This is a genomic window from Labrenzia sp. THAF82 (assembly GCF_009363435.1).
Classification (GTDB): domain Bacteria; phylum Pseudomonadota; class Alphaproteobacteria; order Rhizobiales; family Stappiaceae; genus Roseibium; species Roseibium porphyridii.
Genome location: NZ_CP045354.1, coordinates 6,147,594 through 6,378,279, shown reverse-complemented (window position 1 = coordinate 6,378,279; position 230,686 = coordinate 6,147,594). Strand labels below are relative to the sequence as shown.

The following is a 230,686-nucleotide window of genomic DNA, read 5'->3' as shown; positions in this document are numbered from 1 at the left end:
TCGAGGTCCGTGCACAGGCACAGATGCCTAGTTTCGATCTTCCGGGCATGCCCGGCGCAAGCGTTGGCGTCATGAATGTGTCAGACCTTCTGGGCAAGGCCTTTGGTGGCCAGACCAAGAAGAAGCGGACCACGGTTCGTGAATCTTACGATCTTCTGATCAACGAGGAGTCTGACAAGCTCCTCGATGAAGACAAAGTGGTCGAAGAGGCGATCTCGCTGGTTGAGAATTCCGGTATCGTCTTCCTTGACGAGATCGACAAGATTTGTGCGCGCGAAGGCAGGGCGGGTGGCGACGTGTCTCGCGAAGGCGTTCAGCGAGACCTGTTGCCGTTGATTGAAGGCACTGTGGTGTCTACCAAACACGGCCCCGTTAAGACCGACCATATTCTGTTCATCGCATCAGGCGCGTTCCATGTGGCCAAACCGTCGGACCTCCTGCCCGAACTGCAGGGGCGTCTGCCAATCCGGGTGGAATTGCGTGCACTCAACAAGGAAGATTTCCGGGCGATTCTGACAGAACCTGAAGCAAGTCTGATCAAACAGTATGTTGCGCTGATGGAAACGGAAAACGTCAAGCTTTCCTTCACCGAAGACGCAATCGAGGAAATCGCGTCAGTCGCTGTAGATCTGAATGCCTCGGTTGAAAACATCGGCGCGCGTCGATTGCAGACTGTAATGGAACGGATCCTGGACGAAATCTCCTTCACGGCTCCCGACAAATCGGGCGAGGAAGTTGAGATCTCTGCCGAGTTTGTGAATGAAAACATAGGTGATCTCGCCAAGAACGTGGATCTGTCGAAGTTCATTCTCTAAGCCGGTTGGAAGAAAAGCCGGTTCAGGCAAGCGGCGATTTCGCCGCTTGCGATGCGCGCAGAGCAATGGCAGCATGCGCGCATGGTAGCTATTCGCAAAAGCAACGAGGAAGGCCACCGCCGGAAATTTCTGGTCGTGGTCGACGAAACGCCCGAAAGTGATCGGGCAATCGTTTATGCAGCCAAACGTGCGGCACGCACTGGGGGCGTGGTCACTCTGGTCTACATCATTGCACCGGGTGATTTTCAGCACTGGCTCGGCGTGGAAGACATTATGCGCGCGGAAGCTCAGGAAGAAGCGGAAGCCACCCTTGCCAAAGCCGCTGGGCGTGTTCGGTCAGTCGCACGTACCGAACCTGAAACCGTTGTTCGGGAAGGGGCAAAGGCTGAAGAAATCTTGGAGCTGATTGAAGCCGACGCCGATATCGCGATCCTGGTTTTGGCTGCCAGCACAGGGTCGGAAGGTCCGGGCCCGCTTGTGTCATCGATTGCAGGAAAGTCAGCGGGAACCTTTCCCATTCCGGTTACCATAGTGCCGGGGAACCTGGACGACGATTCCATTTCTGCCCTGGCTTGAGGCTTAGAGCGCTGGGCGGATTTTATGCCTGGAAACAGCAGCTCCCTCAGGACGTCTGCTTGACCGCGGCGTTCGAGTCCCTATCTAGTTTTTAACGGTTCCAAACTGCTACGATATGGTCTAAAAGAACTCATCGGTGTTTTGCGATATGGAGAGGCGCAGGACACCCGCTTAATTCGGGCGCGTTTCAGAAACGCAAGGACGACGATCATGTTCATTCAAACGGAAGCTACCCCCAATCCGGCCACGTTGAAATTCCTGCCGGGCAAGGTCGTTTTGCCAGAGGGCACATATGACTTCCGCTCAAGGGCAGATGCGGGCGCTTCGCCTCTGGCGGAAAAACTTTTTGATGTTCCCGGTGTTGTGGCTGTCTTCTTCGGTCACGACTTCGTCACGGTGACAAAGGACCAAACCGACTGGCAGCACATGAAGCCGGCGATCCTTGGTGTCATCATGGAACAATTCATGTCGGGCCAACCGGTCATGACGGCCGGCCAGGCAGAAGACACCGAAGAAGGTGAATTCTTCGAAGAAGGTGACACAGACACTGTCAAAACGATCAAGGAACTCCTTGAAACGCGCGTTCGTCCGGCCGTTGCTCAGGATGGTGGAGACATCACCTTCAAGGGATTCAAGGAAGGAATTGTCTATCTTTCCATGCGCGGCGCGTGCGCCGGCTGCCCTTCTTCAACGGCAACATTACAGCACGGTATCCAAAATCTGCTGCGCCACTTTGTTCCCGAGGTTGAGGAAGTTCGACCGATCTGAACGAAATTCTCTTTCGATTTCAACGGCCCGGCCTTATCGCCGGGCCGTTTTTATTTCCGACTCGCTTTCTTTGTGGAACGCAAGCCCCCCATTGGACTTAGGCCCAAAGCTTGGCTCGACATATCTCAGGTCACGCGGTAGTGGCATAAGCAGCGAGACTTATGGTTGATCCGGTATGCGCGTTCTAGCGATAGACACTGCCCTTGCAAATTGCGCGGCCGCTGTCCTTGATGACGGCGCTGATACCGCATGCTTTGAGGCATGTATGGAAGAAATCGGCCGTGGCCACGCAGAAGCATTGATGGACATGATTGGTGAGGTCATGGCCGAGACATCGACTGCATTTGCAGACCTGGACCGGGTCGTGGTGACTGTTGGTCCCGGCAGTTTTACAGGTCTTCGCGTTGGACTTTCCGTTGCTCGTGGTTTTGGGCTTGTGCTTGGAAAACCCGTTGTCGGGATCACGACCCTGGCCGCGATTGCGCGGGCAGCGGCACCTCAGGATGGCGGGGCGCCGATCCTGGTCGCACTGACCGGAAAGGGTGACGAAGTCTATTGTCAGGAGTTTGACGCAGACGGATTTCCTGCAGGTCAGGCGGCCGTGCGCTCCTTGCAGGATCTTGCAGGTGACTTGCCTGACCAAGTAAGGTTGGCGGGCTCGGCAGCTGACAAAATCGCCGATGGATTGGGATTGCCTCGTGAGCGTGTCTTGTCCGTGAGTGGATTTCCGGGTATCCGGGATGTTGCTGAGCTCGGGTTGACTGCGGATCCCGTCGTTTCGTCTCCTTCGCCGCTGTATTTGCGGCCCCCGGACGCAAAACCGCAAACCAGGGGAAGGATTGAGCGGCAATGAGTTTTTGGTGGTTCTGGACCCAGCCGCCGGTCGTTGAAGAGGCGCTGGACGAGGATCTGCCCAAGATTGCCGAGATTCACGCCGCATCTTTCGCACACAACTGGCACGCCGACGAATTCGGGCGGATGAAAGCGCAAGATGGTGTGACGATATTGGTTGCGCGCAGAGCCAGCCCTTATGGAACACGGGCGCCGCTTGGATTTGTTGTTCTGCGCACAGTTGCCGACGAAGCGGAAGTCATCACAATTGCGGTACAGCCCAGACAACGCGGCCGCGGCGTTGGAAAAAAGCTCATGGAAGCCTCCTTGTTCCGGCTTTACGCCGAGCGGTGCAGTCATCTGTTTCTGGAAGTGGATGCCGCGAATGAAGCCGCCCTGCTTCTCTATCGCGGGCTCGGTTTCAAAGAGGTCGGCAAGCGCAAGGGCTACTACAGTGAAAGCGGCGGCGACGGTACGGCGCTTGTCATGCGCATCGATCTTCGCTAAGCGCTGTAGCACGAAACTGCAATTGGACCTTAGGCGGCTTTTGATGACGGACGACCGGCAACCTACGCTCGCAGAGTTGTGCATAGCCAAGGGCATGCGCATGACGGAACAGCGGCGTGTCATTGCAATGGTCATCCAGGAAGCCTCTGAAGAACACCCGGACGTGGAAGAGCTCTATCGCAGGTCCGTCGCAATCGATCCGGGTATTTCCATCTCGACCGTCTATCGCACCGTAAAGCTGTTCGAAGATGCCGGCATGATCGAGCGGCATGATTTCCGCGATGGCCGATCACGCTATGAAACGGTTCCGGATGAACATCATGACCACCTGATCGATTTACGCTCCGGGCAGGTCATCGAGTTCCGGAACGAAGAAATCGAGGCCCTGCAGGAATTCATTGCAAAGAAGCTCGGCTACAAGCTGGTAGACCACAGGTTGGAACTCTATGGGGTTCCGCTGAGCGCTTCCAAGGACGACAAGGGCGATGGCTGAGATCAAGGCAGGCATCATCATTTTTCTTTTGACGGTCGTCTCGTTGGTCCTCATCCCATTGCAGTGGATTGCCATCAAATTCCGGCTGCCAGTGCAACGAAAACTGCCCGAAATCTGGCATCGCATTGCAACCCGGCTGGTAGGCATCAAGATCAAACAGATTGGTGAGCCTTCGATCGACCGGCCCATGCTGATCGCGGCCAACCATGTGTCCTGGGTGGATATCGCTGTTCTCGGATCGCTGATGCCGCTCTCCTTCATTGCGAAGTCTGAAGTGTCTGGCTGGCCGGTCTTCGGACTTCTGGCCAAGTTGCAACGCACGGTTTTCGTCAACAGAACGCGACGCTCCGAGACGGCTCAGGTCGCCGATGAGATTGCGGATCGGATGGCGCAAGGCGATGCAATGGTGCTCTTTGCTGAAGGTACGTCCAACGACGGTAACTGTGTGCTGCCTTTCCGGTCTGCTCTGCTTGGTGCGGCCACCAGAGCCGTCGGGTCTGATGAAGCGTCCAGGGTTTGGGTTCAACCACTTTCGGTGGCTTATCAGGGTTTTTATGGCCTTCCGATGGGCCGGGCACATCGACCTCACGTTGCCTGGTATGGCGATATGGAGCTGCCTGGTCACCTTTGGGGTATTTTTTCGCGTGGAGCGCTGGACGTGATCGTTCGCTGGGGAGACCCCGTTCTAGTCGACAAGGACACTGACCGGAAAGCGTTGACCCGAAAGCTTGAGCGGGATGTGAGGGCAATGACGATTGCCTCCTTGCTTCAAAAGCCGCTTGAAAGTGAACAAACAGATGATCTCGAGGCTTTCGAGTTCTTCTCAAATGCAGAAAAAACCGGTAAAGCTGGCGCCTGAATTTCTGGTGCACCTCGTTTTGAAAGAAAAGACGAGACTGATTTAAGCGAGAGGGAATGAAGTTCCCCCGCCAAAGGCACCGGCACTCATGACATGACGGCCTCGAAAAGATGGCCACGAGGAACGAATGACCAGCCGCCCGGACCTAGAAGCTGAAACGACCACATCTGCCGTACCCGCGTCAGAAAATACAGCGCCCGAAGAGTTGACCAACACCCGCAAGGTTTTCGTTCGCACCTACGGCTGTCAGATGAATGTCTATGACAGTGAGCGCATGACAGACGTGCTGGCACCGGAAGGGTTTAAGGCGACCGATGATATGGAAGATGCCGACCTCGTCATCCTGAACACCTGTCATATTCGTGAGAAGGCCGCAGAGAAGGTCTATTCCGAGCTCGGCCGGATCCGCAAGGTAAAGGAAGCAAGGTCTAAGTCAGGTAAGGAAATGATGGTCGGTGTCGCGGGCTGCGTGGCGCAGGCCGAAGGCGAAGAAATTTCCAGGCGCGCACCGATCGTTGATCTGGTTGTCGGGCCACAAAGCTACCATCAGCTTCCTGAACTGCTGTCGAAAGCCCGGCAGGGATCGAAAATCGTCGAGACCGAGTTCGACATCGACGCAAAGTTCAATCATCTGTCGGCAAATGCGGAAAAGCCGGTTCTGAAACGACCGCCTTCTGCCTTCCTGACAGTGCAGGAAGGGTGTGACAAATTCTGCACTTTCTGTGTTGTGCCCTATACGCGCGGCGCAGAAGTGTCCCGGTCTGTTGCGCAGATTGTCACGGAAGCCGAACGCATGGCGTCAGCCGGGGTTCGTGAAGTGACCTTGCTCGGGCAGAACGTAAATGCTTTTCACGGCGAAGCGCAGGACGGAACCACCTGGGGTCTGGGAAAGTTGCTGCGCCGCTTGTCGGAGATCGACGGCCTTGACCGGTTGCGTTACACCACGAGCCACCCGCGTGACATGGATGACGACCTGATTGATGCACACCGGGACCTGAAGACCTTGATGCCTTATTTGCATCTGCCGGTGCAGTCCGGCTCTGACAAGATCCTGAAATCGATGAACCGGCGTCACACACGCGACGACTATTTCCGCTTGATCGACAGGATTCGGGAAGCGACACCCGATATTGCGCTGTCCGGTGACTTTATAGTCGGGTTTCCAGGTGAGACGGACCAGGATTTTGAGGACACGATGGATCTGATCCGGCGCGTCGAATACGGCTCTGCGTTTTCATTCAAATACAGTCAGCGCCCTGGCACGCCCGGAGCGACGATGGACGACCAGGTGCCGGAAGATCTCAAGTCCGAGCGTCTTGCCCAATTGCAGGCACTTGTGAGCGAGCAGCAAAAAGCCTTTAACGCTTCCCGGCTTGGTATGACCTGCGATGTCCTTTTGGAAAAGAAAGGTCGAAATCCGGGGCAGCTTGTTGGCAAGTCTCCCTGGCTGCAGCCAGTTCAGCTGGACGCACCGGAAAGCCTGATTGGCAGTGTACAAGCGGTGGAAATCGTAGAGATCGGACCTAATTCGCTGTTCGGACGGCTGAATGCCGGGCAAGATGAACGAGACGATGCCGGCGCCATCCAGGCGAAAGCCGGTTGAGAACAGGAGACGTCATTTGACGCGCGACAGCCAATCTTCTTCCCGCAAGTCCACGGATCAATCTTCTTCCGCCGCCTCGGCCTCCGATATGACCCACATTGTCCTTGCTTTTGAAGACAACCGGCTGATCGGAGACCTGTTCGGGCAGTTTGACCAGAACCTTGCGCTGATCGAGCAGCGGCTCGGAATTGACGCCATTGCGCGCGGCAATCAGGTGACGCTGAAAGGGTCGCGTGCCGGATGCGCACAGGCACGCACCGCGCTTGAGGCGATGTATCAAAGATTGTTGCAGGGTCAGGAAATTCATCCAGGTGACGTGGACGGCGCCCTGCGTATGGCGGCGGCTGCCGAAGCACAATTGCCGTTGCCAACCTTGGAGCCGAAGTCGCGCCTGGCCTTTGCGCAGATCGCGACGCGCCGGAAAACAATTGTCGCTCGAACGCCAACCCAGGACGCCTATATTCGCGCCATGGATCGGGCGGATTTGATTTTCGGAACAGGTCCCGCCGGTACAGGCAAGACCTTTCTGGCTGTCGCATATGCGGCTGCCCTTCTGGAACGCGGCGACGTTGCTCGACTGATCCTTTCCCGCCCCGCCGTTGAGGCTGGCGAGCGTCTAGGCTTTTTGCCTGGCGAAATGAAGGACAAGGTCGATCCTTATCTGCGGCCGATCTATGATGCGCTTTACGAGATGATGCCTGCCGAAAAAGTGGATCGCGGGCTGCAGTCCGGTATGATCGAAGTTGCACCGCTCGCTTTCATGCGCGGCCGCACGTTGTCGAATGCCGTGGTATTGCTTGATGAAGCGCAGAACACCACGTCGATGCAGATGAAGATGTTCCTGACCCGACTGGGGGAAGGTTCCAAGATGATCGTGACAGGTGATCCAAGTCAGATCGATTTGCCTGCAGGTCAGAAATCAGGTCTGCGTGAGGCTCTGGGCCTTTTGACAGACATCGAGGCGGTTGCGCATATTCGTTTCAACGAGACCGATGTTGTTCGCCATGAGTTGGTCGGACGCATCGTCACCGCCTATGACAACGCCTCCCGAGAAGAATCTGTGGCACGTGAGCGCCGGTTCAACGAACGCAACCGCGACAATGGTCAGGATGGAGCTCCGCCAAGACCGCGTGAAGCCGCAGCGTCCTGAGAGCCGGGGCAAAGAATGTCGGGTAGCTTGCCGGAAGGGTTTCAAATCGATCTGTCGATCGAGGCGGTTGGTTGGTCAGATGAAACTCGCTTGGAAAAGATTGTCACGCGAGCGGTCGCAGCTGCATTTGCGGCGACGGACCTTGAGGTTCAGCGCGGATCTGAGGTGTCGCTTTTATTCACTGACGATGATGCGATCCGCAAATTGAACAGGGAATGGCGAGAAAAGGACAAGCCGACAAATGTGCTGTCATTTCCTGGCAGTGATCCGCAAGATGATGTTTATGGACCGCTTTTGGGCGATCTTGTATTTGCTTTTGAAACCATAACGCGCGAAGCAGAAGAACTGGGAATTGAATTTGACGATCACCTTTCCCATTTGACAGTTCACGGTTTGCTGCATCTTTTCGATTATGATCATCAGGAAAATGATGAGGCTGAACTGATGGAGAGCCTTGAGAAAACCATATTGGCCACTATAGGCATTGATGACCCTTACGCTGACAGGCCACTTGTGGCGGAAGGCAGTTAAATGGCATCATGTCATGTGGCGTTCTTGTATTGATGGATGATGGACGTAAGTGAACCTGAAAGTCCTGCAAGCGAGCCCAAGGCCGCTTCCTCAGGACAGTCCCCGGAAGGGGAAGACCCGCAAGAGATGAAGCCGCAGCGATCTGCGGCCTTTCTGGATAAGCTCAAACGCGTGTTGCGCTTGGGGCGACACTCTTCGAGCCTGCGCGAAAACCTTGAAGACGAACTCGCGCGCGAGGGCGGCGATGATGCAGCCTTTTCGCCGGAAGAACGTCTGCTTCTGGGAAATATTCTTCGCCTGAGAGAATTGCGGGTCGAGGACGCCATGATCCCGCGTGCGGATATCGACGCAGTTGATTTCGATACCAGCCTCAGTCGTGTCATGGAATTGTTTCAGACAAGTGGCCACTCCCGCATGCCAGTCTACGAAGACACGCTCGATGATCCGCGTGGCATGATCCACATAAAGGATGTCATGTCCTTTATCGCGGAGCGCGGTGCGCAAAACCGCCCTGCAACTACTGTGGAAAACGGTGAGGATGCAACCGAGACACAACCTGACAGCCTCAATGGCAGTGCCCGAAATGGTCACAACAGGCCGGATCTCGACCTGTCCAGTGTCGATCTGTCGGTTTCGCTGAAGGAAACGGATCTGTTGCGGGACCTCCTGTTTGTCCCACCCTCCATGCCGGCAACGGACCTGATGGCGAAAATGCAAGCCGGACGGATCCAGATGGCGTTGGTCATTGATGAGTATGGTGGCACGGACGGGCTGGTTTCATTGGAGGACCTCGTCGAAGAAGTGGTCGGTGACATTGAAGATGAGCATGATGAGGACGAAGAATCCATGCTCGCTCTCGAGGGGGAAGGCGTTTGGACCGCTGACCCGCGCCTACCACTGAAAGAACTGGATGAAGCTCTCGGTACGCGGCTGACCGGCGGTGAAATCTCTGAGGATGTCGATACCCTGGGCGGCCTGCTTTATGTCTCGATAGGACGGGTTCCTGTACGTGGCGAATTGCTGTTTGTGCCCAAAGAGGTCCCGGGTTTTGAATTCGAAGTGATGGACGCCGATCCCCGGAGGATCAAGCGTTTGAAGATCCGTCGCCGCCGGACCGAAATTCGGCCTCAGGAGCTTCGGCGGCGCAATAAACGGAGCGACCAGCCGACTTCGGAACAAGCCCAGGGCGAGGCAACCCAAAGCGCTTCTGAACGAGATCCGGCGAAAGAACCAGCACGCAAATCCGTCTCCGGCACGAGCGGTTGATGCGTCAGTGCTTCGATATCAGGCAATAAACCCTTGACCCTCCTGCCTGGAGCCGACAAAGCTCCAAGGCACTTCAAAGGGGATTAGGTTTCTGATGCATTGGTTGTCTCAACGGCTGTCCGCCCTGCCCAATTATTTTCTTTTGGCGTGGGGTTGGCAGCGATGGCTGTTGTGCATTGCCTGTGGAGCCCTTTCAGCTCTCGCGCTGCCTCCATACAATCTGCCGATTGTCCTCCTGGTTACATTCCCATGCCTGGTCTGGCTTCTGGATGGTGCCTTGGAGACGGTTCCCGGTGGGTCCCTGAGGCGCTTCCGAACCGGGTTTGGTTTGGGCTGGCTCTTCGGCTTCGGCTATTTTCTCGCTAGTCTTTGGTGGATTGGGGCAGCGTTTTTGGTCGAAGCCGAGCGTTTCGCCTGGCTGATGCCCTTTGCGGTTCTGGCGATGCCGATCGGTCTGGCGCTCTTCACCGGTATCGGAACAGCTCTTTCTGCGCTGTTCTGGAGCGACCGGTTCCGGCGCATTCTGCTTCTTGCTGCGTGTCTGACGTTGGCAGATTGGTTGCGGGGCCATGTTCTGACGGGGTTCCCCTGGAATGCTTTCGGATATGGATTTTCCGGGTCTTTGACACTGTCTCAGACAGCGAGCGTGATTGGAATTTATGGTTTGACGTTTTTGATTGTCGCCATCTTTTCCGCCCCAGCAGTCCTTGCAGATACCAAACCGTTGCGACAACGGATGTCGGTTGTCGGTCTTGCGGCGACAATGCTGTTTGTTATGGCCGGCTACGGAACATACAGGCTTCAGACGATTGAGACCAAGGCCTCCGACCTGGATGTGCGCGTCGTGCAGCCGTCTATTGACCAGCAGGACAAATGGCAGCCCGAATTCAGAGATCTCATTTTCCGGACATTTCTTGATATGACTGCTGCACCGCTCGGCGGCGATGCGCGCGTTGGGCAGGAGCGCGTCGTGATATGGCCGGAATCGGCGGTACCCTTTTTGCTGACGCAGGAACCGGGCGCAATGTTCCGGATCGCGCAAGTGCTCACGGACAACACCGAGCTTGTTTTGGGCGCCGTCCGCGCCGAGGCCGGACCACGGGGAACAGAATACTTCAACAGCGTTTATGTCGTCGACGGGGACGGGGCTGTGAAGGGCATCTACGATAAGGTCAGGCTCGTTCCCTTTGGTGAGTTCGTTCCCTTCAGATCCTTTCTGGAAAGTCTTGGCATTACCAATCTTGCCGGACTTCCGGGAGGGTTCAGCCCGGGTTATCAACGCCGACCGCTCAGTGTTTCTCAGGGTTCCAGGTTTCTACCTCTGATTTGCTATGAAGCAATCTTTCCGGGAAGTGTTTCAGGGGCTGAAGACGGCCCCGATTTTCTCTTGAATGTAACCAATGATGCCTGGTTTGGTCACACTCCTGGGCCTTATCAACATTTTGCTCAGGCAAGGTTTCGGGCGATCGAAACGGGGCTTCCGATGATTAGAGCCGCAAACACTGGGATTTCCGCCATTGTTGACGGCAAGGGTGAAGTCATTCGCAAGCTTGATATCTTCGAAAAGGGAGTGATAGACGGGCAGCTTCCGCAGAGGTTAGGCAAAACTCTCTATGGGGTATTTGGCGACTTGCCCGTGCTGATTATTTCAATCGCATTGGTAGTATTTGCGGGTATCTCACAATACAACCGCGACTCGCGTATAGATTGATAAAAATTGTTTGAGTTGAGTGAAGGAAGTGTGATACAACCGTGAAATAGCCGATTGAAGGCTGCTTCATGCACCAGTGTAAAGTTGCGGGCAAACTTCGATCCTCTGGGACCTTGTGGGAGGACTTGAGAGGAGCTGTTGCAAACGAAAACGAGCGGACATTCACCGCGAGAAGAAGAAAGAGTGACGCATATGCCCAGTAAGAAGTCTCCAAATCCGATTGATATTCACGTAGGAAGCCGAGTTCGACTCAGGCGGATGATGCTGGGTATGAGTCAGGAAAAACTGGGTGAGAGCCTCGGCATCACCTTCCAGCAGATTCAGAAATACGAAAAAGGTACCAACCGGATTGGTGCAAGCCGGTTGCAGCATATTGCGACAGTTTTGAAAGTGCCGGTGTCCTTCTTCTTCGAAGATGCTCCCGGAACACCTGAAGAGGCCGAAGGCTTTGGCGAAACACAGCCAACTTCCTATGTCGTCGACTTTCTGTCGTCCTCGGAAGGCCTGTCTTTGAACAAAGCCTTCGTAAGGATTGAAGACCCAAAAGTGCGTCGTCGAATTGTCGATCTGGTCCGTTCACTGGCCGGTGACGACTAACAAAATTCGACCGCGAGCTTGACGTGGCGAAAAACTTCTAAGATTGATGCACTCGAAGCGGCGATGTCATTCGCCGCTTCAGTCATATTCATTCCCAGAAGGACGATCGCCAATGGCACGTCAGAATTACCTGTTTACATCTGAATCCGTGTCCGAAGGGCATCCGGACAAAGTATGCGACCGCATCTCCGATGCCGTCGTCGATGCCTACCTCAGAGAAATGCCGGAAGCACGCGTTGCCTGTGAAACGCTTGCCACGACGAACCGGATTGTGATCGCAGGTGAGACCCGCGGCCCGGCAAGCATTACCGGCGACTATCTGGCGCATCTTGCCCGCATGGCGGTTAAAGACATCGGCTATGAGCAAGATGGCTTCCATTGGGAAAACTGCGACATCGCAGTGCACCTGCATGCTCAGTCCGCACATATCGCACAAGGTGTGGATGCTGGCGGCAACAAGGATGAGGGCGCCGGCGACCAAGGCATCATGTTTGGTTATGCCTGCCGTGAAACTGCCGAGCTGATGCCTGCACCAATCCTTTATTCGCACAGGATCCTTCAGCTGCTTGCCGACGCGCGCAAGTCCGGCAAAGAGCCGGCACTTGGACCAGATGCGAAAAGCCAGGTCACCGTTCGCTACGAAAACGGCAAACCTGTTGCTGCAACGTCAATCGTTCTGTCGACGCAGCATCTCGACCCGGCTCTGACGTCGGAAGATGTGAAGGCGATTGTTGAACCTTACATTCGTCAGGCGTTGCCGGATGGATGGATTTCGGGCGAAACCGTTTGGCACGTGAACCCGACTGGCGCTTTTGTAATCGGTGGTCCGGACGGTGATGCCGGTTTGACAGGCCGCAAGATTATCGTCGACACGTATGGCGGTGCTGCACCACATGGTGGCGGTGCTTTCTCCGGCAAGGACCCAACCAAGGTTGACCGTTCCGCCGCCTATGCCGCGCGCTACCTGGCCAAGAACGTCATCGCTGCTGATCTTGCAGATCGCTGCACCATTCAGCTGTCCTATGCGATCGGCGTTTCCGATCCGCTGTCGGTCTATGTCGATCTTCACGGCACGGGCAATTGCGATGAGGCGAAACTGGAAGCAGCGCTTCGTGATGTGATGGGTTTGAGCCCGCGCGGCATTCGGGAGCACCTGAAGCTCAACAATCCGATTTACGAGCGGACCGCAGCTTATGGCCATTTTGGCCGCGAGCCGGACGCTGACGGTGGCTTCACTTGGGAAAAGACAGATCTGGTTGATCAGCTTCGCCCGCTCGCGGGATAAGCGCAGACCAGCTGACAAGGCAAAGAAGGAGGTCGCCGGTGAACTGCCGGCGATCTGCGTTTTAACAGAATGACTGAACGCTACGAAGGCTCCTTTTTCGGTCGGCGCAAAGGCAAGCCACTCAGCCCGCGTCGTGAAGACCTCATGGCCCGGGAACTGCCACGACTGACTGTTGATTTGACCGGTCCGGCGCCCGAGGATCTCAAAAGCCTCTTCGAAGCCGACATCGACAGGATTTGTCTCGAGGTTGGATTTGGTGGTGGAGAGCATTTGCTTCATCGCGCACGCACGGAGCCGCAAACAGGCTTCATAGGCATTGAGCCGTTTGTCGGCAGTATGGCCAAGGCGGTTGCTGCCGTGGTCGACGAGAAGTTGAAAAATGTGAAGCTCTATGATGACGACGCCGTCAATGTGCTCGACTGGTTGCCACCCGCTTCGCTGGATCTTGCTTACCAGCTTTATCCCGATCCATGGCCGAAGGTGCGTCACTGGAAACGCCGTTTCATCAATGAGCAGAACCTGAACCGCTACGCCCGCGCTCTCAAGCGGGGTGCAGAATTCCGGTTTGCCAGCGACATCGATACCTATATCGACTGGACGCTGCGGCATTGCCGCGACCATCCGAAGTTTGAATGGACGGCTGCAACGTCAAGCGACTGGAAGCAACCCTGGCAAGGTTGGCCAGGTACACGCTATGAGGACAAGGCCATTCGCGAAGGCCGTGTGGGAAGGTATCTGACCTTTCGCAGGATCTGACGCATTCACTGCATTGAAAGCGCAAAAGTCTTTGTCGCTCCAACTTCTTTGATGAATTTGGTCGGGCCTCTTGCGTTTACAATGGCTTTGGCGTTATACAGCCGGTGTTTCACCTCAAACGGCTTATCTGAGCACTTTGAGAGTGGGCCCGCCGGGGACCCGCTCTTTTTTGCTTAACTAGCGCCGGAAACCAACGAATTCGAGCAGGATTGCCCTATGTAAATCGACGATCAGGTGCATCTGATGCTCAAAAGCAGGCAACTGCTTCTTAAGGAGCCAAGTGTGAGCACACACGAACCGAGAATTGTAACGGAACAGGGCCTGGATGCTCGTGTTGCCGCAATTGTTGAGCCGGTCATTGAAGACCTCGGCTATCGTCTGGTGCGCACCAAGATCAGCGCCGCCAATGGCTGCACATTGCAGATCATGGCAGAGCGCCCAGACGGCACCATGACGGTCGAAGATTGCGAAACCATCAGCCGCGCTGTTTCGCCGGCGCTTGATGTTGAGGACCCAATCAACCGGGCCTATCACCTTGAAGTTTCCTCTCCGGGCATCGACCGACCCTTGGTGCGGGCGGAAGACTTCAACCGTTGGGCGGGACACGAACTCAAAATCGAAATGACAGTCATGCAGGAAGGCCGCAAGCGGTTCCGCGGACTGCTCTTGGGCGCGCAGGACGGCGCGGCTCAGATCCGTTTGCCCGATGCGGCCGATGGCGAAAAGGACACCGTTGATCTGCCGCTTGAAGATATTGGCGAAGCGAAACTGGTGCTCACCGACGATTTGATTACAGCTGCTCTGCAAGCGGAAAAGGCGGCATTGGCCGCCCGGAACCAGACTGAAGAGCTGGCACAGGACAACACGCCCAGCTGAGCCGAATGCTCAGAGGCCAAAGACAAACGCGCCGGATACGAGACAGGACCTACCCTGGCGCAAGAGGAGTGAAAAATGGCAATCAGCGCGAACCGGCTGGAACTGCTGCAAATTGCTGACGCGGTCGCTCGGGAAAAATCGATCGACCGGATGATCGTCATCAACGCAATGGAAGACGCAATTCAGAAGGCGGCACGCTCGCGCTACGGGACTGAAACGGAAGTTCGGGCTGAGATCAATCCGAAGACCGGCGAAATCCGTTTGCAGCGTCTTCTGCAGGTTGTTGAGGCGGTTGAAAACGTCTCCACCGAGATTGCGCTAACCGATGCACAGGCCAGAAACCCGGAAGCCAATCTCGGCGATTTTATTGCCGAGCCGTTGCCGCCGCTTGATTTCGGCCGGATCGCAGCCCAGTCCGCCAAACAGGTAATTGTTCAGAAGGTTCGCGAAGCTGAGCGCGACCGCCAGTATGACGAGTTCAAGGACCGCGTTGGAGAAGTCATCAACGGGGTCGTCAAACGGGCGGAATACGGCAACGTTATTGTGGATCTGGGACGTGGCGAAGGCATTGTTCGTCGTGACGAGTTGATCCCGCGTGAAATCTTCCGCACTGGTGACCGCATTCGCGCGTTTATCTATGACGTTCGCCGCGAGCAGCGCGGGCCGCAGATTTTCCTGTCGCGCACGCATCCGCAGTTCATGGCAAAGCTGTTTGCACAGGAAGTACCGGAAATCTATGACGGAGTGATCGAAATCAAGTCCGTTGCGCGCGATCCCGGGTCCCGTGCGAAGATTGCCGTGATTTCCAAGGATTCGTCCATTGACCCGGTCGGCGCTTGCGTCGGCATGCGCGGCAGCCGCGTGCAAGCGGTTGTCGGCGAGTTGCAAGGCGAAAAAATCGACATCATTCCGTGGAATGATGAAGCAGCGACATTCATCGTCAACGCTCTTCAGCCTGCTGAAGTCGCGAAAGTTGTTCTCGATGAAGACGCCGAACGCATTGAAGTTGTGGTCCCTGATGACCAATTGTCTCTTGCGATCGGTCGCCGTGGCCAAAACGTGCGGCTTGCATCTCAACTGACCGGTTGGGCCATCGACATCATGACGGAGCAGGAAGAAAGCGACCGTCGTCAGAAAGAATTCCTGGAACGCTCACAGCTGTTCATGGAAGCGCTCAATGTTGATGAGATGGTCGGTCAGCTGCTTGCAACTGAAGGCTTTACGTCGGTTGAAGAAGTCGCCTATGTGGAAATTGAAGAAATTTCCATGATCGAAGGCTTCGACGACGATACCGCCGTTGAAATTCAGGCGCGTGCCCGTGATTATCTCGGCGAACTGGAAGCCAAGCAGGACGAAGAACGTATCGCACTCGGTGTTTCTGATGAGTTGCGCTCGATTGATGGCCTGACAACAGCTATGCTGGTGGCTCTCGGTAAGGACGATATCAAGACCATCGAGGACTTTGCAGGTTGTGCTGCTGACGACCTGGTTGGTTGGACCGAACGCAAGGATGGTGAGACCAAGCGTTTCGAAGGTGCCCTTTCCGACTTCGACGTCTCTCGCGCCGATGCAGAAAACATGGTGATGTCCGCTCGTCTCGCGGCAGGCTGGATCACTGAAGAAGAGCTTGCGGCACAGGCAGCCGAAGCCGAAGAAGTCGAAGAAGAAGTTGTCGAAGCTGTTGAAGCGCCGGCAGAAGAAGCCCCGGCCGGTGCGATCCTGAACGGGTAAGGCAAAGGGACAGGCTCGGACGGAGTTGCTTGTGGTCAACGGACCGCTTCTGCATCGCTCCAGCTCCGGTGAAGACGTGAAAGGGTCGGTCTGAACGGTTTTGTAAAGACCGAAAACACGGCCGACCTGAAGGAGTGGCCCTGAAGGAGTGGCAAGGTGCCCAGGAAGAATGAGCCGACCGAACGGCAATGCGCCGTCACCCGGGAGGTTCAGCCGATCAGCTCGCTGATCCGGTTCGTGCTTGATCCCGGTGGCCGGGTTGTACCGGATCTGAAGCGGGTGCTTCCCGGGCGTGGTGTTTGGGTAACGGCTTCGAACGAAATTGTTGCCGTTGCCGAAAAAGACCGGAAGAAGGTTTTCGGCAGGGGGTTTAAAGGTGAAGCCCGTGTCGAACCGGGACTGGCGGATCTTGTTGATGGGCTCATGGAACGATCTGCGTTGCAGGCATTGTCCATGGCTCGCAAGGCCGGTGAACTGGTGACCGGATTTGCAAAGGTTGAAGCGGTTCTGCGGCGGGATCCCGTCATAGGGCTTATCCACGCCTCGGACGCTGCAGATGACGGGGTGCGGAAGCTGGCAGCAGTGGCTGCCGGCCAAGAGGAACTGGCAAACGGATGCCAAATCGTCCGTTTGTTCGATTCGGACCAATTGGATTTGGCATTGGGCCGGTCAAATGTGATACATGCTGCACTGCTTGACGGGCAGGCGAGCGAAAACTTCCTGGCGCGGGTGCGCGAATTGGAGAGTTTTCGAGCACCAACCGCGGTTGGCAGCGAAACGAGCAACGCTTGACAGGGCAGTTGCGCAGGACTGAAGGCAATATGAGCGATACGAAGAATCCAGGCGACAAGACAATCAGCGTTGAGCGTGGCAAGACGCTTGGCCTCAAGCGCGGGGGTGGCGACCAGGGAACTGTTCGGCAGTCCTTTTCGCATGGCCGGTCCAAAGCCGTCGTCGTGGAAAAGAAAAAGCGTCGTGTTGTGATCCCAGGCCAGGAGCCTAAGCCGGAAGCTCCGGCACCGGCAACGCAACGCCTTGAGAAATCGGGTGAAGAGCCACGCAAGCCGCAGCAGCCTGATCCTCAGGCTGCAAAGCAGGCCCGGCGCTCAGCGTCCGGTCAGCGCCAGAAAGGCAACGGCAACGTTCTGCGGACCTTGACCAAGGAAGAAGCAGCTGCACGTGCAGCGGCTCTCCAGATGGCGAAGGTGCGCGACGAGGAAGACCGCATTCGGCGCGAGGAAGACGAAAAACGCAGGGCTGCAGAAGCCGCCAAGCGTCAGGCGGAAGAAGAAGCGCGTGCAAGCGCCGAAGCTGAAGAGCGTGCCAAGCAGGAGGCGGAAGCCGCCCGTGTGGCCGCTGAGAAGGCCAAGGAAGCGCCTGCAGTCGAAGAAGCCAAGCCCGAAGCGGCTGCTGCTCCGGCAAGTGAAGCGCCCGCCCAGGCAAGAAAACCTGCCGGCCGCAAGCCGTCGCATGCCGATGGCGGCAGACCGCCAAGCCTTGATGACATGGGCAAGCGCAAAGAAGCCCCTGCGGCACGTCCCAAGCCTGCCCGTGAGGCAAGCGAAGACGACAGCCGGAACAACAACAAGGGTCTTCGTGCAGTCAAGCGGCCCAAGCAGGCTCCGACACCGACGACGCGTCCGCGTGCTGGTGAAGACCGCCGCCGGTCCAAGCTCACGATTTCTGCGGCAACAGGAGGTGACGATGGTCAGCGGGCACGTTCGCTGGCATCGATGCGCCGCCGCCAGGAAAAGGCGAAGCGTGGCCAGCAGCAGGTGGTTCGCGAGAAGATCTCGCGGGAAGTCACTGTGCCTGAAGCCATCACCATCCAGGAACTTGCCAACCGTATGGCTGAGCGTGCAGTGGATGTGATCAAGCTTCTGATGAAGCAGGGCCAGATGCTGAAGATCAACGATGTGATCGATGCTGACACGGCTGAACTGATCGCCGAGGAAATGGGCCACACGGTCAAGCGTGTGTCAGAAGCCGACGTGGAAGAAGGCCTGTTCACCCAGGAAGACGATGCGGCGACGCTTCAGCAGCGCCCACCGGTTGTCACCATCATGGGCCACGTTGACCACGGTAAGACGTCGCTGCTTGATGCCATCCGCAAGTCCAAGGTCGTTACCGGGGAAGCAGGGGGTATCACACAGCATATCGGCGCTTACCAGGTCGATCAGGATGGTCAGAAGATCACGTTCATCGATACGCCTGGTCACGCTGCGTTCTCGCAGATGCGTGCCCGCGGTGCGAAGTCGACGGATATCGTGATCCTGGTTGTGGCCGCCGACGACGGTGTCATGCCGCAGACCAAGGAAGCGATTGCGCACGCCAAAGCCGCAGACGCACCTATCATCATTGCGATCAACAAGATCGACAAGGAGGGCGCTGATCCGAACCGGGTTCGTACCGAGCTCTTGAGTGAAGAGCTGGTGACGGAATCCATGGGCGGTGACGTGATCGATGTCGAAGTTTCTGCGCTCAACGGGACCAACCTCGACAAGCTGCTTGAAATGATCCTGCTGCAGTCGGAAGTCCTGGAATTGCAGGCCAATCCGGATCGTACTGCTGAAGGCATTGTTATCGAAGCGCAGCTCGATCGTGGCCGTGGACCGGTTGCAACCGTTCTGGTTCAGAAGGGTACGCTCAAACCCGGTGACATCCTTGTGGCTGGTGCCGAATGGGGCCGGGTCCGTGCGATGCTCGACGAGAATGGCAAGCAGGTAAAGGAAGCAGGCCCCGCCAAACCGGTGGAAGTTCTGGGTTTCCAGGGCACGCCGGCTGCTGGTGACATGGTTGCCGTTGTCGAAAACGAAGCCCGTGCTCGCGAAATCACTGACTATCGTCAGCGTCAGATTCGTGAAAAAGCCTCTGTGGTTGCGTCCGCTGCTCGCGGCTCGCTCGAACAGATGATGATGAGTGCACAGAACACCGGCAAGAAGGAATTCCCGCTGGTTCTCAAGGCGGACGTTCAGGGCTCTGCCGAGGCGATTGTTCATGCGCTCAACGAGCTGGGCACTGATGAAGTTGGTGCAAGGATTCTTCTGTCAGGCGTCGGTGGCATCACCGAAAGCGACATCACGCTGGCAGCGGCATCCAAGGCTCCCATCATTGGCTTCAATGTACGTGCCAACAAGCAGGCTCGCGAAGCTGCCTCGCGCGATGGCATCGAGATCCGTTACTACAATGTGATCTATGACCTGGTCGATGACATCAAGGCTGCCATGTCCGGTCTCTTGTCGCCGGAGCGCCGCGAGACGTTCCTCGGCAATGCGGAGATCAAGGAAATCTTCCACATCTCCAAGGTTGGCAAGGTTGCGGGCTGTCTGGTTACCGAAGGCGTGGTCGAGCGTGGCGCAAATGTCCGTCTCATCCGCGACGACGTGGTTATCCACGAAGGCGAATTGGGCACGCTCAAGCGCTTCAAGGATGAGGTCAAATCGGTCGAGTCCGGTCAGGAATGCGGCATGAACTTCGTCAAGTATCAGGACATGCGTCCGGGCGATGTTATCGAATGTTTCCGGGTTGAGCAGATCGCACGCACGCTCTGAGAGTCGGAAACGTCTAAAATTTTCTGGGCGACATTGGCGCTTGCCGATTGTGAGTTCGGAAGTCGGACAAAAGAGCGCGCGAAAGCGCGCTCTTTTCAATTGAGCGCGTGAACCGCGCAGGATATGCGACAGGTCCTGGAACATCGTGCGGCATTCAAGCGCAAACCGGGAAGACTGGCGGATAGGACCAGAACAATGGCAAAGCAACACAGACAGGACAGCAGGGGCCCATCGCAGCGTCAATTGCGCGTAGGCGAAACGGTTCGCAAGGAACTGTCAGACATCCTCACGCGTGGTGAATTTTCAGATCCGGAGTTGGACGGTGTAATCGTCACGATTCCGGAAGTTCGCATGACGCCCGATCTGCGCTTGGCAACCTGCCTGGTGATGCCGCTCGGTGGAAAGAATGCCGAAAATGTCGAAAAGGCACTCAACCGCAGTGCGAAGTATCTTCGTGGACAGGTTTCTCGCAGGCTGACCATGAAATACATGCCCGATTTGCGCTTTGTGCTCGACACCCGGTTTGATGATGACGACCGCATCGGGTCACTTCTTCATTCTCCGGACGTTGCCCGGGACCTGGACGACGAAAGCAACTAGATACCGACAGTCTTTGGTCACGACGGAAGCTCTTCAAGGCTCGGGCATGCTCGGACCGACGGGTGCTCATGGGGCTTTGACGTTTTTCTATGACAGAGCAAAAAATGGCACGGCAAAAACAAGTCAAAAGAAAAAAGAATGCCATCAATGGCTGGCTGGTCCTGGACAAGCCCTACGGCATCACCTCCAACGAGGCGCTGGGTAAGATAAAACGCATCTTCTCGCCGCAAAAAGTGGGTCACGCAGGCACTTTGGATCCAAGGGCTTCCGGTCTATTGCCCGTTGCGTTTGGTGAAGCCACGAAGACGGTTCCATTTGTGATGGATGGCCGCAAGGTCTATCGATTTGAAGTGACCTGGGGCGCTGAAACCGACACTGACGATACCGAAGGCGAGGTTATTGCCTCATCTGACGTTCGGCCGACCGAGGATGCGATTGCTGCTGTCCTTAGCGAATTTACCGGAACGATCATGCAGGTCCCACCTAAATTCTCGGCAATCAAGGTGGCCGGTGAACGGGCCTATGATCTGGCGCGTGAAGGTGAGGCTGTCGCGTTGGAGGCACGACCGATTGATGTTCACCGTCTCGATCTTGTCAGCTGCCGGGATGATAACCGCGCAATTTTCGAGGCTGAGTGTGGCAAAGGAACCTATGTACGCGCGCTCGCAAGGGATCTTGGCCGCAGGCTGGGCACGCGTGGGCATGTCACGGAATTGCGCCGGTTGCTTGTCGGCCCCTTTGGGGAAGGCGATCTGATCAAGTTCGACGAGATCCTGGAAGCGGCCGAGGATTTGCAAGACAGCGAAGATGTTCAGGAACTTGTCGCGGAATTTGTTCTGCCGGTCCGCGACGCAATGGATGAACTGGTTGAGGTCTCGGTCTCACTCGACGATGCAGCGAAGATCCGCAAAGGAATGGCAATTATCCTGCGCGGCCGGGACGCTCCGCTGAACACGGACGTTGCCTTTGCCAGCCTCGCTGACGTGCCCGTCGCGATCGGCACGATTGAAAAAGGCCGTTTTCAGCCGACCCGTGTGTTTCATTTGTGATCCCTTGAACGGACTTTATGGTAACCCGTCATTGTTCGCGAGGTTTCCCGGTTTTTGAATTTATCTGAAGCGCAACGGTTGACGCGATCAGCAGGCCGGCAATCGTGTCCGACAGCCAGTGAACATCGCCGTTGATGCCAAACACAGTTGCAGACGCGACCCAGACAAACCAGCCCCAGGCACATAGCGCCAACCAGCGATACGGCGTGGACCAGGCCAGAACCAATGCAACAGCACCATTTGTTGCGGTGTGGCCCGACGGCCAGCCTTCGATCAGGCTGGAAAATCCGCTTTCCAGAACGCCGAACCGAAAAACTTGTGACTTGGCCAGTGTGCCAATTGGATGAATGGCTTCCGGGTGAACCCGGGAGCTCACCCCTTTGAGAATCGAGACGATAATGAGCGTTGCCGAGAATGCTGTAAATGTCGTCTTCGCAAGCTTCGTTTCGCCCGTGAACACCAAAACAGCAGGCACGAGCAGTGGCATTACGAGGCCGGCAAGCATCGGAAATGCAGACCAAAACAGAGACGTGTTCGGTTCCTGCAGGCGCGCAAGATCATTGATGGCTGCATCAATGCCAAGCTGTGCGAGAAGGAAAGTCACACCGGCTGCAACAAGGCAGGTCAGATACACCCGCAAAGTCATGACTTCCCTTAAGACACCTCGCAGAATGTCGGTTGCCAAGCCAGCAGCTACAGTCATTTGAGTTTGATCATCGGTTGTTGGAGGCCGACAAGAGGCCTGTTTTCAGGGAAATAGAACCCGGTTCCATCGACGTGTTTTGCGCCCATGAACAGCATGTTCGGTGTGTCTTCGCGCACGTATAGAAGATCGTGGTCGACCACATGCTTGCTGCCTTCAACATATTTCAGAAGGACGCAGGGCTTTCCAAGAATGTCACGGCGTTCACCGACAACGAAAGCCCCAGTGCCGCAGGCGGCCTGAGGCAGTTGGTTCAGTTGGGCTGCCATCGGTGGCGCTAAAACGGTGAGTTCAAGTTTCCGGTCAATCACATAATCCTGAGACCAAGCGCCTTCGACCGCAGGATTTGCGTCATGCCAAACTAGACTTCCGGCGAAGTCGAATGCAATGGCTGGGCTTTTGCAGCCAGCGTCCGCGAAAACAGTAATAATGGCAGCAAACTTGCCGTCGGCATCAAAGGAAAACTCCCGTCTGAGATATGTGGAAGTTGGCGCAAGACCTGGGTCTTGCAGGTTCTGCTGCGGCCTTAACTCACAGGATATGGATGACCAGGTACCAATGATACGGCGTTTTAGACCATCCAGCGAAGTGTCGTTGGCAAATGCCGGTAAGGGTAGCCCGGACAGAATGGCCAGAAGGCAAAGGTTTCGGAAAGCCATGGTCATCTCCAAGATTTGACGATGACAACCGAGTATGAGCATAAGTGAGTTAGTGGCAACTAGTCATTATTTTGTGAGATAGTCATGATAATCATACCAATGACTCCAGATCCGCAATCCGGTTGTCCGGTGACCTATTGCCTGTCGAAGATCGGAGGCAAGTGGAAACCGGTCATTCTGTTCTGCATTTTCAATGGGATAAACAGGTTTGGCGCTATGCAGCGAGCAGTCCCGAATATCACCAAACAAATGCTGACCAAACAATTGCGAGAGCTGGAATCGGACGGAATGATTTCCCGAACCGTCTTTCCCGAAGTTCCGCCACGTGTCGACTATGCGCTGACGGACCTGGGCACATCGATCTTGCCGGTTGTTGAAGCAATGAAATCTTGGGGCGAAGCGAATGGTGCGAGCTGAATAGCGATACCTGGGCTCACCAATCGGCGTTGGCCGGTGGCGCAACCGCGACACCTCAAAAAGAAGCTGTCCGCAGTCTTGGAAAATCACAACCTGGCACCTGACTTACAGGAAAAGAAAACTCTGGATTTCCTGGCGGTTTTCTGCCATATACCGCCGCCATTGAGTACTAAGGCTCAATTCGTCCGAAAGGATCCTTTGCTGAACGACATCTCGGCTCTGGAGACATTCGGATCAGGCCGGTTTCCGGCAGTTCAACGTGTCCGGTCAACGGACCACCACTCTTTGAAAGGAAAGAGCGATGTCGATTACTGCAGAGCGCAAAGCTGAGCTCATGAAGGAATTCGCAACCAAAGAAGGCGACACCGGGTCTCCGGAGGTCCAGGTTGCAATCCTTACAGAACGGATCAACAACCTGACCGAACACTTCAAGGACCATGGCAAGGACAACCATTCCCGCCGCGGCCTTCTGAAGATGGTTGCGCAGCGCCGGTCTCTTCTGGACTACACGCGCGGCAAAAGCGAAGAGCGTTACAAGTCGCTCATCGAGCGTCTTGGCATTCGTCGCTAAGAAGACTGAATTCGGTAAACGCGGTGGGGTGAATTCCCGCCGCGTTTTTCTTTGGAGACACCTTCGGCAGGCACAGATGTACAAATTGCCGCTGGGAGATCCACCAATCGGCTCTTGAGCGTTTCCATTTGTTGATAAACGCTCTATAGAAGCCTCGTGACACGTCATGGGGCAGGATTGCCGGCTTCTTTCCACAAAAGTGGCGAAAGCAGCTCGTTGTCTTGCCCGTGGCCTGTCCACCGGTAACCGGCCCATCCGGGGCCGACCGGGAATGTGCCCGTTTCGCCGTGCTGTACCGAAAGCAGCCGGCAGCGGGCAAACTTGCAAGGACAGATGATGTTTGACATTCATCGTGTAGAAGTCGACTGGGGCGGACGTCCGCTCATTCTCGAAACGGGCAAGGTTGCCCGTCAGGCCGATGGCGCTGTCATGGCGACCTACGGTGAAACAAAGGTTCTGGCGACAGTCGTTTCCGCCAAGGAACCGAGGCCCGGTCAGGACTTTTTCCCACTTACGGTGAACTACCAGGAAAAGGCATTTGCCGCTGGTAAGATCCCGGGAGGCTTCTTCAAGCGTGAAGGCCGCCCATCTGAGCACGAAACTCTGACCTCACGCCTGATCGACCGGCCGATCCGGCCGCTGTTTGCTGATGGCTACAAGAACGACACGCAGGTCGTGATCACCGTTCTGTCCCACGATCTGGAAAATGCACCGGACATTCTGGCTATGGTTGCGTCTTCCGCAGCCCTCACCCTTTCCGGTGTTCCGTTCATGGGCCCGATCGGCGGCGCGCGTGTTGGCTACATCAACGGCGAATACGTGCTCAACCCACTGGTTGACGACATGCCGGAATCGTCTTTGGATCTTGTTGTCGCAGGCACCAACGACGCAGTTCTGATGGTTGAATCGGAAGCCAAGGAACTCGACGAAGACACCATGCTTGGTGCCGTGATGTTCGGTCACAAGGGTTTCCAGACCGTGATCGACGCCATCATCAAGCTGGCTGAAACCGCTGCCAAAGAACCGCGTGAGCTGGTCTTGCCGGACCATTCCGAGCTCCTCGCCAAAATCAAGTCTATGGTCGCCGGTGAAGTTGCCGAAGCTTACAAGATCACGTCCAAGACCGAACGCAAGAATGCGGTTGACGCTGCCAAAGCCAAGGTGGTTGAGGCACTGATCACCAATGCCGCTGAGGGCGAAGCCGTCGAATCCAACGTTCTGGGCGAACAGTTCAAGAAACTGGAAGCCGAAGTTGTCCGTGGAAACATTCTCGACACGGGTTCACGTATCGATGGTCGTGACCTGTCGACCGTCCGTGCAATTTCTTCTGAAGTCGGCATCCTGCCGCGCGCACACGGCTCGTCCCTCTTCACCCGCGGTGAAACGCAGGGCCTGGTGGTTGCCACCCTTGGCACCGGTGAAGACGAGCAGTTCATCGATCTGTTGGAAGGCACTGTGAAGTCTCACTTCATGCTGCACTACAACTTCCCGCCTTACTCCGTCGGCGAAACCGGCCGCATGGGCTCTCCGGGACGCCGCGAAATCGGCCACGGCAAGCTGGCCTGGCGGGCGATCAATCCGATGCTGCCTCAGCATCATGAGTTCCCGTACACCATTCGCATTGTCTCTGAGATCACCGAATCCAACGGTTCGTCGTCCATGGCAACCGTTTGCGGTACATCCCTTGCGATGATGGATGCAGGCGTGCCGCTCAAGTCACCTGTTGCGGGCATCGCAATGGGTCTGATCAAGGAAGGCGATCGCTTCGCTGTTCTGTCTGACATTCTCGGTGATGAAGATCACCTTGGCGACATGGACTTCAAGGTTGCCGGTTCCGAACAGGGCATCACTTCCCTGCAGATGGACATCAAGATCGACGGCATCACCGAAGAGATCATGAAAGTTGCCCTGGCGCAGGCCAAGGACGGTCGTATTCATATCCTTGGCGAGATGTCCAACGCCATCACGGAAGCCCGGTCAGAGCTCGGCGAGCACGCACCGCGCATTGAAGTGATGAAGATCCCGGTCGACAAGATCCGTGAAGTCATCGGTTCCGGCGGCAAGGTCATCCGTGAAATCGTTGAAAAGACCGGTGCGAAGGTCAACATCGAAGACGATGGCACCGTCAAGATTGCTTCTTCCGATGGCAAGGCCATCAAGGCAGCCGTCAACTGGATCAACTCCATAGCCGCTGAACCGGAAGTCGGTGTGATTTACGAAGGCACTGTCGTGAAATGCGTTGATTTCGGCGCATTTGTGAACTTCTTCGGCGCCAAAGACGGCCTGGTTCACATTTCCCAGCTTGCTCCGAGAAAAGTCGGCAAGGTCACCGATGTGGTCAAGGAAGGCGACAAGGTCTGGGTCAAGCTGATGGGCTTTGACGAGCGTGGCAAGGTTCGCCTGTCCATGAAAGTCGTTGACCAGGAGACCGGCAAGGAAATCGAGAAGAAAGAAGAAGCTGAATAAGCCTTCTTGAAAGCTTGAATAGTAGAAGCGGGGGCCGTTCGGCCCCCGTTTTTTGTCTGCCTGATGAATTTTTGCTCGGTGTGATCAACCGGCCTCGGCTGCGACCTGATCAGTCCCGTTCATATTGACGAGATATCCGTGAAAATCGACACCGACCATTGGCCGGGCGAAATGGTATCCCTGGATCAGCTGGCAACCGAATGACAGGATCAGATCACACTGTTCCAGCGTTTCAGCCCCCTCGCAGACCACGTTGATCCCAAGTGAACGCGCCATAGAAATGATGGCCTGGACAAGCGCCTGATCGTCCTGGTCCTGCTCTAGGTCCATAACGAAGGCGCGGTCCACCTTCAGCGTGTCTATCGGCAGGCGTTTCAGATAGCTGAGCGAGGAATAGCCGGTTCCGAAATCATCAAGGGATATCCTTATTCCCAGCGAGCTGATCGCGGTCAGGATCTCCACCGGGTTGGTTCGCTGATCGTCAAACATCACGCTTTCGGTTATTTCCAGACACAGATGTGCAGGATCCATGTCGGTGTCATGGAGTATGTCGCGAAGTCGGGTCAGGAAGTCCTCTTCACGGCATTGGCGTGGTGAGATGTTCACACTGATGCTTTCCAGCTTCATTCCATTGCGATTGCAGGACTGAAAGAAAGTGCAGGCTTCCCGGAGCACCCACTCGCCAAGGGGAACGATGAGACCGCATTCTTCGGCCACCTGAATGAACTCTGTCGGTGGAACGACGCCCAGCTTGTCGTCCGTCCAGCGTGCCAGCGCTTCACAGCCAACGACCTTGTTCGAGGCAAAGTCAACAATCGGTTGGTAATTGAGGTGCAGCTCGTCACTTTCAATTGCACGCCGCAATGACGCTTCCACAAGACCAGCACGAGCTGTCTGTTCATTCATCCGGGTGGCAAAGAACCTGTAACTGGTGCCGCTCTCTGCCTTTGCCTGGTGCATGCTGGTATCGGCCTGTAACAGCAGGACTTCGTCATCGTCACCGTCATTTGGCGCAAGCGTAATGCCAAGGCTGCCTGACAGCACGACGCGGGTGCCGTCTTCAAGTTCAATCGGGTCACTGATATCGGTCAGGATCTCCTTTGCAATCCTTTCGATTTCCCAGCGGTCCTCAGGGTCGGACAGGATAATGGCGAACTCGTCGCCGCCCATGCGCGCAACTGTCTGGTCCGGTCCCATTGTCTGTGTTAGCCGGGAGGCAACGCTTTCGATCACCCGGTCGCCCGCCTTCGGTCCATAGGTCTCATTGACCATCTTGAAGCGATCGATATCGAGGATCATCAATGCTGTCAGAACGCCGTCATGCCGGTTACGCTGCAAGCTTTGCCGCAACCGGTCCAGAAGAAGGCGTCGGTTGGGCAATCCGGTCAGAATGTCAAAATTGGCATTCTTGGTTGCCAGTTCTTCCTGACGTTTGCGCTCACTGATATCCGTGATCGTTACATAAAGGGCGTTCTCGCCGCGCCATTCTGTGAGACGAACGTGCTGTTCGAACCAGACTGTGTGCCCGTCTCTATGTTGCCCTTTGACATCATATACGCGTGGCGCGCCGCCGCTTCCACGCATCTTCAGATAACTGCGCAAGCGGTCATGTTCTTCAGGTGCATAAAACGTCAGAAGGGGTGTTCCCACCAGCTGTTCGGACGTGCCGGGCTCATACCCGAGCATCTTCAGGAGAGCGTCATTTACATATAGGACGCGCCGGTTGGAATGCACCAAAACGCCGTGCAGCGAACCGTCGATCATGTCCTTGAACTGGGCATCCCTGTTCCTGACTGTTTCAAAGGCCGTCTGGAACATTGCTGACAGTTTGTTGAACTCGGAAATCAGTCCGGCCTGAGGAGCGGAAACCAGGCGATCCTGACGCAAATTCATGGCATACCGCATCAGCCGGCCGAGGCCGGCGCTGGTTATCCTGTTGACCAGCAGCGCCGCACACAGCGCCAGCAAAAGGGTATAGACGAGAAACGGTAGGAACAGCTGGCTATAGGTTGCCTTGACATTCTTGAGCGTATCAATCGGCTGCTTGATAATGGCGGACAACATGTGTCCGTCAAGATCGGCGATTAGGGGCGCAATGACGAAAAGCTGATCATTTTCAAGTAGGTACTGAACGTCCTCTGATCCGGTGGTCACCCTGTGATGCAGTGTGTCGCTCATCAGCTCACCGATGCCGGCAACGATGTGATCGTCATGAGCGAATGAAATGTCATCGACCTGCAGGTTCTTGGCAAGCACACCTGGAAGCGAAAATGAACTGGTGACCGACGTGCCTCCAAAGACCCGGCCAAGAAGTTGCCCCGTATCCGGATCGATCACCAGGATCGACAAGGCAGCCGTAACTTCCATCGGGTCAGTATGGTGGTTGGAATAGGTGATCCAGATATCGGGAGGCATGGCCTGACGAACATCGAAAGGCAACTGATCCGTTAGGTCGATCAGGCCGAGGCTGCTTTTGACCCAACCATTTTCATCGGGAAGATCGATCAGCAACAGGTCGAGAACAGCGCTGGTCATGCTTTGCGATGCCTGTTCCACAATTGCCTTTGCCGCCGCTTCGTCCTTTTCAGCCAGTGCGTTTTGAAGCGCGGGGTCGCTTGCTACCATGCGAATGCGCCCTTCGAGTTGGTCCAAATGTTGGTTGAAAACAAGACGCGCCAGCGTCGCCTTCGACTTGGCGCTGCGCGCAACTTCGTATTCTGCGATCGACAGACTTCCCATATAGGTGACCCAGAACAGGGCTATCCCCGTGCCGACCAATCCGATGGCGAAAAGTGCCATGACAAGGCGACTGAATGGAAATGAAAACCGACCCTTCAATGCGGCTCTCCGCAGGCGTTGGGAGTGTGACCGAGAGTTTGCGCAACAAGAAGACCTGCCTGGTTGAGTGGGATCAGGCTGTCATGGCCAAAGGCGACATTTCCAGATCTGGAGCGCCCTCGAAGCCCCGGCGTCAATTTGGTCACATCATTCTTCATTGGTTCTCAGACCATCCGAATACACCATCATGAAATCTTTGATTGGATTTCACAATTGTAAGATTAAGCAATCGGAAGCATCACTGTAACCGCTCAAAGTTTATCTTACGTGAATTGAAGGAAAGATTTTAGTCAACAAAAATACGGGAATTAACTTAGTCTTGACTGTGAAGTTCAAGTTCTAATCCTAGTAATATTTACAAGGAATTATACGGAGCTGCACTGCCGTCAAGCGCCATATCAAGCGTTTGCCTCCCTGTGCGAAACTGCTATACCCCCTTCGAAAGTTGATTGAGGGGTTCGTAATGGCGCAGATGCGTTTGGTGGTCGTCGGAGCTGGTGGCCGAATGGGTCGGGCCTTGACACGCGCCATAACCGAAGCACCTGGTGCAATGGTGGTCGCGGCAGTCGAGCGGGAAGGCGCTGATTGTCTGGGAAAAGACGTCGGAGATCTTGCGGGTACCGAGACACTTGGTGTGCCCGTCACCGACGATCCGCTGACCGCTTTTGCCAAGGCGGACGGCGTTCTCGATTTTACCGCACCTCCAGCCAGTCTCTATTTTGCCGAACTGGCCGCTCAAGCCCGGATCGTCCACGTCATTGGCACGACCGGCTGGGCGGAGGGGCAGGACGAACCTCTTCGTGCCGCAGCGCGACATGCGCGCATAATCAAGAGCGGCAATATGAGCCTGGGCGTGAATTTGCTTGCCAGCTTGGTGCGCAAGGCCGCCGCTGCGCTGGATTCCGACTTCGATATTGAGGTCCTGGAAATGCACCATAAACACAAGGTTGATGCGCCGTCAGGGACGGCCCTGCTGCTTGGTCAGGCCGCTGCCGAAGGGCGTGGGCTCGATTTGGGAACCCATTCGGTGCGCACGCGAGACGGTATCATGGACCCAAGGCAAACGGGCAATATCGGCTTTGCCACCCTGAGAGGGGGATCGGTTATCGGCGAACACTCCGTGATTTTCGCCGGTGAAGGTGAAAGGATCGAACTGTCTCACAGAGCTGAAGACAGGCAGCTATTTGCGCGCGGTGCCGTGAAGGCAGCGCTATGGGGCTTTGATCAAAAGCCCGGATTTTATTCCATGGCCGACGTTCTCGGCCTGGACGACTAAAATTGAGATCGAAGCTTAAGGAGCACGGCATGGATCGCCTTCTTGTGCTTGTCCGTCACGGACAAAGCGAATGGAATTTGAAGAACCTGTTTACCGGCTGGAAGGACCCTGGCCTGACCGAACAGGGAGTTGCCGAAGCTCACAAGGCCGGACAGCAGCTCAAGGATTTGAAGCTGGAATTCGATCTCGCTTTCACCTCGGTTCTGTCGCGTGCGCAGAAAACGCTCGATATTATTCTGGATGAGCTCGGACAGACCGGTCTGGAAACGTTCAAAGACCAGGCGTTGAATGAACGGGACTATGGCGATCTGACAGGCATGAACAAAGATGAGGCCCGTCAGCAATTTGGTGAAGACCAGGTCCATATCTGGCGCCGCTCTTATGATGTACCGCCTCCTGGCGGCGAGAGCCTCAAGATGACGGCAGAGCGGGTGCTTCCATACTACAAGGCTGAAATTCTGCCGCGTGTGTTGGCTGGCAACCGGACAATTGTCGCTGCCCATGGAAACTCGCTCAGGTCCTTGATCATGGAGCTTGAAAACCTCAGTCCGGAAGAGATCCTGAAACGCGAGCTTGGAACCGGCACGCCGATCATTTATCGGCTCGATGAAAACGGCGGCGTTGTCAGCATGCAGGATCTTGCCGACTGACGCCTCGCTTTTCAGCAAAATGCCAAGACAGCAAAATTAGAGGGGCGATAGTGATCGCCCCTTTGTTTTTTCTAGACTTCGAAACCGCTTTGTGCCGCAAGGTTTTTCAACGGGCGTTCCGGGCGTGCGCCAACGTGACTGATGACACTCGCAGCGCATAGGCAGCCCAGCTCAGTCGCATCGGCGATCTTGTAGTCGCGTGCGAGGCCAAACAGGAAACCGGACGCAAAGAGATCACCGGCACCTGTCAGGTCCACAACGTTGGCAACGTCCTTCGCGTCAACTTTCACGGTTTCATCCCGGTCGAAAGCCATTGCGCCTTCGGAGCCGAGCGTCAGGGCTGTTAGTGCGCCGTTTTCCTTGGCGGCACTGATGGCCGTGTCCAGATCGCCGGTTTGGTAGAGCGCCTTGAGTTCGTGCTCGTTCGCAAACAGAAGATCGACAACACCGTCGGACAGAAGCGATTGAAATTCGTCACGGTAACGGTCAACGCAAAAGGAATCGGAAAGCGTCAAGGCGACCTTGCGATTGTTCAGATGCGCAACTTCAGCCGCTTTAAGGAACGCTTTCTTGGCCTCTTCTGGATCCCAGAGATAGCCTTCCATGTAAGTGACCGCAGCCGCGGCAACGACTTCTTCGTCCACATCGGCCGGGCTGAATTCGGTGCAAGCGCCAAGATAGGTGTTCATGGTGCGCTCACCATCGGGTGTGATCAGGATCATCGAGCGCGCAGTCGGCTTCCACTCCCGCAGGCGCGGTGTGTTGAAATAAACGCCTGTTCCGTTCATGTCGTGAGAGTAGCTGTCGCCCAGTTCGTCTTCTGCCACCTTGCCGAAATAGGCAGGACGTCCCCCAAGAGACGCAATACCGGCTGCCGTATTGCCGGCGCTGCCACCGGAAACCCTGACGGTTTGCCCCATCTTGTTGAAGAGACGCACTGCTTCTTCGGTATCGATCAGACGCATCGACCCCTTGATCAGGTTTTCCTGGAGAAGAAAATCTTCTTCAACATGTGCAAATACATCGCAAATGGCATTTCCGATGCACAGGGCATCAAATCTGGTTTCGGTCATATTGTCCTCTGATAGCGCCAGGGGTGACGTTAGGAATTTGGATTGGGTCTGAGGGCGCGGTTGGCCTCAGGTTCTTTGATCTTTTCCCGGAACGGGCTGGCGCGGTAGACCCCGAGCATGTTCAGCTCCGCGCAGAAGAAGGCCAGCTCCTCAAGGGCGAGGGCCACCGCCGGGTCTTCAGGGTGCCCTTCCACATCTGCGTAGAACATGGATGCAAAGAATTGGCCTTCGAGCTGATAGGATTCCAGCTTTGTCATGTTGACCCCGTTGGTCGCAAACCCTCCGAGCGCCTTATAAAGCGCAGCCGGTACGTTTCGAACACGGAAGATGAACGTGGTGATAACCGGTTGGCCGTTATGCGCGGCCTCCATCTTGTCACGGGAGAGGATAACAAACCGTGTCGTGTTATGCGCAGCGTCTTCAACGTTCTCGCGCAAGATGTCGAGATTGTAGATCTCGGCAGCCATTTCTGGCGCGAGTGCGCCGACGCTTGGGTCATTCAACTCAGAAATCTGCCGCGCCGAACCGGCCGTATCACCACCAACTACGGCGGTCAGACCGAGTTCCCGGATGACATTGCGGCACTGTCCAAGCGCATGAATGTGGCTTTGAACCTTCTTCAGATCTTCCACACGGGCACCCTTGGGCGCCATCAGTTGAAACCTGATCGGCATGAAATACTCGCCAATGATATTCAGATCGGATTTCGGCAGAAGGTGATGGATGTCTGCGACACGGCCAGCGACAGAGTTTTCGATCGGGATCATGGCAAGGTCCGCCGAACCATCCGCCATTGCGGAAAAGCAGTCCTCGAAGGTCGCGCAAGGGATAGCCTCGTAATCGGGATAAACGCTCCGGCAGGCCATGTGGGAGTTGGCGCCGGTTTCTCCCTGAAACACAATTCTTTTTCTATCTGACATGGGTAAAAAAGCCTGACTTTCTAGGATGTTCGGTAGGCCGCGCGTGCGCGCTCAAGATCTTCCGGGGTGTTCACGTCCATGGGTGCGCTGTCAATGACGGACACATCGATCCGCATGCCTGCCTCTAGTGCACGCAACTGCTCCAGCTTTTCGCGAAGCTCCAGCGGGGACGGCGAAAGGGCGACAAACTTTGCCAGGGCGGACCGCCGATAGGCATAAATTCCGATGTGGTGATAGTGCGGACCTTCGCCGCTTGGAGCAAGTGCTCGGGTGAAGTAAAGCGCCCGGTGATGCCCTTCACCGTTTGGGGTCGTGACAGCCTTGACGAAGTTCGGGTCGTCTCTGAAGTCCGGGTTCGTGAACTCCGTCATGATGGTTCCGATCTGGACGTCAGGAACGGTCAGCGGAGCAAAGGCTGCCCGAATCGCTTCGGGTGCAATCAGGGGCACATCGCCTTGAACATTGAGCACCACTTCAAATTTTTCGTCCGGATCAACCAGTCCGACAGCTTCATGAATGCGGTCCGAGCCGGACGCATGATCGACACGTGTCATCACTGCCTGCCCCCCATGGTCCTGGATGGCATCGAAAATGTCTTTGTCGTCACAAGCGACGGCGACTGGGCCGATATCCGCATTCTGGGCTTGCTCGAGAACACGCACAATCATTGGTTTTCCGCAAATGTCGGCAAGCGGTTTGCGCGGAAGGCGTGTTGCCGCAAGACGGGCGGGTATGATCACAAGAGCGGCAGTCAATCGGGTCTCCATTCGGTCGGACGGGCAGAAAAGGCACAAAAAAACCGTGCCGCGTCCGTTTGTCGTATCAGATGCCCTTTTAAAGCTATGGACAGCAAGGTCAAAAAATTTGTAGGTTCCGGCAAAATTCGAAAAGCTGATAGGGCTCGCAGTGACACTGCGGGCTCGGACGCGTATGAGCTTGGAGCCGAAGAGAATGGATTCCTTCACGCTGAACAAGATCGCCGGTGCGATCCTGATGGTCCTGATTTTGACAATGGGTGTTGGTATTGTCTCCGACATCATCTTCCACCCGACAATCCCCGGCAAACCGGGCTATGAGATTGTCGTGGCATCCGCGGAAGATTCCACTTCTGAAGTTCAGCCTGAGCCGGACGTTGTGCCGATTTCAGAGCTGCTACTCGCAGCCTCGGCCTCCGAAGGTGAGAAAGTCGCCAAGAAATGCGCCGCTTGCCACACGTTTGATGACGGCGGAGCCAACAAGGTCGGTCCGGCACTTTGGGATGTGGTCGGTCGCAAGCCTGGAGGCGTCGACGGTTTCGGATACTCTGCCGCCATGAACGAATACGGTGCGGCCAACGCCGAGTGGACATATGAAGGCCTTGAGTCCTTCCTGGCTTCCCCGAAGAAATACATCCCTGGTACGTCAATGGGTTTTGCCGGCCTTCGCAAGCCGGAAGAGCGGGCCAACATGATTGCTTACATGCGTGAGCTCTCTGCTTCGCCAAAGCCACTGCCGACAGAGTAAAACACCCGTCGTCGCACTGCTATCTGTTGAAAATTCTGGAAGAGCCGGGCCTGGAGCCCGGCTTTTTTGTTGGAACTGGGCGAAAAATTAACAAATCTGACGTTACGTTATATGCTACGCGGGCGAAGGTCGGGTGTGGGCCGCATGGGCATAAGTCTAACGAGAGATCTGCTGGGCAAAACAAATGGAGCGGTTGCCGCCTCCATCGTTGCTGTCGCGTGTTTCCTCGTCGGAATTGCCGTGACAGCGCATGTGGGCCAGCTCGTACGCAACGAACTCGTTTCCCAACACAAGCGCGAAGTGATCGCCAACTTGTCTGAAGTGCACGCTCGGCTTGAAGGTGAATTGAGCCGCACGGTCGCCTACGGCTTTGGATTGAGATCGGTGGTCTCCCAGGACACCGATGCACCATTCGACATGGCAGACTATCGTGAAATTGCGATTGACCTGATCGAGGAAAACCCGTCGATACGTTCCATCGGTCTTGCACCCAACAACATTCTGCGAGCCGTCTATCCATTTGAACCGAACCAGGCCGCCATTGGTCTCAACTACCGAATGAACACCGCCCAGTGGCCTGCGATACGCAAAGCCATGCTCACCCGGGAGGTTGTCATTGCCGGGCCGCTTGAGCTCGTTCAGGGCGGGCGGGCTCTTGTGATCCGTATTCCCGTTTTTCCGGCGTCTTTCCCGGGCCAGGCCACAAAGGACCGGCCCTACTGGGGTGTCGTGACGCTTGTCCTGGACGAAGCAGGTTTGATGGCGTCAGCCGGGATCAGGGAAAGCGTCGATGGACTTCGAATGGCGCTTCTCAACAAGAACGCCGTAAACAGCCAGTCTGCGGTGATATTTGGTTCTGCGGCGATTGAGAACCTCGATTTTGTATCTCTGCCACTTCATCTGCCGGGGGGACTGGATTGGGAGCTGATCGCCTATCCGGAGGCCGGTTGGTCCAATATGGGCAACAAGGTCTGGATCACCCAACTGGTCGGAAGTTTCCTGTCTCTGGTCTTTGCAGCAATGGCGTTTCTTCTGATCAGTGAGGTCTACAAGGTCCGGTCAATGGCATTGCATGACCCCTTGACCGGGTTGGCCAACAGGCGGCTCCTTGAAGACCGGATGATGCAGCTCGCCGCCATGTGCGAGCGCAGCGGTTCCGGTTTCGAGATTTTTTATGTCGATCTGGATGCCTTCAAGCCGATCAATGACAGTTACGGGCATTCGGTTGGTGACCGGCTGCTTGTGGAGGTGGGTCAACGGCTGCAGAACCAGGTTCGCAGGACTGATACGGTCGCACGCGTCGGCGGCGATGAGTTCATAGTCCTGACCCCTGGGAACATGCGCAGGCAGGAACGTAAGTCCTTTCTCACCAGACTGTCTGACCACGTGTCGCGCGCTTTTGAGTATTCGGGAGCACGGATTGACGTTAAGGCAAGCATTGGAACGGCAAGCTATCCAGGGGATGCAGCAACTGTCGAAGACCTACTAAGAGTTGCTGACGGTCGAATGTACGCTCAGAAGGCCAAAACTAAGCAAAATTCACAAGACGCTCCTAAGAAGGGAGTGATCCAGGCCGGTTAAATTTCTGTCATCTTGCCAACCAGCTGGTGACGTTTGGTCAGTGCGTCCCTACACTGTTTACATAAGGTCCGGTGATTTGGACCTGGGAAACAGGAAAGGGACGGAAAAGCCCATGGTGTTCAATTGGTGTTCTATCAGGCAGACCGCAGCAGGAATGGTGCTGGCGGGAGCCTTGTCTGCTACGGCATTAGGTACTGGTCCGGCACAGGCAGAAGAACCCGAATGGCAACATGCTGCTGCTTTGAACGGTACGCCGAAATATGGCCCGGATGCCCCTCATTTCGACTATGTAAATCCAGACGCGCCGATTGCAGGGACAGTTCGCCTGGCCAGCCGCGGTGGGTTCGATACCTTCAACATCCTGGCTCAAAAGGGCAATATTGGCCCTGGCGTCCTGATCATTTACGAAAGCCTGATGGAGCCGTCTCTCGACGAAGAGGACATCAGTGCACAGTATGGTGTTCTGGCAGACGCGGTCCGTTATCCTAAGGACTATTCCTGGGTCGAATACCGTCTCAATCCCGATGCCAAATGGCACGATGGCATGCCCGTGACACCGGAAGACGTCGTCTGGTCTTTTGAAAAGGCAATTGAGCTCGATCCACAGCGCAAGTTTTATTTCCAGAATGTCACGAACACGGAAATCGTAGATGACCGGGTCATCCGCTTCACTTTCGATTCATCTGGCAATCGTGAACTGCCGAAAATCATGGGCCAGCTCACCATTTTGCCAAAGCACTGGTGGGAGGGCACAGACAGCAAAGGCGAGCCGCGCGACATCTCCAGAGCAACGCTTGAACCGCCGCTGGGCTCTGGCCCCTACCGGATCAAGGATTTCACGGCCAACCGGCAGGTGAACTACGAACGGGTCGACGATTATTGGGGCAAGGATCTGCCCATTCGGGTCGGCACCTACAATTTCGACGAAATCCGCTACATCTCTTTTCTCGATGATGCAGTTCAGTTCGAAGCCTTCAAGGGCGATCAATACGACTATCATCTTGAGCGCAGCTCAAGCCAATGGGCAAAGCGCTACAATTTTCCTGCGATCGAAGATGGTCGTGTTGTCAGGGAAATCTTTCCCGACAGGTCTTCCGGCGTCATGCAGGGCTTTTTCCTGAACCAGCGCCGGGAAAAATTCCAGGACCCGGACGTGCGTCGAGCACTCAACTTTGCCTATGACTTCGAAACCACAAACGAGATCGTCTCGGCAAACCTCCTGAAACGCGTCAATTCCTATTTTGCAGGTACGGAGCTTGCTTCATCGGGGCTTCCCGAAGGCAAGGAGTTGGAGATCCTGGAAGAGGTGAGGGGCGAAGTTCCGCCGGAAGTATTCACTCAGGAATACACCAACCCTGTTGGCGGAAACCCGCAAAACGTCCGGGCGAACCTGCGCGAGGCTGTAAAACTTCTGCGCAAAGCGGGCTATGAACTGAAAGACCGCAAAATGGTCGACCCCGACACCGGTGAGCAGCTCAGCATCGAGTTCCTCTATCGGGACAAGGCCAGCGAGCGGACGCTGCTGCCTTATGCCAAGAACCTTGAGAGCATCGGCATCAATCCGATTTTGCGGCTCGTGGATACGTCCCAGTTCATCAACCGTGTACGTTCGCGCGATTTTGATACTGTCGTTTTGGCGATCGGTCAGTCGCTCTCGCCCGGAAACGAGCAACGAGAATACTGGGGAACCACATCTGCCGACAATCCGAGTTCGGCCAATTATGCGGGCATCAAGAACCCAGCAATCGACAAGCTGATCGACAAGGTTATCTTTGCAGAAGACCGTGAGACACTGGTGGCTGCTACGCACGCGCTGGATCGCGTGCTCTTGTGGAACCACTATGTGGTGCCGCAATTCTATTCCGATGAAACGCGAACCGCGCGCTGGAACCGCTTTGCACATCCGGAAAAGATGCCTGAGTTCAGCACCGGATTTCCAACGATCTGGTGGTACGATGAAGAGCTGGCAGCCAAGACGAAGGCGATCAAGTGATGAAGAAGTGTTTGTCTCCGACACGCCGTCAAATGCTTCAACTGTCCGGAGCGGCAATAGTTGCGGCTTCGACACCCCTTTCGGCAAAAATGGCTCTTGCGGCACCAAAGGGCCCAAGGCACGGCCTGTCGGTTTTCGGAGACTTGAAATATGGGCCGGATTTCACCCACTTTGAGTACGTCAACCCGGAGGCGCCGAAAGGGGGAGCCTTCTCGTTTCAGGCGCCCTATTGGTACTTCAATCAGAATGTACAGACCTACAACACGTTCAATTCATTCATCCTGAAGGGCGACGCGCCCCCTCGGATGGAGCTTTGTTTCGACACGCTTATGGTCCGAGCCTACGATGAGCCGGATGCTGTCTATGGGCTGGTAGCCGAAACAGTCGAAGTTTCTGAAGACGGCAACAGGTTCACATTCAATCTTCGGCCGGAGGCACGGTTCCATGACGGGTCCAAGCTGACTGCCGAGGATGTCGCGTTTTCCATAATGTTGCTGAAAGCCGACGGACATCCTCTGCTGAGCCAGCCGCTGGGCGTCCTCAAGGATGCAGAAGTGCTGGGCGAGCACCAAGTTGCGTTTCAATTTGATGGAACGCAGGCGCGGAGTTTCCCCCTCGCGGTAGCTGCCGACTATCCGATCTTCTCCAAACGCTACTACACCGCTTACGATTTCAAGCAGTCAACGCTGACACCTCCATTGTCATCCGGTCCTTACAAGGTCGGCAGGCATGCGGTCGGTCGATATGTCGAATATCACAAGGTTGAAAACTACTGGGCAAATGATCTTCCGGTCACAAAAGGTCAGCTCAACTTCTCAACCATCCGACTGGAATTCTTCCGGGAGCGACAAGTTGCTTTCGAAGCCTTCAAAAAAGGCGATGTTCTGTATCGAGAAGAATTTTCATCCAAGAATTGGGCAACGGAGTATAATTTCCCGGCTGTCGAGGATGGCCGTGTCGTGCGCCGTGACTTCCCGGATGGCCGTCCATCTGGTGCACAAGGGTGGTTCTTCAACACGCGCCGGGAAAAGTTCAAGGACCCGAGAGTTCGCGAGGCTCTGGGATATGCCTTTGATTTCGAGTGGTCCAACGAGAACCTCTTTTACGGGCTTTACAAACGTACCGAGTCGTTCTTTGAAAACTCGGACATGAAGGCTGAAGGCTTACCATCGGCAGCTGAACTGGAGTTGCTGGAGCCTTTCCGGGATCAAGTGCCGGAGACCGTGTTCGGTGAGCCGATAACTCCGCCGGTCAGCGATGGTTCAGGCTTTGACCGAAAGCTGTTGCGCCGTGCCAGCCAGTTGCTGAAGGAGGCAGGCTATGAGCGTGATGGTTCGCAGCTGATTGGGCCGGACGGCAAGCCGTTTGAAGTTGAATTCATCAACAACACGACAGCCTTCGAGAGGATCACGAATCCGTTGTTGAAGAACCTGGAACGGCTCGGCATCAAGGCCAACTTGCGCATTGTCGATCCGGCCCAGTACCAGGCCAGACTGAACGACTATGATTTTGACATTGCAAGCCGCCGGTATTCGCTTGCGCCAACTCTTTCCGACACTATCCGCGAACTGTGGGGATCAAAGGCAGCTGCAACGCCAGGAACCTACAACACCGCCGGTATCTCAAGTCCTGTTGTCGACGCCTTGATCGACAAGGCAATCGCGGCTCAGTCTCGCGAGGAAATGAACACTGCAGCCAGTGCTCTGGACCGTGTCTTGCGCTCGGGATTTTACTGGATTCCCCAGTGGTACAAGAATGTCCACAATGTCTCTCTATGGGATGTCTACGGCTTTCCGGAAGAAACGCCGCGTTATTTCTTCCCGGTTGAAGAACTCTGGTGGATAGATCAGGAAAAGGCGCAAAAACTCGGCAAAGGCGGGTAATCTTTCCGACAGTGACACCTCCGGCCCGCTTCAGAAGGCCAAAGATAAAGGGAATGCACGTAATCCATGGGCGCCTATATTCTCCGTCGATTGCTGCTCATGATACCGACGCTGGTCGGAATCATGGCCATAAACTTCGTGATAATCCAGTTCGCGCCGGGAGGCCCGGTTGAGCGTGTCATAGCGCAGCTTCAGGGGACCGATGTTTCGGCCACCTCACGGATTAGCGGCGGCGGCAGCGATATGCTCGGAGGGGGGAACGATTCCTCCGGTGGCAGCGGCGCTGCATCGGCTGACGCGGTCAGCTCCAAATATCGCGGCGCTCAAGGTCTTGATCCCGAATTCATTGCCGAGTTGGAAGCGCAATTCGGCTTTGACAAGCCGCCATTTGAGCGGTTCCTGAATATGCTCTGGAACTATGCGCGGTTCGATTTCGGCGAGAGCTACTTCAGGGACATTCGAATTATTGACCTGATTGCCGAGAAACTGCCCGTCTCGATTTCTCTCGGTCTCTGGATGACACTGATCTCCTACCTTGTGTCGATCCCGCTCGGCATCCGCAAGGCCGTGAGTGACGGATCTCGCTTCGACGTGTGGACGTCCGGTGTCGTGGTTGTCGCCTACGCCATCCCGGGGTTTCTCTTCGCTGTTCTCCTGATCGTGCTGTTCGCCGGCGGATCCTTCTGGGACATCTTCCCACTGAGAGGCCTGGTGTCGGACAATTGGGAATCTCTGTCCTGGCCAGCCCGGATTGCGGACTATTTCTGGCACTTGGCGTTACCACTCACAGCCATGGTGCTGTCTGCATTCGCAACAACGACGCTCCTGACCAAGAACTCCTTCCTGGACGAAATCCGTAAGCAATATGTCATCACTGCCAAGGCCAAGGGATTGAACGAAAGTCAGGTGCTTTACGGGCATGTGTTCCGCAACGCGATGCTGATCGTCGTTGCCGGTTTCCCAGGTGCATTCATCTCTTCATTCTTTGCCGGCTCTTTGCTGATTGAGACAATCTTCTCGCTCGATGGTTTGGGTCTGCTTGGATTTGAATCGGTGATCAACCGGGACTACGCCGTCGTCTTTGCAACACTCTATATCTTCTCGCTGATGGGACTTCTGGTGAACCTCATTTCCGATCTCACCTACACCTGGATCGATCCCCGGATCGATTTCGAAAGCAGGGAGGTCTGAGCCATGTCATCCGATCATAGCAACGACACAGGTGGCAGCTTCGATATCGGCGATTCCCGAAGCGAGGCAGTGGCCTACGAGCCGGCAATAGAAGCAGCTTTTGTCGAGACGGATCACGAACCGGTCACCGAACACAACGACACTGCGGACCTCGTTCCCTATACCGCTTCACGTATTTCGCCCATCAATCGCCGCCGTCTGCAGAATTTCAAGGCCAACCGAAGAGGCTTTTGGTCGCTTTGGATTTTCCTGGTGCTGTTTTCAATGGCGATGCTGGCGGAATTCCTGACCAATGAACGCCCCATTTTGGTGTCCTACAAGGGTGAACTGCTCGCACCTGTATTCGTGGATTATCCTGAGGAAAAATTCGGCGGTTTTCTGGCCGTAACAGACTACAGGGACCCCTTCATTCAGGACGAAATAGCATCCAATGGCTGGATGCTCTGGCCGCCCGTTCGCTATAATCATCGGTCTGTGAACCGTAACATTCCGGTTCCTGCCCCGGCGCCGCCGTCCTGGACCATGAACAAGGAAGAACGCTGCGCGCGCTACCCGATGGGAGCCGAGGATCCGAATTGCGTCATAGGCAACTGGAACTGGCTCGGCACCGATGATCAGGGCCGTGATGTGCTGGCCCGCATGGTCTATGGGTTCCGGATTTCCGTCCTCTTTGGCCTGGCCCTGACTCTCGCGTCTTCTGTCATCGGCATCGCTGCCGGCGCTGTTCAGGGCTATTATGGTGGCTGGGTTGATCTCGGTTTCCAGCGCTTTATCGAGATCTGGACCGCAATACCGACCCTTTACCTGATCCTGATCGTCTCTTCGTTCCTGGTGCCGGGGTTCTGGACTCTCTTTTTCATACTGCTCGCCTTCTCCTGGGTGGCGCTGGTCGGCGTTGTCAGGGCCGAATTCCTGCGAGGTCGAAATCTGGAGTTTGTGTCCGCGGCAAGAGCGCTCGGGGTGTCCAATCCAGTCATCATGTGGCGGCACCTGCTCCCGAATGCGATGGTGGCAACGCTCACATTCATGCCGTTTATCCTGAATGGCTCGATATCGACCCTTACGGCGTTGGACTTTCTCGGGTTCGGGCTGCCACCCGGATCGGCTTCGCTTGGTGAATTGTTGGCCCAAGGAAAGAACAATCTTCAGGCCCCATGGCTAGGCATAACCGGCTTTGTGGTGATTTCGCTCATGCTCAGCCTCCTGATCTTTATCGGCGAAGCCGTGCGCGATGCATTCGACCCGCGCAAGAGCCTGGGCTAGGGAGGAAATCACAATGACAAACGAAACCCTCCTTTCGGTCGAAGACCTGTCCGTTGCCTTCACGCAGGGCAAACGCCAGACGCTCGCCGTCGACCGGATCTCCTTTGATCTTAAAAAGGGTGAGACCGTTGCTTTGGTCGGCGAGAGCGGGTCCGGGAAATCTGTCTCCGCCCAATCGGTGCTGCGTCTGCTGCCCTATCCGACCGCATCGCATCCTTCCGGGAAAATCATGATGGAAGGCGTGGATCTGCTTCAGGCAAGCGAAGAAAAACTTCGCGAAGTGCGCGGCAACGGCGTCTCGATGATCTTTCAGGAACCGATGACGTCTCTCAATCCGCTTCATTCAGTGGAAAAGCAGGTCTCTGAAATCCTGAAAATTCACCGCGGCATGAGTGATGCAAAGGCGCGTGAACGTGTTCTTGAACTGTTGAACCAGGTCGGCATCAGAGAGCCGGAAAAACGCTTGAAATCCTATCCGCACCAGCTATCGGGCGGCCAGCGCCAGCGCGTCATGATCGCCATGGCGCTCGCCAACGAGCCGGATCTTCTGATTGCAGACGAGCCGACCACGGCGCTGGATGTGACGGTTCAGGCTCAGATCCTGGAACTTCTCAAGGATCTTCAAAAGAAGCAGGGCATGGCCATGCTTTTCATCACTCATGATCTGGGCATTGTGCGTAAGTTCGCCGATCGGGTCTGCGTGATGACCAAGGGCAAGATTGTCGAACAGGGGCCGGTTGCCGATATTTTCGACAAGCCGCAACACGACTATACGAAACACCTTCTGGCGGCCGAACCAAAAGGCGAACCTCCGGCAACCGACAAGGACAAGCCGATTGTGGTTCAGGCCGACAATCTGAAAGTCTGGTTTCCCGTCAAGCGCGGTCTGCTGCGAAAGACTGTAGATCACATCAAGGCCGTTGACGGTATCGACGTCACAGTACGCGAAGGACAGACCCTCGGGATTGTAGGCGAGAGCGGATCCGGCAAGACGACGCTCGGACTGGCGATCCTGCGCATGATATCTTCCACCGGCCGCATCGCGTTCAACGGCAATGAGATCCAGACCAACTCCTGGAAGGAAATGCGGCCCCTCCGGCGGGACATGCAGATCGTGTTTCAGGATCCCTTTGGCGCATTAAGTCCGCGCATGTCCGTTGCCGACATTGTAGGCGAGGGCCTTCTGGTTCATTTCCCGAACATTTCCCCCGAAGAGCGCGACCGAAAAGTGGCCAATGCTTTGGAAGAAGTTGGCCTTGATGCGTCCACGCGCCACCGTTATCCGCACGAGTTTTCCGGTGGTCAGCGGCAGCGGATTTCAATCGCCAGGGCCATGGTCCTGGAGCCCAAATTCGTGATGCTTGATGAACCGACATCGGCGTTGGACATGAGTGTGCAGGCACAGGTCGTCGATCTCCTGAGGGACCTGCAAAAAGCTCACGGTCTCGCTTACCTGTTCATTTCTCACGATTTGAAGGTCGTTCGTGCGCTCGCCAACGAAGTTGTCGTGATGCGCCAGGGAAAGGTTGTGGAATCCGGCCCGTCAGAGCAGATATTCGACGCTCCCCAAACCGACTACACAAAGGCGCTGATGGCTGCAGCCTTCCGCCTGGAGACGGCTCCGGAAGGCGTGGTTGGTGTTTGAACCAACAACGCCTTATATCCAGATCAGCGACAGGGTTTGATCGGGTCGTGCTGTTCAGCGCCTTGTTTTGTAGGCACGTTTCTCAAGTCATAGTCCGAAGCAAGGACAACGAACTCTGGCAGCTCAGACGTTTTCAGATAGGTTGAGATCAACATTTGCCCATTGTCTTCCGGATCGACTTTGCACCCGGCAACATCGATCATCAACGATCCGCTGATGGCCTTCCGTTTCGATTCCGGCATTGAAAGAAACTTGGCCTGCAGGGAGCGTAACTCGTCGATCTGGGCTCCGGGAATTCGAAAAATTGAAACCGTTTCATCGTGATTGCGATGGAACTGTGAAGCGGATTCCTCGGGCAGCGACGTTCTTGTCAGAAAGATCTCTTTCTGTTTCAAAACACGCCCGGACGATTTCTCGCGCATGACGACCTTCATGCGGGCTCCATTCGTCGGCACTTTCAGCCTCTGTGAATGTTGGACGGCGATCAGGAATTGCTCGGGATCGGTCTTGGCGGGATTGAACGCGTCAAGGTCCACGCCATGGGCAAGGCCGGTTTTACCCAGGGACACCAAAACGGCAAAAAACAGGGATTTCAGGCACGACGACAGGATCGCGCGCTGGAACATTAGTCCAAACATTCGAGGAACTCCACTTTGCTAATGGAGTTCATTAATTATCGTAAAACAATAAAAAATAAAAGCAAAAATTCATAACTCACTTTCGCGGCACTATGCGAGCCGCGCATGCAACTCAAAAGCACGCCGCCCTTCGAAAAGTCGGGTGAGCCATATCAGCTGATGGTCGGTAACTGGTTTTTGGGTCCTTAACCGACCCAGCACGTCGCAAAAAAACCGTTCTTTTCCTGGTCTTTGCCGATCGAACGCCGCGTCTTGAAGCCGATCAAACCATCGGCGCCACCGACATCATGCCCAAGGCCTTCCAGCCGTTGTTGCAGGTTCCGAACCGCGCCACGAGTGGTTTCTTTCATTGGCTTCCATGCGCCTGCAAACGCCTTGTTGCTGCCATAGCGGTCGGCAAGGTGTCCAACAAACAAAGCATAGGTATCGCTCTCGTTGTACTCTTTGATCACATAGAAATTCTCGGTCGCAATGAAGGCAGGTCCATACCGGCCTGCCGGCAGCAGAATGTTCCCGGGCTTGTTCAATTCATGATCGGGGAAAGGTCGCCCGCTGACACGTTTGACACCTTCTCGCACAAAGGCAGAAATTTTTTGCCGGTTGTCCGGCCCCTCGCGTGTGCAGGAGACGTTTTCAGGCAGGACGACTTCATAGCCCCAGTCACGGCCCTTTGCCCAACCATGTTCGGCAAGATAGTTCGCGATCGAAGCCATGGTGTCGACTTGTGATGTCCAGATATTGCGCTTGCCGTCACCGTCGAAATCGACGGCATATTTCAGATAGGACGAGGGCAGGAACTGCGGCTGGCCCATGGCTCCACCCCAGGAACTTTTCATCGCACGTCTTGAAATGTCGCCGTTCTGCAAGATCCTGAGTGCGGCGATTACCTCCCCTTTGAAAAACTCCGGGCGCTGACCCATAAAGGCCTGAGTGGCGACCACCCGAAGGGCATCGTGAGGAATTTTGGCCCCGCCATAACCCGATTCACGCGCCCAGATCGCCAGAATGATCCGCTTGGGAACGCCATATCGCGCCTCGATTCGCTGAAGTGCTGAGGCGTGTTTCTGCATAAGGCGGCGCCCGCCAGGCACAAGTGAATTGAATTGGCTGTCTCTGAAGTAACGCGAAGGCGTTCGAAACTCCGCCTGGAAATTGATTTTCGGAGGTGCGCCCTTGCCACCAGGGCCAACCAGGCCCGGAAGTGACGTATCCGGAGTGAGACCGGACAACTCCCTGTCGAGTGTCGCCTGTGAAACACCGGCTTTTCGGGCGGCCGGAATAATTTCGCTCTGCAGAAATTGCCGGAACTGGCTGTCATATTTGCCCGCTGTCGCCGGCAATGATTGACTGCCGAAAATCAGGAGGGCGGCGAACAAAAACGACAAGGGGCGGATCACAGGCAGGCTCCACGGTCTTAAATCAGCGCCGCAGCCTATCACGATCCGAGCCCGGGACCGACCGTCTTTAGAGTTCTGTCCAGCCCAAATGCCGCCCTTCTTGGGTGCTCAGCCAGTCTTTTTCGAAACGATACCAGCAACCGCCGCGTTTCTGGTCAAAGTGCCTTGAGATCGGCGTTGCCATCAAGTGGCACATCAACAGCGTTCCGACAGCGCCGTGACCGGTAAAAAGCACCGGCTGGTCATCCGGAATATGTCGCAGCGCGCTACGGACGCCGTTCACGATGCGATCCTGAGCGTCAATAGCTCTTTCCCATCCTCGAATTGACGCAGCAGGGTTGGCAAAAAAAGCATCCGCTGTCTCCTCAAATTCCTCGGGGGGAAGAAAGCCGGTGGCGCTGCGGTCGTTTTCGTGCAGAAACTGCAAGACACGGTGAAAAACATTCATGCGGCCCGAAAACACCTGCGCGGTTTCAACAGCCTTGACCTCGGCGCTGGAGATCACCTGTTTGATCTCTTTGGCAAAGGGCAAAAATGTCGCTTTGCCTGCCCGTTCACGGCCAATGTCGGACAGGCCCCATTCGGGAACGGGGACGTCGGGATCAATTTTCACTTCAGGATGGGTCAGGTAAACGCACCAGGTCATCAGATTACTCCATCGAGCCAGCCAATGATGAGCTCATAGGCGATCGAAATAGACGGCGGTATCTTGTGTTCTTCAGGGTGAGTGCCGGCGACCATTTGCCGGACTTCCTCACGGCTGCACCACTTGCAGGCTTCCAATTCGTCATCTTCAATTTCGATATCGAAAGTGGTCGCGGTGCCGACGCACCCGAGCATCAGGTTTGCCGGAAATGGCCAGGGTTGATTGGAGATCAGCTGGACCTCACCCACCACAATTCCTGATTCTTCCAGCGTTTCGCGCCGCACCGCCTGCTCGATGGTTTCCCCAGGCTCCATGAAACCCGCAAGGGTGGTGAAAATTCCTTCAGGAAGCCGTGCGGGCCGACCAAGCAGCGCACGATCACCATCGGTGATGAGCATGATCACGCAGGGATCGGTGCGCGGAAAATGCGGCGCACCGCAGGTTGGACAATCGCGCCGGTATCCGGCTTCTGCCATGATTGATTGTTCGCCGCAGCTGGAACAAAAGCGGTGTGTACGATGCCAGTGTATCAGTGCTCTTGCCTGTGCCAACGCGCCAAGATCTTCCGGTGACAGAAGGTTTTTCAGCGCCAGGTTCCTTAAGTCGATCGATTGCAAGCCCGGTCGCTCAGACAGATCTTCGTCAGAGTGTGGAATGGTGGTTGCAAACACGGCTTGGCCGTTTTCAGGTCTTAGCCCGAGAAACACCATTTCCCCGGTTTCGGCGCCCAGAGCAACAGCTTCGGCAAGGCTGTGGCCAATGGATTGGATGTCATCGCCCCTAAAGACAAGCGTCTTGTCCGTCGACAGGACGAACTGCGTATCCGGTCTTTGCAACAGCCCTTCAATATAAGCTTTGTCACCCCGTCTCGTGGATTGCCGGTCGAGTGTGTTGCCAAGAAAACTCATCTCCATCGGTTGGAGACCGGCAGCAGGCGCGCGCATCTAGTATTCCTTGAAAAGGTAAGGGCGGGTTGGTCGATGCCTGACACTAAGTCGGTGGTTGGTTGCTGTCCAGCGCAGGGTCTTTTCGTTACCTGTTCTAATCAAGCTGTAGCATCGGCCAGAGCACGCCGGAGATCTGCAATCAGGCTATCCGCTTTCTCAGGTTCATAGGAAATTGAAGGTACAGCGCCCCAGATCGGTCCTGGCCAGGCGGCATCCGCTCTAAAGCGGGCAATCACATGGACATGCAATTGAGAAACCTGGTTGCCGAGCGCTCCTACATTGAGCTTTTCGCAGTCCGTGGCCATCCTCAGGGCCGTGCTGGTCACCGCAATTTCTCGCATCAGCTGTTGTTGGTCTTCAGCGGTAAGGTCAATCAGCTCCACAAGATCGGACCCCCGGGGGATCAGCATGAGCCAGGGATAATTTGCGTCTTTCATCAGCCGAACCTGGGACAGCGGCAAATCTTCAACGAAAAAACTGTCGCCTTCCAGACGGGGATTGATGGCAAAAGAGGACATGATTTTGATCCGTGAACACTGAGGCGGGGTTGCGCAATCCGCAGGCGAGCACGTCCCGGATTGCAATTCAACACCATAGAGCTAGATTGCAGATCATGTGAACCGGTCTTCCGCATTCTCAGCCTGGAAGACCCTGTTATCAGTCACTGGGCCTTTGTCATGTCATTGGAAACACTTTTAAGTTTTACGCTTGTTGCCGCATTACTGGTCATGTCTCCGGGGCCAAACGGAGTGCTGATAGCCAAGACGGTTCCGACATCAGGGCGAGCTGCAGCTTTTTCGAATGTCGGCGGTTTCGTGTTTGCGTTTTTCTTGCATGGTTCGCTCTCAATCCTCGGGATCTCCGTGATCCTGGTGCACTCGGCCGAAGCCTTCTTTGTGGTCAAGATGGTGGGGGCGGCTTACCTGTTCTGGATTGGCCTGAAAGCATTGCGCGATGCGCTTTCCCGCAAGGCGATCGCTCCGACTGTTCAACCGGCGCGTAACAAACGCACGCTGGTTCGGGCCTTTGGCGAGGGCTTCCTCACAAATGCGCTCAACCCGAAGGTTTCAATGTTTTATTTGGCAGCCTTTCCGCAGTTCATTCCAGCCGGCGAGGGTGCGATTACCGCGTCCATGATGCTTGTCGCCACGCATTCCCTGATCAACGCGCTCTGGTTCGGAGCCATGATCATGCTGCTTGCGAAAGTCAGCCGAGCGGCCGGAAACCCCTCGTTTCAGCGATGGCTCAAGGGAGTAACCGGTTTGGTATTCATGGGATTTGGACTGAAGCTGGCAACGCTTCGCCCCTAGCTCTTGGGTTCGATGGAATTCATCGTCGAAAAAACATCTTTCCAGCCCTTGCCAACCCCCTGGGGGCATCTGATATAAGGCGCTCGGGAGGTTGGTGGTGGACGAGCCACTCGCCAACCGGGTCAGATCCGGAAGGAAGCAGCCCTAACGAGCCTCGGCACGGGTCGCCGTGCCAGCCTCCCACCCATTTCAGCCACAAGATGGCTGCAGGCAACACCGCCCTTTGGAGCGGTGTTTTTTTGTGCCTGGTCTTCCTTGGTCCCCCATCATTTCTGCAAGTTCACGCTCAAGCGGTGTATGAGGCATGTTGACAACATGTGTACCTTGGTACCAAAATAACAAATGAACAAAAAAATCGAACGCGTCCAGACAGGTGTTCGTCTGGAAAAGAGGCTTCTCAAGGTTCTAAAAGGCCTTGCGGAACATCTTGATATTTCATTGGGGGATCTGATTGAAGGCATGGCGCTCCATTGCTTTGAAAACAAACCGCCCTTCTCAGCAGAAACACTCGGCAAAATCGAACAGCTTAAAAACGTCTACGACCTGGAGCTTTCGGCAGAGGACAGCCACAAATTAAAGGAAGAGGCACGTGGTGACAGATAGGGACTATCGGCTACTGGCTGATTGTTTTGAGGCGGAAACACTCGATGCACGCGGCTTCAGCCACGTCGACCACATTGGTGTCGCCTGCCAGATTTTGCAGAGATACGATTTTTTGGACGCAGCGCGCACCTATTGCAGGGCCCTACAGGGGATTGCCGGCAAGGCAGGTGCGCCGGACAAGTTCAATCTGACCGTTACGCTCGCCTTCTTGAGCCTTCTGTCAGAGCGAATGGCGTCAACCACCCATGAAACCTTTGGTGAATTCATGGAGAAAAACACTGATCTAATGTCCAGGTCCGTGATGGGAAACTGGTACTCGCCAGACCGTTTGAACAGCAGAAGTGCCAGGACCGTTTTCCTGATGCCGGACCGTTTCAACGCTTGAACCCACCATCAAGTTGGCTTGACGTGAGGTGCGACCTTCACACACAGAAATCTTTTTAATAAGCCGTCCATATTTGCGAAAAAGTCGCTATTGTGCGGCTCATGGATGAGACAGGTTTTCCGGAAGAGGGAGCCAGCGAAGCTCCCGGTCTGATCAGCGACAGCAGTGTGGTGCAACCCGCCACCCAGGATGGCGCTTATCGTGTGCTTGCGCGAAAGTATCGACCCAAGACCTTTGAGGATCTGGTTGGTCAGGAGCCAATGGTTCAAACGCTGGAAAACGCGTTTGATACAGGCCGGATTGCCCAAGCCTGGATGCTGACAGGTGTGCGGGGGGTCGGAAAAACGACAACAGCGCGCATTCTGGCGCGGGGGCTGAACTATGAGGTGCCGGGTGTCGCCGACCGGCCGACAGTCAAGCTCGATCAGGAAGGCACCCATTGCAAGGCGATTATGGAAGGACGCCATGTAGATGTGATCGAGATGGATGCCGCGTCCCATACCGGCATCAACGACATTCGCGAAATCATTGACGCCTCCCGATACCGTCCAGCCACAGCGCGTTACAAAGTCTACATCATCGACGAAGTGCACATGCTGTCCAATGCGGCTTTCAACGGTCTGCTCAAGACCCTTGAAGAACCGCCGGAGCACGTGAAGTTCATTTTTGCGACCACCGAGATTCGCAAAGTTCCGATCACGGTTCTCTCCCGGTGTCAGCGCTTTGATTTGCGCCGGATCGATCAGTCGAAACTTATTGGCCTCCTGAAGCGGATCTCCGACGCGGAAGGCATTCAGATCTCGGATGAGGCATTGATGCTGATCGCCAGAGCAGGTGAGGGGTCTGCTCGCGATTCGCTATCTTTGCTGGATCAGGCGATGGCGCATGGTGGGGGCGCAATCGAAGCCGGTGATCTGCGGCAGATGCTTGGTCTGGCCGACCGGGCAAGAGTTATTGACCTCTTTGGGCACTTGATGAGCGGCGACATTGAAAAGGCGCTGGCAGAACTTCAAGCGCAGTATGATGTCGGCGCGGACCCGGCCATCGTCCTGACGGATCTGGCTGATTTCACCCATCTGGTGACGCGCATGAAGGTGGCACCAAAGGCCGCGGACGAAGCTTCGGTGACAGAAGCAGAGCGTGCGCGTGGCCGTGAATTTGCTGAAAAGATTTCCGTGCGGCTATTGTCCCGCGCCTGGCAGATCCTGCTGAAAGGCGTGCAGGAAGTACAGGCGGCGTCGAAGCCATTGGCAGCCGCAGACATGGTTCTTGTACGATTGGCCTATGCTGTCGACCTGCCGGATCCAGGCGACCTGATGGCGCAGATCAAGAATGGGCAAAATCCGCTCGCGGGTGCGGCCGCTCCCAGAGGCACAGCTCCTTCGGGCGGTAGCGGCGACCCGGGCGGCGGTGGTGGAACGGCGATGGCCGTTGCAGCCTCACATGGTTCAGGACCTGCCGGAAGCGGGCCCACCATGCAGGCAAGGCCGGTACAAGCCTTGGGGCGGCCTCAACTTGCCGCAATCGAAGGCGGTATGCCGAAGTCCGACACGCAGCCAATGGCTGCCCCCGAGCCACAGGTACAGTCAGAGCCTGCTTACAGCCTGAAAAACCTGCATGACTGTGTCGCGCTGGCGTCGGAAAAACGCGATATTCCGATGAAGGTCGCCATCCAGCGTCAGATGCGGTTGGTCAAGTTCGAACCGGGCAAGATCGAAATTCAACCCACAGAAGATGCACCTGCCGATATCGCGGGCGAATTCGGTCGAAAGTTGCTGGAATGGACTGGCCAGAGATGGTTCGTGGTTGTCTCCCGCAATCAGGGCCGTCCAACCATTCATGAAGAGCAGGAAGCCAACCAGCAACAACTGCTGTCGGACGCCAAGTCTCATCCAACCGTCGCGGCCCTGCTATCAGCTTTTCCCGGGGCCAAGGTCGTCGACGTGAAGGTACAGGTATCGGAAGAGGACGAAGCTGCTCTGGCAGATCCGATGGTTTCAGACCCCCTTTTAGGCGAGGCGCTCGGCGATGACGAAGACGATTGACGGAACCGATGATCTCGCGGCCAAAACGGTGAGAGATCAGAAGATCAAATGGAATTTCATCTTCTTCTTCGTGACCGGATTCGTCACGTTCCTGTCCATGTTTGTCATTTCCAAAAGCGGCATCGACGACTTCACCAAATTCCTCGTTGTACTGACGATTATCAGTGTTTTCTTCTTCGTTGCACTCTATCTCATTGCGAGGATTTTCTATCTTTGTTTCAAGGAGGCGTAGAAGCTGTTTCGGGTTGCTCGAATGCAGGTAAAAGCGGATCAGTGAAGCATCCCCGGACTTGATGCTGCCCACACTCCAGCCGATATGTGGGCAGAGAGTTGGGGCTGGTAATTCATTGAACGTTCTTCTAAACGCTATCGTCAAATGAAGGTCGCCGGTTCGGCGCACATGCTTATTCAAGGAGAGATCCAGTGGACTTCCTCAAGATGATGAAACAGGCCAAGCAGATGCAGGAACAGATGGGTTCCCTGCAAGAGCAGATCGTCGACATTGAGGCGGTGGCCTCGTCCGGGGGCGGCCTTGTCACAGTGACACTCAACGGGAAGGGTGAGCTCAAGGGCCTGAAGATCGATCCGTCGATGTTGAAGGAAGAAGAAGCTGAAATTCTGGAAGATCTGATCATGGCAGCTCATACGGAAGCCAAGGCCAAGATTGAGATCCTGATTCAGGAAAAGACCCAAGAGCTCATGGGTGGACTGGGTTTGCCCGCCGACATGAAGCTGCCGTTCTAAGAAACGGGCGGGCATCACATGGCGCAGAAAAGTGTTGCGGGGCCGGAAATCGAGCGGCTGATCCAGCTGCTCGCAAAACTGCCGGGCCTCGGACCACGATCGGCGCGCCGCGCTGCACTTCATCTCATCAAGAAAAAGGACCAGCTGTTGGTCCCGCTGGCAGAGGCCATGGGTGTCGCGGTCAGCGAAATCGGTATTTGCAGCACATGCGGAACGGTCGACACGTCGGATCCCTGCACTATCTGCGCTGATCCCAAACGCGATCAGTCGGTTCTGGTCGTTGTCGAAGATGTTGCAGACCTGTGGGCTCTGGAACGCGCCGGAGCTGTCAATGCCCGCTACCATGTACTTGGCGGCACTCTCTCTCCGCTTGACGGGGTCGGTCCGGACGATCTCAACCTGGCGACCCTGATAGATCGCTGCACAAATGAGCCGTTGAGCGAAATCATTCTTGCGATCAACGCAACGGTAGAGGGCCAGACGACAGCCCACTACATCATGGATCAGCTTTCACATCTTGAGGTCAATGTCACCAGGTTGGCACACGGAGTGCCGGTTGGTGGGGAACTCGATTATTTGGATGAAGGTACACTTGCACAGGCGCTGAAGGCCCGAACGCAATTCTGAAATATGCGGGCTTTCTCCAGCTGTCATTTGTCCTGTCCGGAGGCCCGGCTTTCGTGTCCAAAATAGCTGTTATCAGCGTGCAATCAAAAAAATCGAAGCTGCATTATTGAGCAGCGTGAAAGACAACTGGAACAACCACGGCGTATTCACGAATATTTGTGCAGCATATTAAGATTTTCTCTTCAGTTACAATTTTTACCGGTGTCTTGGAGGCTTGTGTTTCGGCGCGAAATCTGATCTTTTTTCAGTATTAACGCCTGATGAGTGGAAGTTTGTTGCTATTGAAAGGCTGTTACTTCTGATTTCACTCCACGCATAAGGTTTAAGTGGATTTTTCTCTACTTTTTCTTGTGAGGAGCATGCCAGAGTTTTCTGGCAGATCTGGTGATCATTTTTTGAGGTTTCTTGGTGAGCAAAAACACATTCGCGGATGTTTGGGCCGGATTTACGGTCGGTGGTGCAAACGCTTCATTTATCCTCGGCGGTTCGGGGACGGCATGCGCCCTCTGGAGCCTTTCAGGAAAACGGGACCGGCTGGATGCACTGATCGTCGGCGCAAGAGTGGGTGCAATGGCTCAAGCGCATCTCGACGCACCCTCGCTTGTTTTTATGCGCGGTGTTCGAGATTTCGAACACTTCAAGTCGCTGAGTCTCAGCGATGGTGGTTATGACTGGCAAGCGTCGCTGGGTACGGAGTGGATTTCAAAAAAGAAAGTCGAAATGGCTGCAGGCCTCACCACCTTGATGCCTAAGCTCAGGCCCATCATCAGCGCTTACTTAAAGAACCAGGAAAACATCGAGCAGATCGCGGGTTCGAACGAATTCAAGACCGCGTTCAACATCCTTGTTGGCGAGTCGGAAAACATACTCGACAAGGATTATCTGAAAAATCGCGATCCTCAGAAGTACTACATTTTTCCGTGCCTTCCGAGTCTTGGGGCAGGTGTCGGGTTCTGGTACGAAAAGACAAAGCTGATCCCGTTTGGCACACAAAACGCTTGGTATTACGCAAAGCCCAAATGGCGCTTGACGCCATCCTCGGGCAATGAACTCATCTTGCAGATCGAAGGCATTCCAGAACCGGACGGCACTGACTTCAACGTGGCCATACGCATTGATGAATGGGGATATGATCCTCGGATCCGTTTCAAGCAGGAAGAAGTCAAATTCAGCGGGTCTAATCCGAAAGATCCGCGGAACATCACCAAGAAGGACCGAACGGGAGAGCTTTTGCCAGCGACGGTACAACTGGGACGAATGAAGGCGTCTTCAAGAACGACAGCTGCCATGATCCCCAGCCGCCAAGGCCGGACCATCGGGTTCGGATTGGTTCTGACAAACTCTCAAACAGCCGGTGTCTACGAGCAAGGCTATGCCATTGGTGGCTCGGTCGCCAAGCGGGATCTCGATTACAAGACGATCAAGATCGGTGTTGATATCATCAAGGGGGGCTATCCGGTCTGGCAGTCCAGGGAATACGTCAAGGTCTCAACCGACACGCACGGTGAAATCGCCGGACTGGCGATCGACAAATCCGATCTCAAAGGCAAATGGGACTGGCGAGAGTAGTTCTCGGCGTATTCAATCAGTTTGAGCCGGCAAAAATCGGAATGGATTTTGTAATCACCACTTTGCTGGTCGTATAGGATCCCTTCGGGCGGATTTTCCAATAGGCGCGGTCCCGTTGGCTGGACTTGGGCTCCTGCACAATTTCATAAACCCGGTCAAAGTCGACACCCTTCTTTGAACTGGCCGATTGCGCCACGTAGAGGGTGCTGCCGTATTGTTCCCAGCACTCCACGATAGCGATGTGTGACTTGTTCCCGGGATTTCGACGAACCTTCGCATTACCGCCTTCAACATCGGCCCAAAGGATGGCGTTGTCATACTTGATATCATCGACGGATCTGGCAACATCGGCAATGAATTTGTACTTCGGAATATATGTCACCATCTTTTGAAATTGGCCCAGAGCGATCAGATAGCTACTGACGAAGCCGACGCAGTCCATGCCGAAATTTGCCCAGGCCCATTGCGGCAACTCGCCAATAGTTTTGTATTTGCTTTCGACAGCGAGGCAACACAGCAGGGAAATTTCCTCCGGCAAGCCTTGGCCAGCAAAACAGGAGACGACGCGGGCCTGACAGGTGCGGGTCCATTCTCCTGCTTGTTGATAGGCGCTTCCTGGCTGGTCGCAGAATTTTCGGACAACCCTGAGAAGCGCGTTGCATTCGGCTTTGCGTGCACTCGTGTAGTTGGATCGGTATCCATTCACCGCCACCCGAATAACCGAGCTGCCGACGGGGACAGGCAAAGATTTGTAATGACTGCCATAATCTGCGGGGTACATATTCGAGTGGTGTTGAAAGAACGAGGTTTGCAGATAGGACAGCGCGGGATGTTTCCAAAATTCCTGCATGGGTTTCAGCCTTGAGTGGTTTGCTGGAACAATTTGGCCCACATCAAGTGTCTGCTTTGACGAGGCTGGCGTAACTATTTGAATTATAAGTATTTTAACGTTTTCTAAGCAGTGACTAACTATCACGGCACACGATTTGTTTTGCTGTGACTGCAATCACAGCTTCATCGAATAAAGGCTTGGATTTTTGCTCCGATGGGGAACTATCGACGCCCTAAAGCGGTCTTCGCTCACCGGAGCAGGACGCAACACAACATCGGTGGTCCGCAAATAAAAAGGCCGTCCATTGGACGGCCTTTAAAGTTCAGGTAATCAGCTAAGGTCAGACCCGCCGTTCCACCATCATTTTCTTGATTTCGGCGATTGCCTTTGCCGGGTTCAAGCCTTTCGGGCAGGCCTGGGAGCAGTTCATGATCGTGTGGCAACGGTACAGTCGGAACGGGTCTTCCAGATTGTCGAGCCGCTCGCCTGTTGCTTCATCGCGGCTGTCAATCAGCCAGCGATAGGCCTGAAGCAGAATGGCCGGGCCGAGATACCGGTCACCGTTCCACCAATAGCTCGGGCACGACGTTGAGCAACAAGCACACAGAATGCACTCATAAAGGCCGTCCAGCTTGACGCGGTCCTCATGGGATTGGCGCCATTCCTTTTCAGGTGCTGGCGAAACGGTCTGTAGCCAGGGTTCAATGGATCGGTGCTGGGCATAGAAACGTGTCAGGTCCGGCACCAGGTCCTTGACCACTGCCATATGTGGAAGCGGGTAGATCTTGACCACATCTCCGGCAATTTCATCTGTACCCTTGGTGCAGGCCAAGGTGTTGGTGCCATCGATATTCATCGCGCAGGAACCACAGATGCCTTCACGGCAGGAGCGTCGGAATGTCAGCGTCGGGTCGATCTTGTTCTTGATATAGATAAGTCCGTCCAGAACCATCGGCCCGCAATTGTCCGCGTCGACAAAATACGTGTCGACACGCGGGTTGCGTCCATCATCCGGATTCCAACGATAGATGCGGTATTCACGCAGGTTGGTCGCCCCCTCCGGCTTGTCCCACACCTTGCCTTCCGTCACCTGAGAGTTCCGAGGAAGCGTCAGCTGAACCATTTGTTACTGCTCCGCGTTGGGCCCGGTTCGCGTCCTGGGCCTGAGTGTCTTCAAGCTTCTTCTTTAAGCTCAAGGACCATGTTGTCATTCGTCTGGCCGGTGATCTCGTACCCTCGGTCTGCCAATTCGCTCAGACAGTCCTCGGTCCAATAAGGCCGGCAATTCGTTTCAAGCAGGATCACGCGGGGCCAGAGTGGCTTGTCCGCGTGCCTCAGGAAGGGGAGCACCACCCGGTCTTCGAACCCTTCAACATCCACTTTCAGGAGGTCGATTCTCTCAAGTCTCTGGTCGTCCGCGATAGCGGTCAACGGCCTGACCTTGACGAAGGTCTTTGACCAGTCACCAGCCCATTCGCCGGTGGTCAAATCCTTCACAAAGGTGGCGAACCCGCAATTGCTGGGTTCATGCCAAAGCGGCAACGTGTCTTCGCGCGGACCGACAGCTGAATTGATTACCGTGATACCGTCCAGAGCATTGGCGAAGACATTGAAGCTGAGCTTGGAAGCCGTTTGAGGGTTGGCTTCTATCGCGACAACCTTGGATCCATGACGAGCGGCAAAAATCGCGTAGGAACCGATATTTGCTCCAACGTCGACGAATGTTTTGCCGGGTCCAAGCAACGGTTCGATCAGCTTGTGTTCTTCGCGTTCGGGCAACCGCCCCTTGGCCAATATCTTACGGTCGTCGTAGTTCTCACCCGGATAGATCCGGAATTTCAGGCCGTCAGCCTCCAGGTCATAAGGTCCTTTGAAAACCCTTGCGACCAAGGCGCGAATACGCTTGCGCAATCCCCGGGACAGGTCGTGCCGGTCGGCCAGACGCCAGGCGGCACGAACCAGCCGCTCGGCCCTGTAGGTGCCGAACGGACTGCTTGTGTCCAGGAGAGTTGCCGCCTCGCTCAACGTGCTGCTTCCTTAGTAGACGCGCGCCTTTGGCGCGATCTTCTTCGGGTCGATCCCGCCTTCGTCATGCGTGGTCAGCGGGTCCAGAACGACAGGGCGATAGTCCAGTTTGACCTCGCCCGCGTCATTGACCCATGCCAGGGTGTGCTTGCGCCATTCTTCGTCGTTCCGTCCGGAGAAAGGACCGTCCTTGAAGTCCTCGCGCGCATGCGCACCACGGCTTTCCTTGCGGGCTTCCGCGCCATAGACCGTGGTGATGGCGTTGGCCATCAGATTTTCCAGTTCCAGCGTCTCCACCAGATCGGAGTTCCAGATCAAAGACCGGTCGGTGACTTTCAGGTCTTTCATTTCGCCCCAGATCTCGCTCAGGCGAGTGCACCCGGCTTCAAGACTTTCCTGCGTCCGGAAGACGGCAGCGTCTTCCTGCATGGCACGTTGCATCTTGTCGCGAAGATCGGCCGTAGCAATAGACCCGTTGGCGTTCCGTAGCGTGTCGAAACGATCCATGATCTTGTCGCAGGATGCTTCGCTCGGGGTCGGAACGGCTTCTTTCGGATCAACGACTTCACCTGCCTTGATCGCAGCCGCACGGCCGAACACCACAAGGTCGATAAGCGAGTTGGACCCAAGCCGGTTGGCGCCGTGAACCGATGCGCAGCCTGCTTCTCCCACAGCCATGAGACCTTGCTGAATACGGTTCGGATTGTCGCCATCCGCGTTCAGAACTTCACCCCAATAATTGGTCGGGATGCCACCCATGTTGTAGTGAACAGTCGGCAAGACTGGGATCGGGTCCTTTGTGACATCGACACCGGCAAAGATGCGCGCGGATTCCGAAATGCCCGGCAAACGTTCAGCCAGCAACGCCGGATCCAGGTGATCCAGATGCAGGAAGATGTGATCGTTGTCCTTGCCGACACCGCGGCCTTCGCGGATCTCCATCGTCATGCAGCGTGAAACAACGTCGCGCGACGCCAAGTCCTTGGCCGAAGGCGCATAACGCTCCATGAAGCGTTCACCTTCGGAGTTTACGAGATAACCGCCTTCACCGCGGGCACCTTCCGTGATCAGGCAACCGGACCCGTAGATCCCTGTTGGGTGGAACTGCACAAATTCCATATCCTGAAGCGGCAGTCCCGCGCGTGCCACCATGCCGCCGCCGTCGCCGGTGCATGTATGGGCAGACGTTGCTGAGAAATAAGCGCGTCCGTAGCCGCCGGTCGCCAGCACGACCATCTTGGCTGAGAAGCGGTGCATGGTGCCGTCGTCGAGGTTCCATGCAATCACACCCTGGCAAACTCCGTCCTCGGACATGATCAGATCAAGCGCGAAATACTCGATGTAGAACTCGGCGTTGTTGCGCAGAGACTGGCCGTAAAGCGTGTGCAGGATGGCATGACCGGTCCGGTCGGCAGCCGCACAGGTGCGCTGCACGGGAGGGCCTTCACCGTAATTCTGCATGTGCCCGCCAAACGGGCGCTGGTAGATACGCCCATCTTCGGTTCGCGAGAATGGCACGCCGTAGTGCTCAAGTTCATAGACCGCCTTGGGCGCTTCACGGGCAAGGTACTCCATGGCATCGGTGTCCCCGAGCCAGTCCGAACCCTTGACCGTGTCATACATATGCCATTCCCAGCAGTCCGGCGTCATGTTTGTCAATGACGCGGCGATGCCGCCCTGTGCGGCAACGGTATGCGAGCGTGTTGGGAAAACCTTGGTGATACAGGCGGTGCGAAGTCCCTGTTCAGCCATGCCGAGAGTTGCGCGCAGGCCTGCGCCACCGGCACCAACAACGACCACATCATATTTGTGGTCGATAAATTCATACGTGTTGGCCATTCGGGTCAGCCTCCAAAGCCAATTTTAAGAACTGCAAAAATGCAGCCGAAGCCGATAAAGGCGCAAAAGAAGATGTTTGCCATAAGCGCCAGGAACTTGACGCCTTCGCCATGCACATAGTCCTCGATGATGACCTGCATACCGAGTTTCATGTGATAGACGCCGGATAGGATCACCAGGAGGAGGATAATGGATACAAGCGGGTTCTTGAGCGTTTCGATCACATCGCCGTGGCTTGCACCCTGCATCGAAATCACCAGGATCACAAAGAATGAAATCAGAAACACGTTGGCGACAGCTGTCAGGCGCTGCTTCCAGAAATGGTCTGTGCCTTCCTTTGCCGATCCGAGTCCGCGAACCTTGTTCAAGGGTGTGCGCATATCTGTCATGACGCTCTCCTTTATCGAACGATGTAGCCGATGATCCAAAGGATCAGCGTGAGCGAGACAGAGCCAACTATGGTCGCCTTGGCGAGCCATTCACGGGCGTCCTTGCCAAAGCCAGCGCCCATATCCCACACAAAGTGCCGAAGGCCACCGAGCATGTGATGAACCAGCGCCCAGGTGAAACCGAACAGGATCAGGCGGCCAAGGATTGAGCCGTAAATCTCGTTGACGAAATCGAAATAGGTCGGCCCGGCTGCTGCAGCAATGAGCCACCATGCCAGAAGGATGGTGCCGAAATAGAGTGCTGCACCGGTGATACGATGCAGTATGGACATGACCATCGTCAGAATAGGCTTATAAATCTGAAGATGGGGCGATAGCGGGCGGTTGCCCCGCAGATCGGCGTTCGACATGGAATTCCTCTCCCGTACGACGCAAGAGCGACATGAGCTAAGAATGCATCATCGGCCTTTTGGATACGCATCGCATTGGCAACTGAGCGACGCAGGCAAATGTGACATCCTTAGCTCATTTCACTCAAGTTTACGTTTACGCAAACGTAAGCAAATCAAAGCGTTGTCTAGAGGGGTTCTAGCGCCAACGCCTTCAAACGTCAAAATATCCTAAAGGCCAAAACGAGCCGAGACTACTTCTGAATCGTTTTAATTCACACGGTGACAAAAAGTGACCGACGAAAGAGATCAGGCGGGAACCGGATCTTTTGTGCGATGTCGGTTTGTGTCGTTTAAATGCGTCACCGCAATCAGGTGGAATACTCAGCCCGGATGGGGCACTCCGAAAACGGACCAACCCGTGCTGTGCGCAAAGGATTCCATGGCTTCCGTACCCAGTTTGGAATTGCCATAGCGGTTCAGCCCGGGTGACCAAACGGCAATTGCTGCACGCCCTGGAGAAATGACCAGAATGCCGCCTCCGACACCGCTCTTGCCGGGCATTCCAACTCGAAAGGCAAAGTCGCCGGAGCCGTCATAGTGGCCGCAAGTCATCATGAGTGCATTGATTCGCCGGCGACGTTCGAAAGAGACAAGAGTCGGCATGGCGGGAGAATCGACCAGGAAACGTCCAGCGAGCGCCAGTTGGCGGCAGCTCATTTCCACCGCGCATTGATGGCAATAGGTGCCGAGAACCTTGTCGACGGGATTGCGCATGTTGCCATGGGACGCAAGATAGTGGGCCAGCGAAAAGTTTCGATGCCCTGTCGCAATTTCCGATTTGGCGACATCCTCATTGATGTGGATGCTGTCGTCGTCGGCAGCTGCGCGCATAAATCTCAAGAGTGCGGCCAGTGCTTCGCGTGGTGACGATCCGGACAGGTAGGTGTCTGTCGTCACCAGGGCTCCGGCATTGATAAACGGATTGCGCGGAATTCCGTCCTCCCGCTCGAGCAGCAAGATTGAATCGAACGACAGGCCGGAGGGTTCGCGGCCAACCCGGTTCCACAACTGATCGCCGACGTGCCCAAGCGCAAGGGCCAGTGCAAAAACCTTGGACACGGACTGAATCGAAAAGGGCGTGTCAGCATCGCCTGCACAGAACACGTCCCCGTTTGCCAGCGCGACGCTAATTCCAAATTGCTTGGGATCGATGTCCGCAAGTTCGGGAATATAGGTTGCCACGCTGCCCTTGTCGGGGTTGGAAGCTGCTGCTGTTGCGATGTCTGTCAAAAGATTTTGCATATCTGCCTTCCGCTTGAAGAGGCAGTTCTTCAGATTGGCGAGCCGGATGCAAGCGTTTGCGGAGAGGAACCGTCAAAATTGCCGGAAACTCAGACAAGGAGAGGTTCGCGGCCGGATGAACAGAAATTCCGTGAGCAAAAAGCCTGACAAAAAAGCACGCCAGAAATCTCAGGCACATCAGTACTGAGGCAGCATAACCATTCGGAAAGAGCAGTTAGTTCGTTTGATCGATACTGGAGTAACCTGGTTGCTTTGCTGCGAGCATCTTGAAGAGATGCAGCATGAAAATCGTGGCAAAAATCGGCGTCACCAGGTTTAGGATCGGCACCGCCAACAATCCGGCAATGACCAGACCACCAAGGAACACGGTTCCGCTCCGCGCTTTCCTGAATGCTTTTGCTTCGGCTGGAGGCATGAAGCGCATTGCTGCAAATTCGAAGAATTCCCGTCCCAGCAGATAGCCGTTCACCAGGAAAAACGCGATCAGATTGATGCCGGGAACCAGCAGCAGAAGCAGTGCAAATATGTTCCCCAGAATGACCACGCCGGTGAATTTGATGGTCTGGCCGATTGATTGTGCAAATGGCAGTGCACGGCCCGGACGGTCACCAGGGTAATCGTGCGCCTCGACAATGTCGGCTATGTCATCTTGAAAGAGGCCCGCAAAGAGTGCCGAGATCGGCGCAATCAGAAAGCCAAGCGCGAAGATCGCACCAATGCCGGTCAGGATCGAAAGCGCTGTGTCCATCCATCCGTAGGGCAACTCCACAAAGTTGACGACCAGACCCTGGAGTGTGATCCAGACAACCAGCAGGACCCCAAGTGTAAACCCGAGCATTTTCCAGAAAATTGAGCGAAACGGAGGTTCAAAAACCTGAGACATTGCTCTGGAAGCGGCTTGGAACATGGGACCTGCAAAATCTTGTGAACGACTGCTTCGACATAAGTGCGGCGAAGATCCGGCGCAAGTGCATCTGAAGGGCCCTACCGAACCTGTTGCGTGTGGTTTTGAGTATCACAGGAGCCGATCGGACTTTGTGGAACGCTGCACGCTTTCTGCAAAATCAATGTGAAAAACCTCATCGAATGCGTCCAACCTTTCCCCGGATTGGATGGAAACCTGTTTGCGTTGAAAAGGCATCCGATCTGGTCGGACGCCGCCTTGCAGAGGGTTTCCGATAGTATGAATAGTTCAAACACAACCAATTCAGAACCTGCGAATAGTCCCAGGCCGCATTCAAATGGCGGTCTTGGCAAATCCAAATCATTTCTAAACTCACCTGCCGTCAAATTTGTTTTGATTGGCTTCGTAACGATGGTGCTTTTGGTACCCAGTGTCTTTGTCTGGGTACTTGTTGAAGAGCGCGCCGATCGGGCGCAAGAGGTCGCGCGTGATATCGCAAAATCCTGGGGTGGTACGCAGGAAGTGAACGGCCCATATCTGGTTGTTCCCTACACCGAGACTTACCAGCAAGAGATTGACGACAAGAGCGTAACCAAGGTTGTGCAGCGCGCGGCTGTCCTGTTTCCAGAAGTATTGGAGATTGGCGGTGAGATTGGAGTCGAAGACCGCAAAAAGTCGATCTATTCGCTGCCGGTTTATCATGGGAGCTTGCAGTTGCGTGGTCGCTTTGCAGCGCGTCCCACCAATATGTTCCGCGCCATGCATGGGGGGACAATAACCGTTGCCTACAACCAGGCCCTTCTAACCATCGGTATCGGTGATGTCCGGGCGCTGAAAAGCGAAGTCAGCCTGAAGCTGAATGGAGCGCAGTCATTGCCATTCGAGCCGGGCCTGGGCTCGCTCGCGATGAACCCGCAATACCGGGCGGGCCGTGCTCAAAACCCGTCAGGCATCAATGTTGCCATTCCGCACGCTACTTGGCGAGACGGGTTTACCTTCGACATTCCGTTGCAATTGAATGGCTCCAGGGCAATTTATGTTGCGCCTGCCGGGCAAACCACCAAGGTAGCTCTCAAGTCTGACTGGCCACATCCTGGGTTCACGGGGGCATTCCTGCCCGAAACACGTGAGATCTCTGAAAACGGATTTAGTGCAAATTGGACCATCCCCTATCTGGCTCGCGGCATTCCGAAAGTTCTGACTACCAATTCGGTGCCCCTTCAGGACAAGATGCTGGGTGTGAAATTCGTTGAACCTGTTGATTTCTATCAGACGATTTCCAGATCGCTCAAATATGCCATCGGTTTCATCAGCTTGACTTTTCTGGCGGTATTTGTGCTCGAGATGCGGTCCGGATGGCACTTCCATTGGATCCAGTATGGCCTGGTCGGACTGGCTTTGATCATCTTCTATGTGATGCTGCTCGCCTTCGCGGAACATGTCGGCTACGCGCTGGCCTATCTGATTGCGGCACTGGCGGCGACTTTCTTGAATGCTGCCTATGTTGGCACATCACTGCGCAGCAAGGTTGCCGGCATGGTAATGTTCCTGGTTTTGGCGAGCATTTTCGCTGTCTTGTACGCACTCATGCGCGAGCAGGACTACGCTTTGCTGATTGGATCCGTCATCGCGTTCGTTGCACTGGCAGTGACGATGTTCGTGACGCAACGTATCGATTGGTCGGGACAGCAAACATAGACCTGATTGAAACGCCGTTGCCCTCGGTAGAAAAGGGTATTTCAAAGGCACCCCGGGCGGGCCATATGGCTCGCCTGTTCTGTAGTGCAGTCCTTTTTGGCAATCGCGCTGGCAACACGGCGACCTGAAAATCATTGATACCCATCCGACTTCGTCACGTGACACTCACGGTCTTGTGCTGGGCGGGTCATGTGAGTTGAGTTGCCTCTCTCCTGCGTTACGTTACCTCTTTGTGGTAACCGATGGAGGATTACTGATGAAGCGCAAGCTGCCCCTTATTCTCGCCACCTTGATGCTCGGCACCGCACACTACGCGCCTGCACAGGCTGGAACAGCCGTTTTCGCAGGAGGGTGTTTTTGGTGCGTTGAATCTGATCTTGAAAAGTTGCCTGGTGTACGAGACGTGGTGTCCGGTTATGCCGGTGGCAAGACACAGAACCCGACTTACAAGAATTATGAACGTGGTGGTCATCGCGAGGTCGTGAAAGTCGATTTTGACGAAAGCAAAATCAGCTACGCGGACCTTGTCGCGATCTTTTTGCGCACAGTCGATGTGACAGATGCTGGTGGTCAGTTCTGCGATCGGGGCTTTGGGTATTCAACGGCCATACACCCGCTGGACGATGCTCAGGCGAAACAAGCTAAACAGGAACTCGATAAAGCCAACAAGATCCTTGGCGGCAAGGTCGTGACGCCGATCGAAGGCGCCGCCGTCTTCTGGCCGGCAGAAGATTACCATCAGGCCTATTACAAGAGTGACGTTCGCACCCTGACGAGGTTTGGCTATGTCACGCGCGCGCAGGCCTACAAAGGCTATCGCAAGGCTTGTGGCCGCGATGCGCGAGTAAAGGCCGTGTGGGGGGATGAAGCCTTCAAAGGTATACCGAAAGCAGGGTCTTAAACGAACGGGTATCCCCAGCGCCCGAAATGTGTTGCGCATCACTGATTGAATGAAAATTCAACCTTAGGCTTTGTCTTGTTTGCCGTAGGGTAACTTTGCGCTACAATTTATTGAGTGGGCTCACCCTTGGGAGGGCGCTGGTATGCTAAGTTTGTTTGGAAGTCGAACTGCAGCGGAGCCGGAATTCATTTCCGAACTGAGGGCCGTAGAAACGGAAGATCGCCTGCGTGCCGGCCTTGCCGGCTTGTTGGAAGAAACCGATCTGGAAATCAGAGACACCAACACTCCGACCGAGTTTACGGCCGAGGCGACCGTGGTCATCATGAAGGTCGTGCTGGCTGTTGTCGGGCGCGACTTCAACCAACTTTCTTTCGAAAACAGGTTTGTGACCGGTCTTTTCGGATTTCTGGTCGCACATAATCTCTGCCGTCGCACTCACGCAGATCTCGGTGTGGTTCTTGGCATCGCCGGTCTCGATCTGTTCACGCGTGAAGAAATCGACCAGATCTACAAGCTTGGCTCCTCTTACAGGCGCCTGCGACAGCATCGACAGATGCACCTTGCCTTGCGGGAGATCATCGACGAATTTCTGACGCATCCGAACGACGAAACACTGGGCAACCTGACAGGTGTCTATCAGCTTTGTTTGCGTCCGGAAGCGTGATCAGGCAGCGGTTGTCGGTTGATCAGAAGCGGTAACCAACCCCGAGCTGGAAAATGTCGGCGCTACCTTCGGCCGTGAAACTCTGTGTCCCCGGGACAGTGTAACGCTGGTCGCTGAATTCGTAGTGTTTGTAATCGGCTCTCGCAAAGAGAGCTTCGGTGATGCGCGCCTCAAGTCCCCCACCGAGAACATACCCGACCTGAGTGTTCTCGTCGCTGGCACCATCGCTCTTGCGCTCAATTTCGTAGTTGCCGAAGCCGATGCCGCCGGAAAGGTACGGCATGAATCGGCCGGCATCGTAGCCAATTCTAACGGTCGCACTTGAGAGCCAATTGGATTTCTGCCTGAAATTGCCCGAGCTCGAGTTGCCGCGAAAATTCGTGAACGCACCCTCGACGCCTGCACCAAACACGATGTTGTTGAACTGGTGATCGTATCCAAGCGATCCTCCGAAAAGCGCTGACCTGAAGAAGGCGTCCAATCCGAGACTATCGCTTCCCTGAAGAAAACCACCGCCGGCAAACAGAACGGCATTGAAACCGGTCCAGCCTGCGGGTTTCAGGCGTAGATTTTCCGGCGATCCGAATTGTGCAACAGGAAGAACCTCTGTCGGCATGTCTGCTGCTTGAGAAACCGAAACCCCGAATGACATGGCAATGACAGCAAGAGATGTGAAACGCATGGATAGACCCCTGAATACAACCTTTGAGGGTCTTATCGGGTGAAAACTATCAAGAATGCGTTAAGGTAAACGAAATCATACCCCGGCCTCGAACGCTTCCACCAGGTCAAGAAACGTATCGCCGTATTTCTCAAGCTTAGATTGTCCGACACCGGAAACGGCGAGCAGAGCGTCTTTTGTCACCGGCCGCGCCGCAGCGATGCCTGCGAGCGTCGCGTCTGGAAAAACCACATAGGGGGGAACACTCTGATCACGCGCAATCTGCGTTCTGAGCCTACGCAACCGCTCAAACAAGAGTTTGTCTTCGTGATCCAGCTCGTCTGCGATTGAAGCAGTTCGGGATGTGCGTGTTCTTTTCAAGCCAGCAGCGTTGCGGTCCTTACGCAAGGCCAGCGTTTCTTCGCCGCGCAAGACGTTGCGCGCCTTTTCGGTCAGGATCAGAGCGCCGAAATGGGCGTGGTCGACATCCACATAACCGGCTGCGACCAACTGACGGGCGATCGATTGCCAGGTCTTTTGCGGGACATCCTGACCGATTCCGAAAACGGTCAGAGAGTCGTGTCCGAAACGATTGGTCTTCTCGTTCGATTTTCCCATCAGAACATCGATCACATGACCAGTGCCGAAGCGTTGGCCGGTGCGGTAGATCGCAGACATGAGCTTTTGTGCAGCCTCGGTCCCATCCCAGGTTTCAACCGGCGACAGGCACGTGTCGCAGTTTCCGCAAGGATTTGGATAGGTCTCTCCGAAATGGGCCAGAAGCGCTTGCCGCCTGCAGCCAGCCGTTTCGCAAATGCCAAGCAGCGCATTCAGCTTGGCGTTCTCCGCCCTTTTCACCTCGTCTGGGGCATCTCCTTCGGCAATCATACGTCGACGCTGCACAAGGTCCGCCATGCCATAGGCCATGAAGGCTTCAGAGGGAGCGCCATCGCGACCGGCACGCCCTGTTTCCTGGTAATAGGCTTCAACGGAAGACGGCAGATCGAGATGTGCGACATAACGAACATCGGGTTTGTCGATCCCCATGCCAAAGGCCACCGTTGCCACCAGGCAAAGTCCTTCTTCAAGAAGGAAAGCATCCTGATTTGCTGCGCGTTGCTCTGTCGGCAGACCCGCGTGGTAGGGAAGTGCCCTGATTCCCTTTGTGCTTAACCAATCGGCAATGTCCTCAACCTTGGCCCGTGACAGACAATAGACGATGCCGCTTTCACCTTCATGTTTTTTCAGAAAATCCAGCAACTGTTGTCGCTGGTTGGTCCGTTCCACGATTTCGTAGCGGATGTTGGGCCTGTCAAAACTGGAAGAGAAGACCTCGGCGTCCTCAAGCTGAAGCCGGGCCAGAATATCCTTTTGGGTGTGTGGGTCTGCGGTCGCGGTCAGGGCAACTCTTGGCACACCTGGGTAACGCTCACGGAGGCAAGAAAGCGACAGGTATTCCGGCCGGAAATCGTGGCCCCATTGACTGACACAATGCGCTTCGTCGATTGCAAAGAGGGCAATTTCAAGCATGTCGAGAAAACGGCGGAAACTCTCATTTCCAAGACGTTCGGGCGTTACATAAAGGAGATCTATGTTCCCGTGTCGGAGCTCCTCTCGCAACGCTTCCTGCTCGTCCGGTGAAAGTGTCGAATTGAGCGCCGCAGCCTTTACGCCGGCGGCCTGAAGCGCGCCGACCTGGTCTTTCATCAGCGCAATCAGCGGCGAAACGACGATGCCGACACCGCGACGGCAAAGTGCCGGGATCTGAAAGCAAAGAGACTTCCCGGCACCTGTCGGAAACAGCACGACAGCGTCGTTGCCGTCGCTCAGTGTTTCAATGACAGCCTGTTGTTTGCCACGGAAGCTGCTGTAGCCGAACACCTGCTGCAGTACCGCAAGCGGCTTTGGTTCGGGAAGAACCGGCGGCGCGACGGCGGGCTGAACGGGCAGGGCATCCTGCGCGGCGATCGCGGGCGAAACTGGCATGAGCGAGAAGGTTCCCTTTCTTAATCCGCACCATGTCTTATTCGCACAGTCAGGGCAATGAAGGGGAAATCGCACCTGTGGATGACCGGCTTTCCCGATCAGCCGGACATCTGAAAATCAGAATTCTGCGTTCGGATCTGTTGCAAGTGTTTCGGCACAGTGAACACGCATCTGCTCGGCGAGGTCGCTGAGATCGCCAGCCAGTCGTTCCGGCCGGATAGGTTTGCCGAAATGCACGCTGAACTTGGCATTCTTCTTGTTCAGCAGCTCATTGAAGACTGTCATGTCGCGCAATTCCGTCGACACTCTGGCCAGGAAATAAAAGAGGCCTGAATTACGCCCGCCCATATGCATTGGGATGATCGGCGCCTTGTTTTTTCGCGCCAGTGCCAACGCAGAGGTCATCCAGGGTCGTTCCGTCAACTTGCCTTGATGCCAATGGGCAAGGCGGCCGGATGGAAAGAGCACCACAACGCGTTCTTTTGCAAATGCGGATGAGGCAAGTTTCAGGGTTTCTTTCGACTTCGTCCTGCTTTTGAAATCGGCCCGCCATTCGACCGGAACAATCATGTCCGCCAGCCGCGGGTTAATGCGGATTGCGTCTCTGTTGGCGAAAATGGACAGATCGTCGCGGCAGGCCTTGATCGCATCGTAAAGAACAATGCCGTCGGCAATGCCGGTCGGATGGTTTGAAACAAGAACCACAGGTCCTTGAGCGGGAACACGCTCCAGGCCAATAGTTGTCACATCAAGCTGAAGCAGGCCACTCAAGTGAGCAAAGCAGTCGACAGCTTCCATTTGAGCAATCTTGTCCGCCATGTCGACCGCGGATCTGTAGCGTAAAATCTTGTAGGCAAACGGTTTGATGATGGGCCACCAGGGGCTGGCCATCACAAGTTTTCCGCGTTCGGCGATAAGAGAATCAACTATATGTTGTTCTGAAAGCTGCTTTTGGAGCGCAGCCTCACGCCGAGCCGGCAAGGCGTTTGTCGTCTGGTCTGTCGTCCGCACACTGCACCTCTGCCCATCGGTAACCTGCTACGCGTCCCTGCATCGTTAGCGAAATAGAACCTATGGTGCAAACTCTCCTTGAAGAATTTACCGATCTAAATATCGCCTTGTCGCAATTCAACTCCACAAGGAGCTGGTGAATAGTCCCACGATCGTCAAGAAGGCTGCCGCCCATGCCAGCGATCGTGGTGTCGACCGATCCATCCAGTAGCAGAACACATAAATCAGTCTCAAAAGCACGAACAATACAGCCAGTCTGTCGATCCAATGAGGATCCGCGCCCTGGCTCATTGCGACAAAAACGGCAACGGCGAAAAATGGAAACGCTTCGAATCCATTCGCTTGAGCCGCCTGTGCACGTGCCCTGAATCCTTCGCGCCAATAGTCCGGATCTCGTGGCAGGGCGTTGTTGAAGTCCTTGTTCAGCTTGGCAGGAAAAGCAGACAGGATCGGCAAAATTGCGGCAATCAGGATGCACCAGAGTGCAATCGACATTTTTCGCTCCAATTCAAATTCAAGGACAAACCGCCGGCGCGACGCAGGTGATGACGATATCGATCACCGCCTAGGCACAGACGAATAGTCGAAATCGTGCATTTGTTCCAAAGATATCCTCATGAAAACGGTGGCGGACTTCTCCTGTCATAGTCTTTTCCAGAAGGAGGGATAGGAGCATGTCGCTGCTGGCGCATCATTTCTGTTGTTCTGAGAAGGGGTGACAATTTGTCGAACACCACCTTGCTTTTTCTGTGTCCGAACAATGTTTTGCGTGGCCCGCTCGCGGAAGCCTGCCTGTATTCGAGAGCAAAAGGTCTGATACGAGCCTTTTCCGCGGCCCCTGCACCATTTGGCCGACTGAGCAGACATGTCGAAACACTTCTGGCTGCCGAGGGTGTGGATGCCAAGGGTTAGACGCCAAAGCCGGTCGACATCTTTTTGCTGCCCTATGCGGTTGTTCCCGACGGGGTCATTTACCTGGCTGATCTGGCGCTGATCGATCAGCCACCACATTGGTAGGGGCTTGCAGCAAGTGCCCGATATTTCTTGAAGATCAGGACCGCAATCGACCGGTTGCTGGCACCACCCGAGATACCGTCTACGCCGACGGCACGGGACGTTGCCTGATTGCTGTCGCTGTCTTTCGTGGCAAAAGGGAACCCTGCTCTTTTGTGCATTTTTTTCGTGATTTTGGATTTTCGACAAATTGTGGGCTAAGAGATGCACCATATGGGGACGAAGATGAGGGATTGATTCGTCATGATGCGTGCGGGAAAGTTCGTTTTGATTGTTGGTCTGGTGGTTCTGACGGCCGCTTGCCAACGGTTTTCGGGCAACCGGAACTACGCGGCTCCGCTGCCGGCAACGCCGACGACGCCGGTCGGAACCGGGACACTTGATCCTCTTGATCCCAACGCACCACCATCGGGTACAACCTTGACCGACCCGAACGCTGCTCCAACGGACCTTGCGAGCAATCCTGTTGCTGCACCGTCCGATGCGAAAGAGGTTGGCCGAACCGATCTTTTGGGCGGTTGGAAGCTGTCTTCCTCGGGTGACAGCTGCATGGCGTTTATGACGCTCACGACCTGGTCCGGCGGCTACCGGGCTAATACCAGAGGTTGTGCCACGCCAGCATTGTCCGGAATCTCGGCGTGGGATTTGAACGGCAATCAGGTGGTTTTGAAGGACGGTTCCGGGGCCATCGTCGCACAGCTTTATTCCAGCTCTCCCGGGCAGTTTAACGGTCAAACCTCCTCCGGATCAGCGATCTCATTGTTCCGTTAAAACACCTCCGTGTTTTTACTTTACAGTACGCGCTATGAGTGTATATTTGCATGGCTACCGGAAAGGCTGTGCGAATGTCCAAATACGAACCATTGCGCGAACACTTGGCTCGACTAGACGATGTTGTCTGGGCAGCCAAGCTGTATGAAGTTGAAGAAATCATCGGTTCATCATTGCCGAAAAGTGCCCGGGAACACAGAACGTGGTGGGCCAATTCGGGCGGCAGTCTTGTGCATCAAAATGCCTGGCTGGATGCCGGTTGGCGTGTAGAACGCACTGACCTCATGCGGGATGTAATCGTCTTCCGCCGCCTGCGCATCGGCGGAACTATTCTTGCCGGCAAGCCGGCACGTGCTGAAAGGCCGGGTCGCGATCCCCAACGTGCCGCCGAGAAGCGTCTGGCAAAGGAAATGGGTGCCCTCCGGCAACCGGCAACCGTCACGCTTCGTTCAGAGTGGACGCCGCTGGGCGATGTGCAGAGAACACCGTGTTCCAATGCGACCATTCCAAGAGGCGGAGGCGTTATGCGGTTTGCGGCAATGGACGGCGATGACGTTGTCACCGTTATTGTCGCAGCACTTGCCGTGCAGAAGACCTATCGCGGTCTCAGAATGCAGGTGAAGGGCGTTGAGGAGGCCAGTTCCGACAAGGACGGGCTGGAGCTTATCACGAAAGCCGGGTTCGATACGGCAGATCCGATTGAGTGCGATGTGGTCAAGTCTGGAAACGCGTGGCTGTTGACCGACGGTCGTGGTCGGAAAGCGAATTTGGATGACCAATCAGAGTGTTATCTTGTTGCTCAGCTTCTTTATCTGCAAGAAATGCAAAATGGCCGCAAGACCACACTGATCTTTCGATAGCGCACAATCCAGTCGGATTTTCATATTTATCGGGGCTGCGTCCAGTTGATCTGGACGCAGCCTATTTCGTTGATGATCTATTTCGCCGCAATCATTGAGACTTCAACCATCACCGGCGCACCGGGTTTTGAACCGGGAAGAGCGCCCACTTCGACGGCAGCTCGTGCAGGCGGAACGTCTCCTTCTGACCAATAAGTGCCGTAGACCTGGTTGAACGCGCCATAATTGTCCATGTCGGTAATAAAGACGGTCGCCCTCACAACGTCGTTGAAGGTGTAGCCGGCCTCGTTCAAAACACCGCGCAGATTCTCCATGACAATTTTGGTCTGGGCTTTGACGTCATTCTTTGCCGCATCGGGAATTGCTCCTTCAACATAGGGAATCTGACCGGAAACAAACAGCATCCCGTTTGAGAGCTTGATCCCTGGCGAATAGGGCGCAATTGGCTTGTTCCCGGCAACATAGACAGGCGTGCGGCTGTCTTGCGCGATGACGGCCGCGCTAAGGGTTGTCAAAGTCAATGCAGCTAGAGCAATTGTCTTGAATTTCTGATTCATTTTGTCCTCCTTCAAATGAGTGTCACTTGGCTGCTTCGATGATGAGATTGGCGACAAACTCCGGCTGGGACACCATGATGGAATGACTTGACGCAATCTCCCTGGACTCGGCACCAATCTTTTTCGCGAACTCGCGTTGAAGCGCTGTCGGTGTCATGTGGTCCTCGCCGGCGATGGCGTAAAAGCTCGGCTTGTCTTTCCAAGCCGTGGTGCTGACCGGCTCTCCCAGTGCAGAGCTGTTCAGCAATCCCTGACTTGCTGCGATGAAATCGGTCTGATCCTTTGGCAGATCCTGTGCGAAGTATTTCGCAGCCGCCTCTTTCGAAAGAAAGAAATAGCCATGGTCATCTTTTTGAAGAGCGCCGATCCCGGGAGCGGGGAATTTTTCAAGCTCGGCGGCTTCACCCAGGGACTGTCCCTCACTCGGAGCGTAAGCGGCCACGTAGACGAGTGACTGGACCTTGTCATGTCCGCCCGCTTCGGTGATGACCATGCCACCCCAGGAGTGGCCGACGAGAACCACTGGACCTTCTGCACGATCAATCGCACGGTTCGTGAACGCAACGTCGCCGGCAAGCGATTCAAGCGGGTTTTGAACAGCGATCACGTCAAGGCCTGCGGCTTCCAGAAGGGGCGTTACCTTGCTCCAGCTTGAGCCATCGGCGAATGCGCCGTGAACAAGAACAACTGAGTTGGCTTTCAGATCTGAGGCGATTGCCAGACCGGACGACCAGATCATGGCGCTTGCCATTGCGGCGCTGGCGAGGAAGTTTCGAATTGAGGTCATGATAGTTTCCTTCGAGAGAGGAGAGGTAAATAATTAGTGCACTATTTATTTGTAAGCTATATATCATGCGTGAAGTCAAGCGTTTTTCGAGGTGTTCGAAAATTGTGCTTGATTTCAGTCGGTTAGAGATGCCGGGTCTTGAAACAAATGTCGCGCTGGTCTAAAAAATTGCGCACTATCCAATAGGACTCATCATGGAAAGCTGTACGACTGACGAGAAAGGCCTGCTAAAAATAGAGGACCAACTTTGTTTTGCCCTCTATTCGACATCCAGAGCGATCACCAAGGAATATGCAGTTCTGCTCGAGACGATGGGCGTTACATATCCGCAGTATCTGGCGCTAATGGTCCTGTGGCAGAACGACGGGATTCTGGTACAGGACATTGCCAAGAGCCTTGAAGTGGATCAGGCAACTGCGACCCCATTGGTGAAGCGGCTTGAAAAGCTTGGTTTCGTAACCCGTCAGAGAAGTGCGGAAGACGAGCGACGTGTTCAGGTATTCTTGACCCAAAGCGGCAAGGATCTTTACAAAACAGCGCTTTCAGTGCCCCAAGGTCTGGGCTGCGCGATCGGCGTGGATGGGCAGCGGGCCGAAATGTTGATCAAAGAACTCAATGACATCAAAGCGTTCATTGCGCAGAACAATTTGCGCTGAACCAGAGACCGGTCCCCAATATTGGGGACCGGTCATTTTCCTTTCTGCGATTTCACCGCCCAACAGATGAAGCCAGCACGTCCTCGATAAACGCGGTTTTTCCTGCAGAGTAATTGAGCCAAAAAGTGCCGGTTTTGTGATCTTCGGCCAGTCGCTCCTTGAGGGCCTCGTACTGCAGTGCGAGCGTTCGGTCGCCAATTAGCTTGTCCCGAAAGGCAACCCTGTCTGCTGCCGCTGCACACCCGGCGTTGCAAAGGCAAACGCGGTGGTTCATGAGCGTTCCAGACTGATCTGGGCAAACGGAAGTAAACCGTTTGCCCGTTTGTCGGGTCAACTGCACTTCGTCAGGCCGGAACCTGTTGCCGTGGTCGACATAGCCGAACGAGACCAGGCGGCGCCGCAATTTGCTGAGGTCAGCTAGCGGCTTCAAAAGAATGTCGACATGCAATTTGGGTTTTGCCTTGAGTCCCGGAATGGATGTCGAACCAACATGCTCAAAGCCCGTAGCTTCGCCCCGGAGCACCTGGCGCAGATCGCAAATGATCTTTTCCGCTTCTTCCTGCCAGTCGGGATCGTGCTCGCGCAAAACAACAGGCATGTGCTGATAACCTTTGATTTCAATCGGTTGAATGAATTTTCCGGGGCATGGCAAGACGCCCTAAGACAAATTCACGACTTGCATCTGCGGCAAATTGACCGTATTTCGCCCAAAGGTTTTGTGCAACCTGCACCTTGGATACTCACCGCCCCATGAATTCTCATGGAGGGAGCAGCACCCTTGAATATGGAACTGCCGGTCAACCGCGCCATGAGCGCTCGCTACGATGCCTTGATCGCGTCCGGTGAGATCACTGAAGATCCTGTCCAAAGGGAAGCGGTTTATCAGCTTGATCTTTTGAACACACGCCTCGCCGAAACCCGTCTGGCCTCAAAGAAGAGTTCACTTGGCTGGCTGTTTGCCAACAAGAAGAACCAGCTATGGGCAAAAGTCGAGGGCCTCTACATGTGGGGCGGGGTCGGCCGTGGCAAGACGATGCTGATGGATCTCTTCTATGAGGTCACGGTGATCAGAAGAAAGCGTCGGGTTCACTTCCACGAATTCATGACCGACGTGCATGAGCGCATTCATGCGCACCGACAGGCGCATAAGCGCGGCGAGGTTAAGGGAGATGACCCGATCCCTCCGGTTGCCGAACAGATTTCCGACGAAACCCGATTGCTGCTATTCGACGAGTTTTCGGTCACCGATATTGCAGATGCCATGATTCTGGGGCGATTGTTTACGCAGCTGTTCGAGCGCGGCGTGGTGGTGGTCGCGACGTCAAATGTGGAGCCGTCACGTCTCTACATGGATGGTTTGAACTGGCAACTGTTTTTGCCGTTTATCGAAATGCTCAAGTCGCGTGTGGAAATTCTGCATCTTGATTCACCGACCGACTATCGGTTGGAGAAACTTGCCGGAGCACCGGTTTATGTCACGCCACTCGGCAGCGATGCAGATACCCAGATGGACGAAATTTTCAGTAAGCTCACGCATGGGATGAAGCCTCATTCCGAAGAATTGGAAAACAAGGGCCGCCTCATACCGGTGCCAGCGGTTGCCTCCGGTGCTGCGAGGTTTACGTTCGACGACCTTTGCATGCAGCCGCTTGGCGCGAGTGACTATCTCCGCATCGCCAATGCCTATAGCACCATTTTCCTGGACAATGTGCCGGTCTTGTCGCGTGCTCGGCGCAATGAAGCAAAGCGGTTTATCAACTTGATCGATACGCTTTACGACAACGGCATCAAGCTGGTCATTTCGGCTGAGGCCGAGCCGCAGGATCTCTATGTTGGAGAAGATGGCACGGAAGCTTTTGAATTTGACCGCACGGCCTCGCGCTTGATCGAAATGAGGTCCGAAGCGTACCTTGCGGGAGATAATCGGGAAATACACGCATAAGTCTGCATTCCCTATAGGAGAATTACGCAGACGGGAAGAAAAGAGAAATTTTGCTTCGCCTCGCGCAATATTCTTTTGGCGAACTTGCGCAGGGGCGGCAAAGAGAGTAGTGCCATCCTCAGTCATCAGAGGATGGCATAGAGTTCCATCTTACGTAAAGGGAAACTTTCGAAATGGCGCGGAACAAGATTGCCTTGATCGGCTCTGGTCAGATCGGCGGCACGCTCGCTCATCTGGCAGGATTGAAGGAACTGGGAGACATCGTTCTCTTCGACATCGCGGAAGGAGTTCCGCAGGGCAAAGCGCTCGACCTCGCCGAGTCTTCCCCGGTCGACCGCTTCGATGCCAAACTGGCCGGTGCCAACAGCTATGAAGCCATTGAAGGCTCCGACGTTGTTATCGTCACCGCGGGTGTCCCACGTAAGCCCGGCATGAGCCGCGACGATCTGCTTGAAATCAACCTGAAGGTTATGGAGCAAGTCGGCGCAGGTATTTCCAAATATGCGCCGAATGCGTTTGTCATCTGCATCACCAACCCGCTCGATGCGATGGTCTGGGCCCTGCAAAAATTCTCCGGCCTTCCGAAGAACAAGGTTGTCGGCATGGCTGGCGTGCTGGACAGTGCCCGGTTCCGCTATTTCCTTGCCGATGAGTTCAATGTTTCCGTCGAAGACGTCACGGCATTCGTTCTGGGTGGCCATGGCGACACGATGGTGCCGTTGATCCGTTATTCCACTGTTGCAGGCATCCCGCTGCCGGATCTGGTCAAGATGGGCTGGTGCACTGCTGAGCGGCTGGAAGAAATCGTTCAGCGCACACGCGACGGCGGTGCGGAGATCGTCGGTCTCTTGAAGACGGGATCTGCTTTCTATGCGCCGGCTTCTTCTGCCATTGCGATGGCAGAAAGCTACCTGAAGGACAAAAAGCGTGTTCTGCCTTGCGCAGCTGCGCTTGATGGTCAGTACGGTTTGAAAGACACCTATGTGGGTGTGCCGGTCGTGATCGGCGCAGATGGCGTTGAGCGTGTCATAGAAATCGACATGCAGGGCGAGGAAAAAGCCAACTTCGACAAATCCGTTGCTGCGGTCGACGGTCTGGTTGACGCTTGTAAGAAAATTCAGCCGGCGCTCGGCTAAGCGAGCGCCCGCTTTTAGGACTTAGCGACCGCTCTTTCGATCACTTGAAAGAGCGGTCCTCCGAAAACGGGGGAGACACATGAATATTCATGAATACCAGGCCAAGGAAGTGCTGAAGCAGTTCGGTGCACCGGTTGCAGAAGGCGTGGCCATTTTTTCAGCCGATGAGGCGGAAGCTGCGGCAAAGAAACTTCCCGGCCCGCTCTGGGTGGTCAAGACCCAGATCCACGCTGGTGGCCGCGGCAAGGGCAAATTCAAGGAATTGCCGGAAGATGCCAAAGGCGGAGTTCGCCTGGCTTTCTCACTGGATGAAGTAACGGCCCATGCCAAGGAAATGCTTGGCAACACGCTGGTGACAAAGCAGACCGGCCCTGCGGGCAAGGTCGTGAATCGCCTCTATATTGAAGACGGCGCTGATATCGAGCGTGAACTCTATCTCTCCATCCTGGTTGATCGCACGGTTGGCCGGCCTGCATTCGTGGTTTCCACAGAAGGTGGAATGGATATCGAGGCGGTTGCCGAAGAAACGCCAGAAAAAATCATCACGCTGCCGATCGACCCTGAAACAGGTGTCACCAGTGCTGATGCGGGCCAGTTGTGCGATGCGCTTGAACTGACAGGTGCAGCGCGTGACGATGGCATGACGCTGTTCCCCATCCTGCACAAGGCCTTTGTCGAAAAAGACATGAGCCTTCTGGAAGTGAACCCGCTCATCGTCATGAAAGACGGACATCTGCGTGTCCTTGACGCCAAGGTCTCCTTCGACGGCAACGCGCTGTTCCGCCACGACGATATCATGGCGCTGCGCGACGAAACGGAAGAAGACGCCAAGGAAATCGAAGCGTCCAAGCATGACCTCGCCTATGTGGCGCTCGATGGTGACATCGGCTGTATGGTCAATGGTGCCGGGCTTGCCATGGCAACCATGGACATCATCAAGCTCTACGGTGCTGAACCCGCAAACTTCCTGGATGTTGGCGGGGGTGCGTCGAAAGAAAAAGTGACGGCAGCCTTCAAGATCATCACGTCCGATCCGAACGTGAAGGGCATTCTGGTCAACATCTTCGGTGGCATCATGCGCTGCGACGTGATCGCGGAAGGTGTTGTTGCGGCCGTCAAGGAAGTCGGCTTGCAGGTTCCGCTCGTTGTGCGTCTGGAAGGCACCAATGTGGAGCTCGGCAAGAAAATCATCAATGAAAGCGGACTGAACGTGATTGCCGCTGATGATCTCGACGACGCCGCCCAGAAAATCGTGAAAGCCGTCAAGGGGGGCGCGTAAATGTCGATCCTCGTCAATAAAGACACGAAAATCATCGTTCAGGGCCTGACCGGCAAGACCGGCACGTTCCATACGGAGCAGGCGCTTGAGTACTATGGCACCAGGATGGTTGCCGGCGTTCATCCCAAAAAGGGTGGCGAAACATGGGGCAGCGTTGAAAGCGCCGCTCAGTTGCCGATCTATGCTTCGGTCGGCGAAGCCAAGGACGCAACAGGTGCTGATGCATCGGTAATCTATGTCCCACCGGCAGGTGCCGGCGCCGCGATCATCGAGGCAATCGATGCGGAAATCCCGTTCATCGTCTGCATCACCGAGGGCATTCCAGTTGCTGACATGGTCAAGGTGAAGGCGAAACTGGACAAGTCCAGTTCACGCCTGCTTGGGCCGAACTGCCCGGGCATCCTGACCCCGGAAGAGTGCAAGATCGGCATCATGCCCGGTTCCATCTTCAAGAAAGGTTCCGTTGGCGTCGTCTCTCGCTCTGGCACTTTGACCTATGAAGCCGTCTATCAGACATCAGTCGCAGGTCTTGGACAGACAACGGCTGTCGGCATCGGCGGCGACCCGGTCAAAGGCACCGAGTTCATCGACATCCTGGAGATGTTCCTGGCTGACGATGAGACTCAATCCATCATCATGATCGGCGAAATCGGCGGCTCTGCCGAGGAAGAGGCTGCTCAGTTCCTGAAGGATGAGGCCAAGAAGGGCCGTTCGAAGCCGATGGCTGGGTTCATTGCAGGCCGCACGGCACCTCCTGGCCGGACGATGGGCCATGCCGGCGCCGTGATTTCCGGTGGTAAAGGTGGTGCGGAAGACAAGATCGATGCCATGGAAGCGGCTGGTATCAAGGTGTCTCCGTCCCCTGCAAAGCTTGGTGAGACACTTCTCGAAGTCTTGAAGAGCTAAAATCGCAGAATTATTTGCGGGTAGTGCACGGAAACGGTTTACGTTTCCTGTTGCATAGTGAAAGGATGGGTTGCGGCGCAAATTGTGTGCCGTAACACTTATTCGAGGGGCTGATGATTTCATCGGTCTTTGTAGGGAACCGGCCGCGGGTCTTATTTTCGGCCCGCCTAAACAAAAAGGGCGGAGCAAACCTCCGCTAAAGGACATGGCACGGCAGGAAGCGAACAACGTATTCGCACTGACGTCGTTGCTTTACGGCGCCAACGCAGCCTATATCGAAGACCTCTACGCACAGTACAAAACGGATCCGAATTCGGTGGACGCCGATTGGCGGGAATTCTTTGCGTCTTTCCAGGACGAAAAAGAAGCCGTTTTGAAAGAGGCACGCGGGGCGACCTGGAAACGCAAGGACTGGCCGCTTGAAGCAAATGGCGATCTCGTCAACGCTTTTGACGGCAACTGGGCACCGATTGAACAGAAGATCGGCGACAAGCTCAAAAAGAAAGCTGAAGCCAAGGGCGAACCGATTTCGGATGCCCAGGTGCACCAGGCAACCCGCGATTCCGTCCGTGCCCTGATGATGATCCGCGCATATCGCATGCGTGGTCACCTGCATGCAGATCTTGATCCGCTCGGGCTGAGCGGCAAGGGCGATCATGAGGAGCTGCATCCCTCATCCTACGGTTTCACGGAAGCCGATTGGGACCGACCGATCTTCATCGACCACGTTCTCGGACTGGAACACGCCACCATCCGCGAGATGCTCGACATCCTGAAGCGGACCTACTGTTCCACGCTCGGTGTCGAGTTCATGCATATTTCCGACCCGGCATCCAAAGCCTGGTTACAGGAGCGCATTGAAGGGCCGGACAAGCAGGTTGCGTTCACCTCTGAAGGCAAAAAGGCAATCCTGAACAAGCTCGTTGAGGCGGAAGGCTTCGAAAAGTTTCTCGATGTCAAATACACCGGCACGAAACGCTTTGGTCTTGATGGCGGTGAAGCGCTGATCCCCGCGCTGGAGCAGATCATCAAGCGTGGCGGGCAGATGGGCCTGAAGGAAATCGTCTTCGGCATGGCGCACCGTGGCCGCCTGAACGTGTTGTCCCAGGTGATGCGCAAACCGCACCGCGCCATTTTCCATGAATTCAAGGGCGGCTCCTACGCACCTGATGACGTGGAAGGTTCCGGTGATGTGAAATACCACCTTGGTGCGTCGTCCGACCGGACGTTCGACGGCAACAATGTCCATTTGTCTCTGACGGCCAACCCATCTCACCTTGAGATCGTCAATCCCGTTGTTCTGGGCAAGGCCCGCGCCAAGCAGGATCAGCTTGCCGCCGACGACAACGGTAATTTCATCGAAACCACTGAAGTTGATCGCGACACGGTTTTGCCGTTGCTGCTGCATGGCGATGCGGCGTTTGCCGGCCAGGGCGTTGTTGCCGAGTGTTTTGGCCTTTCAGCGCTGCGCGGTCACCGCACCGGCGGTTCGGTCCATGTGATCATCAACAACCAGATTGGTTTCACGACCAATCCGCGCTTCTCGAGGTCTTCACCTTATCCGTCGGACATGGCCAAGGTTATCGAAGCGCCGATTTTCCACGTCAATGCGGACGATCCTGAAGCGGTCGTCTTTGCGGCCAAGATCGCAATCGAATATCGCCAGACGTTCCATCGTCCGGTGGTTATCGACATGATTTGCTATCGCCGCTTCGGCCACAACGAAGGTGACGAACCGGCGTTCACGCAGCCGATCATGTACCGCAAGATCCGTAAGCACGCGACGACACTTCAGCTTTATTCCGAGCGTCTGATCAGCGAAGGCCTGCTTTCACAGGAAGACGTCGATCAGATGAAGGCCGAGTGGCGCAAGCATCTGGACGAGGAATTCGACACCGGTCAGGCCTTCAAGCCCAACAAGGCCGATTGGCTCGACGGCAAGTGGGCCGGCATGAAGCGCGCGGGTGACGAAGATGACCCGCGCCGCGGTCAAACCGGACTGCCGCTTGAGGAACTGAAGGACATGGGACGGGCGCTTGCCCATGTTCCGGACGGCTTCAACATCCACCGGACCATCGCCCGCTTCATGAACCATCGTGAGCGCATGATCGAGACCGGTGAAGGCATCGATTGGGCAACCGCTGAAGCGCTTGCATTCGCGTCGCTTCTGAAGGAAGGGCACCCGATCCGCCTTTCAGGTCAGGACTGCGAGCGCGGAACGTTTTCTCAGCGTCATTCTGTCCTTTATGATCAGGAAAACGAAAGTCGCTATATCCCGCTCAACCATATTTCGCCAGATCAGCAGCGCTACGAAGTCATCAACTCGATGCTCTCCGAAGAAGCTGTTCTTGGGTTTGAATATGGGTATTCGCTCACCGAGCCGCGTGCACTGACCATGTGGGAAGCGCAATTCGGTGACTTTGCCAACGGCGCCCAGGTCTTGTTCGACCAGTTCATTTCGTCAGGCGAACGCAAATGGCTTCGCATGTCGGGTCTGGTCTGCCTGCTGCCGCACGGTTATGAGGGCCAAGGGCCGGAACACTCATCAGCTCGTCTTGAGCGTTATTTGCAGCTCTGTGCGGAAGACAACATGCAGGTGGCGAATTGCTCGACGCCGGCAAACTACTTCCACATTCTGCGCCGCCAGCTTCGCCGTGACATTCGTAAACCGCTGATCCTGATGACGCCGAAGTCACTTCTGCGCCACAAGAAAGCCGTTTCGAAGATCGAAGAGCTCGGCCCGGATTCAACGTTCCATCGTCTGCTTTGGGACGATTGGGGTCCGAACCTCAACGCCGAAAGCAAGCTGGTCGCAGATGACAAGATCCGTCGTGTCGTGATGTGTTCCGGAAAGGTCTACTACGATCTGTTTGAAGAGCGTGAGAAGCGCGGCATCAATGATGTCTATCTCATGCGAATTGAGCAGCTGTATCCGTTCCCGAAGAAGGCGCTCATGCTCGAGTTGGCGCGCTTCCCGCAGGCCGAAATGGTCTGGTGTCAGGAAGAGCCCAAAAATATGGGCAGCTGGTTCTTTGTGGAATCCTACATTGAGTGGGTGCTCGGCCAGATCGATGCCAAACACAAGCGTCCACGCTATGCAGGCCGGGCGGCAATGGCTTCGACGGCAACCGGCCTGATGTCGGCCCATCTGGCACAGCTGCAGGCATTCCTCGAAGAGGCACTAGGAAACTAAACGTATCCCGTTCGGGAGGGCCCTCGGGCCCTCTTCTCAAGACTGGCCAGGTAATTTTAAGAGAAGGCGACCATGGCAACCGAAATTCGCGTGCCCACGCTGGGTGAATCCGTTTCTGAAGCAACAATTGCACAATGGTTCAAGAAACCGGGGGATGCCGTCAGTCAGGACGAGCCACTGGTGGAACTGGAAACCGACAAGGTCACGGTTGAGGTTCCTGCTCCCGCGGCAGGTACGCTGGAAAGCATCGTGGTCAACGAAGGTGATACGGTTGAAGTCGGAGCTCTTCTCGGCCAGATCGCCGAAGGCGCTGTTGCTGCAGCTGCGGCTCCAGCCAAGGCAGAAAGCGCTCCGGCTGCTAAATCCTCGGGCGCTGCCGAACTGGTGGACGTGGTTGCACCAAGTGCTGGCGAATCCGTGACGGAAGCCGAGGTTGGAGAGTGGAGCGTCAAGGTCGGTGACACGGTCAAGGCCGATGACACGCTCGTCGAACTTGAAACAGACAAGGCTGCTCAGGAAGTGCCGGCTCCTGTTGGAGGCACCGTTGTCAAGATTGCCGCTGAAACCGGCGCGACCATTCAGCCCGGCATACTTCTTTGCCAGATCGACCCGTCCGGCGCTGGTGCCGCTGCAGCGCCGGCAGCTGCTTCGGCTGCAGCGACTTCAGCTCCTGCAGCGGTTTCCGGAACATCCATGCCGGCAGCACCTTCTGCTCAGAAAATGATGGCGGAAAACAACCTTTCCGGTGATCAGGTTGCCGGGTCCGGCAAGCGTGGTCAGGTCCTGAAAGAGGATGTCATCAACGCGATCGCGTCCGGTGCAACGGCTGCAGCTTCGGCTCCGGCGGCGGCTGCCATCCCGCGTGGCCCAGTTGCCGCTCAGGATGAAACGCGCGAAGAGCGGGTGCGCATGACCAAGCTGCGCCAGACGATCGCGCGCCGTCTGAAGGATGCTCAAAACACTGCTGCCATGCTGACCACTTACAATGAAGTGGACATGGGGCCGGTGATGGAGCTGCGGAAGCAGTACAAGGACCTTTTCGAAAAGAAACACGGCGTCAAGCTCGGCTTCATGGGCTTCTTCACCAAGGCAGTCACGCATGCGCTGAAGGAAATCCCGGCCGTTAACGCCGAGATCGACGGCACCGACATCATTTACAAGAACTTCTGCCACATCGGTGTTGCAGTCGGCACAGACAAGGGTCTTGTGGTGCCGGTGGTGCGTGACGCCGACGAAATGTCCATTGCCGAGATCGAAAAGGAAATCGGCAATCTTGGTCGCAAGGCCCGGGACGGCAAACTCGGCATGGCAGACATGTCCGGAGGCACCTTCACCATTTCCAATGGTGGCGTGTATGGTTCGCTTATGTCGTCTCCGATCCTGAATGCTCCCCAGTCGGGCATTTTGGGCATGCACAAGATTCAGGAGCGGCCGATGGCTGTCAACGGTCAGGTGGTGATCCGCCCGATGATGTATCTGGCTTTGTCCTATGATCACCGCATTGTCGACGGCAAGGAAGCCGTGACCTTCCTGGTCCGCGTCAAGGAAAGCCTGGAAGACCCGCAGCGTCTGGTTCTGGATCTGTAATCCGGACCAGCCGACCCCATAGAAAAGGGACCGCATCATGAGTCTGGAGTTCTTGATAACCGCCCTGATCGTGGTGCTGGTTCCCGGAACAGGGGTTGTTTACACCGTGGCCGTTGGCCTCGGTAAGGGGCGGCAGGCTTCCATAGCCGCCGCTCTTGGGTGCACCTTCGGAATTGTTCCGGCCATTCTGGCGTCCGTTGTCGGCCTTGCGGCTTTGATGCACACCAGTGCGTTGGTGTTTACGGCCGTCAAATATGCAGGCGTTGCCTATCTGCTCTATCTGGCCTGGCAAACACTGAAAGATAGCGGACCAATGGATTTGAGGGCCGACAAAAGCAACGCCAAGAGCTTTGCTGCAACGGCCTGGACGGGCTTCCTGATCAACATCCTCAATCCGAAGCTGACGGTCTTCTTTCTTGCATTCCTGCCGCAATTCGTCAGTCCGGCTGCAAGCAATCCGACCCTGGAGATGCTTTTGCACGGGGCTGTCTTTATGGCAATGACATTCGTGGTTTTTGTCGTTTACGGCATGTTTGCATCGCTCATCGGCGAACGGATCTTGCGCAGCGACAGGGTGCTCGTGTGGATGCGCCGGACAGTTGCTGCAACATTTGCAGGCTTTGGTTTGCGACTGGCCATGGCCGAACGTTAATTCTGATAAGGAGGCGACTGATGGGCATAAGGACACCGAAGGCTTCACTGCTGCCACTCATTAGAAAGCTTGCCGCCGCCTTGATTGTGGCGGTCATGGCGCTCACCTCGTTGCCGTGGCTTTCCAATCCGGCCCCCGCTGCGCCCAAGGCAGTCTTCGCGCCGCAGATTGAAGGCACCTATTCAGTTCAGGGCACCAATCCGAGCGGCGCTGCTTATCAGGGCCGGGCAACGATAACGGTGAAGGACAATACGGCCTATATCCGCTGGGAAATCGCTGGCGACACGTTCCACGGCCAGGGGCCTGTCAAAGGAAACCAGCTCGTCGTTGACTGGGGTGAGGCCGACCCCGTGATCTATCAAATCAACCCCGACGGTTCACTCTTTGGCACTTGGGCCAAAGGGCGAGCGACGGACAATTTGCGTCCGATCAAATAGCACCAGGGGTCTCAGTCGGAGACAAGATGACCGATCAAGTTCTTATCGTCACAGGCGGAAGCCGAGGCATTGGCGCCAGTGTTTGCCGCAAGGCCGGCGTTCTGGGCCACACCGTGATCGTGAATTATGCAGGCAACAAGACGGCTGCGGATGCTGTGGTTGCTGACATTGAAGCAGCTGGTGGAAAGGCTGTTGCAGTTCAGGCTGATGTGTCGCGTGAGGCTGATATTCTTGCTCTCTTCAACGCAGCGGATGAACTCGGGCAGCTAACCGGACTTGTCAACAATGCGGGTGTCGTCGATTTTTCTCAACGGGTCGATGAAATGACAGCCGAACGTCTGACCAGAATGTTCTCCATCAACGTGGTCGGCTCGTTCCTTTGTGCACGCGAAGCGATCAAGCGAATGTCGACGCGGCACGGCGGCAGCGGTGGCGGTATCGTGAACCTCGGTTCGGCGGGCTCCAAGCTCGGATCGCCGTCCCAATATGTCGACTATGCTTCCTCAAAAGGGGCGATCGACACAATGACGGTTGGCCTGGCTCTGGAAGTCGCAGATGAAGGCATCCGCGTAAACGCTGTTCGGCCTGGCATTATCGATACGGAATTGCACGCGTCTGGCGGCTTGCCGGACCGCGTTGCGCAGCTGCAGTCGAAGCTTCCGATGAAACGTGCCGGATCTGCGGACGAAGTGGCAGAAGCCATCATCTGGCTGCTTTCAGAAAGTTCCAGCTACACGACCGGCGCCATTCTCGACGTCTCCGGCGGCCGGTCGATCCTCCCATGAATTTGAAATCCAACCAGAAGTGAAAGAGGCAAAGGCGACCAAAATGTCCCAATATGATCTCGTCGTCATCGGAACTGGCCCAGGCGGCTATGTGTGCGCAATCAAGGCTGCACAGCTTGGCCTGAAGACGGCCGTCGTTGAAAAACGGGCGACCCTCGGTGGCACTTGCCTCAACATCGGCTGCATTCCGTCCAAAGCGCTGCTTTATGCATCGGAAATGTTTGATGAAGCCGGGCATGGGTTCGAAAAGATAGGCATCAAGGTGGGCAAGCCGAAACTCGACCTGCCGTCGATGATGAAACACAAGTCTGACGTGGTGGACGCCAACGTCAGCGGCATTTCGTTCCTCATGAAGAAGAACAAGATCGACGTACACACCGGTACGGGCAAGATCCTGGGCCAGGGGAAAGTTGAAGTCACGGCCGACGATGGTGCTGTCTCCGTGGTTGAAACGAAAAACATCGTTATTGCCACCGGTTCCGACGTTATGCCTTTGCCAGGTGTCGAGATCGACGAGAAACAGGTCGTCTCCTCGACCGGAGCTCTGGAACTGGAGAAGGTTCCAGGCAAGATGGTCGTCGTCGGGGGCGGTGTGATTGGGCTGGAACTCGGTTCGGTCTGGAACCGTCTCGGGTCCGAAGTCACCGTCGTTGAGTTCATGGACAAGATCCTTGGCCCGATGGACGGAGACGTGTCGAAGAACTTTCAGCGCATGCTGAAAAAGCAGGGCATGGCGTTCAAGCTTTCTTCCAAAGTCACTGGCGTTGAGAAGAAAGGCAAAGGCCTTGCCGTTACGGTGGAGCCGGCAAAAGGCGGCGACGCGGAAACCATTGAAGCGGACATCGTCCTCGTTGCTATCGGTCGCCGTCCTTACTCGCAAGGACTTGGTCTGGACACCGCTGGCGTTGCGATCGACGAACGTGGCCGGGTTCAGATCGATGCGCACTACAAGACCAATGTCGATGGCATTTATGCCATTGGTGACGTTGTCGCCGGCCCCATGTTGGCTCACAAGGCCGAAGACGAAGGTGTGGCCGTTGCTGAGATCCTGGCGGGCCAGGCAGGCCACGTGAACTACGATGTCATTCCAGGTGTCGTCTACACCCAGCCGGAAGTGGCTTCTGTCGGCAAGACCGAAGAAGAGCTGAAGGCCGACGGCGTAGAGTACAAGACCGGCAAATTCGCTTTCACGGCCAATGGCCGCGCACGGGCCATGAACCAGACGGATGGCTTTGCCAAGGTTTTGGCTGACGCCAAAACAGACCGTGTTCTTGGTGTTCACATCGTCGGCTTCGGCGCTGGTGAGATGATCCATGAAGCAGCTGTTCTTATGGAGTTTGGCGGCTCATCGGAAGATCTTGCCAGAACATGCCATGCTCATCCGACCATGTCTGAAGCGGTCAAGGAGGCGGCTCTCGGTGCGTTTGCCAAGCCAATACATTCTTAAAAGAACCGTCGATTTTTCGGCCAAGCAGAGCGCCGGTACAGAATAGCGGTTAGAAGCCGGGGGCTCTTGTGTGACAAGAGCTCCCGGTTTTTTGTTGAAGCAGTCAGGTGATCTTTGACGCTGAACGAGCCTGAAAACGGATCAAATGACAAAGCAGGCATGCTGGTTTTCATGGCCGCGCTGGGACTGCCTTTGCTTTGCGGATTGGTTTTCTTTTGGCCCGACCGCAGCATTGCCAATGTGGATGACCTTTTTTTTGTACCCTGGGCAATGGAATTTGCCGAGAGTGGGCGCCACTGGAACAGTCTGCTCGCGGTCCAGTTTCCCGGCCTTGAGAACTACCATTTGCAGCCAAGGCTGCATCTGATCTTCGCCGGGCTGTTCTTTTCTGTGGTTGGCACCGATACGACCGCGCTGCTTGCATTTGAGTTTCTGTGCTTTGCGCTGACCAACCTGGTTTTCGTGATTGTCTGCTTGCGATTGGATTTGCGCCTTGCCGCTATGTTCACACCGCTCCTTTTTGCGCCATTGTATGTCGTTACCGGCTTTCGTCTGGAACTGACGGGTGCCTTGTTCTTTGTGTCAGGCCTGTGCGTGTCTCTTCCATTGCTGTGTGCTGCGGCTTCCCGCGCCGGGGACAACGCAGGACCGGGCGTTGTGGTGAGCATCTTCAGCAAGTTTCTTTTCGGCATTGCGCCTCTTGCAGCGCCTTCGCTCTTTGCCTGGAGCCTCGGTGCTATCGCGGTGACGGAGATCTGGCGCCTGGCAACGCGTCAAGCAAATCTGTTGCGAATTGTTTGCGAGGGTTTTTCAGCTCTCTTGTTGGCGCTCGCGGTATTTGCACTGTCAATTGATTTTGAATTTGCCGAGTTTCTTGAGCAGTTCACCTTCCACGCAAGCCGCTCAACAGGGGGTGGCTTCAACGACGAGGCAATTCTTCGCGCGGTCCTGTTCGCTGGCGCTTCAACGCTCGTCTTTCGCCATAACCGTGCCGCTGCTGCAATTTGCGCTGCTCTCGCGGCAGGTCAGTTTTTGGCGGCCTTTCTTCACGACAAAGCCCTGATCCGGAACCTTGCGGCTTCAATGGTTTTTCTGATCGCGCTGGATGCGGTGGTCGGGTCGAGGTGGCTCAAGGCGAAGGCAACTCTCTTCGCCATCCTTTTTCTGGCTCTGTCGGCCAATTTCTTCAGCTTTTACATTCTCTCGGATCGAGTGGAAAATTCCGAAGCGGTGACAGCTGCCTATGAGAAGGATTTGTCAGATGGTAAGCGCGTGTTTGTCGATGAAACTATGGCTCAGCACTACCTGAACCAAAATACCCGCGGTGCGCTCGCCTGGACGTGGGGTGGAACCTTTCCCAAAGGGCGTCCGACAAGCCTTCTCGACCTGAAGAAAGGCGATGCCTGGTATGTGAGCGAATACACGATTTCAGGGTATCTCAAGGGCCGGCATGATGTTGCTGAGAAGGTGTGGCCGGATCCGGACTATCGGCGCGTCCTGCAGTTTTCCTGTGTGTTGGGTCGGCAGTCCTGCAATCTTCCCGTTGAACGGTGGCGGATTTTGCGACTGGAAAGACTGGAAGATGGCGTGTCGGTCAAAGTCTTTGGTGACGAAACAACGTCGCGAATTCTCCCTTCACCTCAGTGATCATCCTTGCAAAGCCCGTGATCCGCAAATGCTCTGAGAACGTTGCACTCTATTACGGTGTGACCACCTTTGCAGCTGTCTGCAATACGGCTTAGCTCGGTTTCAAGTCTCTGCAAGTGGGCGATGCGTTGCCGGACAGCCTTGAGCTGATCCACCGCGATTAGGTCCGCTTCAGCACAAGGTTTGTCAGGGTGTTGGCTGAGTTCGATGAGATCCCGAACCGCTTGCATCGGTAGCCCCAGGTCTCGGCAGTGCCGGATGAAACGCAGTCTTTCAAGGTCCGAGTGACGATAACGGCGCTGGTTGCCTTCGGTCCGCAAGGGCGCTTCCAGCAAACCCTCTTTTTCGTAGTACCGGATCGTTGGGACTTTTACTCCGGTTTCGCGGGACAACTCTCCGATCGAAAAATCCATCAATAACCTCTTGAAGCTCTAGTCGCTATAGCAATTAGAAAGAGCCAAAGTCGAGAATTCAAGTGCTCGATTCGACAAGGAGTGAACCATGGGTGCGTGCTGCGGCACTTCAAATCAACGCTTTGACGGCATGTCGCAAGATTATCGCCGTCGCCTCTGGTTGGTGATTGCGCTCAACGGCGGAATGTTTGTCGTGGAAATGGCAGCAGGTCAGGCAGCTGGATCAAAAGCTCTTCAGGCCGATGCGCTGGATTTCTTTGGCGATGCCGTGACCTATGGCATTTCACTCGCTGTGATTGGCGCTTCCTTGAGGACACGCGCGCTCGCGGCCCTCTTCAAGGGAGGCAGCCTTTTTCTTATGGGTATTTGGGTTGCGGCGACAACGCTTTATCAGGTGTTTGTTCTTGGCGTTCCACAGGCCGCGGTGATGGGGTCGATCGGCTTTCTTGCTTTGGCAGTCAACCTTTTCAGCGTGCTGTTGCTGGTGCGTTACAAGGATGGGGATGCAAATGTAAGGTCCGTGTGGCTTTGCTCGCGAAACGATGCAATCGGCAATGTGGCCGTCATGGTGGCGGCTCTCGGTGTTTGGGGCACGACAACCGCCTGGCCTGACCTGATCGTGGCAGGTTTGATGGCGGGTCTATTCCTGAGCTCGGCAGTCCAGATTTTCGTGCAGGCTATCCGGGAGTATCGTCAGGACAGTGCGCAATCCCACCAGGCCGTGTAGGGAATTCTGGTGTCTGCCGGAAAGCGTTGTTCAAAGTTCTCGATGACAAGAGAGCTGTCAGGACGTGGTTTTGGCATCGCCAAGGTGGACCAAAGTAATTTCCGGCGGCACGCCGAAGCGCACCGGCAGGATTGAACAACCAAGACCGCCGGACACGACCAAGTGTCTTGGGTTCGTTTTGAGGCTCAAATGGCGCATCAGGGTTGTTCCTTCGGTCTCCACGATATGACCATAGATGTGGTTCTTCCCGTGTTTCTTGGGGAATGCGGGCTTATAACCCATGACATTGATCTGTCCGCCATGCGTGTGACCACTGACGGTCAGGCTCACACGTGAAGGCACCTTTCGGATAATGTCGGGCTCATGTGCCATGAGTAGCACGGGCGCATCGTCATTCACCTGGGCAAGGGTTCCTGGCAGATCATCCAGTCCACGCCAGTGTTTCCGCTTTCGCTTGCGGCTGGGAAAGAGGGCAAGCTGGTCATCAAGTCCAGCCAGCCAGAAGGCTTTGCCATCCTTGGTAAGGCGTTCGGCGCGATTCTGGTAAAGCGGTATTCCGGCGTTGAGAAGGGCCTGACCGTACTTGGTCGGGCCGTTTCCGATCAGTTGGGCTTCGTGGTCATCCCACCAGTCGTGATTTCCAAGGATGGCATGCGTGCCGAGCGGCGCATCCAGGTCACCGAAAACATCTGCCCACACCTGTGGCGGGATCGAATCATACTGCCATTTGTGGCTCGCCACGTAGTCTCCCAGCATCAAGATGATATCCGGTTTAAGCGCGTTGGTGCGGCCAACAACGAACTTCAACCGTTCCAGGTTCATCCAGGGGTCACAAATATGAGGGTCGGCTATCAAAGCCGCAGTGAGCCGGAGATCTTTGGGCCAGCGGGGTGGCGTCAGCCAGTACTCCTTGATCGTCAGGCGAAAGGGTTCAACTCCAATCGCATAGGCTGGAGCGGAAATCGCTCCAAGGACGGCGCATCCAAGCCCCTTTAAGAACAGTCGTCTTGAAATCATGAAATCTTGCACCCCAAAACTTGGTTGCTGCAGCAAATAAGAGTGGTGGTGCACTCGTTTCGCGGCGCCTTGAGGGCCGTTTTCAGGAGAATATGTGCAAAGCCTATGCAAAAAAGTCCCGCTGCAAAGCAGCGGGACATGATTGGAGCTCTTTTGAGGAGCCGGTTCACTCGGCTGGTTTGTCGCCTGGAACCGGTAGAACGATTGCTTCTTCTAGTGTTTCATCACTCAGATCATTGGTCGCGATGGAAACATCTGTGTCAACTTCGGGTATGACGGTCGTGTCAGCGACGGTCATGTTTTTCGACTTTGCAGTTTTTCCCCAGGAGCAGGCACTTGCAGGAACAATTGCAAATGCCGTCAGGGCTAGGGCCGCAACACCGGTGCTCAATAGACGCATGCTCTGCCTCCGTCTTCAGGCCGCGTTCGAAAGACGCAGCATAACGTAGGGTAAGATAAATCGAGGATCTGGCAAGGAAAAAACGGGAGCCGATTGTCTTTGACCGCGCAAAACAGTTTCATTTGCGCCTGAGATTATAGGTGATTTCGCGACGAGGTTCCGACAAGTCATTGACGATGTTCACAACATGGGTGTCGAGAAGATCGCCGAATGCTTTCAAGGTGATCTGCTTGCTGCTGAGGAAACCGACGAGCAAAACCTCGACTGCGCCATCTGAACGCAATTCCGCTTTGGTCCAACCCCATTTGCAGTCTCGCGGGATGCAGGACGTAAAGGCCCGGACACGCACGTTCACCTGTTCATTCTCGCAACGGCTTTCCACTTCGATGCGCGAGATTTGTTTGGGTTCGGCATCCGGATTGAGCCAGGCGCCGTCTTCCGGTATCGGGCAGTAGATCCGCTGCGCAAGTGACGGCGCTGCGGACAACATCAGTAAGGCGATTGCAAGCATCACCATGCGCATGTCTGTTCTCCCACGTGTCTTCGGTGAAAAAACGTCGAGTGGTTGACTTCAACCTAACCGATTACCATCGCGCCTGCTAGATTCGCATTTGCAAAGTGATAAGGTCGTTAAGAATCTCATCAGTCAAAACAGAGAGTTAGTATGCACTCACTCCACAGTGAGCAATTTCTGCTTCGCCCACCCGAGGTGCAGGACCTTGGGGTATATCGAACCTTTTTTGCCGATGCCGAAGCATCGCGTTTTTATGGCGGACCACTTCGCGATGATCAATCCTGGAGGGCGCTTGCCGGGCATGTTGGACACTGGCACCTGCGCGGGTATGGGCTTTGGATGATTGTGCCTAGACAAGGCGGAGCTGCGATCGGTGGCTGCGGGTTTGTCTGGCCGGATGGCTGGCCCCGGCGTGAGCTGACCTGGTGGCTCTTGCCCGAAGCGAGAGGGACGGGAACAGCCGTCGAAGTATCAAGAGCGGCGATCAAGCACGCCTATGACAGCTATGGCTGGTCTTTGGTGGAAACGCATATGGATGATGCCAATGAAGCTGCCCGCAAACTTGTTCAAAAGCTGGGTGGTAAGGTGATCGCGCGGGAAGTATTTCCCGATGACAAAACACGCTCGGTGTATGAATTGCCAAGACTGGAATGACCTCCCAGGAACACGCAAAACTCACCTTCTCGGATGCGCCTTGTCGTAAGCTTTCAGAAGATGCGCGCTGTCGATTTCCGTATAGATTTGCGTAGAAGCAAGGCTGGCATGTCCGAGCAGCTCCTGGATGGTTCTGAGATCACCGCCTCCGGCCAGCAGATGAGTAGCAAAGGAATGGCGCAAGGCGTGAGGCGTCGCGCTGTCCGGAAGACCGAGTGCACCGCGTAAGCGCTGCATGGCCAGCTGGATCATACGCGGATTGAGTGGTCCGCCGCGTGCACCCAGAAAAAGTGGTCCTTTTGCGCTGACCGCATACGGACAGAGTTTCAGATACTGCTCGATGGCTTCGCCAACTGCAGGCAGGATTGGCACGATCCGTTCCTTGCCACCCTTTCCGATGATCCGCATCGTTTTCGTTTCACGTTTTGGCGCCGCGTCACTCGTCAATGACAGCGCTTCGGAAATGCGCAGTCCGCAGCCATAAAGAAGTGTCAGTACGGCTGCATTTCGCGCTTCTATCCATGCCTCAGATTCCATCCCGAAATCGCCGCTGGTGATATCGACAGCATCTTTCGAGGAAACGGGTTTGGGCAAGGATCGAGCCTGGCGAGGCGGACGCACTGCCGAAGAAGCTGCGGCATTGACCTCGCCGCGCCGTTCCAAAAACCTCAGAAAGGATCGAATGCCTGCAAGTCCACGTGCCAGAGAACGGCTTTGTACACCCTGACGACGGCGGCTCGCGAGAAAACTGCGAAAATCTACCGGGCGTAAGGCCGCAATGTCTTTCAGGGACGGCGCTCCACCCAAGTGCATTGTCAAGAACCTCAGAAACTGGCGCAAGTCCCGCTCATAGGCCAGAAGTGTCTTGTCCGAAAGGCGCCGTTCGTCCGACAGGTGGTCCAGCCAAAGACCCAACCGGTGATTGAGATCAGGCTGGGCCGTGGTCAGCAAGGCATCTTGTTCTGCAGACATCGTGGGCATGGCACTCGATTACACTCAAAGAACGCAACTGTTCCGTTAACAAGGGAATTGTTTTTGACGCAAAGCGCAGGCGGCGACGACTTTACCGTCACTTAAGCAAGGGTTGCTAAAACGCTTGTTGAATTTTGCAAGGAGTTGCCTCGGTGGACGTATTGTATGACTTTGCTCGACGCGCGCAGGAGCTTCTGCTGTTGCTGGTCAACAAGCGTATCGAAAGCCTGTCATTCGCGGTAACGATTGGCTTTCTCATTTTGGTTGTTTTGGTCGATCTACACCGGCGAGGCTATAGGTTTAACTGGCCGCGACGTCTTCTGAAAAGCGTTGGTGCAAACATGGCTTTTTGGTGGGGAAATTTGTTGTTTGCACCTGCAGTATACTTGCTGACAAATCCTGTGAAACAGTTTTACGACACGATTGGACTACCCAGTATCAGCGAGAGCTTTTGGGAAAGCGTTCCAGCCTGGTTGCTCGTTCCCTTGGCAATGATCTGTTACGACTTTGCTAACTATTGGAATCATCGTCTGATGCACCATAGATGGATATGGCCCATACATGCTGTTCATCATTCGGACCCCGATATCAATGCGTTAACAGCTTACCGAGTTCACTTTCTTGAATCGGCATTTATGGCCTTGTCCTTCATCCTACTTTTGAGTTGGCTTGGCTTTCCGACGGGCGCTATGGGGATTGGGGCAATTTTGTTGACAATTCACAATATGTACGTCCACATCAATGTCGACTGGGACCACGGACCATTTAAATATGTGATTGCGTCACCGCGCATGCACCAATGGCACCATGCAGATTTGCCGGAGGCCTATGGCAAAAACCTGGCAAACATCTTTCCGGTTTTCGACCTTGTCTTTGGAACATATTACGTTCCTGGCCCTTGCCACGAACCGTTGGGTGCGAAAGGCGTTCCGGAAAACGATGTCGTGAAACTGATCCTTTATCCGTTTGCCGTGTGGGGTAAGTTGGCTCTGAAGCTGTTTCGCCCTTCACGCAAAGCTCAAACGTCGGTTCCGGATGACCTGGCAAAAACAGAAACGCACCGGACCGTTGAGCCCGATGCGTCCACTGCAACGTCGTAACGTTTCTTGTTTGCTTAAAGGATGCTCTGTCCGGTCTTCGCCCAATCGGCGAGGAAAGCTTCAAGACCCTTGTCGGTCAAAGGGTGTTTGACGAGGCTTTTCAGCGTTGCCGGGGGAACGGTCGCAACATCGGCACCGATGATGGCACAATCCTTGACGTGGTTCGGCGTGCGAATGGAGGCTGCCAGGATTTCCGTCTCGTAGCCGTAGTTGTCATAGATCACTCGGATTTCCCTGATCAGCTCCAGGCCGTCGGCATGAATGTCATCAAGGCGACCAATGAACGGTGAAATGTAGGTTGCACCTGCTTTCGCGGCCAGGAGCGCCTGGTTCGCGGAAAAGCACAGCGTGACGTTGGTCTTCGTGCCTTCTTCCGTCAGCTTCTTGCACGCTTTCAGGCCGTCGAAAGTCAACGGCAGTTTGATGACCACATTATTTGCGATCGCGCGCAGCACGTTGGCTTCTTTGATCATGGTGTCGAAGTCGGTTGCAGCAACTTCGGCTGAAACGTCGCCTTCTGTAATCGAGCAGATTTCTGCGATCACTTCCTTGAAATCACGGCCGGATTTCGCAATCAGCGACGGGTTGGTTGTCACACCGTCCAATAGACCGGTGGACTCCAGTTCCTTGATTTCAGCGACGTCGGCAGTGTCGACAAAGAATTTCATGAATTTGTACTCCTTGTGAGGCGCCCGTTCGGTCGCCGGATGTCTTATCCCGGTAGCGGGGCAAAACGTTTGCGTGGTCAGCTGCGCTCTCTTTACCCTAGGATGATGACAAGAAGAACCCCTGATTCTTCGGTGGATGATTTTTTTGCGGTACGTACCTCAAGGCGAACGGAGCTTGCGCTTGAGCGAGACGGCGGCATTGTTTTTTCAAATTCGAGGTGTTGCCACATGAACCGGACAAGCTGGCAAGCGACGGTGAGGACCTGATACTCCGTGCTGTTTGACGACTCAGAGCTGCCTGAAGCGATTGCCAGTGTCTTGGTGCCCGTTGCCGTGCCGGTTGCCTATACCTACAAGGTGCCGCCAGGTGAAACCGTGGTACCCGGCACAATCGTCAAGGTACCTCTTGGTCCGCGTGAGGTGATCGGCGCTGTCTGGGACGATCAGCCGGACGCAGCAATTAATCCCAAAAAGCTGAAATCCATTACCAGGGTCTACGACAAGACCCCGCCGCTTGATGAGGATCTAAGGCGTTTCGTCGACTGGGTAGCCTCTTGGACACTCGGCGCGCCCGGCATGGTGTTGCGTATGGTGCTTAGATCGGAGGAAGCCTTGGAACCGGAAGCGCCCGTTCCAGGTGTCCGCCGCATCGACGGTGCTGAACCGGACCGAATGACCGCAGCTCGCGGACGCGTCCTTGCAACGATGGAAGACGGTTTTGCGTGGACGAAAAGCGGTTTGTCCCACGCTGCCGGGGTTTCGCCATCGGTCATCGACGGGTTGATAAATCAGGACGTTTTGGAAGTGGTCATGATGCCGGCGGCGTTGCCGCTCCCCAAACCACAGATCGATTATTCGCAAAAACCGCTGACCTCTTCTCAACAAGCCGCGGTAGAAGGCTTGATCCGCAGCTTCTCCAAACAAGGCGGCAGTGTCGCGTTGATTGACGGTGTAACCGGATCGGGAAAGACGGAAGTCTATTTCGAGGCGATTGCAGAAGCTTTGCGGCGGGACCGGCAAGTGTTGGTGTTGCTGCCGGAAATTGCATTGACCGAACAATTCCTGCGTCGGTTTGAACAACGGTTCGGCGTTTATCCGGCAGAGTGGCATTCGGAAGTTACACCGCGCAAACGAGCCCGTGTCTGGCGCGGGGCAGCTTCCGGTGATGTCAGGGTCGTCATCGGTGCTCGCTCGTCACTGTTCCTGCCATTCAAGGAACTCGGCCTGATCATTGTCGATGAGGAGCACGACGCGGCTTTCAAACAAGATGACCGGGTTCCCTACAGTGCCAGGGACATGGCAGTCGTCAGGGGGCACATTTCGAAGTTTCCCGTCGTACTGGCCTCCGCGACGCCATCGGTTGAGAGTATCGTCAACGCGGAGCAGGGACGGTACGACCTATATGAGTTGCCTGAACGGGCGTCCGGGGCTTCGCTGCCGGACCTGCAGGCAATCGATATGCGACTGGATGGTCCGGAGCGCGGCCGCTGGCTTGCGCCCGCTCTTGTAAACGGCATTCGCGAAACCTTCGGCAGTGGTGATCAGTCGCTTCTGTTCCTGAATCGGCGCGGCTATGCGCCCCTGACGCTCTGCAGAACATGCGGCCATCGTTTCCAGTGCGCTCATTGCAGCGCTTGGCTGGTGGAGCACCGGTTTCAAAAGAAGCTCGTCTGCCATCATTGCGGTCACTCCGAGCCGGTTCCGCAATCCTGTCCGTCCTGTCACAGCAGTGACAGTCTGGTGGCATGCGGGCCTGGAGTAGAGCGAATTGCCGAAGAGGTTTCGGATCTCTTTCCCCAGGCGCGCACGCTGGTGCTCTCGTCCGATATCGCTGGCGGCCCGGAGCGCTTGAAACGGGAAATGAAGATCGTCGAAGAGGGCGGTGCCGACATCGTTATCGGCACGCAACTTGTCGCCAAGGGACATAATTTTCCAAAGATGAAACTGGTCGGCGTTATCGATGCCGATCTGGGTCTCGCCCACGGGGATCCGAGAGCTGCGGAAAAAACATTTCAGCTGCTTGCACAGGTGACCGGCCGCGCAGGCCGGGTAACTGGCGGTGGAAAGGGCTTTCTTCAGACCTACAATGCCGACCATCCCGTGATCAAGGCACTGTTGTCAAGCGACAAACATGCCTTTTATCAGGCGGAAATCGAAGCAAGGCGGTCGGCCGGATTGCCTCCGTTTGGAAGGTTGGCAGCGCTCATTGTGTCAGGGCCAGACAAGTCATTCGCTGAAGCGTACGCCAGAGCGCTGGCGCGGTCAGCGCCAAACGATCAGGCTGTGACATTGCTCGGCCCGGCCGAAGCAGCTCTTGCGATGGTGCGTGGAAGATACCGGTTTCGATTGCTGGCGATGGCGCCGCGTCAATTTGACCTACAGACCTATTTAAGACGCTGGCTCGGGCAGGGCCCGAAACCGACAAAGGGGCTGCGCGTACAGGTGGACATCGATCCGCAGCACTTTCTTTAATGGGCAGACACAACGATCAGCTCAATCGAAACTGAGTGCGAGCAGTTGCTTCAGGATCGGGGCACTCTCGACCTGTGCCAGTTCGGCGTCGATTGCCTCATGAACGGTACGCCAGACAGGCAAGGCGTCGATCAATAACATTCTGCCGGCATCGCCAAGCAACAGTCTGCGACTTCTCCGGTCCGCAGGGTCCGGTTCTATCGTCAATAGGTCACGGCGCACCAAAGGCTTGAGATTTGCGGTCAGCGTGGTGCGATCCATGACCAGCAACGTGGCAACTTCCCCCAGTTTTGGTGCGTCGGGCCGGTTCAGCGCCATGAGCAAGGAGAATTGCCCGTTTGTAAGCTGGAACGGTCGCAATGCTTCATCAAACCGGCGGCCCACGTGACGCGCCGCGCGCTGCAGATGAAGGCACAGACAGCGGTCGCGGACTTCATGTGTTGTCGAGAGTGGCAGATCCGGGTGCATCGCATATGATTACGTTGATATCAACATAATCATATGCGATGCTTGCATCCGTTTCCAGCCAGGAGGGCAAGTGAATGACCTATGTTCAGGGGTTTTTGTTGCCGGTGAAGACGGCACGAAAAGCAGATTACAAGGAAATCGCGGAAAAATCGTGGGTTCTCTTCAAGGAATACGGGGCGCTGAGTTGCTGCGAGGCATGGGGTACGGCGGTGCCGGACGGAAAAGTCACCTCTTTTCCAATGGCTGTCAAAAAGGAGGACGACGAGACCGTGGTGTTTTCCTGGATTGTCTGGCCAGACCAAAAAACGGCCGACGCCTGTATGGCCACGATGGAATCGGACCCTCGTTGGGAGGAGGTCATGCCGAATGCAAATGAGATCATGGGTATGAAGCGCATGATCTTCGGCGGGTTCGAGCCTCTTGTCAGCTACTGAGCCTGTTGCGATCAGATCCACGGAGATGCCGCGAGGCAGCAAGTCGCGCGGCGCATAAAAAATCGCTGCTGCCGCAAAACCGTCTAAAGGTTTAGACGGGGGCGGAGACATTGATCTTCATGGCTTTTTAGGCCTGCCTATCAAAAAACCCCTATGAATCGTCAAAAACAGTCTTTTGGCGAAGTTGCACACTGGGAAACCCTGTGCTAATTGAGGCGCGGCTTTGGGGGAACGGTTTAACCGTCATACCTTCTGACCTCGAAATCATTCATTTTTTCAATACCTTGCGAACGCTGGCCGTTTTGCGGGTCTGGAAAAAGTCAGAGAGCACGGACCTGGTGACTGACAACGTATCTCTCGTATCCGGCGTGGCACAGCGTTATGCATCCGCCCTTCTCGACCTTGCAGAGGGCGAAGGCGTAACGTCTGACGTGGAACGGGATCTTACTGCTTTCGAAGGCATGCTTGCCGAAAGTGAAGATCTCGACCGTCTCGTGAAGAGCCCGGCATTCAGTGCTGAGGAGCAGCTTGCAGCGCTCACTGCACTTCTCGAAAAAGCAGGCATTTCCGGCCTCGCTGCAAATTTTGTGAAGCTGGCCGCCCGTAACCGGCGCCTCTTCGTTCTTCCCGGCATGATCAAGGCATTCCGCGCACTGCTCGCAGACAAGCGAGGCGAGGAAACGGCTGAGGTAACCTCCGCAGCCCCATTGTCCGACGAACATGTCGCCGCCCTGAAGGAAGCTTTGTCTTCCTCCACGGGCAAATCCGTAAACGTCGTAGCGAATGTTGATCCTGCTCTGATCGGTGGCCTTGTGGTCAAGGTCGGCTCACGCATGATTGATACCTCGCTGCGTACCAAGCTCAATTCACTCAAGTTCGCGATGAAAGAGGTCGGCTGATGGATATTCGGGCCGCGGAAATCTCCGCAATCCTCAAGGACCAGATCAAGAGCTTTGGCCAGGAAGCCGAAGTTTCTGAAGTTGGTCAGGTGCTCTCCGTCGGTGACGGTATCGCCCGTGTTTATGGTCTGGACAAAGTTCAGGCTGGTGAAATGGTCGAATTCCCAGGTGGCATTAAGGGCATGGCTCTTAACCTGGAATCCGACAACGTCGGTGTCGTTATTTTCGGTTCTGACCGTGACATTAAAGAAGGTGACACCGTCAAACGGACCGGCGCCATCGTGGAAGTCCCGGTTGGCAAAGGCCTGCTTGGCCGCGTTGTCGACCCGCTCGGCAACCCGCTTGACGGCAAAGGTCCGATCGAAGCGACCGAACGTCGCCGTGTGGACGTTAAGGCGCCTGGCATTCTGCCGCGTAAATCCGTTCACGAGCCGATGTCGACCGGCCTGAAGGCAATTGATGCCTTGATCCCGGTTGGCCGTGGTCAGCGTGAGCTTGTCATTGGCGACCGTCAGACCGGCAAGACAGCTATCATTCTCGACACGTTCCTGAACCAGAAGCCACTGCATGCTTCTGACGATGAAGACGCCAAACTCTACTGCATTTACGTTGCGGTTGGTCAGAAGCGCTCCACCGTTGCTCAGTTCGTGAAGACCCTGGAAGACGCCGGCGCTTTGGAATATTCCATCGTTATCGCCGCGACCGCTTCCGATGCAGCACCGCTGCAGTTCCTTGCACCGTTCTCCGGTTGCGCCATGGGCGAGTACTTCCGCGACAACTCCATGCACGCCGTGATCGGATATGACGATCTGACCAAACAGGCTGTGGCCTACCGTCAGATGTCTCTGCTTCTGCGCCGCCCGCCGGGACGTGAAGCGTTCCCAGGTGACGTTTTCTACCTTCACTCCCGTTTGCTGGAGCGTTCGGCAAAGCTCAATGAAGAGCATGGCCGCGGCTCCCTGACGGCGCTCCCGGTCATTGAGACCCAGGGCAACGACGTGTCCGCGTTTATTCCGACCAACGTGATTTCGATCACCGACGGTCAGATCTTCCTGGAAACCGACCTTTTCTATCAGGGTATCCGCCCGGCCGTGAACGTCGGTCTGTCGGTTTCCCGCGTTGGCTCTTCAGCGCAGATCAAGGCGATGAAACAGGTTGCCGGCCCGATTAAGGGTGAACTTGCTCAGTACCGCGAAATGGCGGCATTTGCGCAGTTCGGCTCCGATCTCGATGCCACAACGCAGCGCCTGCTGAACCGTGGTGCGCGCCTGACCGAACTTCTGAAGCAGCCGCAGTTCTCGCCGCTGAAAACGGAAGAGCAGGTTGCCGTGATCTACGCTGGCGTGAACGGCTATCTCGATACGCATCCGGTCGACCGGGTGAAAGATTTCGAAGAAGGCTTGCTGTTGTTCCTGCGTGGTGAACACCAGGACCTGCTGGACGCCATCTGGGAAAAGAAGGCTCTCGACGACGATCTGACCGGTAAGCTGAAAGCTGCCGTCGACGCGTTCGCCAAGAACTTCGCTTAAGACCACACGCCGGGATAAGGAGCAGGGGCGGCCATGCCGAGCCTGAAGGACTTACGAAACCGCATCGCTTCCGTGAAGGCGACGCAGAAAATCACCAAGGCCATGCAGATGGTGGCCGCGGCGAAGCTGCGTCGTGCTCAGGAAGCTGCGGAGGCTGCACGCCCCTATGCGGAACGCATGGACGCCGTGCTGGCCAACCTCGCGGTGGCTTTTGAGGGCCGCGACGACGCTCCGAAGCTGATGTCCGGTACGGGCAGCGATCAGGTGCATCTCCTGGTCGTCGCTACGGCTGAACGTGGGCTGTGCGGGGGCTTCAACACCAATATCGCCAAGCTCGCACGTGAAAAGGCACGCAGCCTGATCGCCGACGGCAAGACGGTCAAAATCCTTTGCGTTGGCAAAAAGGGTTATGACGCGTTGAAGCGCGAGCTTGGGCAGTACGTTATCAAAACCGTGGATCTGCGCAGTGTGAAACATGTTGGTTTCACAGATGCTGACGAAATCGGTCGCGAAATTCTCGGCATGTTCGAAAATGGCGAATTCGATGTCTGCACGCTTTTCTATGCCACGTTCAAATCGGTGATTGCCCAGGAGCCGACTGCCCAGCAGTTGATCCCGGCAAGCTTTGAGGCCGAAGAAGATACGGGCAATAACGGCGCGCAGCCGGTTTACGAATACGAGCCTGACGAAGGCGAGATCCTTGCGGATCTTCTGCCGCGTAACATCTCCGTGCAGGTTTTCAGGGCTCTTCTGGAAAACGCTGCGTCTGAGCAGGGTGCTCGTATGTCCGCAATGGACAATGCGACCCGAAACGCTGGTGAAATGATCGACAAGCTGACGATCAGCTACAACCGCCAGCGCCAGGCTCAGATTACGACGGAATTGATTGAAATTATCTCGGGCGCTGAAGCGCTCTAACGGGATCGATACGAGGATTAGGGATATGGCTGACAAAAAAGTCGGACGGGTCACCCAGGTCATCGGCGCCGTTGTCGACGTCAAGTTCGATGACCATCTGCCGTTGATCCTGAACGCTCTTGAAGTTGACAACCAGGGCACACGCCTGGTGCTTGAAGTTGCGCAGCATCTTGGTGAGAACACGGTTCGCACCATCGCGATGGACTCCACCGAGGGCCTGGTTCGCGGTCAGGAAGTGATCGACACGGACGCCGCTATCATGGTTCCGGTTGGTGATGGCACGCTGGGCCGCATCATGAACGTGATTGGTGAGCCCGTCGATGACGCTGGTGAAATCAAGCACGAAACCAAGCGCGGTATTCACCAGGAAGCTCCGGAATTCATCGAGCAATCCACTGAAGCTGAAATCCTGGTTACGGGCATCAAGGTCGTTGACCTGCTGGCGCCTTACGCGAAGGGTGGTAAGATCGGCCTGTTCGGTGGTGCCGGCGTTGGTAAAACCGTTCTGATCATGGAATTGATCAACAACATCGCTAAGGCGCACGGTGGTTACTCTGTCTTCGCCGGTGTTGGTGAGCGTACCCGTGAAGGCAACGACCTTTATTGGGAAATGATTGAATCCAACGTGAACAAGGAAGGCGGCGGAGAAGGCTCCAAAGCGGCACTTGTTTACGGTCAGATGAACGAACCTCCCGGAGCCCGCGCTCGTGTTGCTTTGACCGGTCTGACGGTTGCTGAACACTTCCGCGATGAAGGTCAGGACGTTCTGTTCTTCGTCGACAACATCTTCCGCTTCACGCAGGCTGGTTCCGAAGTGTCCGCGCTCTTGGGTCGTATCCCGTCCGCTGTGGGCTATCAGCCGACCTTGGCCACGGACATGGGCTCGATGCAGGAACGCATCACCACCACGACCAAAGGCTCGATCACGTCCGTGCAGGCCGTTTACGTCCCGGCCGATGACTTGACTGACCCGGCACCGGCTTCGACCTTCGCCCACTTGGATGCGACCACGGTTCTTAACCGTGCCATCGCTGAAAAAGGTATCTACCCGGCTGTGGATCCGCTGGATTCCTCGTCCCGTATGCTGGATGCCCGTATCATCGGTGAAGAGCACTACAACACCGCATATTCGGTTCAGGTCACTCTACAGCGCTACAAGGCACTTCAGGACATCATCGCCATCCTCGGCATGGACGAGCTGTCTGAAGAAGATAAGCTTACAGTGGCTCGCGCACGTAAGATCGAGCGCTTCCTGTCGCAGCCGTTCTTCGTGGCCGAAGTCTTCACCGGTTCTCCAGGCAAGCTTGTTGCTCTGGAAGACACGATCAAAGGCTTCAAAGGCCTGGTTGAAGGTGAGTATGACCACCTGCCGGAAGCAGCTTTCTACATGGTCGGTTCCATTGACGAAGCGATCGAGAAAGCTCAGCGTCTGGCTGCCGAAGCCGCTTAAGGCTCCAATATCTCCGGACACCGTACACGGTGTCCGGTTCTTAGTCTGATGGCTTGCCCATCTGAAATTTGACTGACAAGGAAGACGCCAAATGGCCGAACTTTTCCAGTTTGAGTTGGTCTCGCCGGAGCGCCAGCTCCTCTCCGAACAGGTGTCTGAAGTTGTTGTTCCAGGCACAGAGGGCGAGTTTGGCGTTCTGAAAGACCACGCCCTGTTCATGTCGACGATCACGCCCGGCATTTTGAAAGTGCGCCGGGACGGCGACAGCTGGGACGAGTATTTCGTGCGTGGCGGTTTTGCCGATGTTGCAGCCGGTGGCCTGACAGTTTTGGCTGAACAGGCTGTGCCTGTGGGCGAAATCAGCCGGGAGCAGCTTGATCAGGCGATCAAAAACGCTGAAGAAGACGTTGCTGACGCCAAGGATGATGCAACCAAACAGCGTGCTGAAAACACCCTGGCACAGTTGAAGGATGTGGTTGAAGCCTTGAACAAGGCTTGAGGCCACCCTCTAACGGGTAATTTGATTGATAGCGCGGTCCGGCAACGGGCCGCGCTTTTTTATGGAAACTGTCTTAGTTGACAGTTGCTTCGGTTAGATTGCCGTCGAAAAACCGAAAGCCGTTTCGGCCGTTCTTCTTGACTTCGTAAAGAGCGATGTCTGCCTGTTTGATGATCGGACTTACATCTTCGGTTTCGCCGAAGATTGGCGAAATACCGACGCTCACACCAATGGAGACCGTGTGTCCAAGTGCCGTAAACGGCTGTTCGATGTTACTCACAATGCGCGCAGCAATTTCAGCCGTATGTTCTCCGGTACAATTGAGAATAATGGCGAATTCGTCACCGCCGAGCCGCGCAATAAGGTCGGTTGAGCGGACACACGCCTTCATTCGTTCAGCGACCTGTTTGAGGATTTCATCTCCGACATCGTGACCGTACGTGTCATTGACTGGTTTGAAACGGTCCAGGTCCAGCAAGAGCAGATCGCCCGTGTGCTCTGAAAGAATGGCGCGGTCGAGAGCTTCATCGAGTGTCTTGTTGAACAGTGTTCTGTTGGCAAGACCGGTGAGCATATCGTGATGTGCCGCGTATTCGATTTTTTCAGCAGCCAGTTCTTGCGACGTGATGTCCTCATGGGTGCCAATCCAACCACCGCCCGGCATCGGGGCATGAACGGCACTGACCACCCTGCCACTCGGGTGTTTGAATTTGGAACGGACGACATCACCGGCGGACAGTTGGATCATCAGATCCATGACATGAGCTTTGACATCTCCATCAAACTCGCCGCGTGCCTTTTCGGCCTCAATCAGCTCGACGAGGCTTGCACCCTTGCGAACTTCACCTTCCGGTTTGCCGAAAATCTCGAGATACTGTTGGTTCCAAAGAGACAAACGTCCGGTCTTGTCAAAAACGCTGACGCCCTGACGCATATTGGCAAGAATAGCTTCAAGTTCGTCACCGCGCAGATGCGCCTGGCGTTCGCTTTCCGCAATCTTCTCTTCCATGCGCCGCCGTTCGGAGATGTCGAAGAAATTGTAGATGAAGCCGCCACTTGGCAGCGGCGTGCTCCTGATGTCGAGATAGCGACCGTCTGACGTCGACCGTTCAAATGCGTGGGGCTGATCAGGTGGGTACGCCTTGAACCTTTCCAGTGCAAGAACTTCCGGGTCGCCAGGGCCATAGTCCCCGCGTTGAGCATTGAACTTGTAATAGTCGAGCAAGTGCAGCTTCTGTTCCAGGAGATCGCGAGGAACCTGCAATGTTTCGATCAATTCGTCATTGTAGAAGGCCAGCTGATGGCCTGCGTCGAAATAGGCAAAGCCGCCAGGCACATTGTCAAAAATGATTTGAAGCTGATCAGCCTGCGCTTTCGTTTCCGTAATGTCGGCCATCGAAACGACAACGCCCTTCAGGCCGAATTCTTCGGAAGGGTCGATTGATCTCGCGTTTACTCGCAACCAGATGCTGGTCTCGCAATCGTGAGGCGTGATGCTCGCAATCAGGTCCGTAACGAAATCGGGATCATCCACGGCAAGAACGAACGGGTCGCAATGCTGACCATTGAGGCTGCACTGTATGTTGACGTCCAGGTCCTGAACCGCCATTCCGACCAATTCATCTGCTCGGTACCCTACCATGGCGGCAGCTGCCGGATTGCAGACCTGAATGATGCCGTTTGAATCAAACAAAAAGATGCCTTCGGACACAGCAGCCAGGGTGGCACGATTGACGGCCTCCGAGATCTTGAGTGACTGTTCAGTCCGCTTGCGCTCCGTGATATCGAAGATACTTGTTACGAGGCCGCCACTGGGTGTGGGGTTTCCTCGAATTTCAAGCGTCGTATCGTCTGGCCCGGCGCGCTCGTAAACGTGTGGCTCGGGATTGTCGAAAACAGAAAAGCGTTCCTTGATGAGCTGATCGGGGTCTCCCGGTCCAAAATCTCCGCGGCGAGCCAGGAAACCGGCCACTTCCTGGAGCGATGCTTTTGTGTCAATAAACTCTTCCGGCAGCTTCAACAGCTGCTGAAAATAATCATTGTTGGCGGCAAGGCGACGGTTTTCATCGTAGTAGACAAGTCCGCCGTGAATGTTGTCGAAGACGACCTGAAGCGTTTCAGCCTGGAGTTTTGTCTCGGTAATGTCCGCGAGCGAAACAACGGTGAGATCCAATCCGGCTCCGCCAGCGCTCGCCGTGGCATTTGCATCAATCCGAAGCCAGACTGATGAAGACACACCTGAACGGTTCATCTTGACGATGTGGTTGTTGACTTCGTGCGGCAGTTTTGCGGCTCTGGTCAGAACGTCATCGTCCGCCTTGCCGTCTTCTGTTTGAAACCGGATATTTGCAATAAGATCCTGGACATTTTGGCCCGCTGCAGTTTTTGCGGTGAGGCCGAGCATTTTTGCTGCGGCCGGATTGAGTGACTGGATCCGTCCGGTTGCGCTCAGAACCAGGATACCCTCGCGAAGGGTTTCCAGCGTCGTACGCTGCACGGCTTCGGAGCTACGGACAGCTTTTTCGGACATAAGCCGTTCGGTGATGTCCTGGAATGCTCCAACCAATCTGCAAACGCGGCCGTTTTCGAAAATGGGTCGTCCGGCAGCCCGGACCCAGAGTTCGTTGCCCTTTGCGGTTATGAAAGGCAGTTCGACATCCCAGCCGATACCTTCTTCAATGCCACGGGCAACCGCATCACTTATGATTTCACGTCCATCGGGTGCATAGAAAGAAAGCGCGGTATCGACGCTGGGAACAAAATCGGCGTCAACCTCGTGCAGCTCCCGGGTTTTGTCTGTCCAGATCAATTGGTTGGTGTCGAGATCCAGTTCCCAACCGCCGACACCGGAGACAGTCGCAATTTCTTCAAGGAGTTCGCTTTCCTGTGTGGCGAGCCGGCTCTCCGCTTCGGCCTTGTCGAGGGCATCCTGCACCTGCAGTTCCGCCCTGTGCGACTTGATCAAGCCCTCTACAATTTTTCCGAATCGTTTGAGTTGCGCCAACTGTGCGTCGCTCGGCGACCTTGGCTCGCGGTCGATGACACACAAGGTGCCCAACCTGTTCTTACCATCGATGGATATCGGACAGCCGGCGTAAAAACGAATGAACGGGTCACCTGTGACCAAAGGATTGTCGCGAAAGCGAGCGTCTTTTCGGGCATCTGGAATGACGAACAGGTCGTCGGAAAGGATCGCATGCTGGCAAAAGGATACATCTCGCGATGTGCTGTCGGCGTCGAGACCGCATTTGGCTTTGAACCACTGCTGGTCTTTATCAACAATGGATATCAGCGATATTGGGCACTCAAATACCGTGGCGACAGCCTCAACGACAGCATCAAACTCCGGCAATCTTTCAGAATGCAGGATCTGCAAGGCATGAAGTGCCTTGAGCCGATCGGATTCGTTTGGCGGTTGCGAGACTTCCATACAGGACTCGCCCTTTTTCGATTGGTCTGCCTGGATCGAATATAGACCATTATTACGTACACGAGCATTCGCAATAAAAGATTAATGTTTACAACTTTAAGAAAACTGTCTCTGAAAACTTTAGTATTCGCGTAATCTCAACGAAATTAAAAGGTGTTGGAAATAATTAAATACAGAATATAAGTAGAATTTACATCGTATCTAAATTTTTAATAGCGCAGAACTATCAAGGTTGACCCTATGGTTGTATTGGGTTTCTTTGTTGTCAGATCAAGCTTGGATCGCCCAGAGATATCTTGCGATCAGACAATAAAAAACCCGGCCATAGAGACCGGGTCTAAAGGTACGTGGGAGACCCACGAAAGAACTGCTATTGTTTCTGAGCAGCTTGAATTCAGTTAGGCCGCACGGCGGAAGGACAGGCTCATACCGCCACCACCTGACCGGTTGCGACGACGCTCTTCCGGCGGGATGTAGACGATTGCGCTGTGTTCTGAGCAATAAGAAACGCCCGCTTCAACGCGGTTATTGCACGGGAAGATGTAGTTACCAGCATCGCCTTCTGCCCATTTACAGCAGCCCGGACGCGGGAGAGACAAGTCAGCCATGTCGTTTTCCTTTATTCTCGCCAAGCAACAAAAGCGCTCGACCATCCTCGGGAGGAGAGGATCCGAACAGCTCTTGTTAGAAATCGGATTTATAGGCGCTTCGGACCTCAACTCAGTCCAACCCTCAATGGGCACCCTTCAGCAAGCGCAGGCATTACATAAGCGGCATGTCACAAAAATGCAATAGTATACCTGGCATTGCGGACTTGCGCTGAGTGCATACCGGGTTAATCATTGGTAAGAATGTGCTCTGCGCTAGCTTTCTGGAAGGACGCCACCGGCCTTTTTCAGCGCCTCTGGAGTATCCAGGTCCAGTCGGGCAGCAGCGCCGATTTCCACTTCGGCCACAAAGCCCGGGTTTTCCGCAATCAGGTGCCGTGCACCGACATCACCGCTCAAGGACTTCAGTGCAGAGAAATAGCGCCGGTCCCAAAGCACGGGATTTCCGCGCTTTCCCTCCGCTGTTGCCGTGATGATCAGGTTGTTCTTCTTCGCACCATATGTGGCAATGAGAGTGTTCAGAACCTTTGCATCAATCCGTGGCATGTCTCCGAGGAGAATGATCACGGCATCTGTGTCAGCCTTCAGAGCATCCATTCCGACACGGATCGAACCGGCCATGCCGTCAGCAAAGTCCGGATTGTGAACCACTGTTACAGGCAAATCGGCAATAGGTGCTGAGACTTCGTCGGCACGATGGCCTGTCACCAGAACAGTCTGGCTCAGACCTGAATTGGTCGCAGCTTCGGCTGCATGCCGTACGAGAGCTTTTCCATCCAGTTCGGCAAGCAGTTTGTTGGGCCCGCGCATGCGCGACGATTTTCCGGCGGCAAGTATGACTGCCGCAATCTTGGGGGCGTCGCTTGTGCGTCTCGCCTCGCGCGGCTGTGGTCTTGTCCCGATTTCCATCAGCAAGCCTCCAACGCCCATCGCCGTGATATCTTCAGGCCTCACCTCCAGGCCCGCGATCAATCGGTCAAGCACCCAGTCAAACCCGTTTTCTTTCGGGCTGCGGGCGCATCCTGGAGCCCCAAGCACAGGCTTGCCATCATATTCCCCAAGCATGAGCAAGTTGCCGGGATCAACCGGCATTCCAAGATGTTTCACCTTGCCTCCGGCTAGGTCCAGCCCGGCGGGCAGAACATCATACCGGTCAACCACGGCCGAAGCTCCGAAGAGAACCAGAAAATCGGCTCCCTTGTCTGCCAGAGCCTTGATAGCGGCTGCAACTTCCGGCTCGGAATGGGGCACGCGAATTTCGTCCAGGATGTTGCTTTGGCTTGGTCTCAGGCGTTGTTCCAGAACTCGCCTCGTCTTGTCCATCGTTACCGATTTGAGGTGAGGCAGCTCCGTCGCAACAAGACCGACATTGTGCGATTTGAACGGGCAGATACGAACAGCCATGTGTATCGCCTCAATTGCCGCCTCCACCTGGGCTCCCGGAACGGCGAAAGAAATGATTTTCGCTGTCGCGACCATGCGGCCGTCTGCGACCTTGGTGTGATTGGCGAGCGTTGCGAATGTGATTGCCGGGTCGACCCTGTTGGCGTTGGTAACCGCCTGTTCGTCGATCACCAGAATACCGTCCTGCTCGGCATATAGGTTCATGCGGCCTGTCGCGGCAGTATCAACGACGATGCCATTGCCTTTGGCAGCAAGTCCAAGTCGCGTTGCGGCCTCGTCTTCTCCGATATCGCCGTCTTCAAGACGGGCAACGACAACGCTGTTTTCACCTGCCGCGGATAGCTCGTTGCAGTCTTGCAGGGTAAGCACATGACCCTTTTTCAGGGTGCGCTCGCCCAGTCGGGTCTTGTGGGCCAGAATGCAGCCGGTTGCTTCGTCGACAGGGCACGGCCCGAATTTCATCTGGCGGTCTCCGGAGCCTTGCGCAAGGCAAGAATGATGGAACCGAGCACGGCAACCGCGATTTCCTGAGGGGAGGCCGCACCGATATCAAGCCCGATGGGCGCATCAATGCGATCGAAATGGAGATCAGTAAGCCCCGCCTCCTTCAACCTCTCAAGGCGTTTGCCATGTGTCTTTCTGCTTCCGAGGGCACCCACATAAAAACATTCGGTTTTCAGGGCTTCGATCAAAGGAAAATCATCTATCTTCGGGTCATGAGTGACAGCAGCTACGGCGGTATAGGCATCAAGGGGCGTCTCTTTGAGAACAGTTTCCGGCCAGTCTGCCTTCAGCGAACTGCCGGGAAAACGATCCTCAGTTGCAAACGCGGTCCTCGGGTCAATCACGGTAACGTCCAGTCCGGCCATTTCAGCCATTGGAACAAGGGCCTGACTGATATGAACGGCACCGATGATGACGAGGCGAGGGGCCGGAACGGAAACCGTCAGAAAAAAGTCGCCGTCGTCTGTTTCCACGGTTCCTGATTTGCCGGACCGAAACCTGCGTTCAAGGTCATCGGCAAGCGGATCACTTGATAGTTTCCCATCCCTGTGCACCAGCCGCTGTGTGCCATCCGACATGCGGGTAACAAGGATCGCCGCATTGCGGTTCTCTCGGTCTCTGTTCAGCTCTTGAAGAAGAGAAAGATCCATAGTGTCACGCGCGGTCCGTTGCCAGTTTGAGGCCGAGTCCAACCAGCAGCGATCCACCTAACCAGCGTGTCAGGTCCTGAATTTTGGAAGATTTGGTCAAACGTTTTTTCACTTCACTCGCAAACAGGACCGTCACGATGTCCGCAGACGTGAATGCGCAATTGACGAACGTACCGAGGATCAGAAACTGAACCCAGATCGGAAAGCCGGCGTCCGGGCTGACGAACTGCGGAAGAAAGGCGATAAAGAAAATCGCCACCTTGGGATTGAAGACCTCAACCAGGATGCTGTCGACAAAAGCCCGGCGAACTGTTTTTTGAGGCAGGTCAGGCGTTGATCCGGCAACCATGCGGGTACGGATCATCTGTACGCCCAGGAATACCAGATAAATGCCTCCCACGATTTTCAACGCAAAATAGAGCGTCGGAACGACGGTGAAAATCGCTGAAAGGCCGAAAGCTGCTGCAAAAACATGCACGTAGCAGCCCAGATGTATGCCCAAGGCTGCCATGAAGCCAGCTTTTCTGCCCCGGGCTATCGTTTGAGCAGCAGTGTAAAGCAATGCAGGCCCGGGCATATAGGCAAACAGGGCGGTGGCTGCGGCAAAAGCGAGAAGGGTTTCAATATTAAGCACGGCAAGTCCAGAAGTCAGTTGACAGGTTCAACATAAACACGAATGCGTCCCCCGCAGGAAAGTCCAACCTGCCAGGCGGTTTCGTCGGCAACACCGAATTCAAGCGTGGTTGGGCGGCCGGTGTCGATCACATCGATAGCCTCTGCAACGACGGCACCTTCCACGCAACCCCCGGAGACCGATCCCTCGAAATTGCCGTCAGCGTCGATCACCAGATGTGAGCCGACCGGACGTGGAGCTGAACCCCAGGTTTCTATCACTGTGGCCAGGGCTACGGGTCGACCTGAGTTTCGCCAAGCCTCGGCGGTTTTCAATACGTCGGGTATCGAGGAAGTTTCGGTGGTCATGAAGAGCGCTCCTTCGTGAGCCCGGTTCGGTCGCGGGAGTTCTCAATATAGGCTTTTCTGACGGCTAAGAAAGTGCGCTTAAGTCCAAGTCGACGTCGCGTTGTGCGTGCGGTCTTGACCGGTCACGGGCCTCAAAGAAAAACGGCGCCGGAAGGCCCGGCGCCGATCAAGTTGTGTGGGACAATGTTATTGGGCTTTTATTCAGCAGCGACCCGCAAGGCCGGTGCAGCGCTCAGGACAGCGCCATCGACGTGGGCTTCAAAGGTCTCGAAATTGTCGACAAACATCTGGACGAGTTTCGATGCCTGTATGTCATAAGCATTCTTGTCGGCCCATGTTTCCCGCGGCGTGAGCATTTTTGTCTCGACGCCGGAGACCGCAACAGGGACTTCGAAACCGAAATTGGGATCTGTTCGGAATTCTGCACCATTCAAACTGCCGGAAAGAGCGGCCTGCAACAAAGTGCGTGTGACCTTGATCGGCATGCGATGGCCGGTTCCGTGAGCACCACCGGTCCAGCCTGTGTTGACCAGCCAGCAATCCACATTGTGCTTGGCGATCAGCTCTTTCAGAAGGTTGCCGTATTCTGACGGATGGCGTGGCAGGAAAGGTGCTCCGAAACAGGTCGAGAATGTTGCTTGGGGTTCGGTGACGCCTTTTTCGGTTCCTGCGACTTTTGCCGTGTACCCGGATAAGAAGTGATACATGGCCTGAGCCGGTGTCAGTCGCGCAATCGGCGGCATCACGCCAAACGCATCTGCCGTCAGCATGATGATGGTTTTCGGCATCGGCGCGCAGCCGGTTTCGCTTGCATTGGAAATGAAGTGGATCGGGTAGGCAGCTCGTGTGTTCTCGGTTTTTGACCCGTCGTCGAAATCCGGGACCCGCGCAGCATCCAGGACGACGTTTTCAAGGACTGTACCGAAACGCTGTGTCGTGGAAAAAATCTCTGGCTCGGCTTCCCTGGAGAGCTTGATAGTCTTGGCATAACAGCCGCCTTCGAAGTTGAAGACGCCGCTTTCGCTCCATCCATGTTCGTCGTCGCCGATCAGTGTGCGGCTGGGATCGGCAGAGAGCGTCGTTTTGCCAGTGCCGGACAAGCCGAAGAAGACCGCTGTATCGCCTTGCGCGCCGACATTTGCCGAGCAGTGCATTGACATGATGCCCTTTGCCGGCAGCAGGTGATTGAGCATCGTGAAGACCGACTTCTTCATTTCACCGGCATAGGACGTCCCCCCGATCAGAACGATCTTGCGGGTAAGATCACAGGCGATAACCGTTTCCGAACGACAGCCGTGTTTGTCGGGATCGGCCTTGAAACTTGGCAGATCGACAATCGTCATCTCAGGGTCGAAGCCATCGAGGTCGCTGAGTTCAGGGCGCAGCAACAGGTTGCGAATGAAGAGCGAATGCCAGGCATATTCGGTAAAGACCCGTACCGGCAGACGATGGGTCGCGTCTGCGCCGCCATAAAGGTCCTGGGCGAAAAGCTCTTTCCCTTCGGCGTGCTGAAGAAAATCCGACAGAAGCTGATCGAACTGCGCCTTGGATATTTGCGCATTGTTGTCCCACCAGACGGTATCTTTTGTGCTTTCGTCATTCACGACGAATTTGTCTTTCGGGGAGCGACCAGTGTGAATGCCGGTTTCCGCGACAATTGCGCCGCCGGCCGCGAGTCGGGTTTCACCACGAGAAAGAGAATACTCATAAAGTGCAGGCTCATTCTGGTTCCAATAGAGCGCCTTCAGGCCCTTAAAACCAAAAATATCGCAACCTTTGGAAGGATTCCTGACACCGACTTCTTTCATGTTCCCGCAGTCCTCGTGATGTGGGCGTGTTTGTCGCTGCCGGACAAGCAAAAAAGTTGACAGATCCGGCGCTGAGGGCTGCGAACGTAGTGGAATGCCCAAGGGGCAGCAAGACCACCAAAAGTGCTATGTCATTGTTTAATCGATTAAAATCCCGCGTTTATTTTCCAATGTTTAATTTGGATCGCGAATAAAAAACCGAAACCTTCGGAATGTTCGGATTGGCGAAAAAATCGAAAGAAAACGCGCAAGACTCGCGTATCCGCCTGGTCGAATCTGCGGCTGTGTTCATTGCTTGGTCGCGTCAAACGCCTTTATTGATCTTACGGTCCGCGACATCTTGAATTTTCTCGGCGCGCACTCCATCAATGCTTTCAGTAGGGGCGATTTTCAGATTTTCAACGCATCTCTTCATGCGGTTTGCCTTAATTTATGCGCATTTAGCAGGCCAAACGCTGTGTGATACACTAAAGCTTGCCATCGGTGCGTAGCCGGAAATGGAAACACAAAGCATGCCGACAATTGCCTTGGTCGATGACGACCGTAATATTTTGACCTCAGTCTCAATTGCACTGGAGGCGGAAGGGTATCGCGTCCAGTCTTACACCGATGGAACATCGGCTTTGGACGGATTGCAGACCGATCCGCCGGAGCTGGCGATCTTCGATATCAAGATGCCGCGCATGGACGGGATGGAATTGCTTCGCCGTCTTCGTCAGAACTCCGATTTGCCGGTAATCTTCCTGACATCGAAAGATGATGAGATCGACGAATTGTTCGGTCTGAAGATGGGTGCAGACGATTTCATCCGCAAACCGTTTTCGCAGCGTCTGCTGGTCGAGCGTGTGCGCGCGGTTTTGCGCCGGGCTCAGCCAAAGGATGCCTCCGCCCCGCGTGACGACGCCGACAAACTGCTGGAACGTGGCCAGCTTGTGATGGACCAGGAACGGCACACCTGCACCTGGAACAACAAGCCGGTCACTCTCACTGTTACGGAATTCCTGATCCTGTCCGCCTTGGCGCAGCGCCCGGGTGTCGTTAAAAGCCGAAACGCGTTGATGGATGCAGCCTATGATGATCAGGTCTATGTCGACGACCGGACCATCGACAGCCACATCAAACGTCTCCGGAAAAAGTTCAAGGTTGTTGACGACGACTTCGACATGATCGAAACACTTTATGGTGTTGGCTACCGGTTCCGGGAAGCCTGACTGGACCGCAAGCGTCCAAATACCTTAGAGCGAGCCTGAATGGCGGTTGAAAGCGAGAGCGTCGAAGACGGCACGGTAACCGAACCTGCAAACGGTTCGGAGCGCTCGCGCTTGCGCCGTCTCGGCAACAAGCGCATTCGCAGGCGCCTTCTCAATCAGCTGGGCCGGATCTTCGGAACCTACGTGCTGTCGTCATTGACGCGACGGATCATCGCGATCAACCTTGTTGGTCTGCTGGCGCTCGTGATCGGCATTTTGTATCTCAATCAGTTTCGCGCCGGACTGATTGATGCCCGTGTTCAGAGCCTGCTCACTCAAGGTGAAATCATTGCCGGTGCGATTGCAGCTTCGGCCACGGTCGATACCGGCACCATCACGGTTGACCCTGAACGCCTTTTGCAGCTGCAGGCCGGTGAGAGCATAACGCCGACAACCGACGATCTCGACAGCCTGGACTTTCCGATCAATCCCGAGCGGGTTGGACCGGTATTGCGCCGTCTGATTTCGCCTACAAAAACGCGGGCGAGGATCTATGACCCTGAAGGCATCTTGATCCTCGATTCCCGGCATCTTTATTCCAGTGCCCAGATCCTGCGCTTTGATCTGCCGCCGCCTACGGCAGAAGAAGAGGGATTTTGGAATTCGCTCTGGCAATGGACCAAGCGCTGGCTTCAGCAGGGTGACTTGCCACTTTATCAGGAAGTTGGTGGAGGTGATGGCCGGGCTTATCCGGAAGTCGAAGCTGCGCTTGCCGGGTCCCCGGCGAGCGTGACGCGAATTTCCCAAAGGGGTGAATTGATTGTCTCGGTTTCCGTTCCGATCCAGCGGTTCCGGGCGGTTTTGGGAGCGCTGCTACTCTCCACGCAGGGTGGGGATATTGATGCCATCGTCCGCGCGGAGCGAATAGCGATCATCAGGGTCTTTCTGTTTGCAGCGACCGTCACGATCCTTTTGTCTATCCTGTTGGCGGGAACGATCGCAGGACCGGTGCGCCGTCTTGCTGCCGCTGCCGACCGGGTAAGGCGTGGATCTTCGGCCTCGCGCGAGGAGATCCCGGATTTTTCAGATCGTCAGGATGAAATCGGCCATCTGGCCCGCTCCTTCCGCGAGATGACAAATGCGCTCTACGACAAGATCGATGCGATTGAGCGGTTCGCGGCGGATGTTGCGCATGAACTGAAGAACCCGCTGACCTCTTTGCGGAGCGCCGTTGAGACGTTGCCGCTGGCCAAGTCGAAGAACTCGCAGGATCGATTGATGGAAGTCATCCAGCACGATGTGCGCCGTCTCGATCGGTTGATCAGCGATATTTCCGATGCTTCACGTCTCGATGCGGAGCTTGCCAGGATCCAGGCTGAAACCATCGATATTGCCGAATTGCTGCGCAACATGGCGGATGCGGCCAATCAGACGGCCGGTGCTGACGATGCCAGCGTCAAGTTGGCAGTCGCCGATGCTCAAGGCGCCAAGCCCTACGAAATGCAAGGTCATGACATTCGCCTGGGTCAGGTCATGAGCAACCTTCTCGACAATGCCCGTTCCTTTTCTCCGGCAAGCGGAACTGTTCGGGTTGATCTCAGCCGGGAGGGGCGTGGGTTCAAGATCATGGTCGATGATGATGGCCCGGGCATCCGTGCGGAAAACACCGACCGGATCTTTGAGCGCTTTTATACCGATCGGCCAGACGGCGAAGGGTTCGGAAACAATTCAGGTCTCGGCCTGTCGATTTCACGGCAGATCATCGAGGCGCATGGCGGCACGCTGACGGCGACCAACCGTATTGAGCAGGGCGCGGATGGCAGCCAGAAAATCGCCGGGGCAAGGTTTGTAATCTATCTGCCGCTTGGACCGGGTAAGTGACAGCTGAAGCCGTCCATGCGAATTGTGCCATTGTCGGCACGATCGGATTGTTGATCCGGGGAAGCGCCGGAAGCGGCAAGACCTCACTGTGTGACCTTCTGATAGAAGCGGCCTCGTCTCGAGGAAACTTCGGGCGGCTCGTTTCGGACGACTATGTTTATTTGAGTGGCAAGGGGACACGGCTTCTCGCTGAAGCGCCGGAGGCGATCCGTGGACGAATGGAAGTGCGTGGTTTCGGTCTGGTTGAACAGGCAGTTGACCACCGGGCGCAGGTGCATCTTGTCATTGACCTTCAGCCGTTGAGTGATTTGGAACGGCTACCTGAAAACCGATTGGATCATGTGATGCTCGAGGGCATTCAGGTCCCGGCTCTGAAGTGTCCTGAAGACCGGCCAGTCAATAGCATGCGTATGATCCGTTGGGCGCTTCGCGCGCTGTTTCCAGGGAACCTGGATTATATTTAAGGGATCGAGGATCTTTTTTGCTTGCATGTCTGCAAACGGTTGAAGAGAGTGCATCAGACTGATAAACGCCCGGCGCGTTCCGGGTTCTGACCGGAACCCTGAGCAGATAACACACGATAGTCAGGCCGAACGACACATGATTGGACTAGTACTTGTGACCCACGGGCGTCTCGCCGAGGAATTCAAGGCGGCGCTGGAGCATGTTGTCGGGCCTCAGGAACAGGTCGAAACCATTTCCATAGGTCCGGATGACGATATGGAGCAGCGTCGGCAGGACATTCTAACGGCCGTCGAAGCAGCCAATTCCGGCAAGGGTGTGGTTTTGCTGACCGATATGTTCGGTGGAACACCGTCGAACCTGGCAATCTCGGTTATGGACAGCAAGTCCGTCGAAGTGGTTGCCGGCGTCAATCTGCCCATGCTCATCAAACTGGCCAGTGTCAGGGCAGATCGCGAATTGGCAGAAGCTGTCGACGAGGCTCGCCAGGCTGGGCAAAAATACATTTCCGTTGCTAGTCAGGTGCTGTCGGGACAGAACTAATAAAAAACATGACAGCAGACACACCGTTGGAAAGAGATCTCACCATTGTGAACCGGCGCGGCCTTCATGCGCGGGCATCGGCTAAACTTGTGAAACTGGTCGAAACCTTCGAGGCAGACGTCAACGTGTCCAAAGACGGTCAGACAGTTGGTGGCACGTCGATCATGGGATTGATGATGTTGGCTGCCAGCCCGGGGTGCTGCATCAAGGTCTGTGTTGCAGGTGTTGACGCTGAAGAGGCTTTGACAGCGATTTCAGAACTGGTTGAAAGCGGTTTCGGCGAGACTGACTGACTCTTATTGCCCGTTCCGCAACCTTCGGGCCATTCCCGTCAGCTTTATTGAGGAGAACGATGGCAGGTAACTCCGAAGACCGGTTGATTTCATCCGCAACAGCCGTTTTGACCCATATTCATGAAGCGCTCGAGCTTGAGTTCGGATTTGAACTCTGGGACGGAAGCCGGGTGCCTCCCGAAATGCCGGAAAATGGAATGCGGATCGCGCTCGGTCAAACGGCGCTGACGCAATTGTTGCGCCGTCCGGGCATCAAGACGGTCGTCGACCTTTACTCCGAAGGCAGGATCGACCCACGCGGCGGCACAATTTTTGATTTTGCGGACAAAAGACCCAAGGTCAAAGGCCGCGAAATTCGGAAGCGCCTGAAAAAGACTTTGCTTTTGAAAAACGCATTGCCGCTTCTGTTGGGCAGCAATGCCGTCAAAGGGCAGACCGACGGGCTGGACGCCGGACGTGCAGCAGACCGCAGCTCTGGCAGTCGAAAGGACGACATTGCCTTTCATTATGATGTCTCCAATGACTTCTATCGTCTCTTTCTGGATCCGGAGATGGTCTACACCTGTGCCTATTTCACGGACTGGTCGAACGATCTGGCGACAGCTCAAAAAGACAAGCTGGACATGATTTGCCGGAAACTGCGACTGAAGCCCGGCGAGCGCATGCTCGATATCGGTTGCGGCTGGGGCGCGCTCATCTGTCACGCTGCCGAACACTATGGCGTAAACGCTGTCGGTGTCACGCTGGCCGAAGAGCAGCTGAAACTCGCTGAAGAACGGATCAAAGAGCGTGGACTGGAAGACAAGGTCTCGGTCAAGCTGATCGATTATCGCGAGATGGATGGCAAGTTCGACAAGATCTCTTCCATCGGAATGTTCGAAGCTGTCGGTCTCGACAACTATGACAATTATTTCCAGAGCGTGCATCGCCTGTTAAAGCCACGCGGACTTTACCTCCACCATGCGATCACCCGGCGCGGCAAGAAGGATTTGAAAGCCTTCCGCCGTAAGAAGCCGGAATATCAGGCACTTGTGCGCTATATCTTTCCCGGTGGAGAGGTCGACCATATCGGTTGGACATTGACCAATCTCGAAGCTCATGGCTTCGAAGTGCACGACGTGGAAGCCTGGCGCGAGCATTACGCCAGAACCACACGGTTGTGGGCCGAGAACCTGATGGCGGTCAAGGATGCGGCCATCGCCGAAATCGGCGAAGAGAAATACCGTCTTTGGTTGGCCTATCTGATCGGCGTCTCGCTGGGTTTTGAACGTGGTTCGATTGGTATTTTTCAGACGGTGACCTCTCGGCGGACCAAGGGCCTGTCCGGCATGCCGCCAACACGTGAAGACCTCTACAGAAAGTAAGGTCAGTTCGTGATGCGCAGCCTGTCTTGCCTCGCATGTCTTTTGTCGATCCTAATTGTTGCTATTGTGCTGCCGCTGCATGCGCAAACAACTAACGATCTGGAAGAGCTCCTTCAGGACATTCATGGGTCGGATTGCTCGCCGCACGGACCGGCTCGGGTTCTCTATGTCCAGACACCTGACGCGAAGGCTTGGCTGACCTGTGGCGTGGAACGGCCATCTGGTCCTCCAACTGCGCGTGACAGTCGTTTTCTGACTGCTTCGCTCGGCAAGCTGTTTTTGTCCGTTGCCTTGTTGCAGCTTCACGAAAAGAGCGTTCTGAACATTGATGACAAGGTGTCAATGTGGTTGCCGAGTAACGTCATTGACGGGCTCGGCGGCGCGGATCATCTGACCATTGCTCATCTGCTCACCATGACAAGCGGGCTGCCGGACTATCTGGACGAAGCGTATTATCTGGAAAGCCTGTCCAGGGTCGCGGCGGGCGAGACCGCTAGGGAAATTCTTCACTGGGCTGTTGGGACGATTGCGGATGAGGGCCGACTCTTTGCTCCTGGAAACGCTTATGACTATTCCAACAGCAACTACCTGCTGGCACAGATCATTCTTGAAGAGGTAACCGGCTCTTCGATGAACAGGATTTTCTCGGAAAATATTTTCCTACCGACCGGTATCAAAGAGGTGCAAGTCCTCGGGTTTGGTGTGGGGCCGGATGACTTCGTGCAGGGAAATGAGGACTTTGGCAGCGGCCTCCAGCCTGTTGACGCCTTTCTCATCGGTTTCGGGTTTGGCGATGGTGGACTGGTGGCAAACGCCGAAGACATCGCGTCGTTCTATCGTGCTCTCTTCAACGAGGGCGACGTCTTGAGCCGGGACAGCATCGTGCGTCTGCTGCAAGACCCGATTGGTGAGGGCTACGGTATGGGAGTTGAAATCGAAACCGATCCGGATCTGGGACAAGTGGTTGGTCACTCAGGTGGCGATGTCGGATTTTCCGCTGATGTGCGACATGTCCCGGAGCATGGCGTGACAGTCGTGTATCTTTCTGCGGAAGCCAATGACGATGTTTCCGTCACTTTCGACGTTCTTGTTGAACTGCTGAATTGAGGCCTAGCAAGGAATTTTAAATGATATAAAGAATTCTTTATATCTTTATTGCGTCATGTTCGTTGGGCAGGTATAAACCGCCGCAGGATTTCCGGGAAACATTTCGGAAATCAGCCTGGGGCTGCCGCCATACTTGTCTCGTTTCAAGTCACCGGCTGGTTCAATGCCCTTCTCAAGGCCTGGCCTTTAACGCTGGCTCAAACAGCAGGACACATTAATGACCGACTACATTGTCAAGGACATCGGGCTCGCCGACTGGGGCCGTACCGAGATTGAAATTGCCGAACACGAAATGCCGGGCCTGATGGCTTGCCGTGCTGAATTCGGTGAAAGCAAACCGCTTAAGGGCGCTCGCATCGCCGGGTCATTGCATATGACCATCCAGACCGCGGTATTGATTGAAACGCTGGTTGCACTCGGTGCTGAAGTTCGCTGGGCGTCCTGCAACATCTATTCGACACAGGATCAGGCAGCAGCAGCCATCGCCGCATCGGGCGTTCCGGTTTTCGCCATCAAGGGTGAAACGCTGGAAGAATACTGGGATTATGCCGACAAGATCTTCGACTTCCCCGAAGGTGCGAACATGATCCTCGATGATGGCGGCGACGCAACGCTGTACATCCTGCTTGGCGCACGGGTCGAGGCCGGAGAAACCGGTCTCATTGAAAATCCGACGTCTGAAGAAGAGGAATGTCTCTTTGCGCAGATCAAAAAGCGCATGGCTGCAAACCCGGGTTGGTTCACGAAACAGAAGAGCCTGATCCAGGGTGTTTCGGAAGAAACCACAACGGGCGTTCTGCGTCTTTACGAGATGCAGAAAAACGGCTCGTTGCCGTTCCCGGCAATCAACGTCAATGACAGTGTCACCAAGTCCAAGTTCGACAACCGCTACGGTTGCCGCGAATCTCTGGTCGACGGTATCCGTCGCGGCACCGATGTCATGATGTCTGGTAAGGTTGCGGTGGTTTGCGGTTACGGCGATGTCGGCAAGGGTTCTGCACAGTCACTCGCCGGAGCAGGTGCCCGCGTGATCGTCACTGAAATCGATCCGATTTGTGCCTTGCAGGCGTCCATGGACGGCTTTGAAGTCAAGACCATGGAGCAGGCACTGCCGGAGGGCGACATTTATGTCACCGCAACCGGTAACAAGGACATCATCACCTTTGACCACATGCGTGGCATGAAGGACATGGCGATCGTCTGTAACATTGGCCACTTCGACAACGAGATCCAGGTTGCCGCTTTGAAGAACACAAAGCTGCGCCCGGTCAAGGATCAGGTGGACATGTATGAATTTCCGGATGGAAAGCGCATGATCCTGCTGTCGCAGGGACGTCTGGTGAACCTCGGCAACGCAACAGGCCATCCGAGCTTCGTGATGTCTGCAAGCTTTACCAACCAGGTTCTGGCGCAGATCGAACTCTATACCAAAGGCAACGAGTACAAGAACGAAGTTTATGTGCTGCCGAAGCACCTGGACGAGAAGGTCGCTCGTCTGCACCTGGAAAAACTCGGTGTCACGTTAACTGAATTGTCCGACGAGCAATCCCAATATCTGGGGATTAATAAGGCTGGTCCGTTCAAGTCGGAACACTACAAGTACTGATTTGCGATTGGCGATCCACTAGATGTAGTGATCGCCTCGATTCGGTGCTGTGAACAAAAAAATGCAGGACCCTTCAATTTGAAGGGTCCTGTTAACTTTTCAGCAACGGACTCTTCTGCGTGATTCTCAAAAAGGTTATGGTTTAAGCGAATCAAAGGCCAGGAGGCAGATGTCTTTGATTTGCTCCCAGAATCCGGGAGCTGCAGCCCGCAAAAAACGGGTCAAGGCGGCACTAAGGGGATCATAAGATGCCGAAAGGCAGCAGGGACGGCGCGCGATCACGCGCGACGTGGCGAGATTGGAGTCCGAAAACGGTTGCGCTTGGTGGTACGGCGTTGACGGCCTTTGGCTTGTCCAGCGTTCCGGCCTCTGCCGACATGCTCGCTGACACCGCTGCAGCAATCAATCCCGGTGCGATGATCTTGTTTGGTGCTTTTGGCGGCATTTGCGCGTTTGCTGTAACTGCTGCCGTCGCACTTGTCCGTCATCGCAAGCAGTCCGCCCAGCTAACCAGCGCGTTGGAAAAGGAAAAGAGTGACCTCAAGTTCCGGGTGGACCGGCTTGAAGCCATGCTCAACACCGACGAGCAGCGGGTGATTGTCTGGACTGGCAATGGCGCAATGCCCCAGATCTGGGGCGTCCTTCCCGAAACATCCGGTGTTCCGCGTCCCCCGGCACAATTGCTTGCCTTCGGCAGCTGGCTGACCGCCAAGTGCGCGGGAGATCTGGAACGGCATCTGGACCTGTTGTTCCGGACGGGTGAGGCCTTCACCACAACACTGAAGACCCGAACCGGCAGCTATGTCGAGGCACTTGGCCGCACGACAGGCGGAGCCGTCGTGCTTCGGCTGCGCGACCTGACGGGCGAGCGTCAGATGCAAGCCGAGCTTGCCGCACGCAACGCCAAGATATCAGGCGAGCTGCATATGCTGCACGCATTGCTTGACGCCATGCCCGCACCTGCCTGGCAAAGAGATGCCGAAGGCAATCTGATCTGGGCGAACGCGGCCTATGCGGAGGCGGTCGAAATGCCGACGGCAGATGCCGCCGTGAAGGAAGGGGCCACTTTCCTCGACGCAGCAGCTCGCACGGCCATGGCCGTGAAGCGAACTGAAGATGGTTGCTTCTCAGCCCGAATTCCAATTGTGGCTTCAGGTGAACGCCGCGTCTTTGAAGTCACTGATGTCAATGCGAATGTCGGCGGAGCCGGTATTGCCGTGGACATCAGTGAGCTGGAACAGTCCCGCAAGGAAATGGGACGCGCTGAGGAATTTCACGGCCGGACGCTGGACCAGCTGGCTGCCGCCGTCGCGATCTTCAGCAGCGACCGCAAACTGCAATTCTACAATGCCGCCTTCCGTCAGCTATGGGATCTGGACCCGTCCTTCCTGGAAGGCCAGCCTGAAGACGGCGCCGTGCTCGACGCACTCCGGGCTGCACGCAAGTTGCCTGAACAGGCAGACTATCGGGTCTGGCGCAACAAGATGCTGGAGAGCTACCAGTCTCTTGAAGCCCGGGAAAGCTGGTGGCACCTGCCCGATGGGCGCACCTTGCGCGTGATCGCCAATCCGCATCCGCAAGGCGGCGTTACTTATATCTATGAAAACGTGACTGAGCAGTTGGATCTGGAAAGTCGGTACAATGCCCTCACAAGGGTCCAGGGCGAAACGCTCGACAATCTGTCGGAAGCTGTTGCCGTGTTTGGCTCTGACGGGCGCCTTCGTCTTTGGAACCCTGCATTCGGCCGCATCTGGAGCCTCGGAGAAGATCGGCTGGCAGAACTTCCGCACGTAAAGGAAGTTGTGTCAGCCTGTGTTCTGAGCGACACGGAGCAAGAGGCTTGGGATCTGCTTGCCAGCAACGTTACCGGCCTTCTGGACAACCGTACTCAAAATGTCAGTCGCCTTGAGCGGCACAACGGCGACGTTTTGGACTATGCCACGGTTCCTCTGCCGGACGGCGGCACGCTTGTCACATTCGTTGACGTGACCGACAGCGTGAATGTCGAGCGGGCGCTGCTTGAAAAGAACGAGGCTCTGCAGCAGGCTGATCAGATCAAGAACGCCTTCATCCAGCATGTGTCTTATGAGCTGCGTTCGCCGCTGACGAACATCATTGGATTTGCCCAACTTCTGGCCGATCCGAAATTTGGCGAACTCTCAGAAAAGCAGGGCGAATACGCCGAATACATCCAATCGTCGTCCTCGGCGCTGCTCGCCATCATCAACGACATTCTCGATCTGGCAACGCTCGATGCCGGCATCATGGAATTGGACCTCGGCGAGGTTGACGTCGCCTCCACGGTCTCTGCGGCGGTTGAAGGGTTGAAGGATCGGATTGCCGAAGCAAAGATTAATTTGCGGACGCAGGTACCTGCCGATATCGGCATGATGATTGCCGACGAAAAACGGTTGCGTCAGGTCCTGTTCAATCTGATTGCCAATGCGGTGCGCTATTCCGAGGAAAACGGTGTCGTCGATGTCAGCTGCAGCCGTGAAGACGACACGGTAAAATTCATCGTCAAGGATCATGGTTACGGCATTCCGGCCGAGATCCTGACGCAGGTCTTCAACCGGTTTGTCGGTCACGACACGGGTGCACGGCGACAGGGCGCTGGCTTGGGTCTTGCCATCGTCAAGAGCTTCGTTGAGCTCCATGGTGGTTCGGTTGAGATCGATTCCGATGAGGGCAATGGCACAACGGTCACATGCGCTTTCCCGGCTCGGCCTGAACAGGCGGACCAGGCCGCTGCCGAATAGACCGCTGGCCAGAGAGCAAACATGGCAGATCACCAGCTGCGGTCCATACCAGACTTTTTCCTCGAACTGACGATTGCCGACGAAGCTGATACGCGGCGCTTGGCAAATGATCTGGCCGTCATGTTGAGAGCCGGCGATGTTGTCTGCCTCTCGGGAGATCTGGGCGCTGGTAAATCCACTTTGACCCGTGCACTTGTGCGGTCCTTCGCCAATGACCCTGAGCTGGAAGTACCAAGTCCGACCTTTACGCTCGTTCAGACATACGAGTTCGATCGGTTCGATCTGTCACATCTTGATCTTTACCGCCTTGAGGACCCCGAAGAACTGGAAGAGTTGGGTCTTGAAGATCTTTTGGAAACCGGGGCGGCATTGATTGAGTGGCCGGAGAAGGCAGAGGAGCTGCTGCCCGAAAAGGCCCTTTGGATCCAGATCACGCAGCCCGATGAAGCCGAGGACAAGCGTCTGTTTCGATTTCATGCAGCGGACATATCCTGGCAAGCTCGAACTTTGGAAACGCACGAGATCAGAACCTTTCTGGAACGTTCTTCGTTTCCGGATGCTGAACGGCGGTTTCTGGCCGGTGACGCCTCGCTGCGGACCTTCGAAACGGTTACCGCGAATGACAGGTCGGCCGTGCTGATGCGCTGGCCGTTTCACCAGAACACGCTCGCTCAAGGCGTCTCCGACTATATGTCCAGTGTGCACTTGGCGCAGGATTGCCGCTCGGTTCTGGCGATCGGGGCGGAACTCCGGCAACGTGGATTTCGAGCGCCGAAAGTCTATGAAGCCGAGCCTGACAAGGGGCTTGTTCTGGCCGAAGATCTGGGCCGCGAAACCATCGTCAAGAACGGTGCTCCAGTCTCGGAACGGTATTTCGCCGCCGTTGAAGTGCTGGCAAATATGCATGGTCAAACCTGGCCAAGATCACTTCCAGTTGACGGATACCGAACTTACGAGGTGCCCGGTTATTCGTCGGATGCATTGATAACCGAAGCCTCGCTCTTTCTGGATTGGTATGTGCCTGAAAAAACCGGGCGAGTGGTTGATGTCGCCGCGCGGGTGTCGTTTGAAAACCTGTGGCGCAAGACGTTGCAATCCATAGCCTCTGCGCAATACGGATGGGTTTTACGCGATTTTCATTCACCCAATTTGCTTTGGCAGTACGACGCAACAGGAACCGATCGGATCGGGTTGATCGATTTCCAGGATACGGTCTACGGTCCGGTGGCGTATGATGTTGCATCGCTGTTGCTCGACGCTCGAGCGGATATCAGTCAGGATCTGGAATCAGCCCTTTTTGATGCTTATGTCTCTTTAAGGGAAAATCAGTCGCAGGGTTTTGACAAGGTTGGGTTCTCCGCTGCCTATTCGGTGATGGCAGCGCAGCGGATTTCCAAAATCATCGGCATCTTCGTCAGGCTCGCCAGACGGGACGGCAAGCCGGCATATTTGAGCCATTTGCCCCGTATGCTAGGCTATCTCGACCGGGTGCTTGACAGGCCGAATCTGTCGGAACTGAAAGACTGGTACAACGGTTTCCGGCATTGAGCCTGCAAGGGTGCGATGCCGGTCTACTATCAATTGAGCATGATCCATGACCAACACACGGTTCCGTCCATCGAAAGCCATGATCCTGGCAGCAGGTCTCGGCAAACGCATGCGCCCTTTGACGGCGACGACGCCGAAACCACTCATTGAAGTGAATGGTCAGGCACTGATCGATCATGGCATGGATCGGCTATCGGCGGCAGATGTTAAGACCTGCGTCGTCAACGTCCACTATCTGGCTGATCTTGTCGAGGTGCATGTGCGCCGGCGCCAGGATATGGAAATTCTCATTTCCGATGAACGCGAACAGCTTCTGGAAACGGGAGGCGGCATCACGAAAGCCTTGCCGTTGCTCGGTGACGAACCGTTTTTCCAGTTGAACGCCGACACCTGTTACTGGATTGAAGGGGTAAAACCCAATCTGGAACACATGATCGATGCCTGGGATGAATCCCGCATGGATGCACTTCTGCTTGTCGCTGAAACGGTGAAGTCAGTGGGATATGGCGGCCGCGGTGACTTTGACATGGCAAAGGATGGTGCACTGACCCGCCGTCTTGAAAAGGGTGTGACACCCTTTGCCTATGCTGGCGCCACCATTTTGCACCCGCGTCTCTTTGAAGGCGCGCCGGAAGGCCCTTTCTCCATGAATACGCTCTTTGACCGGGCTATTGAAAATGGTCGCCTGTTCGGTGTGCAGATGGAAGGGCTCTGGCTTCATATCGGAACACCGGAAGCCATCCATGCCGCGGAATATGCAGTGCGCGAAAGCGCGGCCTGACGCATGGGTGAAAGACCGAGCCTCTTCACCGTTCCACCCTCCGTTCCGTTTCTGAAAACGCTGGTAGATACGCTGGTCGACGGGTCACTTTTGCCGGGGTTTCGGCCGCTTGATGACCCATTGCTTTTGCCTAGGGTCACGCTCTATCTGCCGACGCGTCGTGCGGCCCGGCTCTTGCCGGAACTGTTTCAGCAGAAGTTTGACGGCAAACCTGTTCTTTTGCCTGTCATCCGTCCGGTCGGGGACGCCGATGAGGACGTTCAGGGCCTCAGCGGTGATGCTGATCTGGAGCCGCTTCCGCCTGCCATGCCTCTTCTGGAGCGGCATCTGGCTATGACACGGCTGGTGAAGGCGTGGAAGGGAATGCTGCGTCGGGAGGCCTTGAGCCTGCGTTCGGACGAACCGTTGGGTCTGCCGGCATCGACCGCTGATGCGGCCTGGCTCGCCGCAGACCTTCTGACATTGATGGATGAGGTGGAAACGGAAGAAGCGGACTGGTCCGGGCTGGGTGGGCTGGTGCCGGAGGATCATGCGCGTTACTGGCAGATCACGTTGGATTTCCTCCAAATTGTCCAGACGGCCTGGCCGGCTCATTTGGCAGAGCTCGGCAGAATGGACCCAAAAGCGCGCCGTTCGGCACTGATCAGGCGAGAAGCTGAACGCCTTAAGTCGACTGCGCAAAAGGGGCCTGTCATTGTTGCTGGCGTCACTGGCTCCGTACCTGCAACTGCGGAGCTTCTGAAAGTGGTTGCCGAACTGGACCAGGGACTCATTGTGCTGCCTGGCCTCGATCATCATCTTGATGAAAGGTCATGGGCAGCGCTCGGTGAACGTCAGGCCCCAGCGCCTGGCCAGATCGCGGCTGCAAAGCCGGCATCGATATTACCGTCTCATCCGCAATATTCGCTCAAACAATTGCTGATCCGTCTGAAGGCGTCACGCGCTGATGTTGTTCCGTTGCGCAGCGCCGGAACACCTGAGTTGCAGCTGCGTGAAGAGCTGGTGTCCGAGGCTCTGCGGCCAGCGGATACTTCTGACGGTTGGACGCAATATCTTCAGCAGCGCTCCGAGCAGGATCGGGCGAAAGCGTTGCAGGATGTCGCAATTCTGACCGCTCGCAACGAGGCGGACGAAGCCTTGAGCGTCGCCATTGCCTTGCGGGAGGCGATTGACCTTGGTCAGACATCGGCACTGATATCTGCGGACAGGATGCTGACCCGGCGTGTCGCAGCCGAGTTGGCGCGCTGGAACATTCAGGTCGATGACAGTGCGGGCCGCCCCCTGGACCAGACTGCGCCTGCAGTGTTGGCGATCCTTGCCGCAAAACTCGCGCTGGAGGGGTGCGAACCGATTGACCTTTTGGCTCTTCTCAAACACCCCCTTGCACGGCTCGGATTGCAGGCAAAGGATATTCGCTCTGCTGCACGCGCGCTTGAACGTGGTGTCCTGCGAGGACCGAGGGCGCGCCCCGGCACTGCCGGTTTGAAACAAGCCGTTGAGGCCAGTCGGGAAGCCGCCACCAGTGCATCTCATTTGCCGCGCTGGAAGAAGGTTCATGACGAAGACTGGGATGTGATTGCTGGTCTTGTGGACCGTCTCGCCTCAGCTCTTGAGCCGCTGGAGGAGATTGCAAACAGCTCCGAACCTCTGGATGTCACAGAACTTGCCAGAAGACATGTGGACATTTTGCAGTCAGTTGCGGTGGATGAATCCGGGTCGGTTGACGAGCTGTTCGCCGGAGAAGCAGGGGAAGCGCTCGCCGGCTTCTTGTCGGGTTTGCTGGAAGCCGGCTCGAGCGGTCTGGAAATCGTGCCGCGCGAATGGTCATCCGTCCTGCCTGCGCTGATGTCTGGCGAAGCTGTCCGCCGGCGTGTTCCAGGCGATATGCGCGTTCAGATCTTGGGTCCCATGGAAGCCCGCCTGCAGTCATTCGATTTCGCTGTCCTCGGTGGTTTGAACGAAGGTGTCTGGCCGCAACGGACCAGAAACGATCCCTGGTTGAACCGACCGATGAAAAGAGACATGGGGTTGGAACCTCCCGAGCGCCGGCTCGGCGCTGCGGCCCATGATTTTTCCCAAGGACTTGGTGCCGGACGTGTTCTCCTGACCCGTGCCGCCAGGGCGGATGGAGCACCGACCGTTGCCTCACGGTGGCTCCAGCGGCTGACGACTTTGGCCGGACCCAATATCGCCCGTGTCATGGAGCAGCAAGGCGCTCGCTTTACGTCTCTGGCAGGCCGGCTTGACCGGGCACCTGGACCAGTTACGCCCGCAACAAGGCCGAGGCCAAGTCCGCCGCTCGCAGCACGGCCAAAGACCCTTTCGATCACTGAGATCGAACGCCTGATCAGAGATCCCTATGCGGTCTATGCCCGTCATGTTTTGGATCTCCAACCTGTTGAGCCGATTGGCGGTGAACCGGGCGCGGCGGACAAGGGCAACCTTGTTCACGATGCCTTGGCAAATTTCCTGGCGAACTGGAAAGGCCCATTCGACAGCAGTGCTGTTGACGCTCTTTTGGAGATTGGGGAAGAGCTCTTTCGACCGTTGGATGCTTTCCCGGCGATACGCGCACTGTGGTGGCCGCGGTTCCAGCGCATCGCCGCAGGATTTGTCGGCTACGAAGCAATCCGGTCTCAGACACTGGAAAGACGGTATCTGGAAATTGGCGGAGGTGTTGACCTCAAGCTTCCGGGATTTGAGTTCCGGTTGCGCGGCCGCGCGGACAGGATTGACCTCCTGGAGGGAGGGGGTCTGGCAGTTATCGATTATAAAACCGGTCTGGTGCCGTCTCAGAAACAGGTTGATGCGCTTCTGGCTCCGCAATTGCCACTAGAAGCCGCAATGATCAAACGTTCCGGGTTCAAGGACGTTCCGGCAGACGCGCCATTGACCGAGTTGCTATACCTGCAGCTGAAGGGGGGGCTGGAACCGGTCATAGACGTCCTGCGCAATCCCAAGGACGTTGAACTGGCGGATCTGGCAGAAGATGCATGGACGCGTCTTGAACAGCTCATTGCACATTATGCCGATGAAAAGACAGGCTATCTGTCGCGCGCAAGGGTGATGCGTGGCCGGCAGATGGACGGCGATTTCGATCACCTGGCACGTTCGCAGGAATGGGCTCTTGGCGGAGACGATCCGGCATGAGCGGCGTTGACATCCCCCAGCTGACGAAAGAACGGCAGGATCGTGCTTCAAGACCCAGGGCCTCGGCCTGGGTGAGTGCCAATGCTGGTTCTGGAAAGACTTTCGTTCTTTCCCGCCGTGTCGTGCGATTGCTGTTGGACGGCACGGATCCAAGCCGCATTCTTGCGCTGACCTTCACCAAGGCGGCGGCTGCCGAAATGGCGACACGTGTCTTCAAGATCCTTGGTGAGTGGGTAACAGTCGAAGACGAAGCGCTTGCACGTGAACTTGAGGAGATCGAGGGCCGAAAGCCCAGTGCCGCGCGACTGGCGCTTGCACGCAGATTGTTTGCCAAAGCACTGGAAACGCCGGGCGGCTTGAAAATCCAGACTATTCACGGCTTCTGCGAAGCTTTACTGCATCAGTTTCCGCTTGAAGCCAATGTCGCCGGGCATTTTGCGGTTTTGGACGATCGGATTGCTGGCGAGTTGATGGCCGAAGCCCGCGCGGTTGTATTGCACAAGGCCGAGATGGAACCGGAAAGTGCGTTTGGGACCGCCCTGAATTCCGTTATTGACCTTATGAGCGACGGCGGCGCTCAGAAAGCTCTGGATGAACTCATTCAGAACCGGGACGCTTTTCGTCGTTGGACGGTTGATGCCGGGGACCTGGAAAGGGCGATCGCGGAACTCGCAGATTTGCTGGAGGTGGATCCTTCTTCACGGCTTGATCTTTTTGATCTTCGGTTCCAGAACGAGTGCAGTCTCGATTTGGATAGCTGTCTTAGTTATGCCGAAGCTTTGAGAACCGGTGCAAAGACAGACCAGGCACGCGCTGATGAAATTGCAGCTGCAGCAAGGCTCGAAAATGCGTCCGCTTTTCGTGAAGCGTGGCTACCTGTTTTCCTGACGGCCAAGTTTGAGCCGCGCAAGTCCCTCGCCACGAAGAAGGTCGCCGCTGAGTTCCCGGAGATGGTTGATGCTCTGGTCGCAGAGCAGGCGAGACTTCTGTCGCTTCTGGCAGAGCGTCGCAAGGTGGCGACCTATGTGGGGACCATGTCTCTTTTGCGTCTTGCCGACGCGGTGATCCGCCACTACGAACTTGCAAAAACGGCCAGAGGGTATCTCGATTTCGAAGATCTTGTAGTCAAGACGGCAACGCTTTTGAGGAAGTCGGATGCCGCCCAGTGGGTGCAGTACAAGCTGGACCAGGGCCTCGATCACATTCTGGTCGATGAAGCACAGGATACCAGCCCGCGCCAGTGGGAAGTCGTCCAGGAACTCGCGTCGGAGTTTTTTGCAGGCAGCGGCGCTCACGAAAGAACGCGGACGCTCTTTGCCGTTGGTGATGAAAAACAGTCCATCTATTCGTTCCAGGGTGCGGTTCCAGCCTATTTCGATGCCATGCGCCGGTCATTTTCGCAAAAGGCGGCTGCGGCAGAGCAAGAGTTTCATTCAGTTAATTTGCAGCTTTCCTTCCGCTCCACGCCGGACGTCCTTGGTGCGGTCGACAAGGTGTTCGACGAGGAGACAGCTTACCGAGGCCTGTCACAGATCGCCGAGGCTCCGAAGCATGAGGCCATTCGCAAGGACCCGGGTATTGTCGATTTGTGGCCGCTGGAGGCGGAAACGGAGATTGCAGAACCCGATGATTGGCGACAGCCGATAGACCACGTCGGTTCCGACAACCCGATGCTGAAGGTTGCCAAGCGAATTGCCGGTGAAATTTCCCGATGGATGCGCGACGGGACCGCAGATCCCGGCGATGTCATGATCTTAGTGCGCAAGCGCGGCCCCTTTGTTGAAGCGCTCAACCGAGAACTGAAGCGATTGGGCATTCCGGCAGCCGGTAGCGATCGGTTGGTGCTGACGGATCATATCGCTGTAAAGGATCTTTCGGCGCTCGGGCGTTTCTTGCTTCTGCCGGAAGACGATCTTTCGCTCGCCGCTGTGCTCAAAAGCCCACTCTTTGGTCTTGACGATGACGACCTTCTGGAAATTGCCCGGGAAAGTGCGGCAGATATTCGCCCCGGCACACTTTGGCAGATGCTCGTCAAACACTCTGACACATCGGAAAAATGGCAAAATGTGCGAGCCCGCCTGGAGGAGTGGCGCTCAAGGGCGGACTTCGTTCCTCCGTTTGAGTTCTATGCCAGGCTTTTGGGCGCAGACGGTGGGCGTCAGGCCTTTCGTGCGCGGCTTGGGGTCGAGGTTGATGACGTCCTTGACGAGTTCCTGGCCCTGACCGTTGCGTATGAACAGGCTGCGGCGCCCGGTCTGGAAGGGTTCTTGGCCTGGATGGCTGCCGCGCCGACCGAAATCAAGCGTGAGCTGACCAACACCAAGGGCATGGTGCGGATCATGACCGTGCACGGTTCAAAGGGACTGGAAGCCAGGATCGTCATTCTGGTCGACCCGGGCGCTGCACCGGTCAGCGCTATTCACGATCCTGCGTTTTTACCGCGCAAACGCCTTGGCAATGATCTGGTGCCTCCTGCTCTGGTCTGGTTGCCTTCGAAAGCGGATCGAACTGTGTGGCATGACGAGGCAATCGAAGATCTCCGACTGGCGCAGGAAGAAGAATATCGGCGCCTCCTTTACGTTGCCCTGACACGCGCAGAAGACAGGCTGATCGTATGCGGCTGGGAGCCCAAACGAGGCGCTCACGAAAATTGCTGGTATTCGCTGGTCAGCAGGGCCCTGAAACCTGATGCACGTGAACTAATTGATGCAACGGGTGAGACAAACGGGTGGCGTTGGCAAAAGAGCAGTACGGAGCCGACAGCCGATGCTAGAGCCGGACAGGAAGAAGCGGACGAGAATGCTGCGACAAGTGAAGCGCTTCCGGGCTGGCTGACGACACATGTTCGCGCGTTGCCAAAGAAGAAGCGGCTTCAGCCATCTCGCGCCTTCGAAGCGATGGAAGAAAAGCAGGGAATTGAAGCGATCCCGGCCTTGGCGCGCCTTCAGGCGGGCCGGCAACCGCAGTCCTGGCCACTTGAGCGGGGGCGGCTTATTCACCGACTGCTGGAGTTGCTGCCAGATCTTGAACAGGAAGACCGGTTACCGGCTGCCGATAGCTACCTCAACCAGGCGCTCAAGCCTGAATTTGCGACGTATCGGAAACGGTTGCTCAACGAGATCGATGACATTCTCTCCAACAGGGATTTCGAACCTCTGTTTGCCGGCAATGCACTCGCTGAAGTTCCCGTCGTCGGAACGATTCGCGCAGCCAATGGAACGGAAGTGGAGATATCCGGACAGATCGACCGATTGCTGGTTGAGGATAACAGGGTCGTGATTGTGGATTACAAAACAAACTTCAATCCGCCGGGTCGGGCAGAGGAAATTCCACTTGAATATCGCGCACAGCTTTGTGTTTACAGAGAAATGCTGAAACAGATTTACCCGGACACCGTCATTTCCGCGTGTCTGCTCTGGACGGCAAAACCCGAGTTGATGGAGATTCCGGCCCACATACTCGATGAGACATTTGCAGGTTTGCGTCCTGATGGCACATCCGCTTGACGGAGGCCGTGTCGCTTCCTACGTTCTTGCCAACTGATACACCTGCATCGTGTAGGTGTTTTCCTCCGAACCACGAGATCCTGTTATGGCTACCACTCAAGTTACCGATGCATCTTTTGAAACCGAAGTTCTGAATTCCGACGCACCGGTTGTTGTCGACTTTTGGGCCGAATGGTGTGGCCCATGCAAAATGATTGCCCCTGCTCTTGAAGAAATTTCCGAAGAAATGGGCGAACAGGTTAAGATCACCAAGCTCAATATCGACGAAAACCAGGACATGGCGATGAAATACGGTGTCCGTTCGATTCCGATGCTGATCCTGTTCAAAGGCGGTGAGCCGATGGCGACGCAAGTTGGTGCTGCTCCAAAGGGCAAGCTCTCCGATTGGATCAAGAGCGCTCTTTAAAACCACCACTTTGCGGACAGGCCCAGGCCCATTGGGTGCATATGGCGGATAAGCTGATGCTTGTCCGCCAATACGCTTTGAAATGGGCGGCAAGTGGCTCTATAAGCATCCGCAAACAGTCAGAGCAAACGGAACATCAATGAGCGACGAAAACAAAACCCCGGAAGAACAGCCGGAAGAGGCGACACCGGGCGCCGAAGCTGCAGAAAAGCAGTCTGAAGCGGTCGAAGAGACTGCCGCAGATCCGGTCGAAGTTCTGAACGCTGAAAATGCCGAGTTGAAAGACCGGGCTCTCAGGACGATGGCCGAGATGGAAAATCTTCGCCGCCGGACCGAAAAAGAGATCAAGGACGCCAGGCAGTATGCTGTATCCGGCTTTGCCCGCGACATGCTGACGGTATCTGATAATTTGCGCCGCGCACTCGAGGCCCTGCCGGAAGAAGATCGCCGCAATGCGGATGCCGGCGTTGCCTCCCTGATCGAGGGCGTTGAGATGATCGAACGGGATCTTCTCAATCAACTTGAGAAGAACGGCGTCAAGAAGCTGACCCCTGAGGGGCAGAAATTCGATCCGAACTTTCACCAGGCCATGTTCGAGGTTCCAAATACGGAAGTGCCGAACAACACCGTCGTCCAGGTTGTTCAAGCCGGATACGTGATCGGTGAAAGGGTCTTACGTCCTGCCATGGTCGGCGTTTCCAAAGGCGGTCCCAAGGATGTCGCTCAGGCGACCGGTGCCTCTGAAGAAGCAGGACAAACTGTCGACAAGAGCGCCTGAACGCAGCATTGATGCAAAAATGATTGAGCCGTTCCCACACCAGGGAGCGGCTTTTTCAATTCCTGAGCACTACGCGTTGCCTATAACCTCTCCAACCTGACCGAACCGGGCATCAGGTCTTGACGCCGCAGCGCCAAACCCGGATGAAATGAAAACGAATACCCGGGGGCGCAGATGCTATTTCAAATTCTTGATTATCTTGGCGTTGCCGTTTTCGCTGTAACCGGTGGAATTGTCGCTTCTCGCAAGCAGCTGGATTTCATTGCGTTTCTCTTTTTCGCGACGTTAACCGGCATCGGAGGCGGCACGCTGCGTGACTTGTTGCTCGGTGTCCCCGTCTTCTGGGTGGTCAACGAAACCTATGTATTGGTTTGCCTGATTGTCAGCGTTTTTGTCTGGTTTTTTGCGCACTGGCTTGAGCGGCTGAGCAAGCCCTTGCGATGGGCAGATGCTGTCGGTGTCGCCGCCTATTCTGTTATGGGTGCAGCAAAGGCCTTGTCCGTTGGCGACACGATCCTTGTCGCGATCCTGATGGGTGTTTCAACGGCAACTTTCGGCGGAATTCTGCGAGACACGATCGCCGGTGAACCACCGTCGATCGTCAAACCTGAGATCTATGTCAGTGCGGCTTTTGCAGGCGCAAGTTGCTTCGTGCTGCTGGTTCAGTTCGACATACCAAACGCTTTGGCTGCCGGTTTTGCGGCACTTCTCGCTCTCGGCCTGCGCGGCGGTGCGATCATTTATGGATGGAAACTGCCTGGATACGGCAGCAATGCCGGCAGACAAGACTGAGAGCGGCTGGCGAGGCCAGTATATTACGTTTGTTGTGTGAAGTATCAGCAACCGGAAAATGAGGGGTCAAAAAGGACAAAAGCCGGTTCCCACGAACCGGCTTTTCGCCTTGTGCCTAATAGACAAGCCCGAATGTCGCGGAAACGTAAAAGATCGTTCCGAGCGCGACGACTGGGAGGCTTGCCGAATATGCAAGTGTCGTCAACATGTCTTGCTCCTTTGCAAAACGACAAATCGAAAGCGTATCCGGTTGTGAGTTTTTTACTCGTTTGAGGACACACGCTCCCAAGGTCTCCCCCTGCTGCGACTAGATTTGGTGTTCAACGGTCGAAGTTCCAGAGGTCACGACCTCAAAAAAATGTGTGTTGCCAATGCATAGTCTGCAATCGCTGTTCGATTGCCATGAAGAAACAGGGTTCTCTGGCCATAATATCGCCGCCCAGCCTTGTTGCCCTGGGTGAGATCCTTCAAGTCCGCAGCCCACTCCAAATGCGTGAAGGGTGGCGATTTCAGGTCTGTCGTGAACAGCCTGCCTTCCTCTTGCAGATCAGTTGGAAGACTGGCATTTGCGTCGACAACGTCAATGTGGCAACCGGCCGGTGGATCCAGATAGGTCAGATGGTGATGGTTCCCCGTGTCCTTGTCGGGTCCCGCGATGCAGATCATGTCTGCGCCTTCCTGGGCGTCGTGGATCTCAGCTGTTGTTCCGATGTGAACTTTATTGAGCGCAGGCAGGCCGGACAGGCGTTTCTGCATCTCCTTCGACGATCCGGAGAGCAGGATCGAGGTAAAATTTCGAACAGCAGCATATGCGCATGCAAGCCGCGGGATGAGCGGACTGTCGCCAATGATCAGGAGACGCGACGTGTCCTCGCGAGACAGGTAACTGGCTGCCAGGGCATGGAGCCCGGCCGTGCGCCAATCGGCAAGTCGCACACCATCGAGCAATGCGATTGGTTGCCCGGCAGAACCGGAAAAAAGAAGATATAGACCTGATGACTGGCCGTTTTGTTCGGGAAGAGCCAACTCGATAGAGCAACCGACATAGCCGCGACTGACGTCGCCCTGTGCCTCAAAGTCTGTCCAGGCCGGTTGCCAGGAGAAGCTGCCGCTTTGCTGGTTGAGGCGGCCAATCCGTGTGGCACCGATCTCAGGGGCAATTGTATTGGAACGGAAAGCGCGTCTCAGAGATTCCAGAACCTGCCGGTCTTCAAGACAGGCGTCAATTTCGCCGCTCGAGATGATCCTCATCTGAAAAGCCGGTGCTTAAGCCGCTGATCGGTTGCCTGGTCCTGGCAAACCCTTAACGCCGGATGCCGGTTGTGCAGCGGTATTCATTTCGCGCAGTTGGTCGGCTTCCTTGTGCCACTTGTCAGCCTCGCGGCGTTTAACACGCGCTTCCTTGCGCCAACGGCCCTGCTTTGCCCATGCCCCAAGCCCGCCGACAACAATGCCGACGGCGAGGCTGGCAAAAATGACCCAGAACAATGGAACGCCCTCAACGGTCATTGCTGGATCCTGGGGATCGAACGGGTTCAGGGACAGGGAAACCGTGTGCCGGTTTGCAACTGAAAGCGGCACCAGAACCACTGCAATCGCAAACAAAATCACATTCCTGATGAAGCGGGTCACTGGGGTCTCCCGGAATTTTCCAAATCAGAACTTGATGTTAGATGGTCCGGTACCGGCAGCGCAATCAGTCGTCGCCGTGATCCACACCATCGTTCAATCGTATACGCATTTCTTTGCCGGTTTTGAAGAAGGGAACAAATTTCTCGTCCACTTCCACCTTCTGGCCGGTGCGCGGATTGCGGCCGATACGGGCAGGGCGATTCTTGACGGAGAACGCTCCGAAGCCACGCAGCTCCACACGGTCACCACGCATCAAAGCTTCCGTGACCTCGTCCAAGATGGCATTGACGATGTTTTCGACATCGCGCTGATACAGATGCGGGTTCTGCTCGGCGATATGCTGTACAAGCTCAGATTTGATCATGGAGAGCCCCCTCGCTTAATGATTATTGTCTGCCGCGTCTGAAGCCTGCCAAACGGATACGAGCCCGTCAAGCGTAAGACCTCGAGGAATCAGCCCCTTAGCGTCATTAATGGGATTTAGGAGGGCGGATCCGATGCCTTTTCCGAATTCGCGGGAGATCCGGGACGAGAATGGCAACTCTTCAAGGTTTTCGTTTGCCTTCCAGGTGACAACCGGCAAATCCTTGGCAACACCCTTCTCGTCGACCAGCCAGGAGATGGCCTTGTCCTCGCCACCAATGGCGTCGACCAGCTTCTCTTCCACCGCTGTGTGACCCGTCAGGATGCGGCCGTCGGCAAGTTCCCGTGCTTTGGCAGGAGACAGGTCGCGGCGTTCGGCGACGAGGCCGACAAACCAGTCATAGGAGTCCTTGACCAGGCTTTGCAGCATGGCACGAGCTTCCGGTGTTGTCGGTGAATAGAAATCCGGTTCAGCCTTGAGAGGTGCGCTTTTGACCGCCTCCATCTCGACGCCGACCGTTTCCATCAGCTTTTGAATATTGCCGAACTGAAACAAAACACCGATAGAACCTGTGATCGTGTTGTAACGGGCAACAATATGGTCCGAGGCAAGCGCAACCATATAGCCAGCGGATGTGCCGACCGTTCGAATTTCAGCAACGACAGGTTTCTTTTCCGACAATTCGCGCAGCGCTTGATAAAGCGCTTCGCCGCCTGTGGTGCTGCCGCCGGGTGAATTGATTGATATGACAACGCCCTTGACCGCTTCCGCCTTGGCGATCCGCTCGATCATTTTCAGCGTCTTGCGATCTTCAATGATGACACCTTCGATCGGTATGCGGGCGATGTGAGCACTTCGCTTGGACAGTCCAGATATTCCGGACACATAAACCAGCCCGCTGATCAGGGCTACGGCAATTACAACAAAGGTTGCCACCCGCCAGAACGTCACTTTGCGCCGCAAACGACGTCTATCTACCAGCGCGTCAACATCAACTGACATGGAATTGGGGTCTCCGGATAAGATCGTATGAAACCAATAACCTAAATAGAGTGAGCGAACGAGCAATTGCAATTGCTTATCGCGACTTTCGCATCAGATTGCGGCGGTTTCGCGTAACGTGGGCGAATTTTGCAGGGCCTGGAAGCGGTGCCGGTTTCAACCGGCAGCGTTTCGCACGAATGCAACCCAAGCATAACAGACGATGAGAGAGAAGACCGTCACCGGCAGAACGTAGACCGTGAATTGCCAGAACTGAAAGGGCGTCACGCCATGCTTTTCAGCTTGCTGCACAATGATCACGTTGCTGGCCGCGCTGAGGATAAAGAGATTGCCGGCGAGCGTGGATATGCCGGAGAGAAGCATCAAAGTCGCCGTCTCATGACCTTCCAGAAGATTAAGGTAGATTTCCACCAGCGGAACATTTGAAAACACCTGGCTGCCGAAAAACGAAATGGAGGTGACCAGCAAAGGGTCGCCCAGTTGGTCGTGCCAGGGGCTAAGCCATTCCTGCAAGGCGCCCGATTTCAGAACAGCGCCGGTCACTATGAACATGGATACGAAGAAAATCAGCGTGTGCCAGTCAACTTCCTTGATCAGTTGCACCCGATGCGAAGAAAATACAAACAACGGAACGGCGGCGATAAGGCTGAGGGCTCCAAGAGGAAGATCGGGCAACCAGTCAGTCTCATGTGCCAGACTGTCAGTAATGACCAGGGCGCACAACAGACCGGTTGCCAGAAGGGCGGGCCATTGACGCATGTTCTGTTCGTCCGGTGTGACGTTGGAAGGGGCGTCTCCCGTTGGAGCTTTGCGAAAGCAATACCAGAACCATAAGACCGTAAATCCGAGCGATAGCAGTGCCGGCACCGCCAGCCACTCCAGAAACGTGCCGACCGCATTGTTGAAATGCCCATCGGCCACAATCAGCAGGTTCTGGGGATTGCCCACTGGAGAAAACATGCTACCCACCGTGACGGAGACACACAGGGCGATGAGAGGCAACGATGCGGCGATATTGAGGCTCGCAGCGATTGCTATTGCGATCGGTGTTCCAATAGCAGCGGCCGCATCGTTGGTGAGCACTGCAGACACAGCGGTGACGAACAAAATGAAAAAGAGCAGGATCTGGGGAATTGAACGGCTATCTGCACAAATCCAATTGCTGACTTTCTCCGAAATACCCGACGCAAACAAAGCATGAGAAATGGCAAACACGCCGAAAAGATACGCAATCACGTTCCAGTCGATGGCCTTCAAGGCTTCTGAGGGGGAAATAGTCCCGGTAATCAATAGAAATATTGCGCCAAAGGTCATGATCATCCAGATCTTCAGCCAGTCTGGAAGCCATTGTCGTACTGCAATCAAGAAAAATACAAATATAGATACAATTAAACTCAAAGGCATCTAATCCATCCGAATTTGTCGAACTGCCTACACTATTATGCTATTTCGAGATGTATTCAATTGCTTTACTAATTTCTGCTTGTGATGAATCCTGACTACGTTAGGCTCCTCTCATTTCAAAGGCTGGTAGCATGCAGTTGAACAGACCGTTGCTTGGAGTGAATTTTTTTGCGGGCGACGTCGTCGGCGGGATTGGGCCTTATTTGGCGATCTATCTGCTTTCCTTGCAGCACTGGTCTCCCGGTTCAATCGGGTTTGCCCTGGCAGCCGGCAGCATTGCGACTGTCGTGATGCAGTCCCCGGCCGGTGCGATCGTCGACAGCGTAACGTGGAAGCGAACGCTTTTGATCGGCTGCGCGATTGCCATTGCAATCAGTACTCTTGGTATCCTGGCTTTCAATGATGCTTTTGCGGTCTACACCGCACAGATCCTGATCGGGTCGGCGTCGGCATTCCTGGGGCCACTGATTGCTGCGGTCACTCTGGGTCTGGTCGGCCATGCCTATTTTACCAGGCAGACGAGTGCAAACCAGGCATGGAACCACGCAGGCAACATGCTCGCGGCGGTTCTGGCAGCCATACTCGCGCTGACATGGTCACCGCTCGGCGTATTCTGGCTCGTGGCAGCCATGGCCTGCGGCATGATCATTTGTGCCCTGCTGATCAATAGAAACGCAATCGATCACGAATTGGCCCGCGGCGGGGTGGCGGAAGAAAACACCGGTTCGGGTAACCCGGAAGGCATCTTGAGCCTGTTCGAAGACAGGCGGCTGCTTGTTTTTGCCATCTGCATTTTCCTGTTCCATTCGGCCAATGCTTCCATGCTGCCGCTTGTCAGCCAGAAACTGTCGTCCAACAGCGACGCACAACACGGCATCGCCTTCACGGCGGCCTGTGTGATCGCGGCCCAGCTCGTGATGATCGTCATGGCGATCTTTTGTGGTAAAAAAGCAGATGTCTGGGGGCGTAAACCCTTGCTGCTCATCGCATTTCTGGTGCTGCCTGTTCGGGGTATTTTGTTCAGTCAGTTCGACAACACCTACGCTCTTGTTGCCATTCAGGCGCTCGATGGTGTTGCCAACGGTATCTTCGCGATGGTTTTTCTGCTGGTTCTTGCGGACATCACCGCGGGGACAGGCCGTTTCAATTTCGCGCAAGGGGTGCTTGCGATGTTGATCGGGATCGGAGCATCGCTCAGCAACATTGCAGCTGAATATATCGTTCAGTTTACCAGCTATACCGTCGGTTTTTTGAGCCTTGCCGCAACCGCGACCGTCGGCCTCGTCATCTACGTTGTCTTCATGGAAGAGACGCTGGTGAAAGAAAAACGGGTCGAACCGGATCCCAAGCCTACCCAGTAGGATGAACGATTGACTTCCCACAATGAAAAAAGCCCGCGATCAAGCGGGCTTTTGAGCTTCGGGCCTGAATGGGTCAGACCTAATTGATGCCGGTGATCTCGATTTCGAAGGTTAGGTCTTTTCCTGCCAGGGGATGATTGGCATCCAGGATCACTTCAGCTTCGCCAACCTCCACTACGGTTACTGTCATCATCTGCCCGTTCTCGGTCTGCGCCTGTAGCTGGAGACCGACTTCCAACGGCACATTTTCAGGAATGTTCGAACGCGGCACAGCCTGCCGGGCATCTGGATTGACCGGGCCGTATGCATCTGCAGCTGCAATATTGACGGTCTTTTCGTCCCCCACTTTCATGCCCGGTATCGCGCGGTCGAGACCCGGAATGATCTGGCCGGAGCCGACCGTAAATTCCAAGGGCTCTCTGCCTTCGGAGCTGTCGAACACGGAACCGTCGTCAAGTGTGCCCTTGTAGTGAAGACGAACCGTGTCGCCGCTTTTGGCTTCGGTCATGATGCGTTTCGCAATTCTGTCTGAGGGGTGAGTTTTGAGGCCGCAGCTTGTCGGCGGGTGCTCGTCGTAGAACGCAGCCTAAAGCACAGCTATCAAATGTAAAGGGCGGCAGATACCACAGCAAAAGCCGGGATATGTGTTGAGGCCTCCCAAACGATATTGCCGGCGTCTTTCAGTTTGATTTCCCGTATTTCGCAACCACACATGACATTGCGCAGCAAGCTGTCTTGGAAGATCACCAACAACGCCAGCCTCTCGATTGTGGAAGGTCGTACCCTTCTCAAACCGAAACAGCGACCTCTTGATCTCCGGGAAGCCGGCGCTGTCGCGTGCGGCGAACTGCCAATCAAAGCAAAAAGCCCGGCATCGCTGCCGGGCTTTTCCGTTTCTGGTCTTGAAAGAGACCGGAAGGCTTAGTCGTCTGTTTGCTGCTTCAGAGCAGCACCCAGGATATCGCCGAGAGAAGCGCCGCTGTCGGACGAACCGTACTGAGCAACAGCTTCTTTCTCTTCCGCGATTTCCAGCGCTTTGATCGACGCTGCAACCTTGCGGGTCTTCTTGTCGAACTGCGTGATGCGTGCATCGAACTTGTCGCCGACAGAGAATTTCTCCGGACGCTGGTCTTCGCGGTCACGGCTGAGATCAGCGCGACGTACGAAGGCTGTCAGGTCGCTGTCAGCGATCTTGACTTCCAGGCCACCGTCTTTGATTTCGATGACTTCACAAGTGACGACAGAGTTCTTGCGGATCTCGCCGGCGGCACCAGATTCCATCGGGTCACCGGTGAGCTGCTTGATGCCGAGAGAGATACGCTCTTTCTCAACGTCAACATCCAGAACGACGGCCTTGACCATGTCGCCCTTCTTGTACTCTTCGATGACCTGCTCGCCCGGACGGTTCCAGTCGAGATCGGACAGGTGCACCATGCCGTCCACGTCGCCGTCGAGGCCGATGAACAGACCGAATTCAGTCTTGTTCTTGACTTCGCCTTCGACATTCGTGCCGACCGGGAACTGTTCAGCAAACGCATCCCACGGGTTCTGCAGGGTCTGCTTGAGACCGAGCGAGATGCGGCGCTTGACCGGATCGACTTCCAGGATCATCACTTCGACTTCCTGAGAAGTGGAAACGATCTTGCCCGGATGGACGTTCTTCTTGGTCCAGGACATTTCGGAAACGTGGATCAGGCCTTCGATGCCCGGCTCCAGTTCCACGAATGCACCATAGTCGGTGATGTTGGTCACGCGGCCGGTGAACTTGGCTTCGATCGGGTATTTGGCTTCAATGCCATCCCACGGATCGGTTTCAAGCTGCTTCATGCCGAGGCTGATGCGGTGCGTTTCCTGGTTGACGCGGATGATCTGCACCTTGACGGTCTGGCCGATGGTGAGAACTTCCGACGGATGGTTGATGCGGCGCCACGCGATGTCGGTGACGTGCAGCAGGCCATCGATGCCGCCGAGGTCGACGAATGCACCGTAATCGGTGATGTTCTTGACCACCCCTTCCACGGTATGACCTTCTTCCAGGCTCTGGACCAGTTCGGAGCGCTGCTCCGCACGGGTTTCTTCCAGAACGACACGGCGTGATACGACGATGTTGCCGCGACGCTTGTCCATTTTCAGGATCTGGAACGGCTGAGGCGTGTGCATCAGCGGGGTCACGTCGCGAACCGGGCGGATGTCCACCTGGGAACGCGGCAGGAAGGCAACAGCGCCATCCAGATCGACGGTGAAACCGCCTTTGACCTGGTTGAAGATCTGGCCGTTGACTTTTTCGTTGGCTTCGAAGGCGACTTCGAGGCGAACCCAGCTTTCTTCGCGGCGGGCTTTTTCGCGCGACAGAACGGCTTCGCCAAGAGCGTTTTCGACACGCTCCAGGTAAACTTCAACTTCGGTCCCGACGCCCATTTCGCCGTCGCGGCCCTTGGCGCCGAATTCCTTCAGCGGCACACGGCCTTCAACTTTCAGGCCGACGTCGATGACGGCCAGGTCTTTTTCGATGGCAACGACGGTGCCTTTAACAACAGCACCTTCGTAAAGGTCGTTCTGGACGAAGGACTCTTCGAGAAGAGCCGCAAAATCCTCAGTGGAGGGATTAAAATCAGTCAAGTCTTTCTCCTGGCGCCAGTTGGCGCACCGCCGGCGGGTTGGTGTTGCGTTCCGGATTGGCCTTCTCCCGGGATCGCGTTCTCGCTGATCCTTCCGCTTACAAGAAGCGGGCCGGCGGGGCGGGAGCCGGAAAATCCGGTTTCGTCACAGGGCGCGGTTTTGGCTGCGTCCTGCCGAAGTCTCTTAGGTGTTCTATTAAAGAACCTTTGGCCTTTCAGCCTGTCCGTTCCGGATGCACGAACAGGGGCGCACCAAAGGTGAACCCCACATTGCTATCTAGCAATCCTTGGCCCGGGACACGATATCCACAGCTGCCTGGAACGCGGTCTCTATATCCATTTCTGTCGTATCAAGCAAGACCGCATCGTCCGCTTGTTTCATTGGCGCGACAGTTCTTTGGCTGTCACGTTCGTCGCGGCGCTTCAAATCGTCCAGAACGGAGGCGTAATTGGCGTCCTGGCCTTTGGAAATCATTTCGTCGGTGCGTCGGCGTGCGCGCGCTTCTGCCGAGGCAGTCACAAAGAGCTTCACCGACGCATTGGGGCAAACGACCGTGCCGATGTCGCGCCCGTCGAGAACGGCGCCTGGAGGCGTTTCGGCAAAGCGGCGCTGCAGATTGACGAGTTCTTCGCGCAGCCCACCCAAAACAGCTATGCGAGATGCAGCTTCACCGATTTCATGCGCCGAGAGGACGCTCTTGTCCATTTGCGCAAGATCCAGATTTTGGGCGATCTCGATTGCAATTGCTTCATCACCAAGTGGCAGGCCCTTGGCCAGCAGGGCGGCTGCAACAGCCCGATAGGTCAGGCCGGTATCCAGGTGTCTCAGGCCGAGGTGATCTGCAAGCCTCCGGGAAAGAGTGCCCTTGCCGGACGCTGCCGGCCCGTCGATAGCGATGATCATGCGGCCTCGCTGGCATTATCGGACAGCGAAGCGCCCAAATCTTCGAACAAGGTCGTGAAAGTGGGAAAGCTGGTCGCGATCACGGCACCGTCGTCGACAGTTACCGGTTTGTGCGCCGCCATGCCGAGAACCAGGAATGCCATGGCAATGCGATGGTCCAGATGCGTCGTGACTGTGCCGCCGCCTATCGCATTGGCACCACCCGTGACAGTCAGCGTGTCTTCCGTTTCGATGCAGGGGATGCCATTGGCTTCCAGCCCGCGCGCAACAGCCGCCAGCCGATCGGACTCCTTGACCCGCAATTCTTCCAGCCCGGGCATGAATGTATCGCCTTCGGCAAAAGCCGCGGCAATCGCAAGAACAGGATATTCGTCGATCATTGAGGGTGCCCGGTCAGCGGGCACGGTGATGCCCTTCAGCGAGCTGGACTTCACGCGAAGGTCCCCGACTTCTTCGCCTCCGGTTTCGCGCTTGTTGACGATCTCGATATCACCACCCATCTCGATCAGCGTTGTGATCAGACCGGTGCGATGTTCGTTCAAAAGAACGTTCTCAATGGTGACGTCAGAGCCCGGGACAATCAGGGCAGCAACAAGCGGGAAGCCCGCAGAAGACGGATCACCTGGCACGTCAATGTCCTGGGGCTTCAACTCAGGCTGTCCCTGAAGCTTGATCACCCGTTCACCGTCGTCATTCAGTGAAACGCTGATCTGGGCGCCGAAACCCTTCAGCATCTTTTCCGTGTGATCGCGCGTTGCGATCGGTTCGATAACCGTTGTCTCACCCGGCGCATTAAGCCCGGCCAGCAAGACGGCGGATTTCACCTGGGCGGATGGCATCGGTACACGATAGGTGATTGGCATCGCCAGCTCTGCACCCCGGATCGACGCCGGCAAACGGTCGCCATCGCGGGCAATCACACGTGTGCCCATGTCGCGCAACGGATTGAGAACGCGGCCCATCGGTCGCTTCGACAAGGATGCATCACCGACAAAGGTGGCGGCGATATTGTGACTGCCAAAGATGCCCATGGTCAGGCGGACGCCCGTGCCTGCATTCCCGAAGTCGATAACGCTTTCCGGCTCAAGCAGACTGCCAAGGCCGATGCCGTCGACCGTGAAACGGCCATCGTCATGTTTTTCGATTGTCGCGCCAACGGCGCGCATGGCGTCGGCGGTTGCCAGAACATCTTCTGATTCCAGAAGTCCTGTCACCGTCGTCCGGCCGACAGCAAGCGCTCCGAACATCAGCGATCTGTGCGAGATGGATTTGTCGCCCGGCACCCGGATAGTGCCGGTCAGGGGGCTGCCTGAGCTGGTGGTGAGGGGCGCAGGCGCGTTGTTATGTGACATTTTGAATGTCCGCGGATTGGATCGGTTGTCAAAAGGTGCCACGTCCTATCACGCGAATGCGGCTTCGTCATCTTTTCCCATGCAATTCTCAGCTAACGGCATTCTGTGCGCCGGATCACTGTTGCCAGGCAGTTGTGTATGACAAAAAAGCGAGTGGGGAAAACCGGGCTGACGCTTGAAATTTTTCCGACAACATGCAGAACAATGGGTCAACGAACATTTTTCTATCGATTTGCCTTTGACAGCGAAACGGCTTGCAGCTATGGGGCTGCCCACCAATTCAAGTCGGCTAGATAAAACGAAGGGTAAGCACAGTGGCAAAACCTGAACTTGGCACAAAGCGACTGTGCCCGAGCTGCGGCGCAAAATACTACGATCTCAATCGGGAACCGGTTACGTGCCCGAAATGCGGTACCGTTTTCGAAGCGGTGATGACCTCTCGTGCGGCCAAGGCGGCCAAGGTTGAGGAAAAACCGGAAGACGATGAAGAAGAGGAAGACACCGCCGCACCGGAAATCGTGACCCTGGAAGAAGCGGATGCGGAAGCGGAAGGTTCTGACGGCGACGATGTGCCGGATATCGACGATACCGACGTGGATCTTGAGGAAGACGACGACGATAGCAGCGACGATGTTTTCATCGACGATGAAGATGAAGACGACGAAGCCGTACCGGGTATCCGCGTCGAGATTGACGAAGATACCGACCGGTAACTGGTTGACTTAAAAAAGATTTCGGCTTGTGTGTGCAAATCTCTACAAGCCGAAGACTGAACGGCGATTTTCTGCTTGATCTTGTGGGGCGGTGTGACTATGTTCCGCCCCCATCAGCGCCGGGATCCCAACCCGGACGCACATGGAACATGGGGCCATAGCTCAGCTGGGAGAGCGCTTCGCTGGCAGCGAAGAGGTCAGGGGTTCGATTCCCCTTGGCTCCACCATTCCTTCACAACTCCCTTTCATGAATATCCCAAATGCAATCACTGGCAGTTTCGCATTTGCCTTTGCTGCTTGATCGGTGTTGTCGCAAAGCAGGCGAACTCGGAATATCTATTCTGAGCGGAGGCTTGAGGGCCTTGCTGGGCGATGCCGGTACCGTTGCCTGCTTCTGATATTCTTTGCCGCCGCTCGGACCGCACAACACGGCTCTTTGTCGCCGATTGTATCAGCCTGGTTGCCAGCGCGATGTTGTAAACATATGTGAGATTGCCAGAGAGGTTTTCAGAACCGGGTCGGCATCCGGTTGCACATCGCACTTAAGGCATCGAATGAACGCGCGCAGAAAACGCCAGTTGTTGATTTCACAGGAGCTTCAGCGCATTGACGGTGCTGCGCCGGATGCACGTCCTGTGCTGGCAAAACATGTCAAAATGGCTGCGTCACCGTTTCAGTTTCTGCGCGGTGCTTCTCAGCTCTTTTATGCCGATCTTTCCGTTGGAACCTTCAGTCTGCCAAGCGTACTCCTCGAGGTGCCGCTGACACGCATTGTGGGCGACTGTCATTTGGCGAATTTCGGCTTCCTTACCGAAAACGGCAGCTACGGAGATACGGTGATCTGGGCACCCAACGATTATGACGATGCTGCTGCGGGCCACGCTGCTTTCGATCTGATGCGGTTTTGTGTGTCGTTGTTTTTGGTTGCGGATTTTCTGGAAGGTCTCGTTGCCGGGCGGTATCGCAACGAGAAGAAATTCAAAAACACTACTCACCCGACCCGGAAGGATGCCGAAGGAGCGTCAAAACGCTTCCTCAAGTCCTATCGCAAGACATTGGGTCAGATCGTGAAGGATACTGACAAGCGCGACGAGGCATTGAAGCGTTTTACCAGCGGGCACTTCCTGAGAAAGCATATCCAAAAGGCGCAAGCCAGGTCTGCAGGTGGTAAACATTTTAAGAAAAAGTCGTCTGTCGCCAAACTGACGAGGCGGACAGCAGCCGGGTTTCGTTTCGATCCATCCTCCGACAAACTTGCCAAGGTCAGCCCTGATCTTGCGGGCGAGCTGAGGCAGGTGTTCGGGCCGCATTTCGATGATGACGTGCTGGATGTCGCAAGGCGCATCGGGGCGGGCACCGGGTCGCTCAGCGTCGAACGGTACTACTTTCTGGTTGGGCCGGACGCAGCTCCTGACGCCGAGACTTTCAGGGAAACCCATGTCGTTGAAGTGAAGCAACAACGCGAAGCTGCAGTCATCCATCATTTTCCGGACCTTTCACCGGTCAACCGGATGAATCCGGCGCATCTGACTGTGGACTGTCAGCGTCGTATGATGCGCCGTCCTGATCTTGTGCTGGATGAGGTCGTTTGGAGCGGTTTGCACTGGCTTGTGCGCTCGCGCCATCACGCAAGACTGACAGTGGATCCTGAGGACCTGTTGCGCACCGGGAAACCGGCGAAGGCGCTCAAGGATTATGCAGAAGCTTGTGGTGTCACTCTTGCACGAACACATTCTCGTGGTGATCGTCGCTCGGTGCGCTTTGAGCGGGCCATGGCGTCGGCCCTGAAAGCCACACGGAAAGACCTGATTGCAATTGCACGACGTTACGCTGCCCAGACCAGGCGCGATCATGCGTTGTTGTTGAAAATGATAGGGGCAGACGGAGACGCACATGCAGCCTGAGATGGGCCTTCCCGCAGTTTTGGCAGGCCCGATCCTGCGTAAGGTGACGCCAGACAGCGTGGCCATCTGGCTGGCCGTGCGCGCACCCGCCCGTGTGAAACTGGAGCTGCAGGCGGAAGCCTCAGAGGTGATGGAATTTGTTCTGACGCCCGGCACCGAAAAACTAACCTGCATTAGTGCGGGCGAAAGGCTGCACTATCTCCTGATCGATGTGCCGATTGACGCACCGCTCCCCGCTGAAACCTGGATCAGCTATCGGATCAGCCTGGAACTTGAAGACGATCAGGAGAGCGGCTGGCAGGATCACACGATCTGGGCACCCGATCTTACCTATCCGGGCGTCGGTCGCCCCGGGTTCATGGTGCCCCAAAGGATCAAGTCCCTGTTGCACGGTTCCTGCCGCAAACCGCACAGCGAAGCCGGCGACGGTCTGGTTGCCGCCGATGCCCATTTGAAAGCGCGCCTTCCGACCAGCGAGACCCCTGGCACGAATGAGGAAGGCTGGCCATCGCTTTTGGTCATGAGCGGCGATCAGGTCTATGTGGATGACGTGGCCGGTCCGATGGTGCAGGCGATCGGGGCACTTTCTCAGAAGCTTGGTCTGCATGACGAAACCCTGAGCGGTCTGGATACCGGCCTTCCCGAGTCTGGCCATGCCTTGCATGCGGCTGGTGGCTATCTCTATCGCCGCGACGGGTTGCTGCCGAAAATCGATCAGAACGCAAGGGTGTTTGACGTTCTCTTCGGCGGTACGAGCAAACCGATCTTCACCTCCCTGCATGCCCGTAATCATCTCTTCACCTTGGCGGAAATGCTGGCCATGTATCTTTTGGTCTGGTCGCCGTCCGTCTGGCAGGACATGCCGGACTTCCAGGCACCTGATGGCCTGACCGACAAGGAAATGAAGATGTATGCGGAAGAAACGGAGACCTTGAAGGCCTTCGTTTCGGACCTCCCGGCCGTAAGGCGGCTGATGGCCCACCTTCCGACGGCAATGATTTTCGACGATCACGATGTGACGGACGACTGGAACCTGTCGCTTGCCTGGGAGCAGGCCGCCTATGGGCACCCTTTGGCCCGGCGGGTGATCGGCAACGCGATTATCGCCTATGCGCTGAACCAGGGTTGGGGCAATTGCCCGCAAACCTTCCGCAAGACCCAGGAAGCGTTCGTGCGCGATGCGTTGTCTGACCCTGGGTCAGATAGCCACGAAGCAGCGATCACAGGCCTTCTGGCTCTGGAGGACTGGGACTATCAATGGCAAACCGATCCGCCGTTGATCGTTCTGGACACGCGCACCCGCCGGTGGCGTTCGGAGCGCAATTCACATTATCCGTCCGGCTTGCTGGACTGGGAAGCGGCAACGGATCTTCAGTCTCACCTGCGCGGCAAGAACTCTGTCCTCCTGGTGTCCGCTGCGCCGATCTTTGGTGTCAAACTCATTGAGACTGTCCAGAAATTCTTCACCGTCATCGGCAAACCACTGATGGTTGATGCCGAGTATTGGATGGCGCATGCGGGAACAGCAGGCGCAATCTTGAATGTTTTCCGCCACCGCAATACGCCCAGGCATTTTGTGATCCTGTCAGGTGACGTCCACTATTCCTTTGTCTATGACGTTGAGCTGCGCCAGGTGACACCGAGCCTGAATGGCGAAGAACCGGACAGCCCGCAGATTTGGCAGATCTGCAGTTCCGGCATCAAGAATACCTGGCCGGAAAAACTGATCCGTGTTTTCGACTTCTGCAACAGGTGGGCCTTTGCCCCGCGGTCACCGCTGAATTGGTTCACCAAGCGCAGGGGCATGCGCGTCATCCCGCGCAAGCCGGTAGGAACACCGCATGGGCAACGGATCTTGAACGCGTCCGGTATCGGACTGGTCGAACTCGACGAAGACGGTGCGCCAACCTCCATTTGCCAGCTGACGGCAGATGGTAGAACAGTGCCGTTTGAACGCCGTGAAAAGGAAGCGCGGCTGGACTAGAGACACACCAAAGAGGTGGCCGGACAGAACACCAATCCGGCCATTGTCCTAAAGATGTGGAAACGGCCTAGCCGCCGCGGGATCCGGAACTGGATCGGCTGCCGAAACCGCCACGCGAGGCAACGGATGTTCTGGTCTGAACTCTCGCGGGCTTGGGCGCCGTCTTGACAGCATCGTTGTATGTTCGCCAGCTGCCACCGCTGTAGCTGCCGACATAATATCCGCCGGATGTATAGTAGCGCCTACTGCCACGCTCCGGATAAACCGGCCTGATGTTGTTCATCAGAGCCTGGCTGGCGACAGCACCTGTCAGTCCGGCAAGAGCCCCGGTCACGAAATAGCCGGACGGTTGCGGCGAATAAAAATCGCGTCCGCTTTCCGTTTCGAAAAGGCAGGAATTGTTGCCGTGTTGTTCGTCGCACAGATTGACTGTGTTGTAGCGTGGCCCCGAGGTCTGGTGAATCTGCTTGCCGGCCGAAATGACCTGTGCGCAGACTTCATCTGGAACAAAGCTGTCGGTAACGCACTCTTCTTCGGTCTTGTAGACCCGGCCTTCGAGGTCCGGTTCATCGGAGCAGCTGGCAAGCGTGACTGATGTCGTTGCCATGACCACCAGCTTGATCGACTTCGAGCGTTTCATGAATTTTCTCCCGACCGTCAAATCGGTCTGATGCAATTTGGACAATTGTCTCGGATACGTTCGTCCAGGATTGTCAGTAGGTGATGCAGGCTGCGTTCAGGAGGCCGACAGTGATCGAAATGGCCGCGAGCTTGATGCTGATCGCAATTTCACCTCGTTCAATGCGGTCGGTGATCTTTGGGTAGAAGCGACGAAAAATCTGATAGACGACGAGCTGCGCGATACAGGCGATAATGCCCCAGATAATGAAATCTACAATGTTCAGCGAGTTGGCCGCAGCGCTGGCGAGCGGCAAAGAGAAACCGAGAAAAGCCGCGCTGAAGACGACCGATGCCGAAACATTGTTTTCCTTGATCAAGGCCATTTCGTCATGCGGTGTCATGACGGTGTAGATTTTCATGAAAATCAGCAGCATTGCGATTGCTGCGGCAAAATAGGCGATAAAGGGAAGAATGCCTGTGAGGGACGCCTGAAGGTCGGCCATTTTGGTCTCCACTGAAGTCAGAAGTGAATTAAACTGAAAAATTATGTCGTTCGAGGGGAAAGCCGATCATGAACGCAATGCTGCGTTCCGCATTGTCCGGCTCTTCCATATTTATAAGAAGCATTTCATCGCGACCGTCTTTCAGGCCGCGCGCATACAACATGGCGGTTTGGAAGATTCGCCTGCGACCGCTGCCAGACCGGTCGTCGCAGACCTCCTCCCAATAAGTCATCGGATCCTCCGGGCCGGTTGAAGTATCGAACCAGGCGCGCTCATACCGATGGTTGCCGTCTTCGCCTTCCAGCGTGTAGCTGTTCTGGCGAATGGACTGTTTCAGGCGGTTCCATTCCTGATCGCCTGACGGATACTGCACGTCATAAAAATACCAGAGCATTATTTCATCGACACGCTCGTCGCTCTGGCCGTCACCTCCCTGAAACTGGATCAGAAACCGATCGTCATCGGGATAAAAGCGGTGCATGTGGGATTGTTCGCCAAGGTCACAATGGCCTTGTGCGGTGATCATGAGCGTTGAATCGGGTCGTTCGATCAGGCTGTCTTCCGGCAGCAGGCGGAGCGCGATCGGGTCGAATGTGATACCGCGCCCGATTGTCAGTCCGAGAACTTCGGGAGGCTGCCATTCCTTGTTGCGCTTAAACAGTGATCCGAACATCGGCTCCCTCCAGCCCCGCTGTGATCTCACTCGCACTGAGCCGTTTGTTGGCAAGGTAATATACCGATCCGCCGGACTTCAAACTGTCCGGGAAGGGCCGGAAGACAAAGCTTTTGTCCTCAGGCTGAGAGACGGCAATCAACGTTCCTTCCGATCCTGCGAGAGCCTTTTCCAGAATACCGGTCGCCGTCGGGTTGTCTGCCTCGACAACGGCTGAATAAATCGTTGCGCCGAGGCCAGCTGTGGAAAGGGCCATCAGAATTTCACCGGCCCCCGGGTCTTGCGCGGCACGCACCAGTGCTTCGCAGGCATTGGAGACCACCGGTTCGATATTGGCCAGTTTTCCCGCCCGTTTTGCAGTGTCTCTGTCTTCGAAATAAGCCGCGATATGAACAACTTCATTCAGCTCTCGAATCGCTAGACAGGTGTTGAAGGTTTCCGCATCCGTTGCCGCATAGACGAGCACTTTCTGCGAACCGGCAATGGCAGCGCGGCGCAGTGATTGCAGTGCGTCCAGTCGTTCAGCCCTGACAAAGCGGACACCCTCCGGCACTTCGACGTTCTTTTCGCTTGCAAGAATGATGATCTTTTCGTCACCGTCCTGACCCGCGACCAGGTTCTCAACCATGAGGGGGGTCTTGTCCCGGTGATATCCAACGATGACCGTGGCGTTCTGAATACGTTCGTAGTTACCGTTTCCGTCAGCCATACGTCTCACTCCTTCCACAAGCATGCCTGTCAGCCGGCCGAGAACTGCAGAGAATATCAAAAGGGCCCCCGGAAAAAACCAGAAGGCGGCAACCATGCGCCCGGCCTCGGTCTCCGGTGAAAGGTCGCCATACCCGACTGTTGAAGCGGTCGTGGCGGCGAAATAGATAAAAGTCAGCGGGTTGCTGGTCAGTCCCGCTTCGCCCGCAAGAAAAAACAGGAGCCAGGAGATCAGCAGATATCCGCAAATTAATGTCGACAGCAGCCAGAGCTTGAGCTCCAGTATGTGCTGATAAAGTCGTGATATGACGAGTTGCAGTAGTGGCACAGCGCGCTAATGGCCCCCGCTTGTGTTCGGCCCATAATGTGACGAGAGGGACGCTGGTTGTCAAACGCGCAGGCCGATGACAAAAACCGCTTGAAACGGTCTGGTTTCACTTCTACTTGTTCGATGCTGGGAGTGGACCCGGCGAAAAATCTGGAGGCGATTGGATGAACGCACGGCAGACCCCCTGGACATTGCAGGAACTCAAGGACGCGCTCGAAGCGTCGGAGTCATTCGCAGAAGGTGAGATCAGCTGCAAGATCAACGAAGCACAATCGGATGTTCTTGAGGTTCAACTCCGCTCCGCAGGCGAAATCACGCTTTTCATGGCTCTTGGTGAGACCCAGATCCTGACGTCGACTGTGCTTTGGCCGCGCGACGCACAGGACAATCCGGGCGCGTTCGAGGCAATGATGCTGCGCAACCACAAGAAGCTTCTGCCGCTATGTGCGCTCTCCATCGATATGATCGACGGTCGCGAGTATTACGAACTGTTTGGCGCGATGTCGGTACGTTCGACACTGGATTCCGTCGAAACGGAGCTGCGCACTATTTCCAACAGTGCGCTTGAACTCGCCGCCGACGTTGGCCCCAAGGTCAGCGCTGCAATTTAAAGCCGTTTCATCAAGCAAGGAAATCTGGAACATGAGTGTTTGGGGCAAATTGATCACAGCGTTCAAGGGCCATGCCAATGACGCGGCCGAATCCATTCAAGATGCGAACCTGATGACAATCCTGGAGCAGGAAGTTCGCGAGGCGAGGCAGGCGATATCTGCGGCCAAGGACGAAAAGGCCCGCATGGTGGCCAACCGCAAACTGAAGGAAAAATCGGTCGCTGAATTGATGAGCGAGATTGAGCGTCGCACCGAGGCTGCACGCACCGCGAAGGCGCAGGGTGACGAGCCATTGGCGGTTCAGATCATCGAAAGCATTCTGAAATTGCGAGACAAGGCCGAGGCCGATCAGGCCCTCTTCGATCAGTATAAGTCCACCGAAGAGCGCATGGACAGCACCATCCGCCAGTCGGAAAACAAGATCGAAACGCTTCAGCGCAAGATGGAAAGCGCCAAGGCAAACGAAGCCCTGATCAAGGCGCAGAAAGCTGCGTCCACCAACACCACTGCCTCGGATGGAAAACTGGCGAGTGCCGTCGACAGCCTTTCCAGGCTTGAGCAACGCCAGGCCGAGCAGCAGGCGATCTTGGAAGCAGCTGACGAGGAAGCCCGACTTGAAAGCGGCGCTGATCTGGAGGCAAAGATCAAGGCTCTGGAAAACCCCCAGCGCAATGATGTTCAGGCGTTGTTGGAAAAACTCTGATCCGCCCTCTGCAATGAAACGGTTAGAGCTTCCCGAAAGACCCGGCTGGAAAGAAGAGGCTGAGAAGCTCGGCTTCGGCTTTCACACCATGTATGGCGCGCCGTACTGGGACGAAAGCAGGGCCTATTCGTTCTCTCTCAAGGAGATCGAGGACGATATCGAGGATCCATCGCAAGAACTATATGGCATGTGTCTGGAGCTTGTGGATCGGATTGTTCGGGACGACGCGCTTTTACAGAAGATCGCAATACCGCAGGATTACCGGTCCTGGATCCGGCAATCCTGGGAAGCCGAAACGCCTTCGCTCTACGGCCGTTTCGACTTCTTCTACAATGGCACAGGGCCAGCAAAACTGCTGGAATTCAATGCCGACACACCCACGGCTCTTTACGAGACCGGCTTCTTCCAGTGGATGTGGCTGGAAGAACAGATCAAGGCCGGTGTGCTGCCGGAAGACACTGATCAGTTCAATTCGGTGCAGGACCGCTTGATTGAACGATTCGCGGCCATGTTTGCTCCGGGTTTCCACATTCATTTTGCATCCTCGAAGGATCATGACGAAGACCGTGCGACAGTTCGCTACCTGGAAGACTGTTCAAAGCAGGCGGGACTAATCCCGCATTTTGTCGCGGTTGAGGACATCGGCGTTGACGAGCAGGGCCGGTTTGCAGACGGCGATGCATTTGTCATCGATGCGCTGTTCAAGTTGTATCCCTACGAAGACATGTTCCGGGAGGACTATGGACCGTATCTGCCCGGCGCTCCGGTGCAGCTGATAGAGCCTCCGTGGAAGGCGATACTCTCAAACAAGGCAATTCTGCCGCTGCTTTGGGAAATGTTTCCGGAGCATCCAAATTTGCTGCCCTCTTTCTTCGAAGGGGAAGCCGACGAGGCGTTTCTGGCGGGTGCGCATGTTCGCAAGCCCTTTTTCAGCCGAGAAGGTGCCAACATAACCTTGCGCGGGATCGGCGATGAGGAGTTGACGACACCGGGAAGCTATGGTGCTGAGGGGCATATTCTGCAGGCCTATACGGAGCCCCCGAAATTCGGAGACGACTACGCGATGATCGGTTCCTGGATCATTGGTGGTCAGGCTTCCGGCATCTGTATCCGTGAAGACAGCCATCCGATCACACAGGATCTTTCACGCTTTGTGCCTCATGTGATCCAGGAAAACTGACGCGCGGGAGCGGACTTTGAAAAGCATTGTTGCAACGCTTGATATCGCAACCGGCAGGGAAACCATCATTTATGAGACAGAGCGCCACCTGGAAGCACCAAACTGGACGCCCGATGGTGAAACCCTGGTGGTAAATGGTAACGGCCGTCTCTTCCGACTGCCAATTGCCGCACCTTCCTTGATTGAAATTGACACCGGTTTTGCAACGGCACTCAACAACGATCACGGTTTGTCGCCGGACGGACGGTGGCTCGTCATCAGTGATGCGTCCCGAACACCGGAAAGCTGCATCTATACGCTTCCGGTCGATGGCGGCGTGCCGGTGCGTGTGACATCAAAAACGCCATCTTATTGGCATGGATGGGCTCCAGACGGCCAGACGCTGGCTTATGTCGGCAAGCGCGAAGAGACGCGCGGTTCGTTCCAGGTATTTACTTGCTCTGTCGCGGGCGGTGAAGAAACGCAGCTGACAACAGACTTCGACCATTGCGATGGTCCGGATTATTCGCCGGACGGCAACTGGATCTGGTTCAATGGTGAAAAGGACGGCGATGTTCAGCTTTGGCGAATGCGGCCGGACGGATCGGATCTTCAACGCATGACTGCGGATGAACGTGTCAACTGGTTTCCGCACCCTTCACCCGATGGCCGACATATCGTCTATCTTGCCTATCAGGCGGGTACGTCAGGCCATCCTGCCAACAAGGATGTGGAATTGCGTCTTTTACCGGCGGGGGGCGGAAAACCCAATGCACTGCTCAGCCTTTTTGGCGGTCAGGGCACGTTGAATGTTCCCTCCTGGGCGCCGGACAGCCGCCGGTTCGCCTATGTCAGGTATGAACCTTGAGGGTCAACGCGTGCTCAGGTAACTTGAATTTCATAGTCATATTTACTATTCGAGCAGCATCACCGAAATCGAACCCGGAGAGATAATATGTTCATCGCCATGAACCGTTTCGCTATCAAGAACGGTCAGGAAGATGCTTTTGAAACGGTCTGGCGTGAGCGGGATTCCAGGCTGAATGACGTCCCCGGATTTCAGAAATTCCATTTGTTGAAGGGGCCTGAAGACGAAGAAAATGGCACGACGCTTTACGCGACCCACACGGTCTGGAACAGCCGCGAGGATTTTGTCAACTGGACGAAATCGGAGCATTTTCGTGCAGCCCACAAAAACGCCGGTAACAACAAGGGCCTATATGTCGGCCATCCCCAGTTTGAAGGCTTTGAGCCGATCCTGAGTGAATGAGGCCAATGCTCTTTGGCAGCTGCTTCAGACAAGGGAGGTGCACAGTCACGAACGCCTCCCAAGCAGTCGTGCAAACAAGGCCTTCAGCTGCCTTCGCCAAGGCCGTCAAATGCGGCCAGCGCTTCAGCCCCATAAATCATTGAGGGGCCACCACCCATATAGACGGACACGCCGATCACCTCGAGGATCTCGTCCCGGGTTGCGCCAAGACGAGCCGCCGCACGGGCGTGATATGCCAGGCAGCCGTCGCATCGCGCAGTGATGCCGATGGCCAGCGCAATAAGCTCCTTTGTCTTTGCGTCGAGAGCACCGGGTGCCGTGGCGGCCTTGGCGAGTGCACCAAATCCTTTGGCGACGTCCGGCACGCCTTTGCGAACTGCCGCCATGCGCTCATCCGTTTGTGTGACGAAAGCTTCCCAATCGGATACGGCCATCTCGTTTCTCCTGAAGTTTGGACTTCCTGGTGGAGAAACCTAGGCGCGGGTCAGTGAGGCGGCGTTGATGTGGCGCAATCCGAAGGGCTGAGTGTGCCTGTTTCAGCCTCTTGCCGCACCGGGCAGCACACGTTCAATCTCTGAGATCAGTTTTCTGGACGTTGGCGAGGTCGGCGTCGCAAACCAGGCAATCAGTTGCCCGTTTGGATCAATCAGGTACTTGTGAAAGTTCCAGTATGGCCTGGCAGTGACACCCAGCTCTTGCGCAGCCCATCGGTAGAACGGATGAGCGTGCTCACCTTTCACAACTGTTTTGGCCGTCATAGTGAAAGTCGCGCCATATTCAGCTTTGCAAAGCTTTGCAATTTCATCGTCCGAACGCGGTTCCTGACCGCCAAAATCGTTGGACGGCACACCCAGCACATCAAGTCCCTGACCTTCATAGCGCTCGTGAAGTTCTTGCAGGCCGGAAAGCTGGCCGCTGAACCCGCACTCGGTTGCGGTGTTGACAACCAAAACGGCCTTTCCAGCAAATTCCTTCATGGAAAGCGGGTCGCCGAATGCCATTTCGAATGTGAAGTCATGCGCCGAGGTGACTGGCTTCCCGGAAGCCGCGTGACTGTCAGGCGATGGTGCGAAAACCGTTCCGATCGACACAAGCGCAGCCGAAGTCGTTCTCAGAGCTTTGGTCTTTAGAAAAGCAAGACTGGGACGACGGGTCATTCTTGACAGGTCCTTGTAAAAGCGGACGGGCTGGCCAGCCGTAGGTTCACGTTCAGATGCCTGATGTACGCAGTTTCTTTCGACTTGGTTCACGGTCGGTTTCAGTCACCCGGCAGGCGGCAGAACCCAAGGAGATCAGCATGGTTCATATACTCTGGCATGAAATCCGATCACATGTGACATGCGTAGGTTTTTTGAACGCAGAGAATGGCGAACAGGAACTGACATATGGCGAACAGGAGTTTGAAAGGCATTCAAGCAGTCTTTGCCGTCATTGCCGCAGCATTTCTGCCATCTCAGACCAGCGCTGCAGAGGTTCCAGAAGCCTGGGCCTGGAAGCACCGTTTGATTGTTGTTTTCGCACCGCATGTTGAGGACACGGACCTGATCGCGCAGCGCAGCGAATTTGCGCGCTATCAAAAGGGGTTTGAGGAGAGGCACCTGATCCTGTTGGAAGTTGTTTCCGAAGCAGTGAATACCTCGATCGGACCTGACCTCAACGTTTCCGGTCCGGACTTGAGAGACTATGCGCGCAAGACTGGCAAACATTTTGAAATCATGCTTTTCGGAAAGGACACCGGTATCAAATTACGCTCTGTCAAGCCTGTGTCAGCGAACGAAGTCTTTGCCCTGATCGACCAGATGCCGATGCGCCGCGATGAAATGCGCCGTCAGGAAAATTGAAACACTGCGCTTCGGAAACAAAGCGCCAGGGAACAGGAGAACCTTTGTGATGACCTCAGCTCAAGGCGCTACCGGTTTTGGAGATCCGAAAAATCCGGCGACCGTGCCGGTGGCAGCGCGCTGGCTAGGTGGAACGGGAGCAATACCGTTTGCAGGCCTGGCGTTTCTATGTGTGTTCGCACCTGAAAGCTGGTCGAATTGGGCCGCACAGGCGATTGCTTTTTACGGCGCAGTCATTCTCTCGTTTCTCGGAGGCATTCAGTGGGGGCTCGCCATCAGCAACACAGGCGCGACAGACAATCAGGTCACGCGTCTCACGCTTAGCGTCATTCCGTCCCTGATAGCCTGGGCCGGGTTGCTGCTGCCCTTGTCTGCCGGTTTGCTGGTGATGGTCGCAGCCTTCGCTCTTGTGCTTTACCAGGACGTTGCAGCTTCACGGTCAGGTAACGCACCCTCCTGGTACCCGAAGCTCCGAATGCCTTTGAGCCTGCTGGTCATGGCCTCGCTGCTGGTCGGTCTGATGGGCACATTGATCTGAGGGTCGATTGCCCACGATGCCTGAGCATGTGCTTCGGGCCGCATGCTGTCCAAGCTAGGTCCGGGTCTGAAAGGTTGACTGGTCGTGGGCAACGCCGCGCCAGACCAATGAAAATATTCGATCCACTTCTTCTTTGTCGATGCCCTGGCGACCCATCGCAACGCGGCGCGCAAGCGTAATTGCCGGCGAAGCCAGGACTGTTTCGATGGTCCGTACATTCGCTTTCACAAGCGTCCCATCGTCGATTCCTTGTTGAATTTCAGCCAGAACTTCGGACATGAGCCGCTTGAGTTCCTCATTGTCGCTGGCTTGAATTCGCGTCTCGGTGCTCATCAGCTCAACCATCTGAAAGTCCCGAGGTGCGCGAAAGCCATAGTCGACAAGGGCGAACCACATGGCCCGCAAGCGATCGGCTGTTTCCTGGTGTTGTGCAGCAGCCGACATCATCGCGTCATGTATGTCGCGTTTGACGTCGAGGAAAACCGCAAACAGAAGCTCGTCCTTGCTTCGGTGATACCTGTAAATCGTCCCGACGCTCAGACCGGCCCGCGCGGCAACCTTGTTGACGGAAACCGCTGTGGAGCCGATTGCCGCCACCTCGTCAACGGTTGCCTTTCGCAATTCCTGCGGTTTGTCGCCTGTCTTTGGTCGCGCCAAGTGTGTCTCCTGATGCTCGCTATCCTCCTACTTACCAATCCGGATCGATTTGCACCATGGATTGATTTGGCCGATCCGTATTGACAATGAGCAATTGCTCATTAATTAAAAGTGCTACTGGTGCACACGCGGCAAGCCCTGCATCCGCAGCGGACCAATAGATGCCGCCACTCGCGGCTCTCGCGACCCGATCTGAAGATGGTTTGTGCCTGTGCGTCGAATACCCGTCATTTTTCAGGAAAACCTGCCATGTCCAAAGTCATTCTCATCACCGGCACATCCACGGGTCTGGGTGTCGAAATCGCTGTGCAGGCTGCCAAGGCAGGTCACACGGTCTATGCCACGATGCGCAACCTTTCCAAGCGGTCTCACCTCGATGCCGCAGCTGAAGATGCCGCCGTATCGCTGAAAGTGTTGCAACTGGATGTTCAGGACAGTGCAAGCGTCAACGCCGCCGTCGAACATGTGATTGCTACCACGGGGCGGATAGACACACTGATCAACAATGCCGGTGCCGGATATGTGCGCACAACGGAACAGGCGAGCGAAGAAGAAATCAACTGGGTCATGGACGTCAATTTCATGGGCGTTGTCCGATGCACCAAAGCGGTCATTCCACATATGCGCAAAGCGCGCAAAGGACACGTCGTCACTGTTTCCTCGGTTGGCGGCCTGGTCGGTCAGCCGTTCAATGAGATCTATTGCGCTGCCAAATTTGCGGTCGAAGGATATACAGAAGCTTTGGCCAGTTACGTATCGCCGAATTTCGGCATCGATTTCACAACAATAGAGCCTGGCGGAATCCAGTCCGAATTCGCAGCCAATGTCATGAAACAGGTCGAGGAGACCGGTGGCCTGCTGGAGGATGAATATCTACCCATCCTTCAGAAATACATCGGTGGCGCACAGGGCAGGGCCGCAGGCAGCGACATCTACCAGACAGCGGAAAAGGTCGCCTCAGTGGTCCTTGAGTGTGTCGAGGCGAATGAGCCGCCCATTCGAAAGCGTACCTCCAAATGGGGTGAGGAGTTCACCCGTTTCAAGACGGCAGCAGATCCCGACGGTCGCAAGCAGCAGGCCCATGTGATTCAGGAACTGTTGTCCTGAACTTTGTTCCCTGAAAACGGCGAACTTTTGAACTGAGCACCGGAGAGAGGGCAGGACTGCCGACTGACTTGGCACTTCAACCTTTCAGGTCGCCAATCAAGAGGACCGGTAAAGGCTTACATTATTTAACGGGCGGATTTGACCAACCGGGAGCCTTGAAAGGCGTATGAAGTGCGCGCTTCACCAGCTCAAGGTGGTCTTGCCCGTAAAAAGGGTCGCCATCAACGATGTAGGTCGGTGAACCGAAAACGTTTTTCTCCTGCGCCCAACGCGTGTTGGCTTGCAGCCTGGATTGCATTTCCTCTGAGCCTGCCTTTGCAAGAAGCGCATCAGCATCGTGCCCTAGCGAGGTGGCGAGCGCTTTCAGGCCAGACAGATCTGAAAGATCCATGTCGTTACGCCAATGGGCTTCCAACAGCCCATGCGCCATGGCATCCGTCTGCGGACCGGTTTCGCCAAGAGCAAGGATCATTCCCGAGGCAAGACTGTAGTCGGCATCATGCTGGCTGGGTCGATAATTGATGATGGGTACGTTTCGAAACTCGGCCCATCGTTCAATTTCCCGACCGAAAAAATAGTCCACGTGCTGTTGCGTCCGGCCTCGAAACGAGGGAGCCCGCTGGGCATCTATCACGGGAGACAGCAGGATTGGTTTGTGGATCAGTGTGACGGTATTGTCGGCGCAAATCCGCATGAATTCCGCTGAACCGAGATAGGCATAGCCGGAATGAGCGGAATAGACATATTCGATCGTTGCCATGGGCTGAAAGAAGCTCGCTGAGTGTGCGTTGTCTGGAACTGTAGTGAGTCAACACTCTGGTCGATCTCCCGAAAATGCAAGTCAGGCGAGATGGAATTCCGCTCACAGTTGCGCCATCGCGCAGCTGAAGCATCGCTGTCCCACACGTAAATCTCTCGATTGGTTGCCGGCATAAGCACATTCTGCATATCCGCATTGCACCCGAACAACTGGAATTCCGGTAAAGGCATGCCGACATAAGGCTCTTCTGATGTCCCGGAAACAAATGCACGAATCTGTCGCGTCGAATGCACCGATGATGGTCTGCCTGAAAAGGCGTTTTTACGGGAACTACAGGATGGAGAAAGGAGAAGACGATGACACCGACGTTCAATTTACGCACAAACGACATGCCCGCAGAAATGCGTCTTCTGCTGGATGACTATCCAAGGGACAGCTGGGAGGCGCATCCCGGTTTCAAGGACAAAACCAGGCATTGGCTGGGTGCACATCAGATGTTCCGCCAACTTGGGGAGCTGGTTCGGACTGAAACCGAGCTGTATCTGGCCAAGGGGCGCGCTTCCGATGACTATGCAGGACGGCTGTCATATTATGGAAATGCCTTGGTCGCGAACCTTCACGGTCATCATACCTGGGAAGACAGAAACTATTTCCCGGAACTCTCTGCCGCCGATCCCAGGTTTGATGCAGGTCTTGAAATCCTGGAAAAGGATCATCAGGAACTCGACCGTGTCCTGGACGAGTTCACTGAGACCGCAAACCGGGCCATCAAGTTGACCCGGCTGGATGAACCGCAGGCACGTGAAGAAGCCGGTCTGTTGCACGGCCTTGCCGAAACAATAGAAGCCTTTCTCGACCGGCATCTGGCGGATGAGGAAGAACTGGCCGTGCCGATCATCTTGCATCATCGGCTACGCGGATAAGCGTCTATCTGAAAAAGTCGCTTGGCTTTCAGGAGACCGGCGCGGCAATTGCCGCGCCGGTCTTTCGTTCGATCAACTGTGACGTCAGCCGAGCTGGCCACCGTCATCCCGAGTTACCGCGATAACGGCAGAACGTGGGACACTGTCGCCGCCTTCAGGCCAATGCGAATCACCACGCTCGCCAGGGTGCTGAATGCCAACGAAAAGTGTTTTGCCGTCGCTGGACATTGCCGCACCGGTCACTTCGCATTCTTTCGGGCCAACCAGGAACCGCTTGATTTCGCCGGTCGCAGGGTCACCCACCAGCATCTGGTTGTTTCCGTGTCCGGCAAAATCCTCCTCATTGGAGTAATTGCCGTCGGTCTGGATCCACAACAGGCCCTTGGTGTCAAAGAACAACCCATCCGGCGAATTGAACATGTTGCCCTCATTGATGTTCACCGATCCGCCGTAGGCGTCCTGATGAACAGTCGGGTTGCCAGCCAGAGCAAAAAGGTCCCAGGTGAAGCTGTCGCTGGTGTGGTTGCCGCCTGAAGGCCACCAGCGCACAATCTGTCCATAGTGGTTTTCCGCGCGCGGGTTAGGACCCATAGCCGGGGTTGGGTCTCCGCCTGCATTGGGCTTGATTGCGCGGTTCTTGTTGTTGGTCAGAGCGCAATAGATCTCAGCTTTTTTCGGGTTGGCAGCAACCCATTCCGGCCGGTCCATTGTTGTCGCGCCAACTGTGGAGCCAGCGGTGCGGGCATTGATCACAACCTCGGCAGCCGACGCCATGCCTGTCGTTTCTGGCGTTAGCGCCAGCCACTGACCGGTACCGTCTGGATGGAATTTCGCGGCATAAAGCGTTCCTTCAGCCAACAGATCGGAATTGTCCGCGCCTTCGGCATATACACCGTCGGAGATAAACCGGTAAAGGAACTCGCCGCGTTCATCATCACCCATATAGACAACGATATGTCCGTCTCCATTGACCACGACTTCGGCGTTCTCGTGCTTGAACCGGCCCAGTGCGGTCCGCTTCTTGGGTGTCGATGTCGGGTCTGACGGATCGATTTCGACCACCCAGCCCGCACGATTGGATTCGTTCGGGTGTTTGGCAATGTCGAACCGGTCATCGATCTGGGCCCAGCCATAGCCCCAGTCTTCAACGTTAACCCCATAGCGCTTCTGCGCATCGGTTCGCTCGATATCCGGATTTGATGACGAGAAGTAGCCGTTGAAATTTTCCTCGCAGGCAAGATAGGTACCCCAGGGCGTGCGTCCATTGCCGCAGTTGTTCCAGGTTCCCTTTGTCAATTTTCCGGCCGGATCGGCTTCCGTCTGCATCAAGGCATGACCGGCTGCGGGCCCCGTAATTTCCATTTCGGTTTGAGGCGTGATGCGCCGATTGTATTTGCTGTCCTTGACCAGCGCCCAGCCATTGTCGCCCTTGGCAATTTCGATCACCGAGACGCCATGCGCCATCATGCCCTTCAGGACATCGTCATCCGTCTCCGACTTTCCTTCCGGCCGATTGCCCCAAATGATCTTCCGGTTGGTATATTCGTTGTTGTTGACCAGAACCGACGCGTCACCAAGTTCAAAGAGGGCCATACCATCGATGTTGTCGCCATAAGCACCGGCCTGGCTTTCGCCGTTTCCGCGGGTCGCATGGTCGAATTCAGCAACGCCGGAAAACATCGGGTCGCCCCAGCGAATAACCACATGGCTGGAATAGCCATCGGGCAAGGTAATGTCGTCGAGCGTGTTGGCTGCCACCTGTTTGAAGCCCAGGCGAGAATTCTGCGCTGCGGCCTCTCCGGCACCGAAGACAGAAGTGCCGAGCACGAACGATCCGGCACCAAATGCCATGACGCCCCCAAGGAACCCGCGCCTGGAAAGGGCCTCATCGACCACATGGTCGAATTCGGTCACTTCCGGTGGCGGATTGATGGCTTCGTCAAATTCGTCGAATGACTGTTCTTGTTCTTTAAATTTTGTCACGATTTTCTCTCCCTCAGTTTGACTGCACTGATCCGTCATGCAACTGCCTATCAATCGAATTGCAATCACAGGTAGTGAAGTCGACGGCCGAAGCCGATGATGGAAGACTAGGCGATGAATTGTTGCTCAGCAATCAGGAAACCGAAGAAAATTAGTCGGCTCAGCTTCGCTGCCCGGTCATCAGGCAAATAGTGAGGAGTGAGCCCAATCCAGCGTCCAAATAAGGAAGCTGCGACGTATATCGATGAGAAATGTGTGATGTAGAAGACAGACAGGACCCCGCTGTCCTTGCAATTTAGCCACGCCGGTACTCAGGGATCTGATGCTGGTCACGACACCGAAAAGGGGCCAAATGCGGGGGCCAATTTAGGGAGAGTGAATGTGGCTGAGTCCTTTTTCCTGCCATACCATTACGTAGACCATCTCACCAGTCCGGGCCTCCAGACCAGTGCAGGTCCTGTCAAGCTGAGTCAGTATCTTTGTAAGGACCGTGGCAACGGCGGCAATGACAGCGCGACCAGTTTTTATAAGAATTTCAGATGGATCAAGGATGCCAGTGGCATCAACCTCAATCAGCATGTCGGCGGCAAGGCGATTGATCTGGCGCTGAAGGGTCAGGGAAATGACAAGGCCTTTGTGAAGATCTGGAATTTCATGCTCAAGAACAAGGAGCTGATGGACAAATACAAGGTCGATGTCTGTGGACGCGCAAAAAAGGACGGTTCCAAGGATGTCGAGCAGACCGGCAAGATCAAGAAAATGTATTTTGACAAGATGTCGGACCGTGCAGCGTTGCAGCAGATGGTTCAGGACCGTTTCTTCGGCATGGATTGCATCGGTTTCATAGCCAATTTCCTGATCTATACCGGCGAGTGGGACAAGTACTACGGCGTTTCACCTAAGAACTATCCAAAGCACGTTGCCAAGATCAACATCGATGACGTCCATGAAGTGAAACCGCTCGACTTCATGGTCTGGAATGGTCATGTCGCAATTGTCGACTGGGTCTGGAACAAGATCGATGAGAAGAGCGTGCGCATCGACATGTGTCAGAGCTCAAGCGGCGGCCCGCAATGCAATGAATGGGTCACCTTGAAGCAAACTGGCGGCAAGGGTATCAACGGTGGAATGGAATTCACCATTCTAGGCGGAACTCCGTCACCTCCCGTTCGCGGCAATCTGACGATCTGGCGCCGGGAAGGATTCTGGTTCTAGAGTTCGTTCCCAGAAGTCAGGTTCTGTCCGCAGTATCGCCGGCTTTTATCAGTTCGCCGAGCAATTTCAGGTGACCGGATTCCAGTTGGCTGACGTTGAAGCGCATGAAGGAAGACATGCTCTGCGATGCGCTGAAGACGTTGCCCGGGGCGAAAACAGCTCCTCGTGTCAGAGACCGACGTGCAACGGAAGCCGCGTCGATCTGGTTGGGAAACTCGCACCAGAGATAGAAGCCACCTCGGGGCTTTACCCACGGCTTCAGTCCCAATGCACCTAATTCTCTGGTCATTTGGGAACGCCGACGGTCGAGCCTGGAAATCAGGGCCTCCATGTGTTTGCGGTAGCCTCCGTCGGTCAAGGCCGTATGCAGCACTTCGCTCACCATCGGGCTGGGTCCACCAAAATTGGTCGCAACCTGTAAATCCGTCAGCGCTTCGATCCAGTCCCGTCGGGCCACGATGTGGCCGCAACGCAAGGAGGCCGACAGTGTCTTGGAGTAACTGCCAATTGTCAGGACCCGGTTGTGCCCGTCCAGTGCAGCAAGGCGTGGAGAAAGGGTCGGTTCAAATTCGGCAAAGATTGCATCTTCCACGATTATGAGATCATGCGTTTCGGCAAGCGACAGGACACGGTGGGCCGTCGCGGCTGAGAGTGTCGCTCCGGTCGGGTTGTGCAGCGCAGAATTGGTAAGATAAAGCCGCGGGCGTTGATCTTTCAGAATGTCTTCCAGAGCCGCCAGGTTTGGGCCTTTTGGCGTGAAGGGCACGCTGACGATTTTGATCTGGTGGGCTCTGAGGAGGGCGTGGAAATTGAAGTAACACGGGTCGTCAACCAGAACGGTGTCCCCTGGACTGAGCAAAAGTCTGCAGACCAGATCCAGGGCCTGTGAGCCCGAGTTCGTCAAAAGAATACAGTCCGGGCCCGCCTCGATGGCCTGATCATGAAGCTTGCGGGCAATCAGGTGCCGCAACTCCAGGTGTCCTTGAGCGTTGCCGTAGTCGGTCAATGCGGCACTGCTGGCGCGGGCAACCTGACGCATGGCCCGGCGCAGTGCATCAACCGGCATCCAATCGCTTGGCAGCCAACCGCAGCCAGGCTTGGTCACGTCGTTTTCCGCATCTATCGATTGTCTTGCGACCCAAAGGGAGTCAACCTCACGCTCCAGCTGCGGCCCGGTTTGAGACACTGCAAAGGGTTGAGCCCTGTCGGCGACAAAAAATCCGGAACCGCGCCGTGCCCAAATGATGCCTTCAGCCACCAGAACGTCATAAGCCTCCACGACTGTCGACGCAGACACCTGCAAGGTGGCAGCAAGTCCGCGAACCGAAGGCAGCTTGTCTCCCGGGCCAAGTGTTCTGGACTGGATCCCGCGGTTGATATGTTCCACGACAAGGTTTCGGCGTGTTGCTTCTGTCACCTTCGGCTCCGTTGTGTGGTCAAATAAACCAATACAGTTTTTGAATATTGTATTGATCTGTATCTGCCTTTGCTGGCCCAATCCACCTACAAATCCAAAAAAGGATTTGTCGCGATGAACTCTTCATTTTCCGGTTGGGGCAGCGGATTGCTTGGTGTGCTGATCTTCAGTGGGTCACTGCCGGCCACGCGGGTGGCTGTAAGCGGTTTTGACCCGTATTTTTTGACGGCTGCCCGGGCAGTGCTTGCTGCCATTCTGGCATGTCTTCTGCTTGGTCTGATGAAGCAACGGCGACCATCTGTTTCCGACCTGAAATCGCTTGCGATTGTTGCGTTAGGTGTGGTCATCGGCTTTCCGCTTTTGACAGCCCTTGCGCTGGAGCACATCACCGCGGCGCATTCCATCGTGTTTATTGGCCTGTTGCCTTTGATGACGGCGGCATTCGGCGTGGTCCGGGGCGGAGAACGACCCGCACCCCTGTTCTGGCTTTTTTCGATTCTGGGCAGTGCGGCGGTCGTCGGGTTTGCATTGTCCCAGAGTGCGGATGCATCTTTGACCGGTGATGCGTTCATGCTGGCCGCGATTGTCGCCTGCGGTCTGGGCTATGCCGAAGGCGCTCAGCTTTCGCGTCGGCTGGGTGGTTGGCAGGTGATATCCTGGGCGCTGATCCTGTCACTCCCCTTCATGGCAGGTTTGGCAGCGGTCACATATCCGCAGTCCGTCTCTGATCTGGAGTTGCCAGTTTGGCTGAGCCTTGCCTACGTATCCGTCTTTTCAATGCTTGTCGGTTTCGTTTTCTGGTATCGGGGCCTGGCCATCGGCGGCACCGCGGGCGTGGGACAACTGCAGCTGTTACAGCCCTTCTTCGGTCTTATCCTTGCTGCTTTCTTGCTGGCTGAACCGATCGCGCCCTCCATGATCGGTGTCACGATCCTGGTCGTCATCTGCGTTGCAGGTGCGAAACGGTTTGCATGATAGGGCCGACAGAACTGTTAGACCGCTCAACCTGAATACGTGTAGTCCGGGCAGCTCAACGCATATTGAACATGCGCGGGGCACTATCTCTTGCGGTCTTTGCTATCTTGCAGCGGCGAATCGGTTTTGGCGCATGCTGTTTCCGCTGCCACTCGGCTATCGCGAAGTTTCAAGTCAATAATCAAACGAAGGGCACCAAATGTCTTCTCCAAAACCACGCGTGGGCGAACGTCTCGAGGAAATGCGTTTTCCGGTACTCGGACGTGAAGGCTCGGTCGCCGTCGGCCAACCCAAAGACCGTTGGACCATGTTGTTTGTTTATCGTGGCAAGCATTGCCCGCGCTGCAAGCGGTTCTTGAACAAGCTGAATGCTGCTTTGGACAATTGGACCGATGTCTTGGACGTCGTGGTTGTTTCAGCCGACAGCGAAGAAAAGGCGCGGGCTGACCAGCAGGAGTTCGGCTGGAAATTCGAGCTTGGCTACGGAATGAGCGAGGCGCAGATGCGCTCGCTTGGGCTTTATGTTTCAGAGCCACTCTCGGACGCTGAAACTGACAAGCTTTTTGCTGAACCGGGCAGTTTCGGGATACGGCCGGATGGCACGTTGATGCTCGTGGACATTTCCAATGGACCGGCGGCGCGGCCGGATCTGGAAGAACTTCTCGACGGAATGAAGTTCAACATCGAACACAACCGCCCGGTTCGCGGAACGGCCTAACCTCCGAAAAAACCCTCAAGGTTTGATCTGTCTATCGACGGCCCGGCCTTTTTAACGTGTTTGTTCAACAGGTCTGGCCGGGTCCTGTTTCCATGCCGAAAAGGATCCGTCAAACAGACGTGCTTCGTTGCCGAGTTCAGTCAAGGCGAGCAAAGTGACCGTTGCGGCGTAGCCAGAACCACAAGTCGCGATGATCGGTCGTTCCCTCCATTGAGGAGCCTTTTCGTCTAACACGTCTGACAAGGCGTCGCGGTTCAAAAATAGGCCGGTTTCACGGTCCAAGAGTTCTGAAAACGGGATGTTCAAGGAACCTGGTATATGTCCGGTGCGTGGGTCGTCTGCGTTACCGGCATATCCGGCGGACCCGCGCGCATCGATGACACATGATTTTTGGTGATTTTCGATAAAGTCCTCAAGGCTGGTGCGCCAATCGCCTCTTTGCACAGGTTCAAAGTCACCTTGTGACACTTCTGCTGTGCTGGATGTCACAGGTTTTTGCAGCTTGGTCCAACGCACCCAGCCTCCGTTGAGCACACGGACATTGTCAAAACCCCAATACCGCATCGCCCACCAGACGCGACCTGCCAGCATGTGATGGTAGTTGTCGTAGAGAACGACGAGATCAGTCGCATTGACGCCAAGAGCCTTGAATGCGCTTCGGGCTGCATCCCGATCCGCGACGGATGCAAGCGGAAGGGCTTTGCTCTGATCGATGAACCGGCGGGTCCAATCGAGGAAAGCCGCACCTGGAATGTGGCTCATTTCGTAGTCGTCAGGCAACGCTCTGGCTGGGCTGCTCCAGGTTCCGCGTACATCGAACAGTTTGAGGCCTGGCTGCTTCGAGAGAAGTTCAAGTTCTTCAGCCGAGACAAGTGGTGAACTACGCGCCAGAATATCTCTTTTAAGGTCCGATGGTGACATGGCAGGGCTCCTCAATCTGGTAGAGCTGTTTGGCATTTACTCAATCGGCGAGCATGTTCATATCGAAGGCATGAACGTCATGCAGCAGCTCAACGAAACCGCGGGCGGCATGATCCAGAGATTGGCGGCCTTTGTCGGCGGTCGCGATGGATGCATCGCCGACGGTGCCGGCGGAATTGAGGTCTTGCGCCTTCCAGCCGAAGGCATGTGGCCCATGAGCACGAAGGTGCGTGAAGTCTGAAACGAAGCGCTCCTGAGCGGAGCGGAAGTTCTGAGCCCTGTCCATTTTTACCAGATCGGGATGCAGGTGCAGCATGATGGAAGTTTCCACGTCGCCGCCATGTATTCCAAAGGTGAGTTCATGGTCTGAGAAAACGCCTTCCGGCTGTCCAAAATGCGCCCAGGCGGTGCCAACGGCGAGCATCTTGTGCCGAACCCTGAGCTCACGCGTGAGGATGCCTACCAACGGCACATTTCCTCCGTGTGAATTCACAACCACCAGTTTTCTGACCCCGGCACGGGCGAGGCTGTCACCGAGTTCCGTCCAGGCTTTGAGCGCGGTTTCCCAACCAAGGGTCAGCGTCCCCGGCGAGGATATGTGTTCGTTTGACTTGCCAACCGCCTGCACGGGCAAGAAGGTTGCCGGTATGGTCTCCGGAACCAGCTCCATCACCCTTTGAACCTGACCCTGCGCAATCGCCGTATCGGTATAGACCGGCAAATGCGGCCCGTGCTGTTCGATTGCAGCCACCGGCAGGATTGCAATCCACTCCTTGATTGACGGTACGTCGAAATCCGTGGTGGTCATGTCTTGCCAGTTGAGTTTGGGCAGCATGTAGGGTCTTCTCCTCAGTTCTTTCTGAAGGTTTCGCGCGCTCGTTCAGCGACAAGGCGTTTCAAGGTGCCGCGGCAACAACCTCGACTTCGACAAGAAAGTCTTCTCGGGCAAAACCCGAAACAATCATCAATGTTGATGCTGGTGCGGGCTCGGAAATGAAACCATCCCTGACGCGCATATAGCCCGGCAAGTGGACACGGTCGGTTACATAGGAATTGATCCGTACCACATCCTGCATCGTCATTCCGGCAGATGCGAGGATCGCCTTTACATTTTCGAAACAGAGCGTCGTCTGTCCCTCAATGTCGGTTGGGATTCGGTCATCGGCTGCAATACCCAGCTGGCCCGAAGCGAACAGAAGACGATGCCCTGCGGGGATCTCCACTGCATGGCTATACCGAGCAAAAGGCGCTCGAATGTCTGGCGGTATGTGCGCGCGTTTCAAGTGGCTTGTCCTCATGTCAAAAACGGAAAGCTATCGCGACGGTCGCTTGCACGCAATTTCCGTGGTTGCGTAATTTAGATGCCATTGCTCAAATTGAGGGCACGATTAACTTTTGCGCTGACAATGGTGCGGCAATGTGCAAGTCTTTGCGGGCTGCTCATGTAACCAACGGGCAGCACGACAAGCGGGCCAATGTTTTTACACGAGGGCTCTCTTCCTGCCTGTTCCGCTCTCAGGGCTTTCGAGCACAGCGGCAGAGCATTCGGCCCGTCGTGGGCAGTTTGACCTGCTTGGTGTAACGAAAACGGGGAACGCGGAAATGGGATTGTCTCGGAACTTAGGACTTGCGACGCTCGCCGTCATGGCGTCGACAAGCGCGCATGCGCTTGAAAAAGTGACCTTCGGTACAAACTGGGTCGCTCAAGCAGAACATGGTGGTTACTATCAGGCGGTCGCCGATGGCACATATGAAGCCTGCGGCATTGAAGTTGAAATCAAGCCCGGTGGACCGCAAGCCAACAATCGCATCCTGTTGCCGGTCGGAAAAATCGACTTTCTTATGGGCGGCAACATGCTTCAGGCTTTTTCTGCGATTGAACAGGGCATCCCAACCACTGTTGTGGCAGCTCATTTCCAGAAAGAACCGCAGATCCTGATGACACATCCGGATCAGGGCCTGGATACCTGGGAAAGCCTCAAGGACATCAATCTCCTGATCGGGAAGGGCGGCCTCAATTCTTTCTATCAATGGATGAAATCAGAGTTTGGTTTCAAGGACGAACAGGTGCGTCCTTACACCTATAACTCTGCACCCTTTCTGGCCGACAAGAAGCTTGGTCAACAGGGTTACATTACGTCTGAGCCCTATGCCATCGAAACGGAAGGCGGCTTTGAGCCGAACATATTTCTGATCGCCGATTATGGATATGACACCTATTCGACCACGGTGGAAACCCGGACCGAGCTGGTGGAAACCAAACCGGAAGTCGTCAAATGCTTCGTCGACGGTTCGGCTATCGGCTGGGTCAATTTCCTTTACGGCGACAATTCCAAGGCATTGGAAATGATCAAGAAGGACAATCCGGGCATGACCGACGGTCAGCTGGCCTTCTCGATCGATAAACTGAAATCCTACGGAATCGTGGACAGTGGTGATGCGCTCACAATGGGCATCGGCGCCATGACGGATGAGCGTAACAAGTCATTTTTTGAAAAAATGGTCGCGGCAGGTGTCGTCAACGGAGACGTCGACTACACGAAGTCCTACACGCTTGAATTCGTTAACAATGGCGTGGGTCTGGATCGCAAAAAAGAGCTGACCGGGAACTGATCAGGACGCTTCCGTGACACACATGAAAAATGCAACCATGGCCGGACAATTCTAACATGACGGCCATGGTACAAGCAGATATGCAAACAGACACGGGCATCGGACAGCCCATCGTTTCCCTCAAAGGCATTTCAAAGACCTTTTCCAATGGAACGGTGGCACTGAACAACCTGTCACTCGACATTCGTCAGGGAGAATTTGTTTCTCTTCTGGGCCCTTCGGGATGCGGCAAATCCACCGCCTTGCGGATCATTACCAGCCTGACGAGCCCAAGCTCGGGCAGGGTTGAATGGCCGATGGAAGAATCCAGACAGAAGGACCATGAACTCAGTTTCGTGTTCCAGGAACCAACCCTCATGCCCTGGGCGACCGTTTTCGGGAATGTCTGGTTGCCGCTGCGCCTTAAGGGTGTCTCGAAAAAAGCTGCCTATGACGAGGTCATGGAGGCACTGAAAGGTGTCGGTCTCGACCAGTTCGCGAACAGCTATCCAAGGGAATTGTCAGGTGGCATGAAAATGCGTGTCTCGATTGCACGCGCTCTCGTGACAAAGCCCAAGCTCCTATTGATGGATGAGCCGTTTGCTGCACTTGATGAGATAACCCGCTTCAAGCTCAACAATGATCTTCTGCGTCTGTGGGAGACCTTTGGCTGGACGGTCATCTTCGTGACCCATTCGGTGTTTGAATCCGTTTACCTCTCCAACCGCATCGTCGTCATGGCAGCGCGGCCCGGGCGTGTCGTAAATGACATGGCCATCGATGCGCCTTATCCGCGGGATGAGGATTTCAGGACATCATCCGTCTACAGCGGCTTTTGCCGAAACGTTTCGGAAGCACTTCACGAGGCCATGAACTCGGGAGATCACCTCTGATGACATATCTGATTATCTCAAGATTTCTGGGCAGCTCTGGATCATGACCTTAGACATTGCCGACAAGTCACCCATGCCCGCAGGCGCGACGGAAATTCCTCTTGATGCTGAGGAAATGAAGCGTGCGCGTGCGGCTCGACGGGAAACGATTGGCAGATGGGTGTTGCCGGTCGTCATATTGCTGTTGTCGGTTTATCTCTGGGACAGGATTTGCGTCTGGAACGAAATTCCACATTACATCCTGCCGAGACCGGGACAGGTTTTTGACACGTTGCTTGCCGATTGGGGCATCTTGAGCGTTGCGCTTCTCAATACCCTCAAGATCACTTTCGGAGCCCTGTTGATTGCGACATTGGGCGGTTTGGGACTGGCGGTGTTGTTCACGCAGTCCAAATGGATCGAAATTTCGTTCTTTCCATTCGCGGTCATTTTGCAGGTAACACCGATCATCGCAATTGCGCCCCTGATCCTGATTTATGTGGATTCGATCACGGCGGGGCTCCTGATCTGTGCCTGGATCGTCGCGTTCTTTCCGATACTCTCAAACACGACGCTGGGACTGAATTCAGCAGATCACAATCTGCAGAACCTTTTCCGACTTTATGGTGCAAGCCGCTGGCAAACCCTGAGGTTTTTGCGTCTGCCCGCAGCAATGCCCTATTTCCTGGGGGGCTTGAAAATTGCCGGAGGCCTGTCTCTGATCGGGGCGATCGTTGCCGAATTTGTCGCCGGTTCCGCTGGCTCGGGGTCAGGGCTCGCCAACCAGATCCTGGAGGCAAGCTACAGGCTGAACATGCCGAGAATGTTCGCGGCGCTCATTCTGATTTCCGTTACCGGGATCCTGATATTCCTGACCATGAACCTCCTGTCGCATTTGCTCCTGCGCAAATGGCATGAAAGTGCCCTGAAGCGGGAGATATAGATGGGACCGGCAACGGGGTCCGGTTTCAACGGAACCGGGATCATCAAGAATGCAACCGTTCCGGCATGTTTGCTCGCCGATATGCAGGGTGCGGATCCCACCTCCCTGTTGGCGATGGACCTTAAGGTCGTTGATGGAAAGCTTCTTGAAGTCGCACCTGGAGGATCCATGACTGGTGTGGAACCTGGTCTGGATTTGGACAAAGGTCTGGTTTTGCCCGCTTTTGTTGACCTGCATACCCATCTCGACAAAGGGCACATCTGGCCACGCAAGGCCAATCCAGACGGGTCCTTCATGGGAGCGCTTACAGCTGTCGGCGAAGACCGGATCGATTATTGGTCGGCGGATGACCTGCGGGCGCGCATGGAATTTTCCCTGAAATGTGCCTACGCGCACGGAACAGCCGCGATCCGCACGCATCTGGATAGCATTCCGCCGCAAGAAGACATCACCTGGCCAGTGTTCGAAGAAATGCGCGCCGACTGGCGCGGTCGCATCACTCTCCAGGGCGTTTGCCTGTTCGGGATCGACCGCCTTGCCGAAGATGGCGACTATCTTTCAGATATTGCGGACAAGGTCAGCAATGCCAACGGGATCATGGGGGCTGTGACCTATATGATCCCGGATCTGGACAGGCATCTTGAAGATGTCTTTCGAGCGGCCATGGACAGGGGTCTCGACCTCGACTTTCACGTGGATGAAACGTTGGATCCGACCGTGGTCACACTGCGCCACATTGCTGAAACAGCACAACGCCTGAAATTCGACGGCAAGATCGTATGCGGTCATTGTTGTTCATTGTCGGTGCATCAACCAGATGAGATTGACCGGACACTTGATCTGTTGGCGGAAACCGGGATTGCCATCGTTTCACTGCCGATGTGCAACATGTATCTTCAGGATCGCGTAGAGGGCCGGACACCGCGCCGCCGGGGCGTCACGCTACTGCACGAAATGAAGCAGCGCGGTATTTCTGTTGCCGTTGCCTCCGACAATACCCGTGACCCTTTTTATGCCTATGGCGATCTGGACATGGTCGAGGTCTATACGCAGGCCACCCGGATATTGCATCTCGATCATCCGATCGGCGACTGGATCAGCACGGTCACAACGACACCTGCTCAATTGATGGATATTCGGGCAGGCCAACTGGAAGTCGGAGCACCGGCCGATCTCGTGCTTTTTGGGGCGCGGGACTGGAACGAGCTTTTGTCCCGCCCGGCGGGCCCACGCAGCGTTTTGCGCGCGGGAACTCTCATTGACCAAACACTGCCCGATTATCGGGAACTCGATCAAATTCTTCAGGAAAGGCAACCAAAGTCATGAGCGCCATCGCTGCATTAAAAGCCGATCTTGACGGCCTCAAGATCGAGGACAACCAGCAAATCGTGAAGCAGAAGAGCCGTGATTTTTTCTGGTATTCGCCGGTCCTGAAAAAGCAGCTGGAGGACGTTACCGGCGACCTGATTGTGACCCCTAAGACAGAAGACGAAATCATCCGTGTACTGAAGGCCTGTTTTACGGCCGACATACCAGTGACGACACGGGGTGCTGGCACCGGCAACTACGGACAGGCGATGCCATTGTCGGGCGGTGTCGTACTCAATATGGCGGAGATGACCGCCGTCAAGGAAGTCAAGACAGGTTCGGTCGTCGTCGAAGCTGGCGCTATCATGTCCGACATAGACAAGACGGCCCGGGAACAGTCCGGACAGGAATTGCGGATGCACCCGTCCACCTACAGGACAGCCACCATCGGGGGCTTTATTGCCGGTGGTTCGGGCGGGGTCGGTTCAATCAACTGGGGTGGCCTCAGGGATCTCGGCAATGTCATTCGTTTGCGCGTCATCACGATGGAGGCCGATCCTCAAATTCTGGAGATGACAGGCGACGATCTGCAGAAGGTGATGCATGCTTATGGCACCAACGGCATCATTACCGAGATCGAGATGCCGTTGACAGCAAGTTACGACTGGGTTGATGTTCTGGTCGGCTTTGATGACTTCATGGATGCGGTCAGGTTTTCCGACGCACTGGCCAACCAGGACGGCCTGTTGACCAAGAACATTGCGCCCGTGGCCGCACCGGTTCCGCACGATTATTTCCTCCGGCACCAGAAGTTCATTCGCAAAGACCAGTCCGTCGCCGTTCTGATGGTGGCCCCGTTTGCCATGGCGGCGTTTGAGGCGTTCGTCGCCCGTCAGCCTAGCGGCGAGGTTCTCTATCGTTCGGACAAGGCAAGCGACGAGGATGTGAGGCGGCTTCCTCCGGCCTATGAGCTGTCCTGGAACCACACGACACTGCGTGGTCTTCGGGTGGATCCAGAGATCACTTATCTCCAGGTTCTCTACCCGTTTCCGAACCAGGTCGAACTTGTCGGGAAGATGCAGGAACTGTTTGGGGATGAGGTACCTGGACATCTGGAATATGTCCGTTTTGACGGCGACATCACCTGTTTCGGATTGCCAATCGTGCGCTACACCAGCGAAGAAAGACTGAATGAGATCATCCGGTTGCACGAAGATAACGGCTGTCCGATTTTCAATCCCCACCGTTACACGCTGGAAGAAGGCGGCATGAAACAGACCGACGCGGTTCAATTGGCCTTCAAGCAGGAAGCCGATCCCAAGGGCCTGCTCAATCCTGGCAAAATGATTGCCTGGGAGAACCCGGACTACGACTACGATAGCGGTCAGGTTTTCCTGTTTCCCGGCCTTCAGCGAGGCTGAGGCGCGGCGTACGAGAGTGACGCAGGCGGTTTGTCCATTCTGCCTGCATGGTGTTGTTCCTTAAGGCCGAGTGCATGCGCGTTCTTGTCGTTTATTGTCATCCCTGTGAAGAAAGCTTCAATGCCGCATTGTGCAAGACCGTTGTTGAGGCTTTAGAGGAAGACAGCCACGATGTGCGCCTGACGGATCTTTATGCGAGAGGCTTCAACCCGGTCATGAGCGCGCAGGAGCGGCGGGGCTATCACACACCGCAGTCGAACACCGTGCCGATTGCGCAGGATCTGGCCGACATCAAGTGGTGTGAGGCAATCTTGTTCATTTATCCAACCTGGTGGTTCGGTCTTCCGGCAATGCTGAAAGGGTGGCTGGAACGGGTTTGGGTACCGCATGAGACGTTCATCATGCCGACCGCGACTGAGGATTTGCGACCTAACATGCAGAACATTTCGCACATCGGGATCGTGACGACCTGCGGTGCAAGCTGGTTTGTGTCCAAGTTCGTGGGGGAACCCGGGCGCAAAACCATCATGCGTGGCATCAAGCTCCTCGCAAAACCGCGTTGCAAGACCCGTTATCTGGCACACTACAAGATGGACAGCTCAACCCAGGAGAGCCGCCAGAACTACATTGCCAAAGCCAAAAAGGAAATGGCGGCATTCCTGCGATAAGTTACCGTTTTGCGGTCTTTCAATCGGCGGATGAAAGTTGCAAATTGTCCCGCCTGGAAATCAGGCTTCTCTGGCGACGCGTTCAACGTCATGACGTGATTTCAACCAAAGCGCAGCGCCGAGTATGATGCCGATCACATCCGTCCGCCAATCGCCAGAGATCATGCAAAGGGCTGCGCCCAGAAGCAGAATGCGCCAGACCGGAGCAAGGGGGCTCATCAGATAGCCCTGGACCGCGCCGGACAGGAAATAGACTCCTATAATGGCGGTAATTGCGTTGCGGATGATTTCGATCCAGCTGGCCTCCATCAAAAGACCGGGACTGTAGAAGAACATGTACGGTACGATGAACGCGGCCAGGCCGACCCTGAATGCCGTCACCGATGTGCGCATGGGTTCTGCTCCGGCAATGGCAGCGCCGGCATAGGCGGCGAGGGCCACTGGCGGAGTAATCGCGGAGACGACTGCAAAATAGAACACGAAGAAATGCGCGATCAGCGGCGCGATGCCGAGTTCGATCAGGCCCGGTGCCACCACTGAGGCAGCAACGGCATAGGCTGCGGTTGTCGGCATGCCCATGCCCAGAATGATCGAGATGATCATTGCGAAAATCAGTGCGAGCAGTTTGCTGGTTTCGGCGAGCTCGAACAGCAATGAAGAGAACCTGGCGCCGACACCTGTCAGTGAAATCACGCCGACAATGATGCCAGCCGTTGCGCAGACCGTGATGATCTGAATGGACATCTGCGACGCATTGCGCAGTGCCTCGATGATCTGGAGCGGACCCATGCGAAACGGCGTCAGCCAGCTCACGACCGCGGCAGATGCAATCGCGAGCGTGCCGGCACGGATCACCGAATAGCCGAGGAAAAGAGAGCCGACCAGAATGAATATGGGAAGGAACAGAAACGCCTGCCTGGCGAGCTTTCTGAATTTGGGAACTTCGTCACTGGTCATGCCGCGCATGCCGAGGCGTTTCGCCTCGAAATCGACCATGAAATAGATCGAGACAAAATACAGCACGGACGGTATCAGGGCTGCGATGACGAGATCCGTATAGGGAATTCCGGTGATCTCGGCCATGATGAAGGCGCCGGCCCCCATAATCGGAGGCATGATCTGGCCACCGGTTGAGGCAGCAGCCTCGATTGCGCCTGCCGATTGTGAGCGATATCCCACACGCTTCATCAGCGGGATCGTCAGCGAGCCTGTCGACACAACGTTGCCGGCAGATGTGCCATTGATCATTCCCATCAGTCCGGAGGCGAAGACGGCAACCTTGGCCGGCCCTCCACGTGCGCGGCCCGCTGTTGCAAAGGCCAGGTTGACGAAATAGTCGCCAACTTTTGAACTTTGCAGGAAGGCTGCAAAAATAATGAAAAGAATGATGTAGGTGGAAGAGACGGCGGTTGTCGGGCCAAGAATGCCGTTGTCAGTAAATACGTAGCTGAAAAACCGTTTTGCATCATACCCGCGATGTTCCAGAAATCCGGGTAGCCACGGCCCCAAAAAGGCATATCCGACAAAAATTGCGGCAATCGCAACCAGGGCAAGACCCGCGACACGGCGCGTAAGTTCCAGCATGAGCGCCATGGCAACGAATGCAGCCCAGGCGTTTTGCGGATCCGCAAAGGGGGTACCCGCGCGCAGCCTCAAATTCAAGGCATCAAGGCTAAGCGCAATAAAGCCGGTCGACGCAATACTGGCCAGCACCAGAACCCAGTCAATTGAGGAAATACGGCCCTCATTTCCGCGAAGGAACCATCCGGCCACAATCGCCAACAATGTGCCGGCGGCGAGCGAAACCCCGAAATAGGCAAAGGTCGTGTCGGGGTTCTCAACTGTTCCCGCGTTCCAATATTGAATGACGCCGTAAAGGGTCAGCACGAGTGCATAGATCACCGGCAGTCCAGCAATGAGTGCTACGGTCCGTTCCATTGCCACTTTACGCAAGCGTTTGTCCGGACCGGTGAGCAGGACGCTTGTTAGCCCAAACCCGAGAACGAGAGCTCCGCAAATATGCAGTATGCGGAAAAGCCAGGTCTCAAGTGGTGCAATGTTGAGACTGTAGAGATGCCAGGCTGCATAAAGCACACACAGAAGACCGAACAACTTCCCCTGCCAGCCCCGCAAGGCGCGGCTGGCAGCTTCATCCCGTTGGGCGGGAACGGGGTCGATGGCGTCAGACATCACGTTTCGGTCTCGATCTGGCACGTGTTGAACCCGGGCCACTGTCCTGCGGCCCGGGGGAAAGGCAATTGTTTGCCGGTTTTGGACCGCTTAGCCGCCAAGGGCAGGGTCGATCTCGAAACCGTTCTCCTTGAACCAGCGTACCGCGCCCGGATGCCAGGGGATGAAGGCGTTCTTGTCGTAGTTTTCCGGCAGAGTTTCGACAGCTGCCTTGTGAATGTCGAGCATCTTTGGATTGTTGCTCATCACAGCATCAACGACCGCATAAACGAAGTCCTCCGGTAGATCAGCACGAGCGATCGCGAAGTTCCACATGGAAACGCTTGCATGATCTTCGGACTGAGACGGGTAGGTTCCAGCAGGGATAGTGAAAAGAGATACCGGATGGTCCGCAGCGATCTGTTTGGCTTGCTCGTCCGTCATGCCGATGAAATTGACGTCAGCCTGTGCCTCGACTTGCGAGAATGCCGGGAAGGGAACCCCTGCCGCCCAAGTGTAGACATCAATCAAACCATCCTGAAGCTGGCCTGCAAGATCTGCCGCTCCGCCGTGGCGCGCAGTCACGGACTTGCCGAACGTATCAAAGAACCGTGGCCAGTACGTTCCAGGGGTGCCGCCAACCGGCCCAAAGCCTACAGTTGCGCCTTCCGGAATGTCATCGATGCTGTCAATACCGGAACTTTCCAGGGTCATGATATGGAACGCGGTCTTGTACATCGGGAAGATTGCCCGGATCTGGTCATGCTTCAGTCCCGGCGCGAGAGCGCTTTCACCGTTGATCGCGTCGAATGCCGGTCCCATGGTGACCATGCCGAAATCAAGGTCACCGGTTTGGACAAGCGCTGCATTTTGCACCGGTCCGGCTGTGACCTCGGCTCCGCCCGGGATGCCGAGTTGATCTGAAACCAGATTTGTCCAGCCGGAGCCATATACGAAATAGGTTCCGCCCTGACTTGCCGTGCCGACCGAGAAGCTTGTCGGCCAGTCACTGCGGTCCTCCGCCGCTGCTGCCGGGACGAACAGGCCGATGGTCAGTGCCGCCACCAATGGTGCCGGTGTGTACCTAGAGAAAACGTTCAAAAGTCCTGCCTTGCTTTTTGAAGTCATAGAATCTCTCCACAGATGGAACACAGATGATTTCCTGCGCTCAGATACTCGGGAAACTTGCATTGTCAGCGGTTTTCAGAGTCTGGTAACGGCTAAATCGGGCGAATTTCTGTGAAATCAATGCGAAGCTTCAGTATTATATTGCCAATAACTTATTTTTGAGCTGCTTGGTTGAAATCTGGCGTAAAACCGCTTCTTGCGTACAACTCATGCGAGGCGGTGCAGTTGCTTATATTTGTAAGGCAGGTTGTATTTCTTGGTTTGCATTTAGGTTAGGAAAATGTCTCACACGTGAGTTCTAAAGACAGCTATGGCAGCGATGGCATATGACGTTGCTGTCTGCGTTTTTTCTATCAACATGCTTGAAGGCAAACGTTCAAAAATCAAACCGTTAGCCGCCATATACGGTCGCAGCATCACCCAGATAATTGTCCCAGGCGAACCAATAGGAGATATGACCGGCGACACGGGGCAGCGTTTTCCCATCCACGCGCTCCAGTGCGGTCTCTGTCACAGTCCATGTCTGCCCGGTTTCATCGAGAAGCGTTTCGCCGCGCTGCTCAAATTGATGGGTCCCGCGCTCATAGGCACGTACTGTGCGTTTTGAAGGATTGCCGATCAGGACGAGTGGCGTATTTGCAATTGCGTCGTTGATGATCGATTTCTCTTCAAATGCATCCAGTGGCCAAGCCCTGGCAGCCCCGAATTGCCGGATCGCAAAGACATAGTCTTTCTGCCGATGTCTGGATTGATCAACCAGTGCCGGAAACATGAGTTCGGCAGAAGAAAAGTAGTCCTGGTAGACGACACCCGAGCCGTAGTCACGCCGGTGGCCGGTATTCAAGGACAGGACCCGGGTTTTGGGATTGGACGCTTTCCAGGCTCCCCAGCTGGTGATCACAACGGGCCGCTGTTTCAACTCAATCCCGCTGTCCACCAGCGGACCTACGACCGGTTTGCCGGTATATTGGTTCCATAGCGAATGGGTTTCCCGGTCGAACATCAACTTGTTGGATCGGTAGAGGAAGCCGGACGACCCGAAAACCAGCGGTTTCCTTCGACCCGTCACTTTGGTTTCGAACAAGATGCCAGATCCGCACAGCGTGCAGTATGCCAGCGCGACCGGAACGCCGCCGATCACTTCATTGAACATTTCATGCCAACCCATGATCCGCAATGGATAGGCCCGGGTATCACCGTTGATAGAGATGCCGAAAACGAGGTCATCATCCTTGAGGTAATCCGCTTTGGCGGCTGGAAGCAGGTCTGGGTTGTCGAGGGATGGAATTCCGTCCTTGCGGACACCGCCCCAGGCAATTTCCTCGAACCGTATTTTCATCTGCTCGCGCGCAAGATGCTCTGGTTTCAGGAAGACGTCGAAATTTTCGTCTATCCCAAGCAGAACCTCACGCTTGAAAGGGATCAGTGACGGATGGGGGACGATCTGCGGGTTGCGTTCCTGCCAGAGCATCCATTCGAACCAGTCCGTACCGAACTTTTGGCCCGCCAATTCGTCCATCACCTCAGCAATCCGGCCCTGCCGCCCTCTGGAAAATCTCATGCTGGTCAAGAGCGCGGGCACGACGTCCGGATTGCCGCGTTCACGCAGGAAGACCATGCCTTTCGCAAACTCGGAACTGGTGCCGTATAGCGGAGACCGAATGGCCGCCAGAACCGGGTCGTCCTGTGCTCTCAATGGCGCAGGTGTGACGGCGGTAGCGATCAGCATTCCCGTAAATCCGCGTCGTGTCAGTGGCATGGCATCCTCCGCTTGGCCAATGCCAGTTTGCGGAGTCACATGTTCACATGCACACAAAACTCTCGTGAGGAGGTTGCGATCAAGAACGCCGCTTCACGTTTCGATCATGTGGACTGCTTCTTCACGAGTGACTTTGCAATCCAGACAATGCTGCCTGCAACGACACCCCAGAATGCTCCGCTGACACCGAAGAGCATCATTCCACTTGCTGCGGTCAGAAAGGTCAACGCCGGCGCCTCAAGTTGGTCACGGTCGCTGAAAGCTGCCGAAATGGAATTGACGAAAGCCGGGATCAGCGCCAGCCCCGCAACGGCGGTGATCAGATCGGTCGGCGCGAGACCTGCCAGAGACGTCACAAGCCCAGCTGCAAAAGCCAGGAGTGTGTAGGCAATTCCAGACACGATGGCAGCCCAGTAACGCCCGGTCGGATCGCGTCCGGCGTCTTCTCCAGCCATCATTGCAGCGGTGATCGCGGACATGTTGACCGGCACCGATCCGAACGGTGCGATCAAAAGGCTCACCAGTCCGGTCTTTTGAAGCAGGGGCTGCCGATTGACCGGGTATTTGTTCAGCTCCAATACGGCGAAGCCTGGAATGTTCTGACCGGCCATTGTCACGAGATAGAGCGGCAAAGAGACGGAAACAATTGAATGGATGGAAAAGGTCGGCATGACAGGCGTAAAAACCGGCAGCCATTGCGTTTCCACAGCGGCGGTGCCGCTGTCGCCATTCACCGCGAAGAAGAGAACGATCACAAAGGCGATCACGGCAAACGGCATTGCAGCAAGTCTGTTCCAGGCAAGCCCGATGAGCCAGGCCAGAAGAACCGGCAATACCAGCAAGGGAATCGTTCCCAGTGCCAATGCCGGTGCAAAGCACAATTTCAACAAGACACCTGCCAGAAGCCCGTTTGCAATAGGCTTCGGGATAGCGGCGACAACACGTCCAAGCGCAGGTATGAACCCGGTCACGACGATCAGCGCTGCACAGCAGATCAAGGCTCCGACAGCTTCTGAAAAGCCTCCCGGCAACGCGACGGTTGCCGCAAGGAACGCAGCGCCGGGAGTTGACCACGCAACCGCCGCCGGGATCCGCGTGACGGCCGGGAGCCAGATACTGCAGATGCCCATGCCGATGGTGGCAAAAAACAACCCGGTCGCTGCTTGCGCATCTGTGGCGCCCATCGATTTAACGCCTGCAAGCACAATGGCAAAGGAGGCCGAGTATCCGACAAAGGCTGCAAGCAGCCCCATATAGGTGGCTGGAAACGTTAGATCACGGAACATGGAAGGCTCATTCTTCGGGCAAGGCTCGTGCGCGCCGCGCACGCCCGAACACAGCATAGCAAGGCCGTCGCGGCAAGATCTTCAACCCGCCGAAAGCGCTTCTGACGCGCTTTGGGACAGTTCCTGGTCCTCTAGACTGGCCTTCAGACTTCGCGTCGCGACCGCTTCGTCCATATATTCAGGTCCACCATAACTTTCACTGTCGCGATAATGACGAGGGCACAAAGAGCGAATTTCGTCATGGTTTCCATCGTACCTTCGATCAAAAGGGCATGAATTACACTACCGGTGACAATGACCATCGCGAGGGCTGTGTGGGTGCGTCGCCACATGCGCACCTTCAAACGCATGCGACGACGAAACGCGGCAAGAAAAGCTGCGGCAAGCACGGCCCACATGGCAAGGACGCCCCATACGGAAAACGGTGTTGGAGAACGAAACAGCAAGGCGTCGACGACATCCGGTGGGCTGGTGATCCAAAGTCCGCCTACGTGAAGCAGGACAGCGGCAACCAGCAGGGCCCCGGTGATGCGATGGACCCGCCGTCCGCGTGCGCCAGAGAGCCCGGGCAGGTAGCCACCAGCAAGCAGAGGCTGAACCAGGAGAAGAGCCATGCCCGCAACACCGGCAAATCCGGCAAGAATGTAAACGGGTTGACGCCAGGCGAGCAGGGGGCTTGTCGCAGCCGCCAAAATCGGCAGCGCGATAACAATGGCAAGCACGCTCCAGACCAGATAGCCGCGCGTTCGGCTCATCTCATGAAGTCTCAAGTCGGATCAGGCCGGAGTAAGGACGAAATGCGCCTCCAGGCTGGTATCCTTCGAGCTGGACATGACGGGACGCAGAAACACCGTTTCAAACTCTTCGCTGTCGTAGGCAAGGTGACCATGGGGTTGCCCAAACGCCGGCACGATCTGCGGCATTTCAAGACGGAAGTTGCCATTGGCATCCGTGAGGGTGGCGCCGTGGCTTTGCGGGTCGCGTTCATGCCCTTCCGTCGTGTGTGCCCATATTTGAATGCGTTGACCGGCAAGAGGTACTCCATCGCCTGCACGACGGACGGTTCCGGTCATCCAGAAGCCGCCACCTCCTATACGGTCGACGATTGGAGCTCCGGGACGGTAATTGTTGGAGCCCCCACGCATCGAACGCGTTGGCGCTATGCCTTGTGCCTGCGCAGGTACCAGCAATCCAGATGTGCCCGTCGCCAGGGCAGCGCTTCCAACAGCGAGAAGTCTGCGGCGGGTGATGAGATCGGCGGTCATGAAAGTCTCTCCTGTCGGAAGTGGCGCCCATATGTGCCTTCGGGACCAAACACGGCCGATCAAAAGTATAGAGCGTTTGTGGCAATTTCCGAGTTCAGCATGGCTGGAAGGGCGATAAACCAGGCTCACGGTTTCGTGATCCGGCGATTTCTACCCCTTTGCACAAGATGCAGATTGCGTTCAGGAGTCCAAAAGCCGCAAAAATGGAGACCAACAAGCCAAATCGTTCAAATGATTGTTCATTGAATGTCAGTTCGCCGCGCAACATCCTTAAGGCAACGGCGGTCAACCGAGGAAAGTTCATGATCAACCGCAGAGGAATTTTGGGTTTGTTTGTCGCAGCTGCCGGTGGTGCGATGGTCGCGACATCGGCGTTGCCGTCTTTTGCCAAGAGCCCGCTTGCACTGACTGGCTACGACCCGGTGACCTATTTTTCAGGAAAGTCCCCCAAGCAGGGCCACGCCGAATTCACAGCGCAACACCGTGGACTGACCTACCAGTTTTCATCATCACGCAACCGGGATGCCTTTTTGGCGAACCCTGCAAGTTATGCCCCTCAGTTTGACGGCTACTGCGCTTATGGCGTTTCACGCGGTTACAAGGTCGGGGTCGATCCGCTCGCGTATAAAGTGGTGGCCGGCAAGCTCTATGTGAACTACTCCAAATCCGTTCAACGGACCTGGAGCCGCGACATCTCCGGCTATATTTCCAAGGCAAACAGGAATTGGCCGGGCTTGAATTGAATGCGCTGAAATTCGATCTGCTCTGTGTGAAGTCAACCTTCAACGAGATTTACGAATAAAATGCCGCCCGGGTGGCCGGACGGCATCTGTTTCTTTTTTGAACTGATCAGTTGGCCGTCGGAAAGACGAAGAATGCCAGGTCCCAACCGTCATTGATGCCGTTGTCGTTTACGTGGGTCATCGAAGTAATGTTGATGTCGTAGTAATAGAACAGCGCGCCCCCCTTATCTTCGATTTTCACCTGAGTGCCACCGTCGGGGTTACTGGCGTCGATAAAATCAACGGGCGGGAGTTCCTGAAAGTTCGGCCCATCTCCCGTGTCGTTGTCATTGGCAAGCACGACAAGCATCGAGGTCACAGGCTGATCAAAGGTGATCGTAAAGTCGGAGCCGACATGCAGATCGTCATAGCGGCCAGGAAGATCGTTAAAGCTCGCACCGCCGTTGACGTTGGAATAGGGCTCGTAAATGTTGTTGGCTGTGACCGTCCAACCGACGCCGTTTGACGTTCCGGTCGCGACAACTTTTCCGGAAGCGGCATCTTTTTCGATTTTGTGGACGTCAAAGCTCAGCCGGTCGAGATCAAGCTCGGTGATCTTTTTGGGCACAACAGGGGGTGCTGGTTTTGGTTCAACAGGCTTGGCAACCACCTCTTCGCTGACTGCAACAACAGTTTCCGCAAGAGCCTCGGTCAATTCGTTTGCATTGTCAGCGTTCAGAAACCGCCCGCCAGTATTGTCAGCAATGCAGCGCAACTGACGCGCTTCTTCATCTGTCAGGTCGAAGCCGACAACATGGACAGTGAAATCGATGCCGCTGTTTTCAAGCAGTGTTGCGGCAAGGCAGGGATCCGCCTCGCATGTTTCCAGGCCGTCGCTGACCAGAATGACGGAGGCGGGGTCTTCAACATGTCGTAATTCCCGTGCGGCGCGCATGAGCGATTCCGAAATAGGTGTTTTGCCGCGCGGATTGATGCCCCTGACAAGCGAAGAGAAATTGTTAGGCTCTAGTGGTGCGACTGATTGAACGACCTCAATGTCGTTACAGTCGCCTTTGCGCCGGTGGCCATATGTCATGAGACCCAGGTCGACGGCCGGGTCCCACTTTCCAAGAACTCCGTCGATTACGTCTCGTGCAATTGAGATTTTCGGAACTCCGTCAATCTGGCCCCACATGCTGCCGGAGGCATCCAGAACCATCATGGCTTTGCCACGGTTGGAAGTCTCCTGGGCCAGCACGGGGCTTGAAAAAACCAGCGCTCCCGCGACTGCCAATGACAACGGAAAGCAACCGGGTATGAAAGATTTCATGCTTGAAGTATCCCATTGAAATATTTGCTCGAACGAGCAGTAGAACGACAATTTCGCTAGCATAGCGAAAGAACCTTGTACAGGCGTCCAACGTAGTTGTGATCGATTTGCTATTGCACAGATCTGAAGCATTTTCAGAAGTTAATAAAGGACCCCGTCGACACCAACCCAAAGCCGATGTCTTCTTCACATGATCAGAGGCTGAAGAATGTGCTGCACGGCACAGATTTTCGACTTGGCCAATCTTGTGCTCTCACGATGTGGTTTGAAGCACTTCGAACCTTTTTCAGGTTGTCGGAAAATCCATCGATCCGGCACTTACCGTGGTTTTGAGCACGACTGACCGACCTGTCGGATGTTCCCGAAACTTTTCTCTCATTTCCCGAGATGTGAAGTGTCCTCGGTCACAGGGCATTCGCATTGCTTTCCACCATCTTGCAGGTATCGGAACCGCTCCTTCGGGACAAATCGGGAGGTAAGACCCATGCCGCTGATGAATTTCCAGACATTTAACAGAGAAGTCCAAGCCGTCAAAAACATCTACCGGCAAGATAACGCCTGGGTGGGTCGCTTCATTCCGCCGTCCTGGGACAGAGATCTTGCCATGACAATGTACATCCGGGCGGCCTACAGGCTGTATCGGGCGACGGGCCAAAATCAGCTGAGATTGGTGCTGCTCGGTGGTACCGAAATCCGCAAAGCTAGAAACCTGATCATGAATTTCGGTCTTACTGCTGCCAACGGCATTCAGGAAAGAGAAACAGCAAGACTGGCCGACGCAGCACAAGCAGCGCGCGAGGAAGTAAACGACGCGGACTTGCCGGTGAACACCCGTCTCCCGACCAGGGACGTTGTGCCGGTTTGCGGGCTGGGCAGTATCTTGAGTGAAGATCGTTGGACGCCACTTCTCAACGACGCTCTGATCGTCGGGGGTGCAACTGCAAACCATGAGTTTGTCATAACGCTTGAGCCCTATGAACGCGGTCTCTGGCGTGAATGTGAGGCAACCCTTGGCAATGAATTGCGGGAGTTGGAGCAGCAATACGCGCGATTTGGCAATGTGCCGGCGGGTTTCGTCCGGAACACGCCTGAGTTCAAGAAGCTTTGTTGGAAAAAATTCATTAGCTGGAATTTGCGAATGTTCTGGGACACACGGCAAAACATTCCGCGTGTCCTGGCACGCGAACTGATTGGGCTTTCCATATTTGGCTATAAGCCCGTCTTCGGCGACAGGCAGCTGGCCTTCCGTCGTCCATTAGGTGCGCGCGACCCGGTTTTTCCCGATTACGTTCGTGGATTGCGAAACTTGAGGTTTCACGTGCCGGGCGCAAGAGCCCGCATCATGGAGAACTTGTCCGAGTTTTTGTTCGATGAACGGGACGCTTTCGGTTTTCGTGCAGATCAGCCGCAGATCCATGGCATGCCGCATGTCGGAAATCCCATTCAGGCCTACGTCTGATCTCGTCGATGCAGACCCCACCCTGGCGGACCGGCTTGACTGCCGTGCAGTGGAAACAAATCCGCCGAACCTTGCATTAAATTGAACTTGAGCCCTCAATAGAAGCAGCTCATAGGACCGTTGGAGACACCCGTGACAGACAGCATTTCTTTCAAAGAAACCTCTCAAGGCGGAGGGGAGCCCGTTCACCCCTTCGCGCGATATGGTTCAGTTACGCGGCTTCTGCATTGGTCCGTCGCCGTATTGGTTCTTATCACGTGGCCCCTCGGCCTTATGATTGGGTTCGCAAAAAAGGACGTCGTATCCGCATTCTACCTGCTGCACGAAAGCTTTGGCTTCATCGTTCTGTGGCTGATGCTGATCCGGGTTGGCAACAAGCTTTTGACAAAACCTATTGAGAACGAGGGGCCTGCTATCGAACGATATGCTGCGGCTTCGGTTCACGGCCTTTTCTATCTTTTCCTGATCATCATGCCCTTATCCGGGTTTCTGGCGACCAATGCACACGGGTTTCCGCTGAAATGGTTTGGTCTGGTTCAGATCTGGAGCCCGATAGGCAAGAGCCCGGATATTGCCTGGACACTGTCTGCCATTCATGAATGGAGCGCCTATATCCTGCTTGTCCTGTTTGTACTGCACATTGGCGCCGTGGTGTTTCATCATACGATCAGGAAGGATCGGACGCTCTTCCGGATGCTGTGAGTGTCATCGGTTCGACCGGCCCGGCGACTGGCAAGTCTCCAGCCTGGCCTTGATGAGGAACATACTGCACGGCTGTCTACACATTGACTGGACACTCAAAGCCGTTTGGAACTCAGCAGGACTTCGTGTGATTTCCAGAGGCCGACGTTGAGCGATTTTTGCCGGCCTCGAATGTCCTCCGTCTCGCGCCTTGGTACCGTCAAGGACTTTGGAGAAATATTCTCCGCGGCTGCAATGAGGTCGGACGAGAGCGCAACCAGAGCGCCATGATGTTTCGCCACTTCCAGCAACCGACTGGCCACGTTCACACAATCACCTGTCGCGGTGATCTGCTGTTGCTGTTCGTGTCCGAGGCGGGAAAGAACAGCTTGCCCGACATGCCCGCCGACACGGAGCCGGCACCCTTTCGACATTGACGATTTAAACGCGAGCCAGTCGTGCACCTGTTCGACGAGCTGAAAAGCGCACCTGCAGGCATTCAAAGGATCGCTTGAGGCCGGATCCGGGATGCCGAATCCGAGCATCGCACCGTCGCCCATGAAATCAAGGACGACACCACTATTTGCGGACGCGACATTGACGACGACCGTATGGAATTCTTTCAGGAAGTCCCGGGTTGCGGCAGGCCCCAGCTGTTCGCTAAGACCCGTATATCCAGACAGGTCGATGAACAGAACTGCAACCATCTGTTCCCTGGGCTTCAGAAGAAACGCGGGATCCCCGGCAATGCGTTCTGCCAGTTTTGGTGCATGAAACCTGGCAAGCTCCTGCTTTGCGATCTGGTGTTGCCGGGCCCATCTGCGGTCCAAGATTTGACGTACAAAGATCAGTCCGGCAACAGGCGGTAGGCTTGCTGCCAAGGGCAGGGCGCTGTTGAGCCAGTGCCCGTGCGTAAATGCTGCCGCTGTGAAGACCAGCCACACGGTCAGAAGCACCAAATAGATGAATGAGGCCTGTGCCAACGAGAAATAAGCGACCGCGAGAAGACCGAGAAGTGTAATACTGACAGCGGCCAAACCATCGAGGCTTCTGGTCTCAGGCCCCCGTATGAGAGCGCTTTGATCGAGAAGGTTGGCAAGCCCTGTCGCCTGGATTTCAACGCCAGGCAAGACGGGATCAAACGGTGTGCTGAACCGGTCTCCGACCGCGGTCGCTGTGACGCCGAGGACGACCAGCCTGTCCCGCAGGCGCACCTCGGGAGTTGAACCGTTCTCCATAAGTACCGTGGCGCTGAGCGTCGGGATTGTGCCTGCCGGACCATAGTAATTGAGGGGCATATGCCATCCAAGGTCGGTCGCTCTAAATTGATCCCCGATGCGCACACCGTTTGCTGCAAAGGTATGAGGCTCGCCTTTGAACTGGCTGTATGCCTGCAAGCTGAAGGATGGCTTCAAACCTTCGGGTGTCAAAAAAAGATGCGGAATATGGCGCGGCGTGCCCCCGGTGTCGGTGACGATATTGGCCAATCCCGTTTCTGAAAACCTGGAGACGCGTGCTGCGGGCACCATTACGGTTTCAACAACAGGAACGCTGCTCTCAAGCGGCAGCGCATCTTCGAGGCTGCCAACCGCAGCGATGACAGAGGGAAAGTTCTTGAGGGCTTCACCCAGATCGGTGTCATGCGAACTGTCTGATGTGGTTGGCAGCAGGATGTCGATTGCAATCGCCTTTGCTCCGGCTGTCTCAATCGCGCCGATGAGGTCGGCCAGCCGGTTTCGTGGCAATGGAAATTGCCCTTCTCTGCTGACGGTCTGATCGTCAATGGCAACGATTACCACTTCGGAGGGCGGGGATCGTTCGCCCGCAACGACAATCTTCAGATCAAGAAAAACTGTTTCAAACCGGTCGAGGATGCTTGCGCTGCCGGTCAGATGAATAAAGGCAAGCAGACCCGACCAAATCAGGCCGGCGGCAAGTGCAGTCAGCAAGATCCATCGGGAAAGCTTCGGCTTCATCGGCCAAAGCGATTGAGCAATGCACGTACCCGCCGTTCAGGCCATTGCCGAACCACAAGCGGTTCGCCGTTTCGAACATCAACACCGTCACCAGCGGTCAACGTCACCTCTTCACCGCCGGCTTCGCGGAAAACTGCGACCTCGCCTTCGCTGACAAAGACGGATGTACCTTCTGCAGTAACATCGACAACATAGACCGTGCCTCTGACCGCAGCGATTGCGTGTGGTGTGCGAATTTGAAAAGGACCACCTGCAGGGGCAACCTCGATCAGAACGGCATCGGAATCGACCTCAACCTCGGAAGGGCGTTGATCAGGGTCTGATTTGATCACCCCGAGGGCTGCTGCTGCCTCTGCTTCCAGTACGACACCACCCTGACACTGATAGACAACCCGGGCGGGGTCAGCCAAGTCTGTCCGCGTACACCCAATCAGAGATTGTGCGTTTGAAAAAGTACTTGTGAGAGCAATTAGAATGGAGAATAGGGCTAGAGTGACATACTTTTTCATCATCGATGTCCTAAATGGAACGTTCAAGTCGTGCTCCAATTTGCCCAAAGGCACCTAGAGCTGTCGTTCAACAAGTCACGGACATTCCCAGAAATGTCGTGCGCATCATGCCCTTTGAGAAAAAAACCATGAATGCATCTAACGAATTTAACAAGGAAAAGCTGCTCGGTAAAAGCTTTGTTTTTGAAGCGCTTGACAGCCATGCCAGAAAGGAACTGGCTGAGTTTTCTTATGTGAAGCGTTATGAGGCGGGGCAGAAAATATTCGCCATGGGCGAACCTGGCATGAGCATGATGGCGATCGCCGAAGGCTCCGTACGCGTTTCGATGATGACACCCGGCGACAGGGACATAACCTTGAATGACCTGCAGACCGGCGAGGTCTTTGGAGAGATTGCGATGCTGGACGGAGGCGGACGTTCGGCAAATGTCGATGCGCTCACAAATTGTGCGCTTGTGGTGCTTGAACGCCGGTCGTTCCTGGACGTCCTGAGCCGAAATCCAACACTCTCGATCCGTTTGATCGAACTTCTGTGTCAACGCGTGCGCCGGTCCGACGAACGTATGATCGAGGTCGCGTTTTTGGATACGCAAGTTCGCCTCTCCAAGCTTCTGCTCAGGTTGACGACAACAGCTCCAGGGTCAAGCGACCGTCCGCTTCAAAAGCTTTCCCAATCCCAGTCGGAACTGGCAAGCATGATTGGCAACACGCGTGAAAGCGTCAATCGCTGCCTCGGCAAATGGCAAAAAGCCGGCCTGATTTCGCTGCGAGATGGCTGGCTGGTCATCAAGGATCGAGACAGGCTGGAGGCGCTTGCCGACGAATTCTAACGCGCAAGGAGTTCTGACTGCACAAGATCGGAAGACATCAGGTTTTCGCCTTCAGGAAATCGAGCATCGCCCGGACGCGTGGAAGGGATTGGCGTCCCGGTGGCATCAGAGCGGTAATAGCTTGTGCATTTTCGATGTGACTTGCGCGAAGAATTGGAAACAATTTGCCGGACTTGAGAGCTTCTTCTCCCAGAAAGTCTCCCAACCTCACGATCCCGAGACCCGCAATTGCCGCCTGCAGCAGCATTTCTGCACTGTCTGAGGTGAAGGTACCGGCAACTTCAATGTCGATCAGTTCGCCATTTTCCCGGAACGGCCACACCGATTGGTGAGGGAAGCCCCTTAAAAGCAGGCAATTGTGCGAAAGCAAGTCCGCCGCTGAAGTCGGTTGCCCGTGTTTTTTCAGATAGGCGGGGCTGGCCGCGATCACCCTTGATACGGTTCCCAGTCGGACAGCAACGAGATCGCTATCGGTCAAGGCGCCAACACGGATCGTGATGTCGGAATGCTCAGCAAAGGGGTCCACACGTCGATCGTCGATTGAGACTTCGACCGTGATATCTGGATAAACCTCGTTAAATGTGGGCAGGATCGGTGCCAGCTTGTGATGGGCGAAAGCTGAGCCGCTGTTGATTTTCAGGTGGCCGCGGGCGAATTCGGTTTCCTTTGAAATGTCCGACCGTGCCGCTTCGAGCATTGCAAGAATGTTGCGTGCATGTCGAAGAAACACTTCGCCTTCCGGTGTCAATGTCAAGCGCCTGGTTGACCGGTGTAACAGCTTGAACCCCAGTGATGCTTCAAGCCTCGAAACAGTGCGGGATATACCGGAAGATGTCAGTCCCCGTTCGTCGGCGACCGAAGCAAATGATCCCAGGTCAATTACGCGCACGAATGTTGCAATTTCGGGTGCTAGATGTGTGGCCATTCCAAACTTTCAGGCAATTTATCTTTGCTAGAATCGATCTATTTCCAACAAAAAATCAAGAATAACGTGACCTAGAACTTCAATCAAAGAGGAAGGGGCTCAGATGCCGATGAATAAAATCCACGTCCCGCAGGAACTGCCGTCAACGATCTGCCACAGCATCAATCGGTTACTTCATGACAGTCTGGTGGAAACGTGTGCGGTGAACCCGGACGACTTTTTCTGCCTTGTGACGCGCTACCCGCCGCAAGACGTTATTCTTCATCCTTCATTTTTGGGCTTACGTGACCCGGACGAAACAATCATTATCGAGATCGCGCTGCTTGGCGGACGCACAGACGATCAGAAAGAAGCGCTTTACCGCGATGTCAGGCAGCGTCTTGGCGATATTGGTTTAAAGCCCGATAATTCCATTATCTATCTTCTGGAAAACCAGCCGATCGACTGGTCGTTCAGCAGCGCAGGATCCGTGAAGTCGGTCTTGCAGCTTTAACAGGCAATGCGCGCTACCCTGAAATGCTCGAAATAGCGTACTCGTCCCAAATAATGCCGATGCCCGGCTCCGAAGACGGGAGCGCATGGCCGTCTCGGATGGTGGGCGTGTTCGCGACAAGCGTTCCGGCAATGTCGAACCATTCCAGGATCATGGCGGTTGGCGTCGCGTTCAGAAGATGGGACGAGATCTCGACAAACAGATGGCTTGCAACCGGCAACGATGCATCTTGTGCAAGTTGGCTTGCCCGGCGCCAACCGGTCACGCCGCCGATTTTCATGGCATCCGGCATCGCAAAGTCTGAAGCCTTCGCGGCAACCGACTTTTGCATATCGGCAATTCCCCACCAGTTTTCACCTGTTTGAACGGGCGTGCGGATGTTGGAGCGAACAACGGCATGCCCCAGATAGTCGGTGGCATGAACCGGTTCCTCGATCCAGGCAAGGCCTTCATCGTCGAGTATCTTCATGCGCTGGATGGCTTCGTCGACATCGAACGCCTGATTGAAGTCCGCCGCGATCCAGACATCGTTGCCGGCGACGTTTCGGATCGCGCGCACAACGGCAGCATCAACTTGTGGATCAGGGTGTCCGGCCTTGATCTTGAATGCGCGAAACCCGCGTTCAAGAGACGCTTCGACTTCCCGGGCAGTCTCCTCCGGTGGCATCTGGCCAAGGCTGTCATAAACGCGGACGGGTTTGCATCCTTGGCCCAGCAACTTGCACAAGGGCTTCTCCGCCCGCTTGGCGTCGGCGTCCCACAGCGCCATGTCGATACCGCTGATTGCCATTGCCAGCAGGCCCTGATTTCCGAGCAACCGGGCGCGTTGATCAAGCAGCGCATTCACGGTTGCTGGGTCCGAACTCTCGCCTACAAGGCCATTGATCAGGTTCTTGGTCAAAAGGGCAAGCGGTTCAAGTGCGACCGGCGTATAGGAAAATAGATACGCCGATCCGGTGATCCCGTCATTCCTGGATATGTCGATCAGGACCAAGGGGGCAGCTTCCAGTGTGCCGGATGCCGTCTTGTGCGGGAGTGCCAGGGGAGCCATGACCGCACGAATGCGGCTGCTGATTATCTTGGGGTGCTGCTCGGTTGTCATACCGGCACAATAGAAAGCCCGGGTTTGATTTGTCTAGGACGTCGACAGGTCCGACAGTCCATGTGTCAGACCTTTTTCACACGGGCCCTCTTTTGGCAATCCGCACTGTTTGGCGAGATCAGTTTCCACGTGGTCGAAAGGGTTCGAGCACTTCCACATCGACGGATTTTATGCGTGCAAACCGTTCTTCTACGTCGTTGGTTGCTCGCCAGGTATGGCGTGTCTTGGCGACGAGTTCGACACCATCAGGCGTTATGCCTGCCCAATCGAAGTCCATCGTGATCGCGTAGTCTTCCGCACCAAGATCTTCGACCGCGAAGTTGGAAATGACGTGAGTGCTGGCAGCGACCTGCGACGCTGGACCGGCAAGCCAAGCTTTGAAACCGTCAAAGTCGGTGATGGAACCACTTGAGAAATTCAGTGAGAAGTCATCTGCAAGAATTTCTTGAACGGGCTCCGGGTTGCGAGAGGGGTCCTCGATCAGGGCGAGCCAATAGTGAACAAGGCTGCGCAGCCGGTTCTCGGCATAGGCATCTTGAAAGCTTTTGACGGTGGTATCGCTGTCCTGTTCGATCAGAACATTGGATAGAAGCGGAAGCACATCTTCGCCAGGCACCATTTCAACGGTGTAGCTCAGGTCGGCCTGTCGAACGGCCCCATCGGGTAGCATGCCCTGGTTCTGATAGATGATCTGCGCCGCAAGCGTCAAATTGCCATCCTCGCCGTGGGTGATCTCAGCAGATTGAACATGGTGTGCGTTCTTCCAGGTTGCCGGAAGCTTTGCCACGCGTTCCTTGTATTCCTCTTGACCGTTCGCGGTGCCCAGACCGGACGTGATCGTCACGTCCTTGCTGAGGATATCCAGCGCGTTGGCAACGCCGCCATCCGGGCGCTCGTAATACTGATACCAACGATAATACTGGGCCATCGCCGCGTGGTCTTTGAAACCGTTGCGGATTTGCTCTTCAGTCAGCTGCGCGGCAGCCGGATAGGCCAAGCTGAAGAGAAGCGCTATGGAAAGCAGGATGGATGAAGCGCGCATGACGAGCCTTTCAAGACAATAATGAGCATTTGCTCACTCATAAGTCACACGCCAATGAAATGCCAGCAGATAGCAATACTTTTTTGCATGCGATGTATCGCTCGCAGACGGAAAGGCCTGGCATCTGTTCTTCAAGGCCTTAGCGGATGTTTTGACGGATTGTTGCAATCCGTGATTTTCTTCGTGGTCACCGACTATCGTGATCGCAATTGAGACGCACGAAGGGATTGAAACATGTTCAATCGATTGCTCACCTCCGCCTTTCTAGGGCTGACTGTTCTGACCGGTTCCGCTGTAGCGGACGATGCGGATTGGGTGGGGCTTTACAAGGGACTTGATGCCCTCGATGGCTCCATTGACTATTTGTCGATTGCTATCAAGGGGCCGGGTGAGTTTGATATCCGTGTGGTTCCTTCGGTGTTCTCTCTTTGCGAAAACGGAAAAGGCTGGATTGTGGCTGAAGGTCGTCTGACCGACGAGGGCAAGCTTCACCGTTTCAATTCGCGCGCAGTTTGCGAAGGCGGTGAGCCCTTCGACATCAGGGACAGGTTCCTGGTTCGTGATGAACAGACGGGCATCGTCCGCTTCGGTGCCACCGATGACGATCGCCCTTTGATCTATCATCGCATTTCAACTCAGTAGTGCCGGCTTGAAGATGGTGTCGAAATCTTCCGGTCCCGGCACAGTGATAGCGTCCAGTCGATGCTGCGCAGGTAGTCTTCCTGCGTGAGGCAAGTGTCGGAGCCAGTTGCGACCGCTGAAAAGACGAAACCGTGCGTGTAATCTACCAGCAGGTTGAGCATGACGTCCTTCGGGTCGCCATTGTTCAAGAGTTGAGTGCATTTTCTTATTTCTTCAGTAATCTCAACGATTTCCTGACTCATGAGCGAAGCGTCGTTCAGGATACAACGGACTGCATTCGGGTGTTCCAGGGCACGGGTACAGTACATGGAAAGCACATGGCGGAGACGCTCGGCAGGACTTTTTCCTTTGATCGTGCCCAACGTGTCCCTGAAACTGTGCTCTACCAATGCGAACAGCAGCTCCCGCTGGCTGCCCATATGGTATTTGATTGCCATCGCACTCACGCCGAGGTTTTCCGCCAAACGCCGAAATGACACAGCTTCGAGACCTTTTTGCTGCAGGAGCGGCGCTGCAACGGCAATGATATGTTTTCTGGACAACGCATCAGCCCCTTTTGACGGGCGACCCGGGGTCTTTTTCCGGACCATTGTCAGATCACCCTGTACCGCATTTGGACCAGGCCGGACTGGAACTGGCTCACCTCTTCAAGAAACAGATCAATGTCCTTGGTTAGGTCTCCAAACATGCGAATGCCGTCGCCAATGAGTACGGGTGCTACCGCAACTCTCATATCGGCGATGTGGCCGGCGCGCAGGAATGAATGGATGATTGCGCCTCCGTCGACATAGACCCGCGATATGCCACGCTCACCCAGATGAGACATCAGTTCGTCAGGTGACAATTGGCTGAATTCAACCTTGCCCTTTATGTGGTCGGGAATGTCCTCTTCGCGCATGGTTCTGCTCAGAACCACCACCGGTTTTTGATAGGGCCATTCACCGAAGCTCAGAACCGTTCTGAACGAGCCTGTACCCATGACGATGACATCGATGCCCTCTTGAAAGTCGGCAAATCCGTGCTCTTCACCTTCAGTGTCGAGCTTCATCAACCAGTCTAGCGTGTGGTCTTTTCGCGCGACGAAACCATCCAGGCTCATGGCCATCATTGTGTGTCCGGTTGGCATTCAACTCTCCATTTTTATACAGTGTATAATAAATGCCAGTTTCAACTGTCAATCAAGCCTGAAGAGTGCGTTGGTACAGGCTTGGATGGTGGGTCTTTGCAAGCGTGTCTTAGTGAAAATCCCGGCTCGGAAACAGGCGTTTGGCCTGGTCGCGCGGGTGCATGGCTCTTGGTTTCGGTGCGTCTGATTTGAGGTGCGCAGGCACGTCGTCGGTTTTGGGTGTCGTTTGCCCCAGCGCATTGTCACTGGGATGGCCGAGAAGAGCGAGATCACGGGAGCGGTCTTCGATATGATCAGCGATCAGATGGACGACAATGCCTTCGCGCTCCAGACGGCCAGTTACTTTCAAGAGCCGCCCGCCGATGACGGCGGCGCGATATTTTTCATACATTTTCGGCCAGACGACCACGTTGGAAACACCCGTTTCGTCCTCCAGCGTCAAGAAGATCACACCTGAAGCCGTGCCTGGGCGCTGGCGGGTGATGACGAGGCCGCAGACCGAAACATGACGCGCCTCGCGGGGGGAGAGCACGGGCAACCGGTCATGCGGGGTCAGGCGTGGAATATGCGGGCGCAGCAACTCCATCGGATGAGCGCGCAGTGTCAGACGGGTCGACAGATAATCCTCCACCACCTCTTGGCCCAGATGCATGGCCGGCAGCAGCACATCCGGTTCGAAGATCGCCTCGCCGTCGATCGGGTCGTTGAAGAGGGGCAGCGGTTTGGGGCTGCGGATTGTCTTTACCTGCCAGAGTGCGGCCCGACGGCTGAGGCCCATGCCGGAAAAGGCGTCGGCCTCGGCCAGACGCTCCAGCGTGGCGGGCGGCACGCCGGTTCGAAGCCACAGGGTTTCGGTGTCCGGATAGCCGTTGCCGCGCGCGGCAACGATCCAGTCGGCGTCCTCTTCGCGAAGTCCCTTGATCTGACGGAAGCCCAGTCTCAGGGCGAGCGCACCATCGCTGCGCCGCTCCAGCGTGTTGTCCCAGGCGCTGGTGTTGACGCAAATGGGGCGCACCTCCACCTGGTGCTCGCGGGCATCGCGCACGATCTGTGCCGGGGCATAAAAACCCATCGGCTGGGAGTTGAGCAATGCGCAGGCGAATTCAGCCGGGAAATGACATTTCAGATAGGCCGAGACATAAGCGAGCATGGCAAAGGCGGCTGCGTGGCTTTCCGGAAAGCCGTATTCGCCGAACCCCTCGATCTGGCTGAAACAGTTCTGGGCAAACTCCAGCTCATAGCCACGTTCCAGCATGCCGGATATGAATTTGTCTTTCAGCTGGCCGATTGTGCCCATACGCCGGAACGTGGCCATGGACCGGCGCAGCTTGTCGGCTTCCGACGGTGTGAAGCCGGCGGCAACCACGGCGATCTGCATCGCCTGTTCCTGAAAAAGCGGCACGCCGAGCGTCTTGCCCAGAACCTCTTCCAGCGCTTTGGAGGGGAAGCTGACCTTTTCCTTGCCCTGACGCCGGTTGATATAGGGATGCACCATGCCACCCTGGATCGGGCCAGGCCGGACAATCGCAACTTCAATGACAAGATCGTAGAATTCACGGGGACGCATGCGCGGCAAAAAGTTCATTTGCGCCCGGCTTTCCACCTGGAAAACGCCGATCGCATCGGCCTTGCACAGCATGTCATAGGTTGTCGTATCGCCTTGCGGCACCGAGCCGAGGGTCAACTGCCGTCCGTGGTGCGTGTCGAGCAGCTCGAAACACTTGCGAATGCAGGTCAGCATGCCGAGACTGAGCATGTCTACCTTCAGGATGCCGAGGGCGTCGATATCGTCCTTGTCCCATTCAATGACGGTCCGGTTTTCCATGGCGGCATTCTCGATCGGGCAAAGCGCGTCTAGGCGTCCCTGCGTGATCACAAAGCCGCCGACATGCTGGCTGAGGTGACGCGGAAAACCGATGATCTCCTTGATCAGCTCGATCGTCTGGCAAATGCGCGGATTGCTCAGATCAAGACCGATCTCCTTCATCCGCGTTTCTTCCGGCCCGGAATTGGAGCTGCCCCAGATCTGGCCGGAAAGGGCGGCTGTGACATCCGCGTTCAACCCCATGACCTTGCCCACCTCGCGGATCGCGGCGCGGGTCCGGAAATGGATCACCGTGGCGCAGAGCCCGGCACGGTGACGACCGTATTTTTCATAAACATACTGGATCACCTCTTCCCGACGTTCATGCTCGAAATCGACGTCGATATCCGGCGGCTCGCCGCGGTGTTCGGAAATGAACCGTTCGGAGACCATGGTGATTGTCTCCGGTCCCACATCGGTAATGCCAAGCGCATAACAGATGATCGAATTGGCGGCCGAACCGCGTCCCTGGCAAAGGATATGACGGCTGCGGGCAAACTGGATGATGTCGTGAACGGTCAGGAAATAGGCAGGGAAATCAAGCTTCCGGATCAGCTTCAGTTCCTTTTCCGCAAGTGCCCTGGCGTGCTCGGGTACGCCGGCCGGATAACGGTTTTGAAGGCCCTTGTAAGTGAGCCGTTCCAGCCGTTCCTGCGGACTTTCGCCATCCGCGATCTCATCCGGGTACTCGTAGGAAAGTTCGGCAAGGTCAAAGCTGCAGCGTGTGGCGATTTCAAGGGTTCGGCGCAACGCCGCCGGATGGTGACGGTAAAGCCGGCCCATATCTTCGGGCGCCTTCAGCCGCCGTTCGCCATTGGGCAGAGCCTTTGTTCCGATCTGATCGATGGTGCAGCCTTCCCGCAGGCATGTCAGGACATCGGCCAGCCGTCGCCGCCCGGCGTGATGCATCAGCACGTCACCGACGGCGATCATGGGTGCTGCCAGTGAATGGGCCGCCTGGGCACAGGTGCGGAACCAGGCTTGGTCGGTGCCGTCATAGCGCGGCGCCGCTCCCAGAAAAATATGGCCGGGCGCTTCCTGGCGCAGCGCGCGGATATGCGCACGTGCCGTCTTGCAAATATCGGCCTGTGGGGCACATGCCGTCATGGAAGGCCGGGGCAGGGCAATCAGGATCAGACCGGCCACGGCCGCCAGAAGGTCGGCATGGTTCAGGTGGCAGTCACCCTTTTCGGCTCGGCGCTTGCCAAGTGTCAGAAGCTGGCTGAGCCGTTCATAGGCAGTGCGGTCCGTTGGCAGGGCCACCCATTCCACAGGGCTGTCCTGCAGCACCAGCCGTGCTCCGACAATCAGCCGTGGCAGCCTTTTGGCAAGTGCGACGGCGAGCGGTGGTGTGGTGTTGGTCTCCTGCCGGGAGGAGGAATCGATCTGCGAATGGGACCGGATCTGGATACCTTCCTCCGCCGTCCGCCGGATTTCCTTGAGTGCGGAAAAGGCACGCACCACGCCTGCCAGTGAATTGCGGTCGGTAATGGCAATTGCGTCCAGCCCAAGGGCTGCGGCGCGCGTTACCAGTTCCTCCGGGTGGGAAGCTCCGCGCAAAAAGGAAAAATTGGATGTGACGCACAGCTCCGCATAGCGGGCCGGTTCGGGAAAGACGGCGTCGGCAAGGATCGGTGCGGTCATCAGCCGAACTCCCCTTGCACGAACCAGGCCGGGTGTTGCGGCGTGTGGAACAACCACAGGCGCTGGCCCTGGAAAGTGGCCACGCGCCAGTAGTCGCGCAGGCCATGCGCCCAGTCCTGATCGTTTTCCCACCACGCCGGTGTGATCCGTTCCGGCCCCTCAGCCTCTGCGGTGCTCAGGGACCGGCCCCGCCAGCGGAAGCGGCGCGGCGGCTCGAACCCGGCCCCTGAAATCGGTTCTGGGGGAAACAGGCGCAAGGGGCGTGGACGTTGGGCAGGCCAGGCAGGCGCCGGGCTGGAATAGGCTGCCGGGACAAGTTTGAAGCTGCGTTCGGGAATATGACTGTCGACGGGGTGAAACCGCTGGATATTCTCCAGGCCCACCCTGTTGCCGAGCTGGGTGATGAGATCCGCCAGACTGTCCTTTTCCCGGCCTTCGGCCCGGTCCAGCTGGCGCATGCCGAGCTCTTCGACCTCCACCGCTTCCAACCGGATCATGTCGATGCCGTATCCCGCATCGACGGCGCTGACGCCCCGCTCGAAAAGTGCAAGTATGCGGTCGCCATCCCGCATCGGCCGGGCAAGCTTCAGTTCTACCGACTGGTTCTCCTGATCCACTCTGCGGAAGGTGATCTTGAGCATGCGCGCGCCCTTCTGGGCAATGTCCAGCCGGGCACACAGATGATCGATCAATCGCCGGGCCGCTGCCATGACATCATCCAGAAGCCCGATCGGGTCAGGCAGGGTGATGCGTACGGCAAAGCTGATCTCGTCCTTCAGGGGTGAGATCTGTTCCGGGATATCGCCGAGCGCCTGGTCAAGGCGGCGCAGAACCTCCGGATCGTAACGTCTGGCAACGGTTGCCCGTGGCAGATTATAGAGCTCCGACACGGTTGCTATGCCGAGGCGCTCAAGGCTGGTGCAGGTCTGATCGGGCAGGCGCAGGGCAGAGAGTGGCAGCGGGCCGATACGGGCAAGGTTCTCACCATCGTCAGCAATGCCTTCGGCAAAGTGGGACATGGCCCACGCTGTGCCCGGTGTGCCAGCTAGGCCAAGCCTTGCGGTCAGGCCGGCGCGGATCAGGCGGCTTTTTATGTCGTCCAGAAGCGGAGCCTCTCCGCCAAGCAAATGCGCCGATCCGGTTATGTCGAGAAAAAGTCCGTCCCGACCGTCAAGACCGACCCAGGGGCAGTAACGCACCGCCCACCGGGCCAGCAGGCGGAGGAAACGCTGATCGGTCACAGGATCAGCCGGACGGGTCAGAAGTCCGGGACAGAAGCTGCGCGCATGAACAAGCGTCATGCCGCGGTTGAGACCCGCAGCTTCGGCACGGGGACACAGGTCGTAAATGCGTTCTGAATTTCGATCGAACAGGGTCAGAGCAAAAGGCGCATCGACAGGCTGAGCGCGCAAGGAGCGCTCAGCTGCCAGCCTCGGAAACCACAATGATACGATGCGTCGCTGCATCCCAACGGACAATCCATTCTGACAATGTTCCTATTTTGTTCTTTATAAGCGACCAACGCCAATGAGTCGAGTCATGGTCCTTTTGACGAGGGGTGCCATAGGCGGGGCCAGGCTGTGGTTGTCCAGCCGGGACGCCGGTGCAGCGCCAGCGGGTTTCTGCCGCATTGCTTCCCGCGCCATCCGGAATGATGAGCAGTGCGGTCGTTCTTCCGGCTTCCGCCGCCAGCTGCAGTCTGCGCCCTTCCGTCAGCCCGATGGTGCTGGAAAGTTCTGCCACGACAAGCCCGGCGGCACCGGACCGTAGTGCCGTTTCGGCGCTGGCCAGAACATTCAGCTGGCTGTCGGCACGGGTCAGAAGCAGTTTGCCCGGGTCACAGAAAGGAGACAGGCCTTCCGGGTTGATCGTCGGACGCCAGTTTTCGGAAATCCAGACAACAGTGCCTGTCGAAAGTCCGGCACTTGATGCGGCAAAAACCAAAGCGCTGTCGCCGCAGATTTCATGCGCACGCGCTTTTTTCAACGGAAAGACAGAAGAGAAGGGCAGGGTCATGCTGTGCCAGGTCAACGAACAATGAATTCAGCTTAGCGGATGCCATTCGTTTGCGGAACCGTGTTGTCGAAAAGGCCGTGATGCAGTGTGTTCTGGCCATGTGTCCGTGCCATGGCCACTCGGCCGGACCGCAAACAGCCGTTGCCGGTTGAGAATCGGATTGCTATACGGCCCGGTGCAGCATTCAGGAAGATTTCATGCCAATAAGCGACTTGAAGAAGCGCGGGATCAAAACGATTTCCATCGTCGGAAACGGGCCTGTTTCGAAGGCCGACGCAGATATGATCGACAAGGCCGATTTTGTACTGCGGTTCAACAGCGCTCCGGCTTGCGGCGCGGCAGGCGAACGGGTCGATGCATTGCTGCTCAACCGCGCACGCGTCTATATGAGCAAGCGGATAAATCCTGTCGCATTGCATCGTGCGCCTGAAGTCTGGGTGAATGATATCCGGGAAAATGGGGACGTCGACTGGCTCTTCACCAAGGAGTGCAAACAGTCCCATCTGGGGTTCGGCCCGATAACCAAAGCACGTGGTCACCTCAAGGAATTTGATCCGTTTGAACGAAGCAACCCGACGACCGGGGCGTCCATCATCGCGGAGATTCTGGATGTCATGCCCGAAGTGGAGATCCATCTGTTCGGGTTTACCCATCAGGGCAAACAGCACACTCATGACTGGGATGCGGAAAAGCTATGGGTGGATCGGCTCTGTGATGAGGGACGCATCCGCAGGTACCTGACCTCGGGTCCGCAAGTCAGCAGAAGCCTGAAAGGTCGCGTTGAATACGCGTTTCGGTTTTTGGAAAAACGAAGCAAGCATTATATCTACAACAAGCTGTTGCATTCATCCTCCAGCACCAAGAAACGGATCTTCGGTCAGGACGCCTGAGGGCTCAAAAAGGCTTACGACCAGTGAGCTGCCTGACAGGTGTTGAATGCCTCAGGGGAATCGCGCATTCGCCCAAATTTCTGAATTAATAGAAATATTTACGAAATCAGCTTCACCAAAGCCCGTTCAAACGATCCGGCTAAACCTCTTGAAAATGATGGCATCAATGAAGGGTTCGCGCTGAAAAAAAGCGCGCGACTCCGCGGGAAAACCATTGTCTTGCGGGGTCTTCGATATGAAGAAAAAAATAGCCGGCCTCTCGGCGATTGAACAAAATATGCAAGTTTTCATCTGTTGCCACTTGCGGACGCGGTCTGGGCGTCTTTTAATGTTCATATGAGCGTCATACAACGTTCATATGAAAACAATACGAAACGCAGGCGTTATCCTTTCTGATGCTGATGAAGCCATTTCAGTATCGTGAAAACCAACTGCTGACCGGGGCGAAAAATGCCCTTCGAGATGGGAGCAAATAAACATGGCTTATCGTAAAACAGTCGCCAGCTTTGTCGCTGCGGCTGCCCTGTTGGGCACATCCTCCGCTTCATATGCGGCAACCGACATTGCCTGGTGGCACGCCATGGGTGGACGTCTGGGCGAAGTTGTTGTCGACATTTCGAACGGCTACAACGCTTCTCAGGACGCTTGTAAAATCACACCGGTCTTCAAGGGCACTTATGAAGAGACCCTGACAGCCGGCATCGCGGCTTTCCGTGCCGGTGAACAGCCGAACATTCTGCAGGTGTTCGATGCTGGCGCAGCGACCATCATCGGAGCCAAGGGTGCCGTTATTCCGGCCCAGGACATCCTGGAAAACGCCGGTGCCAACTTCAGCATCGAAGACTATATCGATGGCGTTCGCTACTTCTATGCCGACAGTGACGGCAAGATGATCGGCATGCCGTTCAACTCCTCCACACCGATCCTCTACTACAACGTCGACGCCCTGAAAAAGGCCGGTGTTGAAGCTCCGAAGACATGGGAAGAGTTTGCGGAAATCGCACCGAAGCTGAAAGAAGCAGGCTATGTGCCGCTTGCACAGTCTCACCTGCCTTGGATCTTCACCGAGAACTTCAAGTCCCGCCATAACCTGCAGTTCGCAACCAACAACAACGGTTACGACGGTTCAAAGGACACCAAGCTGGTCTTCGGTGAGCCGATCAAAAATCACTTCAGCGCTGTCAAAGGTTGGCTGGACGATGGTCTGTTCGGTTACTACGGCACTGGTTGGGGCGACAACCAGACCCCGTTCAACGAAGGCAAAGTCGCCATGTGGCTCGGCTCTTCGGGGTCGTTCGGCGGTATCTCCAAAACCGTTGAGTTCCCGTTCTCTGCAACTTACCTGCCTTACTGGGATGCTGTTGACGGCGCTGGCACCGGCACCTTCATCGGTGGCGCAGCTCTCTTCGCAATGGCTGGCAAGCCGGACGAAGAAAACAAGTGCGTTGCGTCCTTCTACGAGTACCTGACGTCTCCGGAAGTTCAGTATATGTGGCACAAAGAGACCGGCTATGTGCCGATCACCAACGCTGCATACGAACTGGCCAAGTCGGACGGTTACTACAACACCACGCCTGCTGCCGAAATCGGCATCAAGCAGCTGACCCTGCCGGGCGGCGACTGGACCAAGGGCTACCGCATGGGCTTCTACGTTCAGATTCGCGACGTCATGAACCGCGAGTACGGTAAGATCATGTCTGGCGATACCTCCGTTGAAGACGCTTTCAAAACCATCGAAGCAGATGGCAACAAGCTTCTTGAGCGTTTCTCCAAGACCACCGGCAACTAAGTTCAGGTTGACCTACCCCAAATGGGGGCGCTCCGAAGCGCCCCCATTTCCATGAACGTCAAGCGGGTCTGCCGGTTTATCTGGTGACCCGCTTTACCCATTCCCGGGGGTCAAGAAAAACTCATATGAAAAAAGTTCAATTCCAGTCCCCGTGGCTGCCCTACATGCTGCTGATGCCGCAGCTGGCCATCGTGACGATCTTCTTTCTCTGGCCGGCGGCCGAAGCGGTGCAGTCATCGTTTTATCTGGAAGATCCCTTTGGCTTCGGCTCAACGTTCGTAGGGCTCGACAATTTCAGCGATACGCTGACCTCGACCGACTACGGTCGTGTCGCGCGTTTTACCGGCGTATTCACGTTCTTCGTTACATTCCTGTCTCTTGGCATCGCTCTTCTGCTGGCCGTCAAGGCTGACAAGGTTCTGCGGGGTGCATCCAGCTACAAGACCCTGCTGATGTGGGTCTATGCGGTGGCTCCTCCGGTTGCCGGTCTGATCGGTGTTCTGCTGTTCGATCAGCACGTCGGGCCAATCGTCGACTTTTTCGCGCTGTTCGGCTGGAGGATGCAGATCGGTGTGGACTATTTCGACACCAGCTTTGCAATGATCGTGACGGCTGTCTGGAAACAGATACCGGTCAACTTCATCTTCTTCCTGTCAGGGCTTCAGGGCATTTCAAAGTCGGTGCAGGAGGCGGCCAGCATTGACTGCCGCTCCGGCATGCGCCGCTTCTGGACGGTCACGTTCCCGCTTCTGGCGCCGACAGGCTTCTTCCTTCTCATCATCAACATCACCTACGCGTTCTTCGACACGTTCGGCATCATCGATGTCATCGTGAAGAACGAGCCTGGCAACAACCCGGTGACCCTGGTCTACAAGGTCTATCTCGACGGCTTCCGCGGCAATGACCTTGGCGGCTCGTCGGCGCAATCGGTTCTGTTGATGGCGATGGTATTCGTTCTGACAGTCATTCAGTTCCGCCTGATCGAGCGGCGCGTGCACTACACGTAAAAGGGGGCGGCAATGAACAAACTTCAGATCTCAGATCACCTGATCCTGCTGGCCGGTGTGTTTTTCATGGTCACGCCCGTTGCGCTGACCTTCTTGACCAGCACCCACGATGCAATCACGGTCTACAAGGAAGGTGTCCAGTTCCTGCCGGGTGGCAAGTTTCTGGAAAACTACGAAAAGGTACTTTTTGAGGCTGGTGGCTTCACCAAGGAAGTCGACGGCTTCGTCATGCTGAAGAACTCGATGATCCTCGGCTTCGGTTTTGCCATCGGCAAGATCATCATCTCGATGCTTGCAGCCTATGCCATCGTCTATTTCCGCTTTCCGATGGCAACACTCTGCTTCTGGGTGATCTTTGCCACACTGCTGCTGCCTCTGGAAGTGCGCATCCTGCCGTCTTACGAGATTGTCCAGTCGCTTGGCATGGTGAACACCTATAGTGGATTGATTGTTCCGCTGATTGCTTCTGCGACCGGCACATTCTTCTTCCGCCAGTTCTTCATGTCTGTTCCGGACGAATTGTTGGAGGCAGCCCGCATTGACGGCGCCGGCCCCTGGAAATTCTTCAAGGATATCCTAGTGCCGCTGTCCAAGACGATGATTGCGGCAATCTTCATCATCATGTTCGTCTTTGGCTGGAACCAGTATCTCTGGCCGACGCTGATCACCACGGACGAGAGCCTGTTCACGCTTGTGCGCGGCATCAAGCAGATCCTCCAGGTCTGGGTCGGTGCTCAGATCCCGGACTTCAATGAGGCCATGGCTTTGGCAATACTTGCCATCATACCGCCCGTGCTGGTCGTTGTGATCTTCCAGAGCTGGTTCGTCAAAGGACTCGTCGAGAGCGACAAGTGAGAAATTAGAGGTACTTTATGTCAACGATTACTCTCGACACGGTCCGGAAGGTCTATGCCGGTGAAGTGGAAGCCGTCAAAGGCGTTTCCATCGATATCGACGACGGTGAATTCATCGTTCTGGTTGGTCCCTCCGGCTGCGGCAAGTCCACGCTTTTGCGCATGATTGCGGGGCTTGAGGACATCACCACAGGTGACATCAAGATCGGCGACCGGCTGGTCAACAAGGTCGACCCTGCAGATCGCGATATCGCGATGGTGTTCCAGAACTATGCGCTCTATCCGCATATGTCGGTCTATAACAACCTTGCCTACGGCCTCAAAAACCGGGGCATGGCCAAAGAAGAGATCGATCGCCGGGTCAAGGAAGCCGCGCGCATTCTTGAAATCGGCGATTATCTCGACCGCAAGCCCCGGGCGCTCTCCGGCGGTCAGCGTCAGCGTGTCGCCATGGGTCGCGCCATTGTACGTGAACCGGCAGCCTTCCTGTTTGACGAACCGCTTTCCAACCTTGATGCCAAATTGCGCGTCCAGATGCGTGTGGAAATCAAGCGTCTGCAGCGGTCGCTTGGCACCACCAGCGTTTATGTGACCCATGACCAGCTGGAAGCCATGACGCTTGCCGATCGTCTTGTCGTTCTGAATGGCGGCAACATCGAACAGATCGGGTCGCCAATCGACGTTTACGACAACCCGGCGTCGACCTTTGTGGCGAGCTTTATCGGATCTCCGGCAATGAACCTTCTGAAGGTCAAGGCGGATGGCACCGGGCTTGCTCTTGAAACCGGCAGCGGGCTCAGCGGAGCGAACACCAAGGGCAAGGATGGCTACATCATTGGCGTACGTCCTGAACATCTTGATGTGGTTGACGGGCCGACTGACGGCGATGGTGTGAACCTTGAGGTGACGGTGAACGTTCTGGAACCTGTCGGCGCGGAAAGCTATGTTTATGCAAGCTTTGGCGACGGCGGGCAGGAAATAGTCGTACGCGTCTCCAGCCATGCCCATCACGAACCGGGCGAGACCATGCACCTGAAGGTTGACACCAAAAACGTGCATTTCTTTGATGCTGCCACCGGACAACGGATTGACTGACAGATCTGCAATCAGGTGAGGTGGCAGCCAAAGAATGTCCGCACCCGAATTGGCCACTCCGGGAAACCGGGGTGGCTTTTGTTTTGGGACGCGCGCCAGACAAGGCAACTGACAGGCTCCTGACATTACCTGTCAGGAGCCTGTGTCGTGCCATCTGGTGAGATGAGACGTCTTCTGGCACATCGTTGAGGACACACAAGCCAGGAGCAAAAACTTGGAGCCTTTCAAGAACCACCTCTCGCCGGATCTGGTGCGCTGCCTTGCAGGGCATCTCGACAGGCATCTCAAAAGCTTCGATCGAAAGTCCTATGAAGCCGAGATCCTGGAGGACCTTGGAACCCTGGAACTGAAGGAACGCGCGCGGTTAATTGCCGATGTCACCGGAAAGGTTCTGCCGGTAGGGCTTGATGACCGGTTTGGTGTTCTTGAGGCCATGCTGCATCCCGTGGCCGATACCGATGTGGACCGCAAAAGTGATGATCAGGGCATTCGCGGTTGGGGCATGATGCCCCTTGGAATGGTTGTCACGGATTGCGGTCTCGACGACTTCGAGAAGTCCTTCACGCTCCTGAAGGAAATGACCAAACGGGCAACTGCGGAATTCGAAGTCAGGCCCTTTCTCGACAAGGACCAGGACCGTGCCCTGGCGATCATGTCACCATGGGTAAGCGATCCGAGTGTTCATGTGCGCAGGCTTGTCTCAGAAGGCACACGACCACGATTGCCCTGGGGCATGCGGCTCAAGAAGCTGGTGGCCGATCCGACACCTACCTTGCCGCTTCTTGAAGCCCTGAAAGACGACCCGGAAGAATATGTCCGGCGCTCTGTCGCCAATCATCTCAATGATATAGCCAAGGACCACCCGGATCTGGTTGCCGAGACCGCAGCGCGTTGGCTGAAGGGTGCAGATAAAGACCGGGAGAAGCTGGTCCGGCATGCTTGCCGGTCTTTGATAAAGCAGGGTCATGCTGCAACACTGAAGGCGTTTGGGCTCAACCCGCCAGAGCTTGAACTGACGGGACCAATGATCTCAACGAAGGTCGTTCCATATGGCGATGCGCTCGGGTTCGGCATTGAACTGACGTCAACGTCTGCCAGACCGCAGTCGCTGGTGCTGGACTATCTGGTTCACTTCAAAAAGGCGAACGGGACGCTTTCCCCGAAAGTCTTCAAATGGACGAAACTCCAGCTGGAGCCCGGACAAGTGGTGAAGCTTGAAAGAGAACATGCGATCAGACCGATCACCACGCGGGTTTACTATGGCGGCACTCAAGCGGTGAGTCTGAGGATCAACGGCAAGGATTTCGGGTTCGCCGAGTTTGAGCTGACAATGCCCTGATGTGCTTTGAAAGACTTCAGTTCATTTTCTTCAGTCTCAGCATTCCGGCAATCCCCAGCGCAGGCCCAATGGCCATGAACGCAAAGACGGTGGGCCACCCGAGCCAGTCGGCGGCGACCGGTGTGAGCTGCACGGTGAAGAATGTCAGCGCAAATCCGAGTGCTGTCTGAAAGCTCATCAGGCTGCCGGCCTGATCGGGCGGCGCATAGTCAGCAACCAGCGCCGAGAACTGGGCGGAATCCGGCAAGATGGCAGCGCCCCAGATGAGCACACAGATGATTGTCAGCCACGCTGGTCCACCGAATGTGAGCGCAGAGGCAATTGCAGCGCTACCGCTGACGACCATCGCTAGGATGGCGATATTTGCCTTGCCGACCCGGTCTGCCACAAGGCCGGCAAACACACTGGCAATGCCACCGGCTGCGATGGTCAGAAATGCGATCAGTCTGGAGAGCGAAAGCGCGGCATCAGATGACATCTGGCTGCTGAACGAGATTGTCAGTGCAACACCGATCCATGCCCACATAGCATAAAGCTCCCACATATGGCCGAGATATCCGGCATAAGCGAAGCGGATTTTGCGGTTGGTCCAGGCTGTCAGGATAGCCTTGAGTTCCATGCGCGGTGCCTTGGCATGAAAAGGGCCTAGTCCTGCAAACAGGCACAGGGCACCTCCGGCGGCGGCTGCGATCGAAGCAACAGAAAGGCTCCATCGCCAGTCTGTGCCGCCAAGAAGCGCCAGGAAGTGCGGGGCCGCGGATCCAAGCGTCAATGCACCGACAAGCGTACCAACAAGAAGGCCGCGATCATCCTTGCCCCAGCCAACGGCAATCTTCATGCCCACAGGATAGACCCCTGCAAGCAGGGCTCCCGTAACGAACCGGGCCAGTATCGACAGATTGCCGCCCGGTTCCACCACCAGCAGGCTGGCATTGAAGAGCGCGGCCAGAATGGCGCAAAATGCGAAGAAACGGCGTGGATCAATTCTGTCTGCCAGCCCCAAAAGGGCAGAAGCGAGAGCGCCCGCAACAAAGCCGATCTGCACGGCGCTGGAAAGGGCAGCCTGACGAAACTCGGAGATGGCAAATTCGCGGGTGAGATCCGGGAGAATGGCAGCCGACATGAACCAAAGGCTCATGCCCGCAACCTCAGCCACCATCAGCAGGCTGAGCGAGCGCCACTTGCCGGTAAAATCAGTCGGCAAGGCCAAGGTCTTTCTGCTGCTTCTTTGTCAATTTGGCCGCGATGATCTTGTGGGCGGCCTCGACATAAGCCTTCAGGTCCTTATCGGATAGGGCGTTTTCCTGCTCCATCTGCACCCACTTGGCTCTTGCAAGGTATGGCGCGGGGATCAAACCCTCCTGCTGGGTCAAAAGCGAATAGGAAATGTCAGAGCACTTGAAGCTGACCTTCGGATGAGCACCCTCGCCCCAGCTGGAACAAACGGCGAAGATCTTGCCGCCAACCTTCCACACTGACGCGTTGCCCCACTGAATAACGTTTGTCGTCGCGGGAAGGGACTTGCAAAAGGCGTCAAATTCGTCGCGTGTCATCGTGAGGCTCTAGGTCAAACTGAGGTCGGAGTTCTCGGCGGGAAACGGCAAGATGACGTGTCGGTTCCGGCCACGCAAGGAGATTAAGTTGAAAAAATCGTGTCACACATCTGCGTGTCGGTCCCTCTAACCTTTCGAGAACCCAATGAGGGAGCGACAAATTGGTGATAGCAAATGTATCGGCAGCGACGGTGACGGCTGCTCAAAATGGCGACAGGTTGGCCCTGGAAAAGGTGCTTTCAAGCGTGGAGGACCTGATTCACGGTCTTGCGCGGCGCATTCTGGTCAATCCGGAAGACGCTCGCGAAGCAACGCAGGAAATTCTGATCCAGATACTGACCAAGCTTTCGACCTTTCGCAACGAGAGCTCATTTTCGACCTGGGCCTATCAGGTTGCCGTTCGTTACCTGGTCAAAGCAAAGAAACTCCGGGATCGGGACCTGGGCCTGACTTTCGAGATGTTTGCGGCAGACCTTGAAACCGGCCTGGTCGCCGATCCTCCAGAAGCACCCGATCAGGCACTGCTTTTGAATGAATTGAGGGTCTCATGCACCATGGCAATGCTCCTTTGCCTGAGCTTGGACCTGCGGCTTGCCTATGTTCTCGGAGACGTGTTGGAACTGGATCATCTTGAAGCCTCGAAGATCCTTGAACTCACGCCGGCTACGTTCCGAAAGCGTTTGTCTCGTGCCCGGGCGGGTGTTGAGGGATTCACAAGCCGTCATTGCGGACTTGTCGCCAGTGAAGCCAAATGCAGCTGCCCACGCCGCCTGCCTGCTGCAATCAATGGAGGCAGGGTCCAGGCTGGAGTTTATCCGAATTCGGCAGAAAGCCGCATCGGCTATGCGCAGGCAAGACAGCAGATAGATGCCGTTGTCGACGACCTGAAAACATTCAAACTTCAGCACAGCGTCCCCGCGCACGCCTGTCCGGATGAAATTCGCACGAGGCTGCGCAGAATTCTTTCGCCCGAGCTCTAACGACGCAGTTCAGCCAGACACGTATCAACTTCAACCAGCCGGGCATCTGGCGGGACTGGCCCCGCCATGCCTGAAATCACGGAGAAACCAATGAAACGCCGGATCGCTTGTCGAGCTGCCATGGTGGCGGCAATGCTGACCTTTTCAACACCCACAAAAGCGGAAGAAAGCCCTGATATGACCACCGACCAGAAAAATGTCCTTAGCCTGATCGAGACAATGACTAGTTCCTTTGAAAAAGGAGACATCGACACGGTGATGCAAACTTACGAGGCCGATCAGTCGATTGTTTTTGAACCGGGGGAGCCGGTTTCCGATGGCGCTACGGCACGGCAGATTTTCGAACAGGTTCGCTCTGTTTCGCCTAAGTTTTCCTATTCGGGCCATGAAGTGATCGTCCAGGGCGATCTGGCTGTCCATATAGCGCCCTGGAAGATGACAGGCACCGATCCGGAAGGCGGGGATGTCACCGGCGAAGGTCTCTCGGTTGCGGTGCTTCGGCGCCAGCCGGACGGGAGCTGGAAAATGGTTATCGACAATCCCCATGGCAGCAGGCTTTTGGCAACGTCGAACTGAGTGGAAGCGGTCGCGTCTCAGTTTGTGGCGCGGCCGACCCGTTTTGCAGCGGGTGAAAGAAAGAAACAGTTTCCTTTGATTTCGATCTGGTGTGAGTGTTCGGGGTCATGCCTTTCCGGCCCTCTTCGGAAACCGTCACATTCCGCGCTCTGGCGCCCTCGAGCGGGCGACCCAAACACCACTTCAGAAGTTTGATAAGCATCAACCGACGGCGCTTGCGTGCCATGCGCAAGTGCCGTTGCAACATTTGATGGTGCTCAGGAGGTTCTGAGGGCCAGAATTCTGCGTGGTTCGGGTAAAGGCCCCGGATTGGGTCTTGCCAGTCGGGCGTGTTTCCACGCTTCCCATCGCGTTTCAAAGGCAGGCAATAAGGAATGTGCATTCGCAGCTCCCTTCAAAATTGGTTGGTGTTGGAGGATCACTGCGGATAATCTCATAAGAAGTGCATATTCCTATGTTTTCTAATTGAAATTGAGATTTCAAAAATGAAACGAAACATCGACTGGGAAGATTTGAGACTGTTTTTGGCCGTCGCCAAAGCCGGTGGTCTGGCTGGAGCCGCAGACAAGACAGGTGTCAGCGCCGCAACGCTCGGGCGACGCGTTTCGTCTCTTGAAAGGAGCTTGAATGCACGATTGGTTGAGCGCGAGGCGCGTGGCTATCAACTGACATCCGCAGGACAAAAACTGCTGATGCAGCTTGAAGATATGGATCAGGCCGCTCAATCCATTGCCGCCTGGCGGGACACGGGCCAAGCGCGACGGCGTATTCGGATATCTGCAGGCGACTGGACCATGCGGCTTTTGATGGACAATCTGGACGGCTTCTGGACGCCGGACTCAGGTTGGGTGCCAGAGCTTCTGGCCGATCCAAGGAACAGGGATGTTGCCCGACGGCAGATCGACATCGGCATCCGCAACAAGAGGCCGAAACAGGAGTGGCTGGCTGGCAGAAAGGTCGGAACCGTTCGGTTTGCGGCATATCAGTCAGACAAAATTACCGAAGATCAAAAAATCGGCTGGGTCAGCCCGGTTGAAAAGGAAGCTCTTTTTCCAACCGCTGTCTGGATGATGGAAAATCACGCCGCCGACGTGACGATCACGGTGAACAGGGCGTCTTTGGCGCTTTCTCTGGTCCGGCAGGGACATGCGCGCATGCTGTTGCCCATGTTTGTCGGCGAGGCTTACCCCGATCTTGTTCGGGTTTCGGAACCGGTTGAAGAGCTTGAAACAGAACGCTGGCTTGTCATGCATCAGGACGAACGCCATGAGCCCCTGATAAGGCAGGCTGTTTCCGCACTCGCCAAGTTGTTGAAACGCGACCCTTTGTTGCGGCCGGAGTTCTGAACATGTCCGGGAGACGTATCTGAAAACGACCCGAAAATGCCTCTCCTTGAATCAATTTTAACGAAGCGCCATATTTAATACTGAACGGAGCCTGTCTCCGGTCCGGATGCCTTTAAGAGGGTCCGGGCGCAAGGTCGCTTCGACAAGGACTTTGAGGATGTCACGCATGTCAGCGTTTTCTAGCCCGTTTATGCTCGGGTTCGACGATATCGAGCGTGTGCTCGATCGCGTTTCCAAGGCCGCGAATGACGGATACCCGCCCTATAACATCGAAAGACTTCCGAAATCCGAAGGTCAAGGTGATATAATCCGGATAACGTTGGCTGTGGCCGGCTTCACCAGAGAGCAGCTTGATGTCTCCGTTGAGGAGAGTCAGCTTGTGATCCGAGGCCGGCAGGTAGACGACAAATCCCGCCAGTATCTGCATCGCGGCATTGCCGCACGGCAGTTCCAACGGGCATTTGTGTTGGCCGAGGGGATAGAGATCCTCGGAGCTGACCTCAAAGATGGCCTCTTGTCCATCGACCTGGCACGTCCCGAACCGGAACGTGTTATAAGAAAAATAGAAATCTCCAGCGGCGAATAGACCCTCGTCGACCAACTTATGGAGAATTGACTGATGCACGACCCAAATAGCCCGGACTGGGCAGACGGCGCAGATCTCACAACCGCCATGTCCGTCGACGAATTGACGGAACTGGGTACCGGAGATGTTGCCTATATCAAACCGATCAAAGCGCGGGACCTGAAGGAAATGTTTCCGGAAGTTCCACCGCTCCACGACAACATGACGCTTTATGCGCTTCTAAATGCGGACGGCACGCCGATCCTGCTGGCTGACAGCCGTGAAGCAGCCGTTGCCAATGCGTTCGAAGCCGACCTTGAAATGGCTTCGCTTCATTAGACAACACTTCAGAAATTAAACAAAAACACCGGCCGATTGGCCGGTGTTTTTGTTTATGGCATAGGCACCGTCCAGCTAACGCAGACGATGTTGTTATCTTTAGGTAAGCGCCTGTTCCTTGCCAGCGGGCCTTGTATTGGAAGCTTCATCGGCGTCTTCGCGGTTTGCCGGCTTGGGCATGTCGGGGGATCCACCCGATTGAACCGAGGGCGGTTTGCGCCAGGGTTGGCTCTTGTACCAGGAGACCACATAGGCCACGAGAATGAGCGCCAGAATGCCGAGCAGATTGCTCAGGATCTGAGGCAACCAATCACCACGCCCCCAGACCATGTCACGGAGCAAGGCAGCAGCCTGAGCAATCACGAGGCTTGCCATGAAAACGGCGAGTGATTGCTGACCAACCTTTTGGACGATCCTGACAAACCGGCCCCAGAGAACGCCATGTCCGAGCAGATGCTTGCCATGTTCACCGGCCGCGACCCAGGCCAGATAAGCCAGAGCAAGGAAGTGGAGATAGCGGAACAGGCCAAACTCGGTCTTGATCCAGAGCGGACGGATCATTTCACGTACGTCCCGCGCCCAAACCACATTCCACTGATGTTCGCTATGGATACGGAAATAGGCAAAAGGGATCGTGACGACGACAATTGCCGCGCAGAACAGGATCAAATTGCGGTTTACGGGCGGTGCCGGGATCCAGCCGCGCATGAAGGCAAAACCGGTGAAAAACAGCATTTGCCAGGCGAACGGGTTGAAAAACCATTTTCTGTGTTCGCCTTCGGAATTGACCCAGGGCTCTGCCGGAAGGTCTAGAAAGCCGAACTGAGAGGCGAGCCAGAGACCGATCGACACTGCAAAGGCGGCCGCAACAGACACGCGTGAGGCCAACATGATCACAGGGATCAGTGCCAGGATCACGATATACATCGGCAGAATGTCGAAATAATTGGGCACCCAGGTCAATGTCATCAAACCGGGCAGGGCCACGACAGTTTTGTTGTAAAGATGCCAGAGGTTCAAGGACGCGACATAATCCTGGGTCAGGTCGCAGCATTCTTTGAGATAGCCACTTTCGTGGATCATCACGAGCCCGACCGCGATCACCAGAATCTGGCCGATATGCGCCCAATAAACCTGCCACATTCGATGCAGAATGCGGGCGGTTCCCATACCGATGCCATGCACATCGAAGATCTTGCCGAAGGCGATGGCGGATGCCATGCCCGAGCAGAAAACGAAGATTTCCGTGGCGTCTGAGAAGCCGAAACGCGCCGGGATCCAAAGAGTCCACCAGTTCCACGGCACATGGGCAACGTAAATGATGAACATTCCGATCCCGCGGAAAAAATCGAGCCGCGGGTCACGGGGGCGTTTCGTCTGGTGATGTGCGTTCACGTCAGGTCCAAAAAATGTGGCTTGCAGAGGCGGGCGGTTATTACACCGATCCGGCTGCCCTCAGGCTGTCGTCTTCCATGACCCGCTCTGCGCGTTGCATCTTGTCGCAGACTTCAAGCCGCTGTTCGGCAAAACTGTCAAGGGCGCCGCGCTTGTGGGTGCGGCTTTTGATCAGATTTTCTGCTTCAGAGGAGAACCCGGCCCGCAAGGCAGCGTCAATGGTGATCCGTTCAAAGACATCGCGCTGGGCATGGGAACCGCCAATGATGTTCAGATTGTCCCTGGCTGAAGTCAGCAGTGAAAAGGCTGATGCATAGTTGCCCTTGCGGTATTGTTCCAGTCCGAGCCCCGTCGGCAAACCGGCCTCGGCGGAAACCCGGCCGATATCCGTTTCGCTTTGCGCCCGTTCCTTCAATCCGTTGAGCAGACGATCCGCACCCATCCGGCGGCCGCCGTTCAGGAGGCAGAGGAGATAGTGCAGGTCGGCAAAGACATTGCAGCCGTCTTCGGCCCGTTTGTCGGACAGAAGCGCCAGTTCATCCCAGCGAGGGCCGACATTGACACCTTCCAGTTCCAGTCGGACGAGAAGCGATGCGGCATTTGAGATGTCGCGGTAGTCGTCGGTCTTATCCTTGCGGATATCGTTGTCGTAAAGCGCGAGCGCTTTGTCAGCTTCGCCCTGGCTGAGATACATCAGCGCCAGATGCCACCACACGTGATAGCCGAAATTGTTGCAATGTGCCCATCCGTTCGGATGGTTTTCCAGCCAGCCGGCGCCCTCTTCGGCACGTCCCGTCATATCGTGAACGTGGGCCACGGCGTGAAGACCCCAGGCGTCGTCCTTGGCAAACTCCAGACCTCTGCGGCCGGACGCTTCCGCCTGACGGTAGTCACCGGTCTCTTCAAGCGAAAAGGCGCGGCATCCGAGCAGGTATCCGTATGAGGGATGGTTTTCGTCATATGCGGAGAACACACGGTCAATCGATTGCCGCATCCCAACGGAATCGCCCAATACGAAGCGGATCGCATGGATGAGCTTCATCAGCAACGCATCTTGAGCATATTTGACGAGTTGGGCATCGAGGACGTCGGCTGCGCGGGTCGGAAACCCTTGAAGCCAGATGTCAAGCGCATCGAGGACGACCGTTTCGCGGTCGGTCAAAGGTGTGTTTTGAGCGGACGTGCGCGCCACCTTAAGGCATTCGCGCGCTGTTACGTAAAGCTCGCGCCGGCCGAGCAGTAGGCAGAAAAGACCGCGTGTGGCATGGCCGAGCGCAAAATCGGGCGCCAGGCTCAAACAGGTTTCAAGATGACCCGGCGTTGCCTTGCCATGAGCCAGGAAGGCATTCACAGTCGCATTCCAGGCCGCAACAGCGTCCTTGTCGGCAAGTGTTAAATCATACCCAAATTGATCGCTAAGACGCATGTCAGGCCTTTATATCTCTTCGGGCTGGTCCAATGCCGCGTTGTTCCCGCGTCAAGACGTTCGGCATCTGCCAGCCAATACTTTGTCACCGCTAAAATCTGCAGGCTTCACTTGAACTGCAAAACACAAAAAGGTGTTGGCAATGTGTAGGCCACCAAAAGATACTTTCGTTGCGAAATTATGGCCAATCGTGACACCGTGACTTTTGCTCTTCGAGAAATACGAAATCAAAGTGAATCGGGATCACACGGACATGACGGCCAGTTTGCAAAAGTCTCAACTGATGGTGACAGGCATTGCGCTCGCTCTCTTGGCCCTCGTCGCGATCGGCGCTTACGGAGAAGCCGGTTCCCGGCAAGCGATAGCAACGCTTATCGGCGGTCTGGCCGGTTTGTCCCTTTATCATGCGAGCTTCGGCTTTACGGCCGCATGGCGCCGCATCGTGACTGAAAGGCGCGGCGGCGGCTTGCGGGCACAGTTTGTTCTGATCCTTCTGACCAGCGCAGTTTCTTTTCCGCTGATCGCCTGGGGCGGGTCACTCGGTTGGCCAACGGGCGGGTTTGTCTTTCCGTTCGGCGTTGCTGCTGCGTTGGGTGCATTCATGTTTGGTATCGGAATGCAGCTTGGCGGTGGATGCGGCTCGGGCACCCTCTTCACCGCCGGTGGCGGCTCTACCCGGATGATGATAACGCTGGCGGCCTTTGTTCTGGGTTCGGTAGCTGCAACGGCGCATCTGCATCTCTGGGGAAGGTTGCCCAAATTTCCGGCGGTCTCCTTCGTTCGCGAATTTGGGCCTCATGGAGCTTTTTTGGCAACTTCGGCAGTACTTGGAGCCCTGGCCTGGTTGACGCTTCGGATCGAGAGGAGCGCTCACGGCGAGATCGCGCCTGTAAGGCGGACTGAGAGTTTTCTAAAAGGTCCCTGGTCGCCCATGTTGGGGGCGCTCATGCTTGCTGTTGTTGGCATAGCAACCTTTGTCGTGGTTGGCCGGCCGTGGGGCATAACCTCCGCGTTTGCCCTTTGGGGGGCCAAGGCCTTTCATGCCCTCGGCTTGCCGGTCGAAACCTGGCCCTATTGGACCTGGCAGCGGGGCGCACTTGAAAACTCCGTTCTGCGGGATACCACTTCCGTCATGGATTTTGGCGTCATTCTGGGGGCCATGGCGGCAGCGGCGCTTGCTGGCCGGTTCGCACCGATCTGGCATCTCAGCCGGCGTGATGTGCTGACTGCACTCGCCGGAGGCCTGCTCATGGGCTACGGCGCACGCTTGGCATACGGCTGCAACATCGGCGCCTATCTGGGCGGACTAGTGTCTGGTTCACTGCACGGCTGGCTCTGGCTCATCTTCGGTTTTCTGGGAAGTCTTGCCGGTACCAGGTTGAGGCTAAGGCTCGGCATGGGCTGAAGAAATCCCGGCACACCGTATTGTGAGTGCGTTGTGAGGGAGGTGGACACTAGGGTGCGGATCCAGGGGAACCTGAATTGACTATGCGAGTGCGGGAGCAAGCAATATGCGTCTATTGGTAAGTGTCTTTTTCTGGCTGGTTGTCACCGCTGGCGTCTCTCAGGCCGACAGCCTTTCGGACCGGCAAGGCTGGAAAGTCATCCCGACTGAGCAAAGTTATTCCGACCTGGTTGAAAGCGTCAAAGCGGCGGTGAAAGCCGAAAAGATGCTTCTTGTCACGCAAGCCAGCGCCTCGTCCGGAGCCAAAGGCCGTGGTTTGAAAATCCCCGGCAATCGCATCATGGGCGTTTACCGAAACGATTATGCCATCCGTATGCTGGAAGCCTCGGTTGCCGCAGGCATTGAAGCGCCTATCCGGTTCTATGTCACCGAGAACAGTGATGGCACCGGTACATTGTCCTGGAAAACGCCTGGATTTGTTTTTGCCCCTTATATGGAAGAAGGCGGGGAAGCGCTCGCCGAGCTCGCAGCTGAGCTTGATGGTGTCTTCCAGACAATTGCGGACAATGCTGTTGCCTCTCGGTAACAGACTTGTCTGATCAACGTCTCGAAAGCAGGGGAAACATGATTTTCGCCTTGTCTCGTTGAGATTTCGGCCTCACATTTATTGCGTCTGCAACAACTGAAAGGAGGTGTGCCCATGTCTAGTGAGTATCCGATCGTGGCCCGAAAGTCTGGGCGGAATGGAACGATGCTGGAGCAGCCTCCGGTTTTGAACGGTTTCGCTGGGATCTGATCCGGTCTTTCGGACACGTCGATCTCATGGGAGGGCCGCATTGCGGCCCTCTTTTGATTCCGAATGCCTATTTTATGAGACCGACGGCCTTGCGAACGTCCTCGTCACGTAAGGAACAGTCGACGCCCCGGTAGGCATCGCCGGCATTCGTGCACAGCCAGCAAATCGCTTCACCGACCCACTCTGAGGGTATGTGGACGGCCGGGTCGAGCTGACTGACCGGATTGATGCCCGATGCCTTGATATCCACCTGCATTTGTGTCGCAACGGTGCCCGGGCTGAGGCCGACCACACGCAGTCCCTTGTCTCCGAACTCCTTGTCGGCGCACCGTGTGAGCGACAGTGCGGCTGCCTTGGAAGAACAATACTGGCTCCAGCCTTCAAGGGCGCCAACGGCCGCTCCAGAGCTGATATTGACAATTGTTCCGGCGCCTTTTTCAAGCATGTGCGGAGCGACGGCGCGAATGCCGTGATAAACGCCTTTGACATTGATATCGATGACCTTCCCCCAGGCTTCGGGATCGGATGCCTCAATCCGTGAGATAGGTTCAATGACGCCGGCATTGTTAACGAGAATGTTGATATCGCCAAAGGTGTCCAGCACGAACTGTACTGCTTTTTCCACGTCCCCATAGTCGGCAACATCACATGTTACAGCCGCAGCATCTCCGCCATTCTTGCGAATGTCGTCAGCGATCTGCTCGATATCTGCGCTGCTGCGTGCCGCCAGAACCACTTTGGCACCATATTTGGCAAGGCTTCGGGCTGCCGCTGCGCCGATGCCTCGGCTGGCTCCTGTCACCAAGGCAACTTGTCCTGACAAATCATGCATATAACGTCCAGTCCTATCGTCTGTTCGGCTTTTTGCCGTTTCTTACTCTGGCGACCTTAGTGCCCCGCGGCTGTGGAATAAACAGCTGCATCGCAGCATCATCATGCAGATTGTGCACGAATGCGTGTTAGGTCTTTTGACCAGTGATCTGCTCGCGGCGTGTGTTAGCCGGGCGGTTGCTGTTGGACTGCGGTCAAACTGAACCGGGAAAAGGCAAAACCAATGGCCGCGGAAACTTCATCACTGAAAACAATTCTCCGGCAGCTCTACTTCGGGCACAGCACGAAAGCCAGGGTCTTTCGCTATGCGCTGCTTGCCTTCGATCTGATCACTATCGGCTATTTCGTGGTGTCCTCAGTTCTCGACCCGGCGCGGCTTCATCACGAGTTGGACTATGTGATCGCAGCCGTGCTGTTGCTTGACTATGTTGCCAGGATGATTGCAGCGGCCAATCCGGGCCGCTATGTCGTCAGCTTTACGTCTTTGGCCGATGTTGTCGTGATTGCATCTTTGATTGCGCCGGCCTTCCTGGAAAACTTCGCCTTCCTGCGTGTCGTGCGCATGTTGCGCCTGATGCGGTCCTATCATCTCCTGAAAGAGTTGCGCGATGCGTCCAGCTGGTTCAGGCGCAACGAGGAAATCCTCCAGTCGGGCGTGAACCTGATCGTCTTCATTTTCGTGGTCACCGCAATCGTGTTCGTGGTGGAAGATGACCGCAATCCAAACATCAACAATTATCTCGATGCGCTCTATTTCACTGTGGCGACCCTGACGACGACGGGATTTGGCGACATCACGATGACGGACAGTGTCGGCAGGCTCATGACCGTCCTGATCATGATCTTCGGTGTGGCCTTGTTTCTGCGTTTGGTTCAAACGATCTTCCGACCCTCCAAAGTCCGGATATCCTGCCCCGATTGCGGCTTGAACCGGCACGATACCGATGCCGTTCATTGCAAGCATTGCGGCCGGATACTCAAAATTCCCACCGACGGTTCCTGGGAATAGATCCGTACTTTGCAAGGTGGCTCTCTCCGACTTGTGAACGGCTCCGGCTGGACAAATTCCAGCCTCGCTCCAATGTTTGCGGGCGGGATGCCATTTCCTTTACGGCAGTCCACGAACCAGACGCGAATGGTGAGGAGCCGGAAGTGTTGTCGAAAAAACGGTCTTTCGTAAGCTGTGCTGCTATCTTGAGCGGCGTTATCCTGACAGGTGGAAACAACGCAATCGCCGACACCGGGTGCGGCGAAGAAGTCCCCTGTGAAATTGAAAACGGACAGTATTACATTCACCTTCCGGAGGCGCATGAAGACGGAGAGGCTCTCGGTGCGATCTTCTATCTGCACGGCCATCGTGGAAAGGCCGTCAATGCGATCCGCAACAAAGGCTTCCAGCGCATGGCCGATGAGCTCGGCGTCGCCTTTGTCGCGGTCCAGGGCGTAGATGGGACCTGGTCCTTCCCCACCGCACCACGAAACCTGCGCGATGAGGCTGTTTTCTTCGACAGTGTACTGAGCGACCTTTCCGACAAGTTCGGTGTCGACACGAACCGGACACTGCTGTCCGGGTTTTCATCGGGCGGCTTCATGACCTGGTATTTGGCCTGTCAGGACTCGGGAAAATTTGCCGGTTATGCGCCGATTGCCGGAGCTTTCTGGGAACCTTTGCCGAAAGACTGTCCGACAGAACCGCCCTATCTATTTCATGTCCATGGTACCAGCGATACCGTTGTGCCGCTTGCCGGCAGGTGGCTTGGCGGCGGTCAATGGAAGCAGGGCGATGTATTTGAAAGCTTTGATGTCTGGCGCCGGCAAAACGGCTTGTCGGATGCCGCGCCGCAAAAATTTACCGACGGCAAATTGACCTGCGAACGCTGGCAACCCAGCGAGGGCCTTTTGGAGCTTTGTTTGCATGATGGCGGCCACAGCGTTGAAGCAAAATGGATCAAGCGTGCGTGGACTGAGCTTGGCACCATGATGGGATGGACCGAAAAGGGGTGAGCGTTCACCGCGAACTGACAGGAATTTGAGCCGCAGTGTGCACGTCAGCGCAACGGTGCAGTTGACGCGGCTGCGCCCCTGTGGCCTTTTCCGACGAAATTCAGCACGTTTAGGTGAAGTGTGTCCCCATCCAGCCCCGCTCCCGGCGCTCTGTCCGGTCTTGTTGTCCTAGATCTGTCGCGAATACTGGCTGGTCCGACCTGTACCCAGATCCTTGGTGATCTTGGTGCGGAAGTGATCAAGATCGAGCGCCCGGGTCGCGGTGACGATACCCGCGGCTGGGGACCACCTTTCCTGAAGGACAAGGATGGAAATGAGACCGCCGAGAGCGCTTACTACCTGTCCTCGAACCGCAACAAGGCATCTGTTGCGATTGATCTGTCCAGCCAAGAAGGCCAGAGCCTGATTGCCGATCTTGCTGCCAAGGCCGATATCCTGGTTGAGAATTTCAAGGTGGGGGATCTGAAGCGGCGTGGTCTCGACTACGCAACTTTGAAAGCGCGCAATCCACGCCTCATTTATTGTTCGATCTCCGGCTTCGGTCAGACCGGGCCCTATGCCCATCGTGCTGGTTACGATTTCCTGATCCAGGGCATGGGTGGGATCATGTCGCTCACCGGATTTACTGACGAAGATGGCGGTACGGAAACCAAGTGTGGTGTCGGCATCGCCGACGTCATGTGTGGAATGTACGCAACAGTCTCGATTCTGGCCGCCCTCAACCACCGCCATTCAACGGATGAAGGCCAGCATATCGACATTTCCTTGCTCGACGCGCAGGTCTCCTGGCTGATCAATCAGGGCGTTGGGTATCTGGTATCCGGGAATGTGCCCGGTCGGCTTGGCAATGGGCATCCGACCATCGTTCCTTATGAGACCTTTCCAGCCGCAGACCAGTCATTCATCATCGCGGTCGGCAACGACACCCAGTTTCAAAAGTTCTGCGCGGTTGTAGGTGCGCCCGAGCTTGGTGCCGATCCTCAATTTGCCAAGAACGCGGATCGGGTACGAAATCGCAAGAAGCTGATCCCCTTGATCCGGCGTCTTACCATTGAAAAGACGGCAGACGAGTGGATCAAGCTGCTTGAAGAGGCGGGTGTTCCGTGTGGCCCGGTCAATGATTTGGGACAGGTCTTCGATGATCCGCAAATCCAGCAGCGCAACATGCGCATTACACTGCCGCATCCACTCAGCGGAGACGTTGACCTGATTGGATCTCCGATCAACCTTGAGAAGACGCCGGTTGGTTACAGGAACGCGCCGCCGTTGCTCGGCGCAGACACACAAGACGTGCTCGCTCGTCACCTCGGACTGACCGCAGAGCAGCTTTCGGATCTGGAAGCAAAAGGTATTTTGGATCTTGGGGCGGATGCTCCGAACAAAGGGTAAGCATTTCAATGACCACTGGTGCAGATATTATCGCAGGCAAACTTCACGCAGCTGGCTGCCGTCATGCTTTTGGCATTCCTGGCGGTGAAGTTCTTGCGTTGATGCAGGCGCTCGATCAGGCGGGGCTGAATTTCGTTCTGGTCAAACATGAAAATGCCGGTGGCTTCATGGCTGAAGGCGGATGGCATGCTGACGGCGCGCCGGGCGTGCTTCTGGCAACCATTGGTCCGGGCGCAGCAAATGCGATCAATGTGGTTGCCAACGCATGGCAAGACCGCGTGCCACTGATTTTCCTGACCGGCTGCGTCGATCAGGCCGATGCGGAAAGCTACACACACCAGGTTTTCGATCACCAGCAATTGTTGCGGCCAATCGTGAAGGCAAGCTTCTCAGCTCGCCTTGGTGCGCTGGACGTGATGATGGAAAAAGCTCTGGCAATTGCGCTCGATGGTCAGCCGGGGCCTGTGCACATAGATGTTCCGATCAAGGTCGCCGAAGCGGAAACGGAAGAGGGATGGAGCGAGCGCTTTTCTTCCGCACCTGTAGCCAGTGCACCATTTAAGGGACCTGACCTTGAAACGGCGCTAGCGTTGTTTGCCAAGGCAGAACGTCCGATCGCCATTGCCGGTGTTGATGCCGTGAACGAAGGTGCTTCGCTCGAGATCTCCAAGTTCTGCCAAACGTTCAATATTCCCCTTGTGACCAGCTACAAGGGCAAGGGTCTTTTGGACGAAAACAGCGATCTTGCACTTGGAGGCGCCGGTCTGTCACCAAAGGCTGATGGCCACCTGTTGCCGCTGATAAATCAGAGCGATTGCATTCTTCTCTTGGGCTATGACCCGATCGAGATGCGCATCAACTGGCGCAATCCCTGGGAGGAAACGGCGAATGTCATCGACGTGACGTCGGTGTTGCGCACACATGGCATGCACGCCGTTTCCGCAACACTGCGCAGCGCTGTCGCTCCGGCTCTGGAACTTTTGGCGGACGCCAGAAGCACGGAACAGCCTTCCTGGGCTGCCGGCCAACCGGCAAAGGTGCGCAAGGATCTTGAAGAGGCATTTCAACCGGAGCCGTCCGGCTGGGGCCCCGGCAGGGTTTTCCATACGCTGCGCGACGTCATGCCTGCGAACACGGTCGCAACGGCTGACAGTGGCGCGCATCGGATTCTGGTCAGTCAAATATGGCGCTGCCCGATGCCGAGGCAGATGCTCCAGTCATCGGCTCTTTGCACCATGGGCTGTGCGGTTCCACTCGCGATGGGCCACCGTCTTGTCGATGATCGGGCACCGGTCATCGCCTTTGTCGGAGATGCAGGTCTTGAAATGTGTTTGGGCGAGCTTTCAACGCTGCGCGATCTGAATATCCCCGTGATCATCTGTGTGCTGGTCGATACCAGTCTTGCGTTGATCGAGCTGAAACAGCGCGGCAGTCAAAGGCCGAATGTGGGTGTGGATTTTGGAGAGACGGATTTTCCGGCTGTGGCCGGCGCATATGGTGGGCACGGTGTGTGGATCGAGAGCGAAAACGATCTGAGGTCTGAAACCGAAGAAGCGCTGAAGCGCGACGGGTTTACCTTGCTGGCCTGTCGAATTCCCCGCCGAGCCTACGATGGGCTGTTCTAGGAAAAACTGAGAAACCAAGCCGATTTTTTGTACTTGGCTGATTTTGGATGGGCAATGCTCCTGATCCGAACAGCTTGAGGCTATTCAGGTGCCGAAAAACGGGATAACAGGTGCACACGTAATCGTGCTCGACGTGAGGGAGAATGAAATGAAGGGTTCGAAAATCGTCTTGATTGATCGCCACCCTGGCCGGTCCGCTCAGACCATTGGTGTTGCCAGAGAACTGGGGACCGATCCTGAACTTATTCACGAACCCTCAGTCGGTGTTGTCGGCACGAAAGGAGACAGCCAGTGTTACCTCGGCGTTGCCTCCAAAGTCGACGCCATTCATGAGCACCTCAAATCCCGGATTGGCAATGGTCCGGACCAGCTGAAATACAGACTGGTGCAGCCTGAATTCACCATCGCGACCTCTGACGGCATCCGGAACGGGACGCGTGAGATGCGCTATTCGCTCCTGGGCCGGGAAGTCACCAACGATTCCTTGTGTGAGCATCTGGAGGCGACAGGCCTTGCCGGAACCATCGCCGTGGTCGCCTGCGACAAGCCGCCAGTCGGTACGCTTGCAGCCGTCCTGGAACACAATGAACCGGCAATCATTATGTCGGACGGCACCATCCGGCCGGGCCGGGACCCCGAAACCGGAGAAGCTCTGGATATTGTCAGCGCTTATCAGGTTGCAGGTCATCCGGATCCGGCGGTCCGCCATCGCATTGCCTGCAATGCCTGCCCGGGCATTGGCAGTTGCGGCGGCATGTTTACCTATAACACCATGCAAACCTTCATCGGTGTTGTCGGACTGCAACCTCTTCATATGGTTGCGCCTGCTTCCGACGACCCAAGGCGCCTTGAAGAATTTCCGGCTGAGCTTGTTTCGCATCTCGCCGCCATGATGACATCCGGGCTGAAGCCGCGCGATATCGTCAAGCGGGATTCGATCCGCAACGCCGTGATCGTGGCGATGGCCATCGGTGGGTCCACAAATGTGGTTCTGCACGTACCGGAAATCGCACGTGCCGCCGGTTATGAACACTTCTGGCGTGATGTCATGACACCGGAAGAATTCAATCACCTGTCGAAAAACGTTGTGCCGGTCCTTACCAATGCCCGCCCATATGGCGCGTATTCCATGATTGACATCGACCGCGTCGGGGGCGTCCAGGTTATTGTCAAGGATCTGCTGGATGCAGGTCTTCTGAACGGCGACATGATGACATGCACCGGACGCACACTTGCCGAACAGGTTGCCGACCTGAACACCCCTGCGCCAGATGGTGATGTCATTCATGGGGTGGCAGAACCTTTCAAGCCGACAGGCGGGCTCAGAATGCTCGGTGGCAATCTGTCACCGGATTTCTCGGCTATTTTGAAACTTGCGGGCGTCGAAGGTGGTCTGGAAGACAATCTCTTCAAGGGCCGTGCTCGTGTGTTTGAAGGTGAAGCCGATCTCATCAAAGCGCTTGATGAAGCGCCAGACAGCTTCCAGGACAAGGACATGATTATCGTCCGCTACTCCGGGCCGAGCGGTGCTCCTGGGATGCCGGAAATGCTGGATCCGACCTCCCGTATCACGACACTTTGCCGCGAACGCGACATTGTTGTCGCCCTGATGACGGATGCGCGCTTTTCAGGAGGTTCTGTTGGCCTCGTGATCGGTCATGTCGGACCTGAGGCGGCCCTGGGCGGCCCGATTGCATTTGTCGAAGATGGCGATGCCATTATCGTTGATCTGAACAGCAACACATTGAACTGCTTGGCTCTCGAGGACCCTGAGGTTTTCGCCACTCGCAAAGCGGCGTGGGACAAGATCGTCGCCGATAATGGCGGTCAGCATCCCAATTGTGGTGTTGCCGATACAAGACTGTTGCACAGGGCGCGTCACACCGCCGTTCCTGCTGTTCGCGGTGGCGGTATGCATCCGAACCGTGAAGTCTGGGTGCGTGAGCCAAGGCAGGCGGAAAAATCGGGCTTCGAGCCAAGCAACCGTCACCGGGGTACTTGATCACGGCCGGTCCCGACCGGATTGCTCATTCCAAGTGAACCAGGCGCCGGCAAGTGCTCTTTAGAGTGGTTGCCGGTCAGACATTTCTGCGTCTTACCTGCCTGCTGGCGGGTCAGGCTTGTTCGGGTCAGTAACAACCGTTCTGCGCTTCGATGTCTTCTTGATGCAGCGTGTCTGCAGCAAGAAATCGGATTTGCAAACTTCGTAATCCTCGTCACAGACCGGGAATCCCGCACTTTCTATTCTGACTTCACGTTGGGGCACCTGCTCCATGGTTGAAGAGAAGGAAAGATGGAAATGCCCCGCGTATCAAACACATTTATTACATCTTACAAAGTAAGCGACCTGAATGCAGACGACAGGACATCCGCAACCAATTCTGATGAAGACAGATTTGATTTCAGCGGTGTGTCACCGGACGAAGATGCAGAAGGTGGGGAGTGGATCCCGATCGAAACCATGCACCCCCCTATTTGGAAGCCAGGCCAGGCGGGTGGTCATTCCAGTTTCGGCGAACCCCAATCCTTTGTAACCGATGAGGACATTCCGAACAGTTTCGATGACTTCGGATTTTTTTAAAGAACCGGTCGCCGCGCTGGGCGATCTCAAAGGTCAGATTGCTGTTTTTTGAAAGACCAGTGTGATCGAACCGTCGCTCTCCAGCTGGTCTCCAGTGGCACTGAAACCGCATTTTTCAAGCACATGGATTGATGCGAAGTTTTCCGCAGCAACGGTTGCGATAATGGAAGGCAAGGCGAAGCGGTCAAAGCCATGGCTGCAAGCGGCAGACACGAAT

At 55.7% G+C, this 230,686-nt stretch carries 219 protein-coding genes, 1 tRNA gene and 1 other RNA gene (2 of these 221 only partly in view); 135 read left to right on the top strand and 86 right to left on the bottom strand.

The annotated features are described in order from the left end of the window. The 21 genes from hslU to truB all read left to right on the top strand — a co-directional run. A protein-coding gene (gene hslU, locus FIV00_RS29385) for an ATP-dependent protease ATPase subunit HslU (protein ID WP_152504024.1) crosses the window boundary here: on the top strand, positions 1-815 show its 3' portion. The gene continues 490 nt to the left of window position 1, outside the view; the window shows 815 of its 1,305 coding nt (coding positions 491-1,305); its start codon lies beyond the left edge, outside the window; its stop codon occupies positions 813-815. A gap of 81 nt (positions 816-896) precedes the next feature. After that, positions 897-1,391, top strand: a complete 495-nt coding sequence (locus FIV00_RS29380) for a universal stress protein (RefSeq protein ID WP_152504023.1) — start codon at positions 897-899, stop codon at positions 1,389-1,391. Between the two features lie 210 nt (positions 1,392-1,601). Further along, entirely contained in the window at positions 1,602-2,159 is a 558-nt protein-coding gene (locus FIV00_RS29375) for a NifU family protein (protein WP_152504022.1), read from the top strand. Between the two features lie 175 nt (positions 2,160-2,334). Then, on the top strand, positions 2,335-3,012 hold the full coding sequence (tsaB, locus tag FIV00_RS29370; RefSeq protein ID WP_152504021.1) for a tRNA (adenosine(37)-N6)-threonylcarbamoyltransferase complex dimerization subunit type 1 TsaB: 678 nt from the start codon (positions 2,335-2,337) through the stop codon (positions 3,010-3,012). After that, positions 3,009-3,497 carry a ribosomal protein S18-alanine N-acetyltransferase gene (gene rimI / locus FIV00_RS29365; protein WP_152504020.1) on the top strand — a complete coding sequence of 163 codons (489 nt, stop codon included), beginning with the start codon at positions 3,009-3,011 and terminating at the stop codon, positions 3,495-3,497. Before tsaB ends, rimI begins: the two co-directional genes overlap by 4 nt. A 43-nt stretch (positions 3,498-3,540) precedes the next feature. Beyond that, positions 3,541-3,990 (top strand): Fur family transcriptional regulator, encoded by a 450-nt coding sequence (locus tag FIV00_RS29360; RefSeq protein ID WP_152504019.1) that lies wholly within the window; start codon positions 3,541-3,543, stop codon positions 3,988-3,990. Further along, positions 3,983-4,849: a 1-acyl-sn-glycerol-3-phosphate acyltransferase gene (locus FIV00_RS29355; RefSeq protein ID WP_152504018.1), complete on the top strand. Its 867-nt coding sequence runs from the start codon at positions 3,983-3,985 to the stop codon at positions 4,847-4,849. Before FIV00_RS29360 ends, FIV00_RS29355 begins: the two co-directional genes overlap by 8 nt. Positions 4,850-4,976: 127 nt before the next feature. Then, positions 4,977-6,452, top strand: a complete 1,476-nt coding sequence (miaB, locus tag FIV00_RS29350; RefSeq protein WP_152504017.1) for a tRNA (N6-isopentenyl adenosine(37)-C2)-methylthiotransferase MiaB — start codon at positions 4,977-4,979, stop codon at positions 6,450-6,452. After that, on the top strand, positions 6,421-7,602 hold the full coding sequence (locus FIV00_RS29345) for a PhoH family protein (RefSeq protein ID WP_209007121.1): 1,182 nt from the start codon (positions 6,421-6,423) through the stop codon (positions 7,600-7,602). Before miaB ends, FIV00_RS29345 begins: the two co-directional genes overlap by 32 nt. Positions 7,603-7,617: 15 nt before the next feature. Then, positions 7,618-8,133 (top strand): rRNA maturation RNase YbeY, encoded by a 516-nt coding sequence (gene ybeY / locus FIV00_RS29340; protein ID WP_152504016.1) that lies wholly within the window; start codon positions 7,618-7,620, stop codon positions 8,131-8,133. A 36-nt stretch (positions 8,134-8,169) separates the two neighbouring features. Then, a complete protein-coding gene (locus FIV00_RS29335; protein WP_152504015.1) occupies positions 8,170-9,399 on the top strand; it encodes a CBS domain-containing protein in 1,230 nt (409 codons plus the stop codon). Between the two features lie 94 nt (positions 9,400-9,493). Continuing rightward, entirely contained in the window at positions 9,494-11,110 is a 1,617-nt protein-coding gene (gene lnt / locus FIV00_RS29330) for an apolipoprotein N-acyltransferase (protein WP_173006208.1), read from the top strand. 192 nt (positions 11,111-11,302) lie between these two features. Next, the gene (locus tag FIV00_RS29325; protein WP_023014432.1) at positions 11,303-11,707 is read left to right on the top strand and encodes a helix-turn-helix domain-containing protein; all 405 of its coding nucleotides are present in this window, start codon (positions 11,303-11,305) and stop codon (positions 11,705-11,707) included. A 112-nt stretch (positions 11,708-11,819) separates the two neighbouring features. Continuing rightward, positions 11,820-12,992, top strand: a complete 1,173-nt coding sequence (gene metK, locus FIV00_RS29320) for a methionine adenosyltransferase (RefSeq protein WP_152504014.1) — start codon at positions 11,820-11,822, stop codon at positions 12,990-12,992. A 69-nt stretch (positions 12,993-13,061) separates the two neighbouring features. Further along, positions 13,062-13,748 carry a tRNA (guanosine(46)-N(7))-methyltransferase TrmB gene (locus tag FIV00_RS29315; protein ID WP_152504013.1) on the top strand — a complete coding sequence of 229 codons (687 nt, stop codon included), beginning with the start codon at positions 13,062-13,064 and terminating at the stop codon, positions 13,746-13,748. A 282-nt stretch (positions 13,749-14,030) separates the two neighbouring features. After that, complete coding sequence (gene rimP, locus FIV00_RS29310) at positions 14,031-14,624, top strand: ribosome maturation factor RimP (RefSeq protein WP_152504012.1); 594 nt, start codon at positions 14,031-14,033, stop codon at positions 14,622-14,624. A gap of 75 nt (positions 14,625-14,699) precedes the next feature. Then, positions 14,700-16,355 carry a transcription termination factor NusA gene (gene nusA, locus FIV00_RS29305; protein ID WP_152504011.1) on the top strand — a complete coding sequence of 552 codons (1,656 nt, stop codon included), beginning with the start codon at positions 14,700-14,702 and terminating at the stop codon, positions 16,353-16,355. 156 nt (positions 16,356-16,511) lie between these two features. Continuing rightward, on the top strand, positions 16,512-17,147 hold the full coding sequence (locus tag FIV00_RS29300) for an RNA-binding protein (RefSeq protein ID WP_152504010.1): 636 nt from the start codon (positions 16,512-16,514) through the stop codon (positions 17,145-17,147). 29 nt (positions 17,148-17,176) lie between these two features. Then, a complete protein-coding gene (gene infB / locus FIV00_RS29295) occupies positions 17,177-19,906 on the top strand; it encodes a translation initiation factor IF-2 (protein ID WP_247649312.1) in 2,730 nt (909 codons plus the stop codon). A gap of 195 nt (positions 19,907-20,101) precedes the next feature. Next, on the top strand, positions 20,102-20,506 hold the full coding sequence (gene rbfA / locus FIV00_RS29290; protein ID WP_152504008.1) for a 30S ribosome-binding factor RbfA: 405 nt from the start codon (positions 20,102-20,104) through the stop codon (positions 20,504-20,506). 104 nt (positions 20,507-20,610) lie between these two features. Beyond that, positions 20,611-21,555 (top strand): tRNA pseudouridine(55) synthase TruB, encoded by a 945-nt coding sequence (gene truB / locus FIV00_RS29285; RefSeq protein ID WP_152504007.1) that lies wholly within the window; start codon positions 20,611-20,613, stop codon positions 21,553-21,555. 28 nt (positions 21,556-21,583) lie between these two features. Here truB and FIV00_RS29280 read toward each other — a convergent pair whose 3' ends face one another. Continuing rightward, positions 21,584-22,258 carry a phosphatase PAP2 family protein gene (locus tag FIV00_RS29280; RefSeq protein WP_152504006.1) on the bottom strand — a complete coding sequence of 225 codons (675 nt, stop codon included), beginning with the start codon at positions 22,256-22,258 and terminating at the stop codon, positions 21,584-21,586. Beyond that, positions 22,255-22,917, bottom strand: coding sequence for a hypothetical protein (locus tag FIV00_RS29275; protein ID WP_173006207.1), 663 nt, complete (start codon positions 22,915-22,917; stop codon positions 22,255-22,257). The genes FIV00_RS29280 and FIV00_RS29275 overlap by 4 nt, the downstream gene beginning before the upstream one ends. 84 nt (positions 22,918-23,001) lie before the next feature. Here FIV00_RS29275 and FIV00_RS29270 point away from each other — a divergent pair, with 84 nt between their 5' ends. The 3 genes from FIV00_RS29270 (at position 23,002) to pnp (ending at position 26,371) form a co-directional block, all read left to right on the top strand. Then, a complete protein-coding gene (locus tag FIV00_RS29270; RefSeq protein ID WP_152504004.1) occupies positions 23,002-23,334 on the top strand; it encodes a helix-turn-helix domain-containing protein in 333 nt (110 codons plus the stop codon). A 301-nt stretch (positions 23,335-23,635) separates the two neighbouring features. Continuing rightward, positions 23,636-23,905, top strand: a complete 270-nt coding sequence (gene rpsO / locus FIV00_RS29265; protein ID WP_152504003.1) for a 30S ribosomal protein S15 — start codon at positions 23,636-23,638, stop codon at positions 23,903-23,905. A gap of 336 nt (positions 23,906-24,241) precedes the next feature. Next, a complete protein-coding gene (gene pnp / locus FIV00_RS29260; RefSeq protein ID WP_152504515.1) occupies positions 24,242-26,371 on the top strand; it encodes a polyribonucleotide nucleotidyltransferase in 2,130 nt (709 codons plus the stop codon). A gap of 84 nt (positions 26,372-26,455) precedes the next feature. Here pnp and FIV00_RS29255 read toward each other — a convergent pair whose 3' ends face one another. Continuing rightward, entirely contained in the window at positions 26,456-29,170 is a 2,715-nt protein-coding gene (locus FIV00_RS29255) for a bifunctional diguanylate cyclase/phosphodiesterase (protein WP_152504002.1), read from the bottom strand. A 14-nt stretch (positions 29,171-29,184) separates the two neighbouring features. Here FIV00_RS29255 and FIV00_RS29250 point away from each other — a divergent pair, with 14 nt between their 5' ends. The 3 genes from FIV00_RS29250 (at position 29,185) to FIV00_RS29240 (ending at position 31,135) form a co-directional block, all read left to right on the top strand. Next, entirely contained in the window at positions 29,185-29,400 is a 216-nt protein-coding gene (locus FIV00_RS29250) for a hypothetical protein (protein ID WP_152504001.1), read from the top strand. Between the two features lie 272 nt (positions 29,401-29,672). Beyond that, positions 29,673-30,485 carry a 4-hydroxy-tetrahydrodipicolinate reductase gene (gene dapB / locus FIV00_RS29245; protein ID WP_152504000.1) on the top strand — a complete coding sequence of 271 codons (813 nt, stop codon included), beginning with the start codon at positions 29,673-29,675 and terminating at the stop codon, positions 30,483-30,485. Between the two features lie 29 nt (positions 30,486-30,514). After that, positions 30,515-31,135, top strand: a complete 621-nt coding sequence (locus tag FIV00_RS29240) for a 2,3-bisphosphoglycerate-dependent phosphoglycerate mutase (protein ID WP_152503999.1) — start codon at positions 30,515-30,517, stop codon at positions 31,133-31,135. A 71-nt stretch (positions 31,136-31,206) separates the two neighbouring features. Here the strand turns inward: FIV00_RS29240 and FIV00_RS29235 are convergent, their stop codons facing one another. The 3 genes from FIV00_RS29235 to FIV00_RS29225 are packed head-to-tail and all read right to left on the bottom strand — an operon-like array spanning position 31,207 to position 33,895. Continuing rightward, positions 31,207-32,208: an adenosine kinase gene (locus FIV00_RS29235; protein ID WP_152503998.1), complete on the bottom strand. Its 1,002-nt coding sequence runs from the start codon at positions 32,206-32,208 to the stop codon at positions 31,207-31,209. Between the two features lie 29 nt (positions 32,209-32,237). Beyond that, positions 32,238-33,128, bottom strand: coding sequence for a prephenate dehydratase (locus tag FIV00_RS29230; protein WP_152503997.1), 891 nt, complete (start codon positions 33,126-33,128; stop codon positions 32,238-32,240). A 20-nt stretch (positions 33,129-33,148) separates the two neighbouring features. After that, positions 33,149-33,895 carry a 3-deoxy-manno-octulosonate cytidylyltransferase gene (locus tag FIV00_RS29225; RefSeq protein ID WP_152503996.1) on the bottom strand — a complete coding sequence of 249 codons (747 nt, stop codon included), beginning with the start codon at positions 33,893-33,895 and terminating at the stop codon, positions 33,149-33,151. 184 nt (positions 33,896-34,079) lie between these two features. On the opposite strand from FIV00_RS29225, the gene FIV00_RS29220 reads away from it, so the two are divergent. From FIV00_RS29220 to FIV00_RS29190, 7 genes are all read left to right on the top strand, one after another. Beyond that, positions 34,080-34,631 (top strand): cytochrome c family protein, encoded by a 552-nt coding sequence (locus FIV00_RS29220; protein WP_152503995.1) that lies wholly within the window; start codon positions 34,080-34,082, stop codon positions 34,629-34,631. Positions 34,632-34,775: 144 nt separating this feature from the next. After that, the gene (locus FIV00_RS29215) at positions 34,776-36,212 is read left to right on the top strand and encodes a diguanylate cyclase (protein ID WP_152503994.1); all 1,437 of its coding nucleotides are present in this window, start codon (positions 34,776-34,778) and stop codon (positions 36,210-36,212) included. 112 nt (positions 36,213-36,324) lie between these two features. Further along, positions 36,325-38,205, top strand: a complete 1,881-nt coding sequence (locus tag FIV00_RS29210) for an extracellular solute-binding protein (protein ID WP_152503993.1) — start codon at positions 36,325-36,327, stop codon at positions 38,203-38,205. Then, entirely contained in the window at positions 38,205-40,088 is a 1,884-nt protein-coding gene (locus FIV00_RS29205; protein ID WP_152503992.1) for an extracellular solute-binding protein, read from the top strand. Before FIV00_RS29210 ends, FIV00_RS29205 begins: the two co-directional genes overlap by 1 nt. A 66-nt stretch (positions 40,089-40,154) precedes the next feature. Further along, complete coding sequence (locus FIV00_RS29200; protein WP_152503991.1) at positions 40,155-41,279, top strand: microcin C ABC transporter permease YejB; 1,125 nt, start codon at positions 40,155-40,157, stop codon at positions 41,277-41,279. Positions 41,280-41,282: 3 nt separating this feature from the next. After that, positions 41,283-42,542, top strand: a complete 1,260-nt coding sequence (locus FIV00_RS29195; RefSeq protein WP_209006749.1) for an ABC transporter permease — start codon at positions 41,283-41,285, stop codon at positions 42,540-42,542. A 13-nt stretch (positions 42,543-42,555) separates the two neighbouring features. Continuing rightward, positions 42,556-44,187, top strand: coding sequence for an ABC transporter ATP-binding protein (locus tag FIV00_RS29190; RefSeq protein WP_152503990.1), 1,632 nt, complete (start codon positions 42,556-42,558; stop codon positions 44,185-44,187). Between the two features lie 23 nt (positions 44,188-44,210). Here FIV00_RS29190 and FIV00_RS29185 read toward each other — a convergent pair whose 3' ends face one another. The 5 genes from FIV00_RS29185 to FIV00_RS29165 form a co-directional block, all read right to left on the bottom strand. Continuing rightward, positions 44,211-44,825, bottom strand: coding sequence for a hypothetical protein (locus FIV00_RS29185; protein WP_152503989.1), 615 nt, complete (start codon positions 44,823-44,825; stop codon positions 44,211-44,213). Positions 44,826-45,010: 185 nt separating this feature from the next. After that, positions 45,011-46,219: a lytic murein transglycosylase gene (locus tag FIV00_RS29180; protein ID WP_209007118.1), complete on the bottom strand. Its 1,209-nt coding sequence runs from the start codon at positions 46,217-46,219 to the stop codon at positions 45,011-45,013. 70 nt (positions 46,220-46,289) lie between these two features. After that, positions 46,290-46,868, bottom strand: a complete 579-nt coding sequence (locus FIV00_RS29175; protein WP_152503987.1) for a histidine phosphatase family protein — start codon at positions 46,866-46,868, stop codon at positions 46,290-46,292. Continuing rightward, positions 46,868-47,812: an NAD(+) diphosphatase gene (nudC, locus tag FIV00_RS29170; RefSeq protein WP_152503986.1), complete on the bottom strand. Its 945-nt coding sequence runs from the start codon at positions 47,810-47,812 to the stop codon at positions 46,868-46,870. The genes FIV00_RS29175 and nudC overlap by 1 nt, the downstream gene beginning before the upstream one ends. Positions 47,813-47,913: 101 nt before the next feature. Continuing rightward, positions 47,914-48,333, bottom strand: coding sequence for an HIT domain-containing protein (locus tag FIV00_RS29165; RefSeq protein WP_152503985.1), 420 nt, complete (start codon positions 48,331-48,333; stop codon positions 47,914-47,916). A gap of 159 nt (positions 48,334-48,492) precedes the next feature. On the opposite strand from FIV00_RS29165, the gene FIV00_RS29160 reads away from it, so the two are divergent. The 9 genes from FIV00_RS29160 to FIV00_RS29120 all read left to right on the top strand — a co-directional run bounded on the left by FIV00_RS29160 (position 48,493) and on the right by FIV00_RS29120 (position 55,098). After that, positions 48,493-49,125, top strand: coding sequence for a LysE family translocator (locus tag FIV00_RS29160; protein ID WP_152503984.1), 633 nt, complete (start codon positions 48,493-48,495; stop codon positions 49,123-49,125). Between the two features lie 86 nt (positions 49,126-49,211). Then, positions 49,212-49,309, top strand: an RNA gene (ffs, locus tag FIV00_RS29155) — signal recognition particle sRNA small type. Between the two features lie 158 nt (positions 49,310-49,467). After that, entirely contained in the window at positions 49,468-49,728 is a 261-nt protein-coding gene (locus FIV00_RS29150; protein WP_152503983.1) for a hypothetical protein, read from the top strand. Continuing rightward, complete coding sequence (locus FIV00_RS29145) at positions 49,715-50,113, top strand: hypothetical protein (RefSeq protein ID WP_173006206.1); 399 nt, start codon at positions 49,715-49,717, stop codon at positions 50,111-50,113. The genes FIV00_RS29150 and FIV00_RS29145 overlap by 14 nt, the downstream gene beginning before the upstream one ends. A 101-nt stretch (positions 50,114-50,214) precedes the next feature. Beyond that, complete coding sequence (locus FIV00_RS29140) at positions 50,215-52,158, top strand: DNA polymerase III subunit gamma/tau (protein WP_152503981.1); 1,944 nt, start codon at positions 50,215-50,217, stop codon at positions 52,156-52,158. Then, entirely contained in the window at positions 52,142-52,390 is a 249-nt protein-coding gene (locus FIV00_RS29135; RefSeq protein ID WP_152503980.1) for a hypothetical protein, read from the top strand. Before FIV00_RS29140 ends, FIV00_RS29135 begins: the two co-directional genes overlap by 17 nt. 206 nt (positions 52,391-52,596) lie before the next feature. After that, positions 52,597-52,902: a YbaB/EbfC family nucleoid-associated protein gene (locus FIV00_RS29130; protein WP_173006273.1), complete on the top strand. Its 306-nt coding sequence runs from the start codon at positions 52,597-52,599 to the stop codon at positions 52,900-52,902. A gap of 18 nt (positions 52,903-52,920) precedes the next feature. After that, a complete protein-coding gene (gene recR, locus FIV00_RS29125; RefSeq protein WP_152503978.1) occupies positions 52,921-53,529 on the top strand; it encodes a recombination mediator RecR in 609 nt (202 codons plus the stop codon). 408 nt (positions 53,530-53,937) lie between these two features. Then, complete coding sequence (locus FIV00_RS29120) at positions 53,938-55,098, top strand: hypothetical protein (RefSeq protein ID WP_152503977.1); 1,161 nt, start codon at positions 53,938-53,940, stop codon at positions 55,096-55,098. 16 nt (positions 55,099-55,114) lie between these two features. On the opposite strand, the gene FIV00_RS29115 is transcribed toward FIV00_RS29120, so the two are convergent. The 8 genes from FIV00_RS29115 to FIV00_RS29080 form a co-directional block, all read right to left on the bottom strand. Beyond that, positions 55,115-56,104, bottom strand: coding sequence for a hypothetical protein (locus tag FIV00_RS29115; protein WP_152503976.1), 990 nt, complete (start codon positions 56,102-56,104; stop codon positions 55,115-55,117). 166 nt (positions 56,105-56,270) lie between these two features. After that, the gene (locus FIV00_RS29110) at positions 56,271-57,053 is read right to left on the bottom strand and encodes a succinate dehydrogenase iron-sulfur subunit (RefSeq protein ID WP_152503975.1); all 783 of its coding nucleotides are present in this window, start codon (positions 57,051-57,053) and stop codon (positions 56,271-56,273) included. 50 nt (positions 57,054-57,103) lie between these two features. After that, complete coding sequence (locus tag FIV00_RS29105; RefSeq protein ID WP_209006748.1) at positions 57,104-57,955, bottom strand: FkbM family methyltransferase; 852 nt, start codon at positions 57,953-57,955, stop codon at positions 57,104-57,106. Between the two features lie 12 nt (positions 57,956-57,967). Next, on the bottom strand, positions 57,968-59,794 hold the full coding sequence (gene sdhA / locus FIV00_RS29100) for a succinate dehydrogenase flavoprotein subunit (RefSeq protein WP_152503974.1): 1,827 nt from the start codon (positions 59,792-59,794) through the stop codon (positions 57,968-57,970). 5 nt (positions 59,795-59,799) lie between these two features. Continuing rightward, positions 59,800-60,183 (bottom strand): succinate dehydrogenase, hydrophobic membrane anchor protein, encoded by a 384-nt coding sequence (gene sdhD / locus FIV00_RS29095; RefSeq protein WP_152503973.1) that lies wholly within the window; start codon positions 60,181-60,183, stop codon positions 59,800-59,802. Between the two features lie 11 nt (positions 60,184-60,194). Further along, entirely contained in the window at positions 60,195-60,593 is a 399-nt protein-coding gene (gene sdhC / locus FIV00_RS29090; protein ID WP_152503972.1) for a succinate dehydrogenase, cytochrome b556 subunit, read from the bottom strand. 363 nt (positions 60,594-60,956) lie between these two features. Beyond that, positions 60,957-61,877, bottom strand: a complete 921-nt coding sequence (locus FIV00_RS29085; protein WP_152503971.1) for a glutaminase — start codon at positions 61,875-61,877, stop codon at positions 60,957-60,959. Positions 61,878-62,091: 214 nt separating this feature from the next. After that, a complete protein-coding gene (locus FIV00_RS29080) occupies positions 62,092-62,784 on the bottom strand; it encodes a sulfate transporter family protein (protein ID WP_152503970.1) in 693 nt (230 codons plus the stop codon). A gap of 408 nt (positions 62,785-63,192) precedes the next feature. Between FIV00_RS29080 and creD the strand changes: the two genes are divergently transcribed. The 3 genes from creD (at position 63,193) to FIV00_RS29065 (ending at position 66,044) form a co-directional block, all read left to right on the top strand. Further along, positions 63,193-64,479: a cell envelope integrity protein CreD gene (creD, locus tag FIV00_RS29075; RefSeq protein ID WP_247649311.1), complete on the top strand. Its 1,287-nt coding sequence runs from the start codon at positions 63,193-63,195 to the stop codon at positions 64,477-64,479. 292 nt (positions 64,480-64,771) lie between these two features. Continuing rightward, positions 64,772-65,380: a peptide-methionine (S)-S-oxide reductase MsrA gene (msrA, locus tag FIV00_RS29070; protein WP_371419599.1), complete on the top strand. Its 609-nt coding sequence runs from the start codon at positions 64,772-64,774 to the stop codon at positions 65,378-65,380. 142 nt (positions 65,381-65,522) lie between these two features. Further along, positions 65,523-66,044, top strand: coding sequence for a hypothetical protein (locus FIV00_RS29065; RefSeq protein ID WP_152503967.1), 522 nt, complete (start codon positions 65,523-65,525; stop codon positions 66,042-66,044). Between the two features lie 22 nt (positions 66,045-66,066). Here the strand turns inward: FIV00_RS29065 and FIV00_RS29060 are convergent, their stop codons facing one another. The 5 genes from FIV00_RS29060 to FIV00_RS30020 all read right to left on the bottom strand — a co-directional run bounded on the left by FIV00_RS29060 (position 66,067) and on the right by FIV00_RS30020 (position 70,877). Next, positions 66,067-66,726 carry an outer membrane protein gene (locus FIV00_RS29060; protein WP_152503966.1) on the bottom strand — a complete coding sequence of 220 codons (660 nt, stop codon included), beginning with the start codon at positions 66,724-66,726 and terminating at the stop codon, positions 66,067-66,069. A gap of 75 nt (positions 66,727-66,801) precedes the next feature. Continuing rightward, positions 66,802-68,691, bottom strand: a complete 1,890-nt coding sequence (recQ, locus tag FIV00_RS29055) for a DNA helicase RecQ (protein ID WP_152503965.1) — start codon at positions 68,689-68,691, stop codon at positions 66,802-66,804. A gap of 117 nt (positions 68,692-68,808) precedes the next feature. Beyond that, complete coding sequence (locus tag FIV00_RS29050; RefSeq protein ID WP_152503964.1) at positions 68,809-69,702, bottom strand: 1-acyl-sn-glycerol-3-phosphate acyltransferase; 894 nt, start codon at positions 69,700-69,702, stop codon at positions 68,809-68,811. Positions 69,703-69,819: 117 nt separating this feature from the next. Continuing rightward, complete coding sequence (locus FIV00_RS29045) at positions 69,820-70,197, bottom strand: MAPEG family protein (RefSeq protein WP_152503963.1); 378 nt, start codon at positions 70,195-70,197, stop codon at positions 69,820-69,822. A gap of 503 nt (positions 70,198-70,700) precedes the next feature. Continuing rightward, a complete protein-coding gene (locus FIV00_RS30020) occupies positions 70,701-70,877 on the bottom strand; it encodes a hypothetical protein (RefSeq protein ID WP_173006205.1) in 177 nt (58 codons plus the stop codon). An 82-nt stretch (positions 70,878-70,959) separates the two neighbouring features. Here FIV00_RS30020 and FIV00_RS29035 point away from each other — a divergent pair, with 82 nt between their 5' ends. Then, a complete protein-coding gene (locus FIV00_RS29035) occupies positions 70,960-71,487 on the top strand; it encodes a protease inhibitor Inh/omp19 family protein (protein ID WP_152503962.1) in 528 nt (175 codons plus the stop codon). A 74-nt stretch (positions 71,488-71,561) separates the two neighbouring features. Then, positions 71,562-72,347 (top strand): hypothetical protein, encoded by a 786-nt coding sequence (locus FIV00_RS29030; protein WP_152503961.1) that lies wholly within the window; start codon positions 71,562-71,564, stop codon positions 72,345-72,347. Between the two features lie 77 nt (positions 72,348-72,424). Here FIV00_RS29030 and FIV00_RS29025 read toward each other — a convergent pair whose 3' ends face one another. Next, a complete protein-coding gene (locus tag FIV00_RS29025) occupies positions 72,425-72,904 on the bottom strand; it encodes a RidA family protein (RefSeq protein WP_152503960.1) in 480 nt (159 codons plus the stop codon). Positions 72,905-72,926: 22 nt separating this feature from the next. Then, a complete protein-coding gene (locus tag FIV00_RS29020) occupies positions 72,927-73,691 on the bottom strand; it encodes an alpha/beta fold hydrolase (protein WP_209006746.1) in 765 nt (254 codons plus the stop codon). A 194-nt stretch (positions 73,692-73,885) separates the two neighbouring features. Between FIV00_RS29020 and FIV00_RS29015 the strand changes: the two genes are divergently transcribed. Next, on the top strand, positions 73,886-74,347 hold the full coding sequence (locus FIV00_RS29015) for a MarR family winged helix-turn-helix transcriptional regulator (protein WP_152503958.1): 462 nt from the start codon (positions 73,886-73,888) through the stop codon (positions 74,345-74,347). A 52-nt stretch (positions 74,348-74,399) separates the two neighbouring features. Here the strand turns inward: FIV00_RS29015 and FIV00_RS29010 are convergent, their stop codons facing one another. Continuing rightward, complete coding sequence (locus FIV00_RS29010; protein ID WP_152503957.1) at positions 74,400-74,945, bottom strand: GrpB family protein; 546 nt, start codon at positions 74,943-74,945, stop codon at positions 74,400-74,402. 186 nt (positions 74,946-75,131) lie between these two features. Here FIV00_RS29010 and zapE point away from each other — a divergent pair, with 186 nt between their 5' ends. From zapE to FIV00_RS28955, 11 genes are all read left to right on the top strand, one after another. Further along, positions 75,132-76,289, top strand: a complete 1,158-nt coding sequence (zapE, locus tag FIV00_RS29005) for a cell division protein ZapE (protein ID WP_152504512.1) — start codon at positions 75,132-75,134, stop codon at positions 76,287-76,289. A gap of 173 nt (positions 76,290-76,462) precedes the next feature. After that, on the top strand, positions 76,463-77,425 hold the full coding sequence (mdh, locus tag FIV00_RS29000; protein WP_152503956.1) for a malate dehydrogenase: 963 nt from the start codon (positions 76,463-76,465) through the stop codon (positions 77,423-77,425). 79 nt (positions 77,426-77,504) lie between these two features. After that, complete coding sequence (sucC, locus tag FIV00_RS28995; RefSeq protein ID WP_152503955.1) at positions 77,505-78,704, top strand: ADP-forming succinate--CoA ligase subunit beta; 1,200 nt, start codon at positions 77,505-77,507, stop codon at positions 78,702-78,704. Next, positions 78,705-79,610, top strand: a complete 906-nt coding sequence (gene sucD, locus FIV00_RS28990; RefSeq protein WP_152503954.1) for a succinate--CoA ligase subunit alpha — start codon at positions 78,705-78,707, stop codon at positions 79,608-79,610. Between the two features lie 205 nt (positions 79,611-79,815). After that, entirely contained in the window at positions 79,816-82,803 is a 2,988-nt protein-coding gene (locus FIV00_RS28985) for a 2-oxoglutarate dehydrogenase E1 component (protein ID WP_152503953.1), read from the top strand. A 72-nt stretch (positions 82,804-82,875) separates the two neighbouring features. After that, positions 82,876-84,390, top strand: coding sequence for a 2-oxoglutarate dehydrogenase complex dihydrolipoyllysine-residue succinyltransferase (gene odhB / locus FIV00_RS28980; RefSeq protein WP_152503952.1), 1,515 nt, complete (start codon positions 82,876-82,878; stop codon positions 84,388-84,390). A 37-nt stretch (positions 84,391-84,427) separates the two neighbouring features. Next, positions 84,428-85,042, top strand: coding sequence for a LysE family translocator (locus FIV00_RS28975; protein ID WP_152503951.1), 615 nt, complete (start codon positions 84,428-84,430; stop codon positions 85,040-85,042). A gap of 20 nt (positions 85,043-85,062) precedes the next feature. Beyond that, positions 85,063-85,479 (top strand): hypothetical protein, encoded by a 417-nt coding sequence (locus FIV00_RS28970; RefSeq protein ID WP_152503950.1) that lies wholly within the window; start codon positions 85,063-85,065, stop codon positions 85,477-85,479. 26 nt (positions 85,480-85,505) lie between these two features. Then, entirely contained in the window at positions 85,506-86,264 is a 759-nt protein-coding gene (locus tag FIV00_RS28965) for an SDR family oxidoreductase (protein WP_152503949.1), read from the top strand. 43 nt (positions 86,265-86,307) lie between these two features. Beyond that, positions 86,308-87,711 (top strand): dihydrolipoyl dehydrogenase, encoded by a 1,404-nt coding sequence (lpdA, locus tag FIV00_RS28960; RefSeq protein WP_152503948.1) that lies wholly within the window; start codon positions 86,308-86,310, stop codon positions 87,709-87,711. A 114-nt stretch (positions 87,712-87,825) separates the two neighbouring features. Then, complete coding sequence (locus FIV00_RS28955; RefSeq protein ID WP_152503947.1) at positions 87,826-89,358, top strand: hypothetical protein; 1,533 nt, start codon at positions 87,826-87,828, stop codon at positions 89,356-89,358. Here the strand turns inward: FIV00_RS28955 and FIV00_RS28950 are convergent. Continuing rightward, positions 89,352-89,771: a helix-turn-helix domain-containing protein gene (locus tag FIV00_RS28950; protein WP_152503946.1), complete on the bottom strand. Its 420-nt coding sequence runs from the start codon at positions 89,769-89,771 to the stop codon at positions 89,352-89,354. The two genes, FIV00_RS28955 and FIV00_RS28950, sit on opposite strands and share 7 nt — an antisense overlap. A gap of 88 nt (positions 89,772-89,859) precedes the next feature. Between FIV00_RS28950 and FIV00_RS28945 the strand changes: the two genes are divergently transcribed. Next, positions 89,860-90,498 carry a cation transporter gene (locus FIV00_RS28945; protein WP_152503945.1) on the top strand — a complete coding sequence of 213 codons (639 nt, stop codon included), beginning with the start codon at positions 89,860-89,862 and terminating at the stop codon, positions 90,496-90,498. Between the two features lie 57 nt (positions 90,499-90,555). Here FIV00_RS28945 and FIV00_RS28940 read toward each other — a convergent pair whose 3' ends face one another. From FIV00_RS28940 to FIV00_RS28930, 3 genes are all read right to left on the bottom strand, one after another. Further along, positions 90,556-91,515 (bottom strand): metallophosphoesterase, encoded by a 960-nt coding sequence (locus tag FIV00_RS28940; protein ID WP_152503944.1) that lies wholly within the window; start codon positions 91,513-91,515, stop codon positions 90,556-90,558. Positions 91,516-91,681: 166 nt separating this feature from the next. Continuing rightward, positions 91,682-91,915, bottom strand: coding sequence for a hypothetical protein (locus FIV00_RS28935; protein ID WP_152503943.1), 234 nt, complete (start codon positions 91,913-91,915; stop codon positions 91,682-91,684). 118 nt (positions 91,916-92,033) lie between these two features. Then, positions 92,034-92,438 (bottom strand): serine/threonine protein kinase, encoded by a 405-nt coding sequence (locus FIV00_RS28930; protein ID WP_152503942.1) that lies wholly within the window; start codon positions 92,436-92,438, stop codon positions 92,034-92,036. 141 nt (positions 92,439-92,579) lie between these two features. Between FIV00_RS28930 and FIV00_RS28925 the strand changes: the two genes are divergently transcribed. Next, positions 92,580-93,083, top strand: coding sequence for a GNAT family N-acetyltransferase (locus tag FIV00_RS28925; protein ID WP_152503941.1), 504 nt, complete (start codon positions 92,580-92,582; stop codon positions 93,081-93,083). Positions 93,084-93,104: 21 nt separating this feature from the next. Here FIV00_RS28925 and FIV00_RS28920 read toward each other — a convergent pair whose 3' ends face one another. Continuing rightward, positions 93,105-94,055 carry a tyrosine recombinase XerC gene (locus FIV00_RS28920; RefSeq protein ID WP_209006745.1) on the bottom strand — a complete coding sequence of 317 codons (951 nt, stop codon included), beginning with the start codon at positions 94,053-94,055 and terminating at the stop codon, positions 93,105-93,107. A 152-nt stretch (positions 94,056-94,207) separates the two neighbouring features. Between FIV00_RS28920 and FIV00_RS28915 the strand changes: the two genes are divergently transcribed. Then, positions 94,208-95,155, top strand: coding sequence for a sterol desaturase family protein (locus FIV00_RS28915; protein WP_152503939.1), 948 nt, complete (start codon positions 94,208-94,210; stop codon positions 95,153-95,155). 14 nt (positions 95,156-95,169) lie between these two features. On the opposite strand, the gene fsa is transcribed toward FIV00_RS28915, so the two are convergent. Continuing rightward, positions 95,170-95,823 (bottom strand): fructose-6-phosphate aldolase, encoded by a 654-nt coding sequence (gene fsa / locus FIV00_RS28910; protein WP_152503938.1) that lies wholly within the window; start codon positions 95,821-95,823, stop codon positions 95,170-95,172. Positions 95,824-96,096: 273 nt separating this feature from the next. Here fsa and FIV00_RS28905 point away from each other — a divergent pair, with 273 nt between their 5' ends. Then, positions 96,097-98,295 (top strand): primosomal protein N', encoded by a 2,199-nt coding sequence (locus FIV00_RS28905; protein WP_152503937.1) that lies wholly within the window; start codon positions 96,097-96,099, stop codon positions 98,293-98,295. Between the two features lie 21 nt (positions 98,296-98,316). Here the strand turns inward: FIV00_RS28905 and FIV00_RS28900 are convergent, their stop codons facing one another. After that, entirely contained in the window at positions 98,317-98,763 is a 447-nt protein-coding gene (locus tag FIV00_RS28900) for a MarR family winged helix-turn-helix transcriptional regulator (RefSeq protein WP_152503936.1), read from the bottom strand. Positions 98,764-98,837: 74 nt separating this feature from the next. Here FIV00_RS28900 and FIV00_RS28895 point away from each other — a divergent pair, with 74 nt between their 5' ends. From FIV00_RS28895 to FIV00_RS28870, 6 genes are all read left to right on the top strand, one after another. Next, complete coding sequence (locus tag FIV00_RS28895) at positions 98,838-99,197, top strand: DUF1428 domain-containing protein (protein WP_152503935.1); 360 nt, start codon at positions 98,838-98,840, stop codon at positions 99,195-99,197. A gap of 338 nt (positions 99,198-99,535) precedes the next feature. Beyond that, positions 99,536-100,096: a F0F1 ATP synthase subunit delta gene (locus FIV00_RS28890; RefSeq protein WP_152503934.1), complete on the top strand. Its 561-nt coding sequence runs from the start codon at positions 99,536-99,538 to the stop codon at positions 100,094-100,096. Further along, entirely contained in the window at positions 100,096-101,625 is a 1,530-nt protein-coding gene (gene atpA, locus FIV00_RS28885; RefSeq protein ID WP_152503933.1) for a F0F1 ATP synthase subunit alpha, read from the top strand. The genes FIV00_RS28890 and atpA overlap by 1 nt, the downstream gene beginning before the upstream one ends. 33 nt (positions 101,626-101,658) lie before the next feature. Next, entirely contained in the window at positions 101,659-102,543 is an 885-nt protein-coding gene (locus FIV00_RS28880; RefSeq protein WP_152503932.1) for a F0F1 ATP synthase subunit gamma, read from the top strand. 25 nt (positions 102,544-102,568) lie between these two features. Continuing rightward, positions 102,569-103,993 carry a F0F1 ATP synthase subunit beta gene (gene atpD / locus FIV00_RS28875; RefSeq protein ID WP_152503931.1) on the top strand — a complete coding sequence of 475 codons (1,425 nt, stop codon included), beginning with the start codon at positions 102,569-102,571 and terminating at the stop codon, positions 103,991-103,993. A gap of 91 nt (positions 103,994-104,084) precedes the next feature. Further along, entirely contained in the window at positions 104,085-104,492 is a 408-nt protein-coding gene (locus FIV00_RS28870) for a F0F1 ATP synthase subunit epsilon (RefSeq protein ID WP_152503930.1), read from the top strand. A 73-nt stretch (positions 104,493-104,565) separates the two neighbouring features. Here the strand turns inward: FIV00_RS28870 and FIV00_RS28865 are convergent, their stop codons facing one another. The 7 genes from FIV00_RS28865 to FIV00_RS28835 form a co-directional block, all read right to left on the bottom strand. Then, positions 104,566-107,922 carry a PAS-domain containing protein gene (locus FIV00_RS28865; RefSeq protein ID WP_152503929.1) on the bottom strand — a complete coding sequence of 1,119 codons (3,357 nt, stop codon included), beginning with the start codon at positions 107,920-107,922 and terminating at the stop codon, positions 104,566-104,568. A 398-nt stretch (positions 107,923-108,320) separates the two neighbouring features. Beyond that, the gene (locus FIV00_RS28860) at positions 108,321-108,530 is read right to left on the bottom strand and encodes a hypothetical protein (protein WP_152503928.1); all 210 of its coding nucleotides are present in this window, start codon (positions 108,528-108,530) and stop codon (positions 108,321-108,323) included. A gap of 255 nt (positions 108,531-108,785) precedes the next feature. Next, on the bottom strand, positions 108,786-110,396 hold the full coding sequence (locus FIV00_RS28855) for an NTP transferase domain-containing protein (RefSeq protein WP_152503927.1): 1,611 nt from the start codon (positions 110,394-110,396) through the stop codon (positions 108,786-108,788). After that, positions 110,393-111,088 (bottom strand): XdhC family protein, encoded by a 696-nt coding sequence (locus FIV00_RS28850; protein ID WP_152503926.1) that lies wholly within the window; start codon positions 111,086-111,088, stop codon positions 110,393-110,395. The genes FIV00_RS28855 and FIV00_RS28850 overlap by 4 nt, the downstream gene beginning before the upstream one ends. A 4-nt stretch (positions 111,089-111,092) precedes the next feature. Next, the gene (locus FIV00_RS28845) at positions 111,093-111,722 is read right to left on the bottom strand and encodes a LysE family translocator (RefSeq protein ID WP_173006203.1); all 630 of its coding nucleotides are present in this window, start codon (positions 111,720-111,722) and stop codon (positions 111,093-111,095) included. Positions 111,723-111,736: 14 nt separating this feature from the next. Continuing rightward, complete coding sequence (locus FIV00_RS28840; RefSeq protein ID WP_152503925.1) at positions 111,737-112,069, bottom strand: XdhC family protein; 333 nt, start codon at positions 112,067-112,069, stop codon at positions 111,737-111,739. A gap of 197 nt (positions 112,070-112,266) precedes the next feature. Next, positions 112,267-113,877, bottom strand: a complete 1,611-nt coding sequence (locus tag FIV00_RS28835) for a phosphoenolpyruvate carboxykinase (protein ID WP_152503924.1) — start codon at positions 113,875-113,877, stop codon at positions 112,267-112,269. Positions 113,878-114,389: 512 nt separating this feature from the next. Here FIV00_RS28835 and FIV00_RS28830 point away from each other — a divergent pair. The 16 genes from FIV00_RS28830 to FIV00_RS28755 all read left to right on the top strand — a co-directional run bounded on the left by FIV00_RS28830 (position 114,390) and on the right by FIV00_RS28755 (position 136,043). Further along, a complete protein-coding gene (locus tag FIV00_RS28830) occupies positions 114,390-115,088 on the top strand; it encodes a response regulator transcription factor (RefSeq protein WP_152503923.1) in 699 nt (232 codons plus the stop codon). Positions 115,089-115,127: 39 nt separating this feature from the next. Further along, the gene (locus FIV00_RS28825; RefSeq protein ID WP_152503922.1) at positions 115,128-116,948 is read left to right on the top strand and encodes a sensor histidine kinase; all 1,821 of its coding nucleotides are present in this window, start codon (positions 115,128-115,130) and stop codon (positions 116,946-116,948) included. Beyond that, entirely contained in the window at positions 116,945-117,412 is a 468-nt protein-coding gene (locus FIV00_RS28820) for an HPr kinase/phosphorylase (protein ID WP_152503921.1), read from the top strand. Before FIV00_RS28825 ends, FIV00_RS28820 begins: the two co-directional genes overlap by 4 nt. A 136-nt stretch (positions 117,413-117,548) precedes the next feature. Beyond that, complete coding sequence (locus FIV00_RS28815) at positions 117,549-117,953, top strand: PTS sugar transporter subunit IIA (protein WP_152503920.1); 405 nt, start codon at positions 117,549-117,551, stop codon at positions 117,951-117,953. A gap of 8 nt (positions 117,954-117,961) precedes the next feature. Beyond that, positions 117,962-118,246 carry an HPr family phosphocarrier protein gene (locus FIV00_RS28810; RefSeq protein ID WP_152503919.1) on the top strand — a complete coding sequence of 95 codons (285 nt, stop codon included), beginning with the start codon at positions 117,962-117,964 and terminating at the stop codon, positions 118,244-118,246. 59 nt (positions 118,247-118,305) lie between these two features. Then, a complete protein-coding gene (locus tag FIV00_RS28805) occupies positions 118,306-119,610 on the top strand; it encodes a class I SAM-dependent methyltransferase (protein WP_152503918.1) in 1,305 nt (434 codons plus the stop codon). 12 nt (positions 119,611-119,622) lie between these two features. Next, positions 119,623-120,717 (top strand): serine hydrolase, encoded by a 1,095-nt coding sequence (locus tag FIV00_RS28800; protein ID WP_152503917.1) that lies wholly within the window; start codon positions 119,623-119,625, stop codon positions 120,715-120,717. A gap of 217 nt (positions 120,718-120,934) precedes the next feature. Continuing rightward, positions 120,935-122,323, top strand: coding sequence for an adenosylhomocysteinase (ahcY, locus tag FIV00_RS28795; protein ID WP_152503916.1), 1,389 nt, complete (start codon positions 120,935-120,937; stop codon positions 122,321-122,323). A gap of 248 nt (positions 122,324-122,571) precedes the next feature. Next, positions 122,572-125,082 (top strand): PAS domain-containing sensor histidine kinase, encoded by a 2,511-nt coding sequence (locus tag FIV00_RS28790; RefSeq protein WP_173006202.1) that lies wholly within the window; start codon positions 122,572-122,574, stop codon positions 125,080-125,082. Between the two features lie 21 nt (positions 125,083-125,103). Further along, positions 125,104-126,630 carry a tRNA (adenosine(37)-N6)-threonylcarbamoyltransferase complex ATPase subunit type 1 TsaE gene (tsaE, locus tag FIV00_RS28785; protein ID WP_152503915.1) on the top strand — a complete coding sequence of 509 codons (1,527 nt, stop codon included), beginning with the start codon at positions 125,104-125,106 and terminating at the stop codon, positions 126,628-126,630. A gap of 46 nt (positions 126,631-126,676) precedes the next feature. Beyond that, positions 126,677-127,411, top strand: a complete 735-nt coding sequence (locus FIV00_RS28780) for a nucleotidyltransferase family protein (RefSeq protein WP_152503914.1) — start codon at positions 126,677-126,679, stop codon at positions 127,409-127,411. Between the two features lie 3 nt (positions 127,412-127,414). Beyond that, positions 127,415-130,561, top strand: a complete 3,147-nt coding sequence (gene addB, locus FIV00_RS28775; protein ID WP_152503913.1) for a double-strand break repair protein AddB — start codon at positions 127,415-127,417, stop codon at positions 130,559-130,561. Then, positions 130,558-134,067, top strand: a complete 3,510-nt coding sequence (gene addA / locus FIV00_RS28770) for a double-strand break repair helicase AddA (protein WP_173006201.1) — start codon at positions 130,558-130,560, stop codon at positions 134,065-134,067. The genes addB and addA overlap by 4 nt, the downstream gene beginning before the upstream one ends. 85 nt (positions 134,068-134,152) lie before the next feature. After that, complete coding sequence (gene trxA / locus FIV00_RS28765) at positions 134,153-134,473, top strand: thioredoxin (RefSeq protein WP_152503911.1); 321 nt, start codon at positions 134,153-134,155, stop codon at positions 134,471-134,473. Between the two features lie 139 nt (positions 134,474-134,612). Continuing rightward, complete coding sequence (grpE, locus tag FIV00_RS28760; protein ID WP_152503910.1) at positions 134,613-135,251, top strand: nucleotide exchange factor GrpE; 639 nt, start codon at positions 134,613-134,615, stop codon at positions 135,249-135,251. 174 nt (positions 135,252-135,425) lie between these two features. Continuing rightward, positions 135,426-136,043 (top strand): trimeric intracellular cation channel family protein, encoded by a 618-nt coding sequence (locus FIV00_RS28755; RefSeq protein WP_152503909.1) that lies wholly within the window; start codon positions 135,426-135,428, stop codon positions 136,041-136,043. A 342-nt stretch (positions 136,044-136,385) separates the two neighbouring features. Here FIV00_RS28755 and FIV00_RS28750 read toward each other — a convergent pair whose 3' ends face one another. The 5 genes from FIV00_RS28750 to FIV00_RS28730 all read right to left on the bottom strand — a co-directional run bounded on the left by FIV00_RS28750 (position 136,386) and on the right by FIV00_RS28730 (position 140,361). Next, positions 136,386-137,294, bottom strand: a complete 909-nt coding sequence (locus tag FIV00_RS28750; RefSeq protein WP_152503908.1) for an ornithine cyclodeaminase — start codon at positions 137,292-137,294, stop codon at positions 136,386-136,388. Positions 137,295-137,309: 15 nt separating this feature from the next. Continuing rightward, positions 137,310-137,675 carry a LapA family protein gene (locus FIV00_RS28745; protein WP_152503907.1) on the bottom strand — a complete coding sequence of 122 codons (366 nt, stop codon included), beginning with the start codon at positions 137,673-137,675 and terminating at the stop codon, positions 137,310-137,312. Between the two features lie 64 nt (positions 137,676-137,739). Continuing rightward, complete coding sequence (ihfB, locus tag FIV00_RS28740) at positions 137,740-138,039, bottom strand: integration host factor subunit beta (RefSeq protein ID WP_152503906.1); 300 nt, start codon at positions 138,037-138,039, stop codon at positions 137,740-137,742. Positions 138,040-138,054: 15 nt separating this feature from the next. Then, positions 138,055-139,041: a signal peptide peptidase SppA gene (gene sppA / locus FIV00_RS28735; RefSeq protein ID WP_152503905.1), complete on the bottom strand. Its 987-nt coding sequence runs from the start codon at positions 139,039-139,041 to the stop codon at positions 138,055-138,057. A 156-nt stretch (positions 139,042-139,197) separates the two neighbouring features. Further along, positions 139,198-140,361: an SLC13 family permease gene (locus FIV00_RS28730; RefSeq protein ID WP_173006200.1), complete on the bottom strand. Its 1,164-nt coding sequence runs from the start codon at positions 140,359-140,361 to the stop codon at positions 139,198-139,200. Between the two features lie 215 nt (positions 140,362-140,576). On the opposite strand from FIV00_RS28730, the gene FIV00_RS28725 reads away from it, so the two are divergent. After that, positions 140,577-141,806, top strand: coding sequence for an MFS transporter (locus tag FIV00_RS28725; protein ID WP_152503903.1), 1,230 nt, complete (start codon positions 140,577-140,579; stop codon positions 141,804-141,806). Between the two features lie 79 nt (positions 141,807-141,885). Here the strand turns inward: FIV00_RS28725 and FIV00_RS28720 are convergent, their stop codons facing one another. Beyond that, complete coding sequence (locus FIV00_RS28720) at positions 141,886-142,314, bottom strand: peptidylprolyl isomerase (RefSeq protein WP_152503902.1); 429 nt, start codon at positions 142,312-142,314, stop codon at positions 141,886-141,888. Between the two features lie 204 nt (positions 142,315-142,518). On the opposite strand from FIV00_RS28720, the gene FIV00_RS28715 reads away from it, so the two are divergent. After that, complete coding sequence (locus FIV00_RS28715) at positions 142,519-142,731, top strand: hypothetical protein (RefSeq protein ID WP_152503901.1); 213 nt, start codon at positions 142,519-142,521, stop codon at positions 142,729-142,731. On the opposite strand, the gene rpsA is transcribed toward FIV00_RS28715, so the two are convergent. From rpsA to aroA, 3 genes are all read right to left on the bottom strand, one after another. Continuing rightward, positions 142,728-144,425, bottom strand: a complete 1,698-nt coding sequence (gene rpsA / locus FIV00_RS28710; protein ID WP_152503900.1) for a 30S ribosomal protein S1 — start codon at positions 144,423-144,425, stop codon at positions 142,728-142,730. The genes FIV00_RS28715 and rpsA overlap by 4 nt on opposite strands. Before the next feature lie 276 nt (positions 144,426-144,701). After that, complete coding sequence (gene cmk / locus FIV00_RS28705; protein ID WP_152503899.1) at positions 144,702-145,328, bottom strand: (d)CMP kinase; 627 nt, start codon at positions 145,326-145,328, stop codon at positions 144,702-144,704. Next, on the bottom strand, positions 145,325-146,680 hold the full coding sequence (gene aroA, locus FIV00_RS28700) for a 3-phosphoshikimate 1-carboxyvinyltransferase (protein ID WP_152503898.1): 1,356 nt from the start codon (positions 146,678-146,680) through the stop codon (positions 145,325-145,327). The genes cmk and aroA overlap by 4 nt, the downstream gene beginning before the upstream one ends. A gap of 314 nt (positions 146,681-146,994) precedes the next feature. Between aroA and FIV00_RS28695 the strand changes: the two genes are divergently transcribed. The 4 genes from FIV00_RS28695 to FIV00_RS28680 all read left to right on the top strand — a co-directional run bounded on the left by FIV00_RS28695 (position 146,995) and on the right by FIV00_RS28680 (position 151,281). Beyond that, positions 146,995-147,393 (top strand): TIGR02300 family protein, encoded by a 399-nt coding sequence (locus tag FIV00_RS28695; protein ID WP_152503897.1) that lies wholly within the window; start codon positions 146,995-146,997, stop codon positions 147,391-147,393. Positions 147,394-147,544: 151 nt separating this feature from the next. Then, positions 147,545-147,620, top strand: a tRNA-Ala gene (locus FIV00_RS28690). A gap of 327 nt (positions 147,621-147,947) precedes the next feature. Beyond that, a complete protein-coding gene (locus tag FIV00_RS28685; RefSeq protein ID WP_152503896.1) occupies positions 147,948-149,297 on the top strand; it encodes a DUF2252 family protein in 1,350 nt (449 codons plus the stop codon). After that, positions 149,287-151,281, top strand: coding sequence for an alkaline phosphatase family protein (locus tag FIV00_RS28680; RefSeq protein WP_152503895.1), 1,995 nt, complete (start codon positions 149,287-149,289; stop codon positions 151,279-151,281). Before FIV00_RS28685 ends, FIV00_RS28680 begins: the two co-directional genes overlap by 11 nt. Positions 151,282-151,348: 67 nt before the next feature. On the opposite strand, the gene FIV00_RS28675 is transcribed toward FIV00_RS28680, so the two are convergent. From FIV00_RS28675 to FIV00_RS28660, 4 genes are all read right to left on the bottom strand, one after another. Then, positions 151,349-151,921: a DUF1190 domain-containing protein gene (locus FIV00_RS28675; RefSeq protein ID WP_152503894.1), complete on the bottom strand. Its 573-nt coding sequence runs from the start codon at positions 151,919-151,921 to the stop codon at positions 151,349-151,351. A gap of 73 nt (positions 151,922-151,994) precedes the next feature. Then, positions 151,995-152,405, bottom strand: coding sequence for a DUF350 domain-containing protein (locus FIV00_RS28670; RefSeq protein ID WP_152503893.1), 411 nt, complete (start codon positions 152,403-152,405; stop codon positions 151,995-151,997). 28 nt (positions 152,406-152,433) lie between these two features. Beyond that, positions 152,434-153,078, bottom strand: a complete 645-nt coding sequence (locus FIV00_RS28665) for a DUF2491 family protein (RefSeq protein WP_152503892.1) — start codon at positions 153,076-153,078, stop codon at positions 152,434-152,436. After that, positions 153,059-154,114: an ion channel gene (locus tag FIV00_RS28660; protein ID WP_152503891.1), complete on the bottom strand. Its 1,056-nt coding sequence runs from the start codon at positions 154,112-154,114 to the stop codon at positions 153,059-153,061. Before FIV00_RS28660 ends, FIV00_RS28665 begins: the two co-directional genes overlap by 20 nt. 164 nt (positions 154,115-154,278) lie before the next feature. Here FIV00_RS28660 and FIV00_RS28655 point away from each other — a divergent pair, with 164 nt between their 5' ends. The 5 genes from FIV00_RS28655 (at position 154,279) to FIV00_RS28635 (ending at position 157,857) form a co-directional block, all read left to right on the top strand. Further along, positions 154,279-154,725, top strand: coding sequence for a YjfI family protein (locus tag FIV00_RS28655; RefSeq protein ID WP_152503890.1), 447 nt, complete (start codon positions 154,279-154,281; stop codon positions 154,723-154,725). A gap of 31 nt (positions 154,726-154,756) precedes the next feature. Beyond that, a complete protein-coding gene (locus FIV00_RS28650) occupies positions 154,757-155,428 on the top strand; it encodes a PspA/IM30 family protein (RefSeq protein WP_152503889.1) in 672 nt (223 codons plus the stop codon). A 13-nt stretch (positions 155,429-155,441) separates the two neighbouring features. Beyond that, positions 155,442-156,608 (top strand): glutathionylspermidine synthase family protein, encoded by a 1,167-nt coding sequence (locus FIV00_RS28645; protein WP_152503888.1) that lies wholly within the window; start codon positions 155,442-155,444, stop codon positions 156,606-156,608. A gap of 16 nt (positions 156,609-156,624) precedes the next feature. Beyond that, a complete protein-coding gene (locus FIV00_RS28640) occupies positions 156,625-157,455 on the top strand; it encodes a TolB family protein (RefSeq protein ID WP_152503887.1) in 831 nt (276 codons plus the stop codon). Positions 157,456-157,542: 87 nt separating this feature from the next. Further along, the gene (locus tag FIV00_RS28635; RefSeq protein WP_152503886.1) at positions 157,543-157,857 is read left to right on the top strand and encodes an antibiotic biosynthesis monooxygenase; all 315 of its coding nucleotides are present in this window, start codon (positions 157,543-157,545) and stop codon (positions 157,855-157,857) included. A gap of 83 nt (positions 157,858-157,940) precedes the next feature. Here the strand turns inward: FIV00_RS28635 and FIV00_RS28630 are convergent, their stop codons facing one another. Beyond that, a complete protein-coding gene (locus tag FIV00_RS28630; protein WP_152503885.1) occupies positions 157,941-158,291 on the bottom strand; it encodes a carboxymuconolactone decarboxylase family protein in 351 nt (116 codons plus the stop codon). A gap of 102 nt (positions 158,292-158,393) precedes the next feature. Beyond that, positions 158,394-159,014, bottom strand: a complete 621-nt coding sequence (locus tag FIV00_RS28625) for a glutathione peroxidase (RefSeq protein ID WP_152503884.1) — start codon at positions 159,012-159,014, stop codon at positions 158,394-158,396. Between the two features lie 228 nt (positions 159,015-159,242). Between FIV00_RS28625 and FIV00_RS28620 the strand changes: the two genes are divergently transcribed. After that, positions 159,243-159,698: a DUF4174 domain-containing protein gene (locus FIV00_RS28620; protein ID WP_152503883.1), complete on the top strand. Its 456-nt coding sequence runs from the start codon at positions 159,243-159,245 to the stop codon at positions 159,696-159,698. Between the two features lie 49 nt (positions 159,699-159,747). Further along, positions 159,748-160,236, top strand: coding sequence for a DUF3429 domain-containing protein (locus FIV00_RS28615; protein ID WP_173006199.1), 489 nt, complete (start codon positions 159,748-159,750; stop codon positions 160,234-160,236). A 54-nt stretch (positions 160,237-160,290) separates the two neighbouring features. On the opposite strand, the gene FIV00_RS28610 is transcribed toward FIV00_RS28615, so the two are convergent. Continuing rightward, entirely contained in the window at positions 160,291-160,893 is a 603-nt protein-coding gene (locus tag FIV00_RS28610) for a TetR/AcrR family transcriptional regulator (RefSeq protein ID WP_152503881.1), read from the bottom strand. Positions 160,894-161,142: 249 nt separating this feature from the next. On the opposite strand from FIV00_RS28610, the gene FIV00_RS28605 reads away from it, so the two are divergent. Continuing rightward, entirely contained in the window at positions 161,143-162,000 is an 858-nt protein-coding gene (locus FIV00_RS28605) for an SDR family oxidoreductase (protein ID WP_152503880.1), read from the top strand. Between the two features lie 121 nt (positions 162,001-162,121). Here the strand turns inward: FIV00_RS28605 and FIV00_RS28600 are convergent, their stop codons facing one another. Further along, entirely contained in the window at positions 162,122-162,760 is a 639-nt protein-coding gene (locus tag FIV00_RS28600; RefSeq protein ID WP_152503879.1) for a 2-hydroxychromene-2-carboxylate isomerase, read from the bottom strand. Between the two features lie 356 nt (positions 162,761-163,116). Between FIV00_RS28600 and FIV00_RS28595 the strand changes: the two genes are divergently transcribed. Further along, positions 163,117-163,683: a hemerythrin domain-containing protein gene (locus FIV00_RS28595; RefSeq protein WP_152503878.1), complete on the top strand. Its 567-nt coding sequence runs from the start codon at positions 163,117-163,119 to the stop codon at positions 163,681-163,683. An 84-nt stretch (positions 163,684-163,767) separates the two neighbouring features. On the opposite strand, the gene FIV00_RS28590 is transcribed toward FIV00_RS28595, so the two are convergent. Then, positions 163,768-165,666, bottom strand: a complete 1,899-nt coding sequence (locus FIV00_RS28590; RefSeq protein ID WP_371419560.1) for a PhoX family phosphatase — start codon at positions 165,664-165,666, stop codon at positions 163,768-163,770. Between the two features lie 381 nt (positions 165,667-166,047). Here FIV00_RS28590 and FIV00_RS28585 point away from each other — a divergent pair, with 381 nt between their 5' ends. Continuing rightward, positions 166,048-166,881, top strand: coding sequence for a hypothetical protein (locus tag FIV00_RS28585; RefSeq protein WP_152503876.1), 834 nt, complete (start codon positions 166,048-166,050; stop codon positions 166,879-166,881). A 16-nt stretch (positions 166,882-166,897) separates the two neighbouring features. Here FIV00_RS28585 and FIV00_RS28580 read toward each other — a convergent pair whose 3' ends face one another. Next, the gene (locus FIV00_RS28580; RefSeq protein ID WP_152503875.1) at positions 166,898-168,298 is read right to left on the bottom strand and encodes a PLP-dependent aminotransferase family protein; all 1,401 of its coding nucleotides are present in this window, start codon (positions 168,296-168,298) and stop codon (positions 166,898-166,900) included. A gap of 114 nt (positions 168,299-168,412) precedes the next feature. On the opposite strand from FIV00_RS28580, the gene FIV00_RS28575 reads away from it, so the two are divergent. Then, positions 168,413-169,273, top strand: coding sequence for a DMT family transporter (locus FIV00_RS28575; RefSeq protein ID WP_152503874.1), 861 nt, complete (start codon positions 168,413-168,415; stop codon positions 169,271-169,273). A 199-nt stretch (positions 169,274-169,472) separates the two neighbouring features. After that, positions 169,473-169,991, top strand: coding sequence for a redoxin domain-containing protein (locus FIV00_RS28570; protein WP_152503873.1), 519 nt, complete (start codon positions 169,473-169,475; stop codon positions 169,989-169,991). A 51-nt stretch (positions 169,992-170,042) separates the two neighbouring features. Here FIV00_RS28570 and FIV00_RS28565 read toward each other — a convergent pair whose 3' ends face one another. From FIV00_RS28565 to FIV00_RS28555, 3 genes are all read right to left on the bottom strand, one after another. Further along, positions 170,043-170,912: a sulfurtransferase gene (locus FIV00_RS28565; RefSeq protein ID WP_173006198.1), complete on the bottom strand. Its 870-nt coding sequence runs from the start codon at positions 170,910-170,912 to the stop codon at positions 170,043-170,045. A 40-nt stretch (positions 170,913-170,952) separates the two neighbouring features. Then, positions 170,953-171,747 (bottom strand): creatininase family protein, encoded by a 795-nt coding sequence (locus FIV00_RS28560; RefSeq protein ID WP_152503871.1) that lies wholly within the window; start codon positions 171,745-171,747, stop codon positions 170,953-170,955. A 61-nt stretch (positions 171,748-171,808) separates the two neighbouring features. Then, the gene (locus FIV00_RS28555) at positions 171,809-172,195 is read right to left on the bottom strand and encodes a RidA family protein (RefSeq protein ID WP_247649310.1); all 387 of its coding nucleotides are present in this window, start codon (positions 172,193-172,195) and stop codon (positions 171,809-171,811) included. 319 nt (positions 172,196-172,514) lie between these two features. Between FIV00_RS28555 and FIV00_RS28550 the strand changes: the two genes are divergently transcribed. The 6 genes from FIV00_RS28550 to FIV00_RS28525 all read left to right on the top strand — a co-directional run bounded on the left by FIV00_RS28550 (position 172,515) and on the right by FIV00_RS28525 (position 178,716). Beyond that, positions 172,515-173,525 (top strand): ABC transporter substrate-binding protein, encoded by a 1,011-nt coding sequence (locus tag FIV00_RS28550; RefSeq protein WP_152503869.1) that lies wholly within the window; start codon positions 172,515-172,517, stop codon positions 173,523-173,525. 65 nt (positions 173,526-173,590) lie between these two features. Then, positions 173,591-174,397: an ABC transporter ATP-binding protein gene (locus FIV00_RS28545; RefSeq protein ID WP_152504509.1), complete on the top strand. Its 807-nt coding sequence runs from the start codon at positions 173,591-173,593 to the stop codon at positions 174,395-174,397. Positions 174,398-174,440: 43 nt separating this feature from the next. Beyond that, entirely contained in the window at positions 174,441-175,319 is an 879-nt protein-coding gene (locus FIV00_RS28540) for an ABC transporter permease (RefSeq protein ID WP_152503868.1), read from the top strand. After that, the gene (locus FIV00_RS28535; protein WP_152503867.1) at positions 175,320-176,645 is read left to right on the top strand and encodes a cytosine deaminase; all 1,326 of its coding nucleotides are present in this window, start codon (positions 175,320-175,322) and stop codon (positions 176,643-176,645) included. Then, complete coding sequence (locus tag FIV00_RS28530) at positions 176,642-178,048, top strand: FAD-binding oxidoreductase (protein WP_152503866.1); 1,407 nt, start codon at positions 176,642-176,644, stop codon at positions 178,046-178,048. Before FIV00_RS28535 ends, FIV00_RS28530 begins: the two co-directional genes overlap by 4 nt. 74 nt (positions 178,049-178,122) lie before the next feature. Further along, on the top strand, positions 178,123-178,716 hold the full coding sequence (locus FIV00_RS28525; protein WP_152503865.1) for an NAD(P)H-dependent oxidoreductase: 594 nt from the start codon (positions 178,123-178,125) through the stop codon (positions 178,714-178,716). A 60-nt stretch (positions 178,717-178,776) separates the two neighbouring features. On the opposite strand, the gene FIV00_RS28520 is transcribed toward FIV00_RS28525, so the two are convergent. From FIV00_RS28520 to FIV00_RS28495, 6 genes are all read right to left on the bottom strand, one after another. Continuing rightward, positions 178,777-180,906 carry a TRAP transporter permease gene (locus tag FIV00_RS28520; protein WP_152503864.1) on the bottom strand — a complete coding sequence of 710 codons (2,130 nt, stop codon included), beginning with the start codon at positions 180,904-180,906 and terminating at the stop codon, positions 178,777-178,779. Between the two features lie 90 nt (positions 180,907-180,996). Further along, on the bottom strand, positions 180,997-182,013 hold the full coding sequence (locus tag FIV00_RS28515) for a TAXI family TRAP transporter solute-binding subunit (RefSeq protein WP_152503863.1): 1,017 nt from the start codon (positions 182,011-182,013) through the stop codon (positions 180,997-180,999). A gap of 391 nt (positions 182,014-182,404) precedes the next feature. Next, positions 182,405-183,772, bottom strand: coding sequence for a DUF3179 domain-containing protein (locus tag FIV00_RS28510; RefSeq protein ID WP_152503862.1), 1,368 nt, complete (start codon positions 183,770-183,772; stop codon positions 182,405-182,407). Positions 183,773-183,876: 104 nt separating this feature from the next. Next, positions 183,877-185,058, bottom strand: coding sequence for a benzoate/H(+) symporter BenE family transporter (locus tag FIV00_RS28505; protein ID WP_152503861.1), 1,182 nt, complete (start codon positions 185,056-185,058; stop codon positions 183,877-183,879). Positions 185,059-185,201: 143 nt separating this feature from the next. Then, on the bottom strand, positions 185,202-185,813 hold the full coding sequence (locus FIV00_RS28500) for a ferric reductase-like transmembrane domain-containing protein (RefSeq protein WP_152503860.1): 612 nt from the start codon (positions 185,811-185,813) through the stop codon (positions 185,202-185,204). 21 nt (positions 185,814-185,834) lie between these two features. Continuing rightward, the gene (locus FIV00_RS28495; RefSeq protein WP_152503859.1) at positions 185,835-186,323 is read right to left on the bottom strand and encodes a twin-arginine translocation pathway signal; all 489 of its coding nucleotides are present in this window, start codon (positions 186,321-186,323) and stop codon (positions 185,835-185,837) included. A gap of 302 nt (positions 186,324-186,625) precedes the next feature. Between FIV00_RS28495 and FIV00_RS28490 the strand changes: the two genes are divergently transcribed. Further along, entirely contained in the window at positions 186,626-187,066 is a 441-nt protein-coding gene (locus FIV00_RS28490; RefSeq protein ID WP_152503858.1) for a YHS domain-containing (seleno)protein, read from the top strand. A gap of 106 nt (positions 187,067-187,172) precedes the next feature. Here the strand turns inward: FIV00_RS28490 and FIV00_RS28485 are convergent, their stop codons facing one another. After that, positions 187,173-188,375: a VWA domain-containing protein gene (locus FIV00_RS28485; RefSeq protein ID WP_173006196.1), complete on the bottom strand. Its 1,203-nt coding sequence runs from the start codon at positions 188,373-188,375 to the stop codon at positions 187,173-187,175. Positions 188,376-188,859: 484 nt separating this feature from the next. Between FIV00_RS28485 and FIV00_RS28480 the strand changes: the two genes are divergently transcribed. Further along, the gene (locus FIV00_RS28480) at positions 188,860-189,834 is read left to right on the top strand and encodes a hypothetical protein (protein WP_152503856.1); all 975 of its coding nucleotides are present in this window, start codon (positions 188,860-188,862) and stop codon (positions 189,832-189,834) included. A gap of 132 nt (positions 189,835-189,966) precedes the next feature. Beyond that, entirely contained in the window at positions 189,967-190,536 is a 570-nt protein-coding gene (locus FIV00_RS28475) for a cytochrome b (RefSeq protein ID WP_247649309.1), read from the top strand. A gap of 95 nt (positions 190,537-190,631) precedes the next feature. Here the strand turns inward: FIV00_RS28475 and FIV00_RS28470 are convergent, their stop codons facing one another. Together FIV00_RS28470 and FIV00_RS28465 are read right to left on the bottom strand one after the other, a co-directional pair. Next, complete coding sequence (locus tag FIV00_RS28470) at positions 190,632-192,491, bottom strand: CHASE2 domain-containing protein (protein ID WP_152503855.1); 1,860 nt, start codon at positions 192,489-192,491, stop codon at positions 190,632-190,634. Further along, on the bottom strand, positions 192,488-192,901 hold the full coding sequence (locus FIV00_RS28465; protein WP_209006744.1) for a FecR family protein: 414 nt from the start codon (positions 192,899-192,901) through the stop codon (positions 192,488-192,490). Before FIV00_RS28465 ends, FIV00_RS28470 begins: the two co-directional genes overlap by 4 nt. Before the next feature lie 227 nt (positions 192,902-193,128). Between FIV00_RS28465 and FIV00_RS28460 the strand changes: the two genes are divergently transcribed. Then, positions 193,129-193,830 carry a Crp/Fnr family transcriptional regulator gene (locus FIV00_RS28460; protein WP_152503854.1) on the top strand — a complete coding sequence of 234 codons (702 nt, stop codon included), beginning with the start codon at positions 193,129-193,131 and terminating at the stop codon, positions 193,828-193,830. A 37-nt stretch (positions 193,831-193,867) separates the two neighbouring features. Here FIV00_RS28460 and FIV00_RS28455 read toward each other — a convergent pair whose 3' ends face one another. Next, positions 193,868-194,755 (bottom strand): LysR family transcriptional regulator, encoded by an 888-nt coding sequence (locus FIV00_RS28455; protein WP_152503853.1) that lies wholly within the window; start codon positions 194,753-194,755, stop codon positions 193,868-193,870. 103 nt (positions 194,756-194,858) lie between these two features. Between FIV00_RS28455 and FIV00_RS28450 the strand changes: the two genes are divergently transcribed. Next, positions 194,859-195,248, top strand: coding sequence for a tautomerase family protein (locus FIV00_RS28450; RefSeq protein ID WP_152503852.1), 390 nt, complete (start codon positions 194,859-194,861; stop codon positions 195,246-195,248). Between the two features lie 13 nt (positions 195,249-195,261). On the opposite strand, the gene FIV00_RS28445 is transcribed toward FIV00_RS28450, so the two are convergent. Further along, positions 195,262-196,350, bottom strand: coding sequence for an enolase C-terminal domain-like protein (locus FIV00_RS28445; protein WP_152503851.1), 1,089 nt, complete (start codon positions 196,348-196,350; stop codon positions 195,262-195,264). A 118-nt stretch (positions 196,351-196,468) separates the two neighbouring features. Then, positions 196,469-197,392: a hypothetical protein gene (locus FIV00_RS28440; RefSeq protein ID WP_152503850.1), complete on the bottom strand. Its 924-nt coding sequence runs from the start codon at positions 197,390-197,392 to the stop codon at positions 196,469-196,471. A 234-nt stretch (positions 197,393-197,626) separates the two neighbouring features. Here FIV00_RS28440 and FIV00_RS28435 point away from each other — a divergent pair, with 234 nt between their 5' ends. Further along, positions 197,627-198,034 (top strand): hypothetical protein, encoded by a 408-nt coding sequence (locus tag FIV00_RS28435; RefSeq protein WP_152503849.1) that lies wholly within the window; start codon positions 197,627-197,629, stop codon positions 198,032-198,034. Here the strand turns inward: FIV00_RS28435 and FIV00_RS28430 are convergent. The 5 genes from FIV00_RS28430 to FIV00_RS28410 form a co-directional block, all read right to left on the bottom strand. After that, the gene (locus tag FIV00_RS28430; protein WP_152503848.1) at positions 198,028-198,624 is read right to left on the bottom strand and encodes a TetR/AcrR family transcriptional regulator; all 597 of its coding nucleotides are present in this window, start codon (positions 198,622-198,624) and stop codon (positions 198,028-198,030) included. The genes FIV00_RS28435 and FIV00_RS28430 overlap by 7 nt on opposite strands. Positions 198,625-198,626: 2 nt before the next feature. Further along, complete coding sequence (locus tag FIV00_RS28425; protein ID WP_152503847.1) at positions 198,627-199,160, bottom strand: dihydrofolate reductase family protein; 534 nt, start codon at positions 199,158-199,160, stop codon at positions 198,627-198,629. A gap of 109 nt (positions 199,161-199,269) precedes the next feature. Next, positions 199,270-202,668, bottom strand: a complete 3,399-nt coding sequence (locus FIV00_RS28420) for an error-prone DNA polymerase (protein WP_152503846.1) — start codon at positions 202,666-202,668, stop codon at positions 199,270-199,272. Further along, a complete protein-coding gene (locus FIV00_RS28415) occupies positions 202,668-204,080 on the bottom strand; it encodes a DNA polymerase Y family protein (protein WP_247649308.1) in 1,413 nt (470 codons plus the stop codon). The genes FIV00_RS28420 and FIV00_RS28415 overlap by 1 nt, the downstream gene beginning before the upstream one ends. A 7-nt stretch (positions 204,081-204,087) precedes the next feature. After that, the gene (locus tag FIV00_RS28410; RefSeq protein WP_152503845.1) at positions 204,088-204,684 is read right to left on the bottom strand and encodes an ImuA family protein; all 597 of its coding nucleotides are present in this window, start codon (positions 204,682-204,684) and stop codon (positions 204,088-204,090) included. 197 nt (positions 204,685-204,881) lie between these two features. Between FIV00_RS28410 and FIV00_RS28405 the strand changes: the two genes are divergently transcribed. The 6 genes from FIV00_RS28405 to FIV00_RS28380 all read left to right on the top strand — a co-directional run bounded on the left by FIV00_RS28405 (position 204,882) and on the right by FIV00_RS28380 (position 211,658). Next, a complete protein-coding gene (locus tag FIV00_RS28405; RefSeq protein WP_152503844.1) occupies positions 204,882-205,574 on the top strand; it encodes a hypothetical protein in 693 nt (230 codons plus the stop codon). 478 nt (positions 205,575-206,052) lie between these two features. Then, positions 206,053-207,363, top strand: a complete 1,311-nt coding sequence (locus FIV00_RS28400) for an extracellular solute-binding protein (protein WP_152503843.1) — start codon at positions 206,053-206,055, stop codon at positions 207,361-207,363. A gap of 125 nt (positions 207,364-207,488) precedes the next feature. Next, positions 207,489-208,370 carry an ABC transporter permease subunit gene (locus FIV00_RS28395; RefSeq protein ID WP_152503842.1) on the top strand — a complete coding sequence of 294 codons (882 nt, stop codon included), beginning with the start codon at positions 207,489-207,491 and terminating at the stop codon, positions 208,368-208,370. A 12-nt stretch (positions 208,371-208,382) separates the two neighbouring features. After that, a complete protein-coding gene (ugpE, locus tag FIV00_RS28390) occupies positions 208,383-209,225 on the top strand; it encodes a sn-glycerol-3-phosphate ABC transporter permease UgpE (RefSeq protein WP_152503841.1) in 843 nt (280 codons plus the stop codon). 17 nt (positions 209,226-209,242) lie between these two features. Beyond that, entirely contained in the window at positions 209,243-210,319 is a 1,077-nt protein-coding gene (locus tag FIV00_RS28385; RefSeq protein WP_152503840.1) for a sn-glycerol-3-phosphate import ATP-binding protein UgpC, read from the top strand. A gap of 214 nt (positions 210,320-210,533) precedes the next feature. Beyond that, a complete protein-coding gene (locus FIV00_RS28380) occupies positions 210,534-211,658 on the top strand; it encodes a DNA alkylation repair protein (protein WP_152503839.1) in 1,125 nt (374 codons plus the stop codon). A 16-nt stretch (positions 211,659-211,674) separates the two neighbouring features. Here FIV00_RS28380 and FIV00_RS28375 read toward each other — a convergent pair whose 3' ends face one another. Together FIV00_RS28375 and FIV00_RS28370 are read right to left on the bottom strand one after the other, a co-directional pair. Then, positions 211,675-212,868 carry a nitrate/nitrite transporter gene (locus FIV00_RS28375; protein WP_209006743.1) on the bottom strand — a complete coding sequence of 398 codons (1,194 nt, stop codon included), beginning with the start codon at positions 212,866-212,868 and terminating at the stop codon, positions 211,675-211,677. Beyond that, a complete protein-coding gene (locus tag FIV00_RS28370) occupies positions 212,852-213,211 on the bottom strand; it encodes an MmcQ/YjbR family DNA-binding protein (RefSeq protein ID WP_152503838.1) in 360 nt (119 codons plus the stop codon). Before FIV00_RS28370 ends, FIV00_RS28375 begins: the two co-directional genes overlap by 17 nt. Before the next feature lie 164 nt (positions 213,212-213,375). Here FIV00_RS28370 and FIV00_RS28365 point away from each other — a divergent pair, with 164 nt between their 5' ends. The 5 genes from FIV00_RS28365 (at position 213,376) to FIV00_RS28345 (ending at position 217,017) form a co-directional block, all read left to right on the top strand. Continuing rightward, positions 213,376-214,191, top strand: coding sequence for an RNA polymerase sigma factor (locus tag FIV00_RS28365; RefSeq protein WP_247649455.1), 816 nt, complete (start codon positions 213,376-213,378; stop codon positions 214,189-214,191). Positions 214,192-214,281: 90 nt separating this feature from the next. Beyond that, complete coding sequence (locus tag FIV00_RS28360; protein WP_173006194.1) at positions 214,282-214,767, top strand: DUF4440 domain-containing protein; 486 nt, start codon at positions 214,282-214,284, stop codon at positions 214,765-214,767. Positions 214,768-215,252: 485 nt separating this feature from the next. Further along, entirely contained in the window at positions 215,253-216,113 is an 861-nt protein-coding gene (locus tag FIV00_RS28355) for a LysR family transcriptional regulator (RefSeq protein WP_152503835.1), read from the top strand. 157 nt (positions 216,114-216,270) lie between these two features. Next, positions 216,271-216,699: an Hsp20 family protein gene (locus FIV00_RS28350; protein ID WP_152503834.1), complete on the top strand. Its 429-nt coding sequence runs from the start codon at positions 216,271-216,273 to the stop codon at positions 216,697-216,699. Positions 216,700-216,732: 33 nt separating this feature from the next. Continuing rightward, entirely contained in the window at positions 216,733-217,017 is a 285-nt protein-coding gene (locus FIV00_RS28345) for a DUF1150 domain-containing protein (protein WP_247649307.1), read from the top strand. A gap of 99 nt (positions 217,018-217,116) precedes the next feature. On the opposite strand, the gene FIV00_RS28340 is transcribed toward FIV00_RS28345, so the two are convergent. Together FIV00_RS28340 and FIV00_RS28335 are read right to left on the bottom strand one after the other, a co-directional pair. Beyond that, positions 217,117-218,412 (bottom strand): OpgC domain-containing protein, encoded by a 1,296-nt coding sequence (locus FIV00_RS28340; protein ID WP_209006742.1) that lies wholly within the window; start codon positions 218,410-218,412, stop codon positions 217,117-217,119. Positions 218,413-218,452: 40 nt separating this feature from the next. Then, positions 218,453-219,838 (bottom strand): tetratricopeptide repeat protein, encoded by a 1,386-nt coding sequence (locus FIV00_RS28335; protein ID WP_152503833.1) that lies wholly within the window; start codon positions 219,836-219,838, stop codon positions 218,453-218,455. Between the two features lie 253 nt (positions 219,839-220,091). Here FIV00_RS28335 and FIV00_RS28330 point away from each other — a divergent pair, with 253 nt between their 5' ends. Next, positions 220,092-221,243 (top strand): YeeE/YedE family protein, encoded by a 1,152-nt coding sequence (locus FIV00_RS28330; RefSeq protein ID WP_152503832.1) that lies wholly within the window; start codon positions 220,092-220,094, stop codon positions 221,241-221,243. 106 nt (positions 221,244-221,349) lie between these two features. After that, positions 221,350-221,829 (top strand): DUF302 domain-containing protein, encoded by a 480-nt coding sequence (locus FIV00_RS28325; RefSeq protein ID WP_152503831.1) that lies wholly within the window; start codon positions 221,350-221,352, stop codon positions 221,827-221,829. Between the two features lie 277 nt (positions 221,830-222,106). On the opposite strand, the gene FIV00_RS28320 is transcribed toward FIV00_RS28325, so the two are convergent. Further along, positions 222,107-222,871 carry an SDR family oxidoreductase gene (locus FIV00_RS28320; RefSeq protein WP_152503830.1) on the bottom strand — a complete coding sequence of 255 codons (765 nt, stop codon included), beginning with the start codon at positions 222,869-222,871 and terminating at the stop codon, positions 222,107-222,109. 222 nt (positions 222,872-223,093) lie between these two features. On the opposite strand from FIV00_RS28320, the gene FIV00_RS28315 reads away from it, so the two are divergent. The 6 genes from FIV00_RS28315 to FIV00_RS28290 all read left to right on the top strand — a co-directional run bounded on the left by FIV00_RS28315 (position 223,094) and on the right by FIV00_RS28290 (position 230,469). Continuing rightward, on the top strand, positions 223,094-223,879 hold the full coding sequence (locus FIV00_RS28315) for an ion transporter (protein WP_152503829.1): 786 nt from the start codon (positions 223,094-223,096) through the stop codon (positions 223,877-223,879). Positions 223,880-224,022: 143 nt separating this feature from the next. Next, positions 224,023-224,874: a PHB depolymerase family esterase gene (locus tag FIV00_RS28310; protein ID WP_209006741.1), complete on the top strand. Its 852-nt coding sequence runs from the start codon at positions 224,023-224,025 to the stop codon at positions 224,872-224,874. Positions 224,875-224,994: 120 nt separating this feature from the next. Next, positions 224,995-226,263, top strand: a complete 1,269-nt coding sequence (locus FIV00_RS28305; protein ID WP_152503828.1) for a CaiB/BaiF CoA-transferase family protein — start codon at positions 224,995-224,997, stop codon at positions 226,261-226,263. A gap of 8 nt (positions 226,264-226,271) precedes the next feature. After that, the gene (locus FIV00_RS28300; RefSeq protein ID WP_152503827.1) at positions 226,272-227,888 is read left to right on the top strand and encodes a thiamine pyrophosphate-binding protein; all 1,617 of its coding nucleotides are present in this window, start codon (positions 226,272-226,274) and stop codon (positions 227,886-227,888) included. Between the two features lie 148 nt (positions 227,889-228,036). Then, on the top strand, positions 228,037-229,890 hold the full coding sequence (locus FIV00_RS28295) for a dihydroxy-acid dehydratase (RefSeq protein WP_152503826.1): 1,854 nt from the start codon (positions 228,037-228,039) through the stop codon (positions 229,888-229,890). Between the two features lie 297 nt (positions 229,891-230,187). Then, the gene (locus FIV00_RS28290) at positions 230,188-230,469 is read left to right on the top strand and encodes a hypothetical protein (protein WP_152503825.1); all 282 of its coding nucleotides are present in this window, start codon (positions 230,188-230,190) and stop codon (positions 230,467-230,469) included. A 33-nt stretch (positions 230,470-230,502) separates the two neighbouring features. Here the strand turns inward: FIV00_RS28290 and FIV00_RS28285 are convergent, their stop codons facing one another. Next, on the bottom strand, positions 230,503-230,686 hold the end of the coding sequence (locus tag FIV00_RS28285) for a GNAT family N-acetyltransferase (protein WP_152503824.1). Its footprint extends 323 nt past the window's final position; the window shows 184 of its 507 coding nt (coding positions 324-507); its start codon lies off the right edge, out of view — the gene reads right to left on this strand; it ends in the stop codon at positions 230,503-230,505.

Excerpts from the sequence above, each read along its gene's own strand:
- pnp (WP_152504515.1), top strand. The coding sequence starts at position 24,242 with ATGTTTGACATTCATCGTGTAGAAGTCGACTGGGGCGGACGTCCGCTC.
- FIV00_RS28290 (WP_152503825.1), top strand. The coding sequence starts at position 230,188 with ATGCCCCGCGTATCAAACACATTTATTACATCTTACAAAGTAAGCGAC.
- FIV00_RS29185 (WP_152503989.1), bottom strand. The coding sequence starts at position 44,825 with ATGTTTGGACTAATGTTCCAGCGCGCGATCCTGTCGTCGTGCCTGAAA.
- FIV00_RS28315 (WP_152503829.1), top strand. The coding sequence starts at position 223,094 with ATGGCCGCGGAAACTTCATCACTGAAAACAATTCTCCGGCAGCTCTAC.
- FIV00_RS28855 (WP_152503927.1), bottom strand. The coding sequence starts at position 110,396 with ATGAAATTCGGGCCGTGCCCTGTCGACGAAGCAACCGGCTGCATTCTG.
- FIV00_RS29225 (WP_152503996.1), bottom strand. The coding sequence starts at position 33,895 with ATGGAGACCCGATTGACTGCCGCTCTTGTGATCATACCCGCCCGTCTT.
- tsaE (WP_152503915.1), top strand. The coding sequence starts at position 125,104 with ATGGCAGATCACCAGCTGCGGTCCATACCAGACTTTTTCCTCGAACTG.
- FIV00_RS29010 (WP_152503957.1), bottom strand. The coding sequence starts at position 74,945 with ATGCCTGTTGTTTTGCGCGAGCACGATCCCGACTGGCAGGAAGAAGCG.
- creD (WP_247649311.1), top strand. The coding sequence starts at position 63,193 with ATGGTGCTTTTGGTACCCAGTGTCTTTGTCTGGGTACTTGTTGAAGAG.
- FIV00_RS28780 (WP_152503914.1), top strand. The coding sequence starts at position 126,677 with ATGACCAACACACGGTTCCGTCCATCGAAAGCCATGATCCTGGCAGCA.
- FIV00_RS28490 (WP_152503858.1), top strand. The coding sequence starts at position 186,626 with ATGATCAACCGCAGAGGAATTTTGGGTTTGTTTGTCGCAGCTGCCGGT.
- FIV00_RS28320 (WP_152503830.1), bottom strand. The coding sequence starts at position 222,871 with ATGCATGATTTGTCAGGACAAGTTGCCTTGGTGACAGGAGCCAGCCGA.
- trxA (WP_152503911.1), top strand. The coding sequence starts at position 134,153 with ATGGCTACCACTCAAGTTACCGATGCATCTTTTGAAACCGAAGTTCTG.
- FIV00_RS29030 (WP_152503961.1), top strand. The coding sequence starts at position 71,562 with ATGTCCAAATACGAACCATTGCGCGAACACTTGGCTCGACTAGACGAT.
- miaB (WP_152504017.1), top strand. The coding sequence starts at position 4,977 with ATGACCAGCCGCCCGGACCTAGAAGCTGAAACGACCACATCTGCCGTA.
- FIV00_RS29275 (WP_173006207.1), bottom strand. The coding sequence starts at position 22,917 with ATGGCTTTCCGAAACCTTTGCCTTCTGGCCATTCTGTCCGGGCTACCC.
- FIV00_RS29240 (WP_152503999.1), top strand. The coding sequence starts at position 30,515 with ATGGATCGCCTTCTTGTGCTTGTCCGTCACGGACAAAGCGAATGGAAT.
- FIV00_RS28935 (WP_152503943.1), bottom strand. The coding sequence starts at position 91,915 with ATGCGTCTATTGAGCACCGGTGTTGCGGCCCTAGCCCTGACGGCATTT.
- FIV00_RS29025 (WP_152503960.1), bottom strand. The coding sequence starts at position 72,904 with ATGAATCAGAAATTCAAGACAATTGCTCTAGCTGCATTGACTTTGACA.
- FIV00_RS28460 (WP_152503854.1), top strand. The coding sequence starts at position 193,129 with ATGAATGCATCTAACGAATTTAACAAGGAAAAGCTGCTCGGTAAAAGC.
- recR (WP_152503978.1), top strand. The coding sequence starts at position 52,921 with ATGGCGCAGAAAAGTGTTGCGGGGCCGGAAATCGAGCGGCTGATCCAG.
- rbfA (WP_152504008.1), top strand. The coding sequence starts at position 20,102 with ATGGCAAAGCAACACAGACAGGACAGCAGGGGCCCATCGCAGCGTCAA.
- FIV00_RS28505 (WP_152503861.1), bottom strand. The coding sequence starts at position 185,058 with ATGTTCCGTGATCTAACGTTTCCAGCCACCTATATGGGGCTGCTTGCA.
- mdh (WP_152503956.1), top strand. The coding sequence starts at position 76,463 with ATGGCGCGGAACAAGATTGCCTTGATCGGCTCTGGTCAGATCGGCGGC.
- sppA (WP_152503905.1), bottom strand. The coding sequence starts at position 139,041 with ATGTCAGTTGATGTTGACGCGCTGGTAGATAGACGTCGTTTGCGGCGC.
- FIV00_RS29315 (WP_152504013.1), top strand. The coding sequence starts at position 13,062 with ATGACTGAACGCTACGAAGGCTCCTTTTTCGGTCGGCGCAAAGGCAAG.
- FIV00_RS28720 (WP_152503902.1), bottom strand. The coding sequence starts at position 142,314 with ATGACCGAAGCCAAAAGCGGCGACACGGTTCGTCTTCACTACAAGGGC.
- FIV00_RS28325 (WP_152503831.1), top strand. The coding sequence starts at position 221,350 with ATGCGTCTATTGGTAAGTGTCTTTTTCTGGCTGGTTGTCACCGCTGGC.
- FIV00_RS28335 (WP_152503833.1), bottom strand. The coding sequence starts at position 219,838 with ATGCGTCTTAGCGATCAATTTGGGTATGATTTAACACTTGCCGACAAG.
- FIV00_RS28495 (WP_152503859.1), bottom strand. The coding sequence starts at position 186,323 with ATGACCGCCGATCTCATCACCCGCCGCAGACTTCTCGCTGTTGGAAGC.
- FIV00_RS28975 (WP_152503951.1), top strand. The coding sequence starts at position 84,428 with ATGAGTCTGGAGTTCTTGATAACCGCCCTGATCGTGGTGCTGGTTCCC.
- FIV00_RS28425 (WP_152503847.1), bottom strand. The coding sequence starts at position 199,160 with ATGCCAACCGGACACACAATGATGGCCATGAGCCTGGATGGTTTCGTC.
- rimI (WP_152504020.1), top strand. The coding sequence starts at position 3,009 with ATGAGTTTTTGGTGGTTCTGGACCCAGCCGCCGGTCGTTGAAGAGGCG.
- FIV00_RS28825 (WP_152503922.1), top strand. The coding sequence starts at position 115,128 with ATGGCGGTTGAAAGCGAGAGCGTCGAAGACGGCACGGTAACCGAACCT.
- FIV00_RS29280 (WP_152504006.1), bottom strand. The coding sequence starts at position 22,258 with ATGACTGTAGCTGCTGGCTTGGCAACCGACATTCTGCGAGGTGTCTTA.
- FIV00_RS29215 (WP_152503994.1), top strand. The coding sequence starts at position 34,776 with ATGGGCATAAGTCTAACGAGAGATCTGCTGGGCAAAACAAATGGAGCG.
- FIV00_RS28920 (WP_209006745.1), bottom strand. The coding sequence starts at position 94,055 with ATGTCTGCAGAACAAGATGCCTTGCTGACCACGGCCCAGCCTGATCTC.
- FIV00_RS28360 (WP_173006194.1), top strand. The coding sequence starts at position 214,282 with ATGAAACGCCGGATCGCTTGTCGAGCTGCCATGGTGGCGGCAATGCTG.
- FIV00_RS29065 (WP_152503967.1), top strand. The coding sequence starts at position 65,523 with ATGCTAAGTTTGTTTGGAAGTCGAACTGCAGCGGAGCCGGAATTCATT.
- FIV00_RS28900 (WP_152503936.1), bottom strand. The coding sequence starts at position 98,763 with ATGCACCCGGATCTGCCACTCTCGACAACACATGAAGTCCGCGACCGC.
- FIV00_RS28715 (WP_152503901.1), top strand. The coding sequence starts at position 142,519 with ATGACATTGCGCAGCAAGCTGTCTTGGAAGATCACCAACAACGCCAGC.
- FIV00_RS29190 (WP_152503990.1), top strand. The coding sequence starts at position 42,556 with ATGACAAACGAAACCCTCCTTTCGGTCGAAGACCTGTCCGTTGCCTTC.
- FIV00_RS28545 (WP_152504509.1), top strand. The coding sequence starts at position 173,591 with ATGGTACAAGCAGATATGCAAACAGACACGGGCATCGGACAGCCCATC.
- FIV00_RS29060 (WP_152503966.1), bottom strand. The coding sequence starts at position 66,726 with ATGCGTTTCACATCTCTTGCTGTCATTGCCATGTCATTCGGGGTTTCG.
- FIV00_RS29110 (WP_152503975.1), bottom strand. The coding sequence starts at position 57,053 with ATGGTTCAGCTGACGCTTCCTCGGAACTCTCAGGTGACGGAAGGCAAG.
- FIV00_RS29135 (WP_152503980.1), top strand. The coding sequence starts at position 52,142 with ATGACGAAGACGATTGACGGAACCGATGATCTCGCGGCCAAAACGGTG.
- fsa (WP_152503938.1), bottom strand. The coding sequence starts at position 95,823 with ATGAAATTCTTTGTCGACACTGCCGACGTCGCTGAAATCAAGGAACTG.
- FIV00_RS28330 (WP_152503832.1), top strand. The coding sequence starts at position 220,092 with ATGACGGCCAGTTTGCAAAAGTCTCAACTGATGGTGACAGGCATTGCG.
- FIV00_RS28800 (WP_152503917.1), top strand. The coding sequence starts at position 119,623 with ATGCGCAGCCTGTCTTGCCTCGCATGTCTTTTGTCGATCCTAATTGTT.
- FIV00_RS29015 (WP_152503958.1), top strand. The coding sequence starts at position 73,886 with ATGGAAAGCTGTACGACTGACGAGAAAGGCCTGCTAAAAATAGAGGAC.
- FIV00_RS28370 (WP_152503838.1), bottom strand. The coding sequence starts at position 213,211 with ATGACACGCGACGAATTTGACGCCTTTTGCAAGTCCCTTCCCGCGACG.
- FIV00_RS29270 (WP_152504004.1), top strand. The coding sequence starts at position 23,002 with ATGATAATCATACCAATGACTCCAGATCCGCAATCCGGTTGTCCGGTG.
- FIV00_RS28540 (WP_152503868.1), top strand. The coding sequence starts at position 174,441 with ATGACCTTAGACATTGCCGACAAGTCACCCATGCCCGCAGGCGCGACG.
- FIV00_RS29195 (WP_209006749.1), top strand. The coding sequence starts at position 41,283 with ATGTCATCCGATCATAGCAACGACACAGGTGGCAGCTTCGATATCGGC.
- FIV00_RS28680 (WP_152503895.1), top strand. The coding sequence starts at position 149,287 with ATGCAGCCTGAGATGGGCCTTCCCGCAGTTTTGGCAGGCCCGATCCTG.
- sdhC (WP_152503972.1), bottom strand. The coding sequence starts at position 60,593 with ATGTCGAACGCCGATCTGCGGGGCAACCGCCCGCTATCGCCCCATCTT.
- FIV00_RS28625 (WP_152503884.1), bottom strand. The coding sequence starts at position 159,014 with ATGACCCGTCGTCCCAGTCTTGCTTTTCTAAAGACCAAAGCTCTGAGA.
- FIV00_RS28345 (WP_247649307.1), top strand. The coding sequence starts at position 216,733 with ATGCACGACCCAAATAGCCCGGACTGGGCAGACGGCGCAGATCTCACA.
- lnt (WP_173006208.1), top strand. The coding sequence starts at position 9,494 with ATGCATTGGTTGTCTCAACGGCTGTCCGCCCTGCCCAATTATTTTCTT.
- FIV00_RS28870 (WP_152503930.1), top strand. The coding sequence starts at position 104,085 with ATGGCCGAACTTTTCCAGTTTGAGTTGGTCTCGCCGGAGCGCCAGCTC.
- FIV00_RS29165 (WP_152503985.1), bottom strand. The coding sequence starts at position 48,333 with ATGTCCTCTTTTGCCATCAATCCCCGTCTGGAAGGCGACAGTTTTTTC.
- atpA (WP_152503933.1), top strand. The coding sequence starts at position 100,096 with ATGGATATTCGGGCCGCGGAAATCTCCGCAATCCTCAAGGACCAGATC.
- FIV00_RS28755 (WP_152503909.1), top strand. The coding sequence starts at position 135,426 with ATGCTATTTCAAATTCTTGATTATCTTGGCGTTGCCGTTTTCGCTGTA.
- FIV00_RS29255 (WP_152504002.1), bottom strand. The coding sequence starts at position 29,170 with ATGGCACTTTTCGCCATCGGATTGGTCGGCACGGGGATAGCCCTGTTC.
- rpsO (WP_152504003.1), top strand. The coding sequence starts at position 23,636 with ATGTCGATTACTGCAGAGCGCAAAGCTGAGCTCATGAAGGAATTCGCA.
- FIV00_RS29375 (WP_152504022.1), top strand. The coding sequence starts at position 1,602 with ATGTTCATTCAAACGGAAGCTACCCCCAATCCGGCCACGTTGAAATTC.
- FIV00_RS28395 (WP_152503842.1), top strand. The coding sequence starts at position 207,489 with ATGAAAAAAGTTCAATTCCAGTCCCCGTGGCTGCCCTACATGCTGCTG.
- FIV00_RS28950 (WP_152503946.1), bottom strand. The coding sequence starts at position 89,771 with ATGGATTTTTCGATCGGAGAGTTGTCCCGCGAAACCGGAGTAAAAGTC.
- FIV00_RS28630 (WP_152503885.1), bottom strand. The coding sequence starts at position 158,291 with ATGGCCGTATCCGATTGGGAAGCTTTCGTCACACAAACGGATGAGCGC.
- FIV00_RS28730 (WP_173006200.1), bottom strand. The coding sequence starts at position 140,361 with ATGATCATGACCTTTGGCGCAATATTTCTATTGATTACCGGGACTATT.
- FIV00_RS28550 (WP_152503869.1), top strand. The coding sequence starts at position 172,515 with ATGGGATTGTCTCGGAACTTAGGACTTGCGACGCTCGCCGTCATGGCG.
- sucC (WP_152503955.1), top strand. The coding sequence starts at position 77,505 with ATGAATATTCATGAATACCAGGCCAAGGAAGTGCTGAAGCAGTTCGGT.
- FIV00_RS28515 (WP_152503863.1), bottom strand. The coding sequence starts at position 182,013 with ATGACTTCAAAAAGCAAGGCAGGACTTTTGAACGTTTTCTCTAGGTAC.
- FIV00_RS29200 (WP_152503991.1), top strand. The coding sequence starts at position 40,155 with ATGGGCGCCTATATTCTCCGTCGATTGCTGCTCATGATACCGACGCTG.
- FIV00_RS29360 (WP_152504019.1), top strand. The coding sequence starts at position 3,541 with ATGACGGACGACCGGCAACCTACGCTCGCAGAGTTGTGCATAGCCAAG.
- ybeY (WP_152504016.1), top strand. The coding sequence starts at position 7,618 with ATGTCGGGTAGCTTGCCGGAAGGGTTTCAAATCGATCTGTCGATCGAG.
- FIV00_RS28645 (WP_152503888.1), top strand. The coding sequence starts at position 155,442 with ATGAAACGGTTAGAGCTTCCCGAAAGACCCGGCTGGAAAGAAGAGGCT.
- FIV00_RS28470 (WP_152503855.1), bottom strand. The coding sequence starts at position 192,491 with ATGAAGCCGAAGCTTTCCCGATGGATCTTGCTGACTGCACTTGCCGCC.
- grpE (WP_152503910.1), top strand. The coding sequence starts at position 134,613 with ATGAGCGACGAAAACAAAACCCCGGAAGAACAGCCGGAAGAGGCGACA.
- FIV00_RS29085 (WP_152503971.1), bottom strand. The coding sequence starts at position 61,877 with ATGCAAAATCTTTTGACAGACATCGCAACAGCAGCAGCTTCCAACCCC.
- FIV00_RS28410 (WP_152503845.1), bottom strand. The coding sequence starts at position 204,684 with ATGACCCTGCCCTTCTCTTCTGTCTTTCCGTTGAAAAAAGCGCGTGCG.
- FIV00_RS29380 (WP_152504023.1), top strand. The coding sequence starts at position 897 with ATGGTAGCTATTCGCAAAAGCAACGAGGAAGGCCACCGCCGGAAATTT.
- FIV00_RS28605 (WP_152503880.1), top strand. The coding sequence starts at position 161,143 with ATGTCCAAAGTCATTCTCATCACCGGCACATCCACGGGTCTGGGTGTC.
- sucD (WP_152503954.1), top strand. The coding sequence starts at position 78,705 with ATGTCGATCCTCGTCAATAAAGACACGAAAATCATCGTTCAGGGCCTG.
- FIV00_RS28385 (WP_152503840.1), top strand. The coding sequence starts at position 209,243 with ATGTCAACGATTACTCTCGACACGGTCCGGAAGGTCTATGCCGGTGAA.
- FIV00_RS28560 (WP_152503871.1), bottom strand. The coding sequence starts at position 171,747 with ATGCTGCCCAAACTCAACTGGCAAGACATGACCACCACGGATTTCGAC.
- sdhA (WP_152503974.1), bottom strand. The coding sequence starts at position 59,794 with ATGGCCAACACGTATGAATTTATCGACCACAAATATGATGTGGTCGTT.
- FIV00_RS28525 (WP_152503865.1), top strand. The coding sequence starts at position 178,123 with ATGCGCGTTCTTGTCGTTTATTGTCATCCCTGTGAAGAAAGCTTCAAT.
- FIV00_RS29035 (WP_152503962.1), top strand. The coding sequence starts at position 70,960 with ATGATGCGTGCGGGAAAGTTCGTTTTGATTGTTGGTCTGGTGGTTCTG.
- FIV00_RS28480 (WP_152503856.1), top strand. The coding sequence starts at position 188,860 with ATGCCGCTGATGAATTTCCAGACATTTAACAGAGAAGTCCAAGCCGTC.
- FIV00_RS29080 (WP_152503970.1), bottom strand. The coding sequence starts at position 62,784 with ATGTTCCAAGCCGCTTCCAGAGCAATGTCTCAGGTTTTTGAACCTCCG.
- FIV00_RS28860 (WP_152503928.1), bottom strand. The coding sequence starts at position 108,530 with ATGGCTGACTTGTCTCTCCCGCGTCCGGGCTGCTGTAAATGGGCAGAA.
- FIV00_RS28985 (WP_152503953.1), top strand. The coding sequence starts at position 79,816 with ATGGCACGGCAGGAAGCGAACAACGTATTCGCACTGACGTCGTTGCTT.
- infB (WP_247649312.1), top strand. The coding sequence starts at position 17,177 with ATGAGCGATACGAAGAATCCAGGCGACAAGACAATCAGCGTTGAGCGT.
- ihfB (WP_152503906.1), bottom strand. The coding sequence starts at position 138,039 with ATGATCAAATCTGAGCTTGTACAGCATATCGCCGAGCAGAACCCGCAT.
- dapB (WP_152504000.1), top strand. The coding sequence starts at position 29,673 with ATGGCGCAGATGCGTTTGGTGGTCGTCGGAGCTGGTGGCCGAATGGGT.
- FIV00_RS28790 (WP_173006202.1), top strand. The coding sequence starts at position 122,572 with ATGCCGAAAGGCAGCAGGGACGGCGCGCGATCACGCGCGACGTGGCGA.
- FIV00_RS28450 (WP_152503852.1), top strand. The coding sequence starts at position 194,859 with ATGCCGATGAATAAAATCCACGTCCCGCAGGAACTGCCGTCAACGATC.
- FIV00_RS28895 (WP_152503935.1), top strand. The coding sequence starts at position 98,838 with ATGACCTATGTTCAGGGGTTTTTGTTGCCGGTGAAGACGGCACGAAAA.
- FIV00_RS28965 (WP_152503949.1), top strand. The coding sequence starts at position 85,506 with ATGACCGATCAAGTTCTTATCGTCACAGGCGGAAGCCGAGGCATTGGC.
- FIV00_RS28850 (WP_152503926.1), bottom strand. The coding sequence starts at position 111,088 with ATGGATCTTTCTCTTCTTCAAGAGCTGAACAGAGACCGAGAGAACCGC.
- FIV00_RS29130 (WP_173006273.1), top strand. The coding sequence starts at position 52,597 with ATGATGAAACAGGCCAAGCAGATGCAGGAACAGATGGGTTCCCTGCAA.
- FIV00_RS28440 (WP_152503850.1), bottom strand. The coding sequence starts at position 197,392 with ATGCGCGCTTCATCCATCCTGCTTTCCATAGCGCTTCTCTTCAGCTTG.
- FIV00_RS28445 (WP_152503851.1), bottom strand. The coding sequence starts at position 196,350 with ATGACAACCGAGCAGCACCCCAAGATAATCAGCAGCCGCATTCGTGCG.
- FIV00_RS28880 (WP_152503932.1), top strand. The coding sequence starts at position 101,659 with ATGCCGAGCCTGAAGGACTTACGAAACCGCATCGCTTCCGTGAAGGCG.
- FIV00_RS28355 (WP_152503835.1), top strand. The coding sequence starts at position 215,253 with ATGAAACGAAACATCGACTGGGAAGATTTGAGACTGTTTTTGGCCGTC.
- FIV00_RS28535 (WP_152503867.1), top strand. The coding sequence starts at position 175,320 with ATGGGACCGGCAACGGGGTCCGGTTTCAACGGAACCGGGATCATCAAG.
- FIV00_RS29020 (WP_209006746.1), bottom strand. The coding sequence starts at position 73,691 with ATGACCTCAATTCGAAACTTCCTCGCCAGCGCCGCAATGGCAAGCGCC.
- FIV00_RS28595 (WP_152503878.1), top strand. The coding sequence starts at position 163,117 with ATGACACCGACGTTCAATTTACGCACAAACGACATGCCCGCAGAAATG.
- truB (WP_152504007.1), top strand. The coding sequence starts at position 20,611 with ATGGCACGGCAAAAACAAGTCAAAAGAAAAAAGAATGCCATCAATGGC.
- FIV00_RS28615 (WP_173006199.1), top strand. The coding sequence starts at position 159,748 with ATGACCTCAGCTCAAGGCGCTACCGGTTTTGGAGATCCGAAAAATCCG.
- FIV00_RS28830 (WP_152503923.1), top strand. The coding sequence starts at position 114,390 with ATGCCGACAATTGCCTTGGTCGATGACGACCGTAATATTTTGACCTCA.
- FIV00_RS28620 (WP_152503883.1), top strand. The coding sequence starts at position 159,243 with ATGGCGAACAGGAGTTTGAAAGGCATTCAAGCAGTCTTTGCCGTCATT.
- nudC (WP_152503986.1), bottom strand. The coding sequence starts at position 47,812 with ATGCGCGCGCCTGCTGCCGGTCTCCAACCGATGGAGATGAGTTTTCTT.
- FIV00_RS29150 (WP_152503983.1), top strand. The coding sequence starts at position 49,468 with ATGAACAAAAAAATCGAACGCGTCCAGACAGGTGTTCGTCTGGAAAAG.
- nusA (WP_152504011.1), top strand. The coding sequence starts at position 14,700 with ATGGCAATCAGCGCGAACCGGCTGGAACTGCTGCAAATTGCTGACGCG.
- FIV00_RS28725 (WP_152503903.1), top strand. The coding sequence starts at position 140,577 with ATGCAGTTGAACAGACCGTTGCTTGGAGTGAATTTTTTTGCGGGCGAC.
- FIV00_RS28405 (WP_152503844.1), top strand. The coding sequence starts at position 204,882 with ATGCCAATAAGCGACTTGAAGAAGCGCGGGATCAAAACGATTTCCATC.
- FIV00_RS28565 (WP_173006198.1), bottom strand. The coding sequence starts at position 170,912 with ATGTCACCATCGGACCTTAAAAGAGATATTCTGGCGCGTAGTTCACCA.
- FIV00_RS29220 (WP_152503995.1), top strand. The coding sequence starts at position 34,080 with ATGGATTCCTTCACGCTGAACAAGATCGCCGGTGCGATCCTGATGGTC.
- FIV00_RS28675 (WP_152503894.1), bottom strand. The coding sequence starts at position 151,921 with ATGAAACGCTCGAAGTCGATCAAGCTGGTGGTCATGGCAACGACATCA.
- FIV00_RS29140 (WP_152503981.1), top strand. The coding sequence starts at position 50,215 with ATGGATGAGACAGGTTTTCCGGAAGAGGGAGCCAGCGAAGCTCCCGGT.
- FIV00_RS28500 (WP_152503860.1), bottom strand. The coding sequence starts at position 185,813 with ATGAGCCGAACGCGCGGCTATCTGGTCTGGAGCGTGCTTGCCATTGTT.
- cmk (WP_152503899.1), bottom strand. The coding sequence starts at position 145,328 with ATGATCATCGCTATCGACGGGCCGGCAGCGTCCGGCAAGGGCACTCTT.
- FIV00_RS29210 (WP_152503993.1), top strand. The coding sequence starts at position 36,325 with ATGGTGTTCAATTGGTGTTCTATCAGGCAGACCGCAGCAGGAATGGTG.
- FIV00_RS28485 (WP_173006196.1), bottom strand. The coding sequence starts at position 188,375 with ATGAAATCTTTCATACCCGGTTGCTTTCCGTTGTCATTGGCAGTCGCG.
- FIV00_RS28750 (WP_152503908.1), bottom strand. The coding sequence starts at position 137,294 with ATGAGGATCATCTCGAGCGGCGAAATTGACGCCTGTCTTGAAGACCGG.
- FIV00_RS28840 (WP_152503925.1), bottom strand. The coding sequence starts at position 112,069 with ATGACCACCGAAACTTCCTCGATACCCGACGTATTGAAAACCGCCGAG.
- FIV00_RS28685 (WP_152503896.1), top strand. The coding sequence starts at position 147,948 with ATGAACGCGCGCAGAAAACGCCAGTTGTTGATTTCACAGGAGCTTCAG.
- FIV00_RS28570 (WP_152503873.1), top strand. The coding sequence starts at position 169,473 with ATGTCTTCTCCAAAACCACGCGTGGGCGAACGTCTCGAGGAAATGCGT.
- FIV00_RS28970 (WP_152503950.1), top strand. The coding sequence starts at position 85,063 with ATGGGCATAAGGACACCGAAGGCTTCACTGCTGCCACTCATTAGAAAG.
- FIV00_RS28930 (WP_152503942.1), bottom strand. The coding sequence starts at position 92,438 with ATGCGCATGGTGATGCTTGCAATCGCCTTACTGATGTTGTCCGCAGCG.
- FIV00_RS29205 (WP_152503992.1), top strand. The coding sequence starts at position 38,205 with ATGAAGAAGTGTTTGTCTCCGACACGCCGTCAAATGCTTCAACTGTCC.
- FIV00_RS28575 (WP_152503874.1), top strand. The coding sequence starts at position 168,413 with ATGAACTCTTCATTTTCCGGTTGGGGCAGCGGATTGCTTGGTGTGCTG.
- FIV00_RS28300 (WP_152503827.1), top strand. The coding sequence starts at position 226,272 with ATGACCACTGGTGCAGATATTATCGCAGGCAAACTTCACGCAGCTGGC.
- FIV00_RS29175 (WP_152503987.1), bottom strand. The coding sequence starts at position 46,868 with ATGACCTGGTGCGTTTACCTGACCCATCCTGAAGTGAAAATTGATCCC.
- FIV00_RS28655 (WP_152503890.1), top strand. The coding sequence starts at position 154,279 with ATGAACGCACGGCAGACCCCCTGGACATTGCAGGAACTCAAGGACGCG.
- FIV00_RS28665 (WP_152503892.1), bottom strand. The coding sequence starts at position 153,078 with ATGTTCGGATCACTGTTTAAGCGCAACAAGGAATGGCAGCCTCCCGAA.
- ugpE (WP_152503841.1), top strand. The coding sequence starts at position 208,383 with ATGAACAAACTTCAGATCTCAGATCACCTGATCCTGCTGGCCGGTGTG.
- FIV00_RS28455 (WP_152503853.1), bottom strand. The coding sequence starts at position 194,755 with ATGGCCACACATCTAGCACCCGAAATTGCAACATTCGTGCGCGTAATT.
- FIV00_RS29045 (WP_152503963.1), bottom strand. The coding sequence starts at position 70,197 with ATGTCGATTGCACTCTGGTGCATCCTGATTGCCGCAATTTTGCCGATC.
- FIV00_RS29250 (WP_152504001.1), top strand. The coding sequence starts at position 29,185 with ATGGAAATGAAAACCGACCCTTCAATGCGGCTCTCCGCAGGCGTTGGG.
- addA (WP_173006201.1), top strand. The coding sequence starts at position 130,558 with ATGAGCGGCGTTGACATCCCCCAGCTGACGAAAGAACGGCAGGATCGT.
- FIV00_RS29230 (WP_152503997.1), bottom strand. The coding sequence starts at position 33,128 with ATGTCAGATAGAAAAAGAATTGTGTTTCAGGGAGAAACCGGCGCCAAC.
- FIV00_RS28435 (WP_152503849.1), top strand. The coding sequence starts at position 197,627 with ATGTTCAATCGATTGCTCACCTCCGCCTTTCTAGGGCTGACTGTTCTG.
- FIV00_RS28810 (WP_152503919.1), top strand. The coding sequence starts at position 117,962 with ATGACAGCAGACACACCGTTGGAAAGAGATCTCACCATTGTGAACCGG.
- tsaB (WP_152504021.1), top strand. The coding sequence starts at position 2,335 with ATGCGCGTTCTAGCGATAGACACTGCCCTTGCAAATTGCGCGGCCGCT.
- FIV00_RS28350 (WP_152503834.1), top strand. The coding sequence starts at position 216,271 with ATGTCACGCATGTCAGCGTTTTCTAGCCCGTTTATGCTCGGGTTCGAC.
- FIV00_RS29235 (WP_152503998.1), bottom strand. The coding sequence starts at position 32,208 with ATGACCGAAACCAGATTTGATGCCCTGTGCATCGGAAATGCCATTTGC.
- FIV00_RS29160 (WP_152503984.1), top strand. The coding sequence starts at position 48,493 with ATGTCATTGGAAACACTTTTAAGTTTTACGCTTGTTGCCGCATTACTG.
- FIV00_RS29345 (WP_209007121.1), top strand. The coding sequence starts at position 6,421 with ATGCCGGCGCCATCCAGGCGAAAGCCGGTTGAGAACAGGAGACGTCAT.
- FIV00_RS28530 (WP_152503866.1), top strand. The coding sequence starts at position 176,642 with ATGAGCGCCATCGCTGCATTAAAAGCCGATCTTGACGGCCTCAAGATC.
- FIV00_RS28925 (WP_152503941.1), top strand. The coding sequence starts at position 92,580 with ATGCACTCACTCCACAGTGAGCAATTTCTGCTTCGCCCACCCGAGGTG.
- msrA (WP_371419599.1), top strand. The coding sequence starts at position 64,772 with ATGCTCGGCACCGCACACTACGCGCCTGCACAGGCTGGAACAGCCGTT.
- FIV00_RS28600 (WP_152503879.1), bottom strand. The coding sequence starts at position 162,760 with ATGGCAACGATCGAATATGTCTATTCCGCTCATTCCGGCTATGCCTAT.
- FIV00_RS28945 (WP_152503945.1), top strand. The coding sequence starts at position 89,860 with ATGGGTGCGTGCTGCGGCACTTCAAATCAACGCTTTGACGGCATGTCG.
- ahcY (WP_152503916.1), top strand. The coding sequence starts at position 120,935 with ATGACCGACTACATTGTCAAGGACATCGGGCTCGCCGACTGGGGCCGT.
- FIV00_RS28835 (WP_152503924.1), bottom strand. The coding sequence starts at position 113,877 with ATGAAAGAAGTCGGTGTCAGGAATCCTTCCAAAGGTTGCGATATTTTT.
- FIV00_RS28520 (WP_152503864.1), bottom strand. The coding sequence starts at position 180,906 with ATGTCTGACGCCATCGACCCCGTTCCCGCCCAACGGGATGAAGCTGCC.
- odhB (WP_152503952.1), top strand. The coding sequence starts at position 82,876 with ATGGCAACCGAAATTCGCGTGCCCACGCTGGGTGAATCCGTTTCTGAA.
- addB (WP_152503913.1), top strand. The coding sequence starts at position 127,415 with ATGGGTGAAAGACCGAGCCTCTTCACCGTTCCACCCTCCGTTCCGTTT.
- atpD (WP_152503931.1), top strand. The coding sequence starts at position 102,569 with ATGGCTGACAAAAAAGTCGGACGGGTCACCCAGGTCATCGGCGCCGTT.
- FIV00_RS29325 (WP_023014432.1), top strand. The coding sequence starts at position 11,303 with ATGCCCAGTAAGAAGTCTCCAAATCCGATTGATATTCACGTAGGAAGC.
- FIV00_RS28815 (WP_152503920.1), top strand. The coding sequence starts at position 117,549 with ATGATTGGACTAGTACTTGTGACCCACGGGCGTCTCGCCGAGGAATTC.
- sdhD (WP_152503973.1), bottom strand. The coding sequence starts at position 60,183 with ATGACAGATATGCGCACACCCTTGAACAAGGTTCGCGGACTCGGATCG.
- zapE (WP_152504512.1), top strand. The coding sequence starts at position 75,132 with ATGGAACTGCCGGTCAACCGCGCCATGAGCGCTCGCTACGATGCCTTG.
- FIV00_RS29355 (WP_152504018.1), top strand. The coding sequence starts at position 3,983 with ATGGCTGAGATCAAGGCAGGCATCATCATTTTTCTTTTGACGGTCGTC.
- recQ (WP_152503965.1), bottom strand. The coding sequence starts at position 68,691 with ATGCCAGTTTCGCCCGCGATCGCCGCGCAGGATGCCCTGCCCGTTCAG.
- FIV00_RS28865 (WP_152503929.1), bottom strand. The coding sequence starts at position 107,922 with ATGGAAGTCTCGCAACCGCCAAACGAATCCGATCGGCTCAAGGCACTT.
- lpdA (WP_152503948.1), top strand. The coding sequence starts at position 86,308 with ATGTCCCAATATGATCTCGTCGTCATCGGAACTGGCCCAGGCGGCTAT.
- FIV00_RS28635 (WP_152503886.1), top strand. The coding sequence starts at position 157,543 with ATGTTCATCGCCATGAACCGTTTCGCTATCAAGAACGGTCAGGAAGAT.
- FIV00_RS28805 (WP_152503918.1), top strand. The coding sequence starts at position 118,306 with ATGGCAGGTAACTCCGAAGACCGGTTGATTTCATCCGCAACAGCCGTT.
- FIV00_RS28420 (WP_152503846.1), bottom strand. The coding sequence starts at position 202,668 with ATGACCGCACCGATCCTTGCCGACGCCGTCTTTCCCGAACCGGCCCGC.
- metK (WP_152504014.1), top strand. The coding sequence starts at position 11,820 with ATGGCACGTCAGAATTACCTGTTTACATCTGAATCCGTGTCCGAAGGG.
- FIV00_RS28295 (WP_152503826.1), top strand. The coding sequence starts at position 228,037 with ATGAAGGGTTCGAAAATCGTCTTGATTGATCGCCACCCTGGCCGGTCC.
- FIV00_RS28430 (WP_152503848.1), bottom strand. The coding sequence starts at position 198,624 with ATGGTCCGGAAAAAGACCCCGGGTCGCCCGTCAAAAGGGGCTGATGCG.
- FIV00_RS28670 (WP_152503893.1), bottom strand. The coding sequence starts at position 152,405 with ATGGCCGACCTTCAGGCGTCCCTCACAGGCATTCTTCCCTTTATCGCC.
- FIV00_RS28510 (WP_152503862.1), bottom strand. The coding sequence starts at position 183,772 with ATGCCACTGACACGACGCGGATTTACGGGAATGCTGATCGCTACCGCC.
- FIV00_RS28650 (WP_152503889.1), top strand. The coding sequence starts at position 154,757 with ATGAGTGTTTGGGGCAAATTGATCACAGCGTTCAAGGGCCATGCCAAT.
- FIV00_RS29335 (WP_152504015.1), top strand. The coding sequence starts at position 8,170 with ATGATGGACGTAAGTGAACCTGAAAGTCCTGCAAGCGAGCCCAAGGCC.
- FIV00_RS30020 (WP_173006205.1), bottom strand. The coding sequence starts at position 70,877 with ATGCACAAAAGAGCAGGGTTCCCTTTTGCCACGAAAGACAGCGACAGC.
- FIV00_RS28940 (WP_152503944.1), bottom strand. The coding sequence starts at position 91,515 with ATGATTTCAAGACGACTGTTCTTAAAGGGGCTTGGATGCGCCGTCCTT.
- aroA (WP_152503898.1), bottom strand. The coding sequence starts at position 146,680 with ATGTCACATAACAACGCGCCTGCGCCCCTCACCACCAGCTCAGGCAGC.
- FIV00_RS28400 (WP_152503843.1), top strand. The coding sequence starts at position 206,053 with ATGGCTTATCGTAAAACAGTCGCCAGCTTTGTCGCTGCGGCTGCCCTG.